This is a genomic window from Aliiroseovarius sp. F20344, assembly GCF_023016155.1.
Taxonomy (GTDB): Bacteria; Pseudomonadota; Alphaproteobacteria; order Rhodobacterales; family Rhodobacteraceae; genus Aliiroseovarius.
In genome coordinates this window covers 58,966-289,651 of the sequence record NZ_JALKBG010000008.1, presented here as the reverse complement: position 1 = coordinate 289,651, position 230,686 = coordinate 58,966, and the positions used below count along the sequence as shown (strand labels likewise).

Annotated in this window: 216 protein-coding genes, 1 tRNA gene and 1 other RNA gene (2 of these 218 running past the window's edge); 83 read left to right on the top strand and 135 right to left on the bottom strand. The window is 55.8% G+C overall.

The window, feature by feature from the left end; genetic code table 11:
• A protein-coding gene (gene lpdA / locus MWU55_RS10475; RefSeq protein WP_246936125.1) for a dihydrolipoyl dehydrogenase crosses the window boundary here: on the bottom strand, positions 1–1,158 show its 5' portion. Its footprint begins 219 nt before the window's first position; only the first 1,158 of its 1,377 coding nucleotides appear in the window; the start codon lies at positions 1,156–1,158; its stop codon lies off the left edge, out of view.
• Positions 1,159–1,426: 268 nt separating this feature from the next.
• On the opposite strand from lpdA (MWU55_RS10475), the gene MWU55_RS10470 reads away from it, so the two are divergent.
• A complete protein-coding gene (locus tag MWU55_RS10470; RefSeq protein WP_246937868.1) occupies positions 1,427–1,963 on the top strand; it encodes an XRE family transcriptional regulator in 537 nt (178 codons plus the stop codon).
• A gap of 26 nt (positions 1,964–1,989) precedes the next feature.
• Here MWU55_RS10470 and MWU55_RS10465 read toward each other — a convergent pair whose 3' ends face one another.
• From MWU55_RS10465 to MWU55_RS10450, 4 genes are all read right to left on the bottom strand, one after another.
• Positions 1,990–5,100, bottom strand: a complete 3,111-nt coding sequence (locus tag MWU55_RS10465; RefSeq protein WP_246936124.1) for an efflux RND transporter permease subunit — start codon at positions 5,098–5,100, stop codon at positions 1,990–1,992.
• Complete coding sequence (locus MWU55_RS10460) at positions 5,097–6,179, bottom strand: efflux RND transporter periplasmic adaptor subunit (protein ID WP_246936123.1); 1,083 nt, start codon at positions 6,177–6,179, stop codon at positions 5,097–5,099. Before MWU55_RS10460 ends, MWU55_RS10465 begins: the two co-directional genes overlap by 4 nt.
• A gap of 278 nt (positions 6,180–6,457) precedes the next feature.
• Positions 6,458–7,678: a chromate efflux transporter gene (chrA, locus tag MWU55_RS10455; protein ID WP_281501854.1), complete on the bottom strand. Its 1,221-nt coding sequence runs from the start codon at positions 7,676–7,678 to the stop codon at positions 6,458–6,460.
• On the bottom strand, positions 7,668–8,654 hold the full coding sequence (locus tag MWU55_RS10450) for a sulfotransferase (protein ID WP_281501853.1): 987 nt from the start codon (positions 8,652–8,654) through the stop codon (positions 7,668–7,670). The genes chrA and MWU55_RS10450 overlap by 11 nt, the downstream gene beginning before the upstream one ends.
• Before the next feature lie 267 nt (positions 8,655–8,921).
• Here MWU55_RS10450 and MWU55_RS10445 point away from each other — a divergent pair, with 267 nt between their 5' ends.
• The 3 genes from MWU55_RS10445 (at position 8,922) to MWU55_RS10435 (ending at position 12,370) form a co-directional block, all read left to right on the top strand.
• Complete coding sequence (locus MWU55_RS10445; protein WP_246936120.1) at positions 8,922–9,761, top strand: phosphate/phosphite/phosphonate ABC transporter substrate-binding protein; 840 nt, start codon at positions 8,922–8,924, stop codon at positions 9,759–9,761.
• Positions 9,742–11,661: an ATP-binding protein gene (locus MWU55_RS10440; RefSeq protein ID WP_246936119.1), complete on the top strand. Its 1,920-nt coding sequence runs from the start codon at positions 9,742–9,744 to the stop codon at positions 11,659–11,661. Before MWU55_RS10445 ends, MWU55_RS10440 begins: the two co-directional genes overlap by 20 nt.
• 238 nt (positions 11,662–11,899) lie before the next feature.
• On the top strand, positions 11,900–12,370 hold the full coding sequence (locus tag MWU55_RS10435; RefSeq protein ID WP_246936118.1) for a hypothetical protein: 471 nt from the start codon (positions 11,900–11,902) through the stop codon (positions 12,368–12,370).
• Here the strand turns inward: MWU55_RS10435 and MWU55_RS16615 are convergent.
• A complete protein-coding gene (locus MWU55_RS16615) occupies positions 12,367–15,588 on the bottom strand; it encodes a polysaccharide deacetylase family protein (RefSeq protein WP_246936117.1) in 3,222 nt (1,073 codons plus the stop codon). The two genes, MWU55_RS10435 and MWU55_RS16615, sit on opposite strands and share 4 nt — an antisense overlap.
• Positions 15,589–15,994: 406 nt before the next feature.
• Here MWU55_RS16615 and MWU55_RS10425 point away from each other — a divergent pair, with 406 nt between their 5' ends.
• Positions 15,995–18,631 carry a DUF3131 domain-containing protein gene (locus MWU55_RS10425; RefSeq protein WP_246936116.1) on the top strand — a complete coding sequence of 879 codons (2,637 nt, stop codon included), beginning with the start codon at positions 15,995–15,997 and terminating at the stop codon, positions 18,629–18,631.
• A 45-nt stretch (positions 18,632–18,676) separates the two neighbouring features.
• On the opposite strand, the gene MWU55_RS10420 is transcribed toward MWU55_RS10425, so the two are convergent.
• The 3 genes from MWU55_RS10420 to MWU55_RS10410 form a co-directional block, all read right to left on the bottom strand.
• Positions 18,677–19,930: an O-antigen ligase domain-containing protein gene (locus MWU55_RS10420; RefSeq protein WP_246936115.1), complete on the bottom strand. Its 1,254-nt coding sequence runs from the start codon at positions 19,928–19,930 to the stop codon at positions 18,677–18,679.
• Between the two features lie 2 nt (positions 19,931–19,932).
• The gene (locus MWU55_RS10415; protein ID WP_246936114.1) at positions 19,933–21,375 is read right to left on the bottom strand and encodes a hypothetical protein; all 1,443 of its coding nucleotides are present in this window, start codon (positions 21,373–21,375) and stop codon (positions 19,933–19,935) included.
• Between the two features lie 82 nt (positions 21,376–21,457).
• The gene (locus MWU55_RS10410; RefSeq protein WP_246936113.1) at positions 21,458–22,099 is read right to left on the bottom strand and encodes a response regulator transcription factor; all 642 of its coding nucleotides are present in this window, start codon (positions 22,097–22,099) and stop codon (positions 21,458–21,460) included.
• A 310-nt stretch (positions 22,100–22,409) separates the two neighbouring features.
• Between MWU55_RS10410 and MWU55_RS10405 the strand changes: the two genes are divergently transcribed.
• The 4 genes from MWU55_RS10405 to MWU55_RS10390 all read left to right on the top strand — a co-directional run bounded on the left by MWU55_RS10405 (position 22,410) and on the right by MWU55_RS10390 (position 27,839).
• Entirely contained in the window at positions 22,410–23,756 is a 1,347-nt protein-coding gene (locus MWU55_RS10405) for a WecB/TagA/CpsF family glycosyltransferase (RefSeq protein WP_246936112.1), read from the top strand.
• A gap of 22 nt (positions 23,757–23,778) precedes the next feature.
• The gene (locus tag MWU55_RS10400; RefSeq protein WP_246936111.1) at positions 23,779–24,666 is read left to right on the top strand and encodes a UTP--glucose-1-phosphate uridylyltransferase; all 888 of its coding nucleotides are present in this window, start codon (positions 23,779–23,781) and stop codon (positions 24,664–24,666) included.
• A gap of 98 nt (positions 24,667–24,764) precedes the next feature.
• Complete coding sequence (locus tag MWU55_RS10395; RefSeq protein ID WP_348646230.1) at positions 24,765–25,268, top strand: oxidoreductase; 504 nt, start codon at positions 24,765–24,767, stop codon at positions 25,266–25,268.
• Between the two features lie 69 nt (positions 25,269–25,337).
• Positions 25,338–27,839, top strand: a complete 2,502-nt coding sequence (locus MWU55_RS10390; protein WP_246936110.1) for a PAS domain-containing hybrid sensor histidine kinase/response regulator — start codon at positions 25,338–25,340, stop codon at positions 27,837–27,839.
• 3 nt (positions 27,840–27,842) lie between these two features.
• Here MWU55_RS10390 and MWU55_RS10385 read toward each other — a convergent pair whose 3' ends face one another.
• Positions 27,843–29,036 (bottom strand): polysaccharide biosynthesis/export family protein, encoded by a 1,194-nt coding sequence (locus MWU55_RS10385; RefSeq protein WP_246936109.1) that lies wholly within the window; start codon positions 29,034–29,036, stop codon positions 27,843–27,845.
• A gap of 193 nt (positions 29,037–29,229) precedes the next feature.
• Between MWU55_RS10385 and MWU55_RS10380 the strand changes: the two genes are divergently transcribed.
• The 4 genes from MWU55_RS10380 to MWU55_RS10365 are packed head-to-tail and all read left to right on the top strand — an operon-like array spanning position 29,230 to position 33,427.
• Positions 29,230–30,465, top strand: coding sequence for an oligosaccharide flippase family protein (locus MWU55_RS10380; RefSeq protein WP_246936108.1), 1,236 nt, complete (start codon positions 29,230–29,232; stop codon positions 30,463–30,465).
• A 3-nt stretch (positions 30,466–30,468) separates the two neighbouring features.
• Positions 30,469–31,389 (top strand): glycosyltransferase family 2 protein, encoded by a 921-nt coding sequence (locus MWU55_RS10375; protein WP_246936107.1) that lies wholly within the window; start codon positions 30,469–30,471, stop codon positions 31,387–31,389.
• Between the two features lie 11 nt (positions 31,390–31,400).
• Complete coding sequence (locus MWU55_RS10370; protein ID WP_246936106.1) at positions 31,401–32,396, top strand: glycosyltransferase family 2 protein; 996 nt, start codon at positions 31,401–31,403, stop codon at positions 32,394–32,396.
• A complete protein-coding gene (locus MWU55_RS10365) occupies positions 32,396–33,427 on the top strand; it encodes a glycosyltransferase family 4 protein (RefSeq protein ID WP_246936105.1) in 1,032 nt (343 codons plus the stop codon). The genes MWU55_RS10370 and MWU55_RS10365 overlap by 1 nt, the downstream gene beginning before the upstream one ends.
• 456 nt (positions 33,428–33,883) lie before the next feature.
• On the opposite strand, the gene MWU55_RS10360 is transcribed toward MWU55_RS10365, so the two are convergent.
• The 4 genes from MWU55_RS10360 to MWU55_RS10345 all read right to left on the bottom strand — a co-directional run bounded on the left by MWU55_RS10360 (position 33,884) and on the right by MWU55_RS10345 (position 41,680).
• Positions 33,884–38,122 carry a calcium-binding protein gene (locus MWU55_RS10360; protein ID WP_246936104.1) on the bottom strand — a complete coding sequence of 1,413 codons (4,239 nt, stop codon included), beginning with the start codon at positions 38,120–38,122 and terminating at the stop codon, positions 33,884–33,886.
• A gap of 325 nt (positions 38,123–38,447) precedes the next feature.
• Entirely contained in the window at positions 38,448–39,722 is a 1,275-nt protein-coding gene (locus MWU55_RS10355) for an ABC transporter permease subunit (RefSeq protein WP_246936103.1), read from the bottom strand.
• Positions 39,719–40,525 carry an ABC transporter ATP-binding protein gene (locus MWU55_RS10350; RefSeq protein WP_246937864.1) on the bottom strand — a complete coding sequence of 269 codons (807 nt, stop codon included), beginning with the start codon at positions 40,523–40,525 and terminating at the stop codon, positions 39,719–39,721. The genes MWU55_RS10355 and MWU55_RS10350 overlap by 4 nt, the downstream gene beginning before the upstream one ends.
• Positions 40,526–40,675: 150 nt before the next feature.
• The gene (locus tag MWU55_RS10345; protein WP_246936102.1) at positions 40,676–41,680 is read right to left on the bottom strand and encodes an ABC transporter substrate-binding protein; all 1,005 of its coding nucleotides are present in this window, start codon (positions 41,678–41,680) and stop codon (positions 40,676–40,678) included.
• A 189-nt stretch (positions 41,681–41,869) separates the two neighbouring features.
• Here MWU55_RS10345 and MWU55_RS10340 point away from each other — a divergent pair, with 189 nt between their 5' ends.
• Together MWU55_RS10340 and MWU55_RS10335 are read left to right on the top strand one after the other, a co-directional pair.
• Positions 41,870–42,850: a LysR family transcriptional regulator gene (locus MWU55_RS10340; protein ID WP_246936101.1), complete on the top strand. Its 981-nt coding sequence runs from the start codon at positions 41,870–41,872 to the stop codon at positions 42,848–42,850.
• 219 nt (positions 42,851–43,069) lie between these two features.
• Complete coding sequence (locus MWU55_RS10335; protein ID WP_246936100.1) at positions 43,070–45,508, top strand: FAD-dependent oxidoreductase; 2,439 nt, start codon at positions 43,070–43,072, stop codon at positions 45,506–45,508.
• 252 nt (positions 45,509–45,760) lie between these two features.
• Here the strand turns inward: MWU55_RS10335 and MWU55_RS10330 are convergent, their stop codons facing one another.
• The 5 genes from MWU55_RS10330 to MWU55_RS10310 form a co-directional block, all read right to left on the bottom strand.
• Entirely contained in the window at positions 45,761–46,798 is a 1,038-nt protein-coding gene (locus tag MWU55_RS10330; RefSeq protein WP_246936099.1) for a zinc-binding dehydrogenase, read from the bottom strand.
• A complete protein-coding gene (locus MWU55_RS10325) occupies positions 46,795–47,517 on the bottom strand; it encodes a DUF4386 domain-containing protein (protein ID WP_246936098.1) in 723 nt (240 codons plus the stop codon). Before MWU55_RS10325 ends, MWU55_RS10330 begins: the two co-directional genes overlap by 4 nt.
• Positions 47,518–47,615: 98 nt before the next feature.
• On the bottom strand, positions 47,616–48,422 hold the full coding sequence (locus MWU55_RS10320; protein WP_246936097.1) for a nitroreductase family protein: 807 nt from the start codon (positions 48,420–48,422) through the stop codon (positions 47,616–47,618).
• 20 nt (positions 48,423–48,442) lie between these two features.
• Positions 48,443–48,820 carry a DUF1801 domain-containing protein gene (locus tag MWU55_RS10315; RefSeq protein WP_246936096.1) on the bottom strand — a complete coding sequence of 126 codons (378 nt, stop codon included), beginning with the start codon at positions 48,818–48,820 and terminating at the stop codon, positions 48,443–48,445.
• An 8-nt stretch (positions 48,821–48,828) separates the two neighbouring features.
• On the bottom strand, positions 48,829–49,365 hold the full coding sequence (locus MWU55_RS10310; RefSeq protein ID WP_246936095.1) for a flavodoxin domain-containing protein: 537 nt from the start codon (positions 49,363–49,365) through the stop codon (positions 48,829–48,831).
• Positions 49,366–49,659: 294 nt separating this feature from the next.
• On the opposite strand from MWU55_RS10310, the gene MWU55_RS10305 reads away from it, so the two are divergent.
• Together MWU55_RS10305 and MWU55_RS10300 are read left to right on the top strand one after the other, a co-directional pair.
• Complete coding sequence (locus tag MWU55_RS10305; protein ID WP_246936094.1) at positions 49,660–51,213, top strand: NAD(P)/FAD-dependent oxidoreductase; 1,554 nt, start codon at positions 49,660–49,662, stop codon at positions 51,211–51,213.
• Between the two features lie 59 nt (positions 51,214–51,272).
• Positions 51,273–51,602, top strand: a complete 330-nt coding sequence (locus MWU55_RS10300; protein ID WP_246936093.1) for a multidrug efflux SMR transporter — start codon at positions 51,273–51,275, stop codon at positions 51,600–51,602.
• A gap of 164 nt (positions 51,603–51,766) precedes the next feature.
• Here the strand turns inward: MWU55_RS10300 and MWU55_RS10295 are convergent, their stop codons facing one another.
• The 17 genes from MWU55_RS10295 to ugpB all read right to left on the bottom strand — a co-directional run bounded on the left by MWU55_RS10295 (position 51,767) and on the right by ugpB (position 70,480).
• Positions 51,767–52,387, bottom strand: coding sequence for a phosphoribulokinase (locus MWU55_RS10295; protein ID WP_246936092.1), 621 nt, complete (start codon positions 52,385–52,387; stop codon positions 51,767–51,769).
• Positions 52,387–53,313, bottom strand: coding sequence for a carbohydrate kinase (locus MWU55_RS10290; RefSeq protein WP_246936091.1), 927 nt, complete (start codon positions 53,311–53,313; stop codon positions 52,387–52,389). Before MWU55_RS10290 ends, MWU55_RS10295 begins: the two co-directional genes overlap by 1 nt.
• 41 nt (positions 53,314–53,354) lie before the next feature.
• Positions 53,355–54,806, bottom strand: a complete 1,452-nt coding sequence (gene xylB, locus MWU55_RS10285) for a xylulokinase (RefSeq protein ID WP_246936090.1) — start codon at positions 54,804–54,806, stop codon at positions 53,355–53,357.
• Positions 54,807–54,809: 3 nt separating this feature from the next.
• A complete protein-coding gene (locus MWU55_RS10280) occupies positions 54,810–56,303 on the bottom strand; it encodes a mannitol dehydrogenase family protein (protein WP_246936089.1) in 1,494 nt (497 codons plus the stop codon).
• A gap of 2 nt (positions 56,304–56,305) precedes the next feature.
• Positions 56,306–57,079, bottom strand: a complete 774-nt coding sequence (locus MWU55_RS10275; RefSeq protein WP_246936088.1) for an L-iditol 2-dehydrogenase — start codon at positions 57,077–57,079, stop codon at positions 56,306–56,308.
• Complete coding sequence (locus MWU55_RS10270) at positions 57,076–58,080, bottom strand: ABC transporter ATP-binding protein (RefSeq protein ID WP_246936087.1); 1,005 nt, start codon at positions 58,078–58,080, stop codon at positions 57,076–57,078. The genes MWU55_RS10275 and MWU55_RS10270 overlap by 4 nt, the downstream gene beginning before the upstream one ends.
• 9 nt (positions 58,081–58,089) lie before the next feature.
• A complete protein-coding gene (locus tag MWU55_RS10265; protein ID WP_142854483.1) occupies positions 58,090–58,920 on the bottom strand; it encodes a carbohydrate ABC transporter permease in 831 nt (276 codons plus the stop codon).
• Between the two features lie 12 nt (positions 58,921–58,932).
• Positions 58,933–59,811 (bottom strand): sugar ABC transporter permease, encoded by an 879-nt coding sequence (locus MWU55_RS10260; protein WP_142854484.1) that lies wholly within the window; start codon positions 59,809–59,811, stop codon positions 58,933–58,935.
• 116 nt (positions 59,812–59,927) lie between these two features.
• Positions 59,928–61,232 (bottom strand): sugar ABC transporter substrate-binding protein, encoded by a 1,305-nt coding sequence (locus MWU55_RS10255; protein WP_246936086.1) that lies wholly within the window; start codon positions 61,230–61,232, stop codon positions 59,928–59,930.
• Positions 61,233–61,349: 117 nt separating this feature from the next.
• Positions 61,350–62,381, bottom strand: coding sequence for a LacI family DNA-binding transcriptional regulator (locus MWU55_RS10250; protein ID WP_246936085.1), 1,032 nt, complete (start codon positions 62,379–62,381; stop codon positions 61,350–61,352).
• A gap of 316 nt (positions 62,382–62,697) precedes the next feature.
• Complete coding sequence (locus MWU55_RS10245; protein ID WP_246936084.1) at positions 62,698–64,347, bottom strand: Na/Pi cotransporter family protein; 1,650 nt, start codon at positions 64,345–64,347, stop codon at positions 62,698–62,700.
• A gap of 72 nt (positions 64,348–64,419) precedes the next feature.
• On the bottom strand, positions 64,420–65,334 hold the full coding sequence (locus MWU55_RS10240) for an HAD-IIA family hydrolase (protein ID WP_246936083.1): 915 nt from the start codon (positions 65,332–65,334) through the stop codon (positions 64,420–64,422).
• Positions 65,335–65,366: 32 nt separating this feature from the next.
• On the bottom strand, positions 65,367–66,302 hold the full coding sequence (locus tag MWU55_RS10235) for a glycerophosphodiester phosphodiesterase family protein (protein ID WP_246936082.1): 936 nt from the start codon (positions 66,300–66,302) through the stop codon (positions 65,367–65,369).
• Positions 66,299–67,354 carry a sn-glycerol-3-phosphate import ATP-binding protein UgpC gene (locus MWU55_RS10230; protein WP_246936080.1) on the bottom strand — a complete coding sequence of 352 codons (1,056 nt, stop codon included), beginning with the start codon at positions 67,352–67,354 and terminating at the stop codon, positions 66,299–66,301. Before MWU55_RS10230 ends, MWU55_RS10235 begins: the two co-directional genes overlap by 4 nt.
• A 13-nt stretch (positions 67,355–67,367) precedes the next feature.
• A complete protein-coding gene (ugpE, locus tag MWU55_RS10225; protein WP_246936078.1) occupies positions 67,368–68,219 on the bottom strand; it encodes a sn-glycerol-3-phosphate ABC transporter permease UgpE in 852 nt (283 codons plus the stop codon).
• Entirely contained in the window at positions 68,219–69,100 is an 882-nt protein-coding gene (gene ugpA, locus MWU55_RS10220; protein WP_246936076.1) for a sn-glycerol-3-phosphate ABC transporter permease UgpA, read from the bottom strand. The genes ugpE and ugpA overlap by 1 nt, the downstream gene beginning before the upstream one ends.
• A 75-nt stretch (positions 69,101–69,175) precedes the next feature.
• On the bottom strand, positions 69,176–70,480 hold the full coding sequence (ugpB, locus tag MWU55_RS10215; RefSeq protein ID WP_246936074.1) for a sn-glycerol-3-phosphate ABC transporter substrate-binding protein UgpB: 1,305 nt from the start codon (positions 70,478–70,480) through the stop codon (positions 69,176–69,178).
• Between the two features lie 158 nt (positions 70,481–70,638).
• Here ugpB and MWU55_RS10210 point away from each other — a divergent pair, with 158 nt between their 5' ends.
• On the top strand, positions 70,639–71,541 hold the full coding sequence (locus tag MWU55_RS10210; protein ID WP_246936071.1) for a LysR substrate-binding domain-containing protein: 903 nt from the start codon (positions 70,639–70,641) through the stop codon (positions 71,539–71,541).
• Positions 71,542–71,632: 91 nt separating this feature from the next.
• Here MWU55_RS10210 and MWU55_RS10205 read toward each other — a convergent pair whose 3' ends face one another.
• A complete protein-coding gene (locus tag MWU55_RS10205; protein WP_246936069.1) occupies positions 71,633–72,190 on the bottom strand; it encodes a CIA30 family protein in 558 nt (185 codons plus the stop codon).
• Positions 72,191–72,487: 297 nt separating this feature from the next.
• On the opposite strand from MWU55_RS10205, the gene MWU55_RS10200 reads away from it, so the two are divergent.
• From MWU55_RS10200 to MWU55_RS10185, 4 genes are read left to right on the top strand one after another with little or no spacing between them, the layout of a single operon-like run.
• The gene (locus tag MWU55_RS10200; protein WP_246936067.1) at positions 72,488–72,895 is read left to right on the top strand and encodes a DUF393 domain-containing protein; all 408 of its coding nucleotides are present in this window, start codon (positions 72,488–72,490) and stop codon (positions 72,893–72,895) included.
• Complete coding sequence (locus tag MWU55_RS10195; protein WP_246936064.1) at positions 72,892–73,344, top strand: TspO/MBR family protein; 453 nt, start codon at positions 72,892–72,894, stop codon at positions 73,342–73,344. Before MWU55_RS10200 ends, MWU55_RS10195 begins: the two co-directional genes overlap by 4 nt.
• Positions 73,293–74,021 (top strand): SDR family NAD(P)-dependent oxidoreductase, encoded by a 729-nt coding sequence (locus tag MWU55_RS10190; RefSeq protein ID WP_348646228.1) that lies wholly within the window; start codon positions 73,293–73,295, stop codon positions 74,019–74,021. The genes MWU55_RS10195 and MWU55_RS10190 overlap by 52 nt, the downstream gene beginning before the upstream one ends.
• On the top strand, positions 74,018–75,574 hold the full coding sequence (locus MWU55_RS10185) for a cryptochrome/photolyase family protein (protein ID WP_348646227.1): 1,557 nt from the start codon (positions 74,018–74,020) through the stop codon (positions 75,572–75,574). Before MWU55_RS10190 ends, MWU55_RS10185 begins: the two co-directional genes overlap by 4 nt.
• A 116-nt stretch (positions 75,575–75,690) precedes the next feature.
• Here MWU55_RS10185 and MWU55_RS10180 read toward each other — a convergent pair whose 3' ends face one another.
• Positions 75,691–76,593: a LysR substrate-binding domain-containing protein gene (locus MWU55_RS10180; RefSeq protein ID WP_246936061.1), complete on the bottom strand. Its 903-nt coding sequence runs from the start codon at positions 76,591–76,593 to the stop codon at positions 75,691–75,693.
• 121 nt (positions 76,594–76,714) lie between these two features.
• Between MWU55_RS10180 and MWU55_RS10175 the strand changes: the two genes are divergently transcribed.
• From MWU55_RS10175 to MWU55_RS10165, 3 genes are all read left to right on the top strand, one after another.
• Positions 76,715–77,728: a D-cysteine desulfhydrase gene (locus tag MWU55_RS10175; protein WP_246936057.1), complete on the top strand. Its 1,014-nt coding sequence runs from the start codon at positions 76,715–76,717 to the stop codon at positions 77,726–77,728.
• Between the two features lie 3 nt (positions 77,729–77,731).
• The gene (locus MWU55_RS10170) at positions 77,732–78,439 is read left to right on the top strand and encodes an amino acid racemase (protein WP_246936053.1); all 708 of its coding nucleotides are present in this window, start codon (positions 77,732–77,734) and stop codon (positions 78,437–78,439) included.
• A 63-nt stretch (positions 78,440–78,502) separates the two neighbouring features.
• Entirely contained in the window at positions 78,503–78,850 is a 348-nt protein-coding gene (locus tag MWU55_RS10165; RefSeq protein WP_246936050.1) for a RidA family protein, read from the top strand.
• Between the two features lie 4 nt (positions 78,851–78,854).
• Here MWU55_RS10165 and MWU55_RS10160 read toward each other — a convergent pair whose 3' ends face one another.
• Positions 78,855–79,739 carry a LysR family transcriptional regulator gene (locus tag MWU55_RS10160; protein WP_246936047.1) on the bottom strand — a complete coding sequence of 295 codons (885 nt, stop codon included), beginning with the start codon at positions 79,737–79,739 and terminating at the stop codon, positions 78,855–78,857.
• A gap of 270 nt (positions 79,740–80,009) precedes the next feature.
• Here MWU55_RS10160 and MWU55_RS10155 point away from each other — a divergent pair, with 270 nt between their 5' ends.
• The 11 genes from MWU55_RS10155 to MWU55_RS10105 all read left to right on the top strand — a co-directional run bounded on the left by MWU55_RS10155 (position 80,010) and on the right by MWU55_RS10105 (position 94,148).
• Positions 80,010–80,975 carry a glycine betaine ABC transporter substrate-binding protein gene (locus MWU55_RS10155; RefSeq protein ID WP_246936045.1) on the top strand — a complete coding sequence of 322 codons (966 nt, stop codon included), beginning with the start codon at positions 80,010–80,012 and terminating at the stop codon, positions 80,973–80,975.
• Positions 80,976–81,061: 86 nt separating this feature from the next.
• The gene (locus MWU55_RS10150; protein WP_246937857.1) at positions 81,062–82,117 is read left to right on the top strand and encodes a betaine/proline/choline family ABC transporter ATP-binding protein; all 1,056 of its coding nucleotides are present in this window, start codon (positions 81,062–81,064) and stop codon (positions 82,115–82,117) included.
• Positions 82,114–83,664 carry an ABC transporter permease subunit gene (locus tag MWU55_RS10145; protein WP_246936042.1) on the top strand — a complete coding sequence of 517 codons (1,551 nt, stop codon included), beginning with the start codon at positions 82,114–82,116 and terminating at the stop codon, positions 83,662–83,664. The genes MWU55_RS10150 and MWU55_RS10145 overlap by 4 nt, the downstream gene beginning before the upstream one ends.
• On the top strand, positions 83,661–84,380 hold the full coding sequence (locus MWU55_RS10140) for an alpha/beta hydrolase (protein WP_246936039.1): 720 nt from the start codon (positions 83,661–83,663) through the stop codon (positions 84,378–84,380). Before MWU55_RS10145 ends, MWU55_RS10140 begins: the two co-directional genes overlap by 4 nt.
• Positions 84,381–84,979: 599 nt before the next feature.
• Positions 84,980–86,353 carry an aspartate aminotransferase family protein gene (locus MWU55_RS10135; protein ID WP_246937855.1) on the top strand — a complete coding sequence of 458 codons (1,374 nt, stop codon included), beginning with the start codon at positions 84,980–84,982 and terminating at the stop codon, positions 86,351–86,353.
• A gap of 10 nt (positions 86,354–86,363) precedes the next feature.
• Positions 86,364–87,548 carry a M24 family metallopeptidase gene (locus MWU55_RS10130; protein WP_246936036.1) on the top strand — a complete coding sequence of 395 codons (1,185 nt, stop codon included), beginning with the start codon at positions 86,364–86,366 and terminating at the stop codon, positions 87,546–87,548.
• Between the two features lie 3 nt (positions 87,549–87,551).
• Positions 87,552–88,721, top strand: coding sequence for an acetylornithine deacetylase (argE, locus tag MWU55_RS10125; RefSeq protein ID WP_246936022.1), 1,170 nt, complete (start codon positions 87,552–87,554; stop codon positions 88,719–88,721).
• A 276-nt stretch (positions 88,722–88,997) separates the two neighbouring features.
• Positions 88,998–90,263: a S1 family peptidase gene (locus MWU55_RS10120; protein ID WP_246936020.1), complete on the top strand. Its 1,266-nt coding sequence runs from the start codon at positions 88,998–89,000 to the stop codon at positions 90,261–90,263.
• A 27-nt stretch (positions 90,264–90,290) separates the two neighbouring features.
• A complete protein-coding gene (locus tag MWU55_RS10115; RefSeq protein WP_246936015.1) occupies positions 90,291–91,205 on the top strand; it encodes a pentapeptide repeat-containing protein in 915 nt (304 codons plus the stop codon).
• 567 nt (positions 91,206–91,772) lie between these two features.
• Positions 91,773–92,513 carry an ABC transporter ATP-binding protein gene (locus MWU55_RS10110; RefSeq protein ID WP_246936012.1) on the top strand — a complete coding sequence of 247 codons (741 nt, stop codon included), beginning with the start codon at positions 91,773–91,775 and terminating at the stop codon, positions 92,511–92,513.
• A gap of 3 nt (positions 92,514–92,516) precedes the next feature.
• Positions 92,517–94,148 (top strand): putative ABC exporter domain-containing protein, encoded by a 1,632-nt coding sequence (locus tag MWU55_RS10105; protein ID WP_246936010.1) that lies wholly within the window; start codon positions 92,517–92,519, stop codon positions 94,146–94,148.
• A 629-nt stretch (positions 94,149–94,777) separates the two neighbouring features.
• Here MWU55_RS10105 and MWU55_RS10100 read toward each other — a convergent pair.
• The 4 genes from MWU55_RS10100 to MWU55_RS10085 all read right to left on the bottom strand — a co-directional run bounded on the left by MWU55_RS10100 (position 94,778) and on the right by MWU55_RS10085 (position 101,457).
• Positions 94,778–97,459, bottom strand: a complete 2,682-nt coding sequence (locus MWU55_RS10100; RefSeq protein ID WP_246936009.1) for an HAD-IC family P-type ATPase — start codon at positions 97,457–97,459, stop codon at positions 94,778–94,780.
• Positions 97,460–97,710: 251 nt separating this feature from the next.
• Entirely contained in the window at positions 97,711–97,965 is a 255-nt protein-coding gene (locus MWU55_RS10095) for a hypothetical protein (RefSeq protein WP_246936007.1), read from the bottom strand.
• A gap of 69 nt (positions 97,966–98,034) precedes the next feature.
• Positions 98,035–99,864: a Na/Pi symporter gene (locus MWU55_RS10090; RefSeq protein WP_246936005.1), complete on the bottom strand. Its 1,830-nt coding sequence runs from the start codon at positions 99,862–99,864 to the stop codon at positions 98,035–98,037.
• Between the two features lie 18 nt (positions 99,865–99,882).
• Positions 99,883–101,457, bottom strand: a complete 1,575-nt coding sequence (locus MWU55_RS10085; RefSeq protein WP_246936003.1) for an inorganic phosphate transporter — start codon at positions 101,455–101,457, stop codon at positions 99,883–99,885.
• Positions 101,458–102,410: 953 nt separating this feature from the next.
• Here MWU55_RS10085 and MWU55_RS10080 point away from each other — a divergent pair.
• Positions 102,411–103,409: a DUF6584 family protein gene (locus tag MWU55_RS10080; protein ID WP_246936002.1), complete on the top strand. Its 999-nt coding sequence runs from the start codon at positions 102,411–102,413 to the stop codon at positions 103,407–103,409.
• Between the two features lie 9 nt (positions 103,410–103,418).
• The gene (locus MWU55_RS10075; RefSeq protein ID WP_246936000.1) at positions 103,419–103,955 is read left to right on the top strand and encodes a hypothetical protein; all 537 of its coding nucleotides are present in this window, start codon (positions 103,419–103,421) and stop codon (positions 103,953–103,955) included.
• A gap of 331 nt (positions 103,956–104,286) precedes the next feature.
• On the opposite strand, the gene MWU55_RS10070 is transcribed toward MWU55_RS10075, so the two are convergent.
• From MWU55_RS10070 to MWU55_RS10030, 9 genes are all read right to left on the bottom strand, one after another.
• Positions 104,287–105,411, bottom strand: coding sequence for a helix-turn-helix domain-containing protein (locus MWU55_RS10070; protein WP_246935999.1), 1,125 nt, complete (start codon positions 105,409–105,411; stop codon positions 104,287–104,289).
• Positions 105,412–105,701: 290 nt separating this feature from the next.
• The gene (locus MWU55_RS10065) at positions 105,702–106,205 is read right to left on the bottom strand and encodes a cytochrome b/b6 domain-containing protein (protein ID WP_246935997.1); all 504 of its coding nucleotides are present in this window, start codon (positions 106,203–106,205) and stop codon (positions 105,702–105,704) included.
• A 28-nt stretch (positions 106,206–106,233) separates the two neighbouring features.
• Entirely contained in the window at positions 106,234–106,452 is a 219-nt protein-coding gene (locus MWU55_RS10060) for a hypothetical protein (RefSeq protein ID WP_246935996.1), read from the bottom strand.
• A 77-nt stretch (positions 106,453–106,529) separates the two neighbouring features.
• Positions 106,530–107,618: a HAMP domain-containing sensor histidine kinase gene (locus tag MWU55_RS10055; RefSeq protein ID WP_246935993.1), complete on the bottom strand. Its 1,089-nt coding sequence runs from the start codon at positions 107,616–107,618 to the stop codon at positions 106,530–106,532.
• Positions 107,619–107,796: 178 nt separating this feature from the next.
• The gene (locus tag MWU55_RS10050; RefSeq protein WP_246935992.1) at positions 107,797–108,480 is read right to left on the bottom strand and encodes a response regulator transcription factor; all 684 of its coding nucleotides are present in this window, start codon (positions 108,478–108,480) and stop codon (positions 107,797–107,799) included.
• A 90-nt stretch (positions 108,481–108,570) separates the two neighbouring features.
• A complete protein-coding gene (locus tag MWU55_RS10045; protein WP_246935990.1) occupies positions 108,571–108,897 on the bottom strand; it encodes a PepSY domain-containing protein in 327 nt (108 codons plus the stop codon).
• Between the two features lie 70 nt (positions 108,898–108,967).
• On the bottom strand, positions 108,968–109,255 hold the full coding sequence (locus MWU55_RS10040; protein WP_246935984.1) for a hypothetical protein: 288 nt from the start codon (positions 109,253–109,255) through the stop codon (positions 108,968–108,970).
• Between the two features lie 69 nt (positions 109,256–109,324).
• Positions 109,325–110,854, bottom strand: coding sequence for a glutamate synthase-related protein (locus tag MWU55_RS10035; RefSeq protein WP_246935982.1), 1,530 nt, complete (start codon positions 110,852–110,854; stop codon positions 109,325–109,327).
• A 4-nt stretch (positions 110,855–110,858) separates the two neighbouring features.
• Positions 110,859–111,845: a glutathione S-transferase family protein gene (locus MWU55_RS10030; protein WP_246935979.1), complete on the bottom strand. Its 987-nt coding sequence runs from the start codon at positions 111,843–111,845 to the stop codon at positions 110,859–110,861.
• Between MWU55_RS10030 and MWU55_RS10025 the strand changes: the two genes are divergently transcribed.
• Both MWU55_RS10025 and MWU55_RS16610 read left to right on the top strand, forming a co-directional pair.
• On the top strand, positions 111,844–112,269 hold the full coding sequence (locus tag MWU55_RS10025; RefSeq protein WP_246935977.1) for a hypothetical protein: 426 nt from the start codon (positions 111,844–111,846) through the stop codon (positions 112,267–112,269). The genes MWU55_RS10030 and MWU55_RS10025 overlap by 2 nt on opposite strands.
• Before the next feature lie 104 nt (positions 112,270–112,373).
• Positions 112,374–113,612: a helix-turn-helix transcriptional regulator gene (locus MWU55_RS16610; protein WP_246935974.1), complete on the top strand. Its 1,239-nt coding sequence runs from the start codon at positions 112,374–112,376 to the stop codon at positions 113,610–113,612.
• A gap of 143 nt (positions 113,613–113,755) precedes the next feature.
• On the opposite strand, the gene MWU55_RS10015 is transcribed toward MWU55_RS16610, so the two are convergent.
• The gene (locus MWU55_RS10015) at positions 113,756–114,226 is read right to left on the bottom strand and encodes a hypothetical protein (RefSeq protein ID WP_246935972.1); all 471 of its coding nucleotides are present in this window, start codon (positions 114,224–114,226) and stop codon (positions 113,756–113,758) included.
• Between the two features lie 190 nt (positions 114,227–114,416).
• On the opposite strand from MWU55_RS10015, the gene MWU55_RS10010 reads away from it, so the two are divergent.
• Positions 114,417–114,611 carry a hypothetical protein gene (locus tag MWU55_RS10010; RefSeq protein WP_246935970.1) on the top strand — a complete coding sequence of 65 codons (195 nt, stop codon included), beginning with the start codon at positions 114,417–114,419 and terminating at the stop codon, positions 114,609–114,611.
• Between the two features lie 639 nt (positions 114,612–115,250).
• Here the strand turns inward: MWU55_RS10010 and MWU55_RS10005 are convergent.
• The 14 genes from MWU55_RS10005 to MWU55_RS09940 all read right to left on the bottom strand — a co-directional run bounded on the left by MWU55_RS10005 (position 115,251) and on the right by MWU55_RS09940 (position 130,610).
• Entirely contained in the window at positions 115,251–115,661 is a 411-nt protein-coding gene (locus MWU55_RS10005; protein WP_246935968.1) for a universal stress protein, read from the bottom strand.
• A 48-nt stretch (positions 115,662–115,709) separates the two neighbouring features.
• Entirely contained in the window at positions 115,710–117,503 is a 1,794-nt protein-coding gene (locus MWU55_RS10000) for a thiamine pyrophosphate-binding protein (protein ID WP_246935966.1), read from the bottom strand.
• Positions 117,503–118,912: an aldehyde dehydrogenase family protein gene (locus tag MWU55_RS09995; protein ID WP_246935964.1), complete on the bottom strand. Its 1,410-nt coding sequence runs from the start codon at positions 118,910–118,912 to the stop codon at positions 117,503–117,505. The genes MWU55_RS10000 and MWU55_RS09995 overlap by 1 nt, the downstream gene beginning before the upstream one ends.
• Positions 118,893–119,807: a sugar phosphate isomerase/epimerase gene (locus tag MWU55_RS09990; RefSeq protein WP_246935962.1), complete on the bottom strand. Its 915-nt coding sequence runs from the start codon at positions 119,805–119,807 to the stop codon at positions 118,893–118,895. Before MWU55_RS09990 ends, MWU55_RS09995 begins: the two co-directional genes overlap by 20 nt.
• 119 nt (positions 119,808–119,926) lie before the next feature.
• Positions 119,927–121,117, bottom strand: coding sequence for a Gfo/Idh/MocA family oxidoreductase (locus MWU55_RS09985; protein WP_246935953.1), 1,191 nt, complete (start codon positions 121,115–121,117; stop codon positions 119,927–119,929).
• Between the two features lies 1 nt (position 121,118).
• Positions 121,119–121,784, bottom strand: a complete 666-nt coding sequence (locus MWU55_RS09980; protein WP_246935945.1) for a hypothetical protein — start codon at positions 121,782–121,784, stop codon at positions 121,119–121,121.
• Positions 121,774–122,982 carry a Gfo/Idh/MocA family oxidoreductase gene (locus MWU55_RS09975; protein ID WP_246935943.1) on the bottom strand — a complete coding sequence of 403 codons (1,209 nt, stop codon included), beginning with the start codon at positions 122,980–122,982 and terminating at the stop codon, positions 121,774–121,776. The genes MWU55_RS09980 and MWU55_RS09975 overlap by 11 nt, the downstream gene beginning before the upstream one ends.
• Positions 122,972–123,796 carry a citryl-CoA lyase gene (locus MWU55_RS09970; RefSeq protein WP_246935941.1) on the bottom strand — a complete coding sequence of 275 codons (825 nt, stop codon included), beginning with the start codon at positions 123,794–123,796 and terminating at the stop codon, positions 122,972–122,974. The genes MWU55_RS09975 and MWU55_RS09970 overlap by 11 nt, the downstream gene beginning before the upstream one ends.
• On the bottom strand, positions 123,793–124,653 hold the full coding sequence (locus MWU55_RS09965; protein WP_246935940.1) for a shikimate dehydrogenase: 861 nt from the start codon (positions 124,651–124,653) through the stop codon (positions 123,793–123,795). The genes MWU55_RS09970 and MWU55_RS09965 overlap by 4 nt, the downstream gene beginning before the upstream one ends.
• Entirely contained in the window at positions 124,650–126,533 is a 1,884-nt protein-coding gene (locus MWU55_RS09960) for a sugar phosphate isomerase/epimerase and 4-hydroxyphenylpyruvate domain-containing protein (protein ID WP_246935938.1), read from the bottom strand. The genes MWU55_RS09965 and MWU55_RS09960 overlap by 4 nt, the downstream gene beginning before the upstream one ends.
• A complete protein-coding gene (locus MWU55_RS09955; RefSeq protein WP_246935936.1) occupies positions 126,533–127,828 on the bottom strand; it encodes a TRAP transporter large permease in 1,296 nt (431 codons plus the stop codon). Before MWU55_RS09955 ends, MWU55_RS09960 begins: the two co-directional genes overlap by 1 nt.
• On the bottom strand, positions 127,825–128,391 hold the full coding sequence (locus tag MWU55_RS09950) for a TRAP transporter small permease subunit (RefSeq protein ID WP_246935934.1): 567 nt from the start codon (positions 128,389–128,391) through the stop codon (positions 127,825–127,827). The genes MWU55_RS09955 and MWU55_RS09950 overlap by 4 nt, the downstream gene beginning before the upstream one ends.
• Before the next feature lie 27 nt (positions 128,392–128,418).
• The gene (gene dctP, locus MWU55_RS09945) at positions 128,419–129,429 is read right to left on the bottom strand and encodes a TRAP transporter substrate-binding protein DctP (RefSeq protein ID WP_246935932.1); all 1,011 of its coding nucleotides are present in this window, start codon (positions 129,427–129,429) and stop codon (positions 128,419–128,421) included.
• Between the two features lie 95 nt (positions 129,430–129,524).
• Positions 129,525–130,610, bottom strand: a complete 1,086-nt coding sequence (locus tag MWU55_RS09940; RefSeq protein WP_246935931.1) for a Gfo/Idh/MocA family oxidoreductase — start codon at positions 130,608–130,610, stop codon at positions 129,525–129,527.
• 207 nt (positions 130,611–130,817) lie between these two features.
• Here MWU55_RS09940 and MWU55_RS09935 point away from each other — a divergent pair, with 207 nt between their 5' ends.
• Positions 130,818–131,471 carry a GntR family transcriptional regulator gene (locus tag MWU55_RS09935; protein WP_246935930.1) on the top strand — a complete coding sequence of 218 codons (654 nt, stop codon included), beginning with the start codon at positions 130,818–130,820 and terminating at the stop codon, positions 131,469–131,471.
• A 351-nt stretch (positions 131,472–131,822) separates the two neighbouring features.
• Here the strand turns inward: MWU55_RS09935 and MWU55_RS09930 are convergent.
• A tRNA-Ala gene (locus MWU55_RS09930) sits at positions 131,823–131,898 on the bottom strand.
• A gap of 99 nt (positions 131,899–131,997) precedes the next feature.
• On the bottom strand, positions 131,998–132,318 hold the full coding sequence (locus tag MWU55_RS09925) for a TIGR02300 family protein (RefSeq protein WP_246935928.1): 321 nt from the start codon (positions 132,316–132,318) through the stop codon (positions 131,998–132,000).
• A 126-nt stretch (positions 132,319–132,444) separates the two neighbouring features.
• Here MWU55_RS09925 and MWU55_RS09920 point away from each other — a divergent pair, with 126 nt between their 5' ends.
• Entirely contained in the window at positions 132,445–133,176 is a 732-nt protein-coding gene (locus MWU55_RS09920; RefSeq protein WP_246935926.1) for a SprT family zinc-dependent metalloprotease, read from the top strand.
• 47 nt (positions 133,177–133,223) lie between these two features.
• Positions 133,224–133,874, top strand: a complete 651-nt coding sequence (locus MWU55_RS09915) for a GntR family transcriptional regulator (protein WP_246935925.1) — start codon at positions 133,224–133,226, stop codon at positions 133,872–133,874.
• On the opposite strand, the gene nhaA is transcribed toward MWU55_RS09915, so the two are convergent.
• The 11 genes from nhaA to mdh form a co-directional block, all read right to left on the bottom strand.
• Complete coding sequence (nhaA, locus tag MWU55_RS09910) at positions 133,855–135,030, bottom strand: Na+/H+ antiporter NhaA (RefSeq protein WP_246935923.1); 1,176 nt, start codon at positions 135,028–135,030, stop codon at positions 133,855–133,857. The two genes, MWU55_RS09915 and nhaA, sit on opposite strands and share 20 nt — an antisense overlap.
• 140 nt (positions 135,031–135,170) lie before the next feature.
• Positions 135,171–136,556, bottom strand: a complete 1,386-nt coding sequence (gene lpdA / locus MWU55_RS09905; RefSeq protein WP_246935918.1) for a dihydrolipoyl dehydrogenase — start codon at positions 136,554–136,556, stop codon at positions 135,171–135,173.
• A 99-nt stretch (positions 136,557–136,655) separates the two neighbouring features.
• Positions 136,656–136,925: a hypothetical protein gene (locus MWU55_RS09900; RefSeq protein WP_246935916.1), complete on the bottom strand. Its 270-nt coding sequence runs from the start codon at positions 136,923–136,925 to the stop codon at positions 136,656–136,658.
• Positions 136,926–137,070: 145 nt separating this feature from the next.
• Positions 137,071–138,558: a 2-oxoglutarate dehydrogenase complex dihydrolipoyllysine-residue succinyltransferase gene (odhB, locus tag MWU55_RS09895; protein WP_246935914.1), complete on the bottom strand. Its 1,488-nt coding sequence runs from the start codon at positions 138,556–138,558 to the stop codon at positions 137,071–137,073.
• Positions 138,559–138,561: 3 nt separating this feature from the next.
• Complete coding sequence (locus tag MWU55_RS09890) at positions 138,562–141,540, bottom strand: 2-oxoglutarate dehydrogenase E1 component (RefSeq protein WP_246935912.1); 2,979 nt, start codon at positions 141,538–141,540, stop codon at positions 138,562–138,564.
• Positions 141,537–142,031: a DUF805 domain-containing protein gene (locus MWU55_RS09885; protein WP_246935911.1), complete on the bottom strand. Its 495-nt coding sequence runs from the start codon at positions 142,029–142,031 to the stop codon at positions 141,537–141,539. Before MWU55_RS09885 ends, MWU55_RS09890 begins: the two co-directional genes overlap by 4 nt.
• Before the next feature lie 46 nt (positions 142,032–142,077).
• Positions 142,078–142,962, bottom strand: a complete 885-nt coding sequence (gene sucD, locus MWU55_RS09880; protein ID WP_246935909.1) for a succinate--CoA ligase subunit alpha — start codon at positions 142,960–142,962, stop codon at positions 142,078–142,080.
• 12 nt (positions 142,963–142,974) lie between these two features.
• A complete protein-coding gene (locus MWU55_RS09875) occupies positions 142,975–143,460 on the bottom strand; it encodes a hypothetical protein (protein ID WP_246935907.1) in 486 nt (161 codons plus the stop codon).
• A complete protein-coding gene (gene sucC, locus MWU55_RS09870; RefSeq protein WP_246935905.1) occupies positions 143,460–144,653 on the bottom strand; it encodes an ADP-forming succinate--CoA ligase subunit beta in 1,194 nt (397 codons plus the stop codon). Before sucC ends, MWU55_RS09875 begins: the two co-directional genes overlap by 1 nt.
• 186 nt (positions 144,654–144,839) lie before the next feature.
• Positions 144,840–145,694 (bottom strand): putative nucleotide-diphospho-sugar transferase, encoded by an 855-nt coding sequence (locus MWU55_RS09865; protein ID WP_246935903.1) that lies wholly within the window; start codon positions 145,692–145,694, stop codon positions 144,840–144,842.
• Between the two features lie 178 nt (positions 145,695–145,872).
• A complete protein-coding gene (gene mdh / locus MWU55_RS09860) occupies positions 145,873–146,835 on the bottom strand; it encodes a malate dehydrogenase (RefSeq protein ID WP_246935902.1) in 963 nt (320 codons plus the stop codon).
• A gap of 158 nt (positions 146,836–146,993) precedes the next feature.
• On the opposite strand from mdh, the gene MWU55_RS09855 reads away from it, so the two are divergent.
• Positions 146,994–147,752 (top strand): sulfite exporter TauE/SafE family protein, encoded by a 759-nt coding sequence (locus MWU55_RS09855; RefSeq protein WP_246935901.1) that lies wholly within the window; start codon positions 146,994–146,996, stop codon positions 147,750–147,752.
• On the opposite strand, the gene MWU55_RS09850 is transcribed toward MWU55_RS09855, so the two are convergent.
• Positions 147,749–148,072 (bottom strand): hypothetical protein, encoded by a 324-nt coding sequence (locus tag MWU55_RS09850; RefSeq protein WP_246935900.1) that lies wholly within the window; start codon positions 148,070–148,072, stop codon positions 147,749–147,751. The genes MWU55_RS09855 and MWU55_RS09850 overlap by 4 nt on opposite strands.
• Positions 148,073–148,373: 301 nt before the next feature.
• Between MWU55_RS09850 and MWU55_RS09845 the strand changes: the two genes are divergently transcribed.
• The 9 genes from MWU55_RS09845 (at position 148,374) to MWU55_RS09805 (ending at position 155,683) form a co-directional block, all read left to right on the top strand.
• On the top strand, positions 148,374–149,222 hold the full coding sequence (locus MWU55_RS09845; RefSeq protein WP_246935898.1) for a CoA ester lyase: 849 nt from the start codon (positions 148,374–148,376) through the stop codon (positions 149,220–149,222).
• 23 nt (positions 149,223–149,245) lie between these two features.
• A complete protein-coding gene (locus MWU55_RS09840; RefSeq protein ID WP_246935897.1) occupies positions 149,246–149,794 on the top strand; it encodes an NnrU family protein in 549 nt (182 codons plus the stop codon).
• Positions 149,795–149,874: 80 nt separating this feature from the next.
• Positions 149,875–150,909 (top strand): MaoC family dehydratase, encoded by a 1,035-nt coding sequence (locus MWU55_RS09835; protein ID WP_246935896.1) that lies wholly within the window; start codon positions 149,875–149,877, stop codon positions 150,907–150,909.
• A gap of 253 nt (positions 150,910–151,162) precedes the next feature.
• Entirely contained in the window at positions 151,163–151,546 is a 384-nt protein-coding gene (gene sdhC, locus MWU55_RS09830) for a succinate dehydrogenase, cytochrome b556 subunit (RefSeq protein WP_246935895.1), read from the top strand.
• An 11-nt stretch (positions 151,547–151,557) separates the two neighbouring features.
• Positions 151,558–151,929 (top strand): succinate dehydrogenase, hydrophobic membrane anchor protein, encoded by a 372-nt coding sequence (gene sdhD, locus MWU55_RS09825; RefSeq protein ID WP_246935893.1) that lies wholly within the window; start codon positions 151,558–151,560, stop codon positions 151,927–151,929.
• A gap of 18 nt (positions 151,930–151,947) precedes the next feature.
• A complete protein-coding gene (gene sdhA, locus MWU55_RS09820) occupies positions 151,948–153,753 on the top strand; it encodes a succinate dehydrogenase flavoprotein subunit (protein WP_246935891.1) in 1,806 nt (601 codons plus the stop codon).
• Between the two features lie 12 nt (positions 153,754–153,765).
• The gene (locus tag MWU55_RS09815; protein WP_246935884.1) at positions 153,766–154,542 is read left to right on the top strand and encodes a succinate dehydrogenase iron-sulfur subunit; all 777 of its coding nucleotides are present in this window, start codon (positions 153,766–153,768) and stop codon (positions 154,540–154,542) included.
• Positions 154,542–155,255 (top strand): hypothetical protein, encoded by a 714-nt coding sequence (locus MWU55_RS09810; protein ID WP_246935882.1) that lies wholly within the window; start codon positions 154,542–154,544, stop codon positions 155,253–155,255. Before MWU55_RS09815 ends, MWU55_RS09810 begins: the two co-directional genes overlap by 1 nt.
• Positions 155,252–155,683, top strand: a complete 432-nt coding sequence (locus tag MWU55_RS09805; protein ID WP_246935881.1) for a hypothetical protein — start codon at positions 155,252–155,254, stop codon at positions 155,681–155,683. The genes MWU55_RS09810 and MWU55_RS09805 overlap by 4 nt, the downstream gene beginning before the upstream one ends.
• A gap of 1 nt (position 155,684) precedes the next feature.
• Here MWU55_RS09805 and panC read toward each other — a convergent pair whose 3' ends face one another.
• Together panC and panB are read right to left on the bottom strand one after the other, a co-directional pair.
• Positions 155,685–156,521: a pantoate--beta-alanine ligase gene (gene panC, locus MWU55_RS09800; protein ID WP_246935880.1), complete on the bottom strand. Its 837-nt coding sequence runs from the start codon at positions 156,519–156,521 to the stop codon at positions 155,685–155,687.
• Entirely contained in the window at positions 156,518–157,345 is an 828-nt protein-coding gene (gene panB / locus MWU55_RS09795) for a 3-methyl-2-oxobutanoate hydroxymethyltransferase (RefSeq protein ID WP_246935876.1), read from the bottom strand. The genes panC and panB overlap by 4 nt, the downstream gene beginning before the upstream one ends.
• 154 nt (positions 157,346–157,499) lie before the next feature.
• Here panB and MWU55_RS09790 point away from each other — a divergent pair, with 154 nt between their 5' ends.
• Positions 157,500–158,969, top strand: coding sequence for an ABC transporter substrate-binding protein (locus MWU55_RS09790; RefSeq protein WP_246935874.1), 1,470 nt, complete (start codon positions 157,500–157,502; stop codon positions 158,967–158,969).
• Positions 158,970–159,021: 52 nt separating this feature from the next.
• The gene (locus tag MWU55_RS09785; RefSeq protein WP_246935868.1) at positions 159,022–159,738 is read left to right on the top strand and encodes a hypothetical protein; all 717 of its coding nucleotides are present in this window, start codon (positions 159,022–159,024) and stop codon (positions 159,736–159,738) included.
• Positions 159,739–159,756: 18 nt separating this feature from the next.
• On the opposite strand, the gene MWU55_RS09780 is transcribed toward MWU55_RS09785, so the two are convergent.
• The 3 genes from MWU55_RS09780 to MWU55_RS09770 form a co-directional block, all read right to left on the bottom strand.
• Positions 159,757–160,632 (bottom strand): DMT family transporter, encoded by an 876-nt coding sequence (locus MWU55_RS09780; protein WP_246935866.1) that lies wholly within the window; start codon positions 160,630–160,632, stop codon positions 159,757–159,759.
• A 125-nt stretch (positions 160,633–160,757) separates the two neighbouring features.
• Complete coding sequence (locus tag MWU55_RS09775; protein ID WP_246935864.1) at positions 160,758–161,498, bottom strand: YebC/PmpR family DNA-binding transcriptional regulator; 741 nt, start codon at positions 161,496–161,498, stop codon at positions 160,758–160,760.
• Between the two features lie 109 nt (positions 161,499–161,607).
• Positions 161,608–162,060: an Lrp/AsnC family transcriptional regulator gene (locus MWU55_RS09770; protein ID WP_246935863.1), complete on the bottom strand. Its 453-nt coding sequence runs from the start codon at positions 162,058–162,060 to the stop codon at positions 161,608–161,610.
• A gap of 72 nt (positions 162,061–162,132) precedes the next feature.
• Between MWU55_RS09770 and MWU55_RS09765 the strand changes: the two genes are divergently transcribed.
• Together MWU55_RS09765 and MWU55_RS09760 are read left to right on the top strand one after the other, a co-directional pair.
• On the top strand, positions 162,133–162,726 hold the full coding sequence (locus MWU55_RS09765; RefSeq protein ID WP_246935862.1) for a LysE family translocator: 594 nt from the start codon (positions 162,133–162,135) through the stop codon (positions 162,724–162,726).
• Between the two features lie 31 nt (positions 162,727–162,757).
• The gene (locus MWU55_RS09760; RefSeq protein WP_246935861.1) at positions 162,758–164,539 is read left to right on the top strand and encodes an SLC13 family permease; all 1,782 of its coding nucleotides are present in this window, start codon (positions 162,758–162,760) and stop codon (positions 164,537–164,539) included.
• A gap of 6 nt (positions 164,540–164,545) precedes the next feature.
• Here the strand turns inward: MWU55_RS09760 and MWU55_RS09755 are convergent, their stop codons facing one another.
• The gene (locus MWU55_RS09755; protein WP_246935860.1) at positions 164,546–166,324 is read right to left on the bottom strand and encodes an SLC13 family permease; all 1,779 of its coding nucleotides are present in this window, start codon (positions 166,322–166,324) and stop codon (positions 164,546–164,548) included.
• 96 nt (positions 166,325–166,420) lie between these two features.
• Positions 166,421–167,245: a TIGR00282 family metallophosphoesterase gene (locus MWU55_RS09750; protein ID WP_246935859.1), complete on the bottom strand. Its 825-nt coding sequence runs from the start codon at positions 167,243–167,245 to the stop codon at positions 166,421–166,423.
• Positions 167,246–167,344: 99 nt separating this feature from the next.
• Between MWU55_RS09750 and MWU55_RS09745 the strand changes: the two genes are divergently transcribed.
• Complete coding sequence (locus tag MWU55_RS09745) at positions 167,345–167,710, top strand: hypothetical protein (RefSeq protein WP_246935858.1); 366 nt, start codon at positions 167,345–167,347, stop codon at positions 167,708–167,710.
• 36 nt (positions 167,711–167,746) lie between these two features.
• Complete coding sequence (locus MWU55_RS09740) at positions 167,747–169,063, top strand: PepSY domain-containing protein (RefSeq protein ID WP_246935857.1); 1,317 nt, start codon at positions 167,747–167,749, stop codon at positions 169,061–169,063.
• A 61-nt stretch (positions 169,064–169,124) separates the two neighbouring features.
• Here MWU55_RS09740 and MWU55_RS09735 read toward each other — a convergent pair whose 3' ends face one another.
• Together MWU55_RS09735 and mgtE are read right to left on the bottom strand one after the other, a co-directional pair.
• Complete coding sequence (locus tag MWU55_RS09735) at positions 169,125–169,685, bottom strand: 5-formyltetrahydrofolate cyclo-ligase (RefSeq protein ID WP_246935856.1); 561 nt, start codon at positions 169,683–169,685, stop codon at positions 169,125–169,127.
• A gap of 22 nt (positions 169,686–169,707) precedes the next feature.
• Entirely contained in the window at positions 169,708–171,093 is a 1,386-nt protein-coding gene (gene mgtE, locus MWU55_RS09730; RefSeq protein ID WP_246935855.1) for a magnesium transporter, read from the bottom strand.
• Between the two features lie 126 nt (positions 171,094–171,219).
• On the opposite strand from mgtE, the gene guaD reads away from it, so the two are divergent.
• Positions 171,220–172,503, top strand: coding sequence for a guanine deaminase (guaD, locus tag MWU55_RS09725; protein ID WP_246935854.1), 1,284 nt, complete (start codon positions 171,220–171,222; stop codon positions 172,501–172,503).
• On the opposite strand, the gene MWU55_RS09720 is transcribed toward guaD, so the two are convergent.
• The 3 genes from MWU55_RS09720 to MWU55_RS09710 all read right to left on the bottom strand — a co-directional run bounded on the left by MWU55_RS09720 (position 172,500) and on the right by MWU55_RS09710 (position 175,191).
• Complete coding sequence (locus MWU55_RS09720) at positions 172,500–173,831, bottom strand: 8-oxoguanine deaminase (RefSeq protein WP_246935853.1); 1,332 nt, start codon at positions 173,829–173,831, stop codon at positions 172,500–172,502. The genes guaD and MWU55_RS09720 overlap by 4 nt on opposite strands.
• Before the next feature lie 128 nt (positions 173,832–173,959).
• Entirely contained in the window at positions 173,960–174,763 is an 804-nt protein-coding gene (gene hisN, locus MWU55_RS09715) for a histidinol-phosphatase (RefSeq protein WP_246935852.1), read from the bottom strand.
• 59 nt (positions 174,764–174,822) lie between these two features.
• Entirely contained in the window at positions 174,823–175,191 is a 369-nt protein-coding gene (locus tag MWU55_RS09710; RefSeq protein ID WP_246935851.1) for a helix-turn-helix transcriptional regulator, read from the bottom strand.
• A 230-nt stretch (positions 175,192–175,421) separates the two neighbouring features.
• Here MWU55_RS09710 and MWU55_RS09705 point away from each other — a divergent pair, with 230 nt between their 5' ends.
• Entirely contained in the window at positions 175,422–176,393 is a 972-nt protein-coding gene (locus MWU55_RS09705; protein ID WP_246935850.1) for an NADPH:quinone oxidoreductase family protein, read from the top strand.
• Here MWU55_RS09705 and MWU55_RS09700 read toward each other — a convergent pair.
• The gene (locus tag MWU55_RS09700; RefSeq protein ID WP_246935849.1) at positions 176,390–177,244 is read right to left on the bottom strand and encodes a LysR family transcriptional regulator; all 855 of its coding nucleotides are present in this window, start codon (positions 177,242–177,244) and stop codon (positions 176,390–176,392) included. The two genes, MWU55_RS09705 and MWU55_RS09700, sit on opposite strands and share 4 nt — an antisense overlap.
• Before the next feature lie 123 nt (positions 177,245–177,367).
• Here MWU55_RS09700 and MWU55_RS09695 point away from each other — a divergent pair, with 123 nt between their 5' ends.
• From MWU55_RS09695 to MWU55_RS09685, 3 genes are all read left to right on the top strand, one after another.
• Positions 177,368–177,580: a DUF1127 domain-containing protein gene (locus MWU55_RS09695; RefSeq protein WP_246935848.1), complete on the top strand. Its 213-nt coding sequence runs from the start codon at positions 177,368–177,370 to the stop codon at positions 177,578–177,580.
• A 107-nt stretch (positions 177,581–177,687) separates the two neighbouring features.
• Positions 177,688–178,404 (top strand): Bax inhibitor-1/YccA family protein, encoded by a 717-nt coding sequence (locus MWU55_RS09690; protein WP_246935847.1) that lies wholly within the window; start codon positions 177,688–177,690, stop codon positions 178,402–178,404.
• A 68-nt stretch (positions 178,405–178,472) separates the two neighbouring features.
• Positions 178,473–179,177, top strand: a complete 705-nt coding sequence (locus MWU55_RS09685) for an SGNH/GDSL hydrolase family protein (protein WP_246935846.1) — start codon at positions 178,473–178,475, stop codon at positions 179,175–179,177.
• Positions 179,178–179,243: 66 nt separating this feature from the next.
• Here MWU55_RS09685 and rpmG read toward each other — a convergent pair whose 3' ends face one another.
• From rpmG to MWU55_RS09650, 7 genes are all read right to left on the bottom strand, one after another.
• On the bottom strand, positions 179,244–179,411 hold the full coding sequence (gene rpmG / locus MWU55_RS09680; protein ID WP_132694922.1) for a 50S ribosomal protein L33: 168 nt from the start codon (positions 179,409–179,411) through the stop codon (positions 179,244–179,246).
• Positions 179,412–179,590: 179 nt separating this feature from the next.
• Positions 179,591–179,980, bottom strand: an RNA gene (rnpB, locus tag MWU55_RS09675) — RNase P RNA component class A.
• 96 nt (positions 179,981–180,076) lie between these two features.
• Positions 180,077–180,745 carry an N-acetylmuramoyl-L-alanine amidase gene (locus MWU55_RS09670; RefSeq protein ID WP_246935845.1) on the bottom strand — a complete coding sequence of 223 codons (669 nt, stop codon included), beginning with the start codon at positions 180,743–180,745 and terminating at the stop codon, positions 180,077–180,079.
• Positions 180,746–181,489, bottom strand: coding sequence for a hypothetical protein (locus tag MWU55_RS09665; protein ID WP_246935844.1), 744 nt, complete (start codon positions 181,487–181,489; stop codon positions 180,746–180,748). It lies immediately after the preceding gene.
• 42 nt (positions 181,490–181,531) lie between these two features.
• Positions 181,532–183,013 (bottom strand): Asp-tRNA(Asn)/Glu-tRNA(Gln) amidotransferase subunit GatA, encoded by a 1,482-nt coding sequence (gene gatA, locus MWU55_RS09660; protein ID WP_246935843.1) that lies wholly within the window; start codon positions 183,011–183,013, stop codon positions 181,532–181,534.
• A 12-nt stretch (positions 183,014–183,025) separates the two neighbouring features.
• Entirely contained in the window at positions 183,026–183,313 is a 288-nt protein-coding gene (gene gatC, locus MWU55_RS09655) for an Asp-tRNA(Asn)/Glu-tRNA(Gln) amidotransferase subunit GatC (protein ID WP_246935842.1), read from the bottom strand.
• Positions 183,314–183,409: 96 nt separating this feature from the next.
• Entirely contained in the window at positions 183,410–183,865 is a 456-nt protein-coding gene (locus tag MWU55_RS09650; RefSeq protein WP_246935841.1) for a nucleoside deaminase, read from the bottom strand.
• 72 nt (positions 183,866–183,937) lie between these two features.
• Here MWU55_RS09650 and MWU55_RS09645 point away from each other — a divergent pair, with 72 nt between their 5' ends.
• The gene (locus MWU55_RS09645; protein WP_246937853.1) at positions 183,938–184,840 is read left to right on the top strand and encodes a pseudouridine synthase; all 903 of its coding nucleotides are present in this window, start codon (positions 183,938–183,940) and stop codon (positions 184,838–184,840) included.
• Between the two features lie 15 nt (positions 184,841–184,855).
• Here MWU55_RS09645 and xseA read toward each other — a convergent pair whose 3' ends face one another.
• Positions 184,856–186,430: an exodeoxyribonuclease VII large subunit gene (gene xseA / locus MWU55_RS09640; protein ID WP_246937852.1), complete on the bottom strand. Its 1,575-nt coding sequence runs from the start codon at positions 186,428–186,430 to the stop codon at positions 184,856–184,858.
• 1 nt (position 186,431) lies between these two features.
• Positions 186,432–187,187, bottom strand: coding sequence for a hypothetical protein (locus tag MWU55_RS09635; protein WP_246935840.1), 756 nt, complete (start codon positions 187,185–187,187; stop codon positions 186,432–186,434).
• A 2-nt stretch (positions 187,188–187,189) separates the two neighbouring features.
• Between MWU55_RS09635 and purD the strand changes: the two genes are divergently transcribed.
• A complete protein-coding gene (purD, locus tag MWU55_RS09630) occupies positions 187,190–188,452 on the top strand; it encodes a phosphoribosylamine--glycine ligase (RefSeq protein ID WP_246935839.1) in 1,263 nt (420 codons plus the stop codon).
• A gap of 3 nt (positions 188,453–188,455) precedes the next feature.
• Here purD and MWU55_RS09625 read toward each other — a convergent pair whose 3' ends face one another.
• The 6 genes from MWU55_RS09625 to MWU55_RS09600 all read right to left on the bottom strand — a co-directional run bounded on the left by MWU55_RS09625 (position 188,456) and on the right by MWU55_RS09600 (position 193,019).
• Positions 188,456–189,169: a VCBS repeat-containing protein gene (locus tag MWU55_RS09625; protein WP_246935838.1), complete on the bottom strand. Its 714-nt coding sequence runs from the start codon at positions 189,167–189,169 to the stop codon at positions 188,456–188,458.
• On the bottom strand, positions 189,169–189,492 hold the full coding sequence (locus tag MWU55_RS09620) for a 2Fe-2S iron-sulfur cluster-binding protein (protein WP_246935837.1): 324 nt from the start codon (positions 189,490–189,492) through the stop codon (positions 189,169–189,171). Before MWU55_RS09620 ends, MWU55_RS09625 begins: the two co-directional genes overlap by 1 nt.
• 231 nt (positions 189,493–189,723) lie before the next feature.
• A complete protein-coding gene (locus MWU55_RS09615; RefSeq protein WP_246935836.1) occupies positions 189,724–190,071 on the bottom strand; it encodes a hypothetical protein in 348 nt (115 codons plus the stop codon).
• Positions 190,072–190,183: 112 nt separating this feature from the next.
• Complete coding sequence (locus tag MWU55_RS09610; RefSeq protein WP_246935835.1) at positions 190,184–191,053, bottom strand: 50S ribosomal protein L11 methyltransferase; 870 nt, start codon at positions 191,051–191,053, stop codon at positions 190,184–190,186.
• 51 nt (positions 191,054–191,104) lie between these two features.
• Positions 191,105–191,650 (bottom strand): YcxB family protein, encoded by a 546-nt coding sequence (locus MWU55_RS09605; RefSeq protein WP_246935834.1) that lies wholly within the window; start codon positions 191,648–191,650, stop codon positions 191,105–191,107.
• A 133-nt stretch (positions 191,651–191,783) separates the two neighbouring features.
• Positions 191,784–193,019 (bottom strand): MFS transporter, encoded by a 1,236-nt coding sequence (locus tag MWU55_RS09600; protein ID WP_246935833.1) that lies wholly within the window; start codon positions 193,017–193,019, stop codon positions 191,784–191,786.
• 132 nt (positions 193,020–193,151) lie between these two features.
• Here MWU55_RS09600 and MWU55_RS09595 point away from each other — a divergent pair, with 132 nt between their 5' ends.
• Positions 193,152–194,219 carry a YeeE/YedE family protein gene (locus MWU55_RS09595; protein WP_246935832.1) on the top strand — a complete coding sequence of 356 codons (1,068 nt, stop codon included), beginning with the start codon at positions 193,152–193,154 and terminating at the stop codon, positions 194,217–194,219.
• Positions 194,220–194,326: 107 nt separating this feature from the next.
• A complete protein-coding gene (locus MWU55_RS09590) occupies positions 194,327–194,602 on the top strand; it encodes a hypothetical protein (protein WP_246935831.1) in 276 nt (91 codons plus the stop codon).
• Between the two features lie 35 nt (positions 194,603–194,637).
• On the opposite strand, the gene MWU55_RS09585 is transcribed toward MWU55_RS09590, so the two are convergent.
• Entirely contained in the window at positions 194,638–196,833 is a 2,196-nt protein-coding gene (locus MWU55_RS09585; protein WP_246935830.1) for a primosomal protein N', read from the bottom strand.
• Positions 196,834–196,934: 101 nt separating this feature from the next.
• On the opposite strand from MWU55_RS09585, the gene fsa reads away from it, so the two are divergent.
• The 4 genes from fsa (at position 196,935) to MWU55_RS09565 (ending at position 200,117) form a co-directional block, all read left to right on the top strand.
• A complete protein-coding gene (gene fsa / locus MWU55_RS09580; protein ID WP_246935829.1) occupies positions 196,935–197,588 on the top strand; it encodes a fructose-6-phosphate aldolase in 654 nt (217 codons plus the stop codon).
• Between the two features lie 132 nt (positions 197,589–197,720).
• Positions 197,721–198,428 (top strand): DUF484 family protein, encoded by a 708-nt coding sequence (locus MWU55_RS09575; protein ID WP_246935828.1) that lies wholly within the window; start codon positions 197,721–197,723, stop codon positions 198,426–198,428.
• Entirely contained in the window at positions 198,425–199,360 is a 936-nt protein-coding gene (locus MWU55_RS09570) for a tyrosine recombinase XerC (protein ID WP_246935827.1), read from the top strand. Before MWU55_RS09575 ends, MWU55_RS09570 begins: the two co-directional genes overlap by 4 nt.
• 64 nt (positions 199,361–199,424) lie before the next feature.
• Complete coding sequence (locus tag MWU55_RS09565) at positions 199,425–200,117, top strand: CDP-alcohol phosphatidyltransferase family protein (protein ID WP_246935826.1); 693 nt, start codon at positions 199,425–199,427, stop codon at positions 200,115–200,117.
• Here the strand turns inward: MWU55_RS09565 and MWU55_RS09560 are convergent.
• The 11 genes from MWU55_RS09560 to ileS form a co-directional block, all read right to left on the bottom strand.
• Positions 200,114–200,569, bottom strand: coding sequence for a molybdenum cofactor biosynthesis protein MoaE (locus tag MWU55_RS09560; protein WP_246935825.1), 456 nt, complete (start codon positions 200,567–200,569; stop codon positions 200,114–200,116). The genes MWU55_RS09565 and MWU55_RS09560 overlap by 4 nt on opposite strands.
• Position 200,570: 1 nt before the next feature.
• Positions 200,571–200,819 carry a molybdopterin converting factor subunit 1 gene (gene moaD, locus MWU55_RS09555; RefSeq protein WP_246935824.1) on the bottom strand — a complete coding sequence of 83 codons (249 nt, stop codon included), beginning with the start codon at positions 200,817–200,819 and terminating at the stop codon, positions 200,571–200,573.
• Between the two features lie 3 nt (positions 200,820–200,822).
• The gene (gene pgsA / locus MWU55_RS09550; protein WP_246935823.1) at positions 200,823–201,491 is read right to left on the bottom strand and encodes a CDP-diacylglycerol--glycerol-3-phosphate 3-phosphatidyltransferase; all 669 of its coding nucleotides are present in this window, start codon (positions 201,489–201,491) and stop codon (positions 200,823–200,825) included.
• Between the two features lie 18 nt (positions 201,492–201,509).
• Positions 201,510–203,393 (bottom strand): excinuclease ABC subunit UvrC, encoded by a 1,884-nt coding sequence (gene uvrC, locus MWU55_RS09545; RefSeq protein WP_246935822.1) that lies wholly within the window; start codon positions 203,391–203,393, stop codon positions 201,510–201,512.
• Between the two features lie 310 nt (positions 203,394–203,703).
• Positions 203,704–204,498, bottom strand: a complete 795-nt coding sequence (locus MWU55_RS09540) for an SDR family oxidoreductase (RefSeq protein WP_246935821.1) — start codon at positions 204,496–204,498, stop codon at positions 203,704–203,706.
• Positions 204,498–205,466, bottom strand: a complete 969-nt coding sequence (locus MWU55_RS09535; protein ID WP_246935820.1) for a calcium/sodium antiporter — start codon at positions 205,464–205,466, stop codon at positions 204,498–204,500. The genes MWU55_RS09540 and MWU55_RS09535 overlap by 1 nt, the downstream gene beginning before the upstream one ends.
• A gap of 167 nt (positions 205,467–205,633) precedes the next feature.
• A complete protein-coding gene (locus tag MWU55_RS09530; protein WP_246935819.1) occupies positions 205,634–206,431 on the bottom strand; it encodes a S49 family peptidase in 798 nt (265 codons plus the stop codon).
• A gap of 81 nt (positions 206,432–206,512) precedes the next feature.
• Complete coding sequence (locus MWU55_RS09525) at positions 206,513–207,274, bottom strand: ABC transporter permease (RefSeq protein WP_246935818.1); 762 nt, start codon at positions 207,272–207,274, stop codon at positions 206,513–206,515.
• On the bottom strand, positions 207,271–208,197 hold the full coding sequence (locus MWU55_RS09520; RefSeq protein WP_246937850.1) for an ABC transporter ATP-binding protein: 927 nt from the start codon (positions 208,195–208,197) through the stop codon (positions 207,271–207,273). The genes MWU55_RS09525 and MWU55_RS09520 overlap by 4 nt, the downstream gene beginning before the upstream one ends.
• A gap of 60 nt (positions 208,198–208,257) precedes the next feature.
• Positions 208,258–208,716, bottom strand: a complete 459-nt coding sequence (locus tag MWU55_RS09515; protein ID WP_246935817.1) for a methylated-DNA--[protein]-cysteine S-methyltransferase — start codon at positions 208,714–208,716, stop codon at positions 208,258–208,260.
• Positions 208,717–208,788: 72 nt separating this feature from the next.
• Entirely contained in the window at positions 208,789–211,761 is a 2,973-nt protein-coding gene (gene ileS, locus MWU55_RS09510; protein ID WP_246935816.1) for an isoleucine--tRNA ligase, read from the bottom strand.
• A 272-nt stretch (positions 211,762–212,033) separates the two neighbouring features.
• Between ileS and MWU55_RS09505 the strand changes: the two genes are divergently transcribed.
• The gene (locus MWU55_RS09505) at positions 212,034–212,462 is read left to right on the top strand and encodes a group III truncated hemoglobin (protein WP_246935815.1); all 429 of its coding nucleotides are present in this window, start codon (positions 212,034–212,036) and stop codon (positions 212,460–212,462) included.
• A 3-nt stretch (positions 212,463–212,465) separates the two neighbouring features.
• Here the strand turns inward: MWU55_RS09505 and MWU55_RS09500 are convergent, their stop codons facing one another.
• The 5 genes from MWU55_RS09500 to MWU55_RS09480 are packed head-to-tail and all read right to left on the bottom strand — an operon-like array spanning position 212,466 to position 217,075.
• The gene (locus MWU55_RS09500) at positions 212,466–212,939 is read right to left on the bottom strand and encodes a DUF2269 domain-containing protein (protein ID WP_246935814.1); all 474 of its coding nucleotides are present in this window, start codon (positions 212,937–212,939) and stop codon (positions 212,466–212,468) included.
• Positions 212,939–214,234: an SDR family oxidoreductase gene (locus MWU55_RS09495; protein WP_246935813.1), complete on the bottom strand. Its 1,296-nt coding sequence runs from the start codon at positions 214,232–214,234 to the stop codon at positions 212,939–212,941. The genes MWU55_RS09500 and MWU55_RS09495 overlap by 1 nt, the downstream gene beginning before the upstream one ends.
• Positions 214,231–215,232: a TIGR01620 family protein gene (locus MWU55_RS09490; RefSeq protein WP_246935812.1), complete on the bottom strand. Its 1,002-nt coding sequence runs from the start codon at positions 215,230–215,232 to the stop codon at positions 214,231–214,233. Before MWU55_RS09490 ends, MWU55_RS09495 begins: the two co-directional genes overlap by 4 nt.
• Positions 215,229–215,663 (bottom strand): GNAT family N-acetyltransferase, encoded by a 435-nt coding sequence (locus MWU55_RS09485; protein ID WP_246935811.1) that lies wholly within the window; start codon positions 215,661–215,663, stop codon positions 215,229–215,231. Before MWU55_RS09485 ends, MWU55_RS09490 begins: the two co-directional genes overlap by 4 nt.
• Entirely contained in the window at positions 215,660–217,075 is a 1,416-nt protein-coding gene (locus tag MWU55_RS09480; RefSeq protein WP_246935810.1) for a YcjX family protein, read from the bottom strand. The genes MWU55_RS09485 and MWU55_RS09480 overlap by 4 nt, the downstream gene beginning before the upstream one ends.
• A gap of 132 nt (positions 217,076–217,207) precedes the next feature.
• On the opposite strand from MWU55_RS09480, the gene truA reads away from it, so the two are divergent.
• The 3 genes from truA (at position 217,208) to parE (ending at position 221,072) form a co-directional block, all read left to right on the top strand.
• Positions 217,208–217,978, top strand: a complete 771-nt coding sequence (truA, locus tag MWU55_RS09475) for a tRNA pseudouridine(38-40) synthase TruA (protein ID WP_246935809.1) — start codon at positions 217,208–217,210, stop codon at positions 217,976–217,978.
• A 115-nt stretch (positions 217,979–218,093) separates the two neighbouring features.
• Positions 218,094–218,984 carry a DUF533 domain-containing protein gene (locus MWU55_RS09470; protein ID WP_246935808.1) on the top strand — a complete coding sequence of 297 codons (891 nt, stop codon included), beginning with the start codon at positions 218,094–218,096 and terminating at the stop codon, positions 218,982–218,984.
• A gap of 132 nt (positions 218,985–219,116) precedes the next feature.
• A complete protein-coding gene (gene parE, locus MWU55_RS09465; RefSeq protein ID WP_246935807.1) occupies positions 219,117–221,072 on the top strand; it encodes a DNA topoisomerase IV subunit B in 1,956 nt (651 codons plus the stop codon).
• A gap of 12 nt (positions 221,073–221,084) precedes the next feature.
• Here parE and MWU55_RS09460 read toward each other — a convergent pair whose 3' ends face one another.
• The 5 genes from MWU55_RS09460 to MWU55_RS09440 form a co-directional block, all read right to left on the bottom strand.
• Positions 221,085–221,681: a hypothetical protein gene (locus MWU55_RS09460; protein WP_246935806.1), complete on the bottom strand. Its 597-nt coding sequence runs from the start codon at positions 221,679–221,681 to the stop codon at positions 221,085–221,087.
• Positions 221,682–221,919: 238 nt separating this feature from the next.
• Positions 221,920–222,330: a cytochrome c gene (locus MWU55_RS09455; protein ID WP_246935805.1), complete on the bottom strand. Its 411-nt coding sequence runs from the start codon at positions 222,328–222,330 to the stop codon at positions 221,920–221,922.
• A 76-nt stretch (positions 222,331–222,406) separates the two neighbouring features.
• Positions 222,407–223,048, bottom strand: a complete 642-nt coding sequence (locus tag MWU55_RS09450; protein WP_246935804.1) for a DUF3047 domain-containing protein — start codon at positions 223,046–223,048, stop codon at positions 222,407–222,409.
• Between the two features lie 93 nt (positions 223,049–223,141).
• Entirely contained in the window at positions 223,142–223,819 is a 678-nt protein-coding gene (locus tag MWU55_RS09445; RefSeq protein WP_246935803.1) for an ABC transporter ATP-binding protein, read from the bottom strand.
• Positions 223,812–225,098 (bottom strand): lipoprotein-releasing ABC transporter permease subunit, encoded by a 1,287-nt coding sequence (locus tag MWU55_RS09440; RefSeq protein ID WP_246935802.1) that lies wholly within the window; start codon positions 225,096–225,098, stop codon positions 223,812–223,814. Before MWU55_RS09440 ends, MWU55_RS09445 begins: the two co-directional genes overlap by 8 nt.
• 315 nt (positions 225,099–225,413) lie before the next feature.
• Between MWU55_RS09440 and MWU55_RS09435 the strand changes: the two genes are divergently transcribed.
• The 4 genes from MWU55_RS09435 (at position 225,414) to MWU55_RS09420 (ending at position 228,097) form a co-directional block, all read left to right on the top strand.
• Positions 225,414–225,917: a YbjN domain-containing protein gene (locus tag MWU55_RS09435; RefSeq protein ID WP_246935801.1), complete on the top strand. Its 504-nt coding sequence runs from the start codon at positions 225,414–225,416 to the stop codon at positions 225,915–225,917.
• Positions 225,918–226,003: 86 nt separating this feature from the next.
• A complete protein-coding gene (gene proC, locus MWU55_RS09430) occupies positions 226,004–226,816 on the top strand; it encodes a pyrroline-5-carboxylate reductase (protein WP_246937847.1) in 813 nt (270 codons plus the stop codon).
• Positions 226,809–227,147, top strand: coding sequence for a tRNA-binding protein (locus MWU55_RS09425; protein ID WP_246935800.1), 339 nt, complete (start codon positions 226,809–226,811; stop codon positions 227,145–227,147). Before proC ends, MWU55_RS09425 begins: the two co-directional genes overlap by 8 nt.
• A complete protein-coding gene (locus tag MWU55_RS09420) occupies positions 227,147–228,097 on the top strand; it encodes a D-glycerate dehydrogenase (protein ID WP_246935799.1) in 951 nt (316 codons plus the stop codon). Before MWU55_RS09425 ends, MWU55_RS09420 begins: the two co-directional genes overlap by 1 nt.
• 14 nt (positions 228,098–228,111) lie before the next feature.
• Here the strand turns inward: MWU55_RS09420 and MWU55_RS09415 are convergent, their stop codons facing one another.
• Positions 228,112–228,690, bottom strand: a complete 579-nt coding sequence (locus MWU55_RS09415; protein WP_246935798.1) for a thymidine kinase — start codon at positions 228,688–228,690, stop codon at positions 228,112–228,114.
• Positions 228,691–229,084: 394 nt separating this feature from the next.
• On the opposite strand from MWU55_RS09415, the gene MWU55_RS09410 reads away from it, so the two are divergent.
• Positions 229,085–229,558, top strand: coding sequence for a hypothetical protein (locus MWU55_RS09410; RefSeq protein WP_246935797.1), 474 nt, complete (start codon positions 229,085–229,087; stop codon positions 229,556–229,558).
• Here MWU55_RS09410 and MWU55_RS09405 read toward each other — a convergent pair whose 3' ends face one another.
• Both MWU55_RS09405 and MWU55_RS09400 read right to left on the bottom strand, forming a co-directional pair.
• Complete coding sequence (locus MWU55_RS09405; RefSeq protein ID WP_246935796.1) at positions 229,559–229,912, bottom strand: diacylglycerol kinase; 354 nt, start codon at positions 229,910–229,912, stop codon at positions 229,559–229,561. It abuts the gene before it with no gap.
• Positions 229,906–230,277: a YigZ family protein gene (locus MWU55_RS09400; RefSeq protein WP_246937845.1), complete on the bottom strand. Its 372-nt coding sequence runs from the start codon at positions 230,275–230,277 to the stop codon at positions 229,906–229,908. Before MWU55_RS09400 ends, MWU55_RS09405 begins: the two co-directional genes overlap by 7 nt.
• A 69-nt stretch (positions 230,278–230,346) precedes the next feature.
• Here MWU55_RS09400 and MWU55_RS09395 point away from each other — a divergent pair, with 69 nt between their 5' ends.
• The gene (locus MWU55_RS09395) at positions 230,347–230,586 is read left to right on the top strand and encodes a hypothetical protein (RefSeq protein WP_246935795.1); all 240 of its coding nucleotides are present in this window, start codon (positions 230,347–230,349) and stop codon (positions 230,584–230,586) included.
• Here the strand turns inward: MWU55_RS09395 and glpK are convergent.
• A protein-coding gene (glpK, locus tag MWU55_RS09390) for a glycerol kinase GlpK (protein ID WP_246935794.1) crosses the window boundary here: on the bottom strand, positions 230,576–230,686 show its 3' end. 1,353 nt of this gene lie beyond the right edge of the window; only the last 111 of its 1,464 coding nucleotides appear in the window; its start codon lies beyond the right edge, outside the window; the stop codon is at positions 230,576–230,578. The two genes, MWU55_RS09395 and glpK, sit on opposite strands and share 11 nt — an antisense overlap.

Genomic DNA, 230,686 nt, shown 5'->3' with positions numbered 1-230,686 from the left:
TGTTTCACCGGTCGAGCGAGCGCGCGAGTTGGCCATGAAGGTAAACTTGCCCGAGATATAGTTGGCGCCCGCCTCTTTCAGCGCTTCTTCAGTGACGCCGACTGATGCGACTTCGGGATCGGTATAAACGACTCCCGGCACCTTGCCGTAATCCACGTGGCCCGGCAGACCAGCCAGCCCTTCAACACAGGCCACCCCATCCTCTTCCGCTTTATGCGCCAGCATCGGGCCAGGTACACAATCTCCAATAGCGTAGATACCGGGAACCGAGGTCTGGAAGTGATCATCCACAGTGATGAAGCCACGGTCGTTCACATCGACGCTCAGCGCCTCGAGCCCCAAGTCACGGATGACTGGACGGCGACCAATGGCCACCAGCACCTTGTCGGCCTCGATCGTGTCGATAGTGTCTTTGCCCACACGTTCTACGGTGACCGCAAGCCCCCCCTCGCCCGCTTCAACCGATTTCACCGCGCGGCCGAGTTGGAACTTCAACCCACGTTTCGACAGTGCGCGCTGCGCCAGCTTTGCAATCTCGCCATCAATTCCGGGCAGGATGCGGTCGAGATACTCCACTACGGTGACCTTAGCCCCTAGACGCGCCCAGACCTGACCAAGCTCAAGCCCGATCACACCTGCACCGATCACCACAAGATGCGCGGGTACAGTTTTCAGCGACAAGGCGCCAGTTGAGCTAAGGATGCATTCTTCGTCAATTATCACACCGGGCAGAGGTGTCGCTTCAGATCCAGTGGCAATCAGGATGTTCTTGGCCTCATGCACGGTGTCGCCCACTTGCACCTTGCCGGGCGCGATAATGTTGGCCCAGCCGTCAATATGATCCACGCCGTTTTTCTTGAACAGAAAAGCGATGCCTTTGGTGAGGTCCCCAACCACCTTGTCTTTGCGCGCCATCATGGCGGCGAGGTCCAGAGACGCTCCTTCCACCGCAATGCCGTGGGAGGCCAAATGCGAAAGTTCGGCGTATTTCCCAGACGAGGTCAGAAGCGCTTTCGACGGGATGCAGCCCACGTTCAAACATGTACCGCCAAGCGATCCACGGCCTTCAACACAGGCAACCTTCAAACCCAACTGGGCTGCACGAATTGCGGCGACATAGCCACCCGGTCCAGCGCCGATCACGATAAGGTCGTACATATTGCCCTCCGCTTCCCAACTTGTATTCACAATTTCCTATTTGTGAGACTAGTTTCCTATTCGGGATTTCATGCTCCCTATAGGAAACTTTTGCACATTAGGCAAGATTTGTGTGCAACGGGATACTTTGACAGGTTCAAGAGCTGCTTCTAAGCTGTGAGGGAACAAGGGGATAGCAGGAGAAACTGGTTTGGAGACCGACGCAAACACCACAGCGCAAGGTAGCGGTGAACCCGCTGAAGCCCCGGACGGAGAGGCGATGGGCCGTATGATTCGCGAAGCCCGCAAAGCCAAAGGCCAAACGCTCGAGGATACAGCGCGCGCTGCGGGGATTGGTCGTTCGACCTTGTCAAAGATCGAAAACAACCAAACCCGCCCCAGTTTTGATATCATCCGTCGCCTGATGCAGACGCTTGGGCTTGAGACCCCGCAACTATTTCTGCAATCCGCCAAGTCAGACATTTCGGGCCGCAGGGATTATACACGCGCAGGCGAAGGTGAGATCAAGAAGACCCCGACCTATACGCACGAGCTTCTCTGTAACGAACTAACGTCGAAAAGAATGGTTCCCTACATCTCGACCGTGACAGCGCGCGAGGTGTCGGAATATGACGACTGGGTGCGCCATACTGGGGAAGAATTTATGTTTGTCCTGTCAGGTGAACTGACCCTTGTGACTGAACACTACCGCCCCCTGGATCTTAAAACCGGGGATTCAGTTTATTACGACGCCCGTATGGGACATGGCTTAATCTCGACCAGCGAGGAAGACGCCAAGGTCCTTTGGGTGTCACTAAGCCTATAGCCGCGACGTCCGCTTAACATCACGTGTCATGATGCGCGGCGGTGTTCCTTGAACCATCGCCGCTCACCCAACATCAGCATCGCAGGTGTGACAATCAGGGTCAGCACCGTGGCAAACACCAAACCGCCAGCAATTGCGCTTGAAAGCTCGGTCCACCATTGCGACGACGGTGCGCCAATCTGAATGGTCCGGGCCCCGAAACTGATCGTCAGTGCCAGCACCATGGGCATCAAGCCCAAAGCGGTTGTGATGGACGTCAACACAACGGGCCGCAAACGTTGGGCCCCTGTGCGCAACGCGGCCTCAAGCGGAGACATGCCTTCGCTTCGAAGCACATTATAGGTGTCGATCAGCACGATATTGTTGTTCACCACAATCCCGGCAAGGGCGATCACGCCTATGCCCCCCATCACGACGCCAAACGGGCGGCCGGTGATCAAAAGTCCCATCAACACACCCGCAATCGAGAAGACGATTGCGCTCATCACCACGAAGGCTTGATAGAAGCTGTTGAACTGCAAAAGAAGCGTGGCGAACATCAGGATGATGGCGGTTAGGAAGGCACCGACAAGGAACACCATCGCCTCTTCCTGTTCTTCAGCCTCACCGCCGAAATCAAAGGTCACATCGCCCGGCAACCCGGCCTGCGTGATGGCATCCTTAAGCGCGATAATCTGATTGTTGACCAACAAACCGGGGGCTATGTCGGCCGCGACCGAGATCACCCGCTGTTGATCTTCATGGCTGATCCGGCCTGAGCGCTGAACCGGCTCAAACCGAACGAAGTTCGAGATCGGCACCAACCCGGCCGCCGTCGGCACGCGCAAGGTTTGCAGCTCATCCAACGTGCGATCCTGCGCAGGGAAGCGTACACGAATATCAACCGATCCATCCACATCATCAGGCCGGTAGGTTGCGACCCCCACGCCTTGCGTCAGAAGCTGAACGGCTTGCCCCAAGATCGCAATGTCAGCTCCAAAGCGTGCTGCTTCTTCACGATCCACGCGCAAGGCCCATTCAACACCCGGCAATGCGCGGGTATCGGTCACGTCAGTGAACCCGCCAATACTGTCCATGATGCCTAGCACCTTTGTGGTGGCCGCATTCAAATCATCGCGATTGTCTGAGGACAGTTTCAATTGAACCGGCTTGCCCCCTGTCGGACCTTCGCTTTGGGTCTGCACCTGCACAACAACGCCAGCCACATCGTCCATGTCGGCGCGAATTTCCGGAATGATCTCGGCCACAGGACGGCGTGTATCCCAATCATTCATACGTAATTGCAGTGTCCCGATGACCTCTTGATCATCGCGGTTGTCCAACACTGTTCTGGCATACACACTGTCGACTTCCGGATGCCCGATCAGACGGTTTTCGACTTTCCGAACGAGCGCATCCCTTTCGTAGATCGAGAAGTTGTCGCGCGCCCTAATTTCAATCACCATTGCGCTTGGCTCAGGCTCTGGAAAGAAAGTCAGCCCTTTGCCGAATTGGCCATAGATGCCGAACCCACCCAACAGCGCTGCGACCGCAAGGATCACAACCGCAGCCGGGTGCAGAATGGCCCAATTCAGCAAGCGGACATAAGCACCCGTGAAGCCGGGAATGTCCCGAGGGTCACCACTTTCAGCGGCCTCTAAGGCGGCTTTGGATCTAGCAGTTTGCGGCTGTCTGCGTCCGATCAGCCCGCCCAAGACCGGGATGAAAATCAGCGCCATAAACAAGCTGGCACCAAGCGTCAGCATGACAGTGATTGGCAGGAACTTCATGAACTCGCCAATAACACCCGACCAGAATAGAAGCGGGAAGAACACTGAAAGAGTGGTCGCGGTCGACGCGATAATCGGCCAAGCCATACGTTTGGCGGCAGAGGCATAGGCTTTGCGCGGCGGTGTGCCTTCCTGCAGTTTCCGATCAGCCAGTTCCGTGGTGACGATGGCCCCATCCACCAACATCCCGACCACCAAGATAAGCGCAAACAGGACCACGATATTCATCGTGTACCCCATTGCCCAAATCGCAGTTACCCCAGCAAGGAACGCGCCGGGAATGGCCAAACCAACAAGAAGCGCCGAACGAAAGCCCAGCGCCCAGACGATCACAATCATCACAAGGATCACGGCGGTGATAACGTTGGCTTCAAGGTCATCCAGCATCGACACAACGTCATCGCTTTGATCATAGGTGACCTGCACGCGAACGGTTTCCGGGTAGGTCTCTTGCGACGCGGAAAGCACTTCACGCACAGCAGCCACTGTGTCGATCACATTGGCGCCGACCCGTTTCTTGACCTCAAGAACCAAGGCGGGCTGACCATCGATCCGGGCAAAGCTTTCGGGGTCTTTAAAGGTGCGCCGAACCGTCGCCACGTCCGAGAACGTCACGACTGTTCCACCGGACACTTTGATCGGAAGATCCATCACACTTTGCACGTTCTCGATCAAACCGGGCACCTTCAAAACCATGCGCCCCGCGCCTGTATCAATGGACCCGGCTGCAACTAAAAGGTTGTTCTGCGTCACCTGCGTGATCAGCTCTGCGAAGGTGATGTTGTAGGTTTCAAACACTGTTGGGTCGACCAGAACTTCCAAAAGGTCTTCGCGCGTCCCACCGATATCAACCTCAAGCACACCCGGCAGGGCTTCTATGTCGTCCTGCAACACGGTCGCCATGTCATTGAGCGTGCGTTCAGGCACAGGACCTGACAGCACGATATTCATAATCGGGAACAGTGCGGTGTTGATTTCGTGCACACTGGGTTCTGTTGCATCCGAGGGCAATTCACCTTTGGCGGAATCAACGGCCTCTCTCACTTTATCCAGCGCCTCGTCTACCGGCAGGTCCGGGTTAAACTCCATCTGGACCGATGCGTAGCCTTCCCCAGCGTGGCTAATGATATCATCCAACCCCGAGATTGACCCCAATTCGGTTTCAAGCGGGTTCACCAATAGGCGTTCGGCATCTTCTGGCGACACGCCATCCAGCGTTGTGACCACATAGACCACCGGAATAGGAATTTCGGGGTTCGCCTCTTTCGGAATGGCGTTATAGGCCCAGGTGCCCAAGGCCAGAATTGCGGCCAACGCCATCAGAATTACGCGTGCGCGCGCAAACGCAAAGTCGATAAGACTGCTCATTGGTCAGCTTCCTGAGGTGCAACCTTGTCGCCCGCCGTCACAAACCCCTGCCCTACGGTGATAATGCGCGTTTTATCAGGCAATCCTGTCACCCAGATCCCGCCGGATCCGGCGCTGGAGATTTCCACCTCGTGAAATGCGACCTGATCGTCGTCATCCACCGTTTTCACCCCAAGCGTGCCCTTTTCATCCAAGGATAGGATCGCAGGCGAGATGAAATGCGCGGTGACTTCCCCGGTCGCAATGGCCACTTCAGCACTAACACCGGCTGCGATTGCACCTTCTGCATTGGCGACTTCGACCTCGGTCACAAAGGTTCGCGTTTGGACATCGGCGGCCGTGCCGACAAATCGAATACTTCCGGTCGCGGTCTCACCCGTCAGAAACGAGACCTGCGCAGGCTCACCAACGGTCAAGCGATTGCGGAACTGCTGAGGAGCTTGGATCGACACCACAAGCGGGGTTGTATCGACCACACGCGCAGCTGGCTCACCGGCCGCGACGAATTCGCCAACTTCAATTGGAAGCGCCTCCAACTGACCGGCAAACGGCGCCATTAGAATCGTATCCTCGAGCGCCTCAAGTGCTTGCGTTAGGCTGCTTTCAGCTGCAGCAAGATCAACTTCCGCTTCAAACACGCGATCCGAGGTCGCAATGCCACGATCGAACAACGTTTTGGCGTTGCTAAGCTCCCGCGCAGCGCGATCACGCGCTTCCTTTGCAGCAGTCAGCGCCTTTTGGTGTTGGGTGTCGTCGATCCGTGCGATCTCGTCACCTTTTTCGACGTGTGCGCCGTTTTTCAGAGCGACGGAAATGATGTTGCCTGATGCCTGCGCGCGAACCTGCGTGTCGCGATACGGCTGGGCTTGTCCTTTTGCCACAAACCTTTGCGTCACCGGCTCGGCTTCGGACAGTTTCACCTGTACAGCAACAGCTTGTTTTTCCGCTGTTTCATGTTCGGTCGGCTCAGGATCGGAAGAGAACACCACCCCGCTGCCCATCCAAATGATCACTAATCCCAACAAACCGGCGGCAACCCATTTGGATCGTCCCGCACCTGGATCTGAGGCAAATTCCAAAGATGAGCGCGCGCTGCTTTCAGATGACATTTCATGTCCAACTTATAGTGGTTTCAATGCGCACAACATGGGTGTCCGCTGGCAGAAAGAAAAGGGGGGTGATGCTATGCCGCGAGGGAAAGGGCAGTTTTGGGCGGGATGGGGTGCCCACGCCGCCCGCTGCCAGCATTGAAACAAAAGAGTTTCCAAAAAATATCCGGTTAATGCGAGGTGACCAAAACTTGCACCGAAAACCCTGCTGATCTTTTCCTTGCCCAAAGCCCGCCCTTGCGTAGACCCTATAAAACCGACACGCCCAGTAGTGCCGCTATCAGTATCGTCCAGATCTCACCCTTCTTCAGATACATCAAAATGACACATGAAAGGATGAATACCGCCGCAGGCGCCCAGAGGTTTGAAGCTTCAGCGCCGATCCCTGCAAGCAGCGAAAGAGCCGCCGAGATTATCATCCCAAAAACCGCAGAACGAATGCCGGCCTGCGCGGCTTTGAACCGCGACAAGTGACGGAAACGCTCTAACTGGCGTGCGGCCAAGATGATCAGCGCTGCAGGGGGCATAAAAATCGCAATCGTTGCAATCACCGCGCCGGTCAGACCTGCCACCTTGTACCCAATGAAAGTCGCACTGATTAAGATAGGCCCGGGCGTCACCTGCCCCAATGCAATACTTGCTGCGAAGTCGTCGAGGGACAACCAGCCATAGGCATTTACGACAGCTTCTTGGATCATGGGTATAAAGATATATCCGCCCCCAAAAAGCAGCAGGCTCATGCCGGAAAACACCGAAAAAAGCTGGCCAAGGATAGATGTAACGCCCAGCTGCGGCAGGAACAAAAACAGCCCGATACAGGATGCCAAGAACAGGGTGACAACACGCGACCCGTTCCCAAAAGTTGGATGACCGTCTGGTTTCTCAACCACATTATCAGCATTTGAGGGCTGATGCCTTAGAATGCCGACCACTGCGGCCATCACAAAGATACAGAAGACAATCCAGATGCCACCGACGGCAAAAAGAAGGACTGCTGCAATCACTGCTAAAGCCACATCAACGGGCCCCTGAAGCGCTTTTTCACGCATCTTCAGACCCGCATTGAGAATAATGGCGGCAATAGCGGGCAGAACGCCCGCCAATGCCTTGTCTGCAACGACCATTGTTCCCCATGAAAGGTACAAAGCCGCAAAACCCACCATCAAAAAAAACGATGGCAGGATCACCGCCGCGGCGCATACTGCGCCACCGAGCGGCCCACGGATCTTGTCGCCAACATAGGCGACAACATTCACCGCGACCGGCCCTGGAAGCAGCATCGCCAAAGCCACACCGTCCATAATGTCATCATCATCCACAAGCCGGTGCTTGCCAACAATCTCGGACCGAACAACCGAGATCAGCGCCATATATCCCCCCCAAGAAATGCACCCAATTTTGAAGAAAATTAGAAACAACTGGGAGAGCGAGATTTCCCCTGTGCAGGTCCTGGAGGAATTATGCGACATGACGCTTGGTATTGCTGTTGGCAAGACGCTCTTTGATCTCTTGCATCACCAAAGCCTGAGCTTTCCGCTTCTGCAGGTCATCGGGGTTCGCATTTTCCTGAGCTTGCGCCTTAAGACGTTGGTTTTCTTCTTCAAAGTCGCTCATCAATGGATAGCCCATTTTTTTCAGAGTTTCGCCTGCAACGGCTTCGAATACGGCAATGTCACGCGGGCTCATCTCGCGCATGAATTTGTTTGTGTTCTGAGACATGACCGGTTTTTGCACATTGGACCACATTTGCCCTGCCACCGAGGTACTCGCGGCTTCGCGGGATTTGTGGAACTCTAGCATGTCAGGGTAGAATTCTATGCCCATGAAGTCACACAACCTGCGCAACTCCGCATCGGGTCGTGTGATCAGGTCAGAGTAAGAGACTGAGATGAAGCGATCAGCGGATAGCATTGCTCCAAGCTCCAGCGCCTTTTCCTGCTCCAAATGCCATTGCTTTGCGATGTGATAGGATGACTTTTCGCCTACGATCGCCTTGCGGAAGGACAATGCAGCGTCCCGGCCGTCGCGATGCAGGTGAATGAATTTGGCAGCCTCCCCACCAAATCGGTCAATCTCATCCGCAAAATGAACATTTGCTAGAGACTTGCACATCCAGTCTTTTGACATGTTGTTACGGGCCAGCAGGTTGTGAACAGCGAAATAAACCGCCACCAGCGACCTTTCCGAGCAGGTTTGCTCCAAGGCCGCGCGATCAATTGTGCCGAGCTTCCAACTGACTGGGTTCGTCTCTACCAGCAGGCAAACATCTTCAACCAGGCGCGAGAACGCATTCGGGTCCTGCAGATCGCCATAGTCAGCAAGCAAAGGCCACAGACGTTCCAAAATATGTGGTGGATGAGGGGCGACAATCTCAGGGGACTGATTCAACATAATACGCAACAAATTTGAACCAGACCTTTGTGTCCCGATTAAAAAAAATGGCATCAGCGGTTCTCCGTTTTTTGTCGCCGTTTCTGATGCTTCAGAGTTTCGGCGGTTGCTTTGATGCACAACTAAAACGCGTAAAATGTTTACGTATCGTTAACGCTGATGAAAGGCTGGTTAACTTTGAAAGCTTTTCAGAGTAGCGCTTTTGGGGATTGCAATTCGTAAGGTGAAAATATTAACCAAATTGCTCCACCCTCGTGGCGAACTCGCGAAACTGTCGACATGGACGTCGGCTCAACATCCGCGACAAACCGAGGGGCAAACATGGTTAGAAACAAACTTCGATCACTCTATGGCGGCTTGTTTTGTGCGGTCGCTGCGCTGGGGCTAACCCCCGCGCTTCTCAACGCGCAGACCTATACATTTGGGATTGTTCCACAGTTTGAGGCGCGCAAGCTTGCGCGCATTTGGGAACCAATCATCGACGAAATCGAAAAGCGCACCGGCTACGATTTTGAAATTGTGGGTTCGCCAAGAATTCCGGAGTTTGAAACCAGCTTCATGAATGGTGAATTCGATTTCGCCTATATGAATCCTTATCACGCAATCGTCGCCGCCCAGACACAGAACTATACGCCTCTTCTGCGGGATGGGGGGCGCGAATTATTCGGTATTCTGGTTGTACGTGATGATAGTAACTATCAATCGATTGAGGATCTAGAAGGGCAAACCATTGCGTTTCCGGCACCAAATGCGCTTGGCGCGTCCCTACTAATCCGCTCCGATCTGACCAATCAACGCAACATTGGTTTTTCACCCATGTATGTGTCGACGCACGGGTCGGCATACCTGAACGTCATTCTGAACCAAGCTGCTGCGGCTGGCGGGGTGATGGGAACGTTCCGTTCGCAACCGATTGAAATATCCGAACAGTTGCGCGTGCTCTACAAAACCACTCGGGTCCCTCCGCACCCCATCGTCGCCCATCCACGCGTTCCTGAGGATGTACAAAGACATGTCATGCAAGCCTTTCTTGAACTGTGGAAAACTGGCTATGGCCGCGAGCTGCTTGAACGCGTTCCAATCCGCGAGGTGATTGAAACAAGTTTGGACGACTATACAGGGCTGCAAGGAATGGGTTTGGATGAGTTCTTTGTTAAGTGACCCACTACTTGTTTCGTCTGCCAAAGCCGCGGGCACCTCGGCTTTGGCCGGCATGCGCTTCAAGTTGCGCAGCCGCTTTGTTGCCCTGCTCGCATGCATGATGTGTATTTGCGTGCTTGGGTTATCAGGCTTCTGGGAGCCGCGCCTGACACGAGAGATGACCGCCTCTCAGATTCGAAACCTGGATCAGAACGTCGAAATCCTGTCAGATGCCCTTATTCCATTTTTGCTGCAAAATCAGATTGGTGCAGTGTTTGAGACCCTTAGCAGCATGCAAAGCCGATATGGGAATTGGGAAACAGTCATTCTTAAGACGCCTGATGGCACTCGCCTCTATCCTCTGTCTGCGGCCACGCCAATGGTCAAGCCGGATGTGATCCAGACATCGCGAACGATCTCGTTTGATGGGAAAGAGCTCGCGGTACTTTCTGTCCGGGTTGATATTTCTACTGATCTTGAACAGATCCGTCGGCAAGTCCGGTATCTCACAATCCTGATCGCAGTTTTCTTTCTTGGGGCGCTTCTTGTTGTCGGTGTCTTGTTGGAACACTGGGTGGTTAAACGCGCTTCGCTGCTCGCCTCGGCTGCACGACAGCTGGCGCTCGGAAACTACCAAGCAAAGCTTCCCCCTAGTTCAAAGGATGAAATCGGCGATCTGACCAACAGTTTCTCTACGATGCGGGCCACCATTAAAGAAAACGAGCAAAGCTTAATTGCATCCCGTGATGAAGCGCAGGCAGCGGCAGAGGCAAAATCACGTTTTCTGGCCACCATGAGTCACGAAATTCGTACGCCATTGAATGGAGTAATTCCGATAGCCGAGCTGCTGCTTGAACAAGAATTGCCAAAAGAGCAAACCCAACTCATTGGAACGATACAGGAATCCGGCAAAGCGCTCAAATCTATCATTGATGACATCTTGGACATTACAAAGATGGACGAGGGGAAATTTGTACTCCACAGCGACGAGTTTTCTATCAACAGCCTCGTGCAAAACGTCGCTGGAATTTTTCAGGTATCCGCACAAAAAAAAGGGATCTCACTTGAGTTCTCGGTGCAGGAAACATGTCCTCAGACAGTCATCGGCGATGTAAACAGGCTGCGTCAGGTTCTGATAAACCTGGTCGGAAACGCCATCAAATTCACGTCAGAGGGCGGTGTTGCCATTCGCGTATCCGTGATCGCCGAAGCCAAATCGCAAAACAGCACCATTTATTTTGAAGTTGCCGATACGGGCATCGGCATTTCAAAGCAGGATCAGGTTCAAGTTTTCGAACGGTTTGTCCAAGTCGACAATCGTAGCAACCGCGAATACCAAGGCACGGGTCTTGGGCTTTCAATTTGTAATATGCTGGTCTCAGCAATGGGGGGGGAGCTGTCAGTAGATAGCAACGAGGGTGAGGGTAGCCGTTTCTATTTCTCGTTGCCATTCGACGTTGTGGATGTTGATGAGGGGGAAAAAGAAGATCTTGATCTCGACCAGAAACCTGTTTCTCGACCACATCAACAGCCGGTTAAGCCTTCCCACATTCTGGTTGTGGATGACAGCAAAACAAATCTGAAAATTGCCAAGGTCATTCTTCGTTCTCTTAAGCACCGAGCGACCACGGCTGAAAGCGGTGAAATAGCCATCAATTTGATGCAAGATCAGAGGTTTGATCTGGTACTGATGGACGTCAACATGCCGGGAATAGATGGGCTGGAAACAACTCGCCGCATTCGGAACGGTTCACAGCAAATGATCCAGACCCCGATCATCGGGTTGAGTGCGAGCGCCTTCGCCGAAGACATTGAAAGCTGCTTAGAGGCAGGCATGAATGGCTTTCTTGCTAAACCACTATCGAAAAATGAGTTGGTTGAGAAACTCTCAAATCATTTGGCTCAGGATTGCGGCGCGTGATTGCTCATGGGCCGAGGTGCTTCAGCTTATCCAGCCATTCGGAGTTCTAACCCGTGCGCTGTCCTAACTGGGCAAGAATTCGCGCGCCCGACGGACACATATAGATTCTGCAATGTGAACATATTATTGCTCGATTTCACGTCTAGAAGCGGTATCTGTACGAGCCGGTCCGTTGAAAAAACTGGAATCGTGCCTATATGCCCGCCCATCGCTCCGATGCCAGGTTAAGGAAATCAGAATGTCATTGCGAAAACCACTGAAGCCCCTTTTGTATCTAATCTTCACACTTATCGCCCCAATGGCTGTGGCAGATGTGACCTGCAAAGGTGATTGGCAGAAGGCGGCTTTGACCAACTATGAAAGCTACCCCGCCCCAGGAAGCGTTGAGTGTGTCGAGTATAATGGCTGCAAATGGTCTGGTCAGTTTTATGGCGTGAATGGTAAAAAATCAGAAAGCTGGGTTGCCAATAAAAACATCGCCGCTGTTCACCAAAAAGACTGGAAACGCCTTGGCGGCAAACATCTGCGCTTGCGCCAAGGCAACCGCGAAATCGTTGTTCAGGTGCTTGACCTTTGTGCTGACTCAGACTGCAGCGGTTGCTGCACAAACAATCTGGGCGGTGACGGTTACCTGATTGATATCGAGAAATTTACGATGGAGCGCTTTGGGTCTGGCTCAGGCACAGTTAACTTCCAAGTGTGCAGCTAAGCCTGCCCTTGTGGGTCGTTTGCCAGTTTGTCCACGTGAACAACACGTGCCTGCGCCCGCGAAAGCTCTAGCGCAGTTTTCAAATCAATCGAAGACGTACGTGTAATCTTGCGCCAACCTGTGAAGCGACCTGTGATGGCACGCGCGATAGAACGCAACGCTACTATCCAGTAAATCTGACGATAGAAGAACCTTTGGGTTAAAACCCACGGCAACAGGCGCTTGTCTTCTTTGGGTTCGAGCCCAAATGCTATTGCCGCCAGAACAAGGTCTGAAAGAAGGTAAGCGACATACGCAATTGCGGCCAGCAAAGCCGGAGTTTGAAGGGCCGCCCGAGAACCGTCGATCAGAAAGTCAAAAAGCGCGAACAGGTTGAAGATCATCACAAGGTCTGCAAGGGGCGCAAACAGCGAAAACACAGCACCGAACAAGACCAGATCAGGGATTGCCACCAATCCAACAGCACGCCGTTCCAGAAAAGCGCCTTTGTGTTTCCATGCAATTTGCAGCATTCCGAAATGCCAACGCAATCTTTGCCGCATCCACTGACGGATGGTTTCCGGTGCCTCCGTAAATGCATGGGCAGCTGGCTCGAATACAACTTTGAAGTCTTCACGGATGATTGAAACCGTCAGATCTGCATCTTCAACAAGCGTCTGGGTCGTGTAGCCACCAGCGGAAACCACCGCAGCCGTGCGCCAAGCCCCGATTGAACCCGGGACGACCATTATGCCGTTAAGGATCTCATACGCCCGACGGTCTAAGTTCTGCGCTGTAATGTATTCGATCGCTTGAAGACGGGTGAGCAGGTTGCGCCGGTTCCCAACTTTGACATTTCCCGCAACTGCACCAACGTCTTCGTCGTTGAAGTGTTTAACCAATTCTCCGATCGCCTCGGGTGCAATGATCGTATCTGCATCAATGGCCACAAAGACGGGTGTTTCTATGTGCCGAATGCCGTTGTTCAGCGCCTCTGCTTTGCCTTGATTAGCTTGGCGCACCAAGCGAACGCGCGGGTCGGACCCGAAATGATCGCGGACCACCTGCGCTGTATTATCGGTCGATCCGTCATCTATCACGATTACTTTAGCAATCGGATAAGTCGATTGAAGCACCGATGTCACAGACTTTACGATCACCGTTTCCTCGCAGTAAGCCGGAATAAGAACTGACACAGGTAGAGCTGGTTCACCGCCTTGGTGTATCCGCCGTTCCTTTATCAGCGCCAGCACCAAAACGGTCAGGGTCCGAAACACCCCTGCTGCAATCAGCACAAAAAATGCAGTTGTGACGGCTGATTTGAAGCCACGTATTAGCAAGAAAGACACGCTGCTTAACTGATCTTTGCTTTCAACCACCCTGCCCGGCTGGATCCGACTGGAATGGTCCGCGACGCTTGAAACAGGCACGATGGAAATATCAGCGTCTTTGAGTGACTGTATGATGCGTGGCAAGGCTTGGACAGTTTGCTCACGATCACCACCCGCATCGTGTAGCAAGACAACGCTGCCTTGATTTAACTTGGCGTGCGATATCACATTCTCGACGATTTCATCTGAGCCCGGGCGCATCCAATCATTCGAGTCGATCTCGATCCCAACGACGACATAGTTTTCGTCGGATAAAACGCTGAGCACCCGTGCTTCATCAGGCGTTTCAGGGTTTTCATCAAACCCATATGGCGCCCGAAACAGGTTTGTGTTTTTACCCGAAACACTTTCAATCAACTCTTGCGATGCGTGAAGTTCAAGCTTGAGGCGAAAGTCCGAAATATCGGCAATGTTGGGATGGAAAAACGTGTGAACGCCCAGCTCGTGCCCCTCATCAACAATGCGGCGCGCGATTTCAGGATGTTGCTGTACCCGAGTTCCAATGACGAAGAAAACCGCTGGTACATCATGTTCTTTAAGAATGTCCAAAATCGCGGGCGTATACTTTTTGCTGGGCCCATCGTCGAACGTTAAGATGACGGAACGATTAGGCATGTCGCCACTTTGTGTCACCGTAAAGGCTTGCGGGAAATCCAGATATTTCGCCTCGACGATCAAGCCGCTCTCTTGATCCAACTTCAAAAGACGCCTTCCCGGCAACGCGGAAATTTTTGCTGTGAGGAACGGTCCCGCGCCGACATATCTAACGTATGGTGCGGGGTTGATCCTTTGCAGCAGATCAAGTGCAATCTCAGGCTGGGGTAAACCCGGATCGAGAAGTTTCCAAATACCAGGATCTCCGCCCGAGATGGGCCAAATTGCGACCCCGCCCAACGTCTCAAGCGGAAGTTTTGACAATTGGTTATGCGCACTAAGTGCGTCCAGCAACCAGATGTGATGGCGGCGACCTTGGTCATCCAGAAACCGCATCTCGGTGTTCAGGGCATGGCGATCGATGCGCAGGGTGCCATCATACCTTTGCAGCGCCTCCAAGGCTTCGAAGTAAGTAAGGTAGCTTGGGTCGGATTTGGAGCTGATCCAGTCCATCCCAAAGCCGCCGATTGCTATGACCACTTTTTCGGTAGGCAGATTGGCCAAAAGCTTGGACACCTTCGCTTCAAACCATGCTTGCGGCGCAAGGGGCGCAGGACCGCTGAAGGGGCCGGGTTCATTAAAGGCGCGCACGATCATCTTGTCCGCCAGATCAGCCGCATTCGGCTGTTCCCAAATCGCATGATCCACGCTTGCGATAAGGCAGCTGTCTTTGCCCACTTCATCAAGACCAGTCTGCATTGCCGTCGCAAAACCCGCCCATGTTTGAGCCGCAATATTGAAGTTGCCAGAAAGGTCCACACAAAGTCCGTCGGCATTTTCAGAGACCGCAATGGTCGTCAATTCAGCGATCAGCTCGGCTTGCATGGCATCGGAAGTAAACACATCCGGCTGCGGACCGTCTGGGGCAAGCTCGATCTGGGCAACAGGAAAGAAGCTGACACGGCCTCGGTTCGCCTCCGAAAGCTCTCGTATCTTGTCCCGAATGGGCGACGGCTGGTTCGTGACCAAGCCTGTAACACCTTCAATCGAAACCCAGTCGGACAGCACAACATCGATCGCTTCGATGTGCGTGCGGGCTTCAACCACCCCCTCAAGCGACCACGACGGTACAAAAACATGCACTTTGGCTTCTTGAACTTCATATGCTCCGCCCTGCACGACAGGCCCCTGAAGGGCTTCGGTCCACGACTGTACAGGTGACGCATTCGCAGCGTCGTCTTGTGATCCGTTCACGCTTGGTGAAATGGGGTCTACTAAAATCGGCGTTTCGGTTGAAGTGAGCTCTCTGGCCCCTGACGGCAATTCAGACCCATAAAGATGGACCAGAAACGAAACAAACCAGACCACAGCAAAAATCAAGAACACGCCGGACAATAGGCTGAAAAAGACGAGCCGATGAGAAGTCGGATCGAAGAAAACCGGCTTCGCCCTTGAAGTGTCCTTATCGTCTTTTTGGCTTTTCAAATCAGCAACCTGTATCGCGCCCTGGTATGCGCTGGAGTTACACACAGTTTGGCACAACCCAAAGGCCGAAGGAACGCGTATATGGTCGCAGGGCAACGGGGTGTGACGTCTTGGTTGTTGGCCGCCAAGCGCAAAGCTGCAATGGTGAACCAAGAGATAGTTCAAAGGACTGGCAATGGATCGCAGAACATTTCTTTCTCGTGCCTTGATCGGAGGGGCTGCAGCCGTTTCTACGCCCGGGCAATTTGCGTATGCCGCTGCAACGCATCCAAGTCTTGTAGTTATCAGAAACGTGACACCGCGCAGTTCTGCGGCTTCGCTGTTTTCATTCTTAGACCCGATAACCTCGCAAGATGTGCCGGTCTGTGTGGCGGTTAAGTTTGATCAAGAGGAATGGGACCGCGCGGCTCAGAACAAAGGGCTGATGGAAATGTTGAACAAGCTGACCATCGACTATCCCAGCCTGATTGATTTGGCGATCGAGTTACCTGGGCTTGCAAGTGAGCTACCGTATCTACGCATGCGGATGGCCAGCGAAGCACGAAACCGCTTCAAGCAAGCGATGGCCGAAGTAAGTGGCAAATACGTTCCGAAAACGGTGGTTTTCGATCAGCCCGATGGTGAGGTTCCCACAATCGAAGGGCTTCGGTCCGCTGGTTTTTTGACGTCGTTTCTCATCCCGAAAAATGGCAGCGCACCAATCGTCTGGCGAAATGCTGATGGTACTCAACAAGTTAACGGGGGGTGGAGCATTCCCCGCTTACCCACCGCCGATGCGATCACAAAAACATTCAGCCAAGCAACATCGCAAAATGGGCCTTTGGTGTTTTTCGCGTCCTTTCCTGATGACACATTGCAGGGTGACGATGCCTTTTTCGATCAGGGCGCAGTTTTAGGAGACGCCTTTCGGCGCAACCTGACTTCAACCAGCAATTACTTCATTTTGCCTTCAGAACTCAGGTTCCGCTCAGGTGCTGCTTTCGCCCGCCACGTGGTTCTTTGCCTCGAAGTGGACGGGGCTGCACAAACAAGCAGTAGCCTGAAATCACAGCTGATCGCCGCAAACATACCCTTCTCTGAACTGTTGCGATCCGCGGTGTCAGACAGCGCTCCGGATGCGCAGGAAAAGAATGGCATTCATCAGTGTTCGATTGTCTCAACGCTGGATAAGGACGTTTGGAAAGACGTAAGGCAGGCAACGTTCAACACAGGTTTAGACAACACTATCACGCCTGTGCATTGCGTCGCGCTTGACGTCGCTGGGGACAAATCAGCAGCACTGCCGGACCTCGCGGGGTTTAACGTCGTTCTGGACCTATCGGAAGCAGGCCTGGGGGATGTTGGGTTTGATGCTCAGGGAACGCTTCATATCAACACAACTATGTTGCTCGACGCGTCAGCTGCCAGACAGGACCTTCGGAAAGCCATTTTACAATCCGCCCCGCCCAGTGAAGATATCACGCTGCGGATCAAGGGAAGCACCTTTGGGCAGCCCGAAGATGCGAAGGCTCTGGTCAAAACCCTTGTTGATTTCGCACAATCAGACAAGTTTCGACTTTTGGATCTTCGACAGCATTTCCAAACCACTACAGCAAAAAGCGAGGCAGCGCGGCTTCTTCGAGCCGCCCGCCGCTGGCCGATGCGCGCATCCAACGCTGAGAGGGACGCGCAAAACCGTACTCAACTTCTTGCGGACGCAAAGACGGCTTGGTCGTACATCGAACACCTTACAGATCCTAAAACCGGACTCGTGCCTGCAACAGCTTGGATCGAAGAGGACCGGATCGATACCTATCGGTTCAGCACAATGTGGGACACGGGGTCCTTGCTGCTGGCAATCATCAGCGCACATAGTATCGGCATATTGGACGATGACGCGTTTGAAGTGCGACTGAAGACCGCTTTGGCGGGGCTTTCAACCGGCAGGTTCAACGGGCTTAGATTGCCTAAGGGACTGACCTCGACGGATGGGAAAGCAAAGGGCGACGACGACTATAACGCAAGCGACACCGCAAGATTGCTGACCGCGCTTCACTTGGTCCAATCCTATACTAAGAATGACTACGGGATCGCCGAGATCGTCGCGGGTTGGGATCTGGACAAGACCATTCGTGACGGAACCCCTATGACGGTTCGCGACGGCAAGTTCGTTTCGGCCTACCGATCTAACTATGCTGGATACATTGCCCGCGGCTTTGGCCTGTGGGGCTTCCCGGTTGTGTCGCCCTACAACGCCCCCAAACCCGGATCTCGTTTCGATCAAGGGGTTCAAATATTGCATGACGTGGCCCGGTTCGGCCCAATCGGAACAGAACCCCATCTTCTTGAGGCGGTTGAGCTTGGGGCCTCGCCACTGGCGACAACGGCAGCGGAGGCATTGTTCGCTGCGCAGATCGAAGAACACCGCGCAACCGGAAAACTGGTTTGCGTCTCTGAAGGTCCAGTGAACCGCGCGCCGTGGTTCGTATACCAAGGCTATCAGATCGACGACAATGGCGGCCACTGGACCGTCGAAACTCTTGACCCTTCACCGCGCTTTAAGACCAAAGGATTTGTCCGAGCCGTCGATATGTTGAACAGCAAAGGTGCATTCCTTTGGAACGCTCATCGGCCGAACGACTATACAGATCGCCTGGTTGAGCAGGTGCGTAAAAGGGCAAAGGCACGCGAACTAGGGTTCAGTCCCGGTGTGTTTTCAGTGACTGGGAAATCGGATCAGACCTATAGCGATATCAACACGAACGGTGTTATTTTGCAGGCTATCGCCTATAAATTAAACGGCGGGATCCCGTGTGCTGAGTGGTTGCGATAAGCGCACCCCAAGGGGTTGAAAATCGACATTTTTGACATGCAATCCTTAGTCCTGAGACACCTCTCGCAAATGTATCCCAAGGATCATCAGCGCTGGCCACAAGAGGTAAACTTCGATCTCGATATTCTCACCGAAGGACAGCAGGATCAGTGTCAGCATGATGCCAAGCGGTAACCTTCCGCGAGGGTGGCGTGCAGTGTCATACATGGTGAATGCCGTATGCCACAGCATAGGCCCCAGCAGCGCAAGAAACCCCACAAGACCCTTCACAAAAAGCAGACCATACCACGTGTGATGACTGCCGATGGGCATGTATTCGACCAAATGCGGACCCGGTTGAACGCGGCCGTGGCCAAACCAAACTGCTTCGTTCAGCCAGCGCTCATAGGCAATCCGTTGAAGGGTTTCACGGACCCGCGTGCTGTCGGCGCGCGCGCCACGAAATGCGGCGACGAAGTCTTGAAAGAACTGCAACAGAGCTGTTCCAATGATGGCCATTGAAGCCGTAAGCCCTGCCACGGTCTTCCATGCCCATGCCTTGGTGATAAGTGGCATCATACGCGGCAATGTTGTGCAGGCCACAAGCCCAACCAGCCCCATGCGGGATTTTGAGGCCAGGATCATCAACACACCGGCGGCAATACCAATGCTACGCCATTTAAAATCCTTCTCCTCTAGCGCCATAAGCACAGAAACCACGCCCAGCAGCGCTGCAAACGGAGACCACGGAGCATAAAACTGCCAGCGGGGGGTCCAACTGGCAGGGTCAAACGTGAAGAAATAGACGGTGAAATACTCAGGCCCCGGCCCGCCGACGGCCTTCAGTGGCGATGTGAAGATACGTTCAGGCAGACCGATGTAAGGTGCAGCGAGCAAGATCGGGGCCAGCACCAGCGTGCAAGCCCCGACCGCGCCTTGGCCACGGATGATCACGTCGCGACGCACTGGCAACAGCGCGCCTGCAAGTGGGAAAAGCGCAAGCAATGCCCACCCTTTTGCCCAACCGATCGAGGACTTGATCAAGGTCTTCATACCAAGACCCCAGTTCAAATGCCCCAGCCAAAGCGCAATAAGCATCACAAACATCCCGGCGCTCCATGCCCAGATCAGCGGCGGAATTGATCCGGTCACCTGCATGTCATCACGCACCGCATTACCAAGATAGAGACAGAGAAGCGCTAGCCCAGCCAAGAGCCATGCCAAGACTGGACCCACGACATAAAGCGCGCCGAGCGCATAGAAGGGCCACGTGTAAGCCAGTGCGCGAAACACGAAACGCTCGACAGGGTTCATGTCCATAGTTACCTGTCCTCAGGCCGCTTCAAAAGCTTGCTCAACAGTGCCAGACGGATCCAACCAAGACCCAATCCGATGAACAGGAAGAAGGACGCCGCAATGCCAGCCACCAACGCAAGTTTGCGACTTGGCGAGGATGGCTTTTCGGGCAGCGACGGGTTCTCGAGCACCTGAACCAGTGGGTAAGACGCGTAAGGATCAGACTTGCTGGATTGATTGCGCGCGATCGCCGAGGCAAAAACCGCTTCCGCGACCGAGAAATCGCGTTGTAGGTCCTGCAAGCGCGCGGCGGGTTCGGCCAATTGGGTTAGTTGAGTGCGTTGTGATGCAAGCTGCGCCGAAAGTGTTTCGTACTTTTGCTGCACTCCCGCGCGCTCCGCGTCCAGCTGCACCAAGCGCGACAATAGATCGGCTCGTGCTCCGTCACGCGCAAAATCAAGCTTGCCAAGCTCCTGCACACCAAGACCGGTCACGAAAGCGGCACGTTGGGTGGCCGCGTTGGACACAGCATCATACGCACGTAGCGCAGATTGAACCTTGGGGTGGTTGTTTCCAAAACGCGATTTCAGCTCTGCAAGCGCTGCTGCTTGTTCGGATCGCTCGGTGCTAAGGGATACAAACTCGGGATCCGCGAAAGCCTTTAGCGTCGCGGCCGCCGTTGCAGCGTCTAGCCCAAGAGCCGCTTCGAGAGACACCACAGATTGCGTTATGTCGCTGAGGGTCGCAGACAGCGCGTTAAGCTCGACATCGAGAACGGTCGCATTCTGCAACAGCACGTCGTATTGATCCGCGCTTAGAAGGCCAGACGCCCTTTGCAGGCTTTCAATGTCTTCACGCGTTTTGGCGACCGACGTGCGATAATCTTCGATTGCCGCAAGGCCGCTGTCTTCACGGGTGCTTTGTTCGTCCGAGCGCAGCGCATCCAGCTCGACAAAAAAGGCGTCAAGCAAAGCTTCTGCCCGCGCCTGCGATTGCTCAGCGCTATAACCGGACATTTCCAGATGAATAAGGCCGGTCTGATCCACAAGGTTGATGCGTGGCTTGCCAAATGCCTGACGGGTTTCACCCACAGTTTCCGCCGCTGCGTTCAAAATGCGATCCGCTCCGATCAGGCGCTTATAAGTCTCGGTCGGGCTGATCGAGTTGCTGGCGAAGGCCGAGTTGGCATAGGACGTCGCCTGCCCAATACCGTTCAAATTCATCGAAGCCGAAGCGCCGGAGCCCGGCAAGATCAGAGAAACAGAAGACTTGAAGACCAGCGGGGAGGTTTTGAGATATCCGGTGATCGGCGCCCAGATAAGCGTCAGACCCAAAAGCGCAAACGCTGCATAACGGGGCAGACGTCCGAGATCGCTAAGCTTTCCGCCAACGAGAATGCGCTTAACATCAAAACGCCACTTGAAATTCGGCAGGCGCGCTGCCCAGTTTTTTGAAACAGATATACTCATGACATGTTCTCCATGACGTGAATATATCTGGCCTTATGATGCAATGCATGCGCGCCCACGGGTAGAGCGCCGGGGCAAAGGGTCAGCCGAACCTATCCGATAGGGTATCGGCAAACAGACCCGCTTCTCGCGCGATCAATGCAGCCTGTGTCCGGTTGGATGCGTCAATTTTCCGATACAGCGTTTTGACGTGCAGCTTGACGGTCGGTTCCTGAATGTCCAGGTCGCGCGCGATCTCTTTGTTGGACTTGCCCTCAGTCAGACCACGCAGCACCTGAAACTCTCTTGGCGAGAGTTTTTCAGCCAGCTCATTTTTAGGCTCATCAGCGGGCGCGGTCATAAATTCGAGCGGCGCATATTGCTCGCCCATCGCCATAAATCGGATTGCATTGACCATTGATTTAGCGGGAAGGGTCTTAGGCACAAAACCCGCAGCCCCCGCGTCGAGCGCTTTTTGAGCGATGTCGCGGGTCGCCTGTCCAGACATCAGGGCAACGCGTTGGCCACCCTCGAATTCCATCGCTTTTGTCAGTCCGGAAAGCCCGTTCATGCCGGGCATATTGTAGTCCAGCAAAAGCAAATCAAACGGATCTTGGCTTGAAACAATATTCAACGCCGCGTCCAAATCTGCGGCGGTCTGGGCTTCGATATCATCTTCTCCTTCCAAGAACATAACCAAGGTGTCTCGTAGAAGGTCGTGGTCATCGGCAATCAAAATACGCATCAAGTGTGTCTCCTAGATGCTTTGTAATTAGACCCAGAATACGGCGTTTATCGGGCGAGACAAGCTCTCGAAGGGTTAACGATGCTCACCATTCGGATAGGTCGGCTATCCTCGTTTTCCTATAGTCCTTCTTTCGCGCCAGAACCCCATACTGTGTTCCCTCGAACTGTCCGTCCGCTCCGTTGAGCCTGCGTCGTTGTCACGTCAGGTTGGTTTCAACACCGAAACCCGAAAGGCGACGACAATGACTTCTGCTGCTCGAATTGAAACAAGCACTGCCACCGCAGTCCACTTAACTCTCCCTCCTAAGATGACCCTCGGAGCTTCGTTGACCAAGGACCTTCCATCGCTTGAGATGAGCTTGATGAACGCGACAATCAGAACGGCGGTGGAAAAGCTGTTGTCTCCTGGTCGCCGCAGGGTTTGCTTTGTTAATGCTCATTGCGTGAACATCGCACGCCGTGATGCCCACTATAACACCGCTGTAGTCAGCGCCGATTATCGCCTGCCAGATGGGATCGGTATTGATCTGGCGGCCAAGATGGATGGCGAGGTGCTGAAAGAAAACTTAAACGGCACTGATTTCCTCCCTGCCCTGCTCGCTGGTGCTGCACTACTTGGAAAGTCCGTCTTTCTGCTTGGTGCGAAGCCCGGCACTGCCGACGCTGCAGCTGCCAGCCTTGTGCACGACATTCCCAGCCTACGCATTGCGGGTACCGCGAATGGCTATGATGATATGCGCGATCAAGAGGCCCTGATCTCGCATATCAATGACAGCGGCGCAGACATTCTGCTGGTTGCGCTTGGTGTTCCGCAACAAGACATCTGGTTGTCGCGCAATGCACGCAAGCTGGCCCCATCCTTGACCATGGGTGTTGGTGCCTTTTTTGATTTCCGTGCAGGCAACGTGACCCGCGCACCCAAAGCAGTGCGCACTGCGCGTATGGAGTGGGTCTGGAGATTGGCGATGGAGCCACGCCGCATGGCCAAACGCTATTTGCTGGGCAATCTGACCTTTCTTGTTGGAAGCCTGAAGCGGTCAAAACTGATGCCAACAAAGACCAGCTCTGCACGACGTGCATTGGACGTTGCGATTTCAGGTGGATCGCTTTTGGTCCTGTCGCCCTTGTTTCTGACCCTCGCAGCACTGATCAGGATCGACAGCAAAGGCCCGGCATTCTTTTCCCAAACACGCATTGGCAAAGACGGAAAGCCGTTTCAGGTGTTGAAGTTCCGCTCGATGCACACAGATGCCGAGGCACGTCGCGCGGCACTGCTCTCAAATTCCGAGCGTGAGGGCATTTGCTTCAAACAAAAGAACGACCCACGTGTGACTCGTGTCGGTAAGTTTCTGCGCCGCACGTCGCTGGATGAACTACCTCAGTTGATCAACGTTTTTCGTGGCGACATGGCCATCGTTGGGCCGCGTCCAGCGTTGCCCAGCGAGGTGGCGCAGTACCCCGCACGTGCGCTTGGCCGGCTGAATGTCAAACCGGGCATCACTGGAATTTGGCAGGTCTCAGGTCGTGCTGACATTGGGTTTGAGAAGATGATCGACATGGATCTTGCATATACCCAATCGCGCACAATCCTTCTCGATCTCATCCTTATCCTTCTTACATTCCGCGCGGTCGCAACGGGCCGTGGTGCTTACTAACGAGTTTAAAAGGAGACTTCCAATGACGCATATACGTAAAGCCGTTTTCCCGATCGCAGGAATGGGCACCCGCTTTCTTCCGGCAACCAAATCGGTCCCTAAGGAAATGCTTCCGTTGGTCGACAAGCCCCTGATCCAATATGCGTTGGATGAAGCGCGTGAAGCTGGGATTGAAGAGTTTATCTTTGTCACGGCAGCCGGCAAAGGCGCATTGGAAGATTACTTTGACACTGCCCGCGCGCTGGAACAGCAGTTGCGCGACAATGGCAAGACCTCGGCATTGGAAACCTTGGAACAAACCAATCTTCCGGAAGGTAGTCTGTCATTTGTGCGCCAAAAACACCCGCGCGGGCTTGGCCACGCCGTCAGCCTAGCCCGCCGCCTTGTCGGAGACGAACCATTCGCTGTGCTGTTGCCGGATGACGTGATCTCGGCCCCGAAAGGCGCGCTGAGCCAATTGGTCGACGCACATGCACAAACTGGTGGCCATATGGTGGCAACTATGCGGGTCGCCCCGGATCAAACAGGATCTTACGGCGTAATAGACCCAGAGACTTCGGTCGGGCGTGTGATCAGAGCACGCGGGATGGTCGAAAAGCCCCGCCCGGAAAAGGCTCCCTCGACCCAAGCGGTTGTTGGCCGCTACATCCTTGAGCCTTCAATCTTCGATCGGCTCGCTCAAATCAGCCCCGGTGCGGGCGGCGAATTGCAGCTTACCGATGCGATCTGCGCCGACATCGGCGCAACCCAGGTGGCTGGCTATCAGTTTGAGGGGGAACGCTTTGATTGCGGATCGGTTCAAGGCTTCGTGCAAGCCACCGCCGCATTCGCCCTTGCCCGCACAGATTTGAACCTTGAGCTAACCGAATTCCTTTCAGGCCGTATGAAACCCCGCCCCCTCGCGGCTTGAAAGGATATAGCGACCTACCCGATCGGGTAGGTCGCTATACCGAATAGAGGATTTCTAAGAAAACCAGCGTTTCCTATGGTGGCATCAGAGGACGGGAGATGCAGATGCTTTCAAGATTTTTGGCCATTTTGGCGATCACAATTGCCACACCACTCACGGCGCTTGCTGCCGACTTCAAAGAACCAGAAGGTGACGTACTGCTTACGATCACCCACGGCGGCAACGACAGCCAGACAATCGAACTTGACCTCGCAGGATTGGAAGCACTTGGTTTAACCACCATCAAAACATCGACCATTTGGACCGAAGGTGTTCAGGTTTTCGACGGCGTAGAACTGGCGACACTCACCAAAGCTCTCGAAATTACTTCGGGAACAATCAGTGCTGTGGCATTGAACGACTACGCCGTCGAAATTCCAGTGAGCGATGCCGTTGAAGGTGGGCCAATCCTTGCGATCAGACGCAATTCCGTTCCAATGTCAGTGCGCGACAAGGGTCCGGTCTGGGTAATTTACCCTTATGATTCATCGGCTAAATATCGAACTGAAGTCGTATACTCGCGCAGTATATGGCAACTCGCGCGGATTGAATTTATGGAGTAACCTCGTGTGAATAGAAAGCCAACAAGGGTTGAAGCTATACTCTCACGATTATCCAATAGTGGTATCGGCATGTTGGGCCTGGCGTTTCTCGTCGGGCTTTCAACATTTGCGATATCCGTCCTAACAATTGATGTCGCACGCGATATTGGGCAGCTCAACTCAGCGGATTCCGACAACATCCAATGGTCACTCACGCAAGCCGAAGTCGAGTTTTTAGAGTTCGAACGAGATGCCATTTTAGCAAGTCAAAGCGACGCACCTGACTTCTCATCGATGCGTCGTGAGTTCGACATCTTCTATAGCCGCTTGGATACTTTGTCCCAATCAGTCATCTATGCAGATCTGAGGCGCGAAGCCATCTTCGGAACAAGCCTGTCGACGTTGCGTGGTTTTTTGGATGAAACAATCACGCTCATCGACGGACCCGACGACAAGCTACAGGCAGGGCTTCCCCAAATAGTAAAACAGGCCGAGGAGATGCGGCCCGTCGCACGCACGCTTTCCAATTCCGGCCTCACTTATTTTGCAAACCTGTCTGACCAACGCCGCCGTTCGTTGCTCGGGACACTAAGCAGATTGGCAGTTGCCATTGGATTGCTGACATTGGCGCTGGTGACCCTTTCACTTTTGTTGAACGCCGTGAACAAGCGCAATCGGCGCAACATGATCTCCGCACGAAATTCACAGGATAGAACCGAAACGATCATCAATACGTCCCTAGATGCAGTCATCGTGACGGACCTGTCGGGTAAAGTGCTGGACTACAACAACGCCGCAGAAACGATCTTTGGCTATTCACGCGACTATGCTTTGGGCAAAGAGCTTGGGGAATTGATCGTGCCAGAGAAATTCCGTGAGGCCCATTCCGCAGGGATGGAACGCATGCGAAGATCAGGCGAGCGGCGCGTGGTTGGCCAAGGCCGTGTGCAGCTAGAAGGGATGCGTGCTGACGGAAGCTTGTTCCCAGTTGAATTAGCAATCCAAAGCGCGAGCACGGCAGAAGGCGAGGTTTTCGTGGCCTTCCTACGTGATATTTCCGCGCGCATTGCAGCAAATGAAGAGCTGATCGAGGCCCGCGATAAAGCACTGGAAAGCGAGAAGGCAAAGACCAACTTCCTGGCAACCATGAGCCATGAAATTCGAACACCGTTGAACGGCCTTCTGGGCAGCCTGACATTACTGCACGACACCAAGCTGAACGCCAAGCAATCGACCTATGTGTCGAATATGGAGAAATCCGGACGGCTTCTGATGAACCACATCGCGGACGTTCTAGATATTACCACCTATGACGCTGGCAAGCTCGAAGCCCGTTTGGGCCCCGTCAACCTCAGCACGCTTTTTGAGGATATCGTTAGCAGCCAGTCCAGCGCTGCCATGGCGAATGGGTCCACCCTTGAATGGGGGTGGGTTGGCAATCCTGTCGAATGGATCGAAACCGACAAACGCAAGATCCAACATATCCTTGTGAACCTCGTCGGCAACGCCATCAAGTTTACTCATGATGGCCGTATCAGTATTGAAGCGGAAGTGACCGAGGATGCGTCGGGCCAGAAAACCGCCCATCTGCGTGTCTCAGATTCTGGGTCCGGTATCGCGCCAGATATGCTTGATCATATTTTCGAAGATTTTGTGACTGGCGATGCGTCTTACAACCGTGATGTGGGGGGAACGGGGCTTGGCCTTGGCATCGTAAAGCGATTTGTAGAAGCGCTTGGCGGAAAAGTTCAGGTCGAAAGCACTGTCGGCACCGGCACGCAGTTCAGCGTGTCAATCCCGACCCGTATCGTAAAACGAACGAAACGCACCACCGCAGGTGAGGGCAAGCATCAAAGCTCTCGAGCGTTGGATATCTTGTTGGTTGAAGACAATGAGATCAACCAGTTCGTAGCGCAGGAGATGCTGCAAAACGCAGGCCATCAGGTCACAACAGCGGACAATGGAGAGGTTGGTGTCGAGCTTGCGCAAGCGCATCGCTTCGATCTGATTTTCATGGATATCAGCATGCCTGTTATGGATGGGCGTGAAGCCACACGAACCATTCGCGCAGGCAATGGCGCTTCGCATGCAGTGCCGATTGTGGCACTGACGGCGAATGCTTTACCCCATGAGCTTGAAGCCTTTTTGCTGGATGGCATGAACGATCTGGTCACCAAACCACTAAGCGCTGACGCACTGGCTCAGATTACCAATAAGTGGAGTACATTTGATCCCATGGATACGACGCACAGCTCCAACCACCTGATCTCGGACGATCATTTCACTGAAATTCGCGAAATGATCGGCACCGAACAACACGAAAAGCTTTTCCAACGTGTATCTGGCGAGCTCGAGGATTTCGTCACTGCGCATACTAGTTCGACAGCGGACGCTTTGCCCGAGTTGGCAAAAGCCGCCCATAAAATCGCGGGCGGCGCGGCCGCAATCGGTGCGTTGGAAATTGCTGACCGTCTGCGCGGCATCGAGACCGCCGCAAAGTCAGGCGATCTTTCCAACGTTACGGATGCGATCTCTGCTCTGCCAGAGGCTTGGACGCAAACGATGAGCGCGTTCAACGCGCGCAACACCTAAGGTCTAAAGCGTTCCGAGGCTCAGCACCCCAAGCACACGACCAACTTCTGTGATGTTCGTCACCGAACTGTCGTAACAGGCCATCGCATCGCCGGGCAGAAGATAGGGGTCGAAATCATCCCGTTCTGGCAGGCGCATCAGCTGCTCGATGTTGCGTTCGACAACTGCAGATACCTGCGTTTCGGGATTGCGCGAGAACAGAACAGCGGACCGATTTGCGCTGGTGGTTTTCGCACCCCCTACACAGTTCATATTAATCGCGGCCTGTAGGTAACGGGTTCCATATGGCACTTGACGGATTTCTTTGCCGTTTGCAGATGGGGCGTTGCCCGTTGCTGGCTGGGTCAGGTTCGAAATGAACAGCGCGATGCCGGGTGGGCTGATCGGGCTTGGACGCATCAAATCTTCCTGAAAACATCTTCGGCTTGGGACGCGAACTTCGTCACCGGAAAGCAGCATAATGTCGACGTTGTTGCGACCTTCGAACACGCCGCGCATGTCGATCTTGTAGACCGTAGACCCGCGCGAGACTTCGACCGCCGAAATGTCTGCATCCGGGCGGATCCCACCTGCAGCACGCAAAGCCGCCGACAGGTTACGCCCCTCGGACGATGCACCCAAAGCGTCTTGGCGCCGGTCATCGATATCCTCGCCTGATACAGAGCCGATTTCGGTCGCATGCGGTTCAAACACGGCTCCCGAGACCCCAACGGTCACCGAGGCGAAGTCTTTCACGCGTACCGACACTTTCGGGCGCTCGGTGAAGAAATCACCGGCCTGAAGCTTGGAGGCAATGTCACGTTCAATCTCGGACGTTGTGCGCCCTTGGGCACGCACCGGGCTTAGGAAGGGTAGTTTCAACGTGCCATCGCGCGATACAACATAGGATCCTCCAAATGTGTCATCATCGCTGACGAAGATCTCGACCAAATCGTTGCGCGTCAGACGTTCGCCTACCAAATAGGTGATACCTTTGCCGCCTTCCCCGCCACGCAATGGAAGGCATTTCTGCGCGTTCATTGTCGATGAATGCAAATAGCCCTTTTCGGTTTCAGCCAAAACTGGTGCGCGATACTGAGCTTGATAAGCATCCCCCTGAAGCACTGGTTCAAGATTGCCCGGCTTTTCAAGGCTTGCGCAACTTGCAAGCAATACAAGCGCGGTGCTGGCGGTCATCGTTTTCGCGGCGATATACATGTCGGTCCCTAACTAGTACTTACACCATCGGCTTAGCCCAGCAGCGTTGAAACTACCAAAGGTCGTTGGGAGTAACATCCCTATCCACTTGGGTAGGTGTCAAGCCTTCCGCGCCTCGAAACTGTCCAGTAGCGTCCAATACTCCTCAGTTTTTGTTAGATAAAAATGGGTCATCACGAAATGGATGACCGGAATGAACGCAGCTTCACAAATAAACTCACTGGCAAAGGGCCTGATGGCTTATGGCGCTTCGGAAGCTGCCGCCAAGGCGTCGCGCCTCTTGGTTGTGGTCGCTGTTGCGCGATCCCTTGAACTCACCGAAATCGGTGTGGCCGCTGCAGCAATGGCAGCGGGTGATATCGTCAAATCCCTTACCGAGAACGGCGTGGGCCAAAAGATCATCTCGGCTCGCGACGATGCCCTGGATGCCACGTGCAATACAGCACATAAGACCTTCTGGGCATGGTGCCTCGGCCTCTTCACCTTACAAGCAGGTGTTGCTGGCGCGGTTTTCTTGTTGGGCGGAAGCGCCACCCTGGCCGCGCTTATCCTGCTGCTGGCAGTTGAATATCTATTCATGCCCGGCGGCCTTGTTCAGGTCGCCCTGGCGATGCGCGCAGGGAAGATGCAACAGACTGCCGCGATTTCAGGGTCGCAAATCGTGGGTTCTAATATTGCAGCTGTCGCGCTTGCCCTTGTTTGGGCGAACCCTTTGGCGTTGATCCTGCCACGCGTGATCTCTGCTCCGTTCTGGTTGATCGCACAACGTCGCCTGCACCCTTGGAAGGCCAATCGCGATGCGGGCTACGCTCCGATCCGTCCTTTCATTCAATTCGGCCGCGCCGTGCTAGGAACCGAAGTGACCAAAGCGCTGCGCCTGCAAGCTGACAAAGTGATTGTGGGCGCCTTGATGGGCGCCGAGACATTGGGTCTCTATTTCATGGCCTTCAACGCGGGCCTCAGCCTTGCCAACTCGGTTTCTGTCGCGCTGGCTACGGTGGTTTTCCCACATCTTTGTAGCGCCCAAGATAAGGCCAAGGCGCTGCGCCAAAGCATATCTATGCCGCTCTCCGTGGTTGCACCGATCGTGATGCTGCAAGCTGTGCTGGCGCCCTATTACGTGCCTGTTCTTTTTGGTGAAGGTTGGGACGACATCAGCCCCGTTGTTTCAATCCTGTGCCTTGTCGCGATCCCATCAACGCTTTGGTCTGCCGCAGCCGGTTGGCTGCGTGTCCAAGACCGCCCAGAAGTCGAGCTTTGGGTCACCCTCATTCTCACGGCCGCGCTTCTTGCCAATACTGCCATGCTTGCACCTTTCGGCCTGACCTCTGTCGCAACCGGCTATGCCCTGGTGACCGCGACCATCCTTTCAATCGCCTCTGCGCCAGCCGTTCTGTTGGCATATGGGCCGGACAAAGTGAAAGCGTAACCCATGACCAAGTTTTCGATCATCGTTCCATGCTACAATGCTGAAGGCACTATTGCCTCTACACTTGATAGCTTTCGCGCCCAGACACATGCCGACTGGGAAGCGGTTGTTGTCGATGACGGATCCTCGGATGCGAGCTGTAAAATCGTGCAGGAATACGCCCAGCGCGATGACCGTATCCGATTGATCTTCAACCTTCGCAAAGGTCCGAGTGCAGCGCGCAACTACGGAGCAATGACTGTTACCCGCAACGAGCTCATTGCGTTTTGCGATGCAGATGACATCTGGACCGAGACAAAACTGGAAACGCTCGCAAAAGCATTCTCCAATCCAGAAACTCATGGTGCATTCGGACAGATTGCCTTCTTCAACGAAACACCAAGTGACGCGTCGGTGTATTCAACCGTGCCCCAAGCCCAGCTGAACATCGACATGCTGCTGGGTGAAAACCCCGTTTGCACCTGCTCCAACATCACCATGCGTCGGGATGCATTCAGAGCCACAGGCGGTTTTTCAACCGAGATGGTCCACAACGAAGACCTCGACTGGCTTGTGCGGGCTGTCGGACAAGGCCTTCGCATTCAGGGCCTGCACGAGCTGCACACATATTACCGCACCAGCCCGCGCGGTCTTTCGTCCGAATTGGCGGCGATGGAACGCTCGCGCCAAGAGGTATTGAAAACAGCCGCCAGTTTTGGTGCAACCCCAAGCCCCACAAGCAATGCGATCTACAATCGTTATCTTTCCCGTCGCGCCTTGCGCATGAGCGAAGATCGTTTCCTGCCCCTACGTTTCGCCCTCGCGGGTCTGCAAATCAGCCCCTCAGGCTTCTTTTCCTCGCCACGGCGCGGCGTGTTGACCCTGCTCGCCGCGCTCAGCGTCCCGGTTTTGCCGCGCCCGATTGCGCGCAGGCTTTTTACATAATGGAGAATGACATGACCTTCGCTTCTATCGTTGTTCCTGCCTACAACGCGGCCAAAACACTGCCCAAAACCCTTGAGGCCTTGCTGGCGCAGTCCTACGACAACTTCGAGATCGTAATCGTCGACGACGGCTCGACAGATGAAACCATCGAAATCTCAAACCGTTATGCGCAAAACGAAAATGTCCAAGTTGTACATCAGCGCAATCGTGGTCTTGCGGGCGCTCGCAACAGCGGCATCCACGCAGCGGCTGGCGCATTCATCGGGTTTTGCGATGCTGATGACATCTGGGCGCCGGAGAAGCTCGCGCGTCATGTGGCACATCTGCGTGCGAACCCGGTGGTTGGTCTGAGTTATTCCGGGTCAACTCTGATTGACAACGCAGGCATCCCCATTGGTCAAACCCAGACCCCAAAGCTTACCAGCGTTACACCAGCACATGTTTTCAAGCGCAATCCGATCGGCAATGGCTCGGCGGTTGTTGTGCGTCGCGACGTCTTTGAAGACATCGCCTATCGCCCAAAGCACGAACAAGAACGCGATTGGTATTTCGACGAAACCTTCCGCCAGTCCGAGGACATTGAATGCTGGACCCGAATTGCTTTGACCACCGCTTGGGAGTTTGAAGGGATCAAGGGCTTGCTGACACAGTATCGGATCAATCCTGATGGCCTATCCGCATCGACCGAAAATCAGTTGCAAGCCTGGGAGCAAATGGTCACCAAACTGGCCCCTTTGAACCCCGCATTCTTTGAAAAACACGCACAGACTGCGCGCGCGTATCAACAACGCTATCTATGTCGCCGCGCACTCAAGTCGCTCGACCTTTCGCGCGCGCGCCGACACGCAAAGGCTTGGATGCAAACCTCGTTGCGTCCTTTCCTTGAAGAGCCCGTCAAATCCGCCACGACTTTCTGCGCCCTTCACTTGCTGTCGCTATTCGGCGCACGCAACCTTCAACGCCTGTTCGCGATCGCAGCGAACTCCAAACGCCAAGGAGCCTTCTAATGTCCAGCAAAACCATCATTCACCTCTGCGACGACCAAACCAGCGGCGGCGTGACCCGCGTGTTAGAGCACATTCAATCCTGCCCGATCATCGGCGCATCGGGTGATCGACATATCGTTAAATTCGTTAAGCGCGGATCGACCAAGATCGGCCGCCTGAACGCGGATGTCATCGTGTCCCACCTTTCTGTGTCTTGGCGTACTTTGCCGGGCCATGTTGTGTTGCGCGCACTGAATCCAAACACACCAATGATCCATGTCGAGCACAGCTATACCGAAGCGTTTGTCGCCCGGAATGTTCTCCGCAAAGCGCGTTTCAACACGCTACTGCGCTCAGCATACGCACTTTATGACAAAGTTGTTGCCGTCAGTTATGCGCAGGGACGTTGGCTGGCTACAGCTGGCCTTGTGCGCCCGTCGCAGCTTGGTGTCATACAATCCACTGTGTCCTATGACGACATGCGTGCCATGCCCGCACCGAAGGGTGAAACGCGCGTCTTTGGTGCAATCGGACGCCTGGATCATCAAAAGGGATTTGACACTCTGATTGATGCCTTCAAAGACGTGAACATTCCAAACGTAAAATTGCGGATTTACGGAACAGGCCCCGAGGAAGAGAACCTCAAGCGTTTGGCCCAAGATGATCCCCGCATTTCATTCGAAGGTCACCGTTCCGACGCAAGCGGTATCTATGGTGAAATCGACGCAGTCCTGATGCCCTCGCGTTGGGAGGCTTACGGATTGGTCGCAGCCGAGGCACTTGCCGCGAAGCGACCTGTGTTGGCGCAATCCGTTGACGGGCTCGTGGACCACGTTGAATTCGGAGCACGCCTTGTCATCTCTCGTGATATCGAAGCATGGTCTGATGCGATCGACGCCGCTGCGCGAAAGAAAATAGCAATCGTGGCTACTTGCAACGTTACTCAAACCCCCGAACAAAACTTCGCCACCGCCTGGTCCAAGCTGGTCAAAGACCTTTGTGGTGAACTCAGCCAGCCAACTCCGTTCAAACCGTCACCGGTGCTGTCATAAAAAGGAAACCCGCAGATCGGGACCTTTCGATTGCTCGAATAACCAGGAAGCCCAGAGACAATATAGGAAGACGTGCAATTGAGTGACGCTATGCATGGACACTAAGTTGATACCGCGCAACTTGTTCTAATCATTTCCATATCTGGGAAAGCGATTTGTTGTAGTTACCGGGGCCGGACCGTTCTGATGTCCAACTTTATGTGACGACAGACAGTCACGGCAAGGAAAAGGGAAATCGAAGAGCATCGGCGATATCGAAGCCAAAAGGGACACAGAGCATTGCAACCGTCCCTGCCCTCTTAATCAACAACTTCATCCGCGCGCACTGCGGATTAAATGGTGATTGATCATGGTAAACTGAGCACCCACTTGTTCAAATCCAAGGAACATTGCACAGCACAAGGACCTTCACTCAGAAACACCCAAAACGAAATCGCTCCGGCATAGTCGTTTCCCTTACAAGAACCAATCTGGATGTGAGTTCTTTAAGCTCGTTGTTTCAAGCAAGACGATCGCATCTCCATCTCCATATTCGATGATCACCTGACCGCTGCCAGCGGTTACGGTAACATCCGTTGGAGGATTGGTGAGAGAGTATTCGACACCATCGACAATCAATTTGTCACTTCCGACGACAAAATCTGAAACTACATCCGACCCGTCCCCGGTTTCGAAAATGAAAGTATCCGCACCTTCACCACCGAAAAGGACGTCATCGCCTGTACCCCCGATGAGTGTATCATTGCCAGCCCCACCTCTGAGTTGGTCGATGCCTCCCTCCCCGAAGAGCTGATCATTCCCGGCTCGTCCGATTAGGGTGTCGTTCCCCTCTCCTGTCGCCAAAACGTTCGCAGCTTTCCCGCCCTTGACTAGGTCGTCGCCATCCCCTGTCTGGAGGTTTTCGATTGACTTGAGTGTGTCGAGCCCTTCGCCGGTGTTTTGACGGCTTGTTATGCTCAGATCAACGGTGGTGTCAGCTCCCGTCAAAAACTCGGCAGAGTCGTTTCCGCGTCCACCAAAAATGCTATCAGAACCCTTGCCTCCGTTTAGGACGTCATTTCCATTTCGGCCAATAAGCAGATCTTTCCCAGTGCCTGCCGTCAGATGGTTGGCCGCACCATTCCCGTAGAGCTTATCGTTTCCTGACGTTGTAGTTACATTTTCGATTTCACGCAGAAGGTCCAGCCCTTCTCCAGTCTGCTGCTTTTGTGTTTTGCGCAAATCAACGGTATTCGAATTTGTACCAAGGAAAGATACAGTGTCCGTGCCATCGCCGCCTATCAGCCGATCAGAGCCTTTTCCGCCGTTAAGAGTGTCGTCACCTACACCTCCGACGAGACTGTCGTTTCCGATCCCCCCATCCAGAAAATCGTGACCATCGGCCCCTCTTAGAATGTCGCGGCCTGCCCCGCCTAGGATCTGGTCATCTCCGGCTCCGCCGTCGGCAGTGTCATTCCCACTTCCGCTCGCGATCGTATCGTCCCCAGAATTGCCACGAATGATGTCATCCCCGATCTCACCCATGATCAGGTCTGCTCCATCGCCACCCTCAATCTCATCATTTCCATCGCCACCAAAGATATTGTCATCTCCGGTGCCACCATCAATGGTGTCTTCGCCAGCGCCGCCGGTGATTGTATCGTTGCCAGAGCCGCCAAGTTGATAGTCGTTTCCGCCTCCACCGATCAGAATGTCATCGCCGTCTTCACCGCGTTGCGATGCCTGTCCAGCACCGCTTTCCAAGCGGTCGTTTCCAGAGCCTCCGTAAAGGATGTTGTAGCCCAATCCCCCTTGAAGAAGATCATCGCCGTCTCCTCCGTAAAGCGTGTCACGACCGTCACCTGCGATCAGGTGGTCATTGCCGTCGCCGCCGTCCAAGTGGTCGTCGCCATCCCCACCGTTCAGAAGGTCATCGCCGTCATAACCAACGAGTTTGTCGTGACCGTCCTCTCCGTGCAGCTGATCATTTCCGACGCCCCCGTTGAGGTCGTCGTCACCACCGCCGCCATAAGCTTGATCATCGTCGCCGCCGCCCCAAAGATAGTCACGCTGCGCTCCGCCATACAAAGTGTCGCTTCCGTCGCCCCCATAGGCAACCGTCGTTGTGAAAGCAGCCGTGTCAGCAACATAGATTACGTCATCGCCTTCGTGCGCGTGGATTTCGTTCGTGTCATCCTGACCAATGATGATGTCAGCCTCGGACGTGCCATACATATAGTCTCGATACCCATGCACCGAGACGTCTGGTTTAGGTTTGTCCAGCGTTCCGTGTATCGGCAGATCAGCCGCCGCTAGTGTTTGATCTGAGAACTGGAAGTATTCGGCATTGCGAACAAAGTCGCGGTCAGTTCCGTTGAGGATTTCGAACCCCCATCCCGTTTGCACAATCAAGACATCCGCTAAATTTGCGTTGATCTGAACTGTGTCTATCCCCGAACCACCGTCGATGTAGTCATGACCTTCGCCACCATCCAAATGGTCATCACCAGCGCCCCCACTGATCTCGTCGTGACCGGCACGTCCGATCAGAATATCATTGCCCCCATCCCCAAACAATCGATCGTGCAAGATATGACCAACGAGTAGATCGTTGCCTTCACCGCCATAAATAGTGTTCAGATGTGCGCCAGCAAGAACGGTGTCATTTCCTTCGCCGGCGTCAATCTCTGTTTTATAGAATAGAGATACTCCAAGATCGTAGTGGCCCGAGCTCTCAAAAAAGTCGTCCCCGCCACCGCCCGTGCTGGGCTTGAGAACGCCAGTATAGTGAACATAGCTGTTGCTATCGTCGCCTATAAAGGTCTTCGTAAATCCTCCGAAATCAAGGTTGGGGTCAATTTCAAGATAGAACGCCTCAACATTCTGAATAGACCCCGCAGTATTGAGAGTGCCCGAAGGACCGGAAGTGTAGGTGAAGACCCCTTGAGAAAGATCGACGCTCCGATAGGTAACCAGAGTGTCATAGCCCTCTCCGCCATCGACGTTTGAGAAACTGCTTCCTGTTTCAAACAGATCATCGTCGCCTTCCCCGTAAAGGCTACCAGAGCCTACAAAGACATCATTTCCATCACCGCCGCGCGCTTCACCACCTTCTAGGAACAACTGGTCGTTACCAGCACCACCATCCATGAAACCACCATTGGGTTCATAAATGAAAGCCCCGACCATCACATCATCGCCGATTCCGCCGAACATCTGATCCGTCCCAGAGCCGCCGAACATATAATCATCGCCGGCGCCGCCATACATGGTGTCATCGCCCATGCCGCCTGACAGCTCGTCATTACCGTCGTCGCCGTGCAAGATGTCATCACCCATGCCACCTTCCAACACGTCGCGACCGTCACCGCCATGCAGGGTGTCGTTTCCGTCGTTCCCTTTCAGCGAGTCGTTGCCTGCTTCGCCCCAAACCACATCGTGGCCGGTGCCCCCGCTGATATCATCATCGCCAAGCCCGGCCCAAACCGTGTCGTTGCCGCCCGCAGCGCCGACAAAGTCATCTTGATCCGTTAGGGTTACGGAATTGTCATCGTCTGACAGCACATCCTGATGCGCGCTAAGGTCGATTTCGAAGATGCGTGCAAACGCATCTTCGCCATCATTGAGACCATGAAAGATGTCGCGATCAAACGTGACCATGATCTTGCCATCGCTCAACACGCTGACGTCATAGTCGCGCACTTTAAGATCGGGTCTTTGAATGACATCGGGCGAGATTTGCACATGATCCGTCAATTGCTCGCCAGTCTGGGAATACACAACACCCCAGATCGCCTGAGCTTTGTCAGTGGAGTATTCGCCATCCCACCAGGTGACAAGGATATTGCCATCCGGCAATTTGGTGAGCTTTTGCAGGGAGATTTTATGGAATCTATCGTGCAGCACGCCAAAGCTGGGGACCGAGACCTCACCATCCGGGCCATAGATGGTTAACTCAAATTCTCTGGTAGGAAGTTGGGAGCTAATCCTAAAATTTGTGGCGGTCATGATGCCGCCATTGTCCAGAATGACGATCTGGTCCTGACTAAAAAGATAAAGCCAATCGTTGGGGCTGTTGGCCCAGTCAAACGTATAACCGTCGCCAGTGTCGACCACGGCCGGAAGCGTATCAGCCGTAGGATCTATGAATGGATTCGCGTCCGAATAAAGCAAGCCTCCAACGGGGTTTCCGTCTGAATCGAACTCTTGCGCGTATACACCCTGATGCTGGTGGCCTCCGCCCCATGTTGTCCAAGACAGCATAAAGCCCCCACCCGGCAAATCCACGAACTGGGGTAATGTATCATTCGCGCCAAGAACATCTTCGCTGACCACAACCTCGGGACCGACTGGTTGACCAGCCGAATCGAAACGCTGCACTACGATATCGTGGTCAAGCGGGTCATCAAGCTGAGACGACTGCCATGCTATTATGAACCCGCCATCTTCAAGCACCTGAACATCGGGGGCAATCTGGTCGTATAGCGTGGATGTGTTTACCTGAAATGTATCACCATCTGGGGTGCCATCGGGCAGATAGTAGCGCGCAAAAACGTCGTATAGCGCCGGATCGGACACTGACTCGATGCTGCACCATGTCACAAGAATTCGCCCGTCAGGAAGCTCGGTGCTGTTTGCAAAGCGTTGTGCACCGGTCTGATCTGGATCGAGTTCGAAAATCGGAAGGGACGGAGAAAATTTGGCAGTAAAACCCATTTTTGCAATACTCGTAGTAACTATGCATTCCTGAAGCCGAAATGCTTAAAATATTGATTACATTCCTGCCACTAGCTATCGGAAAGCGGGTATGCTTTGCAATATGATTCCGCCCTAAGTTGGTTGGCGCGGAATGAGATTTAATTGAAAGGCAGGAGAGTGAACTCAATCTCGCTGCGTTAAATTGAAAGTGGAAGCGTTTGGCGCTGGTGACCGGGGTTTAACCAAGGGCCTTCCTTGTCAGCGGGACGCTAAGGTCAGGCAAAACGTAACGCGCCGGACTCGCAAGCCCGGCGCGTATTTGTTCAATGATGGCGTACAGCCTTTAGTGTTTGCCTTTCCACGGCACCAGGATGTTCTCGGCCTTGCGCATCAGTATATCGATGCCAAAGCCAATCACGCCAATCAGAATGATCCCCATCAAAACGATGTCCGTCAGGGTGAACTTGGAAGCGACCATGATCATCATCCCTGCGCCCTCGGAAGCGGCAACCAGTTCGGCGGCCACGACGGTGCCCCAACAGACCCCCATCGCCACGCGGGCGCCGGTGAAGATCTCGGGCAGAGAGTTGGGCACGATCACGTGTCGCATGATCTGCCATTTACTCGCTCCCAGCGAATACGCGGCATGCACCTTAGAGATGTTCACCCCTGATACGCCAGACCGCGCGGCAATGGCCATGATCCAAAGTGCCGCCAAGAACAGCAAGATGATCTTGCCAGCTTCGCCAATGCCGAACCAGATGATGATCAATGGGATGAGTGCCAATGGCGGCACCGGCCGCATAAACTCGACAATCGGGTCGAACCAACCGCGGAACCAGCCATTCAGACCCATCGCATAACCCAGCGGGATACCAACCAGCGCGCCAGCAACGAAGCCTGCGATCACGCGGAACAGCGAATAGCCGAGATGCACCGCAAGCGTGCTGCCTCGATAGCCTTCGCTGCCAATCTCAATCACGCGATCCACCACCGCTTCGGGCGGGGGAAGATAGACCGGATCCATTTGCAAACCCTTGGGCGGCGTGAAACTGATCGCGCCTTTGTCAGTCAGGGTGAAGCGGCCCTTGTCATTGGTGACGACCGCGCCTGCGGAAATTGGCTCGCCTTCGATGGCAACGACCGATGCACCTTCTTTGCGTTTGGCATCATCGTTTTTATCGAAAAGGACCGTTTGTGTGCGCGACGCAGTCATGGCGACGGCGTCATCCTTAGCGATCCCATCGCCCGGCTCGACCTCAAATTTCACGACGTCTTCGCCGAAGTTGAAAACACGGACAAAGACGGTGGCATCGTCGCGATTGCCGCTGCCATCGTCCAGCGTGTAATTAAACGTGGTTTCCCCAACAAACGGTGATGGTGCCTGCAAGAAGCCGGGCACCAATTTCGACCCCGTGAAAGCGCCCCAGATCAAGAAGATCGTGACCACCGAAATGACGCTGGCCCACCGGTTCGAGACCACTGCGCTTTCATCGCCAAAGGTGACAGTTTTGAGCGAGGTGTAGTCCACCCGCGCACGTTGTACGAAAAACTTGATGACAAAAAACGACCCCACAAAGATCGCGATATAGACGAGAAGAATGATGAAGCCGGTCATTGGTTGTCCTCCGTGCGTCCCATTATTTCCTCTTCCATGTCCCAGATCATTTCGAGGATTTCCTCGCGGGTCGGTCCATACTCAGGGTGTTTCTTGACTTCGCGCAGGTCGGCGCCAACGCCCATATCAGCGAAGGGCAGACGGTATTCCTTGTGGATGCGCCCAGGACGGGGGGCCATCACCAGCAGGCGTTCGCCGAGAAGCAGTGCTTCCTCAACAGAGTGGGTGATCAGAATGATGGTCTTGCCGGTCTCTTTCCAGAGCTTCAATACCAGCCCCTGCATCTTTTCGCGGGTCAGCGCATCCAGCGCGCCCAAGGGCTCATCCATCAGAATGACATCTGGATCATTGGCAAGGCAGCGGGCCAAGGCAACGCGCTGCTGCATGCCGCCTGACAATTCGTAAATCGCTTTATCCTTGAAGTCCCCCAAACCGGTGACATCAAGCAAATGATCGACATGCTCGCCCCACTGCGCCTCTTTCTGACCCTTCATACGTGGGCCAAAGCTGACATTCTCGCGGACATCCATCCATTCGAAAAGCGCACCCTGCTGGAACACCATGCCGCGCTCGGCATCGGGTCCAATACAGGTATGACCGTTCATCACCACCTGCCCTTCGGTGGGAGCCAGAAACCCTGCGACGATATTAAGAAGCGTAGTTTTGCCACAGCCCGATGGGCCAAGCACGCTCATCAACTCGCCCTCGTTTAGATGTAGCGATACGTCTTTCAATGCCTGCACCGAGCTGCCGTTAGGCAGGTCGAAACGCATAGAGACGTTTTCAATGGACAGTCCCGACATGGCCTGCCTTTCCTGATTGTAAGTTGCTTTGCTCAGTCTGTTCATCGCTTCCATTCATGTGACCCTCACGGGGCCACCCGAAGGAATGGATGAGCAGCTGCGAAGATGTTGCAGCGGCCCGGACATGCCGGGCCGCGCAAGAGTTACGCTTTACATGCCACCTGCGGCCGTCAGCGGCCCAGTGTTAACGGCACTGTCATAGCTGTCGAGTGCACTGTCGATGCTTTTCGCTTCAACAAACACGTCGGCCACGCCCTTCATGAAGGTTTGGGCATTGCCGCCCAGCCAGCCTTCACCCAGTTGCTCTTCCACGGTTGGGAAGCTGAAGGTCGAGATCGTCGCCATGGTGGCGTCTTCGTCCATGCCTGCGTCCTTGGCGATCACCGGAAGCATCTTGGCTTGGTTGGCCTCGTCGGCCCACATGGCGTTGGCGTCAGCGGTTACTTTAAGGAACTTGGATACCAGTTCGCCGTTTTCGGCAACCCAGCCCGCAGGACCCGAAGTCACGTCAAATACCAGAATACCCAGTTCGGTTTTCTCGTCACCGGTCAGCAGAACGTTACCGTGCTCAAGCGCACGGCGCAGCGAGCCGCCCCAGCCACAGAACATGTCGATCGAACCCTGAGCGATGGCAGCAGCTGCGTCAGGCGGATCCATGTCGACAACTTCCATGCTGCCAACATCCACGCCGAAGTGGCTCATCTGCTTCAGGAAGCCATAGTGAGCAGCGGTGCCGAGCGGTACGGCAACTTTTTTGCCAGCAAGTTCACCCGCATTGGTCTTGTCGATTTCCAGTTCCGAACGCACAACGCAGTTGTCGTTGTCAGCATAGGACACGGCAACATCAAGGATTTGCAGGTCCTGACCGGCCGATGTGGCAACTACGAAAGGCGGCAGGCCTTGGCTGACCGACAGGTGCACATCGCCTGAAGCCATAGCGGCAGACATTTTCACGCCAGATTCAAAGCTGACCCAATTGACTTTGACGCCCAGCGCTTCGTCATAGGTTCCCATTTGTTTCGCATATTCGAACGGCATCGGCCATTCGAGGAAATACGCAACTGTGATTTCTTCGGCACTCGCGTGTGACGCCGTCAACATAGCAGCTCCGGCAGCCAGAGCGGATACAGCTTGCCTGATTGATTTAGATTTCATGGTTTTCTCCCGGTTGGTAATTTGACCAGCCCGCCTTTGTGACGGACACATTTTTTAGATGGCCTCAGGTACTTCACTATAGATTTCTTCTCAAATCTCTGAAAACGAGACCGTTCCAAGATAATTAAATTGTAGTTTCTAATTATTCGAAATGCTAGCTTCGTCTGAAACCCATTCGGAAGGCAGACTATGCAACTTACGAAATTGAGCCTTAGGGGCCTCGAAATATTCCAGCTTGTGGCCAAATCCGGATCTGCTCGTAAGGTTGCCGCTGACACAGGGCTATCAATCAGCACCGTCTCACACCATTTGCGCCGTTTGGAGGATGATTTGGGTGTCAGCCTGCTGGATCACACACGCCGACCGATGGTCCTGACACCGGTGGGAACCATTTTTCTTCGTTACATTGATGGGGGTTTGCGGCTTATCCGGCGAGGGGAAATAGAACTGGCGTCGGGAAATCTAATCGAAGCGCAAAATCTTCGCCTTGGAATCGTTGAAGACTTCGAAAGTGAGGTCGCGCCCGAATTGATGCAGTTCTTGATGAGGGCCATGCCCAAATGCATCTTCAAATACTATACGCGTCCAAGCCACGAGATTCTTGAACTTCTTCAGAAACAACACTTGGATGTCGGCGTTGCGACACGCCCCCCCCACGATGTACCAGGATTGATCGAATACCCGTTGCTGCGCGACCCGTTTGTTCTGGCCGTTCCAAAGTCGAACAAAATCTCAGCCGAGGAATTGCTACAGGACGGCTCTGGGTTGCCTTTCCTGCGTTACTCGCGTGAACAGATTATCGGAAATCTGATCGAAACCCACCTACGCCGAAGCAAGGTTACATTGGAAAATCGGTTCGAACTGGAAAGCAATCATTCAATAATGGGTATGGTGGCAGAAGAGATTGGTTGGACAATCACTACCCCGTCTCACTTTGTCCGTACCAAGCGTTTTCACGACCGAATTACACTTCTGCCGTTGCCAATGAAAAACTTCGTACGCACGATTTCTCTTTTCACAACCGACTACTATCCCCAAGAACTGGCCACGACGATCGCTGAATCCATACGACGCCTCTTTTCACGTCAGGTGGTTGAGCAGGTAACAACCAGCACGCCCTGGCTGCTGCACGATTTTCAACTGTTGACGGATGCGGACGAACAAAGCTGATCCACCTCAGCATTTTGCATTCGGCTCTGAAAATCTCGGCAGATTGAAAAACGAGGTGGGCTGCGATCTCATCGCAGCTTGCGCCAAGGGCAAAGCTGTTCGCGGTTAAGTGTGGCTTTGTCAAATATTACATTCGATTTTCTGGGATTTGTGATTGCCGGATTGTGCAACCCCACTACAGCCCTATCCAATGGACCTGAGAGTGTGGAGGCACCAAACATGAAATCGCGGACCAAGGTAGTCGTTATCGGCGGCGGCATTGCTGGCTGCTCTACCCTTTATCATCTGACGCAAGAAGGTTGGAACGATGTGGTTCTGGTGGAACGCAACGAGCTGACCAGCGGCACCACTTGGCACTCGGCCGCACAGGTCACAAACTTCGGGGGCAACCAGACGATGGTTGGGCTGAAGACGCATTCGATCAACCTTTACAAAAAGCTGTCCGAGAACCCGGACTACCCGATCAACTATCACCACGCTGATGGTGGCATCCGTTTGGCCAATACCGAAGAGCAAATGCAGGGCTACCGCCATTTCTCCTCAATGGCGCGCGGCATGGGTGTAGACCTAGAGGTAGTTGACGCCGAAGAATGCGCCCGACGCCACCCGCTGATTTCCACCACCAACCTTCTGGGTGGGCTTTGGGACCCGCTGGACGGCGACATCGACCCAGCGCAGCTTTGTCAGGCGCTGGCCTTCCACGCCCGCAAAGCCGGGGCCGAGGTATATCGCAACACGCCCGTCACCGCGCTGACTCAACACAAGGACGACACCTGGACCGTGCATACGGAAATAGGAGATATCGACTGCGATATCGTGGTCAATGCCTGCGGATATCGTGTGAACGAAGTGGGTGCGATGATGGGTGTCCATCACCCCGTCGCCTCGATGGAACACCAATACTTCCTGACTGAAGATATCCCGGCCATTGCTGAGGCTGGCCATCGCATGCCTCTGCTGCGCTGCCCGATTTCAGACTATTACAGTCGTCAGGAAAAGGGCGGTTTGCTGGTCGGTTTCTACGAACAGGATTGCAAGACCTGGGGTATGGACGGGATCGATCCGAATTTCGTCAATGCGCTCTGCCCCGACGATCTTGACCGGGTGATGGACGTGCTGGCCGGTGCGTTCGAGCGCATGCCGGCACTCGAAGAAACCGGCATCCGATCCATCGTCAACGGTCCGATCACCTATACGATCGACGGCGCCCCACTGGTTGGCCCGATCCCCGGCAAACGTAATGCATACTGCATCATCGGGCTGCGCGCGGGTCTTGGCGAAGGCGGCGGTCACGGCTGGTTGCTGGCGCAACAGATCGTGCATGGCGAGGCGTGCTATGACACCTGGTGCATCGACCCGCGCCGCTTCACCGGTCACACCAATGTGGAACTGACGGCATTGAAGGCGATTGAAGACTATCAGAATGAATTCCGCTTCCACTTCCCGCACGAACACCGCCCGGCAGGTCGTCCCGCGAAGACCACACCGTTGACCCCGATCCTTGCCGCCGAGGGCGCGGAGTTCACCACAGTCAACGGGTGGGAGCGGATGGATTACATCAAGCCTTCGCCCGACTTTCACCCAACCCTGTCGTTCAACTTTGACGAAGCCTTTGACGTCATTGGCGCAGAAGTCAAAAACGTTCAGGAAAATGTTGGATTGTGCGAGGTCAACGGCTTCAACCGGTTTGAAATCACCGGGTCAGATCGCCACAACTTCCTTGATCGCATGTTCTGCGGCACCGTCACCAAACGCGACGGCCGGGTTGGTCTTGGCTATCTTCTGAACCATCACGGGATGATCAAGTCCGAGGCCACAGTCGCCAACTTGCCCGCGTCAGATCGCGGCCCAGAAAGGGTCTGGTACGGTTCGGCTGCCGCGTCGGAGTATCACGACATGGACTGGCTGCGGGCCCATATCCAAGAAGGTGAAAACGTTAAGATCAGGTCGCTGACAAATGATCAGACCATCTTGGTTCTGGCCGGACCGAAGGCGCGAGCGGTGCTATCGGATTGTTCGCGCGGTGACTGGTCGAAAGAGGCTTTACCCTGGTTGTCTGTGCGCGAGTGCTTCATCGGCTTTGCCCCTGCAACGGTCATGGGGGTCAGCTTTTCGGGGGAACTTGCCTATGAAATCCACGTGCCCAATTCCTCGCTCTATGCTGCTTATCTTGCGCTGCGCGAAGCAGGTGAAGCGCACGGCCTGAAACTCTTCGGTGCCCGCGCAGTTGACTCGATGCGGATGGAGAAAGGCTTCCTGCACTGGAAAGCCGAACTGATCACCGAATTCGATCCGTTCGAAACCGGGCTGGACCGCTTCGTGAAGCTGGGTAAGGACGCAGATTTCATCGGCAAAGAGGCCTTGGAAAAGCGTCATGCCGCCGGTCCAAACCAAAGGTTGGTATCTCTGAGAATCAATGCCACCCACGCACCTGCACATGGCGGAGCCTCGTTGATGCAGGGCGACAAAGTGATCGGCACCATCACCTCGGGCGACTGGGGACATCGTGTCGGCATGAACCTTGCCTTCGCCTTCGTCGAGCCGGACTTGGCAAATGAAGGCTGCACTATGGATCTGGACCTGTGCGGAGATCGTGTTACGGCCACCGTCATAGCCCCGTCGCCCTACGACCCCAGCAATGCATTGATGCGAAGCTGATCCAAGTCGCAGGTGGTTCGTGTCTGCATTTTGGCGCACAACAACAACTTACAGGCGAAGGCGCAACGCGCCCGTTTGTCGCCGGCTCTGAGCTTTCTCCGATCGCGCGCAACTGCGGACAGGCCGTTCGCCGCAATGCGGAGGACCTCGGTTGAGATCGTTAGGAAGGTGAAATCGTATTGTCCGACACAGACCGCGCCGCAGCGAGGTGTCGATTACTGCGCCTACACTCTTTCAACAATAATGAGAGATCTAGATGGTCCCGTAGCTGTCCGAAACCAGAACGATCTTTCCTGAGACCTCGGCGCGCTCCAGCATCGCATGCGCCTTCGTTGCGTCACTTAACGGCACCCTTTGGGCTAGGCGTGGAACCAGCCGCCCCTCCAGCGCCATATCGAAAAAACCGGCTAAGGTCTCTTGGTACCAGTCCATGTGAGCGCGGGGGTAGGTGTCCATTCCAGGTCCCTTGGCCAGTCGTCGCCCACCAGGCCAGATCGCCATCAATCCCAGCAATAAGAGGCTTGGCAGAATGATCCCAGTGCCGGATTGCAGAGAGCCGGCCATGCCCAGCATCAAAAGCCTGCCATTGGGGCGAAGCATTCGCCAGGAGCGCAGCAATTGCCGCGCGCCGCCGACAAGGTCAATCACCACATCGGCGCCACCGTCGGTCAAAGTACGGGTATGCGCCAAGACATCATCCAAGCGATAGTCGATTGGCTGCGCCCCGTCGGACTGGATCTGTGGATGTTTTTCAAGCGCATCACAACCGAAAGTTTGCAATTCAGCCGCGTGTCCCAACTGCAAAAGTGCGCTGCCCAAACCGCCCCCAGCGCCTTGAACAAGCAGCCGATCACCCGCCTTGACTTTGGCCGCTTGGTGAAGCGCCAGGCTTGCCGTCAGATAGTTGATGATTATCGCCACGGCAACCGCAGGGTCGAGGCCATCAGGCACAAGCACCTGTTCGGCGGCAGGGCGGCACAGATACTCGGAATATCCACCGGCATCGCCGAAGGTCCAGCAGCCTACTCTTTGTCCAGCTTGCAGATCTGTGACATCTTCGCCAACCTTGTCGACAACACCGACGATATCTTCTCCCGGCGTGTAGGGGAGCGAAGGAAACCCCGGAAACCGATGGCCGCGCAGCATGACGTCATAGGCCGAAACGCCTGACGCCTCCACCCGCACGCGCACTTCGTCCGGGCCCGGCTCAGGCAAGTCCACGGTTTCCCACTGCAGCACCTCGGGCCCGCCACGTCGGTGCACAACAAAGCGATGTGTTGAGCCGTTCATGATGTGACCTCAGCTGTATCGGCATTGTCGGCTTCCAGTGTGCCAAAATCGAACCCGCGGAAGATAAACCAAAGCGCCATGACCATTTCCTGCACTGCGATTGGAACCAAGAGCAGAGCTGTCCAAGCTGGCATGGGGAAAAGCATCGCCGCGATGACAAGAGCCATCAAAATGGCAATTGCGATCACCCCCCAGACCGAGATCCAACGCGGAATGAGCTTGGCTTGAAAGAGCATTGAATAGAGACACAGAGCGCCCAGCCCAAAGATTACATTGTAGAGCAATCCGTCCGTGTTTCCCCAAGCATTCTGGGCTTCGACCAGCATCCGAGCGCTTTCCGCCAAGGTCGGATCGGCCCCCATCGCCACCGCATCACTGAGCGTGATCAGGGCAAACTTGTTGGTCAGCGCCACATTGATGAGAATGATGCCTTCAAGACTGCGGAAAAAGAAGTAAGTCAAAGCAAAGCGAGTACTGACCCGACGCAGAACCGGATAGATAAACGCGCCAATTAAAGGCATCGCGAGGATGCAGATCAGCTCGATCAAGAGGCCGAAGATGATGATTGGTTTGTTTTCTGCCGCGATGGTCAGAACAGCCGTATGATCGAGGTAAGATCGATAGAACGCTTCCCCCAAGAACAGAAATAGGGTCGCTACGATGAACAGCAAACCGACAATGACGCCCGCACGGCGGTAATCTTGGTCTTCATAGTGCATCAGCCTCTCCTGATGTGTCATTACTAAGGTTTGATCGAAGCAGAATACCCTCTCAAATCTATCGCCATTCCCGGCATCAGTGCTTGTGGTCCTGAAGCCTAAATTTCTTTGACCAGATCACTGAATGGAAACCTTGTTCGCGGGCTGAACAAGCCTTCAGGCATACCGGTTCCCACGCCTATCACCAACGTGACTTCTGCCATAGGAGGAAGCCCCAACAGCGTCCCAATTCCACGGCTATCTATCCCGCCAATCGGACAAGATTCATACCCGTGAGCTGCAATCGAAAGCATCAGGTTTTCTGCGGCCAAGCTCGCTTGAATGTGGCCATAGATTCGGTGATCCGCGCGCCGTACGGGGCCGTTTGGAGTTGGTTGGGTTCTACCCCTGATCCAAAACATCATCCGCCGCTTGATGTTATTGAATCCCCAGCGATCAGTTTTCATCAACATCGGAACAATGTTTTCGTAGTAGTCTAGGATCGGCCCTTTTAACGGCCTCTGTCCGTTATTAGTCATAATGCCCACCAGCTTTTTAAGGTGAGCCTCCCAATCGTCGACCCGCGACACGACGACGACAATATCCCCTGCTGTTTCGACACCGGGTTGACCTAAGCAAAGCGGAACAATCTGCTTTTTCTTCTCTTCATCCCGAATCCAATAAAGCTCATAGCATTGAAGGTTCGAAGAGCTAGGGGCAAGAATAGCGTCGCGCAAGCAATCGCGCATAACGTCCTCGGGCAAAGGAACACCGTCGAAAATCCGAATGGCACGCCGTCCTTGCACAGCTTTCTTGAAGCCGGGCAATGCAGTTTCTTTGAATGACGGGTTCGGTCGCTCCTCATCAGTAGCAACGACTTTATCAAACTTTCCCATTTCACTTAGAGCGTTTGGAGTTACCGGCATCACGAATTCTCCATTCCTTGCTAATGCATTGTGTTACGAGCGTCTGAGCTAATACTTTCGCATTGCGTGACAAACGCAGTCAGGCCAGCCCAGTCGACCGGACGTCCCGGCAATACGCGAATGTGCTTGCTTGGTTTTCCTGACCCCTCCAGCACCCCATTCGGATCTGAAAGCTCTGAGCTGCGCAGAAAACCGAAATTCACGTACTCTTTCGATCCGAACAGATAAAGCACGGGCGCTCCATGTGCATTGAGGAAGACAGGGACGCCATATTGCATATCTTCCGACGCACCCGGCAAGGTCGCGTGTATGTAGGCCCTCAAATCCTTCAACAGCGGCACGACGGGTGCATTGCACTTGCCGATATAGTCATCAACCTGGTCGATTTTACTGGTCATTGGATACCTCACATCACCGGAAAATCTTGCGCCGCTGCGGGCGTGCACAACTGGTATTTCCTTGCCAGCGCCACGACCGGCGCAATGCTGTTTCTGTCCATGTAGTCGAACCCTTTCAGCTCTTCCTCGCTGGCCACGGGATCGGGGTTCTTCCATGCTGCGATGATCAACATCATTCGGTCAAACCAGCTAAGCTCGCCCGGCACCTGACGCCCACGCAACGCGACATGCTTTGCCCGCGCGATGAAATCTGTCGGCAAGCTATCACCCACCCAAGCATCAAGCTTCGGGCCGGGAGGCGCACCAGACACGGTTACCATGATGACGGGTTTCTGATCGAGCTTGGCCAGATTTTCCTGCACCCAATCGGTGATTAGAAGCTTGTAGTAAATCACCGGCGTTGCGAGGATCAGAAAATCATAAGCATCCAGATCGACGTTATCTTTCTGGACGTTCAAGACTGGCAATTCGGCTGCTTCGCCGATCCAACCAGCATACTCGGCGGTGCTACCGTACTTGGTCGTATATAGTACTGCGCCTTTCACAACGAGACCTCCACAAAATCTGTTCCACCTACTTCCTTTCCCGTCTCGTTTACTTATGGCGCAATTGGTCCAAACCGTCATTGACGCACCTCAATGCACCTAAACAGCACCCATGCTAGCTTGCCGCCATAAGCCCAATTTCGAACTCGAAAATGCGGTTCGGTACATGAGGTTTTGAGCAGAGTTTATTGATTGCGAGGGGCGCGTATTAACCGGCCCCCAGACTGTATATTCAGACGCAATGCCCAGCGGTCGCAGGCAAAGCGTACTCATCGAACTTTGGAGGATTATACTATGATCAATTCGAAAAACGATCATTGGGACGCCATCGTTATCGGCTCGGGCATCGGGGGTATGACGGCAGGTGCAGCATTAAGCCGTGTCGGACATAAGGTTCTGTTGCTGGAGCAACACCAAACGCTTGGTGGTCTGACTCACAGCTTCTCGCGCGACGGATTCACTTGGGATGTTGGTCTTCATTATCTGGGCGGTATGGCGCCGGAAGATCGCAATCGCGAGATGCTGGATTGGCTGTGTGAAACACCCATTGATTTCGTATCCTTGGGATCGGTCTATGACATCCTGCACATCGGATGGTCAGAGCCATTGCCGCTTTCGCGCCCCTACGAAGCCCAGGAACGCGATCTGAAGGACCGCTTCCCAGACCAGACAGAAGCCATCGAAGCTTGGACGCATGCGCTGCGCGAAGGTCGTGCGGCGATGTACAAGATCTTCCCGACTCGCGCGATGCCCGAAGTTGCAGGAGACATGCTTGACTGGTGGAACCGCCGCGCGCTTGCGAAATGGTGCGCGCGGACGACAAAAGAGGTCATCGACGACATCACCGACCACCCAGAGCTTGCTGCGGCAATGGCTGCACAATGGGGCGATCACGGGGGTCTGCCCAGCAAGGCAAGCTTCGCCATGCATGCCTTGATCTCAGGTTGGTACCTTTGGAGTGGTTCTTGGTATCCGGTGGGCGGCAGCGCCGCCTTTGCCGATCACATCACACCGACCATTGCAAAAAACGGTGGAGAAACCCGCGCAGGCGTCCGCGTCGAAGAGCTGCTGATTGAGGACGACACTGTTGTTGGTGTCCGCACTGACGACGGCACGGAGATCCGCGCAGACGCTGTGATTTCGGATATCGGGGTACGCGAAACCATCGACAACCTTTTGCCAGCGGATTGCGGCCATGAGGACTGGATCGCGGAAATCCGTGCTCTGCCCTCCAGCATCGCGCATTACACCCTGTTTATTGGCTTTGAAGGTGACATCGAAGCCGCTGGTGCCACAAAGGCGAACCATTGGATCTATCCAACCGGAGAGGTCGACGCGCTTTGGACATCGGCACCGGATGGTGAGCCACCTTGCATGGTCGCCTCTTTTGGGTCGCTCAAGAACCCGAAGCATGACCCCGGTCCGAAGCAAAAGCACATGGGGCAATTCATGGTCTGGTCCGACTGGGACTCGGTGGCAAAGTGGGCAGATCAACCCGCCCGGGAACGCGGCGAAGACTACGCCGATTTTAAACGTCGAGTCGAAGTGACAATGATGGCGCAGTTCGAGCGTTACTTCCCCGATCTCGCAAAGCTGATCGTTCATTGCGAACTGGCAACGCCACTATCCACCGTTTCCTATACCGGACATCGCGAGGGGGCGTTCTATGGGCTCGATGTAACGCCCGAGCGCGTCATGAGCGACGCTTTGCGGGCCCAGACACCAATCCCAGGGCTTTATCTGGCAGGGCAGGACGTTGCGAGCCCCGGCGTACCCGGTGCGCTTTGGGGCGGACTGCTGTCAGCGGCAAGCGTTGACCCCAAGGTCTTCCCGAAGTTCAGGGGATAAGGTCGCGTGACAGCTTTGAAGCTGGACGACCGCATTGAAACCAATCAAGGAGACTACGCATGCACTGGATTTTGTTATCGATCGGTGTCGCGATCGAAATACTCGCAACCGCTTCGCTTAAGCTGTCTGATGGATTCACCAAGCTTGGCTTTGCAGGCCTGACGCTTCTTTGTTTCGGAACAGCCTTTTACGTCATGTCACTTGTCGTGCGCACCATGCCGGTCGCGGTAGCGTATTCGGTATGGGCTGGTGGTGGTATCGCTGGCGTTACGCTGCTTGGCGCCATGGCGTTCGGGCAAAAACTGGACGGCTTTGCCTATCTCGGCGTTGGCCTGATCCTATCCGGAGTTGTCGTATTGAACGCTTTGTCGACTGCCGCGAATGGGTAACCGGGACGAGCCAATATCCAAGTTATGCAATCTTGTCCGATCTTTATCGAGGGACACCTCATAGAACCCAGACTGGAAGTTTCGCTAAGTTTGAAAAAGCGGCAACGCACACAAAACAACTGGCGCGCTACAACAAATTCCATTGAGGTAATGGAGATTAAGACCTAACCGGCCTGAACAACAAAGTCGGATGCCCGTGAGCTTTCCAATACCAAATCCGCGTTGCGCATGTCATTTTCATGCGCGCGATTTTTTGCAGCGGTTGGTGATAACCCGTGATCGAGCCATCGTTTAGTTAGCCGCCTTTCCAGCTCTGATCTGGCGACAACAAGTTTTACCGTCATATCAAACAGCGCGGCAAGTTCGGACCAAGGTGGAAGGTCGAGAAGCAGATAGTTCCCTTCGACCAAGACAATATCTGAACCGGCATCAATGCGTCCTCCGTCAGGAATGGCACTGTCAGCGTCGCGATCAAAGGTGGGGTAAGTCAGGCTTGATTGGTGCTTCAACGCGCGGACCAGTTCGACAAAGCCTACGGCGTCAAAAGTTTCGGGCGCACCTTTTCGGTCCAAAAGGCCTTTCTGCCGCAGTGTTGCGTTATCTAGGTGGAAGCCGTCCATGGGCAAAACCGCCGCGGATATACCGATGCCATTAGCAAGGTCTTCCGCAAGTGTGGACTTGCCCGAACCGGGCGGTCCCGCGATGCCGACGAGAATGCGCCTATCACCGTCTGCGCGCGACTTGATCTCATCGAGTAGCATCTCGAAGGTGACCAAATTCTCCATTACAACTCATCCCCCCAAGGAGGGTTTGCTCCGGCGCGTGAAACAGTGATGGCGGCTACGTTGGCACCAAAGGCAAGTGCCTCGTATGCCATTTCTGGCGTGAGGGCTGAAAGCGCTTTTTTCGTCAGCTGTCCACGTTCCGACAGCTTGGCCATGACGCCCGCATTGAATGTGTCACCTGCGCCAACCGTATCAACAATCTGAACCCGTTGCGCGGGAACGTCGATTTGTCCGCCCTCGTTCAAAAACCCACTCGCACCTTCACCGCCGCGCGTGACTACGACAAATGCGGGACCTTGTTCCAGCAACGCCCGCGCCTTTTCTTCCAGCGGCACCGGGGTTTGGTTGATCCAGTTCAGATCCTCATCCGAAACCTTGACCACATCCGCCAAAGAAATGAGTACGTCCAACCGTGAACGATACCTATTTTCATCCGTAATGAACCCAGCACGTATGTTTGGATCAACCATAACTGCTCGTGTGGTAGCGTGGTCTTTGGCAAATGCCAAATACGCATCAGCGCCCGGCTCACAGGCCAGACTGATGCCTCCGAAATACAGCGCAGAGACGTCTGTCAACTTTGCCGGCATATCTTCTGGCATCAGCATTCGACCGGCTGAGTTTTCATCATAGAACGTATAGCTTGCGTGACCATCAACCAATTTTACAAAGGCCAATGTGGTGGGGCGGTCACTTGTAACGACGTGGCGTGTATCGACACGGCTTGCGCCCAACGCATCTGCCAGTTGGCGACCAAACATATCGTTGGAAAGCCCTGTCAGCATCCCCGTGTGCGCACCTAAGCGCCCCAAGGCGATGGCGGTGTTGAAAACGGCCCCGCCACAATGGGGCACAAAGCCGTCTCGGCCTGATTGGGTCGCTTCCGGGATCATGTCGATCAAAGCTTCGCCACAGCAAAGGATCATCTGGGTTTACCTTCTTATTGTTACTCGAAGACCGTGCAGTGTCACTGCAACGACTGGATAGCAGGATAAGCGTCTTTGAACCGTTCATAGGCATCGTCAAAAACCGGAATCAAATCGCGTCTTGGGGTGATCTTCTTACAAAACTCTGGTGCATGCATCACTTCTTCCGGACGTGCATCAGTTGCGGCGACAATCGCCAGTCTTGCCGCTCCTAGGGCCGCTCCGAATTCACCGCTCTTTGGCAAAGCGATGCTGGTTCCAAGTATCGTTGCAATCAGTTCCACCCAGTAACGTGATGCCGCGCCACCACCAACCGCGTAAAGCTTCTTGATTTCTGCACCCGTCGCTTTCATCGCCTCGGCACTGTCGCGCAGTGCGAAGGCAACCCCCTCGAGGACTGCGCGCGTCATGTCATCAAGGGAAGTCTGGGTATCAAGACCAAGGAACGCGGCCCGGATCTGTGCGTCGTTGTGCGGGGTGCGCTCACCTGACAGATAGGGCAAGAACAATTCCTTGCTCGGATTTCTGATTTCCGTTCCAAGCGCCTTGGTCAGTGACGCGGGAGATTGCCCGCTGATGCGGGATAACCAGTTCAATGAATTGGTCGCGGAAAGCATAACGCCCATTTGGCACCACCGGCCTGGGATTGCGTGGCAGAAGCTATGCAGCGCGGTTTCCGGTGCTGGATCACAGCCATCCCTTGCCAGCAACAAAACACCAGACGTCCCAAGGGACACAAACCCCTGCCCTTCGGAAAGAGCACCTATGCCGCATGCAGCTGCCGCATTGTCGCCAGCGCCTCCGGCCACGATCACCGGGTGTTTGATCCCCCAGTCCGACAAAAGTTCTATTCTGAGTCCCCCCGCTGGGTCGCATCCCTCGACAAGCCTGGGCATCTGATTAGAGTGCATGTTGCCTGCGGCGAGGAGTGCTTCAGACCACCCCCGTTCACGAACATCCAGCCAACCCGTGCCCGAGCAATCAGAAACATCAGAGACAGATTCGCCCGTCAAATACCAATTCACGTACGCAGCAGGCAGGAGCACCTTGGAAATACGAGCGTGGTTCTCTGGCTCATGCGCCCGCACCCATTCCAGTTTCGGTGCGGTGAAGCCGGGAAACGCCACATTTCCTGAAATAGCGCGCATCTCTGGTATCGCGTCCAGACGCGCGGCCTCTTCATGACTTCGGGTGTCATTCCACATAATGCAGGGACGTATCGGATCACCGATTTCATCCACCAAGACTGCGCCGTGCATATGGCCCGACACACCAATGCCTTTAATGTCCGAGAACTCTGGATGGTCATCGCGCAATTCTCGCATTGCGGAGTTAAGCGCATCAATCCAGTCTTTGGGATTTTGCTCGGACCAGCCAGGGCGGGGATGGTGGGTCGCATAGGCGCGTTCAGCCGAGCCAATTGGACTCCCTTCGGTGTCTACGAGCAACGCGCGTAGGCCAGAAGTGCCCAGGTCGATACCCAAGAACGCCATCTCTTAGCCTTTCAGGAATTGATCGATGGAGGCCTCGACACCCTTTGACCAGATCATATTGAGCCAGTTTGAAAATGCGTTCGCAAACAGGGGTTGGTCCGCGAGATCTCCATAGTACTGCCGTTGCCGGAGCCAAACCGAAGGGTCTGCTTTGGCCAGAACGGCAGTTTCCTGAAGGTCATCCCAAAACGGGTCGTTTTGCTCAATATGGCTGCCGTCTTCGCGCGTACCTTCGCACATGCGTGCCCACGTTGCTTCGACCAAAGCAAGACCGTCGATCGGCGTGCCAGCCGCAATCCCTTCGCGGATCGTTGGGATGACAAATCCCGGATGCCGCGACGAGCCGTCAAAGGCCACCCGACGCGTCGTGTCAATGATGCGCGGGTTCGAGAAGCGGCGGTCGATCAGGTCGACATAATCCTTTGGCGTTATGCTCGGAACTGGCTTCACGTGCGGTGCAATCTCGTTCAATGTAATGCGCCGGAAGAGATTTCGGATCTTCGCGTTCGCCATGCAGTCAGCAATTGTTGCGACCGACAGTATTTCACCGACACCTGCGATGATCTGATGTCCGCCATTCAGGATACGAATTTTCATCGCTTCATAGTCATGAACATGATCCGTGAACGTGGCGCCAACCTTGTCCAGATCCGGGCGACCTGCACAGAAATCATCCTCGATCACCCACTGACGATAGTTTTCATGGGTAACAGGTGACGCATCAGCGATGCCCAGCGATCGGACAAGCCCGATCTCTTTCAAACCCGTTGCTGGGACAATGCAGTCCACCATTGAGTTCGGGAACGAGCAATTCTTGTCGATCCAATCTGCAAGCTGGGGATCGGTCAATCGCGCCAACGAGACGACGGTCTGCCGAAGGACTGCACCATTGCCTTGAAGGTTGTCACAGCTAAGGCCGGTGAACGGCCCCATCCCCTGATCCCGCCGCATCTTAAGTGCCGCCACCATGGCGCCGAACGCTGTGGCCGGGCTTTCCGGATTTGCGACGTCATGCTTGATGTCTGGATGTGTTGCGTCAAACGTCTTGGCGACTGGATCGACATAATATCCGCCCTCGGTCACGGTCAGGGATACGATACGGATATCGGGCTGCGCCATCCGTTCGATCAGCTGCTGATTGCTCGGCTGAACAGGGACGAAATCAATCATCGGCCCAATGACTTCTGCCGATGTTCCGGCCGGATCCAGTTCGACCAGAGTTGTCAGATAATCCTGCGTGGCCAGTTTTTGGCGTTGCCTTTCATCATTTGGGCGGACACCCGCTCCAACGATTGCCCAATCAAGCGCTTCGCCGTTTTGCATCAAACAATGCAAGTACCAAGCTTGATGGGCGCGATGAAAGTTTCCAAGCCCGATATGGACAATTCCAGCGGAAAGGCTTGCACGATCGTAGGTCGGGCAAGACACCGAAGGCAGCAGATCTGCCAGATTTTCATCGCTCAACTGAACGAGGGCTGGATCAAGTGCATGGGCCATCTTCAACTCATCCAGTTCCCGCCATCTACACCGATGGTCTGGGCCACGATGTAGTCAGCTTCATTGGTCGCGAGGAAAACAGCCATTCCAGTCAGGTCTGCGGCGGTGCCCATTCGCCCGAACGGAACGGCCTCGCCCACCTCTTTCTTTTTCTGACCAAGCGGCTTGCCTTCGTACTTCGCGAAGAAGGCGTCGACACCGTCCCAATGCTCGCCATCGACCACGCCGGGCGCAATGGCATTCACGTTGATGCCATGCTGAATAAGGTTGAGACCCGCAGATTGCGTCAGGCTGATAACTGCAGCTTTCGAAGCGCAATAAACTCCGACCAGTGCTTCACCACGCCGACCCGCTTGGCTGGCCATGTTGATGATCTTACCACCTTCGCCGCGGGCAATCATGTGACGCGCAACAGCCTGCATCGTGAACAGCACACCGGACACGTTGATGGCAAAGACAGCATCAAAGTCGTCCCGGGTGATCTCGTCAATGGGCGCGGCAGTGAAGATGGCTGCGTTGTTGACCAAGATGTCAATCCCGCCAAACTGATCTGCTGTCTGTGCGACTGCGGTTTCAATACTGTCTTGCTGGGTCACATCCATTTCGATGGCAATCGCAGCGCTGCCCAATTCCTGCACGGCGGCTTGCGCGCGCGCCATGTCGATATCGGCAACCGCGACCCGTGCGCCTTCCGCAACATAGGCCTTCACAAATTCAAGCCCTATGCCGCGTGCCGCACCCGTGATCAGTGTTGTTTTGCCAGCAAGTCGTTTCATTCCAGTCGCAACCCCTCAGCATCAAAGCGGTGCAGATGTGCAAGGTTCGGAGTCAGGTAAACCGTGTCGCCATGTTTCACGCCGAACTCGCCATCCGTGCGGACTGTCATAGGTTCGCAACCGGGCACGCCGTGAATGTGAATGAAGGTGTCAGATCCCAAGTGTTCAGCAACACCAACGGTGCCTTGCCAAAGACCTTCCGTCGTCGAGACATCGATATGTTCGGGGCGGATACCAATTGTGTGCGCGTCATGTTTCGCTGCTTCGGCACCTTCAATCAGGTTCATTTTCGGGCTGCCGATAAAGCCCGCAACAAAGACGTTGCGCGGCGTCCGATAAAGCTCAAGCGGTGTCCCAACTTGTTCTATCACACCCGCCTGCAGCACAACAATCTTGTCTGCCATGGTCATGGCTTCGACCTGATCGTGGGTCACGTAGATCATGGTCGTATCAAGTTTCTTGTGAAGCTCCGAGATCTCCATGCGCATACCTACACGCAATGCAGCGTCGAGGTTCGAAAGCGGCTCGTCAAACAGGAAGGCGGACGGCTCGCGCACAATGGCCCGACCGATCGCAACACGTTGCCGTTGACCGCCAGAAAGCTGTCCGGGGCGCCGATCAAGATAGTCGGTCAGGTTTAGCGCTTTGGCAGCCGCATCGATGCGCTTGTCCTGTTCCTCTTGGCTCATCTTCGCCATGCGCATCGGAAATGCGATATTCTTACGAACCGACATATGCGGGTAAAGTGCATAGGACTGGAATACCATCGCCAGGCCGCGCTTGGCGGGGGAGACATTAGTGGCGTCCTCTCCGTCAATGCGGATGTGCCCACTTGTGGTATCCTCAAGCCCTGCGATCAGCCGAAGCAGCGTGGACTTGCCGCAGCCCGATGGGCCGACGAATACCGTGAATTCACCATCGTCGATGGTCAGGTCCAGCGGTGGGATGACTTCCACTTCGCCGAAGCTTTTGGATACTTGATCGAGTACAATACGTCCCATGATCTTTCCTTATTTCACTGCGCCGAAGGTCAAGCCGCGGACAAGTTGTTTCTGACTGAACCAGCCAAGGATCAGGATTGGTGCGATGGCCATGGTCGAGGCCGCGCTGAGTTTTGCGAAGAACAGGCCCTCGGGGCTGGAATAGCTCGCGATAAAGGCTGTCAGCGGGGCGGCGTCGACGGCCGTCAAGTTGAGCGTCCAGAACGCTTCGTTCCATGCGAGGATGAAATTCAAAAGAAGCGTCGAGGCGATGCCGGGTATTGCCATTGGCGTGAGCACATAGAGGATTTCTTCTTTCAACGTGGCCCCATCCATCCGCGCGGCTTCCAGAATTTCACCCGGAATTTCGCGGAAATAGGTGTAAAGCATCCAGACAATGATCGGCAGGTTGATCAGCATCAGCACGATGACCAGACCTGCGCGGCTATCCAGCAACCCCAGCTGAATGAACAGCAGATAGATGGGGTAAAGAACACCAACCGCCGGAAGCATTTTCGTCGACAGCATCCACAGCAATATATCCTTGGTGCGTTTCGAGGGTACGAAGGCCATGGACCAAGCCGCAGGGATCGCGATCATCGTTCCAAGAATGGTCGAACCGCCGGCAAGGATGATTGAGTTCCACAGGAACCGCATATAGTCCGACCGCTCTTGGACCACTGAATAGTTTTCTAAAGTCCAATCGAAGTTCAAAAAGATCGGCGGGCTTGCAATGGCCTGAGCTTCAGTTTTGAAGCTGGTCAAGATCGTCCAGAGGATCGGAAAGAAGATCAAGAACCCGATCAGCCAAGCCAGGGCCGTGTTCAGAGCTTTGCGTTGTGTTGTCGCTGCGCGTGCCATGATGTGCCCCTCCTATGCGTCCAGGTTTTTGCCAACGACGCGCATCAGCAAGACGGCGAGGATATTGGCGAGAATGATTGCGTAGACGCCCCCTGCGGACCCAAGGCCCACGTTCTGGCTTTCCAACACGCGCTGGAAGATCAGGTAAGAGAGTGTCTTGGTGCCGAATGCACCGCCCGTCGTCACGAAGATCTCGGCGAAGATGGCCAGAAGAAAGATCGTTTGGATCAGGATCACGATTGTGATTGCGCGCGACAGATGCGGCAGGATGATAAACCAAAAGCGCTTAAGAACCGGCGCGCCGTCCATCTCGGCGGCTTCAAGCTGTTCACTGTCCAGCGATTGGATGGCAGTCAAAAGGATAAGTGTCGCGAATGGCAGCCACTGCCAGGATACGATCAGGATAAGCGACGGAAGGGAAGCTTGGCTAAGCCATTGCACGGGTTCTGCGCCAAAAGCCTTCCAAAGATGTGCAAGGATGCCATTCGTCGGATCCATGAACATGTTTTTCCAGACCAGCGCCGAAACAGTGGGCATTACAAAAAATGGCGCAATCACCATAATGCGCACAACGCCCTGCCCCCACATAGGCTGATCAAGCAAGATAGCCAGCAAAATCCCGAAGACGATGGTGATCACCAACACGCCCCCGACGATGATCAGAGTAGCTTGGACGCTTGGCCAAAAGGAACTTGAGCTTAGAAAACGGGCATAGTTCGCAAAGCCCACCCATTCCAAACCGTTGGCTACTGAATCCCCGCGCAGTGGCAGGTATTTCTTGAATGAAAAGAACAGGGTCATCGTCAGTGGTACAAGCATCCATCCTAAAAGCAGGATCACTGCAGGTGCCATCATAAGTCTGGCTGCTGATCGTGAGTGCTGGGTCGCCATGACACATCTCCTTCGTTGACGGGCAAGCCGCCTTTAACGAGGTAAAGCTATTTGGGTTTGGGTTGGGGGTCGAGGGGCGGCGTAGTCAGCCGCCCCTCGCATTCTTGCCATTCGGCTTAGCGGTAGCCCGCAGCCTCCATGGCGTCGTTTGTGATGGCCTGAGCTTTGGCCAGAGCATCTTCGACGCTCTGCTGTCCAGCATAGGCTGCCGAGAATTCCTGGCTTACTTCAGTGGCAATGCCTGCGAATTCTGGGATGGCGGCGAACTGAATGCCAACATAAGGCGACGGTTCGACGGTCGAGTTGTTCGGATCAGCCGACAGGATCGAGTCCAGCGTCATTTGAGCAAACGGAACCGACTTGTAGTTTTCGTTCTCGTACAGCGAAGTACGTGCACCTGGAGGAACGTTTGCCCAGCCTTCTTTGGCGGCGACCAACTCGATATAGTCTTTGGAGGTTGCCCACTCGATGAACTGAGTTGCTGCATCCTGTTTCTGTGTGCCTGCCGGAATGGCCAGCGCCCAAGCCCACAGCCAGTTCGACCGTTTACCTAGGCCAGTATCCGGTGCCAGAGCGAAACCAACACTGTCAGCGACGGTCGAGTCGTTGGGGTTGGTCACAAACGAAGCTGCAACGGTGGCGTCAATCCACATGCCACACTTGCCTTGCTGGAACAGCGACAGGTTTTCGTTGAAACCATTGGTCGCGTAACCAGCCGGACCGCTTTCATCCATCATACCTTTGTAGAAATTCAGGGTGTTGGCCCAAGCATCGGTGTCGAACTGTGCGTTCCATTCCATATCGAACCAGCGTGCGCCGAACGAGTTCGACATAGCTGTGATGAAAGCACCGCCTTCACCCCAACCGGCCTTGCCGCGCAAGCAAATCCCGTTGATTTCGTTGTCGCGGTCGGTCATCGCCGCTGCCGCTTCGCGAACAAAGTCCCATGTCGGCGCATCCGGCATCTCCATGCCCGCCTTCTCCATCAGGTCCGTGCGATACATGATCATCGAGCTTTCACCATAAAACGGTGCAGCATACAGAGTGCCTTCGTGTGAAAGGCCACCGGCCATCGCAGGAAGAATGTCACCGGCGTCGTACTCGGCCGACAAGTTGTCGAGGGGGACGAGCCAGCCATTTGCACCCCAAATCGGCGTCTCATACATGCCGATCGTCATGATATCGAATGCACCACCTTTCGTGGTGATATCCGTCGTTACACGCTGACGAAGAACGTTTTCTTCGAGGGTAACCCATTCGACATCGTGTCCGGTTTTGGCGGTGAAGTCGTCAGTGTAGCCCTGCATACGGATCATATCGCCGTTGTTCACGGTCGCGATCGTAATTGTGTCAGCAAAGGCAGCGCCTGTGGTCATCACAGACAATGCTGTCGCCGCACGAAGTGCGTTAGCTAGTTTCATTGTTTCCTCCCACGGAATTTAAATTATTCCACGAGCATAGTGCCGAGACTTCCGCTTCGTCAATCTTAAATTTTACGCGCGTAAATTTATTTATTGGTATCGCGCAAAATCAAACGCTTATGCCGAAGCGCGCATTATCAACTCTCCATCAAATAGCGTTGAATTGCGCTCTGGGGCACGCTCTCCCGATTCGATCATAGCCATTACCGTCTCGACGCTTTTTGTCGCGATCGCTGAGTAGTTATGTGAAACCGTCGTCAGTGTCGGACAAGTGTATCGGGAAAACGGGTGGTTATCATGGCCTGCCACGCGCAGCACACAATCATCCCCCAAGCCGACTTTGATTCCTGCTTCATAGGCCGCAGCCAAAAACCCAATGGCCAAACGGTCATTGCTGCAAAATACAGTGCGCGATGGAAGCGAGTCTTGTGACAACACGCGTGCGCCCTCGCGAAATCCGATTTCTTCGATGTCCCACCCTTCGCCCTCAGCCTGTATTACATGAGGCGTGTGACCCATACGCTCCATCGTTTCCACGTAAGCCGTGCGTCGCTTGTTAGCGTTTGGGTTCGGTGGCGACTTCATCTCGAAGAATGCAGGTGGTTCACCCGTTCTTGTAAGATACTCCAACATCATTTCGGTGGCTTGAGCATTGTTGTGTCCGACAAACGCTTCACCGACCCCGTCAATGTTTGCGTCAAAGTTCACCGTGGGCACCTCACGACAAAACCGTTCGATCGCGGCGGTGTCCGAAATGCGCCCAAGAGGCGCCAGCAAAACACCCGCAGGCTTGATCGACAACAACGAGTCCAAGTTCTCTACCTCGAGCTTTGCGTCGCCATGAGAGCTTAGAAGGATCGGACGAAATCCAGCCGAAATGACCAGATCTTCGATGCGCCGCGCGATTCCAGCAAAAAACGGATCGGCCAGATAGGGCACCACAATCCCCAAGTTCTTTGTCAATTTTCGATTTTGGTTCATCGCAAAGATGTTGGGGCGATAGTCGTGCTCCTTAAGAGCCGTTTCGATTTTCTCGCGCGTAGACGCACGTACGCTTGCCGGATCGTTGAAGTATTTCGATACGGTCGGTCGCGAGATGCCGCTGACCGCAGCAAACTCTTCCATGTTCCTGATCTTTCGATCGCTCATACGATGCACCTCAAACTTACCTGAAGTTTACAATTTCTTATCGCGCGGGAAAAATCAAATCAGTTGTTTTGCACAGCACTTCATTGTCGAGGCGATTGTCCATGGTCGAGATTGGGTTGTCTGATCAGTTGATGTGATTGAAGGGAATTGGACGGGAATCCGCCAAATTGGCAATTCTGAACCTGAGTAACGAAGCGAATTCGAGTGTCGTTTGCTTTGCGATTGGTGAGAGATTGTAAAAATTGTGGCGGTAAACTCAGAGCCGTTGAAAGTGGGAACCACTGCGTGCACTGAACCGCTGTCAGCTCTCTGCGCCTTATTTCCCTCCTTCAGAAAGCCTACTGGACAGAAGGTCACCGGTTTCTGCCAGGATCGGATAGCCGGCCATCGCAAACGAAGTATTTACTTGCTTCAATACACGGAGCGTTTCCTGATGGATGTTGCTAGTTTCGATGCTCTCCGCAAGGCCTTCGCGCAATCGACCCAGATGTTTTCGCTGTAGGGACTGTTCCACTTCGCGCACGCTCTCCTTCTGAGCAACAAGCTCACGGGCATCATCAGGATTTTCCTTCATCATAACGCTCAGGGAAAGCTGAACATTTGCGAGAACCCGATCATGAAAATCGCCGATCTCTTTTCGTCCTTCTGTTGAAAAGCTGAGACCTTCCAAATCCAACCGTTGCGCCAGACCAAGCAGATTGCGCACAAGAAGATCCGAAGCGGCTTCTAGGCCGGCAGCGAGGAGAGACAGGTTCATTGCCCCCTTTACCGTTTCTTCGTCTAGCTCTCGACGGTTCAGATCCGCGAGGTAGAGTTTAACCTCTTGGTGTGCCTGGCGAACCGCTGCGTCGCTGTTTCGTATCTGTGTTGCAGTGGCATCGTCCCAGCCGTCATACAGGCCGTCCGTGCGGATCAGCATTGCCTCGATCCGTTCGCCCATCCGAACAATCTCGCGCGAGGCGCAAGACAGCGCCCGAGCCGGTACGTCCAACGCACTTGGATCAAGAGCCGACGGTATTAAGGTTGCGTCGCCTGCTGCTCTGTCGACAACCAGTCGTTCAGCCAACCGTGTGATTGGAACAACAAATGGCAGGGCGACGACACATAGAAGTGCGTTAAAAACCATGTGCAGATTGATTGCCTGCGCCGCCCCAGTTGTTCCGAGCCAATCCAGATGTTCTGAAAGTGCGCCAATGGCGATCAGAAGAAGCGCCGCCCCCCCTCCGCGCAACACAAGATTGGCCACGACCATCCGGCGCGCCTCCGGGGGTGCAGCAAGGGTCAATACATAGGCAATCATTGACCCACCCAGATTGGCCCCAAGCACCATCGCCATGGCAGCAGGCACAGGAAGAGCCCCCTGCGAGACCATCGTGACAAAGAACAATACCGCTGCGACGCTGGAATGCACGAGCCAGGCAAAAATGGCACCCAAAGCAAAGGCCGTGAACAAATCCGTTTCCAGATAGCTGAAGATATTCAATGCGCCTTGGCTGTCCATCAGCGGCGAGGTCGCCGCCCGGAGCATATCAAGCGAAACGAAAATCAGGGCCAACCCGATAAGGATCCTCCCTGATTGGCGGGTACGTCGCGCTTGACCCCGCAGGAACAAGCCTACGCCAACGGCCAGAAGAACCGGTATTAACCAAGTCTGCCGTACCAGCAAAACCTGCGCCACGACAGCCGACCCCAGATCGGCGCCCAACAGGATTGCAAGTCCCACTGCAGAAGTGACAGCACCGGTTGCTGCAAAGTTAGAAACCAGAATGGCCACGGCAGTAGAGCTTTGCAGCATCATGGCCGACACGATACCGGTACCGGAGGCAAGAATGCGGTTATGTGCCGAACGCCGCAACCAAAGGCGCAGTTGCACCATGAATGCGCGCTCAACACCGGTCCGAACCAGTCGAACCGCCCAGATAAGTAAAGCTGCTGCGCCCGCGATATTAATCAGAAATGCGATCAAACCTGATTATGCCTCCTTGCAAGTATGAATGCCCCGTCGAGAGTGTTGGCAACACTGGAAACAATCAAGGGATTAGGTCGTTGGAACCATCCAGTTTGGACGTATTCCTGAACGCTCAATGAACGGCTGTACGTCCAAACCATGAAAAAGCCCATGATCGGTGACGAGGACCGTACCAACACCCGAAGCAGCCCCGCCGAGGATGTCCGTATGCAGGGTGTCACCCACCATCGCGATGCGATCACGTGGAATACCTGGCAACTTGGCGATCGCGGCGTCAAATGCATTAACATATGGTTTGCCAAAAAAGAGAGGCATAACCGGCAGCGCGTCCATCAGTGCATGCGCAAAGCTGCCCGGTTCAATGGTCAGGCCATCCTCGCGTGGGGCTACGAGATCGGGATTGGCAATGACAACGGGTCTGGGGTTTTCGCGCAGGGCCGAAATCAAGCGCTGGGTGTCCCGATCGGTCCAGCGGGCACTCGACAGTAAAAGAAATCCGCCTGCGTTGTCGTAAAGCGCTGGATCGTCCAACAGCTGTCCAGGCATATGCGAAGTATCGTCGAACTTGTCGTCGACTGTTGCCCCTGCGGCCCATCGCTTGCCCGGCGGTAGATGCGGCAAAGCCGCGAGGGCGAGATCCCGGCTAGAAATGACCTCATCGGAACGGAAATCGAATCCAAGCCGGTGATACTTTTCAAGTATCTGGGACCGGCTGTAGCTGGCCGCATTGGTCAGAACGATCAGCTTTTTGCCCATCGCGCGCAGCTCTGCCATCCGCTCAACGGCACCTGCAATGGCTGTTTCACCACGGTTGAGCACACCAAAGGCGTCCAGAATGAACCCATCAAAATGCGCGGCAACCTCGGCCAAGTTTGCTGCATGCTGTGGCGTTTCGTCAAAGATGGCCTGCGGTAATCGCGAACGGATGGTCTCGTACCGTTCAAAGGCAGCTTGCGGACCGATTTGCATGTCGTAAAAATCCATTGTGCCTCTTGGCTCCTTGTGGGCAAGAGCCCTTACCAAGTCATTCCTCGTGACAACAGGATACGTTGCGCCCGGCCCGGATAGTCTGTGATGATCCCGTCCACCCCGGCATCTATCATGGCGTTGATATCTTCTGTTTCATTGACCGTCCATGTCGAAACAAGAAGCCCGAGATCGTGGGCCTCGGACACATGATCAGCGGTGACATCCATGAAATATGGACACCAAAGGCGCCCACCCGCGCTAGCGACTGCCTTGGGTATCGACATGCCCAAAGCGTCGAAATCAGGGGCAACAGATTTTTGTGAATCTTCGCCGGGTTCGTCAGCGTTTTCGGGCAGCTGGGATAGGAACGAGCGCGGCATTTCTGGTGCGACGCGGGCGCATTCTTCAAGGATTTTCCAATCGAAGCTGTGCAGAACGGTGCGCTGTTCCAGCCCTCTGGACCGCACTTCGTTCACAACCTCATGGACAATGGCAAGGCTGCATTGCGCCTGATCGGGCGCGGCTGGCTCGGATTTCATCTCTAGCAACAACAGAAGGTCCTTTCCTTCCGGTTGAAGCGCAAAATCCAAAAGCTCGGCCAAGCGGGGAACACGTACGCCGGACATAAATGCCTGATCCGGAAAGCGTTTGCCGTAGACCGTGTTTCCGTCTAGCCCACCTACGTCAAGCTGCTTGATCTCGGACAGGGACAGTTCTGAAACCTTCAACTCGTCCCCGGTCAACCAGTTCCCATCGCGCCCACGCGTGGCCGCGTTCAGAAGGTGGTGATTGTGGGTTATGACTGGGGTCTTTTCTTTAGTCAGAACAACATCAAATTCCAACGCCCTCACACCCACGCTCAACGTGAATACAAAGCCTTCCATGGTGTTTTCCGGCATCACTCCTCGGGCCCCTCGATGGCCGATCAGGCGAACGACGCCGGGCGCACCGCGAAATCCGTCGAGTTGAGGGAAATCGGTCATTCTTCAATCCGTTTACCCGAAGTGGCGTCAAATACGTGCAGGTTGCTGGCTTCAACCGAAAAGCTCATCACTGAACCTTCACCAGCGGTGACATGTCCAGGCATGCTTGCCACGATATCGTTGTCTGTCCCATCGAGCACACCGTGCATCAGCGTGTTGGCCCCCAGTTGCTCGAACATCTGGACCGAGATTTTGATTGGACCGTTTTCGTCATGGACTAGGTGCTCAGGGCGAATGCCAAGAGTTATTGCTCCATTCGCGTGGTTCGCTCCGGTCACCGACGCGCCATTGCCAAGCGTCAGCAATCCGTTTGTTGCGGTTGCAGGCAAGAAGTTCATCGAGGGGCTTCCGATAAAACCAGCAACAAACAATGTGGCGGGTCGGTCGTAGAGCTCGATGGGTGTTCCGAACTGTTCCACGTACCCACCATTAAGCACCATGAGCCGGTCGCCCAGCGTCATCGCCTCGACTTGGTCGTGGGTCACATAAATTGAAGTGACCCCAAGCCGTTGCTGGAGCTTGCGAATTTCAAGACGCATCTGCACGCGCAACTTGGCGTCGAGGTTTGAAAGCGGCTCGTCAAACAGGAACACTTGCGGGTTGCGCACGATAGCACGCCCCATAGCGACGCGCTGGCGTTGGCCACCCGAAAGCTGGCGAGGTTTGCGATCAAGGTATTGGCCGATTTCAAGAATATCAGCTGCTTCCCGAACCCGCTGGTCGATCTCATCTTTGCTGATTTTCCGGATCTTAAGCCCGTACGCCATGTTTTCGCGCACAGACATATGCGGGTAGAGAGCGTAGTTCTGGAATACCATTGCGATATCCCGGTCGGCCGGTTCCAGATTGTTCACGACTTTGTCGCCGATGCTGATTTCACCCGAGGTTATCGTTTCCAGCCCCGCGACCATGCGCAAAAGCGTTGATTTCCCGCAGCCAGAAGGCCCGACAATTACGATAAGTTCGCCATCTTCGATTTCACCTTCGACATGGTGCAGAACCTCGACGTCGCCATAGGCTTTTACGAGGTCTTTCATAGTAATGGATGCCATTCTGTGCGCCCCGTTATTTATCTGTTTCAGTCAGGCCCTGCACAAAGAGCCGTTGCATTGCGACCACCACAAAGACCGGTGGGATCATGGCCAGCAGCGCGGTCATCATGATGATGTTCCACTGTGGTGACTGTTCCGCCGCTTCTAGCATCTGCTTGATGCTCATGACGATGGTGGTCATGTCCGTTTCGGTCGTGATCAGCAGAGGCCAGAGGTACTGGTTCCAGCCATAGATGAAGAGGATCACGAAGAGCGCGGCGATATTGGTCCGGCTGAGCGGGATCAGAATGTCCCAGAAAAACCGCAACGGTCCCGCGCCATCAATCCGGGCGCTTTCCAGCATTTCGTCTGGAATGGTCAGAAAGACCTGTCGGAACATGAAAGTGGCGGTGGCCGAAGCAATAAGTGGTATCGACAGCCCCCAATAGCTATTCAACATGCCCAGATCCGCCACGACTTCGAAAGTGGGCAAGATGCGCACTTCGACTGGCAGCATCAAGGTGATGAAGATCAGCCAGAAGAAGCCCATGCGAAACGGGAATTTGAAATAGACGATGGCAAAGGCAGACAGCAGTGAGATCGCAATTTTGCCGAATGAGATCATCAGAGCCATCATCAAAGAGTTCAGCAGCATCCGCCAGACCGGGGCACTTTCGGTTCCCGACAGCCCACCGCCAAACAGGGTCTGTTTGAAGTTCTCCCAGAAGTACCCACCGGGCAGCATCGGGATTGGTGCCTGCGTCATGCGCACAGGGTCGTGCGTCGCGGCGACAAAGGTGATCCAGATCGGAAGTGCAACGATGATGACGCCGAAAATCAGGACGGCATGGCTGACCATGTTCAGGATTGGACGGTTCTCGATCATCAGTATTCCACCTTTCTTTCCACATAGCGGAATTGGACGACCGTCATCGCGATGACGAGAACCATCAGGATCACGGACTGAGCCGCTGATCCGCCAAGATCAAGCCCAACGAAGCCATCGTTATAAACTTTGTAGACAAGGATCGTAGTCGCATTGGCCGGACCACCTTGCGTGACCGCATGGATGATGCCGAATGTGTCGAAGAAGGCGTAGACTGCGTTGATGACCAAAAGGAAAAATGTCGTCGGCGACACCAGCGGAAAGATGTGATCCCAGAAACGACGCACCGGGCCCGCTCCATCAATGGCAGCTGCTTCGATGAGCGACCGTGGAATGGACTGCATCGCAGCGAGGTAGAACAAAAAGTTGTAGGCGATTTGCTTCCATGCGGCGGCAAAAATCACCAGCATCATCGCATGTGAACCGTTAAGATAGTGGTTCCAGTCGATGCCGACAAACTCCAATATATATGGGAAAATCCCAAGTGTCGGATTGAACATAAAGACCCAGAGCGCGCCCGCCAGAACAGGTGCCACAGCGTAGGGCCAGATGAGCAAGGTGCGATAGGTTGTTGCCCCTCGAACAATGCGATCAGCAAACCCTGCAAGAAGCAGCGCAGCAGACATCGATAAAACAGCGACGCAGACCGAAAAGAAAATCGTGCGACCAAAGGTGCCGAGATATTGCTCATCGCTGGCGAGATAACTGAAGTTTTCGAACCAGACGAATTCGGTCGAAATGCCAAAGGCATCTTCGATCAAAAAGGACTGGTAAACCGCTTGGCTTGCAGGCCAGACAAAGAAAACCAGCGTAATGATTACCTGCGGCGCCACCAGAAGATAGGGCAGCAGTGACGTCGGAAAGTGGACGCGCTTTAGCATTGGGACATCACAATTTGATTGAAGAACTGCAGCGAATTGGCGGCCCCGTGTTAAGGACCGCCAACGCGAGAGAGTTTAGTTTGCAGTACGCTCGAATTTGCGCAGCAGGGCGTTTCCGCGCTCGGCCGCATTGTCGAGAGCCTGCTCGGCAGAGATACTGCCAGCCCACAGCGCTTCCATCTCTTCGTTGATCACGTCACGGATCTGAACAAAGTTACCAAAACGCAGACCGCGAGAATTCGCTGTTGGCGTATTGAGGCTCAGCTGTTTGATCGCCGTGTCTGTGCCCGGGTTCGACTCGTAGAACCCCTGTTCGGCGCTTAGGTCGGCTGCAGCCGTTGTTATCGGAACATAACCCGTTTCCTGGTGCCACCATGCCTGAACTTCGGCCGAGGACAGATAGGTCATGAACTTGGAAAGACCTTTGTACTCGTCCGCTTCGTGACCCTGAAGGGCCCAGAGGGTTGCGCCACCGATGATCGAGTTCTGAGGTGCGCTGGCCACGGCCGTGTCGAGCGGCAGCATGGTCTGACCAAATTCGAACTCGGCTTGCGAAACAATCGAGCCATAGTAGGCTGACGAGTTCATCCACATGCCGCATTCACCATTGGTGAACATTGGCAGCGAGTCCCCGCGGCGACCACCATAAACAAAGAGCTTGTCTTTTTGCATGTCCGCGATTTCCTGCAGACGTGCGGCGACTTGCTCGTTGTTGAACGTGAACTCGGTATCGAACCCGGTAAAGCCGTTTTCCTGCGTGCCAAGCGCCAGGTCATGCCACGCCGAGAAGTTCTCGATCATAACCCAGCTTTGCCAGCCGAACGAGAAACCGCAATCCATGCCATTGTCGACAAGGGCCTGAGCTGCGGTTTTAACGTCATCCCAAGTTTCCGGAACAGACGCGCCCGCGGCCTTCAATGCGTCGGCATTGTACCACAGAACCGGGGTCGAGCTGTTAAACGGCATCGACAGAAGCTCGCCTTCAGGTGTCTGGTAGTAGGACACAACTGCTGGCAGGTAGGCGGAACCGTCAAATGGTTCACCAGAATCTGCCATCATTTGTTCAATTGGGTAAATTGCACCCTTGGCAGCCATCATCGTGGCTGTGCCCACTTCGAACACCTGTACAAGGTGAGGCTGTTCACCCGCGCGGAACGCGGCAACGGCAGCTGTCATGGTTTCGGTGTAGTTGCCTTTGTAGGTCGGTACGACGACGTAATCGCCTTGGCTTGCATTAAAATCGGCAGCGATCTTGTTGACGCGTTCGCCGTTGGTGCCGCCCATGGCGTGCCACCAGCTGATCTCGGTCTGTGCTACTGCAGCGCTTGCGGTTAACGCAAAGGCAGCTGTGCCCGCGAGGAGCGTTCTTGATAGTTTCATCCCTTCCTCCCTGTCAGGATTCAAACAATATTGCCCGCAGCATTTGGGAAAGCCGAAAATAATTCAAGTTAATTTTTTTTGACACCTATTATAACATTTCATTATTAGTTAACCCTGAGTGACCAACACAGTTAGTTCGAGATTGCGAGGCTAAGACATTGAAATTTAAGCTAAGACAACTCGAAGCGTTTCATGCCGTCGCAGAGACCGGAAGTATGACAAAGGCAGCCTCAAGATTGGGTGTGTCGCAGCCAGCAGTAAGCCGTCTGCTTGCAGATTTTTCGGCTTCGGTGGGATTTGAACTCTTCACGCGCAGTCGCGGAGGTCTCGAGCCCACCAGCGATTCGCGATATCTGTTGGCGGAAGTTCGACGCATTCTCGACAGCCTTGATCATCTTGATGACCTGCGTCGCGATCTGACTGAAAGGACAAGGGGACATATCCGGATCGCCTGCCTGCCCGGCTTTGCGACCAACCACCTTCCGGGCGTGCTGGTCCGGTTCTTGAACGAAAGACCAGGCGTTACCGTTTCACTGGAGCCTGACCGTCCGGAACGGATTCTGGAATGGATCATTGGCGAGCAATATGACTGCGGTATCACCGACGGCTTTCTGGGCCATCCGGCCACACACAGTCAGGATCTGTACATCAAATCGGCCTGCATCCTACCCACGGGCCATCCCCTTGGTGAGAAAGATGAAATTTCGCCAAACGATCTTGCGACCGAACGGATGATCCATACACGGCGTGACAGCCAGTTCTTCCAGCACCTATCGCGCGCATTCACGGAGTGTGGTGAAGAAATAAACAGCCTTGTCGAAGTCAGACAGTTTACTACTGCCTGCACAATGGTCAGGGAAGGATTAGGGGCCGCCGTTGTCAGTGCCATCGATGCCGAAGCTTACCGCTCTTCTGGAATTGTCATCCGTCCATTTCAACCGAACATTTTTCATCGCTTGTCGATCCTTCAACCCGCGTCGGGCCCAAGCTCGCCCGTTGTACTAGATTTCATTGATGATTTCGTCGAAAGTCTGCAGCCGTTCCTCGTTGCGAAACCATAGTGGTTTGAACTCATGACCGCGCTGTCATGGGACTGAGCTTTTCCGCCTTTCTCACCGACCAAATAAAAAAGGAACCGAAGGTGCTTAAGGATCAATAGAAACCAATTTCCATAACATCCACACTGGCTTGGTGGTCTCGGCCAAAGGCAACCACACCTACTGACTTTACAGAACCCGCGCGCGGCTCTGATCTGAGCATCCGGCCGGAAGCCTTGAAGGCCGAAAAGGGAATACGCACTTCCGTCCACTGTGACGTGACTTCGAAACTTGCTTGGTAATACTGCCACGGCAATACCGTTCCACCGGTCCGGAGGTGTATGAAATAGGTTTGATCGTTCCCTCGGGTGATGAGCCTTACACCCTCTGTATCATTCGAAAGCTTCGCATTGAGTTCCGTCCGAAACTGAATGAAGCCACCACGGTTCTCAGTGCTGACATTCCCAGTCAATCGCGCAAATCCAGCCCCGTTTTCCTCCTTAAAGCTCACCTGACCTGTTGATACGCCGCCCATTACAGTGTCGGCGAAGAACTCCCAACGGCTTTGGGGGTCATTACCGAAAGTTTCCAGCATCACTTGTTCTCCGAAAGCGGATGTCGCGAAACAACCGAATGACAGGCAAAAGCCCAGAGCCGCTGCAAGTGTCTTCATTGAACTTCATCCCGATTCAATTGCGCTACAATAGAACTGTGTTTGTGCTGCCCATGTTTCAAGGACTTTTCCGCGACGGCGCTCGACTGCCCCTTGATCACTCTGGAAACGACTTTAGGAAATCTCGTCATGCTTCGAACCTAAAGTGGTCCAAAGGCGCCTTTGGACCGTACTAAGGGAAATGGGAAATGCTGAAATGATCCGATTAGCACTGTTATCCGCGCTCGATTTAGCGGCCTTCGGCGAGAAACAACTGGTATTGCCCGCGACCCACGAGCCCGTCGGAGGTCTTCTGGTTTGAAAACTACGCGCAACGTTACACCCTCGAAGCTGACTCTTTTCTACGACGGATCCTGTCCTCTTTGCACGTCGGAAATCGGATACTACAAACGGGCCGATCGCGATCAGGTCTTGGAATTCATCGACGTTTCATCAGAACAGTTTTCAGAGGATGGCAGGATTAATCGAACCGACGCAATGGCACGTTTTCACGTTAGATCAGCAGACGGTCGGCAAGCTTCAGGCGCGCGGGCATTCGTCGAGGTTTGGCGGCTTATTCCAAGCTGGCGCTGGCTAGCAAGGCTGGCAAGCCTTCCTGGCGCCGTGCGCGCTCTGGAAGTGCTATACAATCTGTTCCTAAAAGCTCGCCCCGTCTTCGTAAGCGGCTTTAGCAAATTACAAGAAGTAACTGGCAGGACCTCATGAAAAGCTTTGGCTCGTTACTTCTTTTCCTGGTTTTGGTCTTGGGGGCTGGTATCGCAATCGGAATTCTCACCGCTCCGGGCGAATGGTACGGAAATCTGCAGAAGCCGTTTTTCAATCCGCCCAACTGGGTTTTCGGCCCGGTGTGGACGGTTTTGTATCTAATGATTGCTTATGTCGGCTGGCGCGCATGGCGACACGAAAGCCGTGCTTCTCTGCTACCTCTCTGGATCGCCCAGTTGTCTTTGAACTTCTCTTGGTCGCCGGTGTTTTTTGCCGCTCAGAAGCCCGCGCTGGCGCTTGTCATCATCCTCTGCCTGCTACTGACCATAGCGGTCTTCATTCGGACCGCGTGGCAATCAGATCGACCGTCCGCTTTACTTTTCGCTCCATACATCGCTTGGGTGGGTTTCGCCTCAGCCCTGAATGCCGCGATCGTTTTTCTCAATTAACCAGGAGATCGGCTTTGGAAGGACATGCACTCGTCATTGGCGCCTCAGGTGGCATCGGTCAGGCCTTGGCGGATGAGCTGAAGGCGAGGGGCAGTCGCGTAACGTGTCTTTCTCGTTCGCATGAGGGACTGGACATCACCAGCGAAGATGCGGTGTCTACAGCCCTTGGACGTCTCGAGCCCCAGTTCGACAGGATCATCGTGGCAACCGGAATCTTGTCGGGCGAGAAAGGGCCGGAAAAGTCGCTGCAGGCTTTGTCCGCAGATGATATGGCAAACCTGTTTGCGGTGAACACGATTGGACCCGCTTTGGTTCTTAAGCATGCCAAGCGCCTACTACCGAAAAATGAAAGAGCTGTTTTTGCAGCACTCTCGGCGCGTGTTGGATCGATCGGGGACAATGGTCTTGGCGGCTGGTATTCTTACCGCGCCTCAAAAGCTGCCCTCAATCAGGTGATCAGAACGGCTTCCATCGAATTGAAGCGCACGCATAAACACCTGATTTGCGCCGCTTTACACCCCGGCACCGTGGAGACGGAGTTCACCCGGAACTACCCTCAGCACAAGACGATTCCCCCACAACAAGCCGCAGGCAACCTGCTGAATGTCATCGACGACCTTTCGCCTGACGACAGCGGACAGTTTTTCGACTGGGCCGGGAAAAGGGTTCCATGGTGAGCGCGCCCTCTGAACCGAGTACCACCAGCGACCGCCCACTTATCGTACTGATCCTGGGGGATCAGCTTTCACCCGATATGCACGCATTAAGGAACGCGAACCCGGATAAAGACATTGTTCTGATGGCAGAGGTTCTCGATGAAGCCACCTATGTTCCGCATCACAAAAAGAAAATTGCATTCGTATTCTCGGCCATGCGCCATTTTGCCCAGGAACTCAGGGCAGCCGGGTGGCACGTCAGTTATACGCGCCTGACCGATCCTGAAAACACTGGTTCGCTACGCGGCGAAGTTCAGCGCGCAGTCACCCTGCACCGCGCCGGGGGTGTAATCGTGACTGAACCAGGCGAGTATAGGTTGAAAGCCGACATGCAGGCCTGGCCTCATGAACTGGGGGTGGACATTCAGTTCTTGGAAGACACTCGGTTTCTGGCCAGCCATGCAGAATTTCAACTTTGGGCTAAGGGGCGCAAACAGCTTCGAATGGAGTTTTTCTATCGCGAGATGCGGCGGAAGACCGGCTTGCTGATGCACGATGATCAGCCCGAGGGCGGCAGGTGGAACTACGACGCCGAGAATCGTAAACCCGCCAAACACGACTTGTTCATGCCCCAGCCGTTTCAGATCAGACCAGACGCCATTACAAACGAGGTCCTTGATTTGGTCGAGGCCGAGTTTGCCGACAATTTCGGCACGCTTCGCCCGTTCTGGTACGCCGTCACACGGGACGGCGCGCATGATGCTCTCAGCCATTTCATCGAACACTCACTACCCCATTTCGGGGACTATCAGGATGCGATGCTGGACGGAGAACCATTTCTGTATCACGCGGTTCTGTCGCTCTACATCAATGTCGGCCTGCTAGACCCGCTAGAAGTATGCCGCCGCGCCGAAAAAGCGTTTCTTGATGGCGACGCACCACTCAATGCCGCCGAAGGATTCATTCGGCAAATTATCGGCTGGCGCGAATTCGTCCGCGGTATCTATTGGCTGAAGATGCCGGGTTACACAGACGAGAACTTCTTCTCTGCAGAGCGCGATTTGCCCGCATTCTTTTGGACCGGTGAAACCGATATGGCCTGTTTGGCGGCAGCAATCGGCCAGACCCGTGACTACGCCTATGCACATCACATCCACCGGTTAATGGTGACCGGAAACTTTGCCATGCTGTCCGGCGTGGATCCAAGGCAAGTTCATGAATGGTACTTAGCCGTTTATTTGGACGCCTACGAATGGGTCGAGGCGCCAAACGTCATCGGGATGAGCCAATTTGCTGATGGTGGCCTGCTTGGATCCAAGCCGTATGCGGCGAGCGGGAATTATATAGATAAGATGTCCGATTACTGTGGTCAGTGTCGATATGATGTGAAGCAGAAAATCGGCGAGTCCGCCTGCCCTTTCAATACACTCTATTGGGATTTCCTGATCCGAAACCAAGCCAAGTTGCGGTCCAACCCTCGTCTGGGGCATATCTTTCGGAATTGGGACAGAATGGACGAGGACAAACGATCCGCCTACCTGGCCCATGCAAACACAATAAAAGAAGCTCTTTAATCAATCAACACAAGCCTGTGCTTGACATAGCGCCTCTTGAGCCCAGGATTTCCACGATGTCGGCGGCCACCAGCACTTTGATGACGGTCACGCCTTCTGCGATCTTCATCACGGAGTTACTCACGCTTGGTGAGCAACTGGAATTGGTCGGTGAGATGCTGCCACACCTTTTCAGCATGATCGGGTTGGGCTTCCGAGAGGCGCACCATGCGGATGACCAAAGTTTGCGAAGGTAATACATCGTCAAGCCGCACCAGCCGGCCATTTGACAGGTGGTCTTGAACCAAAGATTGAGGCAACCACGCTATGCCAATGCCCGTCAGCGCCAGTTGCAGCATCGCCAACGTCAGGGCAGTTTCCGCGATCACCGACACAGTAGTGCCTTCAGGCAGACGCGGACTGATCTTTCGGGCGAAGACCTGTCCAAGGAAAACCTCGGATGGATAGCTGATTGTAGGAAGAAGCATCAAGTCGACAGTGTCTCGGCCATTGGGCGTCGCGACCGGGATTAATGTATCTGTCCCAAGCGTCACGGTTTCGAAGGCTTTTCCGGGGTCGTGTGTATCATCGTCAGAAAGTGCGTACATGATTGCAAAATCGACCTCTTTCGAGATGAGATGCATCAGACATTCATCCTGATTTCCCGAACGCACCCGTGTCGAGGTCTGACCAGCTTCACTCAAGGCCAGAACAACTTGCGGAGATACCGAAGTCGTCAGTGCATGCTGACAGACAAAGCCCAGTGACTTCGCAGTCTGGTCGCTGGCGGTCTTCATGGAATGACGCAACTTGTGCAACCGCGCACTTAAGTCACGTAAATCGGGCTCAAGCGCTCGAACCCCGGGCATTAGGGTGATCGGTTTGCGTCGGCGATCAAACAGGGTCGCACCTATACTGTCTTCAATAATCCGAACCCGGCGCGTAAATGCCGATTGCGTCAGCAGCCGTTTCTCGGCTGCCCGCGCCAGCGAACCGCCATCTAGAACCGCTAGAATATCATCTATCCATTCAAGTCGCATGTAACACCGATAGCGCAATCAGCGATAACTTGCAATTTCCGCAATATAATGGTCGGATTTTGCATTAGGATACACCTTTTACCGCAGATAAGTTGATTGAAACCAGAATTAGGAGCCTCCCATGCATCTTGCCCGCTTTCCCCGTCTACACCTTGCCCACTTGCCCACACCGCTGGAACCAATGAAGCGACTGTCCAAAGAGTTGGGATGCGAGATCTGGATCAAGCGCGACGATTGCACCGGCATTTCGACGGGCGGCAACAAGACCCGAAAACTTGAGTTCCTGATGGCAGAAGCCGAGGCACAAGGTGCCGATATGGTCATGACGCAGGGCGCAACCCAGACCAACCATGGCCGCCAGACTGCAGCATTTGCTGCCAAGCTGGGGGTTGATTGTCATATCCTGCTGGAAGACCGCACCGGTTATCAGGATGGCAACTACAACACCAACGGCAACGTCCTGCTTGATCACCTGCACGGCGCGACCACCGAGAAATTCCCTGGTGGCCATGACATGGTGTCCGAAATGGAAAAGGCCGCCGAGAAGTTTCGTGCTGAGGGGCGCAATGTATATGTCATACCCGGTGGCGGATCCAACCCGACCGGCGCGCTTGGCTATGTAAATGCGGCCTTCGAACTGTTGTCGCAAGCGAATGACGCGGCATTGCGGATCGACCGGCTGGTGCATGCCACCGGTTCATCCGGCACGCAGGCCGGTCTTGTCACCGGTATGTGCGCCATGAATTCGTTGGTGCCTGTTCTGGGCATCGGCACGCGCGCACCGCAGCCGAAGCAAGAGCAAATGGTATATGATCTGGCCTGCAAGACCGCGGAAAAGCTGGGCTGTCCGGGCGTGGTTAAGCGCGAAGATGTGATGGCCAATACTGACTATGTTGGTGAAGGTTATGGCCTGCCAACCGAAAGCGGGATCGAGGCGATCCGCATGTTCGCTGAACTCGAAGGTATCCTTCTGGACCCCTGTTACTCTGCCAAAGGTGCTGCGGGACTAATTGATCTGGCACGCAAGGGCGAGTTCAAAGATCAGCGTGTGGTTTTCCTGCACACAGGCGGCGCGGCGGCATTGGGCGGCTATGATTTCGCATTTGACAACAGCATCCGCTGGGTGAATGTCTGATCTATGGCAGATCTGCGTACAATCGGGGTTCTTGGTGGTATGGGCCCCGAGGCCACGCTCCTCCTTCAGCGCAAGCTGATCGAGGCCGTGCCAGCGCGCGATGACAGCGATCATATTCCCCTGCTCATCGATATGAACCCACAGGTTCCGTCGCGGATTGCCCATTTGATCGAAGGTAATGGCACAGATCCGGGTCCGACATTGGCAGCGATGGCGCGGCGGCTTCAGGCGGCCGGGGCCGTGGCTTTGGCGATGCCCTGCAACACCGCACACCACTATGCGAACGCGATCACCGAGGCCGTCGATATTCCGCTTTTGAACATGGTTGATCTGGCCGCGGAGTACGCCGTTAAAACTCTTGGAGCGGGGGGATGTGTTGGCATGTTGGCTTCGCCTGCTGTGCGACACACCCGGTTGTTTGAAACAGCTCTAACAGCACGCGGTGTGTCTGTTGTTTGGCCCAAGCGGGATGAACCCATGCTGGATGCAATCCGCTCTATTAAAGCGGAAGGTCCCGGCGCAACCTCACGCGCCGCGTTGCATGCGGCCTCTGAAGAACTGCTGAAGTCCGGCGCTAAACTGCAATTCGTCGCCTGTTCCGAGTTTTCGCTCATCGCTGACAGCGTTTCACCAGAAGCGCATGTTGTAGACACGATTGATTTGCTGACGCAGGCAATTGTCGAAACCGCTCAGATGGATGCCGCTGATTGATCGCGACTTCCTGTCTCTATCTGAACAATACGGCCTGACCCAATATTCAACGAAGGATATCCAATGACCCAGATCGAAAGAATGCACAGTACTGGTCGGATGAGCCGGATCGTCATCCATGGTGAAACCATTTATCTCTGCGGCCAAGTGGGCGAGGCTGGTGCCAGTGTGGCAGATCAGACGCGGCAAACATTGGCAAAGATCGAAAGTCTTTTGGCTGAAGCGGGCTCTGACAAGACCAAGATCCTTCAGGCGATTATCTGGTTGTCTTCGATGGATGACTTCGCTGATATGAACGCTGTTTGGGACGATTGGGTTGTTCTAGGTACAGAGCCCGCACGCGCTTGTGGTGAGGCGGCTTTGGCCCGGCCTGAACTGAAAGTTGAGATCATAATCACTGCAGCGCGCTAACGCGTCATAGAGAATCCCAAAGTCTGCGCGAAGTCGTGTCGAATGCTGCAGGATTGGACAGCGCAGAAATTGTCAGATTTGTGCGCCAGTTTTCATTCCCAATTGGCACGAGCACACCTTCGGCAAGCTCAGCTGCAATGGCCGTTTCTGGCATCCAAGCAAATCCGCTTCCGGTCACAAGTCGCCGTTTGATCGTTTCGACCAGACTGTCGACATAGATCGTTTCGATGTTCAAAGGCCGCCGCCCCATGATGTTTTCGACAACCATGCCCAAGAAAGACGACCGCTCGTAGGCCAGATAGGGGATCGGCGGGCCGTCCAGCACATCAAGATTCCAGCCAAGTGCCCGTGCAGCCTCGGTAGCCGCCACAGGCATCAACCGATCCGTCAGCAAATCCTTTCGTTCAAACGAAGACTCGTCAATCATCGGCGAGACCGAATGATGGTAGTAACACAGCATCACGTCTACAGCGCCTTCCACCAAAAGTTCGCAACAGGTGCTTAGGGAATCAGACACAACGCGGGTTCTTAGGTCGGGAATTTGACCTTGCAGTTCTTCAATTCGGCCGGCCAGGTAGTTGACCGAAATCGTGTGCAGCACCGAAAATCTAATAAACCGGCTATCTCCGCGATCAGCATCGCGTAGCGATTGTCGCGATTCAGACAGCTGCGAAATCGCCTCGAGTGCTACCGGTAAGAATTGTTGGCCAGCTTCGGTTAGCTGTACTGGATAGGTCGCTCGGTTGACCAACGGTAAACCGACCCAGCTTTCTAACGCCTTGATTCTGCGACTGAAAGCCGATTGCGTAATGTTTCGTTCGTTAGAGGCTCGGGTGAAATTCAAAGTTCGGGCTAAGCACTCGAAATCACGTATCCAGTTTAAATCCATGTCTTGCTGAAACCTGTTCTAAGCGGTGCATCTGACCATAAAGGATTCTATGCATAAAACGAATAGTTTGATGAAATGTTCGAATTGGCGCTCTTAAAACTTCGCGGTTTAGACTTTTTACAATGCCCGGCTGGCTGTCCGCGAACAGCCCCCGGTCCACATTTGCGGCGCTTTCGTCAACTCAACACAAGATCCCCGCATTGGCTGGAACCTATAAAAACTAAAAAAACAGCGCCAAAAAAAAGGCGTATCTCAACAGAGGAGACTACGATGAAAACCAACCTGAAATCACTTGGCCTAGCCGCAGCAGTGAGCGTCTTTGCGATGCCCGTTTTGGCGGCAGAAGAGGTTAAAATTGGTGTGCCGTCTTGGACTGGCGCACAGGCCATTGCTCACCTTCTGGGCGCAGTTGTCGAAATGCGCGTGGGCGGTACAGTTGAATATGTACCCGGCAACAATGCTACGATTTTCCAAGCCATGGATCAGGGCAAGGGCGACATTGACGTGCACCCCGATGTTTGGCTGCCGAACCAGGAAAGCTTTACTAAGAAATACGTCGATGAAGCGGGCACTGTGACTCTGTCTTCGAACCCATACGAAGGCAATCAGGGTTTCTGCGTGTCGCAGGACTTTGGCGAAGCCAACAACATTACCGATATTGCCGACCTGGGCCGCCCAGACGTGGCTGCTTTGATGGACAGCGACGGGAACGGCAAAGGTGAGATGTGGATTGGTGCTCCGGGTTGGGCTTCGGCCAACGTCAACGAAGTTAAAACCCGCGACTACGGCCTACTTGATTTCATTGAACCCGTCCGCGCCGAAGAAAGCGTCAAGACCGCACGCATCAAAGACAGCATCGCCAAGGGTGAAGGCTATGCCTTCTATTGCTACAAGCCGCATGCTGTTTGGTTCATGTTCGACGTCAAAATGCTGAGCGAACCGGCGTATGATCCGGCAAAATATGTCATGGTGCAGCCATCCGATGATGCCGATTGGTATGACAAGTCCATGGTTGCCTCGAAAGACGCATTGAAGAACGTGCAGATCGCTTGGTCGAATTCGTTGGAAAGCCGCTCGCCAGCAATTGCCGAGTTCTTTGCGAATTTCTCGCTGACGGCTGACGACGTTTCGGGCTTCGCTTTTGAAATCAGCGGCAAGGGCCGTGACCCAGCAGAAGTTGCGCGCGAGTGGGTTGAAGCGAACCCAGATCGCGTAGACGCATGGCTGGGGCTCTGATCCCATAATTGCTGAAAAGACTGCCGACACCAGAACCCTTTGGTGTCGGCCACTCCATCCAATCAGAAAATACCGGGATGACGCGCATGACCCCTGAAACCGTTGTGGAAATTTCCAATGTCTGGAAAATTTTTGGGCACAAGCCCGAAGCCGCATTGCAGGCGATCCGTGACCGGGGCCTGAGTAAGGCAGACGTTCTTGCAGAAATGGGCGCTGTCGTTGGCGTTGCCGATGTCAGCCTATCGGTCAACCGTGGTGAGATTTTTTGCATCATGGGCCTTTCTGGCAGTGGCAAATCCACGCTGGTACGTCATTTCAATCGTCTGCTGGAACCCACTGCAGGCAAAATCGAAATCGAAGGGACCGACGTCATGGCGCTTGGTCCAAGCGAACTTCAGGCCTTCCGCAACCGCAAGATTGGCATGGTGTTTCAGAACTTCGCTCTGATGCCGCACCGATCGGTTCTGGACAACGTCGCGATGCCTTTGGAAATTCGCCAAGTTGCCAAGAATGAACGTATGCGACAGGCCGCGGCAATACTTGATATTGTCGAACTTGGCGCTTGGGGTTCAAAGTTTGCCCATGAACTCTCAGGGGGCATGCAACAGCGCGTCGGCCTTGCCCGCGCTCTGGCTGCCAACCCTGATGTGTTGTTGATGGACGAGCCTTTTTCGGCGCTCGACCCGTTGATCCGCCGCCAACTTCAAGACGAGTTCATCCGCCTGTCCAAAATCCTGAAGAAAACCACGATCTTCATCACCCACGATCTTGATGAAGCAGTACGTATCGGCGACCGGATCGCCATCATGCGCGACGGCAAGATGGTGCAGATGGGCACAGCAGAAGACATTGTTATGCATCCGGCAGACGACTATGTGGCCGATTTTGTAGCAGGCATATCGCGCCTGAAAGTCGTGCATGCCCATGCCGTCATGCAGCCTCTCGATACCTATATCACCCAGAACGGCCCGATCGCTGCCGACGCGCCGCGGGTAGGTGAAAGCGAAACCCTGAGCAATCTTATCAACATGGCAATCGACGATGAAAAGCCGATCATTGTTCAGTCGGACGGGAACGACCTGGGGGCTATCACCCGCGCTGATCTATTGCGCACCGTGATCGAAGGGACAGAAGTATCATGAGTGAGCTTGAAGAATTGGGCGTTAACCCCTTAGAAGATACCGAAAGCGAAGCAGCGCTCGCATATGCAGAAGAGCGACGCGAGAACATCCGGGCCTTCGTTCGCACCAGCCCAGACTATTACATCCGTAATTTTGACAAGATCGGCGCGTCATCCCGGTTTACCGCCACATTCAACCTAATGGCTGGCCTATTTGGCCCAATTTGGTTCGGCGCACGCGGGTTATGGTCTTGGGCCCTGCCATTCCTGATCCTTGAAACCATTGCATTTGTGCAAATAGCCCGTGGTCTTTTTGGCGATCTGGCGGCGGATGCCATGGCCCGCATTGCCTCGATCGAAGGCACTCTTGAACTGCGCCGCGAGCAACTTGCGGCAGCCATTGAAAGCAATTCCGAAAAGATTGACGTTTATCGCCGCACCGTTGAGTCACTGGAAGAAAACATCGGCGGTATCCGCGCCGAGGCCGAAGCACTGGCTGCCGAAGGCCCCATGATTGTTCTGACCGGTATCGTCATTCTACTGATCGCCAAGACCGCACAGTCGCTGGTCGCCAATTGGGCGCTTGAGGCAAGGTTCTCTGATTGGCTGTCTGATCGCTCGGTTCGCTCGGCCATGCCGGTTACCCATATCGTGTTCAGTGCGATCTTCATGTTGTTGATCGTGGCGGCCGCCATGCTTCACTATAGCTTCCCGGGTCGCTTCTCACTGCTTAGCCACTTCCCTACTGATCCTGACATTCGCTTGACCAGCATATCTTGGGTGGAGGAATTTATCGCTTGGTGCGTTCGCAATTCTGAAGCTTTCTTTGATGGCCTGACGTTCGGCATTCGTGCGCTTCTTGATGCGCTTGAGGTCATACTTGTTCAGACCCCCTGGATCGTGATCGCCAGCCTAATCGTGTTGTTGACATGGCTCACCGCAGGCATTCGCACGGCCATCTATTCTGGCGCTTTCCTGGCTTACATGGGCCTTCTGGGCTTTTGGGAGGCGGCAATGACGACGCTGGCACTGCTGGGCACTGCGGCTTGCCTGTCGATTGTGATCGGCATTCCATTGGGCATGTTCGCCGCGCGCCGTCCGCGGTTTTACAGCTTCATTCAGCCAATCATGGACTTCATGCAAACCATGCCCGCCTTCGTCTTCATGGTGCCCGTGATCGCGTTTTTTGGCGTCGGCAAACCGGCTGCGGTTGTGGTAACCATGATCTTCGGCGGCACCCCAGTCGTGCGTTTGACGGTGCTGGGCCTGCGCGGCGTGCCTGAAAGCGTGCGCGAAGCGGCGATCAGCTTTGGTGCCAACAAATGGTATCTATTGACCAAGGTCGATCTGCCTTTGGCCAGCCCTTCAATCCGCGCAGGCATCAACCAGACCATCATGCTGTCGTTGGCAATGGTCGTCGTCGCCTCGTTGATTGGTGCCAAGGGGTTGGGTGAAGATGTCTTAGAAGCTCTGCAATATGCCAATGTCGGTCAGGGTATCCTCGCTGGTTTCTCGATCTTGTTCTGCGCCATGATCCTTGATCGCATCGTACAAGGTGGCCGCAAATGAACCCAGTTGTCTTTGTTCATGGGTTTATGGGTGGCAGTCGACAATGGCAGGGGCAAATTGACCCTGAAGCTGGATATGAGGTTATAAGCCTGGACCTACCGGGATATGGCGAGAATGCGCATTGCGATGCACTGGACAGTATTGCTGGATATGCCGAATGGTCTTTGGGCGATCTTAGCGCGCGCGGTGTCGAGCGGTTCAACTTGGTTGGCCATTCGATGGGCGGCATGGTTGCACAAGAGATGGTCGCGCAAGCTCCGGAACGTGTTGACAGGCTTGTGCTTTATGGCACCGGTGCAACGGGTGTCCTTCCCGGTCGGTTCGAGACCATCTGCACTTCCAAACGCCGTGCGCTTGCAGACGGGCCTCAGTCCACCGCCAGACGGATCGCAGCAACTTGGTTTCTTGAGCGGGAAAATGCAGCTGGCTATGAGACCTGTGCGACAATAGCTGAGCAGTGCGGACTAGAAGCCATGCTCAACGGGCTCGATGCGATGGAAAACTGGAGCGGCGTTGAGCGACTGGAGAGTATTCAGAACAAAACCTTGGTTGTCTGGGGTGACGAGGATCGCACCTACCCATGGCGTCAGACCGAGCAATTGTGGAAATCCATTTCCAACGCGAACCTTTCAGTCATACCGGGATGCGCCCATGCCGCACATTTGGAGAAACCCGGGCTATTCAACAGCGTTTTGAGAGATTTCCTTACCGTTTGACAAGACGGCGAAAAGAAACGACTGCACGAAATAAACCAGTTGGCAAAATTGCTTTGAATACACTCTTCACCGTGCAAATTCACTTCACGAGTAAAGAGGATGCTACGCATAGCGCGAATGCTCAGTTCAGAGAATCTGGACAGAAAACAGTGGAAACGCAGCGAAAGATAAACACGAAAGTAACACAAGGCTGCATGCAAACTGGTGACCCAATTTGCGAACGGAAAGAGATCGCCGCCCCGCCTTGAGATACCGGCGAAAAGCCTATTATTAATCCTGCGGACTGAACAAAGGCCGCGACCAAACAAAGCCGACTGTGACGCTTTGAATGGGCAACCCAAAGCTTACCTTCACAACCAATGGTGCAGCCATCTTGTTTCAAAATCCGCCAAGTCAATCGTCCCTTGGTTATAATTATTCATTGCTGAAGCTAGTGCCTTCATGCATCTATTGGATTGCCCAGACAATAAAGGCATTGCGCGCTGCTGTCGGGGTGAGCGGAGCCCGTCTGCTCTGGTTGGACCCTCTCGGTTTGATGCGTGCAACAGGCTCCTTTCATGACAACCGGCGGCGCGCCGCCCGAACCTGAAGGGCACACAATGCTTCACAACGACCAACTTGAAACCTGGGATCGTGAAAACTTCTTCCACCCATCGACACATCTGGCCGAGTTTGCACGAGGCAACGTTCCTCATCGCGTGATCACCGGTGGCAACGGCTGTCACATCGAAGATCGCGACGGGAACCGTCTGCTGGATGCCTTTGCCGGTCTTTACTGTGTGAATGTGGGCTATGGCCGATCCGAAATCGCAGACGCCATCGCCGATCAGGCCCGCGAACTGGCCTATTACCATTCCTATGTCGGGCATGGGACCGAGGCGTCGATCACCCTGTCCAAAATGATCCTTGATCGGGCGCCTGATCACATGTCGAAGGTCTATTTCGGTCTGTCCGGATCGGATGCGAATGAAACCAACATCAAGCTGATCTGGTACTACAACAACATCCTTGGCCGCCCCGAGAAGAAGAAGATCATCTCGCGCTGGCGGGGGTATCATGGGTCCGGGCTGATGACAGGATCGCTCACTGGTCTTGAACTGTTTCACAATATGTTCGACCTGCCGTTGGCGCAGGTGATCCACACCGAAGCGCCTTATTATTTCCGCCGCCCGGATCTGGCACAAACCGAGGCCCAGTTCGTGGCCCATTGCGTATCCGAGCTGGAAGCGCTGATCGCGCGTGAAGGCGCTGACACCATTGCCGCCTTCATCGGCGAGCCGGTGCTGGGCACGGGTGGGATCGTCCCGCCCCCTGCAGGCTATTGGCAGGCGATCCAAGCCGTACTTGAGAAACATGACATCCTTTTGGTCGCGGACGAGGTTGTTACCGGGTTTGGCCGGTTGGGGACAATGTTTGGGTCCGAGCATTATGGCCTGCGCCCAGACCTGATCACCATCGCCAAGGGGCTGACATCGGCCTATGCGCCGCTGTCGGGAACCATCGTTTCCGACAAGATGTGGAAGGTGTTGGAGCAAGGAACGGACGAAAACGGCCCCATCGGCCATGGCTGGACCTACTCCGCCCACCCGATCGGTGCGGCCGCCGGGGTCGCCAACCTGAAGCTGATCGACGATCTGGATCTGGTCGCGAATGCCGGCGCAGTAGGGGCTTATCTGAACAAAGCGATACAGGACGCACTGGGATCCCACGCAAATGTGGGCGAGGTCCGCGGTGAAGGGATGCTCTGCGCGGTCGAGTTCGTGGCCGACAAGAGCAGCCGCAGCTTCTTTGATGCCAGCGACAAAATCGGCCCGCAGATTGCCGCCAAGCTGCTGGAACAAGACAGCATCATCGCCCGTGCCATGCCTCAAGGTGATATACTGGGATTTGCGCCGCCGTTTTGCCTGACAAAAGAGGAGGCGGACCTGATCGCGGGCGCGACCGCCCGCGCTGTTCACGCAGTTTTGGGCTAAGGAGATTTCGATGACAGCAACCAACGCACCCTTCAGCCAAACAGAATACGATCGCAGGATCGCCCTGACCCGCGCCGCAATGGCTCAGGCCGGGCTGGACGCGATCTTTGTCACTGACCCGTCAAATCAAGCTTGGCTGACCGGCTATGATGGCTGGTCCTTCTATGTCCATCAGGGCGTGATCCTGACGATGGAGGGCGAACCGATCTGGTGGGGTCGCTACATGGATATGATGGGCGGGCGCCGCACTTGTTGGATGGATCACGAAAACATCCTTGGCTATGGCGACCATTTCGTTCAGTCGACCGTGGTTCATCCGATGCAAGACCTTGCCGCGCAGCTGAAAGCGCTCGGTTTCAGCACCGCCCGTATCGGCGTCGAGATGGAGAACTATTACTACTCGGCCAAGGCCCATGCGGTCCTGACAGACGAGCTACCCGAGGCTAAACTTGTGGATGCGACGGCCTTGGTTAACTGGCAACGGCTGGTCAAGTCCGAGGACGAGATTGCCTTCATCCGCAAAGCTGCACGCATTTCCGACAAGGTCGTCCAGACCGCAATTGACCGCGCCGCACCGGGTGTACGCAAGAACGATCTGGTGGCGGATATCATGCATGCGGGCATCACCGGGGTCGGCGACGATTGGGGCGACTATCCCGCGATCGTCCCCCTGACGCCCTCCGGCCTCGACGCCACTGCCGCACACCTGACATGGAACGGCGCCCCCATGCGCGAAGGCGAAGCGACCTTTTTTGAGCTGTCGGGCTGCTATCGCCGATATCACGCGCCGCTGTGCCGGACGGTGTTCCTTGGCCAACCCTCGGACGAGATGTTGCGCGCTGAGGGGGCGCAGCTTGAAGGCATCGAAGCGGGTTTGAACGCGGCCCGCGCGGGCAATCGCACCTGCGACATCGCCAACGCTTTCATGGATGTTCTTGCCAAGCATGGGATCGAGCGGTCGGGCCGCATGGGCTATCCCATCGGCCTCAGCTACCCGCCGGATTGGGGCGAACGTACCGCGTCGATCCGCAGCGAGGATGAGACGGTGCTGAAACCCGGCATGGTCTTCCACTTCATGCCCGCGCTTTGGATGGACAGCTGGGGGCTTGAGACCACCGAAACCATCCTGATCCGCGACGACGGCGCAGCCGAGCCGATGTGTAGCATCGACCGCAAGCTCTTTGTGAAAGGCTAACCCATGCTGGACGAGGCCAAGCGCATCTTGAAGGACCTGATTTCCTTTCCGACGGTCTCGGCGGACAGCAATTTGGCGATGATCAGCTACATGGCCGATCGTCTGAAAAACTGCGGTGCACGGGTCGAGGTCTTCCAAGATCCCACAGGGCAGAAAGCCAATCTGTTCGCCACGCTGGGACCGAACACCGACGGTGGACTGGTCTTGTCTGGCCACAGCGACGTGGTGCCCGTCACGGATCAGGACTGGACCTCGGATCCCTTCGACATGGTCGAGCGTGACGGACGGCTTTATGGGCGCGGAACATGTGACATGAAAGGATTCATCGCAGCGACTTTGGCGATGGCACCGCACTTCGCGCAAACCCCGCGCACGGCACCAATCCACTTTGCCTTCACTTATGACGAGGAAACCGGCTGTATCGGCGCGGGGCATCTTGCCCAATCGCTGACCGAACGCGGCATACGCCCGGCCATGGCCATCATTGGAGAGCCGACCATGATGCGCATCATCGAAGGCCACAAAGGTTGCTTTGAGTATACGACGCGGTTTCAGGGTCTCGAAGGACACGGCTCCGCCCCCGATCTGGGTGTGAATGCGGTAGAGTATGCGGTGCGCTATGTGGCGCGACTATTGGAGCTGCGCGAGCAGCTGAAAGACATGGCCCCGAAAGACAGCCCCTTCGACCCGCCGTGGACGACGATGAACGTGGGTGCGCTTCATGGCGGCAGCGTGCACAATGTCATCGCCCCAAAAGCGCAGATCGATTGGGAGATGCGACCAGTGCAGAATTCGGATGCAGAGTTCGTCAAACGGGCCATCACAACCTATTGCAATGACACGCTTCTGCCCGCAATGCAGGCCGTTCATCCCGACGCCTCGATCGAGACTGAAATCATAGGCGAGGTCGCAGGTTTGATCCCGGTTGAGGACAACGAAGCCAAACGCATTCTGTCCGAACTGACCGGGGCCAATGCCGCCGATGTCGCCCCCTTCGGGACCGAGGCCGGGATCTTTCAACAGCTTGGCATGGACGTGGTCGTGTGTGGGCCGGGAAGCATCGATCAGGCGCACAAGGCGAATGAGTTTCTTGCGATCGACCAGCTGTCGAATTGCCTGATTATGTTGAGAGAAATCGATTTAGCCTTTGCCAATGAAGTTTTGGACGAATAGCCAAAGGTGCCAGATCTTGCCAGCTATCTGACTTTAGTACCAACCGGTATGCCAGACTCGTCCTGTCAAAACCTAATCTACCCCTTCTGCATAGTAGCTCTGTACTGCGAAAGCACTAGTGAGTGGCGATTGACCTCAGTCAAAGCGTGAAATTGAGAATGTGATCTAATTAACGTGAGTACATGTCGGCCAGGAGGGTGGATCATGTGGCAGCGTTTCAATTTCAAACGGAGACAATCAACCTTAAATAAAATAGCGCGAACAAGCGTATTCCTGTTGGCGCTAACGACAGTTGATCAAGCACAAGCACTGACGACCAGCGCCCCTGTTTCAGACGGAAACCTTGAGGCCGTCGGCCAGACCATCGAAGGTAACTGCACCGCAACTTTGATCGCGTCCGACATGGCATTGACCGCGATCCATTGCTATCGTGGCGCACCACCCGGGCGGACTGGGATCCAGCTACACAATGTCTTCCCCAACGGCCAAAGCACACGATCAACAGTCAAGATTCCGGGCACCGTCCGGTATCACCCTGAGTTCGAAAATCGCGGCTGGCTGCGTGAAGACGTTGCGATTATCGACTTAGACTTTCCTGTGCACAACGTCGCGGCAAGCGTTGTGCCGATCCCGATCGAGTTTCCGTCGGTCACGCCCTTGACTGGCGATGCACTCACGCTTGTTGGGTATGGCGCCACTGGTTCGCACTGCAATCAGCCTCCGCAGGGCAAGCGACAGCTGACCCTTAGCGTCACCCAAGCCAATTATGCAGCGATCCATTTCGACTATCCAGGCTACAGCACCTGCCCCGGAGATTCCGGTGGACCGTTGCTGAACAGCCGTGGTCGGGTGGTCGGCGTCGCATCGCATGCAGCCAACCCCGGCGAACCTGCGCGGCATTCGTGGTATCGGCCGACAGCGTATTCATACAACTGGATTTTTAGATTGCCGCAGCGTGGCTGGGCGAATTGCCAATGGGTGGCTGTCGAGAACGGTGGCATTAACAGCCACGCACAGGGCGGTGCATGGTGCCCGGTCGGCAGTTACATGGTTCAAATGGATCTCGATGGCCCACGCAATCTGCATGCTCATGATGCACCGGTAGTCGGACAGGTCCAATGCTGCGGAATAAGGAACTCCTCAGCGTCCTGGGGATCATGCACCTGGGTTGAAGTTCAACGCCGCGGAGTAAACAGCCACGGCAAGCGCCCTGACTGGTGTCCCGATGGGCATTACCTGACGGCGCTCGATCTCGATGGAGATCGTGCCTACAGCGCAAATGACACTCCTGTAGTTGGCGCGGCACAGTGTTGTCGGCCCGCCGATGCTGGCGCTCAGCAATGGGGATCGATGTACTGGATCGAGGTTGAAGCGCCCACGCAGTTAGATGCACGGCGGTTGGACAGCCATTCGCCACATACAGAGACATGGTGCCTAGATGGTGCGTTCATGACGCAGATCGATCTGGACGGAGACCGCGGGCGCAGCGATCACGACGCACCGGTTGCAGGCGCGGTGAAATGCGCAAGGCCTCGCCCCTAGAGGCGGCAGAGGACAGGAGGAGATACCATGAATGCTGAGCCCAACGACGAGAAACCAGAACGAAAGTCACTTTGGTCAGATCCGCGTTCGGCGTCCACGGTGATTGCAGCCGTCGTTACTGGGGTGTTCGCCGTAGTTACAGTGGTAATTTCAACAGGCGACGACTGGGTGGAACACTTAATTGGGAAACAGGAGCCAATCATAGATCCCGATAACCAGACGGTGGTGTCAAAGCCCGTTGGGGTGCAACCCAAAACCGAACCACCCTTCGATTTCGCACGCCCAACTCATGCTGAACGGATTGCCGAGATAACCCGCGCATTGCGCGGCGACCCCGGGGCTGTCGCCCTCCCCGACCGGCTAGACGCTATCGAAATGCTCAGCGCGATTGTTACAGACCCACCGGGCAAATCATCAAACGATGTGGCAGAGCAGGCAATCCGCATCCTCTTGTCGTATTTGGAATTCGCGGTAGAAGAACGACGGGGGGTCGTGGATGATCATACCAAGTTGGACACCCGCGACGGGATTACACGCACCAGGGATGAAAGTGTGATGGCCGCACTCGCTGTACTGCAGGCAGCGCGAACGAGTGTCGAGCCGGCAGCGAGCGTCGACATTGGCGACATCGACTTCAGCTTCTGGAACATAAGTTTTTGCGACCTGTCGGGCTTTGACGCCAGCCATGGGAACTTCCGTAGTGCATTCCTGTCGGGCTGCTCCGCCAAGGGTACAAATTTCAATCATGCTAATCTGCGCGAGGCTGTCGCCTGGACAGAAAATGTATCAGATTTTAGCCGCGCAAGCTTTATCGGGGCACAGATTTCCGGTTCGAAATGGTCCAATGTCGACATGACGGGCAGCACTATCGACAAGGCAATAGGGCAGCCAATCAATTGGGACAACATTCGCCCTCAAACAGCGCAGGACCTCTTTCGATAACGATCTGCACTTCGGATTCTCACGCTAGCTAAGCGCATAGCCTGCAATGCAAGCAGTACCGCGTCAAACGCATATAGACATTTAGAGAGTAAGTTCTATTTCGAAGCGCACAGAATGCTTTTCGCGCTCATAGGTAACTTGCTTAACTCATTTCCGTTGCTTGTTTCTTAGCTATGGCCCTTCCACATTAGGGCGTTGTGCCATCCGAAGCCGCTAGTGCGGCCCGCCTAAGGAGGTATTCGCTGCGTAGGCAAAATCAGCTAACAGGCGGTTTCACACATCTCGGGACTTCACTAATATTCAGGAATGAAACCCGAATGCCAGCTCTTGAAAGTGAGCAGCCAGAGCGCACCTCTTGTTGTTAGGCTGCAATTCGACGCAACCTTCTGCTGGCCACGGTGCGCCAACCGCGTATTTCCACTTTCTCGCTTTGCTAGGGGCGCTGTTGATGATTTGGACATAGAGTTGCCATGAATTGGTGCAAAATATCGCTGGCTTGAGTGTTGTTGGAGTCCACGTCAGACTGCTCGGCCGCAGGTAAACCGGATAATCTTGGCCAAAGAACATATGATCACAGTCACAAATTTCAGTAAGCAGTACAAAGGCTTCACGGCCGTGAAGGACCTGAGCTTTTCGGTTGAACCCGGCCAGATCCTTGGGTTACTCGGGCCGAATGGGGCGGGTAAGACAACGACGTTGCGTGCCTTGTGTGGGATTATCCCCCCCACCTCGGGGCGCCTAATGATTGCCGGCCATGATATTGCCGAGGCACCCATCGCAGCCAAACAGAACATCGGCTATATTCCTGACGATCCACGGCTATTTGATACCATGACGGTTTGGGAGCATCTGGCGTTCACTGCGGCGGCCTACAAAGTCACAGATTTTGAGAAATGCGCCGAGGCACTTCTTAATTCATTCGAACTTACACACAAGCGCGATACGCTCGTCCATAACTTGTCTCGCGGTATGCGCCAAAAAGTGGCGATCGCCTGCGCCTTCTTGCACGATCCTAAGGTTATACTGTTCGATGAGCCGCTGACGGGGCTTGATCCTCAGGGTATCCGGGGCATCAAGCAGGCGATCCGCGAACGTGCGCAAGCCGGCGCAGCTATCATCATAAGCTCGCACCTTTTGAGCCTGTTCGAGGATTTATGCACGCATATTATGGTTTTGAACCTTGGCGAATGCCGTCTATTTGGCACGATGGACTACGTTCTGAGCGAGTTCGGCCAGACCGACAATAACTCGGCCCTTGAAGAGGCGTATTTCACAATCACCCAGAAAGAAGAGATGGGTCAGGCCTGAGCTATGGATCAAGCACTTTTCCGTCTCCTTATGATGCGATTGCGCGGCGGTTTTCGCCTGCGCCTGATCCAGTTGACAAGCTTGCGTGGCCTGCTTTTCTTTCTTGCTTTTTTCGGAATCATTTGGCTGCTCGTCGTTACCAACAGTTCCTCGTCGGACATGGGGTCCATGTCTAACGCAGCCTTGGATCGGCAAGCTTTAAGCGCGCAGATCAGCACTTTCATGCCAATCAGCATGCTTGCGATGTCGCTGCTCACAGTGGCGCTGACGACCGGGCCAACGTTTCATTTTTCGCCGGCCGAGATCAATTTTCTTTATACCGGGCCATTCCGTCGGCGCGACCTAATCATTTACAAATTTGGCGCTTACGTTGCCGGGGCCACTTTAAGCAGTGCGCTCATCGCCATTTTTGCGCAGGGGCAAACAGGTTCAGCCCTTTCTGCTTTCATCGCTTCGCTCCTGACGATCATATTCGTTCAGTTAAACAGCGCTGTTATCGTCATGACCGCTCAGACGCTGGAAGGCAGCAGGCTCTCACGGATACGATATCCCGTAATTGCGCTGCTTCTCGCAGTTGCAGCCGCCTGCATGCTTTATGCATGGGCAACGCCCGACCGTAACCTCTTTGATCTATTGTCGGCGTTTCGACATTCGTGGATCGGCACCATCATCCTGATACCCTACATTGTGTTTGCGGAACTCTTCGTGTCGTCATCGTTGCCGAATATGGCCGTTTGGGCCTGTATCGCGCTCCTCATCAACATTGCACTGCTGCGCGCGGCTATCGTGCTCGACGCCCGCACGACTGACCGCGCCCTAAGCGAGAACGCCCGACAGAGCAACCGATGGGAGCGTGTGAAGCAAGGTGGATCTTACTGGGCCACTCAACGAGCCGAGGTGCACTCCATCCGTCGTTCGCTGGTTTGGGGAGGCTTGGGCCCCATTGCTTGGCGACAGGCCTTAAACGTTGCCCGCGATTCTTTGAAGGTCGTCGTCGTGTTCGTTGGCATCGCCGCATGCGCAGGGCCGCTTGTTGCGGCGGTCGGTATACCCTTCACGGACCCACGGGTTTTGACGATTGTTTACACCTTTTTCGGATTCATCCTGCCGCGCACGCTGGTATGCGATTTTCGCGGTGACCTGAGCAGGATGGAGGTCTACAAGACCCTGCCCATAGCCCCGTGGCGTATCTGCGCAGGCCAGCTCGTGGTTCAGGTGCTTGTTACCTATGTCATCGCTTTGTCCCTGATCGTCAGCGTCACGGTCTTTGAAAAGGGTTTCGTCACATCTGGCGCACTCGTCTTTGCGGCATTTGCGCTCCCGTTGACTGTGCTCATCTATACAGTCGAAAACACGATACACCTTCTGTTTCCGAAAAAGCTGGTTCCGATGGGACGGGCAGACTTCGAGTTTCTCGGACGGTCACTTGTCGAGTTCATTGCGAAGACGATTGTCGTTTTGGCTGCTGGTGCGGCGTCGGCTGCTGTGGGGTTCGCCACATTAACAACGTTTAGAACCTCCTTGGTCCTACCAGCGTTGGCCAGCTGGATAACCTTGACCTTGATCGTGCTTCTGACGTTGGTCATGATGCAATATGCATTCCGCCGGTTCGCAGTGGCAGAAACCGTCGACTAGGCCGAAGAATTAATAACCCGACAAAGGCGACTGGCATACTTTGGGTATTTACCAAAAGATTGATGGTATTAGGCCCCGGGAGCTACAAGCGCGGCCCGGATGCGTTAAAATAAATCTATCAAGAATTGCGGCCAACCCTAGTTCCGCTCAAAAAACAACACCCTATGGGTGACTTCGGCCTATATGGGCATTTCAATGCCCACCGCGCAGCAACACATTCCTCGCACCGCAGCAAGTTCAACATCATCACCATTCGGCGCGGCACAACTTTGTGTCGACCTTGCAGGTCCAAGGCGTCGAGGTGGGGCTGGTCGCCAAGCTCGCAGGGCACGCGAACCCCGCAGTCACACTTGGGCACTACACCCAAGCCGTACTCGGTAGCGCCGAGGCGCTCGCCATTCTGGATCGAGCCTATCAGGTCGAGAGCGGGGCATATCGGCGAGACCCGTGGAGGCCGCTCGGGTGAGTAGATTGCTGACGCATGTCTAAGGGCGTTCCGTGGCTCCTCCCGTGGACTGAAGGATAGGATTCAGAGCACCCTTCCACCCAGCTTGCACTGGCGATGAGGGCGAAATCGGGAACTCGAGGCATTCTGAACCAATATCCAATGTCCACCTTTATGTAGCATTTCACCAAGTCAGCCAGCGGCGCACAAAGGGGTTGCCCCGGCGCACAAACACCCTGCGAATTTCGTCGCCCAACAGGATCGCCAGCGCAAAGGGAAGCGAGAGCGCAAGATGCCACAGTTCCAGCGGCGCCGTTCCGAAGAATGTATTGAACGCTGGGACATAGCTGATACCCGTCAACAGAAGCAGTTCGAACGCGATGCCGACAAGCACAAGCGGGTTGGAGAATAGGCCAACAGTGAAAAGGCTCTGGGTTCGAGTTCTGCAGATGATCACATCCGCAACCTGACAGATGATAATCGATGCAAAGAAGCCAGTGATGGCGGTTCGATACAATGGGTCATTGTTGGCCAGCTCCTGCCCCCATTCCCAACCACCACTGTAGAGAATGGTGAAATAGGTAAAGAAACCCGCCGCGGCCTGGACCATTCCAACAATGCCATAGCTCATCAAAAGCAGGTTCCGGCTTAGCAACCGTTCACCTCGTGGCCGAGGCTTTCGCTTCATGACGTCGGTTTCCGGCTTTTCCGCGCCCAATCCAAGTGCCGGCAGAATATCTGTACCCAGATCAATCGACAGGATCAGAATAACGGTCAGGGGCAAGGGTATATCTAGCAGAACGAACGCCACGAACGGCAGAATTTCAGGGATGTTAGACGTCAGAATATAGGCAATGAACTTCTTGATGTTGTCAAAGATCGTTCGCCCTTCCTCGACGGCAGCAACGATGGTGGCAAAATTGTCGTCCATCAGCACCATGTTCGATGCTTCTTTTGCGACCTCGGTACCACCGACTCCCATAGCTACGCCCATATCCGCATGTTTCAGCGCGGGGGCGTCATTCACGCCGTCGCCAGTCACCGTGACGATTTCCCCAAGGGATTGCAGGGCTTGGACAACCTGTAGCTTCTGGGCAGGCGCAATTCGGGCAAAAATGATTTCGGGCTCTTCGCGCAAGACCTGCTGCAACTCTGCATCGTCCATCAAGGAAAGCTCATCCCCCTGCACGACACGGCCATTGGGACCCATCAAACCAATCTGGCAGGCAATTGTTTTTGCTGTCAGACCAAAGTCACCGGTCAGCATGATCACTCGGATCCCGGCCGAGTGGCAGCGTGCAAGAGCATCGGGAACTTCCGGTCGCGGTGGGTCGATCATCCCGGCGAGGCCCAGGAACACATATCCATCTTCCGGAACATCACCTTTGCCACAGGATCGGGCCGCGAAGGCAAGGCCGCGTTCCCCGCGACCTGCCAGAAGGCGGTATTGCTGAATGACCTCGTCTTTGCGTTCTTTGCTGAGGGGGTATTCTTCTCCGCTCAACGCAATGCGGTCACACATCGCCAACACAACCTCTGGGGCGCCTTTCAGGTAGGCCTGCGGACCGTCGCCAGCATCCGTCACCGTGATCATACGTTTGCTGGTAGAATTGAACGGCTGCTCAGCGATCTCTTCCACCTCGCGCAGAGTTGCCACGTCAACATGATCGCGCGCGTATATCAGGAGCGCACCCTCGGTCGCATCGCCCGAAAAACCTTCCTTGGTCAAATAGGCGTTGTTGCAGACGCACATGACCTTCAGCAATCGGCCAAATGACGGCGCCCCCTTTATCAGATGGTCGGTGGCCGCATAGCTTTCGCCACTCAGAACAATCGCGTTCACGCCCAACTGATTCTGAGTCAGTGTTCCGGTCTTGTCGGTGCAGATGACTGTCGTCGATCCCAGTGTTTCGACGCTTTCCAAATTCTTGATCAGCGCATTCTTCTGCGCCATCCGTCGACTTGCCATGGTGAGACTAAGCGTCACCGTCGGCAACAATCCCTCTGGAACATTGGCCACGATAATTCCGATGGCAAAAATCAGACTGCCGATCCAGCTGTTTCCAATGGCCACGGAAACCGCAAAAAAGCTAACACCAAGGAAGATCGCAATGAAGCTGATGACTTTGATGAAGTAGCTCAGTTCTTTATGGATCGGAGTCTCGTGAACATCGGTGGCTTTCGTCAACTCCACGATGCCGCCAATCTGGGTGTTCATGCCCGTCTCTACCAGCGCGACCTTTCCCTCGCCGTTCTGAACAAGCGAGCCCGAGAATACCATGTTCGGGCTTTCTAACATCGCTTCCGCATGCTTGCCTTCATCCAGCAGCTGCGGTTCGCTTTCACCGGTAAGGCTGGAATTGTCGACTTTCAGCTCCTTGGCCTCAATCAACCGCCCATCTGCTGGCACGCGATCGCCTTCGTTCAGAATGATGACGTCCCCAGGCACAAGCTCCTCCGCTGCGACCTCCTGCGGGCGGCCATCGCGCAGTGCGGTGATCATAGAGGGCAGCATGCTCTTGAAGCTGTCCATGATCCGCTCACTCTGGTGTTCCTGAAAATAGGTGAATGCGGCGTTGAGAAGCACAACGGCAATCAGGGCGATTGCAATGTAGAGGTTGCCCTGGCCTGGATCCATTTGCTCGGCTGTCATCGCCAGAGCACCGCCGACAATCAAAAGCAACGCAAAGAAGTTCTTGAATTGTAAAAGGAACTTTACGATTTCCGAGGTGTCTTTCGAGACTTTCAGTTCGTTGCGACCGTTTTGCTCCAGACGCCTTTCTGCTTCATCGCTCGTAAGACCGTCGGCAGAACTGCGCAGGTCATCCAAAACACTTGCTAACGATTCACTATGCCAATTCGCCATAAAGCCCCCAATGCTCTTTTCTGTGTTCACTGATCCGCTTTAGCGGGATTCATTTAATAAGCCCGAGCCTCTTCAAACATCTCATGCCGGATTGGCTGCTGAGTCAGGTCGATTTGGAAATGTGATGCCCGCACTAATGTGACCCGCCCAAAACTCACGAAACAAGTGATCAAAGACGGCCCAATGCTAAGCAGCCGCCCCTTTACCCATTCAGAACACAGTGTAGTGATATTAGTGATTGGCATGAGGCCTTATTGCTCGCCAATACTTTTTTGCAGCCAGTTCGCACGTTCTTGCTGTTTACGAACCAATGCCAGCTTGCGCTCTAGACGTTGCTTCTTGTCTGGCTTCACAGCTTCGGAAATCTCGACCTCCAACTGTCCAGCTTTTGTGTTCAACTTGTTGATCACCTTGCTGACATGACCTGGCTTGATTTTGCGGGTTTTTCCCTTCTCAAGCCGATCATAGTACTTGTCGAGCTTCTCGGTCATGCTTTCAAGTCCCATGATTTCCTCCCGCATGCGACGTTCTAAACTGCCGCATGTCTGTAATAGTGTTATGACACATTGCGACGATCATTGGTCACCGCCACTTCGTTGATTGGCCGATGCGGTCAGAAGCAGATCCGCCAACTCTTCGTCTTCCAATGCAAGAATGCGTTCCACCTCGGCCATGGCATCCTCAGTCTCGATATAGTATGCACGCGCCGCCCCCAGCAGGTCACGTATCGCAGCATAAGCATAGTTGGCATCGTTCAGAAATGATGTGGCAACGATGGCTTCAAGTTCATGATTGCGGATCAGAACGTCGATCCGGTGGTTGGTGTCTTGCGCATCACTGAGTACTTGGACGCGTTCCTGATCAAGCCACAAGCTTGACCGGTCTTCGGGGTCGGCCAAATCCAGTTTGTTGATCTCGACCAGTATTCGCGCAATTTCGGTGCGCAGCTGATCATAAAGATCGGTGATTTTGCCTTGATCCGATTGGGTGTATCGCGTGGCGTTGCGCCTCAAATGCTTGACTGCTTTCACCGCTCTGACAATGCGACCCGCTACATCGCGCAGCGAATAAATATCGTCCATCACGTCTTCGGGCATGTCCCTGGCACCTACGCGCGTCGCAAATTCGACAATTGCGGAGTAGAGCGTTTTGATCCGTGCCTCGTAGCGCTCGTCAATGTCGAATTCGACAGGCGTGCGGCTGGCGGCAACGGTTGCGGCGATGTCTTTCGACGTGAAGATATCGTGCCGGTGCAGGTTCAGCCCGTGCACGATCAGTTCGACGGCATTGTCGTAGAGGTGCTTCACCTCGCTTCTCATCGCATGTTCGATTGTTTGCGGGAACTCATCCACTGCAGCAGACAGGTATTTCGGCTTGCTTAGATCCTCTTCCGGTTGGGCAATTGTGCGTTCTAGAAACACGATCATTTTGTTCAGAAGTGGCAGCATGATCAGCACGCCAAGCGTATTAAAGATCGTGTGGAAGACTGCCAATTTCAGCGTGTAGTCAGTATCGGCAATACCAACGCCAGAGGATATGAAATCCACCGACATTCGAATTGGTCCAATAAAGACCAGGGCCACCCCGGCGGTGACCATATTGAATATCAGATGTGCCAGCGCCAGTCTCTTGCCTTGGAAATTGGCCGTCAGTGAACCGATGATGGCCGTAATGGTCGTGCCGATATTGGCGCCAATAGCCAGAGCAAGGGCGTTCTCATATGAGATTTGCGAGGCGGCAAGCGCTGTGATGATCAACGTCATCGTTGCATGGCTGGATTGCATGACCACGGTCGCGGCCGTCCCAACCAGCGTATAGACCAGCAACCCGAACAATCCAGTCAGGGCAAATCGCGTCAGATCAAACTGATCTTTAAACGCCTCGAAGCCTTCTTTCATGTGGTGAATGCCAAGGAACAGGAAACCTAGACCTGCAAGTACAAACCCTGCGCCCCGCAAGTACTTGTTCTTCTGGAATACAAGCACGATGGCGATCGCCAGCATGGGCAGAGCGTAAGCCGAAATTTTCACCTTCAGACCAAAACCCGCAACAAGCCAAGCGCCCGTTGTCGTGCCTATATTTGCGCCAAAGATGATCCCAACGCCCGCAATAAGCGAAATCAACCCCGCCGACAGAAACGAGATGGTGATCACCGACACCAAAGAGCTGGACTGCATGATCGTGGTCGACAAGATCCCGAAGCCCAGCGACTTCGGCACCGATCCTGTTGCCTTCTCAAGTAGCTTCTCCAGAATACCTCCGCTGAACAACTTGAAGCCGTCTTCAAGCATCAGCATCCCGAACAAGAAGATCGCCACTCCTGCGGCGATCTCTTGAAAGTCACTGCTGGCCCAGAACCCAAGTGTCAGGACCAGCAGAATGACCGGTAGAAGCAGTTTTTTCATCATGAGAGCGACTGCACCTTATGGCAACATCATGCCGCGAAGGACAAAGTAGAAGAGCGCCGCAAGGACAGCCGAAACCGGAACTGTGATGATCCATGCCGAAACGATTTTGAGCAGCGATGCGCGATGCACCAGTTGGCGCTTCAAGGCCTTCTGCAAAACTTTGCGCTCTGCCGCATCAATCACGGCCTCAGGGCCCATCTTCTTAAGCTCATCGAGCATTCGCTGCTTGTCTTCCGGCGGAGCATTGCGGAACGTCATCAATACTTGCTCGGCAATGGCAAAGTCTTTCTCACCTTCGTGCTTGTGCAGAACGTCTTCAACAACCTTACCCATACGGGTTTCTAGGAACTCGCGTAAGAAACCAACACCAAACACCGCGCCAAGGGCAACGTGGGTTGAGCTGATTGGCATGCCAAGCTGACTTGCAATGATAACCGTGATGGCAGCAGCAAGCGCAATACAAAACGCGCGCGAGCGGTCCAGTTCCGTAATTTCAGAGCCGACAGTTCGGATCAACTTGGGCCCGAAGAGCGCAAGGCCAATCGAGATGCCGATAGCCCCAATTACCATCACCCACAAAGGAATGGCTACTTTCGCAGCACCGCCTTCTGTTTGCGTGAGCGCATCGACAACGCCCGCCAGCGGCCCAACCGCATTGGCCACGTCATTGGCACCATGGGCAAAGCTTAGAAGCGCCGCCGAGATGATGAGCGGGATAGTGAAAAGCTTGTTTACGCCTTCAGTCGAGTTCTCAAGCTTCGGAGCGGCGGCATTGATCATCGGCCGCACAATTATGATCGCCGCAAGGCCCGCAACAAGGCCAATCAGCATCGCTGTTGAGAAATCGATCTTGATCAACTTCTTGATGCCTTTAAGCGCAATATAAGTTGTGAAAGCCCAGGTCATGATGCCGATCATGAAGGGGACAACCCTGCGCGCGTTTTCAACCAGTTCATCTTTAAAGAAGATGGTCTTCTTCAGAATGAACAGAAACAGCGCTGCAATGACACCACCTGTAACAGGCGAGACGACCCAAGACAGCGCAATCTTCCCCATTGAATCCCAGTTGACGACATCCCATCCGACAGCGGCAATACCTGCACCCATCACCCCACCAACGATCGAGTGCGTGGTCGAAACCGGCGCACCAAGCCACGTTGCCGTGTTAAGCCAAAGGGCCGCGCCAATCAGCGCCCCCATCATCACCCAAATAAACACATTTGGATCAGGAACGTTTGCGGGATCGATGATCCCTTTTTTAACGGTTGAGACGACATCCCCACCGGCAATGATAGCACCGGCAGCCTCGAATATGGCAGCGATTACAATAGCTCCCGTCAAAGTCAGCGCATAGGATCCAACAGCGGGGCCGACGTTGTTTGCGACATCGTTCGCCCCAATGTTCATCGCCATATAAGCGCCGATTACGGCCGCCGCGATGAGCAGGAATAGCTGATCGACATGCGCGTATCTTGTCCCTGTGTAAAGAATGACGGCGACCACAAAGAGGATGGCAGTCCCCAGCCGACCAACTTCCGATCGACTTATATTTGTGGCCCTTTCGATCTGCAGATAGTCTTTGACTTTCAAAGTATATCCCCCAACATAAGTTACGGTAAAGTAAACTCACCGCCTCGACGCAACGGAGCAACGCAACGGCGCCAGTGTCTTAATCGCTATTTTGAGCTACAAAATCAGTGGCTATTATGACGCAGATCATTGACGGTAGAGGTTCTGGTAGCGGTTGCTATTTTTGTCACGTTCTTGGCAGGAACGACCTGAAGACAATCGGACTGCGCACAAATCGCTTGCGATGGTCGAAGTGTACAGAATGAACACGTCCCTCACCAAGCGCAGAGCAGAAAGCTCATGTCTAGGCTGTGCAGTTTTCGTTGCTTTGCGCCGTTAGCAAACTCCGAAACCCGGACTCACTCTGGTTGTTAGAAGCATCGAGCAAAATGGCGCGAACAGGGCGGACTCTGCAATCAATTCGAAAGTCTGCTTTAGAGCTGTCCTCACATTTCCCACCCCAATCGAGTGACACAGAGATGACACAGGACTGCATGCATAAAGGTGACACAATGCGCAAACGGTAGACGGATACCACGTAACCGACTCAAACCATTATCAAATCTGGGAAAAAGAATTGGTGGAGCTTAGCGGGGTCGAACCGCTGACCTCTTGCATGCCATGGGCGAGATTGGTTTGTCAGACCAGTAGCATGAATGGAGCAAACTCACGAAAGTGGATCTAATTGTGAGTTGATGGGAGGTGCTGTGATCAGAGTGAAAGATTAAGTTTCGTGGAGTTTGATTGAAAATCGCTGACATTGGTGTTGGTGACGGAGGGTTGATCCTTGTGTCTGCGCGACCTGATGAGCGTTCACTGATGTCCCTTTCATGGTCCCATGTTCGCGTGAATATAGTGATTGTTGACGGAACCATTCGGCATCAGATGCACAAGCAACTGTGCCTTGTAAAAAAAGAAATGATTACCCTTGTCCCAACTCAGAGGCCAAGCCATTCTGAGACAAAATATAGTAGTTGGGCACGTCTGTCTGTTATCGTTCAACCAGTGCTCGCCATTTATTGGATGTTTCCATGACAAGTTCAGCCGAGCAGATATCAAGAAATCGGCAGAGTTTATCGGCCGAGGATAAGAAGCTGACCCTGTGGCGGCTGATCGAGCCGGGGCTTCTTCATGGTATTGGGCTGTGCGTCTACTTGATCGGTGGATACTGGATACTCACCACCTTCAACGAGAGCTTTCTGGGATTTTTTGGTGTGGTGATGCTGCTTTGGGCTGGCCTCAAAGCAGTTATCGTTTTGGCGATCTATGGGTTTGCCATTTTTGCCCTTTTGTTCCGCAGGCATTGGTTTGCAAACACGGTCGAAAGACGGCTGATGAAAAGGCTAAAGGTCCGGATGGATAGGGACATAGAAACCGGCCAGGTAAATCGCGCCATGGATCGTGCACATGGGATGCTATGCCGCTATCCGCACCATCGCGCTTTGCGGCGGAGGCTGGCCAGCCTGCTAATTGCAGAGGACCGCTGGGCAGATGCGGGTCGGCACTTGATTTATCTCCCGGATCTTATGGACATCGAGAAACAAGCCGTCGCGGCCTTCTGCAAAGCCAATGGTCATGATCCGTTTCAAATCCTGCGCAAGTCCCTGAAGGGGTTGCACCTAGCCGGGCTTAACCCCTGGGAAGAACACGAGCAGGTCCTGGCATCCTTGCCGAAAGACCACCCTTTGCGCGAGGAGGTGGAAAGCTATGATCCTGATGATTACTACGCCAATTGGGTGGATGAACCTGACACATTGCCCAAATCGGCTTTGATGATGATGCAGGAACTACACAGTGGAATTGAGCGCGAGAATGAAAAAAATAGCCGCCTGTATCAAAATCTGCCCGTCTATTTCAGCTATAAGGGGCGATCACGCGTTCAGGCGTTTCTGCAGACAAATCGCAACGCGCTAATAGACATCGCCATTGGTCTATTGGTGACAGGCCTGATGGTGGTGATCCATGGCGTGTGAGACTTGGGTATGACTCCGGCAATCTGGTTGAATATCGTCCTTATGCTCGTTGCGCTGTTGGTGGCCGTTTTCTATCTGCGGCGTGATCACCTACGTGAAAAAGCAAATGAAGACTGGGTGAAAGCCTTCACCCGATACTCAAAGAGCGACGAGTTCAAGCAACGAAACAGCTACGCTGCCCAGTATCGTAAGATCCCTGACCCGAATGATGCCTGCCCTCGCCTAGATCGAGATGGCTTCACATTCGAAGACGTGGCGCAGAAGGCCATGACTATTTTGCCTGAATTTGCTTTACCTCCGCTCAGCATCAAACGCGCAATCGAACCGGGGGATCAGGTTTTGTTGCGTGTGCTATGGGCGAAGGACATTCCAGACTGCGACGCCTGGGTGCGGGTCACTCTGGTACAGCCGGGCGACTTCTTTACCGGGGAAATCATCGCGGTAGAGACAGAAGAGGGTGTACCGGATGTCAGTCAGGATGTTGCCTTTACGGCAAATCATATTGCCCTGATCGATCGCCCCGGTCTTCGCCCTGTACCAAACTGAAACCGTACACAGATTGGGAGCCCGAGCAGTTGTGTAATCGTGGCGAACTCGATGGAGACCTTCGTCCCCTGCGCTGCGGTTTTACAACGGACTAAACGCCTTCCTTTGGTGCGGCTTCAGCACAGAAGGTCAACAAACCACAAAATGATCCGGGCTCTGGGTAAGAGGTCGGCGGAAATGTCGGCATAGTTTGAGCTGCTACCTGAGTGGCATTGGCAATAACTAACGTAGCAGCGAGAATGAGGGCGCGCATTATGCATCTCCATTTATTGAGGAACTGATGCCTAATCCCTATGAAGATGGGCGTGCTCAATCGCGTCGATGTTGAAAATCAGTGCAGGTTTGCAGCTATTGGCGACGATTCATCAGAATCGGCTAGTGCGTTAGACTGCGCCAGTCGACGGTATTCAGTCGGGCTTTGCCCTACCTCTGCACGAAAGGCCCGATTGAACGGCCCTATCGATGCAAAGCCGACATTATATGCAATTTCCAGAACTGTTACGTTCAATTGGGTGGGATCTGTTAGAGCTGCACAAGCGGCTTCGATACGCGCGCGATTGATAAAGCTTGAGAAGTTGCGATGGCCCAAACCTTGGTTGATCGCACGCCGCAAACGGTGCTCAGGCACGGCAAGCTTTCCGGCCAGTGTGCCGATGGTCAGACCCTCCTCCCGCCAAACGCTGTTGGCCATCACGTCCTGGATGCGCGCAATGAGGGCGGGATCTGCAAATTCTTCTTGAACAGGCAGTTGGTTACCTCGTTCGGAGGAGACCTCACCCGGCCAGCGGCTCACATCGGGGCGCAGTAGCCAAACTGCAAAGGCAAGTGCCACTGCGAAAATGCCAAACGCCTGTGAAAGAGCAAGCAGCACAGTGTCTTCCTGCAACACACCGGTTGCTTGTCCGAGGGTTAGGAATAGCGCAAGACCAGCGATTGCTGCGGCAAACCCAGGCCGCGCCCGGCAGCGGCATTCCACAAGATCGTCTCGCGTGGACCAAATCGAAAGCGCAAAAAGGGCTCCGTAAAGCAGCACCCCCATTGGTAAACACACTGGAAAGGCGCTTGGGACTACCAAGTGGGAATAGAGTGCCGCTGAGGTGGCGACTGAAGCAAAGATCCAAGGCCATCGCTGACCCGGAGCATCGAGGAAGATGGTTATGATTAGCCAAGTTACTGCTATTGGTGTGACGCTAGAGAGAAGCGTGAGGTTCGAATGTAAGACTGGATGCAAATTAAGTGGCATCGCCGCCGTAGTGATTAGGAAAGCCGACATGGACACGGCAAGTGCCGTTACTGACAAGCGCCCTTGCCGGCCGATCGGCGCGCGCCAAATCAACATCGCCAGCAACAACAAGATCGTCACGGCGCCGCCACGCAGCGCAAGGTCAAGGAAGATCATATTCGGCCCACTCACATAATCGAGTACTGAATTTGAGTCAGTATAGCGTGTCGACATATCGGCGCGCGCCGATTTTTATAAAATGCACGCCGATTTTTAAAAACGATATGCTGGTTTGAGAATTTTAGTTGTGGAGCGCGGAAACCGCTAACTTTGTAAAGAGCTTTGCCAGCCTTGGTCGCCAATAGACCAATTCACCCGGCAATATCTTGTTCTGGAGCGGCCCCTCACTGCCAATCTAAATGATCATCATGGTGGTACTACGCCTCTTCAAAGCCGTCGCTAAGACTACCGAACAGCCGATCGCTTTACCCAATTTGGTGAAACGCAAGCCTCAGTAAGAGTTTCTACCTACTCCGAATCCGTCCAGTCATGCTCTCAAGCACGCCGTCACCACGGATGAATTTGTGCCAGAGCGCTCCTGCGATGTGGGCGAGCAAGAGAAGGGGTAAAGCCGCCAGTGCCGCTTCGTGAAGCCCGATCATCGCAGTCAGGAACACTCCGCTTAGAACAGGGGTCGCGTATCCAAGAGCGATCGCAAGGCCGGTCAAAACGATGCCGAAAACAGCAGCATAGAGACCAATGTGAACTGCGCGTGAGCCGAGGTGTTCCCACTTTGGAGCCGCCTGTGGTAATCGCGTTGTCCCACCGAAATTGTGGGTCCAGAACCAGCGCAGTAGAAACAGCCCGCCAAGCAACAGCGCAAAGACTATTTCTGATCGTATTAACGCCGGATCAGCCAACTGCGATACATCCTCGAGTCCCTTCAAATAGCCATATCCGATCAGTCCAGCAGAAAGCCAATGAATGCCTTTGGTGACAAATCCATGGGGGCGTGCGTAAGCTGTCATCGTAGAATCTCTCTCCCGGAATGCGCGATTAGGCCGCTGCCTTCTCGTCTTGATCAGAAAGCGTATCGCTGCCCTTCCGTGTCAGATTGGCAAACGGCGCCGCAATCAGGGCAATGCCGATACCGATGAGGGCAAACATCGCAAGTGCGCCGATAACTGCGAATCCCAATCCAGCCATGGCGATGGCCGCCACAAAGAGAACGGCGCCAGAAACGGCAGCGGTGATTTTATTGATCAGGGTGTTCATGTTGGTGTCTCCAATTTCATCGTTGTTTCGATGAGCTAGATATGGAGACCGTGAATTACGTAAGCCTGACTGGAGTCTTACAAATCTGCAAAGTTGAGAGCGACCTTCAGCCCTTGCGGCTTGACCTGAGAGATTTCCAGTTTTGCGCCATGCCGATCTGCGACAGCACGCACCAATGCGAGGCCAAGCCCAGAGCCTTCGGAGCTGCGCGCTTCGTCCAAACGAACCATTGGTTTGATGATCTCACCAAACTGAGAGGGATCCACACCTGCTCCGTCATCGTAGACTCCGATAGTCTGGCCCTGCGCAAACAACGTGATGTTTTGTCCGCCGTGTACCAGCGCATTCTGGATTAGGTTAGCCATGGCTTGCACCAGCATCTGGCGATCAGCTTCAACCTCAGAATGGGACACGGTTTCGAGGGTGAGTTTCTTTCCTTCATCCTCAACGACTGCTTCGAAAATCTCGAACACATCTGTTGTCAGATTATCCAATGCAACAAGTTCGAAGCCGTCTTTGCCTTGTGCCGCTTCAATACGCGCGACGCGCATGATCGTATCAAATATTTGGGAAAGCCGTTCGGCTTCTTCTAGTGCGGCGCTGCGACCCTGCCCGTCAGGCAACATCTCTAACTGCGCTCGTAAGCGCGCAAGAGGTGTACGCAAATCGTGAGCAATGCTGGCACTGAGATGACGGGTTTGAGACACGAGGCGTTCAAGCTCGGCCGCTGTGGTATCCAGTTGTCGGGCGATGTCATCCAAATCGTCCTTCGCTCTGATATGTTCGGTTCGCGCGGATAAATCCCCATCCGCCAATCGGCTGAGGGTGCGATTGATTAGCGCGATCCTGCGCTGCGCCAAAAGGCCTGCCCCGAACCCGATGGCCAGTGTTAATGCAATCACGATGAGCGCAGTGGTCCACAATATGCTCCCCAGAAGTTCTTGCACTTGCTCGCTTTCTTCCAGTGGAACGGCCACCATCACAGGTTCCCCCTCACTGTCTTTGGTAACCAAAACGCGCCAGACGTCTGAACGAAAAAGGGCTCGTTCAAGTTCAACCGTTCCACCCCCTCGGCGAACTGCGCGCTCGAAAGGTTTCGGTAGACCATCCAGATCGTCTCGTGCCCGCAGGATCATCGCAGGACCTTCGCCTCGGACGTCTTCCAACTCAGAAGCTCCTGCAAGAGCGACAAGAGACGTATCTATGCGCTTCTCAATTGCGGACTCTCCAAGAATCAGAGCAACAAGAATTGCTATGGCAAAACCGCACGCAAAAACTACTGAGAGCAGCAGAGAAAGGCGTAAAGCTGAAGAGCGGCGAAGCCACTCAAACTGTTTCAGTAGTCTACTTGCCAAATACATAACCCTCGCCTCGACGCGTTTTTAGCAATGCATCGTCAAATGGCTTATCGATCTTTGATCGCAGGCGGCTGATATGGGTCTCAACGACACTTGTAGTTGGATCAAAACTCATGTCCCAGACTTGCTCCAGCAACATCGTCCGCGTCACCAGCCGACCGGGTCGGCGCATGAAATACTCTAGAAGTTTGAATTCCTTAGCCATTAGGTCAATCGCCTGCCCATTCCGCTCGCAACGCCGAGACAGAAGGTCAAGCGTCAGATCGTTGTATTTCAGCTCAGTCTGTTGTGCAGTCGCGCTTTCATTGCCATCGCCACGCCGACCAAGGGCGCTGACCCGCGCAGACAGTTCTGCAAAAGCGAAAGGCTTGGTCAGGTAGTCATCTCCTCCGGCCTCGAACCCTTCAACACGCGCATCTACTTCGCCCAACGCCGTCAGAAACAGCGCTGGAGTATTGTTCTTCGATGCACGCAAAGATTTCAGAACCGCCAAGCCATCCAGGCTGGGCACCATGCGATCAAGAATGAACACATCAAAATCTTGTCCCATGGCAGCCATTAATGCGTCTTTGCCATCCACGAAGTGGTCTACAACATGCCCTTCTTCGCGAAGCCCACCTGAAATCCATGCGCCAAGCTGATCATCGTCTTCCAAAAGCAAAATTCGCATGGTCGTCCCTGCATCTTGTGGTCAAACGGTTTGAGGCTGCCGTCGCCGGCAGCCTAAAGAGGAATTATCGAAAATGAAATCCGCTCGATCTTATGCGTCGTCGGAATCGTCGGCTTTGTCACAGCCCTTGCCGTCTTCTTTGACTTTCAGAACATCCCCTGTGTCTGCGGCGATCTTGACTTCCTTTTCGACACCATCCGCGTCGGTGATTTCGACCTCGTAAACCTGCTTACCGCGGCGATCTTCAAGTTCGACTTCGGTGACTTCGCCAGGCACTTCGGCCAGAGCGATCTCGATCACCTGTTCCTCGGTCAAATTCGTCGCGTCGGCCACTGATTGCGCTGAGACCGCACCTGCGATACCGCCTGCCAAAATCAGACCGGACAATGCGCTTACTGTGATGAGTTTCGTGTTCATGTTGTTTCTCCATTTTAATGTTCTGGAGGGCGTTGCTGCCTTCCGATGAAACAGAAATGGAGTGCTCAGATCACAAGCGCCCGACACGGGGCTTACAAATTCGTAAGGTTGCAGTCGCAGCCCGGATTTCGGACATTCGCTGCGGCCAACCGCATTGGATCTTTTTTGAGCCCCTTCGACGGCAACTTGCTACGTTTTGCAAGGGGTCGGTGCCCCAACGAAACTGGTTAGGACCAAGGTTGTCATTTGCCGAGACATATCGGGTATCTAAATCCCAATCATCACGAGGATAGGTTTCCAATAGAAACCGCATCTCTTCGGGCATGTCGTGATCACCCATTTTGTAGGTATCGAGCATTGGTCTTCTCCTTTCCGCCAAGATGTGGGAGCCGTTCGTCCCCACACCAGATCTTGAAGGGTAAGGCGGCTATGCGACGCCTGCAAAGCGAATGCCGCTCAAATCCGCGATTTCACGTTTCCAGGTGGTGATGTCGTTTTGCGTGAAGCCCGACAGGTGTTCGTGGCCACACGCTCGCGCAAGCACTTGCATTAGTTCGACCGAAGCACCGAAGTATCGCGCCAGCCGTTCTGCCCCAACTTGCACGTCCAACCGTTTGCGCAGCTCAGGCTTCTGCGTGGCGACTCCAACCGGACAGTTGTTCGAGTTGCACATGCGCGCAGCGATGCAGCCGACGGCCTGCATGGCAGAGTTCGACACCGCAATCGCGTCCGCACCCAGTGCCATCGCCTTGGCAAAGTCTTCTGCCACCCGCAACCCGCCTGTTATGACAAGCGTAACTTCTCGACCGGTTTTGGCATCGAGATGTTTGCGCGCCCGCGCCAAAGCCGGGACTGTCGGGACCGAGATGTGATCGCGGAAGATCAACGGAGCCGCCCCCGTGCCTCCGCCGCGCCCGTCGAGGATGATGTAATCGGCAGACGCCTCCAGCGCGAAATCAATATCGTCTTCGATATGATTGGCCGAAAGTTTGAATCCGATCGGAATGCCGCCCGACCGCTCGCGCACCTGATCCGCGATCCGTTTGAAATCAGCGGGAGTGTGCAGATCAGGAAAGGTGGATGGTGAGATCGCGGAATGACCCGGCTCCAACCCGCGCACCTCGGCGATCTTGCCTTGCACCTTGTCTCCGGGCAGATGTCCACCTGTTCCGGTCTTGGCCCCTTGGCCACCTTTGAAATGGAAAGCCTGCACTTTGGCGACATGGTCCAGCGACCAGCCAAATTGGGCCGACGCGAGTTCATAGAAATAGCGGCTGTTCTCGGCCTGCTCTTCCGGCAGCATCCCACCCTCGCCCGAGCAAATGCCAGTTCCCGCCATCTGCGCGCCGCGCGACAATGCCGTCTTGGCTTCCTCTGACAGTGCGCCATAACTCATGTCGGAAACAAACAGCGGGATATCAAGGTGCAATGGCTTTGCAGCGCGAGGTCCTATGACGATCGAAGTCGCGACATTCGCTTCGTCCAACAGGGGCTTGCGCGCCATTTGTGCGGGCAAAATCTGGATGTCATCCCAGTGCGGCAGATCCTTTCGCGGCACCCCCATGGCGCCCATTTCACCATGATGGCCAAGTTTGGACAGACCATCTTTGGCAAGCGCATGAATGCGCGCGACAGTGGGTTCCTCTGGCGTTGGTGTAACTTGGGGAATGTCAGATTTCGGCGCTGGCGCAGCGCCACCAACACTGGCGTCGCCCAGCCGTGTGTGAGAGCCGTCACAAAACGGACCATTCGCAGTGGACTTGCACTGGCACAGTACAGCGTCACCATCTTTTTCCGCAGCAAACTTCAGGGGTGAAATACCCGTACCTGCATGGCTACCGTCACAGAATGGCTGAGTTTTGGAACGGCCACACTGGCACCAGTAGTATTCTTTGCCCTTCTCCAACGAAACTTTCGCAGGTGACTTGGCGGCAATGATTGGGACGGCTTGGGACACACTATTACTCCTGGCTGAACTTGTTTCTGTCATGTGGCGCATTGTAGTCCACATCTGGCCCTTTCGGGACAATTCGGGTAGGGTTCACGGTCTCGTGGCTGCCGTAGTAGTGTTTCTTGATATAAGGGATATCGACGGTCTCGGCGATACCGGGGACCTGATAGAGATCGCGTACGTAGTTCGACAGATTTGGATAATCGGCGATCCGGCGCAAGTTGCACTTGAAATGCCCAACATAAACCGGATCGAACCGTAAAAGCGTGGTCCAGAGCCGCCAATCTGCTTCGGTCTGATGGTCGCCCATCAGATAACGCTGCCGCGAAAGTCGGTCTTCCAGACAATCAAGCGTTTCGAAAAGCGGAACAACAGCTTCTTCATAGGCGGCCTGCGAGGTAGCAAACCCAGCTTTGTAGACACCATTGTTCACCGTGTCATAGATACGTTCGTTCAGCGCATCGATCTCGTCCCGCTCATCTTGTGGGTAATAGTCCCCCGGCACCGCACCGACAGCATCGAACGCGGAGTTGAACATTCGGATGATTTCAGCGGATTCATTCGAGACGATCGTATTCGTTTTCATGTCCCAAAGCACCGGTACAGTGACACGACCTGAGTAGTCGCGTTTCGCAGCTGTATATATCTGGTGCATGAAGTCAGCACCCTGCAGCGGATCGGGTGTTGACCCGTCGCCAGGCGCAAATGTCCAACCGTCTTCACCCATAAACCAATGCACGATCGAGATATCGATCATGCCCTCCAATCCCTTGAGCGCGCGGAAAATCAAAGTGCGATGTGCCCATGGACAGGCAAGCGAGACATAGAGGTGGTAGCGGCCTGGTTCGGCCTTGAATCCACTGTCGCCAGAAGGTCCGGCAGTTCCATCTTCGGTCACCCAACTCCGAAAGGCCGATGCTTTACGCACAAAGCGACCGTCGCTGGATTTCGTATCGTACCATTTATCGACCCACTGGCCGTCCTGCAGCAATCCCATGATGGATTCTCCTATTCCTGATATCCTATTCGCCAATCTGAGTTGTAAGCATCACGGCCTCTTGTCACTTGCCAATGGTGCCGGGTTGCGCTTCGAAGGCCTGCCCAATCCCGTTGCCGGAAAACGCTACTTCAACCCCAACACCAACCCGAGCGTTGCCGAGGCGGTGGAGCATTGGATTGAAACCAAGCGCGGCACTGTGAATCCGCAGACCATCTCGGGTTACCGTCCTTTACTCAAGATCATCGTGGGGCCACTGCGTCAAGGCACCCCACAGGAGCGGGCGCACTATGCCCTGACCGGCAAGAAGCGAAGGTACGACACCAAACTCTTGGAGATGCATGGGCCCTACAAAGTCAGCGAGTTCACCACAGCGCAGCTGCGTCGCTGGCACAACCCAATACTTCGAAGTGTGAAAGCATGACCTGCCAGCAGTATCCTCTGCCTTGACGAAAGTGTTTTCAGTGTGAACTAATAAGATAGCTACGTGACTTATAGAAGAAATTGGCTGAAGTGGGGAGGTCAATCGTGGCAGGCTCTGATATTAGAGCAGCACAAGAGCTAAGCGAACTCATTGGACTTATTTACGATTCTGCGCTTGAACAGAACCAGTGGGAGAGGCTGCTTCAAAAAATCTGCGAGATGTTTCCCGGCCATATGGCTTTGACCGGGACTTTTGACGGCGGCCATTTCCTTGGAGGATACTCGCCTTCTGGTTTTATGACCGAAAAATTTAAATCCATGTATGAAGCCCGCTGGGACGAGGGGCATTTCATTGGGGATCAGACGGCCTATGCCGATGAAAGAGCGGCAGCGCTTCGCCGTGATCCGCCGACCTTGGGCAGGGTGCGCAGCTCGCGGGATTGGTATTCTGATGAAGAGTATCGCAATACGGCCTTCAATAAAATTTTCATGAAGCCAGTCAGAACCGGCCATTGGACGACCCTCGTTTTCGCACTGAATGGAACGCGTTTGGCGGCCCTCATGTTTTTTGAGAACGAAGAAGAAAAGCTCGAAAAAGACTTCGTTGGTCTCCGACAATTGTTGGAGCTCATTTCGCCTCATGTGGTGCGCGCGACAAGGATTGCTCGGGCGCTTTATATGGCAAAGGAAGTTGCCGAAACTTACAAAGGTTTTTTGGATGCGATCGCCATCCCTCTATTAATCTCCGACAGCGGCCGGACATTACAGATGGCAAATTCGGCAGGGCAGCGCCTTCTGGATCGAGGGGACATATTTCGGCTGTCCCAGACCGGAAGCCTATCATTGGTCGATGCGCATGATTTCAACGCGTTTCGCAAGATCCTGCTTGATGTCGAAATTGATAACGATGCGCGGGGCTTACGGCTTGAACAGGCGGATGGTGTCGTATCGCTTTGCGTCGCGCCGTTCCATCCTTCCATGGTCACGCATCTACAGGCGGAGAAGGACGTGTTTGATAAGGACCAGTTGCTTGCGATTTTTGTCGGAGCACATGGAACACATTCCATAAATCCGGGTTTGTTGCAGGATGTTTTCCAACTAACTCCCCGTGAAGCGACGATTTGCAACGCATTGGCCTCTGGTCAGACGCCGGTGCAGATCTCAAGCGAACTCGGGCGGGCTGAAAAGACCATCCGGAACCAAATTCAATCGGTGTATGACAAGGTCGGCGTCGCTTCAAACCGCGAGCTGTCAGACGCGTTGTCCGTATTCCGGGCTGTCGGCGCAATGTTCGATTCAGAAGATCCGTATTTGTTCGGGGAGCAGCCGCCACACATCACCTGAGATCGGGCTGGCGCTCAAAACAAAAAATCTTCTGGGGCGTCGACGTGTTTTCACAGAAAAGTTCGGCGTCATTTCTAAAACGCCGAACTTAGGTTTGTGGGTCGAAACGCTTCTGCGCTCGTCACTTCAAGGGGACTACCCCTTTAGTTTACGGCGACCGAGCCAAGTACATCGAGCTTCGAATCCCCGGTTTCGGGATTGGTTGCTGTGGTGAAGGTGCCGCCGCCCGTCGCATTGGCAAACTTTCCGGTCCCGCCCGAGACATACCACGTCCCTACCGAGGCTCTCTCCGGCGTCATACCCGTGACATTCCAGGGACCAAACCACGTGTCGCCATCGGCGTCGGACCACGTGCAGACCCCCATTCCGGACGCGCCCGCGCCAAGGGCAATCTGCATGCTGCCCAGACAATCACCGGTCATCCCATCAAGGGGCGATCCATTTTCGGGCAAAGTGTATGTCGATTTGAGGTCGACAAAAACGTGGGTCTCGCCAAGGGGCATGTATTGGTTTTCTGATTTGCCGACCGTCGATCCGCTGACATCATAGGAAGCGCCACCGGCAATCGCGGCGCTGGTTGAAGCAATAAATGCAAGTGCAGTAAGGGTTTTCATAAAATCTCTCCTTCGAAACATCTTCGACGCTTTTCATTTCAGCGCGCCGGTAGCTGATGTTTCGAACCTGGCATGGCGCTATTGGGACGCGCATGAGCAAAGCTACCCAAAGCGAGATGGGCAATCCTCCTCATGAAACGGGCGTCAGGTTCACCGCATTATCCAGATATCAGACAAAAGGAGTTTCAATATGCGTATGTTCATCAAAACCGTTAAAACCGTAGTTGCCGCGTCCACCATTGGTCTTGGACTTATCGCGGCGCCTCACGCGGCGCAGGCCATGCCGATGCCGACACTAAGCTATCCGGACGCCGGAAACGGGTGGGGCTGCCGTTTCACGAACACGTGCGAGAATGGCTCAACGCAGACGCGCGAAAACCGGTAAAAAAACTATAAATACTGGCTTGGCCGTATCTCTAAGTTGAAATGTGCGGCTAGCCAGAAATCTTACTGACTTCGAGCCAAAAGGCTCGAGTTATCGCAAAGCCCGAATTCTCTATAGTATACAAGGTCCGTATTGGCGGACGGCGTTGCTGCAATGGCTCCCTCATCGTTGACCGCTGACAGCTGCAAGCTCACTAACTATTCTCGATTAACGATTTGGATTTTCTTGAACCCTTCCTCCACATTTGCCTCCCCAACCCGAGTGACACAGAGGTGACACAGGACTGCAAGCAAACTGGTGACACAACGCGCGAATGGTAGACGGATACCGCCTAACCAGTTCAAACCTTTATCAAATCTGGGAAAGAGATTTGGTGGAGCCTAGCGGGGTCGAACCGCTGACCTCTTGCATGCCATGGGCGAGTTTGATTTGTCCGGCCAGTGGAGGCGATTGGAGCCAAACCAACAATAATGTATCTAGTTATGTGTTGATCGCAGGTGTGGCGACAAAGCGAAAAGACAAGCTTCGTAGAGTGTGGTTGAAAGTAGTTGAATCTGTTGGTGGTGACTGGAAAGTGACACAAAACAATACTCAAACCTGCATTCATCGTAGCAAATGACCTCTCACAAAACTCAGAAGTCACCTAATCACGAACACCGAACATGGCGCGCGCCTTGCTAGTCGTGACGCGGTTGAGCCAAGCGCATAGCCCTCGCTTCCTGGGCGGCTAGCGCCAGTGATGATCAGGTCCGCGCCGATTTCTTCGGCGTAGGTCGCTATCACCACACCGGGCTTCCCTGCAAGGGTTACGCGTTCAACGTCATCTTGACCGACCAAGGCGTCTTCGAAAGACTTCCGGACCTCCTGAACCATCTTTTTGCGATCGGGCTTCACCATCGCATATTCGGCGACATAGGCGGGAATATCTTCAAGCACGAAAACCGCAACGATGCGGCCTTCTGGCCCCCGCAATTGGCGGGCAGCTTCCAGTTTTCGGGCAAGCGTTTCGGTGTGGTCCAGAGCGACCGGAACGAGGATGATTTTGAACATGGTGATCCACCAGTAAAAGGCCGGGGCGCACGGCCCCGGCAGTTGGACTTAAGTCGCGACGTGAGACACGTCTTCGCCCGGCGAATAGATGTCGAGGATGTTCCAATGCCCTGTCGTCGGCGTCGGGTTGTTGATCATCGGAACGTCCAGCACCGTGGGCTTGCCGCTGGCAATTGCCGCTTCAAGCGCAGGCAGAAGTTCATCTGCAGACGAAATTCGAACCCCTTCAGCGCCATAGGCCTGTGCGATCTCGGCATAGCCCGGGCCGTTAGTGGGCGCGGAAGCAGTGCCCGGGAAGGTCGTGCCATAAGTCAGCCCATAATGGGCCTTTTGCAGGCCCGCGATGGTGCCGAATGCGTTGTTGTTCATCACCAGCCAGATGATGCCCAGATCTAACTCGACGGCTGTGGCCAGCATCGAGGGATTCTGCCCAAAGCCACCATCGCCCACAAGGCTGATCACCACGCGATCCGGCGCAGCCAGCTTGGCCCCAATCGTTGCAGGAGGGCCAAAGCCCATCGTGGCAAAACCGCCGGGGGTCAGGATCGAGCCGGGGGTCAGGATATCAAACTGCTGCCCAACTCCATTCTTGTTCCAGCCGACATCAGTGGTGATGATCGCATCATCGGGTAAAGCCTTGCGGGCATCGGCCAGAATCCGTTCGGGCATCATCGGGAAAGCAGACGAGGTCTGCATCTCGGTGTTTGACGCTTTGAACTTGGTGCGGAAGTCGGCGATCTCGGCCTTCTTCTCGGCGCGCTGGAAGCCGTCGGGATACATCTCTTTCGCCACGCGGGTCAGCACGCGTAGCGCAGCTTTCGCATCTGCCACCACTCCGATTTCGGTCGGATAGTTGCGACCGATTTCCTGCGGCTCGATGTCGATATGGATGACCTTGGTTTTGTCGTCCTTCCCGCCGATGTTGAACGTGTAACCGGGATACCAGCTGGAGCAATCGGCCTCTTTGAACCGCGTGCCCACGGCAAAGACATAATCGGCATTCAGGCAAGATTGGTTCACCAGCTCGGTGCCCCAAAAGCCCGTCATGCCCATGACCAGCGGGTGATCATCGCGCAGCGCACCCTTCCCCATCAGGGAATGCGCGACCGGCAGGCCCATATGCTCGACAAATTCGCGCAGCTCTTCGCTGGCTTGCGCCAGAAGGATACCGCCGCCCACATAGGCCACGGGGCTGTCAGCTTTTGCCAGCTTCTCGACAATCTCGCGCGCGGTTTCATCGTCAATCGACGGCTTCTTCAGCGCGCGGGTGTTGTCGATGATCCTGTCAAACGTGTCCGACGGGATCACTTCCGAGAAGATGTCCATCGGCACGTTGACCAGAACCGGACCGGGCTGACCGCTTTCGGCCAAGTGGAACGCCTTTTCCAGGATCTCGGCCATCAGGTCCGCCCGGTCCACGCGCCAAGCGCGTTTCACGAAGGGGCGATAGATTTCCCACTGGGCCGCGTCCGCGTGCAGGTTCACCTCTTGGTGCGGGTGTTTGCCGTAGTAGTGGGTCGGAATATCGCCCGCGATCACCACCATCGGGATACAGTCGAGCGCCGCATTGGCGACCCCGGTGGCGCAGTTCGTCAAACCGGGAGAGAGGTGTGACAACACCACCGAGGCCTTACCCGTCACGCGCGCATAAGCGTCCGCCGCGTGGCTGGCAATTTGTTCGTGACGCACGGTGATGAAGTCAATCGGGCTTTCGGCAAGTGCTGCCAGAACCGCGATGTTAGTGTGACCACACAGGCCAAACACATGCTCGACCTCGCGCCGTTCCAGAAAGTCGACGATATGTTCGGCAACCGTTTTGCCCGTTACGTTCGCTCCGTCCATCACGCGACCTCCTGTCCAAAGAACTCGCCAAACAGCTCCTCTTCCGAGGGGCGATCTTCGGCGATGGGCCGCGAGACCCATGTGTAGTTCATCATGTGTTTCATGGTGACGTTTTCATTGGTGATGTTGCCGCCCCAGATGCCGCAACCCAGCGAGCTGGTCATCGGCATACCGTTGGTCCAAGCCCCTGCATTGGCTTTGGATTGCGGCTGGCGCACCATCATGCGGCTGACTGGGGCAAGACGCGCCAGACGGTCGATGTTTTCGTCTTCATGCGAGTAGATGCCGCAGGAATGGCCCTTGCCGCCAGTGGCGTAGATTTGGCTGACCGTGTCGAGCGCATCATCGAAGGTCTCGAAGTGATAAAGCGCCATTAGCGTGGTCAGCTTCTCCTTCGAGAACTTGTGCTCTGGCCCGATCTGGCCTTGGTTTTCTACCATCAGGAACTTGCGATCTTCGGGGATCGAGAAGCCAGCGACCTCGGCGGTCTGTTGCGGGCGGCAGGCGATGGTCGGGAAGGTACGGTTGCCCTTCTCGTCCCACATGGCCGCCTCAAGCATCGCCTTTTCTTCAGCGTTGCACAGATAGCCGCCTTCGGCTTCCAACGCCTTGACCATGTCGTCATAGATCGACTTCTGGATGATGATATTGCCATCGGCCGAACATCCTGACCCGAAATCAGAGGTTTTCGAGATACGGGTGTTCATGGCAGCGATGTCCAGATCGGCAGTTTCGTCAATGACAATCGAGCTGTTGCCCGCGCCAACACCATAAGCCGGACGGCCCGAGCTGTAAGCCGCTTTCACCATAGGTTTGCCGCCGGTAGCCAGCGTCAGATCGCAGATCTCCATCAGGTGCTGGGTCAGCGGAATGGATGGTTTGCGGATCGCTTGAAACAGGTCCTCGGGGGCGCCGACCGCACGACAGGCCGCACGCATCACTTCGGTCATTTCCCATGTGGTCTGGGCTGTGCGCGGGTGGGGTGAAAAGATAACCGCATTGCGCGCGTTGGCGGAAGACACGCCGGTCACGGGTGGCGTCATCGCCGGGTTGGTCATCGGGATGAGCGAGGCAATCACGCCCGCAGGTTTGGCGTATTTCACCAGCTCTTTTTCCTCGTCCACTTCTACCACGCCCGTCGACGGGGTGCGCAACACATCTCGCAGCACCATCTGGATTTTGAAGCGTTTGGCCGGGCGACCTGTGCGGTCGCCGATTCCGCTTTCATCCACGCCCTGCTCGGCCAGGCGGGTGAAAGTTTTCTCATTCCCTGCATACCAAGCAATTGCCTGTGACAGGCGGTTCAGGTCATCTTGCGACCAGTCTTCGATTTCAGCCATGGCCGCGCGCGCACGCGCCAGCATGTCGGCCGCCAACTGGCGGTCCGCGTCAGTGAGCTCTTTGCTCATGATGATCCTCATTGTGTTGGAGAGTAGCTGCATCCGGCATCCGGCGCTGAGAGCGCGCATCACCGAAAGTTCGTTTCGCGTGTTGCAAGCAACGCCGCGCATGTTCTTCGTATCCCAGTTCCGCAACACGGCTTTGGTTGGGTAGTTCGATGGAATAATCCACCGGCGGCATCCGTTCGATGATGCCAGCAAAATCAATCCAACCCTCGCCCGGATAGAGGCGCGCATCTCGGGCCAGCTGGATCATCCCCTCGCGGGTGTCGGCGATGCCGGGCAGGCAGTCCGAGATGTGTAGAAAGTGAAAGAGTTCAGATGGAACGTGCAAAAGCTCGCCCAGATCGACGCGGCTGAGGTGCAGATAGAGCGTATCTACCAGAATGCCGCCATTGGGGCGGTCCGCAGCCCGCACGATGTCCAGCGTCTCGTCCAATGTCCGCAGGCGCGAGAAGGATGGGAATTCCAGATCAACAGAGATGCCATAGGGCGCAGCCAGATCGCAGGTTTCGCCATAGACATCGACAAGAAAATTCCGGTCGTCTCGGGTCGGTGTCCAGGCCGACATGATCATGCGCTTGGCCCCCAATTCGCCTCCGAGTTCCAAGGCGCGCTCGAAACTGCGGGGGTCCACGTCCTCGGTGATGCGGGCCAGTTCCACGTCCAGAACCTTCAATCCGGTCGAGGCCAAAGCCGTTTTCGTGGCCTGCACCTGCGCCTTGTCCACCGGAGCTTCCGTGAACTCCCCCGGCACTTTCATCGGGATGAAACGCGGGCTGACGGCGTCATAACCCGCACGCGCAGCGATATAGACCAGCTCGGGCGGCGACGCTCCGATCAGGGTCAGATGCGCCAATGAATACAGCGGTGTCTCATCGGCCTGTTGGGCAGTGTCGGGCATGAAATGGGCTCCGGACGAAATCAGCGAGTCGCAGGTTTATCCTACGCAATCTAAAATATCTGATATTTTTTAAAATATCAATTGCTGATTTCAGGCCCGAACCCCCCGCCCGGTTTAGGTCAGATCGCGACCCACGCCCCACCTTGCTCATTTGATCGCACCGAGGCCGCGATGAACTGCACTCCGGCTGCTCCTTCGGCCACTTTTGGGAAGCCTAGCCAACCCTCGGGCAGCGCCACCCCATCGCGCCGTGCCGCCACGGCCATGGCGAACTCGGTATAGAGATTGGCCCAAGCCTCGATGATCCCTTCGGGGAAGCCGCGCGCGGTGCGGACAAGACGTTCGGTGGCCGCGCTGACCCCATGGCCATGTCCCCGGCTGATCACGCGATCCGGCTCGCCGAAGCGATAGAATTTCAGCTGCTCGGAATTCTCCAGATCCCATTCCAGACCACCCTCGGACCCATAGACGCGCAGCCTCAATCCGCCGCGATTGCCCGGCGCAAGACGGGTCGCCATCAGCGTGCCCGGCACGTCCCCCTGAAAACGTGTGAACATGAAAGCCGTGTCTTCAAGCGGTTTCGGCGCTCCGCAGACGTGGAACTCAGCACGCAAATTGGTCATTTCCAGACCGGAGGCAAAGCTCGCCAGATGGGCCGCGTGGGTGCCGATATCACCCACGCAACTTGTCGGACCCGAGATCTTCGGGTCGAGCCGCCATTGCACATGCGGCGCGTCGGCCGCGTCATCAGGAGTCATCCAGTCCTGCAGGAACTCCACATGGATCTGGTTGATGTTGCCAATACGCCCCTCGGCCACGATCTCGCGGGCCTGACGGATCATCGGGAAACAGGACATGACGTAGCCAACGCCGAACACTTGCCCGGATTGCGCGGTCAGGTCGATCAGCGCCGAGGCCTCGTCCACCTCGTTGGTCAGGGGCTTGTCGCAAATCACGTCAATGCCCGCGTCCAGAAAGGCCTTGGCGGCAGGGAAATGCAGATTGTTCGGCGTGGTGATCATCACCGCGTCGACGCCATCTGTCCGTGCGGCTTCGGCCTGTGCCATGTCCGCGAAAGACGCATAGCAACGATCAGGATCCATGAACCATTCCGCCCCGCGCTCCTTCGCGCGATCGGGATCCGAGGACAGCGCCCCCGCGACGACCTCCCAACGGTCGGTCATCCGTGCTGCGGTGGCCTGCGTGGCCGAGATGCGCCCCCCGCCAACAACACCAAGTCGCAAGCGGCGCGACAGGGCCGGGAATGGCTCATTGAAATCCAAGTTTTCAGGCAGAAGCTTGTCGGTCATTTTATCCTCCCAGTTTCGGGATCTCTGCCCCCTCGGGCAGGATTTCCAGCGCCATAAAGATGCTGGGCGTGGTCGTTTCATATTGGTGCCAAGGATAATTACCTTGGTCGTCATACATCGGACGATGGGTCATGCCTGGCGCCATTGATTCTTCCAAATACAGCGTGGCGGGATCGCGTTCGCGGCATTGCTGCATCTTGCCGAATCCAACGATCTGGGTGTGAACCTCGCGAAAGCCCGGAACCGGGCAAAACGGGTGGTCCTTGTGTAGGCCGACATTCAGCGGCACCGAGGCCGAATGATACATGGTCAGGCCGATGTTGCCGACGAAGACCTTGGGCGACATGTAGTGCTCTACCCCACGCAACCGATCTTCCCCGCGCACTTCAAACGCAGACGGCCACACCTGACGCACGTCCGCACAAAGGGCGGCGTCATCCGTATGTGCGTCGAACCTGTCCACCACGATGGCGCGGTCTACATCGCGCAAAGTGACATTGGAGAATATCGCCGATTGAAGCGGCGCCAGGGTTTGTTCTTCGATGCGAACGGTGCGGTCGGCGACATTCACAACAATCGCGCGGTCGGTGACCTCATACTGGGCCTCGTCCGTGACGTGGCGCATGCCGAAAAACGGTTCGGCGATGGTGACGGTTTCAATGGGCATTTGCGGCCTCTTTTGTCTGAATGGCTTCACTGGCGGGGAAGGTTTCGGGCAGCGGTTCGGGCACTGGGCACGTGCTGGCGATACTCTGGTAAAGCCCTTCGTGGGGCGCGCGGGCGATGGCGTCCATCACCTCGAACACATGGAAGGACAGTGCTCCACTTGCCCGCACAGGACGGTCCTCGCGCACCGCCAAAGCCAGATCGAGCAGACCCAGACCCCGGCTGTTTTCGTTGAAGCCGTGGTGGTTTTCGACCACTTGCCAGCCTTCTCGCCCGGTGGGCCGAGGTTGGTGCGACCAGCGCGAGGTCTCGCGCGTGCGCAGCCAGACCGGGCCGTGGAAATCATTCGCCCCATGAACCGGATCGGGATCGGGGATCGAGATCACGCCATCCTCTCCATAGATTTCGAACCGCGGGGTTTCACTGTCCCAGATATCGAAACTCATCGTCATGGACCCAATCGCGCCGGTTTCGAACTCGATCAAGCTGAGCGAATGGGTGTCGACCTCAACCTCCATCCATTCCCCATTCCGGGGGCCGTTTTCGATCTGGCGGCGGTCAAAGGCGCGGTTTGCCATGCCCGCCACTCGCGCGATGGGGCCAAGGCAAAATACCATCGCGGTCAGATAGTAGGGCCCAAGGTCTAAAAGCGGACCGCCCCCTGCCTGATAGTAAAAATCCGGGTTCGGGTGGTGCCGTTCCGTGCCATGCGTACCCACATGGGCAAATACCCCGGTCGGACGACCAATCGCTCCCTCATCGATCAGGCGCCGCACGGTTTGCCAACGCCCACCCAGAAACGTATCCGGCGCGTTGCCTAGTTTCAGCCCGCGCGCCTTGGCCAAGGCCAACAGCTCGCGCCCGTCGTCCATGTCCGTCACGAAGGGTTTCTCCGAGTAGACATGCTTGCCCGCCAAAAGCGCCCGCCGCGTGATGTCGGCATGGGCTGCCGGAGTGGTCAGGTTGAGGATGCAATCGATCTGGGGATCAGCGATTACCTCCTCCACCGAGCAGGCGCGTGCGATCCCATGCTTCGCCGCCTTTGCCCGGCTCTCCTTCAGATCAAGGCTGGCGCAGGCCACGACCTCGACCTCGACCTCGACCTCTGAAAATTTCGCAAGTGTAGTCAGATAGATGTCACTTATACGGCCACATCCAACAAGGCCGACCCGGAAGGTTTTCGGTGCGTCACCGGTCATCTTCTTTCGCTTCATAAAGTGGTAGATAGCTGGGCGGCATCGGACCTTTGTTCCGACCACCCTGGTTCATTTGCTCCCAGGCATGGGACAGCACGCCGACGGATCGGGACAAACAGAACAACCCGCGCGACAGTGGTGCAGGGAAGCCAAGTTCGCAGAAGATCACTGCAGTCGCGCCGTCGATGTTCATCGCGATCGGGCGCCCGCCACGCTGGCGGCCAAGCTCGGCTTGCACCTCTTCGCCAATATCGGCGAACCGCCCGGACACTGTGCCCTTGGCAGCAGCCTCGCGCACCAATTGCATCAGCCGAGGTGCACGGGGATCGACCGGCTTGTGAAACCTGTGACCGAAGCCCGAGACGATCTTGCCGTATTGCGCGCGCCAGTCGTCCAAGCCGCTGGCAACAGCGTCGTTCAATCCCTGCCCCACGCGCAACTTGTCCGAGATGTCATAGTAAAGCTCGGCGCATTGCTCACCCGCACCGCCATGCACATCACCAAGCATGTTAACAGCTGTCGCCATCGCATTGTTCAGCCCAACACCACAGGTCGCTGCCATACGCGCAGCGGCGATCGAGGGCGCTTGCGGCCCGTGGTCCACGCCGGCAACCAAAGCGGCCTCAAACAGGGCAGCTTCGTCAGCGCTTGGCATGTCACCACGCACCATCAACCAGATCATCTGCGGAAAAGACACATTGCCGATCAGGTCCTGAATTGGATGGCCTCGAAATTCGATTTTGCCCGGTTCCATGTCGATAATCGATGTACGCCACCAATGGCGGATGGCATCTGCATCTGAACGGTCACTGGTCATGCCATTTCCCTCCGTTCCTGAGACACAAGATGTCTGAAGTGTTTGGTCATGCGTTCGGGCGAAGCGGTCTTCCCAGTCAGCAAATGAAAGGCAGCGGCGGCCTGAAAGATCGCCATGCCTGCCCCGTCCATCGTCCGCAGCCGACGCAACGCCGCGCGTTTCAGCAGCTCGGTCTGGCGCGGGAAATAGATAATGTCGGCGACCCAACAGGCGGGGGCAAGACGGTCGGGGTCAAAGGCCATGCCCGGATGTGCATCCATCCCGACAGGGGTCGCATTGACCGCGCCGCTCAGGCTCGTGGGATCGGCACTTTCAAAGTTACGCGCGACCTGAACCTGCGCCCGCGGGCGTGCTGCTTTCAGTCGTGCCACAAGGGCTTCGGCGCGGTCAGTGGACATGTCGGTCACACACAGCGTACCGCAGCCTTGATCGATCAACGCAAGCGCAACCGCACCACCCGCGCCCCCTGCCCCAACCAACAGAACCTTCGCAATCGAGGCCATCGGCATCTCGCCACGCAACGCCGAGCGAAACCCGACATAGTCGGTGTTGTGGCCAATCCAGCGGCCATCTTCGAACAGGACTGTGTTCACGGCGCCAAGCGCCTGTGCAGTCTCGGAAAGGTCGTGCAACAACCCAACTGCGTCCACCTTGAACGGATGTGTCACGTTTACGCCCGCCATGCCTTCGGCCTCGGCTTGTCGTAGCATGTTGTCCAGTGATATCCCGTTGAACGGCGCTTTTGCGGTATCAAACCGGCGATATTCATATGCAAAGCCATGAGCTTTCGCCTCGGCCGTGTGCATGTCCGGTGTCAGAGACCCCGCGATGTTCTGTCCAATTAACGCAGCTTTCATGTGCGCGGTATCCCTGCTGGTCGTTGGTGTTTCATCTGTGCGGCCAGACGGGCAGACGCGTTGCGTGCACCATAGCCCGCATAGCTGCGGGTGCGCTGGACGATCTCGAAGAAGAAGCCTTGAAAGATCGGCTGGCTGTAGATTTGGAAGTAGGCCGTTTTACCTTGCTGGTCGTACAGGATGTTCCCCGTGCGCAAGCGCGCAATCAGGTCGCCGTCCAAGCCAAACTGTGCTTGCAGATCATCGTAATAGTTGGGCGAGATTTCCAATCGCGGGAAGCCATGTGCAGCAAGCTGTGTGGACGTTTCAAAGATATCATCGCTCAGGAAAGCGATATGCTGCACCCCTGCCCCGAATTTGTCAGCAAGGAACGAGGCTGCGAAAGTGCGATGCCCCTCGGCCCCGTTCAGGTTCAGGCGCACCTCGCCTTCCGGGCTCTCAATGGCTTGGCTGTGCACCACGCCGGCCGGGTCGGCGACATCAACAATTGGCGATTTCGCCATCTCGAATGTCGAGGTGTAGTATAGCAGCCAGCTTTGCATCTCTTCATAACGCATGGTCTGCGCGACGTGGTCGATACGGCGCAGGCCGGCAGGTTGCGTCGCTTCTGTTTTAGCAACCGGTTGAAACTCGATATCCCAAACGCGATGCAGATCGGATTTTTCGTCAATGAAATGCACGACGTTACCACCAACGCCGCGGATCGCTGGAATGTCCAACTCACCTGCGCCCACCGGTTGTGAGAATTCGGGTGTGCCTAGTGCGGTGGCGCGGGCCACGGTTTGGTCGGCGTCTTTCACCCGCAGCCCCATGTCACAGACCGACGGGCCGTGACCAATGAAAGCCGAATGCGCGAAGCCATCTTTTTCGGTATTTACGACGATATTAATCGCGCCCTGCCGCCAAAGCTCGACCGATTTCGAGACGTGTTTGCGTTCCATGCGAAAGCACATGGACGACAGCAGATCGGTCAGTTCCTTGCCGCTCGTGGTATCCGCCGCAAACTCGATAAACTCAAACCCCGAGGTGTAAACACGCGGCGGAAGATCGGGGATGTCGAATGTCAGATCGGGATCGCTGCGGGACACCTCATCAAGTAGGTTCACAAGCGCCCGATAGCCATCTTGCGCCAACGTGCGCCCGCCGGGACGCGGGCTGCGTTCGTTGACGCGCGCGACCGACCACGCGCCGGTGTAACCACTGCGCGCCAGTACTTTAACGAAGCCAGCAAGATTTAAAGATCCTAGACCGGGAAGCATTCCGAAATGCCGCTTCAGGCTGCGAATGGCCCCCTGCGTGCGCGGCGCGTCCGAAAGCTGCACATGGAACACTCGTTCGCCCGGCAGGTCCCGCAACTGGGCCGGTTTCGCCCCGTCTGCGAGTGAAAAATAGCTATTCAAGGCGAGGCCGAGATTAGGGCTGTTGATTTGTTCCACCAATTCCAAGGCTTGTGCATCGGTCTGGATCGACCCCGCCCAAGGCAGCGCAAGATAGGCCAGACGCATCCCGCGTGCCTTTGCCCTGTCCGCAGCTTCTGAAAGGTCTTGCAGTGCCCGATCCAACGGCACGTCAGGGCTAGACGCACCAATCAGCAGCAAGTCAGTCCCGAGCGCGTCCATCAGGTCAAACTTACGCTCGAGCCGATCAAAGGCTCGGGTACGCTCTTCGCCCTCCCAACCTTCAAGTTCGTTGAAGGGTTTTAGTAGGTTGATCGACAGGCCAAGCCCCTGCGCCATCTGCGCAACGTCTTCGGCGGATCCATGGAACCCGGTGAAATCCGGCTCGTGCAATTCCACAGCGGTAAAGCCAGCCTCCGCGATGACTGAGAGTTTTTCTTCCAGGTCACCGGGGATCGACGTTGTCGAGATTGCAAGAGACATTAGCCTTGGTATCCAAAGAGCCTCGGCAGCCACAGGATCATATCGGGCAGCAGCATCATCGCGATAAGCGCCAGAACCAACACAATCAGGAAGGCCCAGATTTCAGAAATGATTTCGCGCAACGGGATGTCGGTGACTGCGTTGATCACAAAGAGCAGGATCCCATAGGGCGGCGTAATCAAACCAATCATCGAGTTCACCACAACCAGAACACCAAAGTGAACAAGGTCGATGCCTAAAGCCTCGCAAGTTGGGATGAACAGCGGGACGATCACCAGAATAATCGTGGTCGCGTCCAAAACACAGCCAAGCGCCAAGATCAGAACATTTACCATGATCAAGAACATGATCGGGCTGATGTCCGATCCTTCCAGCATGGACGAGATCGCCTGTGGAATCTGTTCTTGGATCACAATGAAGTTCAGGATGAACGCGCCGCCGATGACGATCCCGACCGAGGCTGACGACCGGGCGCTATCAACAAACACCTGATAGAGCTTGCCCAGTGAAATGGCGCGGTAGAACATGAAGGCCAGCATCAGCGCATAGAATGCAGCAACAGCGGCAGCTTCGGTTGGCGTGGTGACGCCTCCGTAAATGCCGTAAAGCAGAATGGCGGGCATTAGAAGCGCGGGGAAGGCGTTTGCGGTTTTCCGCGGCAGTTCGCTCAGCGGAACCGGCTCTTCCAGCGCGAAGTCACGCTTGCGTGCCAAATAGCCGTTTATGCCCATCAGCACCGCGCCCATTATCAGGCCCGGCAAGATACCAGCCAAAAACAGCGACCCGATAGATGCCTTGGAGACAAGAGCATACAGCACCATTGGGATCGAAGGCGGAATAATCGGGCCAATCGTGGCCGTGGCGGCAGTGATCGCGGCCGCATATCCGCGCGGGTAACGGTCGCCTTTGGTCATCATCTCAATGATGATTTTGCCGATACCTGCAGCATCCGCGACCGCGGACCCAGACATACCCGAAAAGATAAGTGACGCGACAACATTCACGTGTCCAAGGCCACCTTTAAAGCGTCCAACTGCTGCCACACAGAAATTCAGAAGTCGGTCAGTGATCGACCCGGCATTCATGATATTGGCGGCCACAATGAACAGCGGCACGGCCAACAGAATGGTGCTGCGATAGAACCCCTGCAGGATTTTCTCGCCTGCCAAGGCAACATCGAGCCCAGCGACGCCCAAATAGACGACAGAGGCCAGCAAGATCGAGTAGCCGATCGGTGTGCCAATCCCCGCCAAAAAGAAGAGGGTGACAAGAAGGGAAATCAGCTCAAAGCTCATTTGTTTGTGTCCTCTTCGGAAGTCTCAGCTGCTTCGGCTTCGTGAAGTTCTTCAACGGCCAGCTCAAGTTCGGTTTTCGGGGGGCCGTTACGAAGGATATCGAAGAACAGCCATGCGTAGCGTACGGCGATTGCAACGATAAAGACGCCGTAGATCGAGAAGACATCGCGCAGCGGGATTTTGTTGCCCGTGAATGGGTTACGCACCGTCGAGGTCTTCCGGATTTTCATCCAGTCGATGTAGTCCAATGTCGGAAGAAGCGTGTAGAGCATCCCAACAACCAATGCGACGGCCGAGATAAGCGCAAAGACACGACGAACCGGTCTGCTGACCGAGAGATAGATGATGTCGAATTTCACCTGATCTTGTTCGCGCACCACGAAAGCGCAGCTGAAGAAGATCACCCAGACCCACAGGATACCAATCAATTCCAACGTCCATCCGGCGGGCGTGAACAGGTATCTAAGTGCGATCTGTAAAAGAAAGGTCAGGAAGATTGCCGCCAGCATGCCGCCGGCAATCGCTTCTGCAAGACGGGAGAACCACTTGAAGGCTTTCTCCATGGTCGTTCTCCCTCTTGTCAGGTTGGTTTAGTTGCCCAGCGCGTTGATTTTCTCAAGCACGCCTTCAGGCCAGCTGGCAGCGAACTCGGATCCAACATACTGTGCCTGTACGTGTGTACGGAAGGCTTCCAGATCGGGCTCGTAAACCGACATGCCTTGCTCTTCCAAGAAGGACACAAGACTGCCTTCCAGCTCAAGCTGCTTCTGGCGGCCGCTTTCGGCAGCAGCATCGGCTGCTTTCTGAACTGTGGCCTGTTGGTCGGCCGACAGACCATCCCAAACAGCTTTCGACATCGCGATGTAGTTCAGGTCAACAAGGTGCGACGTCAGAACGATCTGCTTGGTCACCTCGTAGAACTTTTTGTCCACAACGGTTGGCAGCGGGTTGTCTTGGCCGTCAACGGCGCCGGTCGACAGACCAGTATAGACTTCCGAGAATGCCATAGGTGTCGGAGCGGCACCAAGCGCAGCTCCCAGGAACTGCCAAGCATCCGTGCCCGGCATACGCAGGTTCACACCGGCCAGATCTTCTGGCTTCATGACGGTCAGCTCGTCTTTCGACTGACGCAAGTTCACCTGACGGCGCCCCAGATACATGACGGACAGCAGCTTGACGCCAAGCTCGTCTTCCACCTTCGCTTTGAACGGATCCATCAGCGGGTCATTGAAGACGGCAACCTGGTGGGCAGCATCCTGATGGACATAACCGGTCGCGAAGATCGAGAACTCGGGGAAGAACTGTGCCAGTTCCTGTGCCGAGGCGATCGACATCTCAAGGTTTCCGCGCGAAATCGCGTCAAGTTCGGTGCCCTGCGCAAAGATGGTGCCGTTATAGCTGGGTTGATAGTCCGCAAAGTCTGCAACCTTCGGGCCAAAGACTTCGGCCATAGCAACGGAACGCTGGTCCGTTTCCGAACCTGATGTTGCAAGACGTAGTTGAATTTTGTCAGCCGCTAAGCTGGCACCCGACGTGCCAGCGACAACGCCCGCTGCCACGATGGCAGAAATCGCCGCGCGGCGTGTAAGTTTGGTGATCATGATTTTCCTCCCTGAATATCGCATTGATCAGCTCGATGATAAGCTTTGCCTGATTTTGGATATTTTGCAATATTTTTTGCAAAATATCTGATATTTTATCCTACAGCCACATATTCCCCTTCAGTTTCAATATCTTGACCTGGGTGAATATCGACAATTTTACCAGTTTTGCAGGCCAGCTGAATGGCTTCCAGCACTTTCAACGTGCGCAATCCCTCGCGCCCGGACACCAGGGGTTCAGCCCGTCCAGCGATGACATCGGCGAAATGGTGCATCTGGTTGACTAGCGGATCCGACGCTTCGCGGATCAGCGTCGTCGCCGAGATCGGCGTCCACCAGTCGCGCTTTCCATCTTGGTGTGTCCACAGGCGCAGATCGGGAACCGACAACGATCCATGCGCGCCGCCAATCATATAGCAGCTCTCAGGAGTCGGCGGGTAAATCGGGTATTCGTTCGACGTCAGCTCCCAACTCCAGGGCGCGACGATACTGTCGGACACCGTGATGGTGCCGATCGCACCATTCTCGAACCGCAAGACCGCAGCGGCAACGTCCTCGTTCTCGAACCCACGCATTGAAGGCGCAGACTGCGCCTGCACGCTTTGAACCTCGCCGCACAGATGCCGGATCAAATCCACATCATGTGCCAGATTTACCGAAATTGGCCCGGCTCCGGCCTGCTTGCGCCACGGCGCCTCATCGAAATAGTGGTCAGGCTTGTAGAACCAGCAATTGACATGCACAGCGCGTACGTCGCCGATCCCACCCACCGAGACAACTTCGTGCGCTTTACGGATCAGCGGGTTGTGACGCCGATGGTGACCGACGAGAATAGGAACTTCATTGGCTTCCGCTTGATCAACAAGCGTCCGCGCCGCGCTGGCAGAGGTCGCCAAGGGCTTCTCAATCAAAACCGGACAGTCGTGTCGCACAGCTTCGAGTCCCTGCTCGACGTGAAGCAATGTGGGGGTTGCCAGGACCAGCCCATCCGGCTTTTGCGCTGCAAACAGTTCTTCCAGCGTGTCAAAACAGGGAACCCCCCGGTCGTGCGCGAAGTCGCGTCCTTCAACGCTGGGATCCACCACCCCGGACAGGGTTACGTGCTTCAGTTGATTGATGGCATCCGCGTGACGTCGGCCAACCAAGCCCACCCCAGCGATTGCAATTTGAACAGTCTCCACCGGGACAGTCCCCCCTAGAGGCGCAGACGCGCCTTAAATTTCATTGATTAGGCCGAGTCGCCGGCGTCTTCACCTCACCCTAGGCGCCGCTCGCGCGATTTGCAATAATGTCAGATATTTTTTGTTTTAACGGATTTATTGAGTTATTGTAGCTATATCTTCAAAATGGTATCTATTATGGAAATACAGAAAAAACCGGACAAAAAAATGAACAAACAATTCGCCACTGTCGGATCGAGCACCTACCAGCGCATTAAACACGACATCATTTTCGGCGAATTGAATCCGGGTGCGAAACTGAAGCTTGAGGCGCTGAAGCAGCGCTACTCGGCCAGCTCATCGACACTGCGCGAAACCCTGAACCGTCTCGCCAGCGAAGGATTTGTCGAAGCACCCGAACAACGCGGCTTCTTTGTTACCCCCGTCTCTCAAGAAGATCTGATCGAAATCACCGAGCTTCGTGTCCTTTTGGAATGTCACGCTTTGGAACAGTCGATCAAGAACGGCGACACGGACTGGGAAGGCAATCTGGTTGCTGCCCACCACAAACTGCACCTGATTGAACAGCGTATGCTGTCGGGGGATTACTCTGAAAAAGAGATGTGGAAACGCTATGACTGGGAATTCCATCTGGCCATGATCGAGGCCTGTAACTCTAAGAACCTGTTATCGCTCCACTCGACGCTCTACGATAAATATCTGCGCTATCAGATGCTGGTTCTGACGTATCGCGGCGAAGATGCAGTGGTCGAGCATAAGGCAATGTTTGACGCCGCGCTGGCGCGGGATGCAAACGCAGCCAAGCGATTGCTGGAAGATCACATTCGCAACGGACTGGAACATACATTGGCAGCAATGTGAGCAGTGATTGTCCTAACAATACTCTTCCGCAGCAATCACTGACCTCTTGCTTGGCGTCTATGAAGCTCCAACCTCTTCACAAGAAATCAGCAACCGCCCATAAATACTCACGGAGATTACCGGTACCGTTCTAGAGGTGGCCGAAAGCCTATTGAGGGCATTGCCACCCCTCGAACATGAAATCCTTGGTCCTTCCGATGTCAGCTTATGGGGCTTTCCTCACATCTCTCATCACGGAGCGAGTGACATAAGGTGACACAGGACTGCATGTAAAATTGTGACACAACACACGAAAGGTAGACGAACACCGCGTAACCGGTTCAAACCATTATCAAATCTGGGAAAGAGATTTGGTGGAGCCTAGCGGGGTCGAACCGCTGACCTCTTGCATGCCATGCAAGCGCTCTACCAACTGAGCTAAGGCCCCATGCGACACAGCGCATTCGCTGTCCGTGCGCGGTATTTATGCAAAGGCGCCAAGGGGATCAACCCTCAAAATGCGCCTTTGCACAAAATTATTTGACGTTTAGTCGTCGTCGTTCGCCGGCATATCGGCGATCTCGTCCAGCGACACTTCTTCATCGTCATCATCGTCCAGAACGTCATCGCCCAGGTCGACATCGGATGCGTCGTCATCTTCCAGAACCGCATCTGCGTCATCGACCAGATCGTCCTTCATGACAGCTTTGTCTTCTTTGTCGGCAACCATCGTGCGCGACCCTTTACCAGTCTCCACGTTCACGACTTCACCCGAATAAGGGCTGACCACCGGATCGGCGTTCAGATCGTAAAAGCGTTTTCCAGTCGTTGGGCAGACACGTTTGACGCCCCATTCAGCTTTGGGCATTTGAAACCCTTTCCGTTCATACTGACTCGTCTGAGATTTCAGGCAACTGCCACAATGATGCAGGGGTGTCAAAGCCTTTTGCATTGAAGGGTTGACCTTGGCGGCATTCAGGCCGCAATGAAGGGCATGTTCTTTAACAAATCGCGCCAACGACTGACTGAGAATTCGACGCTGAAACTGGGCAATCCGGACCCGGTCACAATTGAACTTCGGGTTTCGAACCGCGCTCGAAGACTATCTTTGCGGGTCTCAAGGCTGGACGGACGCGTAACACTGACCGCGCCCGTTGGTTCCAATCAGGATGAGGTCATGCGGTTCGCCCAAGAGCGCCTTGAATGGATCCGAGGGCATCTTGCGCAAACCGCCCCCTCTGAGGTGCCGCAGATCGGATCTAGCTTGCCATTTCGCGGCGTTGAGCTGTCGCTGGTGCGTGGACAGGCGCGGGTCGTCGAGGTTTATCCAGGCAGGTTGCTTTTGCCACCGCAGTCTCCGAAGCACGACGTCATCCGGTTAGAGGCGTTCCTGAAGGAAAACGCACGCGCAGCCCTTGTTGCTGCCAGTGATCATTATGCAGAGATGGTTGGGCGGCCCTATGGGCGCATTACCCTGCGTGACACGCGGTCCCGCTGGGGATCGTGCAGCTCACGTGGCAATCTTAGCTATTCATGGCGTCTTGTCATGGCTCCGCCTGAGGTGCTGAACTATGTTGCAGCCCATGAGGTGTCACATCTGGTGCATATGGACCATTCGCCCGCGTTTTGGGCACAGGTAGGTGCGATCTTTCCGAACTACGAGACGCCGCGGAAGTGGCTAAAGGACCACGGCACCGCCCTTCACCGCTTTCGCTTTCGCGATTGATTCCTAGTGATATTGACCTCCAGTGATTTTGTGATCACAATTGGGATATGCAGACCCAGACCCGTCAATCCCCTGACAGTACCAGCGCCCATGAGAGGGTTTATCGCCACCTGCGCGCCCGGATCATGCATGGGGAACTGGATCCCGGTGAAAGCCTGACCATTCGCGGCATCGGTGCGGAATACGATGTCTCGATGACCCCTGCCCGCGAAGCTGTACGACGGCTTGCAGCGGAAGGGGCGCTCACCTTGTCAAGCTCTGGCCGGGTCACGGCGCCTGACCTGTCTGCCGAACGAATTGAGGAACTGGCCGCGCTTCGGGCTCTGCTAGAACCCGAATTGGCTGCCCGCGCCCTTCCCCGCGCCCACATGACCCTGATCGACCGCCTACGCGCGATAAATGCACGTGTGTCGGAATGTGTCGCCAATCAGGATGCCAGTGGTTACCTGCGCACAAATTTGGAGTTCCACCGCACCATCTACCTGCGTGCTCAAGCCCCAGCGATCCTCGCCATGGCTGAAACCGTGTGGCTGCAGCTTGGTCCCACCATGCGGGCGCTTTACGCCAAAGGCCAGCGGTCGGACCTGCAACGACACCACCGCATGATCCTGTCGGCCCTTGCCGCGGGAGACGAGCCCGCACTCAGGCTCGCCGTGCGTACAGATGTTACTCAGGGCCTCAAGATGCTGGTTGGGTAGCAGACGCCCTAGTCGCGCCGAGCAACACAAACGAGCCGTAGAGCGCGGACATCAAAGAGCCACTCAGAACTCCTAAGCGCACCATGTTTTGCTGCTCGAGCGTGTCAAACGCAAGCCCACCGATAAACAGCGACATGGTAAAGCCAATCCCTGCAAGACAGGCAAGCCCATACACCATCGGCCAGGTCACCCCATCCGCACGTTTTGAAAGACCGGTGCGTTCTGCCAAGTATACCATTCCCAAGATGCCAATCTGATTGCCAAAGAACAGCCCCAAAGCAACCGCCAAGGTCAGAGGCGCAGTGAGTGTTTCCAAGGAAAGTCCGGCCAACGGCACGCCTGCATTGCCAAACGCAAAAAGCGGCAGGATTGCAAAACTTACGATCGGATGCAGGTCATGCTCTAGCCCTTTGGCAAGGGATTTGCCCTTCGCGTTTGGAGCCAGAGGAATCGCAAAGCCCAGCGCAACGCCCGCCAAGGTCGCGTGCACTCCTGATTTCAGGACAGCCAACCACAGTACGAACCCCACCAGAAGGTAAGCTGTCAGGTTGAACACGCCACGCTGGTTCATGACCACCAAAGCGCTAAGACAGAGCGCCGCAATTGACAGCGCAAAGATCGACAAATTCGACGTATAGAACAGTGCGATGATCACGATCGCTGCAAGGTCATCGACCACGGCCAATGTCAGAAGAAAGGTCTTCAGGTGCGCAGGCACGCGATCACCAAAAAGACTCAAAACACCAAGCGCAAAGGCAATGTCGGTCGCAGCGGGAATGGCCCAGCCTTTTGCCTCGAAACTGTCTATTCCCACAATCCCAAGGAATACCAAAGCGGGCACGGTGATGCCGCCAATTGCGCCGTAAACGGGCAGTGAAGCCTGTTGCCAACTTGAAAGGCTGCCCTCTTTGATCTCTCGTTTGATCTCGAGTGCGACAAGCAGGAAAAACACCGCCATAAGCCCGTCATTGATCCAAAGGATCAGTGGTTTTGAGACTGCAAGCTCTCCGATTGCCCAAGTTGCTTTTGTTGTCAGCATCGAGTCATAGATCGGCTGCAAACTTGGTGTGTTTTCGAAGACAAGCCCAGCCAACGCAGCTAAGGCAAGCGCAATCCCTGCTGCAAGAGTTGGATCAAGACCTAAGACTTTTTTCATGTGATTTTCCTGTGATGATTGATTTCCCTAATATAGGTACGCAGGCGTCACACTTCAGGATCACTTTTCTGATTATTTTAGTCGGAAAGAAAAAAAGCGCCCCGCAAAGGGCGCTTTCTTAGGTAGTTTCGGGCACTTTTTTACGCGTGGATCGCGCCGTCTCCGCAGGCCAAAGCTGCCTCACGTACCGCTTCCGAGAACGTTGGGTGGGCATGGCAGGTGCGCGCCAGATCTTCAGCCGATCCGCCATATTCCATCAGCACGCAAGCCTCGTGGATTAGGTCTCCAGCCGCTGGACCCATGATGTGGACGCCCAGCACGCGGTCGGTGGCCTTGTCGGCCAAGATCTTCACGAAACCGTCGCCTTGGAACACGGCTTTAGCTCGGCCATTGCCCATGAAGCTGAACTTTCCGACCTTATAATCAACACCAGCTTCTTTCAGCTCTTGTTCAGTCTTACCAACCGATGCGACTTCGGGCGAGGTGTAGATCACGCCGGGGATCACATCATAGTTCACGTGGCCCGCCTGACCGGCGATGCTTTCAGCAGCGGCCATGCCCTCGTCTTCAGCCTTGTGCGCCAGCATCGGTCCTTCGGTCACGTCGCCAATCGCCCAGATGCCGGGAACCGAGGTTTTCCAGTGGTCGGTGGCGATCTGACCACGCTCGGTCATCTTCACGCCCGCGGCTTCCAGACCCAGACCATCCACGAACGGACGACGACCGGTGGCAACCAGCACCACGTCGGCGTCGATCACATGCTCGCTGTCATCCTTGCGTAACTTGTAGCTCACGTTCGCCTTGGTCTTCTTGGCGTCGACCTTCTGAACCGCTGCGCCCATGATGAAGTTCAGGCCCTGCTTTTTCAGCGTGCGTTGGAAGGTCTTCTGAATGTCTTTGTCCATTCCCGGCGTGATCTCGTCGAGGAATTCAACCACGGTCACTTCCGACCCAAGACGTGCATAGACCGAGCCCATTTCCAGCCCAATCACCCCCGCGCCGATGACGATCATCTTGCGCGGGATTTTCGGCAGCTCAAGCGCGCCGGTCGAGGTCACGACGACTTTCTCGTCCACCTCAACACCCGGCAGGCTTGAGGGTTCCGAGCCAGAGGCGATCACGATGTGCTTGGCGTTGTGCACTTCGTCACCAACCTTGACCTGACCGGCCGCGGGGATCGAACCCCAACCTTTCAGCCAATCAACTTTGTTCTTCTTGAACAGGAACTCGATGCCCTTGGTGTTCTGACCAATGACGTCGTCCTTATAGGCCAGCATCTCTTTCCAATCGACCGAGGGGCTTTTGCCCTTCAGGCCCATCTTGGCGAAGTTATGCTCTGCCTCATGCAGGCTGTGCGAGGCATGCAGCAGCGCTTTGGAAGGAATACAGCCTACGTTCAGGCAGGTGCCGCCCAGCGTCTCGCGCCCTTCAACACAAGCGGTTTTCAGGCCCAGCTGAGCACAACGAATGGCGCAAACATAGCCACCTGGGCCACCGCCGATTACGATTACGTCATAGTCTGCCATATCACTCTTTCCTTCTTTCTTCGCCATGCGCTGGCCGACTGCCGTTTCTGCGCAACTTGCGTATTCGAATTGATGCTGACAACCGCTTCGGTTCGCCCCTTAAACTGGTGTCAGCAGCTTCACATTCACATTGATCACGCCATCACGCTCCATATGCATAGCCAGTTCTTCAGAATCGAAGAACGCGCGGGCCCGTTCAAGATCAAGGACCTGGAAAAGCGCCACAGCGTGGTTGTCTTTGTCGGGGTCACGCCAGACGTGGAGCGTTTTGAGGCCGACGGCTTTGCGGTTGAACCGGTCTCTTTTGAAGACGGTATACCACGCGTCGAAATCCGCCACATCAGCTTGCCAGAGTACATGTGTTGCCATGATCAGAAACCCCCTCTGTGATTAACGACTGCAGCGCGCATTTGCGGGCAGGTCGCAGTGTTCTTGCATTTGCCAGAACCGGGAAGCTGGCGCGCTCGAACTTCTGCCTGATCAGTCAGGAAAGTGTCGAGCGCGCCAAGGTTCATTACAGATCCATCAACAGGCGACGCGGATCTTCCAGTGCTTCTTTCACGCGCACAAGGAAGGTCACGGCGCCTTTGCCGTCGACGATGCGGTGGTCATAGCTCAGCGCCAGATACATCATCGGGCGGATGACGACCTCTCCGTTGATCGCCATCGGACGGTCTTGGATCTTGTGCATGCCAAGGATACCCGACTGCGGCGGGTTCAGGATCGGCGAGGACATCAGCGAGCCATAGACACCACCGTTTGAGATGGTGAAGGTGCCGCCCTGCATTTCTTCCATGCTGAGCTTTCCGTCACGGGCGCGGCGTCCTTTCTCGGCAATCGCTTTTTCGATCTCGGCGAAGGACATGCTGTCGGCGTCGTTGATCACCGGAACAACCAGACCGGTGGGCGTACCGGCGGCGATACCCATGTTTACGAAGTTCTTGTAAACGATGTCGGTGCCATCGATTTCGGCGTTCACTTCCGGCACTTCTTTCAGCGCGTGGCAGCAAGCCTTGGTGAAGAACGACATGAAGCCCAGACGGACGCCGTGTTTTTTCTCGAACAGGTCTTTGTACTCTTTGCGCAGAGCCATCGTCTCGGTCATGTCCACCTCGTTATAGGTGGTCAGCATGGCGGCTGTGTTCTGGCTGTCTTTCAGACGGCGCGCGATGGTCTGACGCAGACGTGTCATCTTCACACGCTCTTCGCGGGCGGGATCGCCAGCAGCGCGCGGGGCAGCCGGGGCTGCTGCAGGCGCGGCAGCTTTCGGTGCGGCCAAGGCGGCAGCAACGTCGTGCTTCATCACGCGGCCATCACGACCAGTGCCCTGCACGTCGGCGGGGTTCAGGCCAGCTTCCGCCATGGCTTTTTTGGCCGAGGGCGCGTCTTCCACATCCTTGCCAGCCGCCGCAGGGGCAGCCGCAGCAGCGGGGGCCGCAGCAGGCGCAGCCGCAACAGCCCCACCCGACGAGAGAACCGCTAGCTTGGCCGTGGCGTCTACAGTGGTGCCTTCGGGGGCCAGAATCTCAGCCAATACACCAGCGGCAGGGGCTGGCACTTCGACCGACACTTTGTCGGTTTCCAGCTCGCACAGCATCTCGTCCTGTGCAACGGCGTCACCCACCTGTTTGAACCAGCTTGAAACGGTGGCTTCAGATACACTTTCGCCCAGCGCGGGTACCATCACGTCGACGGCCTGACCCGCGTCGCCAGCCGGGGCAGCAGCAGGGGCGGCTTTAGCGGCAGGAGCTGGGGCTGCACCCTCGCCTTCGCCAATCATGGCCAGCAGTGCATCAACGCCAACAGTTTCACCTTCGGCGGCGACGATCTCGCCCATCACGCCAGCGGCAGGGGACGGCACCTCGACGGTGACCTTGTCGGTTTCCAGCTCGCAGAGCATTTCGTCAACGGCAACAGCGTCGCCGGGTTTCTTGAACCATGTTGCGACCGTGGCTTCGGTCACGCTTTCGCCCAGCGTGGGGACACGTACTTCAATGCTCATGGCTTATTTCCCTTCCATGGTCAGCGCGGCATCCACCAGCGCCTCTTGTTGTGCTTTATGTGCAGATGCCAAGCCTGTCGCAGGCGAGGCAGCAGCGGGGCGACCGGCATAGATCGGACGCGTGTGTTTCGCGCCGATGCGGGTCAGCACCCATTCAATGTTTGGTTCTACAAAGGTCCAGGACCCTTGGTTTTTCGGTTCTTCCTGACACCAGACGATTTCCGCCTGTTTGAAGCGTTCCAATTCCTTAACGCAGGACATGGCCGGGAAGGGATAGAATTGCTCGAGGCGCAGGATGTAGACATCCGTGATGCCGCGCTTGTCACGCTCTTCCAGCAGGTCATAGTAAACCTTGCCCGAACACATGACGACGCGCTTGATCTTGTCGTCTTTCACCAGCTTCGCCTCGGACCGACCCGTGCCGTTGTCACGATCACCATCATCCCACAATACGCGGTGGAAGCTGGAACCTTCGGTGAAGTCCTTGGCGTCCGATACGCACAGCTTGTGGCGCAGAAGCGATTTCGGTGTCATCAGGATCAGCGGTTTACGATAGCCGCGATGCAGCTGACGGCGCAGGATGTGGAAATAGTTCGCCGGGGTCGAGCAGTTCGCCACGATCCAGTTGTCGCCACCACACATTTGCAGGAAACGCTCCAGACGGGCCGAGCTGTGTTCCGGTCCTTGCCCCTCAAAGCCATGCGGCAGAAGAACGGTCAGGCCGGACATACGCAGCCATTTCGATTCACCCGATGAGATGAACTGGTCGAACATGATCTGCGCGCCGTTGGCGAAGTCGCCGAACTGAGCTTCCCACATAACCAACGCGTTGGGTTCGGCCAGCGAATAGCCATATTCAAAACCCAGCACCGCGTATTCCGACAGCATCGAGTCGATGACCTCGTAATGGGCCTGACCTTCGCGGATGTTGTTCAGCGGATAGTAGCGCTCTTCGTTTTCCTGGTTGATCAGGCCAGAGTGGCGCTGCGAGAACGTGCCGCGCGTACAGTCCTGACCGGCCAGACGCACCGGGAAGCCTTCGGTCAGAAGCGAGCCGAACGCCAATGCTTCTGCGGTTGCCCAGTCAAAACCGGTGCCTTTTTCAAACATCTTGGCTTTGGTGTCCAAAAGACGGCCAACGGTCTTGTGCATCGGGAAATTGTCCGGTGCGGTGGACAGTGCTTTGCCAACCTCGTTGAACGTCTCGGTCGAGATCTCGGTCTTGCCGCGCTGATATTCATCACTGTTGGTGTCCAGATGCGACCAGCGCCCGTCCAGCCAGTCGGCCTTGTTGGGCTTGTAGTCTTTCCCAGCCTCAAACTCGTCGTTCATGCGCGCTTGGAACGATGCCTTCATATCCTCGATTTCGCCTTCGGGGATCAGGCCGTCTTTAACCAAACGTTCTGTGTACAGCTGAAGCGTTGTCTTATGCTTCTTGATGTTTTTGTACATCAGCGGGTTAGTGAACATCGGCTCGTCGCCTTCGTTGTGACCAAACCGGCGATAGCAGAAGATGTCCAGAACCACGTCTTTGTGGAATTTCTGGCGGAATTCGGTAGCCACGCGGGCGGCATGCACCACGGCCTCGGGGTCGTCACCGTTCACGTGGAAGATCGGGGCTTCCACCATCAGAGCAATATCCGTCGGATAGGGCGACGAACGGCTGAAGTGCGGCGCAGTGGTAAAACCGATCTGGTTGTTCACAACGATATGCATTGTGCCACCGGTTTTGTGACCGACCAGCCCCGACAGGCCGAAACCTTCGGCCACGACACCCTGACCGGCAAAAGCCGCGTCGCCGTGCAGAAGGATCGGCAGAACCTGATCGCGGTTCACGTCGTTCATCTGTTCTTGCTTGGCGCGCACCTTGCCCAGAACCACCGGGTTCACCGCCTCAAGGTGCGAGGGGTTCGCGGTGAGCGACAGGTGGACCTTGTTGTCATCAAACTCGCGGTCCGACGATGCACCAAGGTGGTATTTCACATCGCCCGAACCGTCGACTTCTTCGGGTTTGAAGCTGCCGCCTTGAAATTCGTTGAAGATGGCGCGGTAAGGTTTCTGCATAACGTTGGCTAGAACCGACAGACGGCCACGGTGCGGCATGCCGATCACAACGTCTTTCAGGCCCAGCTGTCCGCCGCGCTTGATGATCTGTTCCATCGCCGGGATCAGCGCTTCGCCGCCATCAAGGCCGAAACGCTTGGTGCCCATGTATTTGACGTGCAGGAATTTCTCAAAGCCCTCAGCCTCGACCAGCTTGTTCAGGATTGCCTTACGGCCTTCCTGAGTGAAGCGGATTTCCTTGTCGAAGCCTTCGATACGCTCTTTCAGCCAACCCGCTTCTTCCGGGTTCGAGATATGCATGTATTGCAGCGCGAAGGTGCCACAATAGGTGCGCTTCACGATCTCAAGGATCTGACGGATCGAGGCAACCTCGAGCCCCAGCACATTATCGATAAAGATCGGGCGATCCATGTCAGCTTCCGAGAAGCCATAGGACGCGGGATCCAGCTCGGGATGCGGTGTAGGTTCCTGCATGCCCAGCGGATCAAGGTCTGCAGCCAAGTGGCCACGAATACGGTAGGCCCGGATGATCATCAGCGCCCGGATCGAATCCAGAACGGCGCGTTTGACCTGATCGTCGGACAGGGTCACGCCCTTCTCGGCGGCCTTTGCCTCGATCTTCTTGGCCGCCGCCTTGCCTTCTTCGGCAGGGGCTTCCGGCCATTGACCGTCCAAAGCATGCACCCGATCACCTTCCGGCATCGGAGGCCAGTCACCGCGCGCCCAGCTGGGGCCAGCGGCCTCGGCGGTTACGTCGCGGGCGTCATCCCCAAGCTCTGCGAAAAACGCATGCCACGCAGCGTCAACCGCGTTGGGATCCTTCACATACTGGGCATAAAGTTGCTCCAGATATTCTGCGTTATGGCCTTGCATAAAGCTGGATGCGTGGAAAATGTCGTTCGGGGATTGGTCATTCATGATAACACCTCATGAGGGTTGGGACCCAGTGGCTCATTGTTTTTTGATGTTGGCAAAGCCCAGAGCACAATTGTTGGGATTGCGAGTACAAGGCTAGTTCCCAACCAAGGGAATATAAAGATCCACCCAATACTCATACGCTGGTGGCTAAACTGCTCAATAGCGGAAAAGGCAAAGATGCCCCAATAGCCGCCAAAGAAAGCCAATGCGGTAATGATCGTGAGCACTACTGTTACACCCGCATCTTTGTTCCTACGGATTGCACACGAAACACCAAAGAGCATAGGAATTGGAGAGAACATCCAAAAAGATTCCGTGAAGCTTTTCAGGAAATAGAACGAACTGTTCAACCCCGAAAAAACCCCCAATACTGAAAGCACGAATGGAAAGGCCAGTACGGCTGCGAACCACCAAAACTCAGTTCTCGAGGCGCTGCCTGAGAATGAAAAGCATTTGGAAAAGCCCATCTTTATCGCTTTAGCAGGAGTCATTTCGTTCCTTTGGGAGTTGGGGCCCGAATGAACGGGCCCCAGATGATTACTTACCGATCGCTTCCAGCACGGCCTCGCCCAGCGTTGCGGGGCTGTCTGCCACCACAATGCCAGCAGCGCGCATGGCTTCGATCTTGTCTTCGGCACCGCCTTTACCACCGGCAACGATGGCACCAGCGTGGCCCATGCGGCGGCCCGGAGGTGCCGTACGGCCAGCGATGAAGCCCGCGACCGGCTTCCAGCGGCCTTTCTTCTTCTGTTCGGCCAGGAATTCAGCAGCTTCTTCTTCTGCCGAGCCACCGATCTCACCGATCATGATGATCGATTGGGTCTCGTCGTCGTCTAGGAACATGTCCAAAACGTCGATGTGCTCGGTGCCCTTGATGGGGTCACCACCGATGCCAACCGCGGTCGACTGGCCCAGACCGATATCGGTGGTCTGTTTCACAGCCTCATAAGTCAGCGTACCCGAGCGCGACACAACACCGACGCTGCCGCGTTTGTGAATGTGGCCGGGCATAATGCCGATTTTACAAGCGCCGGGAGTGATCACGCCGGGGCAGTTCGGGCCTACGAGACGCGACGCCGTGCCTTCCAGAGCGCGCTGAACGCGCATCATGTCGAGCACCGGAATGCCTTCGGTGATGCAGACGATCAGCTCCATCTCGGCGTCGATGGCTTCAAGGATCGAGTCCGCTGCGAAGGGCGGCGGCACGTAGATCACGGAGGCGTTGGCTTCAGTGACGTGCTTAGCCTCGTGAACCGAGTTGAAGACCGGAAGGTCCAGATGCGTCTGGCCACCTTTGCCCGGCGTCACACCGCCGACCATTTTGGTGCCATAGGCAATCGCCTGTTCCGAGTGAAAGGTACCCTGAGAGCCGGTAAAGCCCTGACAGATCACCTTGGTATTTTCGTCGATAAGGACTGCCATGTGGTAGTCTCCTTAATTAGCAAAGATTGACAGGGAAGCGACCTTAGAACGGCCGTTTGATAGGTTGCTCACAGCCACTTGCGCTCCAATGCCACCTTTGGAAAAGGTCGCACTTGCTCGGGAGCCCTTAGTTGCTTTCACTTCCAATCCCTGAACTTTATGTCGTTGAAGGGTTTTAGCGAGGCTTGGCGCCATGCCTTTCGCGTCAGTTTTTTGGCGTGTAACCATGCACGCCGTACCGCCGCCAGAAAGCTTGATGGCCGGATTAACGAATTCACCGTTGTCTGACACCCAGCCACTATTGCTTTTCTCGAAGCCTTCCTTCGCAAGTATTGCACCCACTTTCTCGAAATTCGGGAACGTCTTGAGGCATGTTTTTTCAAACAATGCCAAAGCACGAGCTTGCGCTTCGTTGGGTGTTTCTGCAGCCACTAGCGACGGCGACATGAAACCACTCAACAGCAAAGCAAACCCAAACTTGACGAAGGTTTTCCGCATCAGCCCTTCACCGCTTTCACGATTTTCTCTGCACCGTCCGACAGGTTGTCGGCAGCGATCACATCAACGTCTGAGTTGTTGATGATGTCTTTACCGGCTTCCACGTTGGTGCCTTCCAGACGGACAACCAGCGGAACCTGCAGGCCCACTTCTTTCACAGCTGCAACCACGCCCTCGGCGATGACGTCACAGCGCATGATACCGCCGAAGATGTTCACAAGGATGCCCTTCACGTTGGGGTCCGAGGTGATGATCTTGAAGGCCTCAGTGACTTTCTCTTTGGTCGCACCACCACCAACGTCAAGGAAGTTGGCCGGTTCAGCGCCGTACAGCTTGATGATGTCCATGGTGGCCATCGCCAGACCCGCACCGTTCACCATGCAGCCGATCTCACCGTCCAGAGCGATATAGTTCAGGTCGTATTTCGACGCTTCCAGCTCTTTTGGGTCTTCTTCGGTGGTGTCGCGCAGTTCGGCAATGTCCGAGTGGCGGTAGATGGCGTTGCCATCAAAGCCAACTTTCGCGTCCAGCACTTTGATGTCACCGCTGTCCGAGATGATCAGCGGGTTGATTTCCAGCATCTCCATATCCTTCTCGGTGAAGGCTTTATAGAGCTTGCCCATCAGAGCAACGCACTGTTTGACTTGTGCACCTTCCAGGCCCAGCGCAAACGCGATGCGACGGCCGTGGAAACCTTGGTATCCCGTTGCCGGATCAACCGAAAAGCTCAGGATCTTTTCGGGGGTCGCTTCCGCCACTTCCTCGATATCCATGCCGCCTTCGGTCGAGCAAACGAACGAAATGCGCGAAGTTTGGCGATCTACTAGAAGCGCAAGGTACAGTTCACGCTCGATGCCGGAACCGGCTTCGATGTAGATGCGGTTCACCTGTTTGCCGGCTGGGCCGGTCTGGTGGGTCACAAGGGTGCGGCCCAGCATTTTCTTGGCTTCTTCAGCGGCTTCCTCGACCGATTTGGTCAGGCGGACACCGCCTTTTTCGCCAGCGTCGGCTTCCTTGAAGGAGCCCTTGCCGCGGCCGCCTGCGTGAATTTGGGCTTTGACCACCCAAAGCGGTCCGTCGAGTTCACCTGCGGCGGTTTTGGCATCTTCTGCTTTCAATACTACGCGGCCGTCCGAAACGGGGGCACCGTAGGATTTCAGAAGGGCCTTCGCCTGGTATTCATGAATGTTCATGAAATCATCCTATCCAGTTGGTCCATTGGGTCCCGGACAAGATGCACAAGTGAAGCAGAGGGCAGAAATGTTTTTTGCCAAAAAGCCCGATTTTTATCCAAACGCGCGAATTTTGTGATCACAGCTTAAAATGTGTGATCACAAATGGTTAATTTGCGCCCTGACGCACAGTTTGCGAATCTTCGGTCAGCGTAACCGACGCCAAATCGAGCGGGCCTGCTTCTTCACCATAGGTTGGCGATGCAAAAGACTGCCAATTTGATCTCGGGCTGTAGGGCAATTGATAAGCGTCCTGTCCCGACCAAGTATTTCATACAGCGCTTTCAGAGAAGTGTGATCCATGACTTCGCTCAGATCGAATGGGGAATCTGTTGCGATATCGAACCCAGGCTGACCATGTAGCTTTGTCACATGTAATAGACGCGGTGCCGCCATAAGCTTCCCCATCACCGGAATATAACTTATGTGCATCAGGTTATACTCAAGCGGCAAGACCCAGAACCGAAGTGCGGAATCCCACAACAGTTCCTTCAGAATTGGCTGGTCCCAGGACTCTCCTTCTGAGTCCATTCGTTTTTCCCATTTCGTCAGGAATGCCTGTGTCGCATCGGATTTGCGAACCCCCATAACGCCACTGTTGATTTGGCGAAATCCAACTGGCAAAGACAATCTAGGTTCACGCATGGATACGGTGCCATTGCCATATTGCGCTTGCGCACCGATGCAGTCCATCTGGCGCAAAAGTTCAAACAAATCTGAACAATCAGCAACAGTAACAACATCGCAATCAAGATAAACTGTATATTGAAACCTGCTTTTGCGCATCGCTTCAATCTTTGGACGCTTCCCCTTGTGTTGGAGTGGATGCACTTGATCAAAGACTGGATCGTCAACTGGCTCATCCGCGAAAAGATCAATTTGCACATCGTTCAGCACGGCACGCAAAGAACGGGCTGCGCGACAAGCAAGCCCGCGATACTGTGCCCCCGTGGCAGCAAACACAAAGCCATCATCATTTGTCATCGGGAATAAAAGCTTCAAAAATCCCCCCCTAACCCGACTAAATCAATTCACTTAATAAAAGGATTGGACTTCATCGAGCACAAAACTCACCCAAAGTCCACGACTCACCAAATTCCATCTACCCTTAATTGCAAAGCCAAAATAAAAAAAGCGCCCCCAAAACTGGAGGCGCAAATCGTAGTTTTTTGTAACTGGCTTATGCCAGCGAGCTGTCGATACCCTTACAAGCTTCAACAAGACCCTTCACCGCATCGACAGATTTGTCGAACATGGCTTGCTCGTCTTTGCTCAGCTCGATGTCGATGACTTTTTCGATGCCGTTGGCACCGATCACGGTCGGTACGCCAACATAGAAACCGTCAAGGCCGTAAGCGCCATCAACGTAGGCAGCTGCAGGCAGAACGCGTTTCTGGTCGTTCAGGTAAGCCTGAGCCATTTCGATCGCCGAAGCAGCCGGGGCGTAGTAGGCCGAACCAGTTTTCAGCAAGCCAACGATCTCGGCGCCACCGTCACGGGTGCGCTGCACGATGGCGTCCAGTTTTTCTTGGCTGGTCCAGCCCATTTTCACCAGATCCGGCAGCGGGATGCCACCAACGGTCGAGTAACGGGTCAGCGGAACCATGGTATCGCCGTGGCCGCCCAGAACGAAGGCGGTGACATCGCGCATGGATACGTCAAACTCGACCGACAGGAAGTGACGGAAGCGTGCCGAGTCTAGAACGCCAGCCATGCCGACCACTTTCTGATGCGGCAGGCCCGAGAACTCGCGCAGAGCCCAAACCATTGCGTCCAGCGGGTTGGTGATGCAGATCACGAAAGCGTTCGGGGCGTGTTCTTTGATGCCTTCGCCAACCGATTTCATGACTTTCAGGTTGATACCCAGCAGGTCATCGCGGCTCATGCCCGGCTTGCGCGGAACGCCAGCGGTCACGATACAAACGTCAGCACCAGCGATATCTGCATAAGAGGTGGTGCCCGAAAGGGCTGCGTCGAACCCTTCAACAGGACCGCTTTCCGCGATGTCGAGTGCTTTACCCTGAGGGATACCGTCCGCAATATCAAAGAGGACAACGTCGCCCATTTCTTTCAGTGCAGCAAGGTGAGCAAGTGTGCCACCGATCATGCCGCTACCGATAAGCGCAATCTTGGGTCTGGCCATGAGTGTGATCTCCGATCAGTTGTTTTCGGGCGCATGCCTAGTCCTAAAGTGCCTTTCGCGCAAGGGCGCTGCACTGCGGCATCACACTGGGCTTGCAACAGAATGCGACAGACGATAGCGCTAAAGCGCCCATTTTCCAGACTTTTGAGGGGATCATCATGCCCGAGGTTCTGGACCTCACTTTCTTTGCCTTTGCAATCCCGGCAGTGATCTTTGCCGGGATTTCCAAGGGTGGCTTCGGCTCTGGCGCTGCTTTTGCGGCGACTCCTTTGCTTGCGCTGATTCTGGATCCAGGCGCTGCGATTGGGCTGATGCTGCCACTTTTGATGCTGATGGATGTGACAGCCCTGAAGCCCTATTGGCGTAGGTGGGACACTCCTTCCGCTTGGGCGCTGATTCTAGGAGCCATTCCGGGCGTGGCACTTGGGGCTGCGCTGTACACAATTGCAAATCCCGACGTGTTTCGATTGCTGATCGGGGTGATCGCGGTTGGTTTCGTCCTATTCCAAATCGCGCGAGCGAAAGGCTGGATCCCCCCCGCCCAAAGCCCGATGTCCGGTCAGGCTGGCGCTTTTTGGGGGATGATCGCGGGTTTCACCAGTTTCATCAGCCATGCAGGGGGCCCGCCTGCCGCCGTTTATCTGTTGTCACGACGGTTGGACAAAACGACGTTTCAGGCCACAACGGTTATCTGTTTCTGGGCAATCAATCTGTTGAAGTTCATCCCCTATTTCGTCTTGGGGATATTCACGTGGCAAACGGCAAAGGCTGATCTTTTGCTGATCCCCTTTGCCGTTATTGGTGTCTGGATTGGCGTGCATCTGCACCACAAAATGTCAGAGCGGCTGTTTTTTGGTTTCACCTATTTGTTTTTGATCCTCACCGGGACAAAACTGATCTGGGAAGGGCTGACCTAAACCGGTTTGCCAAGGCGGGCCGGGGTCAGGTCTTCGTCCACCCTTTCAAACCCACGCCCTGCGGCAACCAAGCAGGTTACACCCTGTGGTGTGGTGACAGTGATGGTCCAGGTGCCTGTTTCGGGCGAGGCATAAACCTCGACCACCTGCCGATCCGAAGCAAGCCCGATGGATTGCCGCGTTTCGCCAAAGGTTTCGGCCAATCGGTGCACAACATCCGATCGCTCTGCGCAGCGCGTGGCGTTCTGGGCGTGCAATTGTCCTGCCGTCAGAAGGATCGCGCCGACACCCAGACTAAGGGCCAGAATATCCTGCTTCATGGATCTGTCCTTTCAATTGGGCCGATCAGCTGGGCCATCCGGCGTACCGGGGCATCAGGGCCGTGTTCTGTGTCGCGCCAAGCTGCATCCATTGTATCAGTGGCCAACTGTTGGCCCTCCCGTCACTCGGCAAGTGTCAGGGAACCCTGCGCCTTGAAGTCAAAGAAGTGGTTAACGTGCCGAACATGAATCGGTGATCACAGGGCAACTCGAAAAATTTCTGCATTGCGGCAAAGTTTGCCTTGCGATTTGGTGCGCAAATGTGATCCCTTGCGCAACAATATTGCGGAGACACAGAATCATGACCACACGCCCCTATCGTTCCGTCCTCTACATCCCCGGCTCGAAAGAGCGTGCGTTGGAAAAGGCCCGTGGCCTGCAAGCTGACGCCATCATCTTCGACCTTGAAGATGCCGTTGCCCCCGACGCCAAGGTCGAAGCACGTGCCATTCTGAAAGCGGAACTGGATAAGGGCGGCTATGGCAATCGTGCCAAGATCGTGCGGATCAACGGGTTTGATACGGAATGGGGCAAAGACGACGTGGCGGCTTTCGTTGGTGCGGATATCGACGCGATCCTGATGCCAAAAGTTGGCTCCGCCGCGCAATTGGATGAACTGGCCGCGCTGATCTCGAATGTGGATCTGTGGGCGATGATGGAAACCCCCATCGGCATGTTGAATGCCGCTGAAATTGCCGCGCATCCCCGCCTGAAGGGCTTTGTCATGGGCACAAACGATCTGGCGAAAGAGCTCAACACCCGCTTCCGCGCTGACCGTCTCCCCATGATGGGCGGGTTGCATATGTGCCTGATCGCAGCAAAAGCATATGGTGTTGTGATTGTTGACGGGGTTTACAACGCTTTCAAGGATGATGAGGGCCTAAAAGCCGAATGTGACCAAGGTCGCGACATGGGGATGGATGGCAAGACTCTGATCCACCCTGCGCAACTGGCCATCGCCAACGAAGCCTTCGCCCCCTCTGAAGCCGAGATTGATTTGGCCCAGCGTCAGATCGCTGCGTTTGAAGAGGCTGAAGCATCCGGCCAGGGCGTTGCAGTAGTGGATGGTAAAATCGTCGAAAACCTGCATGTTGAGACAGCAAAATCCATTCTGGCCAAAGCCGAAGCCATCACCGCGATGGAGGGCTGAGGCCCACTTAAAGGAACCTCGCCATGACGTTGCTAATTGCCGGTCTCGCCCTGTGGTATGTCGGACACTTCTGGAAACGCGCCCTACCCGGTGCCCATGCCAACATGGGTCAACGGGCCAAAGGGATATCTGCAATAATGATCCTGATCAGCGTGGTTTTCATGGTGATCGGGTATCGCATGACTGAAAGTTATGATCTTCACACCCTTCCTTCAGCACTGCGGCACGTGAACAACCTGTTGGTTCTATTCGCGCTCTATTTCATGAGCCCCGGCCCCTCGAAAGGTGCCATCTTCTACAAGATGCGCCACCCGATGCTGACCGGTTTCATCATCTGGGCTGTTGCACACATCATGGTGAATCCGGATCTGGCTTCGATGGTCCTGTTCGGGGCTCTGACGGTCTGGGCAGTGCTGGAAATTACCGTGATCAATCGCGCAGAACCGGATTGGCAGCCAAACCCCAAAGGGGCAATCGCCAAAGACGCCATGTTCTTTGTGGCCTCGATCGTTCTGCTGGTGATCATCGGATATATTCATGGGCTGATCGGCCCGTCCCCGTTCGGCGCGTAATCTAACTGCGCGGGCGGGATCCAAAACTATCGGCGGGCCGTTCCTTGTGCCCGCCAAGACATGAAAAACGGAGAGCTATAATGGCTAAAACCAACCCCGGACGTTTTTTCGAGGATTACAAGCTGGGCGACGTGATCGATCACGCCGTACCGCGCACCGTGGCAGAAGGCGAACGCGCGCTTTATCATGCGCTCTACCCTGCCCGGCATGCACTTTATTCCTCGGACGAGTTTGCTGGGGCGTGTGGTTTGGAAGGCTCGCCGATTGACGACCTGATCGCGTTTCACGTGGTGTTCGGGAAGACCGTCCCCGACATTTCGCTGAATGCCGTTGCCAACCTTGGCTATGCCGAGGGACGTTGGCTGAAACCCATTTATCCCGGCGACACGCTGCGCTCGCAGTCCGAGGTGATCGGGTTGAAGCAGAACTCCAACGGTAAATCGGGTGTTGTCTGGGTCCGCACACGCGGGTTCAACCAGATGGGCGAGCCTGTGATGGAGTATGTGCGCTGGGTAATGGTGCGTAAGGGCGATTTGGACGCGCCCGCGCCCGAAACCGTGATCCCCGAGCTGAAAAGTGTTCTTGAAGCCTCCGACCTTTCGATCCCCGAGGGTCTGTCTTTCGAGGACTACGACTTCACGCTGGCCGGGGAACCGCATCGCTGGGGCGACTACGAGATTGGCGAGAAGATCGACCATGTGGATGGCGTGACCGTCGAAGAAGCTGAACACATGATGGCCACGCGCCTATGGCAGAACACAGCCAAGGTGCATTTCGACGCCACTTTCCGCCCGGATGGTCAACGCTTGATTTATGGCGGTCACGTGATCTCGATGGCGCGAGCCCTGTCCTTCAACGGTCTGGCAAATGCCCAGATGATTGTCGGCTTGAACGGCGGCGCGCACGCGAACCCCTGTTTCTCGGGTGACACGATCCGCGCTTGGTCCGAGGTTCTGGACAAAGCAGACACCGACGCGCCAGGTGTTGGAGCGGTCCGCCTGCGTCTGGTTGCCGTCAAACACGGTGCGCCAGAATTTGCGCTGAAAGGCGAGGATGGAAAATACCTGCCCGAGGTCATGTTGGATCTGGACTACTGGGCGCTGATGCCGAAATAGGAGGTTGCGCCCTTTCCCAAGCAGGAATGGGCGCTCCAGTTTCGGAGTCGGGCTACACCAAATACCCGATTTATTCAGTAGGATAAATCCCGGCCAAATATGTGATCACAAATTTCAAATTCGTGATCACAACACCCAAAATACCACTCTGTTAGCGCAAATTCCTCTGTTTTTGATCGCCTTACTGCGTGACTCCGTGCCGCAAAAGGCGCTATTCCTGTCGTAAAGTCGAAATAGACAGAAGGAGGCCGCCATGGCCGACGTGAACAGAGGCAACCGCCCTCTTTCCCCGCATCTGCAAGTATACCGCCCGCAGCTGACCTCCATTACCTCGATCTTCGCCCGGATCACCGGGGTTGCCCTGCTGGGTGCTGCGATCTTGGTCGTTTGGTGGTTCTTTGCCGCTTCGATGGGTGCTGACTACTATAACGTTGTGAACGGTCTGATGACCTCATTCATTGGGGACGTTGTTATGTTCCTGGCTCTCTGGGCACTTTGCTATCACGCACTCTCGGGCCTGCGTCACCTTATCTGGGATATCGGCATCGGGCTTGAGGTCGAAACGGCCGAGAAGATGGGCCTTGGGGTCATCTTCGGTTCCGTCATTCTGGCGATCCTCGTCGCCGTGATCGTGTAAGGGGGACAATCATGAGCTATCTTACCGACCGCAAACGCGCCGTGGGCAAAGGATCTGCTGGATCCGGCACCGAGCATTTTTGGAATCAGGCCATTTCGGCTGTTGGCCTTCTTATCCTGATGCCGCTGTTCGCGCTGACCTTTGGCTGTGCCTTGGGCATGCCCTATGAGGACGCCATCGCGTATTACCAACGCCCCTTCCCCGCAATCATCGCAGCGATGACCCTTGTGACCGCCATGGTTCACTTCCGCCACGGCGTTCAGGTGGTGATCGAGGATTATTCGCGCGGCGTAACCAAAAAAGTGCTGGTGATTGTTTGCACCGCCCTTTCCTACACTGTTCTGGCAATCGGCCTGTATGGCCTTGCCCGCATCGCCTTTTAAGACCGGAGAGCAACCCAAATGGCAGCTTACGAATACGAAACGCACGAATATGACGTGGTCGTGGTCGGTGCTGGTGGCGCCGGTCTGCGGGCCACGCTTGGCATGGCCGAACAAGGTCTGCGCACCGCTTGTGTGACTAAAGTTTTCCCGACCCGCTCGCACACTGTTGCAGCGCAGGGCGGTATCGCCGCTTCCTTGTCCAACATGGGCCCGGACAACTGGCAGTGGCACATGTACGACACTGTGAAAGGCTCGGACTGGCTGGGCGACACGGATGCTATGGAATATCTGGCGCGCGAGGCACCCAAAGCGGTGTACGAGCTGGAGCACTATGGCGTTCCCTTCTCACGTACCGAGGAAGGCAAGATCTATCAGCGCCCGTTCGGCGGTCACACTACCGAATTCGGTGAAGGCCCTGCTGTGCAGCGGACCTGTGCTGCTGCTGACCGGACCGGTCACGCGATCCTGCACACGCTTTACGGCCAGTCGCTGAAGAACAACGCTGAATTCTATGTTGAATACTTCGCCATCGACCTGATCATGTCGGAAGACGGTCAGTGTCAGGGTGTTGTCTGCTGGAAGCTTGACGATGGCACGATGCACGTCTTCAACGCGAAGATGGTTGTGCTGGCGACGGGCGGCTATGGCCGTGCGTATTTCTCGGCCACCTCGGCCCACACCTGCACCGGCGACGGTGGCGGCATGGTGGCCCGCGCGGGTCTGGCTCTGCAGGATATGGAGTTCGTTCAGTTCCACCCGACCGGCATCTACGGCTCGGGCTGCCTGATCACCGAAGGTGCACGTGGCGAGGGTGGCTATCTGGTCAACTCGGAAGGCGAGCGTTTCATGGAGCGTTATGCGCCCCAGTACAAAGACCTTGCCCCGCGCGACTATGTTTCCCGCTCGATGACAATGGAGATCCGCGAAGGTCGCGGGGTTGGGCCCGAAGGGGATCACATCTTCCTGCACCTTGACCACCTTCCTGCCGAGGCTCTGGCCGAACGCCTGCCGGGCATTTCGGAAAGCGCCAAGATTTTCGCAGGTGTTGACGTGAACAAGGAACCGATCCCGGTTCTGCCAACGGTTCACTACAACATGGGTGGTATCCCCACGAACTATTGGGGTGAAGTTCTGAACCCAACCGCCAAGGATCCGACCGCTGTTGTGCCTGGCCTGATGGCTGTTGGTGAAGCAGGGTGTGCGTCGGTACATGGTGCAAATCGACTTGGTTCGAACTCGCTGATTGACCTTGTTGTCTTTGGCCGCGCCGCCGCGATCCGCGCTGGCAAGGTCGTGGACGCAGACAGCGCCAACCCTGTGCTGAACCAAGCGTCTGTTGATGGGGCCTTTGATCGTTTCGACGGTCTGCGCAATGCGAGTGGCGCGGTTCCGACCGCCGAGCTTCGCCTCGAGATGCAGAAGACCATGCAGGCCGATGCCGCAGTCTTCCGCACCGCCAAGACCATGAAAGAAGGCGTCGAGAAGATGACCGCCGTCGCCGCCAAGATGGACGACCTTGCTGTCACTGACCGCTCGCTTGTCTGGAACTCGGACCTGATGGAGACGCTGGAACTGGCAAACCTTATGCCGAACGCCTTGGCCACAATCCATGGCGCAGAAGCGCGCGAGGAAAGCCGTGGCGCACACGCACATGAGGACTTCCCGGACCGTGACGACAAGAAGTGGCGTGTTCACACTGTCAGCCGCGTAGATGGCAACAAGGTTGACCTGACATATCGTCCGGTCATCACTGACCCGCTGTCCACCGAGGCTGAAGGCGGTATCAACCTCAAGAAAATCGCGCCCAAAGCGCGGACGTTCTAAGGAGACGAGAAGATGGTACAATTCAAGCTCCCTAAGAACTCGACCGTTCGTGTCGGCAAAACATGGCCAAAGCCCGAAGGCTCGAATGTTCGCAAGTTCCAGATTTATCGCTGGAACCCGGACGATGGTGAAAACCCACGGGTCGACACCTACTTCCTAGACATGGACGCCTGCGGGCCGATGGTTCTGGATGCGCTGATCAAAATCAAGAATGAGATTGATCCGACCCTAACCTTCCGCCGGTCCTGCCGCGAAGGCATCTGTGGTTCCTGTGCGATGAACATCGACGGGATCAACACGCTGGCCTGTATTTACGGGATGGACGAGATCAAGGGCGACGTGAAAATCTATCCGCTGCCGCACATGCCAGTAGTGAAAGATCTGATCCCCGATCTGACGCATTTCTACGCACAGCACGCATCCATCATGCCGTGGCTTGAGACCAAGACCAACCGCCCCGCGAAAGAGTGGAAGCAGTCGATTGAGGATCGCAAGAAACTTGATGGTCTTTATGAATGCGTCATGTGCGCCAGCTGCTCGACATCCTGTCCGAGCTACTGGTGGAATGGCGACAAATACCTTGGGCCAGCCGCACTGCTGCACGCCTATCGCTGGATCATCGACAGCCGCGACGAAGCCACTGGCGAGCGTCTTGACGAGCTTGAGGACCCCTTCAAGCTGTATCGCTGCCACACGATCATGAACTGCTCAAAAACCTGCCCGAAAGGCCTGAACCCGGCCAAGGCAATCGCTTCGATCAAGAAAATGATGGTCGAACGTCACCTGTGATGCAGGGCCTTAGCGATGCAATTCTAATGGCCGCCCTTGCCGGGGCGGCCATTCCTTTTGGAGCTTGGCTTGCCCGGTTCGACAGGCTGTTTCCCGGCAAACTTCGTGACCAGGCCAATCACTGGATCATGGCGTTTGGTGCAGGCGCACTGCTTTCTGCCGTTGCGCTTGTTCTTATCCCTGAAGGGCTTGGTCGTGTTTCCGGCTTGTTTGCACTTGCGCCGTTACTAATGGGTGCTCTCGCTGCCCTGATCGTTGACATCGCCATGTCACGGACAGGTGGTTCACGCGCGCAATTCATGGCCATGTTGATGGACTTCATCCCTGAAACCATCGCACTGGGGGCTGTGATAACGGCGGAACCTCAGCTCGCACTGCTGTTGGCAGCATTGATCGGCGCACAAAACCTGCCCGAAGGGTTCAACGCGGACAGAGAATTGGAAGTTGGCAGTCAAATGCCACGCGGCAAGCGACTGGCCCTTTTCGCGTTGCTCGTCCCGCTGGGACCGATTGCGGCTGTGATCGGCATGACGATGCTTTCCACTGCGCCCGCTATCCTTGGGTGGCTGATGCTGTTTTCTGCAGGCGGCATCCTGTACCTCATGTTTCAGGACATTGCGCCGGAACTGCCTATCGAACGAAGCTGGACACCTCCGCTGTGGGCCATTCTTGGCTTTGCGTTGGGATTGGCAGGACATATCCTGACGACATGACAGGCTATTCCGGCACCCCACTTGAAAAGAAACTTGGCCTGAAGGACGGGCAGCGTGTGGCTTGGATCAATCGTCCCGCCGCGCATGATTATCTTACTACCAGCTGCGCATTCGTTGCCGTTGATGACACGTCACCTGACGCCTTAACCGGTCCATATGATGTGATCCAAATGTTCACCTATGACCGCGCTGCTTTCGAAGCCGCCATGCCCCAGCTTCTCGCCGCGCTCGATATGGACGGCATGATCTGGATCTCTTGGCCCAAGAAAGCATCAAAAGTCCCGACAGACATGACCGAGGGCGTCATCCGCAACGCGGCCCTGAAGACCACTTTGGTCGACGTGAAGGTGTGTGCCGTAGACGAAATCTGGTCCGGCCTAAAACTGGTGATCCGCAAAGAACATCGCGCTGATCACGGACAGGGCTGACCTAAACTTCGATGTTGTCGATCAGACGCACGTCTCCAAGCATGGCAGCGGCCAGAAGACGTGCGGGGCGGGACAGGTCTTTCACCGGCTCTAGCGTCTCTGCATCACGCAATTCCAGATACTCGACCGAATGATACCCAGCATGCTCGATTTGAGCTTTGGCACTGTCCAGTACCACGCGTGGTTCAGCACCCCGGCGAATAGCGACTGCGGCGCGGTCCATTTCGGCCTTTAATGCCGGCGCAATGGCCCGCTCTTCTTGGCTAAGGCGCACATTGCGCGAGGACATCGCCAATCCATCATCCTCACGGATTGTGGGGCAGCCAATCACTTCGGTCTCGATGTCCAAATCTTTGGACAGGCGACGAACCAATAGCATCTGCTGATAGTCTTTCTGACCAAAACAGGCCACATCCGCGCGGGACTGCAAAAACAGCTTCGACACCACGGTTGCGACCCCATCGAAATGGCCGGGACGATGTGCGCCTTCCAAATCTTCGGTCAGGCCAGACACACGCACATTGGTCGCGAACCCCTCGGGGTAAATCTGGTCAGGCGTCGGTGCATACAGAGCATCCACACCATAGGGTGCCAGCTTCTCTGCGTCGTCTTCCTCTGTCCGGGGATAGCTATCCAGATCATCCGGATTGTTGAATTGTTTGGGGTTCACGAAAATCGTGACGATAACACGGTCCGCTTGCTTCTTCGCCTCTTCCACCAAAGACAGATGGCCAGCATGCAACGCGCCCATCGTGGGCACTACGGCGACACGTTCGCCTTTGAAAATCCAACTGCGGCGCAGGGTGCGCAGCTCGTCCTTGGAACGGATGATCTTCATTTCTTTTTGACCTCATCTGCAAAGACGTGCTCGGGCGCCGGGAAACTGCGGTTTCGCACCTCATCGGCGTATTTGGCAATGGCTTTTTCGCCGACTTCACCCAGGGTTGCGTATCGCTTGGCAAACTTCGGCTTGAACGCTGTGAACAAGCCCAGCATGTCATCCACAACTAATACCTGCCCATCACATTGCGCTGAGGCACCGATGCCAATCGTGGGGATCGACACGGCTTCGGTGATTTCGTTCGCAAGGCTTTCCGGAACTTTCTCAAGCACGACCGAGAATGCGCCAGCAGCCTCGACCGCTCTGGCATCCGCCATCACACGGGCGCGGTCTTCACCCCGACCCTGAACTTTATATCCACCAAGCGTGTTGATCGCCTGCGGCGTCAGACCCACATGGGCCATGACAGGGATCGAACGGCTGGTCAGGAAGCGGATGGTTTCTTCCATCGACACGCCGCCTTCCAGCTTGACCGCGGCTGCCCCAGTTTCGCGCATCAAGCGGGCGGCGTTGCGAAAGGCTTGCTCTGGGCTTTCCTCATAGGACCCGAAGGGCATATCCACGATCATCATGGATTGCTTCAGCCCCCGTTTAACGGCAGCCCCATGCAGGCACATCATATCCATCGTCACGCCCAGCGTATCAGGCAGGCCATGCACCACCATCCCAACGCTGTCACCCACAAGAACCATGTCGCAATGCGCGTCCATCATCTGGGCTGTGGGTGTGGCATAGGCGGTCAGCACCACCAGTGGCGTGTCCCCTTTACGACTACGAATATCCGACGGCGTCGGTGCTGTTACTTTGGCCGAGGCGCTCATGGTTTCCCCTCCCTGATCCACTTCGCTTCTCGGCAATATAATGCTGCGACGCAGAAAATCAAAGGGGAGATGACGAAACGTTCTTTCCTTGCCTTAAGGGAATTTCCCGCGTTTCATGGGGCATATCCCGCGAAACGGGACAAGGAGGACCACGATGACCAACCTTAAACTTACTGCAAGCGCTTGGGCGCTGATGGCAACGACTGCGCTGGCTGGAAATGACGCGATCACGCTGGGAATGGTGCTTGAACCGCCAAACCTTGACCCAACAGCAGGGGCTGCAGCGGCCATCGATGAAGTTGTCTATGCAAATATCTATGAAGGCCTGACGCGGTTCGGCCCCGATGGCGCAGTGTTGCCCGCTTTGGCAAGCAGCTGGGAGGTCAGCGAAGACGGGTTGTCCTACACGTTCGCCCTTCGTGAAGGGGTCACCTTCCACGACGGAACGAGTTTTGATGCCGAGGACGTCGTGTTTTCGCTTGATCGCGCGCGAGCAGAAGACTCGACCAATGCGCAGAAAGCCCTGTTCAAGGACATCGAAAGCGTAACAGCCGTTAACCCGACATCGGTGCAGGTGAAGCTGACCACGCCCAATGGCAACTTCCCCTTCAATATGGCTTGGGGGGATGCGGTGATTGTAGCGTCTGAAAGCGTCGAAAACGCAGCGACCAACCCCGTTGGAACAGGCCCCTTTAGCTTCGTTGAATGGGCTAAAGGCGACCATGTGACCATCGCGCGCAATGACGCCTATTGGGGCGACGCACCTGCACTTGCCAACGCGACGTTCAAGTTCATATCGGACCCGAACGCGGCCTTTGCGGCCATGATGGCGGGTGATGTAGACGCGTTCCCAAACTTCCCCGCGCCAGAAACGCTGGGCCAGTTTGAAGCCGATCCGCGCTTTAACGTGATCGTTGGCTCGACCGAGGGCGAGACGATCCTGTCGACCAATAACAAGTCCGGCCCGCTGGCCGATGTTCGGGTGCGTAAGGCCATTGCCCATGCGATCAATCGTCAGGACATCATCGACGGAGCCATGCATGGTTATGGCACGCCCATCGGCACTCACTTTGCGCCGCATAATCCGGACTATGTTGATTTAACCGGAAACTCGGCCTTTGACCCAGAGATGTCGAAATCCCTTCTTGCTGAGGCTGGCGCGACCGATCTGACCCTGCGTCTTATGCTGCCCCCGCCCGCCTATGCCCGTCGCGGAGGCGAGATCATAGCCGCCCAACTGCGCGAGGTTGGGATCAACACCGAGATTTCGAACCTCGAATGGGCGCAGTGGATCGAACAAGTATTCAAAGGCAAGGATTTCGACCTGACCATCGTCAGTCATACGGAACCTGCGGACATCAACATCTATGCCCGTCCGGAATACTATTTCCAGTATGACAACGCCGATTTCCAAGCGTTGATCGAGAAACTGTCGGTCACATCAGACCCCGCCATGCGGTCGGACCTGAACAAACAGGCCCAACAGATCATCGCGGACGATTATGTGAACGGGTATCTGTTCCAGCTGGCGAAAACCGGTGTGGCGAATGCCAAGATCAACGGCTTGTGGGAAAACGCGCCCACACAGGCGAATGATTTGACTGGGGTAAGCTGGTCTGAGTAATCCTGTTGGGCGGCAGAAATGCCGCCCATCTTGCTTATTTTAAGGTTCTATTATGCGAATTACTTTCATCCCCGTTGCAGCTCTGGCTGTGTCTTTTGCCCTTTCAGCCTGCAACACCACATCTGGCGGCACGACACAAAGCCGGGAAGAACGCGGGCAAGCCATTTTAGCCCAATGCATCGCGTCCGAATGCCAACGCCTTGATTTGGACGGAGCACGACTGCCGGACTATAATGTCGTCAAAGATTTGCCTCATGTGCGCGCCCTGATGGTCAGCTACACCGATTTCTCTGATCTTTCGGTGCTGGAGGGGAATGCGCAGTATTCGGAACTGCACATTGGGGCCAGCAATGTGACCGACTTGACCGCACTTCATAATTTTCCAAATCTGAAGCTCCTTCACGTACAGGATCTGGATGTCACAGACTACACGCCCATTCGGAAACTCAAAAACCTCGAAGAGCTCGCCATTGGTCAATCTGCCTTCAAGGATCTGACGCTTGTGCGTAATCTACCGCGACTGAAACGCCTCGATATTGAACGCTCGGATGTTGATGATCTGTCTCCGCTGAAAGGCAACAAGTCCATTGAAGAGCTGGAAATGAGTTTCCTTGAAATTGAAGATCTCTCTCCGCTTTTGAGCATGCGCAACTTGAAACGCATAACGTTCGATATGGAAAACCTGGCCGATGATCAGAAAGCGATCCTCGATACGTTGCGGGCACGTGGCGTCGAAGTTGAAGCAGTCGAAATTATCGTGGTGTGCTAACGCTTTCACGGAAATAACTCAGCTCTTCGGCTCGTTCGGGTTCGGCGTCACGCGGCGCTTCAGAATAGTCTCGCGCCACGTAATATAGGTGACGGCCGCCATGATCACACCCGCGCCGACAACCACCCAGAAATCCACCGGTTCTGCGAAGAAAATCGCGCCCGTGGCGGCCGCCCAGATGATTTGCACGAAAGTCACGGGCTGAGTGACCGATACGGGCGCCTCAGCAAAGGCACGCGACATGGAATAATGGCCAGCGGTGGCAAAGAACGCCACGACAGCCAACCACGCCATCTGCACTAATGTAGGGGGCACCCAGGCCATGTAGGCTGCTGGCACCAGCCCGATCGTCACAGTAAGCGACATCATGGCCACCACCACGCCCGCAGTCGCATCCTGCGCCAGACGTTTCGCGATCAGATAGGAAACCCCCAGAAAAATCGCCGTGAACACCATCGAGATATGACCGCCCCCAAGCTCACGCAGCCCCGGTCTTAGGATGATCAGCACGCCAAGGAACGCGGCGGCAACGGCCAGCATCCGTCGGGTTGAAAAGCTTTCCCCCAGAAACACGGCCGCCCCAAGCATGACGTAGATTGGGGTCAGATAGTTCATCGCCACGACCTCGGCCACGGTGATCTGGGTCATGGCGTAGAACCAACAAAGTACCGCGCCCGTGTGGACCACCCCGCGTAGCACAAACAGTTGCCACACCCGTTTGGGGAATTTGATCTTGGTAAGCTGCCCGATAGCTGGAAGCACAAAAACAAGGCCGAAGACATAGCGCAGAAAGGCCGCTTGGGATGAGGGCAGCTCTTGCCCTACATATTTCACCAGCGCATTCATCATCACAAAAAACAGACCTGCCGCCAGCATCCAAAGGATGCCATGCATAGGCCGCTGATCAGAGGAAACGCTTTCGTTCATCCGGCGACATGACACCGGATAGAGATCGAAAACAAGAGACCCCGGCGCGTTTCCACGAACCGGGGTCTTTCTTTAACCAGATGGGGTGCGGCTTAAAGCTGCTCCATCACTTCGTCCGAAGCTTCAAAATTGGTGGTGACGCGCTGCACGTCATCATCATCCTCAAGCGCATCCACAAGCTTCATCAGCTTTTGCATGTTCTCAAGATCCAGCTCGGTGGTGATATTTGGCTGCCAGATCAGCTTGGTCGATTCCGACTCGCCCAACGCGGCTTCCAATGCGGTGGATACTTCGTTCAAATCTGTGTCGGCGCAAACGATACGATGGCCGCCCTCGTCGCTTTCGCAATCCTCGGCGCCAGCTTCGATCGCGGCTTCCATTACAGTATCTGCATCGCCTGCTTCGGCAGGGTAGATCACTTCGCCCTTACGGTCGAACATGAAACCAACGGAACCGGTTTCGCCCAGGTTCCCGCCGTTCTTCGTAAAGGTCGAGCGCACGGTCGATGCGGTGCGGTTTTTGTTGTCGGTCATGGTCTCGACGATGACGGCAACACCATTGGGGCCGTAACCTTCATAGCGGATTTCGTCATAGTTCTCGGCGTCGCCACCTTGCGATTTCTTAATCGCGCGTTCGATCACATCCTTGGGGACCGACTGCGACTTGGCCTCTTTCACGGCCAGACGCAAACGCGGGTTCTTGTCGGGATCCGGGTCGCCCATTTTGGCAGCCACAGTGATCTCTTTGGCGAGTTTCGAAAACAGTTTCGAGCGCAGTTTATCCTGACGACCCTTGCGGTGTTGGATGTTTGCCCATTTTGAGTGGCCAGCCATGGCGCCCTCCGACTAAATCATTCATTCGGGGTTCAATAGCCCAAGCGGCCAACAAGGGGCAAGGGGCCTTGCTGGATTGGTTGGGTTTAGCACAGTTCGCAGAGGATTTTCATGCGCGATCATCCTTCGGGGATCCCATCACCACATGGGTCACAATCTGATGCACCTGCGGCAATGTTCCCAGCTTATCGGTGTGGAAACGTTTATAAGCAATCAGGTCTGCTGCCTCGACCCGCAGCAAATACTCCACGGTGCCGGTGATGTTGTGACACTCGCGCACCTCATCATAACGCGCCACGGCCTTTTCAAAGCCTTCCTGAGCCGCTTTGGTGTGGTCATTCAGCCCGACCGTCACATAAGCCACGAACCCCACTCCCATCGCCACTGGATCAAGCACAGCCCGATAGCCCGCGATAACGCCCTGCCGCTCAAGTTGCTGCACTCGGCGCAGACAGGCCGAGGGGGACAACCCCACACGATCGGCCAATTCCGTATTGGGCAGGCGACCATCCGCCGACAGCTCGCGCAATATTTGCTGATCTATTTTATCTTTTATCCGCATAGATTGCAGAATAAGCGCGATATTACACAATTTTGCAATCACAAAGCGCCCGTATACGGCAATAATCCTCATATGTCTTATGATCTTCTTCTTGCGCTTGTCGCATTCGCCTTTGTGTCGTCCATCACGCCGGGACCGAACAACTTGATGCTTATGGCCTCGGGGGCGAATTTCGGTTTCCAACGCACGATCCCACATATGCTGGGCGTGGCCGGGGGATTTGTGTTCATGGTGGTTTTGGTGGGTGCCGGGCTTATGCAGCTCTTTGACCTATACCCCATCAGCTACACGATCCTGAAAACCGGAAGTGTGATCTACCTTTTGTGGCTAGCGTGGAAAATTGCGCGCGCAAGTGAACCCGGAACTGGCAAGGCTGGCGGAACGCCGATGACGTTTTTGCAAGCGGCGGCTTTTCAATGGGTAAACCCAAAAGCTTGGGCGATGGCCCTGACTGCGATCAGCGTCTACGCACCAACGCGCGATATGGGGGCTGTGATTTTGGTGGCCGTAATTTTCGGAGCTGTGAACCTTCCATCCGTCTCCACATGGACCGTACTAGGTCAGAAAATCCGCGTGATCCTTACGAACCCAACGCGGCTTAAAGCCTTTAACGTCACCATGGCTCTGCTGCTGATTGCCACACTTTTCCCCGTAATCTACGGGTGACGCGCCCTGCCCTTCGCGGTAAGCCTTGGGTATGACGACAGATCAAATCATTCTTTTTTCGCTTTTCGGTGCGGTTTTTGGGCTGCTTCTTTGGGGCCGCTTCCGCTATGACATCGTTGCCTTTTCTGCCCTTATGTTGGGGGTGGTACTGGGCGTTGTGCCCATAAAAGAGGCCTTTTCTGGCTTCGGGCACCCAGCCACGCTGGTCGTGGCGCTGGTGCTGGTCGTTTCGGCTGGTTTGGTCCGGTCAGGCGCCGTGTTCTTGATCACCCGAACCCTTGTCGATGCATCGCGATCCCTTGGGTCGCACATCGCACTGATGGGGGCCATTGGTGGTGTCCTATCTGCCTTCATGAACAACGTGGCTGCGCTGGCGTTGTTGATGCCCGTAGACATTCAAACCGCCCGTAAAGCGGCGCGTCCTGTGGGGCTAAGTCTTATGCCATTGTCCTTTGCCACCATTCTTGGCGGCATGGTCACACTGATCGGCACGCCCCCCAATATCATCATCGCCGCCATCCGCGAAGATTCCTTGGGCGAACCTTTCAAGATGTTTGATTTTGCACCTGTTGGGGGCGTGACCGCCATCGCAGGTTTGATCTTCGTGGCGTTGATCGGTTGGCGCCTGATCCCGCAGCCAGATGCAGGCAAAAACGGGTCCAACCCCATGGATGAGTTCGGCCAATATGTTGCAGAGCTAACCGTGCCTGAAGGCTCAAAACACATCGGCAAGCGCGTGAAAGAACTGCTGGAGACGGCTGAGAAAAACGATGTAGCCATTCTTGGCCTCGTCCGGAATGGCGCGCGGAGATACGGCACCCAACGCGGCACCAAACTGGTTGAGGGGGACGCCCTGGTATTAGAGGCAACACCCGAAGCGCTGGACGAATTTCGCGCTGCAACCGGGTTGGCCTTTGCCGAAGGAACCCGTGAAGAAAAACTGAAAGCCGAGGGCGACGGCCTATCAAAAATCGAAGTCGTCGTGCCCGAGAACGCCCGGATTGCCGGTAAAACCGCGCAGGCCATCGGGTTGAACTGGCGACAACGCTCGGTCCTGATGGGCATTTCACGGGCAGGTAAGAAAATCGCCCAACAGGTGCGCAAGACCGAAGTGCAACCAGGCGACATCCTGCTTCTGCTTGTGCCGCAGGGCAACGAGGCAGACGTGACCGAGTGGTTGGGTTGCTTGCCTTTGGCTGAGCGCGGCTTGACCGTCACCCGCGACGAAAAGGTCTGGCTGGCCATTGGCCTTTTTGCTGTGGCTGTCGCGGCGGCAAGCTTTGGGTTGGTGTATTTGCCTGTGGCGTTGGGGTTGGTTGTGGTCGGCTATGTCTTGGCCAAGATCGTACCCCTATCAGAGCTTTACACCCATATCGAATGGCCCGTCGTGGTGCTTTTGGGGTCCATGATACCGCTGGGTGCCGCGTTGGAAAGCTCTGGCGGGACCGAGCTGATCGCGGGGGCCTTGGTCGGTTGGACCGAAGGATTACCCGCTTGGGCCGTGTTGACGGTTTTGATGGTGGTCACCATGACCTTGTCGGACGTTCTGAACAACACGGCAACAACCATCGTTGCTGCCCCCGTGGGCATTCAGATGGCGCATGCCTTGGGCAAGAACCCTGACCCTTTCCTGATGGCCGTCGCAATCGCCGCGTCCTGTGCGTTCCTGACGCCCATCGGGCATAAGAACAACACGCTGATCCTTGGCCCTGGTGGCTATCGCTTTGGCGATTACTGGCGCATGGGCTTGCCGCTCGAGATCTTGGTCGTTGTCGTCTCAATCCCAGCAATCTTGGTGTTCTGGCCGCTATAGCCGGGACTAAAGTGGCCAGATAAACGGGATCAGGATCGACGCCAGAATGCCGACAGTCAGGTTCAGCGGGATGCCGACCTTCAAGAAGTCCGAGAACTTGTAGCCCCCGGGACCATAAACCAGCGTGTTTGTCTGATAGCCGATAGGCGTTGCGAAACTGGCCGAAGCGGCCACCATCACCGCAACCACCAAGGGTCGCGGGTCAAGCCCCAGCGCGTGGGCCAGACCAATGGCGATTGGCGTGACCACCACGGCGACCGCGTTGTTGGACACAAGCTCGGTCAAGACTGATGTCAGAAGGTAGATCGCCCAAACGATCAGGAACGGGGGAAGCTTTCCTAGAACGGGCGCGATGCCCTCAGCGATCAGTGCAACCGCGCCTGAGCTTTCCAACGCCGCCCCGATGCCGAGCATCGAGAAGATCAACACAAGCAACCGCCCATCTACGGCCCCGAACGCTTCGTCCGCGTCGATACAGCGGGTCAAAAGGACAACCGCTACGGCCAGTACAGCCAACAGGAAAATCGGGGCCACGCCGAATCCTGCAAGGGCCACCAATCCAAAAAGTGCTGCCACCGCAATCGGGGCGTGACCACGTCGATATTCGCGATCGGACGGCGCCGACACATCCACTAGATCCATGTCCTGCGCCAGCCGTTGAATGTCTTCCGGCGCGCCCTCCAGCAGCAGCGTATCGCCGACGCGCACCACGAGCTCATCCAACTGACGTCCGATATTCTGGTTCTTCCGATGCACCGCGAGCGGATACACACCGTACCGACGACGCAAGCGCATCTTACCCAGCTGCTTGCCAACCATCTTACAGCCGGGCGAGATCAGAACCTCGACCGTGGTGGTTTCGACGGCAGAGACCTGATCCACGCGCTTCAAGCTTTTATCGCGTTGCAGGCTAAGCAGTTCCGTCATCGCTGTCCGAAGCACAACACGGTCACCGACTTGCAGCGTGACGCCGGCCATGTCCCGCCGTAGCGACGCATCACCACGAATAACGTCAACCAGCCGCACGCCTTCGCGCTTGAACAGCTGAACGCCGTTGACCTCGCGCCCAACCAGGTTTGATTCCGGCGGGATCACAGCCTCGGTGAAAAACTTCTTGCGGGATCTGTCTGTCAGAAGCGTTGCCATGCTGTCGCGGTCAGGCAGGATCTTGGGTGCAATGAAGCGAAGATAGAACATGCCCCAAGCCACCAATGCGATGCCAAGCGGGGTGACTTCGAAAATCGTGAAAGGCTCAAGCCCGCCTTCACGCGCAACACCATCCACCAGAAGGTTGGTGGACGTCCCAATCAGGGTCAGCGTGCCGCCGAGAATTGCGCCATAGCTGAGCGGGATAAGCAGCTTCGATGCTGATTTGCCGATTTTCTTTGCAAGCTGAATAAACACCGGGATCATGACGACCACCACCGGCGTATTCGACACCACCGCAGAGGACACCACCACAAAGCCCATCAACGCAGCCAATGCCAACATCGGGCTGTGCTCGGCCTTCTTTTCTGCGATCTGTGTGAACCATTGAAGCGCGCCTGTCCGCACCAAGGCGCCCATGACAATGAACATCGCAGCGATGGTCCACGGGGCGGGATTGGAAAGCACTTCCAGTGCACTTTCATAGTCGAGAATTCCCATAATCAGCATGATGGACACGCCGCCAATGGCAACAACTTCGGTAGGGAAGCTTTCCCGCAGGAAAAGGACAAACATCCCTCCGACGGTCAGAAGGGCAATCACCGCCTGCGTTGTGGCGCTGAACTCGAATAAACCCATGCACAGTCCCCGTTTAATCGCTTGGTTTAGTTTTGCCCTGCGCAGGGGGTATGAGCAAGCGCACTTTTGTCGCGCGATCGGAAAGCGTTGTAGGACTTAGCTTGCATCCACAGGAGAAACTTGCGCCAAACGGCCCCCGTTGCGCACCATTTGCACCCGAGTTGCTTTGCCAGTGCGATCATCCGTTTCGATATACAGACCGGACAATGTGGCTTCCCCTTCGGCGGGCGTGAAACGGCCTTTGGCCATCCCGGTTACGAAACGGCGCATCGGCTCTTCTTTTTGCATGCCAATCACGCTGTTGTAGTCTCCGCACATGCCAGCATCCGTCAGGTAAGCCGTTCCCTTGGGAAGGATCTGCGCATCCCCGGTCGGCACATGAGTGTGGGTTCCAACAACCACGCTCGCGCGTCCATCACACCAATGCCCGATCGCCATTTTCTCGGACGTCGCCTCGCAATGCACATCAACCAACGACGCCTGCACAGCCCCGCCCAGCGTGTATCGCTTCAACACAATGTCGACCGCCGAAAACGGATCATCAAAGGCGCGCTTCATGAAAACCTGCCCCAGAACTTGCGTGACAAGGACTTTTCGTCCGCGCGCATCCGCGAACACACGCGCGCCCACGCCGGGGCATTCCTTGGCGAAGTTCAACGGGCGGATAATACGCTTTTCCTGTTCGCAATGGGTCAGCATATCGCGCTGATCAAAGGCATGATCGCCAAGCGTGATGACGTCCACGCCAGCATCCAAAAGCCCCTTGGCATGGTTTGCGTTCAAACCATGCCCACTGGTTGCGTTCTCACCATTGGCCACGACGAAATCGAGCTTCCAGTCTTCGCGAAGCCCCTTCAACCGTTCCGCCACTGCGCGCCGTCCGGCACGCCCCATGATATCACCAAGAAAGAGTATTTTCATGGCAGTTAGCCCTATTGGCATGAACGCAAAAGGGCAAGGGCGGGTAAACATCCCAACAAAAATCTGGAGCTTTTTTGTCACCTGCGGTAGCTCATCATTATGAGGAGCTTCACTCGCATCTTACTGACCGCTGCATTATGCCTTGGGGTTGTTTTGCCCAAGATTGGTTCGGCCGTGCAGATGTTGGTGTTGGGCGAACTTCAAACCGTGGTTCTATGTACGGGCGACGGCATTATAACGATCCGCATTGACGCTGAAGGCAACCCTATTGAAGAGGTAAGTGACGAAGCCGAGCCCTGTGTGCTGGGGAACATCCTGATCACTGTTGTGACCCCGCATACACATTGGCAGGCCCTTGCGCGCAGCTATGTTCTGACCACTGGTTTGCGTGAAATATCTTCACACGTCGATCCGCCTTACATGCGCAAACGACCAGCCCGCGCACCCCCAATCCTGACTGTCTGAACCAACTCAAACAACAGACTTTCAAGGATAAAACCAATGACAACTGACACGACCGCGGCTACGGCTGCGCGCGCACCTGTGCAAGGTGGCGCATTCTATCGACTGGTATGGAAATGGCATTTTCTGGCGGCACTTTACGTTCTGCCCTTCATGCTGATCCTTTCAATCTCGGGCGGGATCTACCTTTACAAACCTCAAATCGAAGGCTGGCTCTATGCCGATAGGCTGCATGTCGAGATCACAGGAACACCTTTGACCTACGCCCAGCAAATCGACGCCCTAACGCAAGCCCGAGGCATGAAACGCCTTCGCATGGTGACGGTGCGTGATGATCCAACCCGATCCACCACGATTGAATACAACGACGGCGAAAACATCCGTTCTGTCGCCTGGGTGGACCCCTATTCAGGCGAAGTTTTGGCCTCTGTCCCGCGGGACCGGCTGATCATGCGCATGGTCAAAAAGTTTCACGGAGAGCTTTTGGGTGGTGCGTTTGGCACCAAGTTCGTTGAACTGGCTGCTCATTGGGCCATCGTTATGATGATCACGGGCGTTGTTCTATGGTGGCCGCGTGGCAAGCGCAGCTTGCGTGACGCAGTTTCTCTGCCGCGTTCACCAGGCCGTGCTTGGTGGCGCGAGACGCATATGTTCACCGGCATGTTGGCGGCTGTTCTGATAACCCCGCTTCTGATCTCGGGCCTGCCATGGACCGATGTCTGGGGCGGCGGTTTGAGCTATGTGCAAAAGCAAACTGGGCAGGAATCGGTTTCGCTGCGGTTCGGCGGTCGCAAACCGAAATCAGCAACTGATAACGGCGACACCTTGCCCATTGAACAAATCGTCGCAATGGGATGGGAACAAGGGCTTGTCTCTCCCATCGAGGTGAAACCGCCACGCAAAGCAGACGCAGCTTATTGGATGCGGTCTGGTTCCCGCAATCGGTCCGAGCAAACAGAAATTCTGGTTGATCAGTATTCCGGCGATGTCCTAAAGCGCATCGAATTCAGTGAGAATCCGGTCATCGCAAAGACCGTGTCTTATGGCATTAGCCTGCATCAGGGTGAATTGTTCGGTCCACTGAACCTTGCGCTGAACACGCTTGCGGCACTGCTTGGCGTTGTGCTGTCTGTATCCGGCTTTGTCGCATGGTGGAAACGCCGCCCGGCGGGAGAGCTTGGTGTGCCGCGCGCACCCGAGACTAACTTGGGCTGGGGCATGGGCGCGACAGTAATTGTGCTGATGCTGCTTTTACCGCTTATGGGGGCCAGCCTGCTTTTCGCGTTGCTTCTGGATTGGCTTTTGTTCCGCCGCATGGGTTGGTTTCGCAGCGACGGCGTGCAACCGGCTGAGTAACACAACGGTTTTCCGAAACAGAAATGGGTCCGTCTTCACAGAGGGGCCCATTTAAAGCGATTTAGAACCAAATGACACCTTCGTCCGTCACGATGGCGTCCAAAGGTTGATCGGTTGATTCCAGTGGCAAATTGTCTGCCTGCTGCGCTGTATAGGCATAGCCGATGGCAAGTGTTGGACGTTCTGCGCGAAGACCCTCTAGGGTTCGATCATAGAAACCGCCGCCATAGCCCAATCGTCCACCTTTGCTGTCAAAAGCCACCAAAGGGACGACTACAACTTCTGGCGTGATGAATTCGAGTGATGCTGGAATTTGCGCCCCAAAAGGCCCATTCACCATGTCACTGTCGGGACGCCAGTTTGCGAATTTCAACGGTTGATCCTCGCCTTGAATATAGGGGACGCCGATGGTTGACCACGCGGCCATTGCTGCCATTGCGGGCAGCGGATTGATCTCGGTCCGGATTGGCATGTACCCGGAAATCGGCTTGCCTTTATGCTCGCTCAAGACCGAGATCAGATGCGCCACTCCCAACGCAGAACGCGCTTCGCAATGTGCTTCTTTACGGCGGGCAAACGCAGCTTTTCGGGCATCCGCTTTCACAGCAGTCAGATCGGTCATGGCTTGGGTCCCGTTGGGGTTGTCAGATCAGCATCACAGCCGCAAGGCCAAGGAACGCAAAGAACCCCACGACATCCGTCACCGTGGTCACAAAAGCCCCAGAGGCCAGCGCGGGATCGATATCCATACGGTCCAATACGACCGGAATGATAACACCCGCAAGCCCTGCGATCACAAGGTTCACGACCATGGCGACGCCGATCACGACACCAAGCAAAGGTGTTCCAAACCAGATCACGCCGACTATCCCCATAACCACCGCAAATATGATCCCATTGACCAAGCCAACGGCCGCTTCGCGCCGGATAACCCGCCAAAGGTTTGCGGATGTAAGGTCTTTTGTTGCGATGGCACGCACCGCAACCGTTAGGGACTGCGTGCCGGCGTTGCCGCCCATCGAGGCCACAATCGGCATTAAGACAGCCAAGGCGACAAACTGCGCAATCACCTCGTCGAACTGAGCAATCACAAGCGATGCTAAGATCGAGGTCACAAGGTTCACCGCCAACCATGGAAAGCGGCGTTTGGTGGTGTCGACGATCTTATCTGACAGAGAGCTTTCTTCCGCCACACCCGCAAGACGCAGGATGTCTTCTTCGTGCTCTTCATCCAAGATCGCCATAGCGTCGTCGATGGTGATCACACCAACAAGCCGCTCATCTGCGTCCACAACGGGGGCAGAGATCAGGTGGTATTGGTTAAAGGCATACGCTACCTCGCCCTCGTCCTGCATGACGGGGATCTTGCGAAAGCTATCTTCGGTGATGTCCGTCATGGGAACTTCGCGTGCACTGCCCATAAGTCGACCAAGCGTGACATACCCTGTAGGCCGCATGCGCGGATCAACAAGGATCACATGATAAAACTGTTCCGGCAGATCATCCTGAGCACGCAGAAAATCAATGGTTTGACCTACGTTCCAATGATCCGGAGCCACCACCAGCTCACGCTGCATTAAGCGGCCAGCACTTTCTTCCGGATAAGATAGCGACTGCTCAACAACCACCCGGTCGTCATCATCCAGAGCGTCCAAAACGGCTTCGGCCTGAGGGTCGTCAAGATCCTCGATCAGGTCGACAACGTCATCCGTTTCCAGCTCGCGGACAGCCTCGGCAAGCACGTCAGGCGCCATTGCCTGAACGACCTCTTCGCGTAGCCCTTCTTCCAGTTCAGACAGAACTTCGCCGTCAAACTCTGTGCCGTAAAGACGGACGAAACCGTCCCGCTCTTCTTTGGGCAATTGTTCGACAAGGTCGGCGATGTCTGCAGCGTGCAGCGGCTCGAGCAATGCATGAAGCGCTTCCGCGTCATCTGCCGCGATCGCCTGGCGAACCGGGCCAAAAGTCAGGTTGTCCAGTTCATAGTCGCCATCTTCAGGCACGTCATCCAAATGTTGATCATCCAGCATCGCGCGCCCTCCGTTCTGGTTCGGCCCGACCATAGGACAAGCTGTGCCTCAAGGGAACCGTCAGAAAGGCATTGAACCCGCGAAATTCGGCGCCTACGGTGATCGACGGCAATCAAGGAGGCCAGCATGGAACTTCTGTTGGGGCAGGTTCTGCAATTCAACAATACACCGTTTGAAGGAAGACCCGAAGACGCGGCCCTTCACATTCGGCGCGGCGCTGTGGCCATCAAAGACGGAACGATCCTTGATGTGGGCGAGGCTGACACCCTTCGCGCGGCCCACCCTGACGCCCCCGTGACCGATATGGGCGACGCGCTGTTGTCCCCCGGCTTTGTCGACACCCATGTTCACTATCCGCAAACCGCCATCATTGCCTCATGGGGCAAGCGGCTGATCGATTGGCTAAACAGCTATACTTTTCCCGAGGAAGGCCGGTTCGGAGACGCAGGTCATGCGACCGAGGTTGCCGAAACCTATTTCGATCTGGTGACCGCGTCTGGAACCACCACCACAGTCAGCTATTGCACGATCCATCCGGAAAGCGTGGATGCCTATTTCGGCGCAGCCCAGAAACGCGGGCTACGTGTGTTGGGTGGCAAAACCTGCATGGATCGTAACGCGCCTGACAATCTGCGAGACACCGCCAAATCCGCTTATGATGACAGCAAGGCTTTGCTTGAGCGTTGGCATGGTCAGGATCGCTTGTCTTACGTTATCACCCCGCGCTTTGCGCCCACATCCACACCCGAACAGCTTGAGGCACTCGGCGCGCTTTGGGCGGAGCATCCCGAGCTGCTGATGCAGACCCATATCAGCGAACAACATGAAGAGATCGCGTGGGTTGCAGACCTCTTCCCTGAGGCCGAGGATTACCTGGACGTCTACGAGAAATTCGGGCTGGTCAAACCTGGTGCGCTGCTGGGACATGCCATTCATCTGACCGAACGCGAACGCGACCGGATCCGCGAGGTCGACGCAAGCCTTATCCACTGCCCTACATCCAACATGTTCATCGGCTCTGGCTTGTTCGACATGAATGGATTGATGACACAGGGCCACCGGATCGGACTTGCGACAGATACCGGCGGCGGGTCGAGCTTTTCGATGCTGCGAACCATGGCCGCCGCTTACGAGGTTGGCCAGTTGTCCGGTTTCGCAATACATCCCGCACAGCTTTGGTGGCTGGCGACGGCTGGTTCGGCAAATGCAATTCATCTGGGCGACAAGATCGGACGCCTGGCCCCCGGATACGAGGCCGACATCATTGCAATCGACCTAGACTCGACCCCCGCAATTGCCCAGCGCGCTGCGCGGGCCGAGGATATCTGGCAGGCCGTATTCCCCACCATTATGATGGGGGATGATCGGGCGATCTCGGCAGTTTGGGCAAACGGGCGTAAACTGCGCTAATCCATCAAGCCGTTTGCCAGTCGGTTCTGGTTTTCAATGACGCGCGGCAGATCAATCGTGGTGATCTGTCCATCACGCACCACCTGTTGACCTTCGACAAAAAGATGGCGCACGTTGCGCGGCCCGGCCAACACAAGGGCTGCGGGATCCCAACTTCCAGCGCTTTCCAGCCCGCTCACATCCCAGATGGCGATGTCTGCACGTTTACCTACGGCCACCTGACCGCAATCGTGGCGGCCCAGCACCTCGGCCCCGCCTCTTGTGGCGATCCTCAATGCCTCGCGCGCGCTCATCTTGTCGGCCCCAAGTGCCACACGTTGCAACAGCATCGCCTGACGCGCTTCATCCATCAGATTGCCCAGATCGTTTGATGCCGAACCATCCACGCCCAATCCAACTTTCACGCCAGCATCCCGCATGGCACGCACCGGTGCGATGCCAGATCCCAAGCGACAGTTGGAGCAGGGACAATGGGCCACCCCAGTGCGCGTATGTGCGAAAAGGTCAATTTCAGCACCATCCAACTTCACGCAATGGGCGTGCCAAACGTCGTCGCCAACCCAGCCAAGTTCTTCTGCATATTGGCCGGGGCGGCAACCAAACTGCGCCTCGGAATAGGCGATGTCTTCGTCGTTTTCGGCCAAATGTGTGTGCAGCATGACCCCCTTGTCGCGGGCCAGAACAGCTGCGTCTCGCATCAGGTCACGGCTGACCGAGAAGGGCGAGCAAGGTGCAACACCAACGCGCAGCATGGATCCTTCAGAAGGATCATGGAACGCGTCGATAACGCGGACACAGTCCTCAAGTATCGCAGCCTCATCCTCGACCAAACTGTCGGGTGGCAAGCCGCCATCGCTTTCGCCAATGGACATGGCCCCACGCGTCGGGTGAAAGCGCAAGCCCACCTCGCGCGCACCGTCAATTGTGTCCTCAAGCCGAGCACCATTTGGATAGAGGTACAGATGATCTGACGACATGGTGCAGCCGGACAAAGCAAGCTCGGCCAACCCGACCATTGCAGAGACGCGCATCTCATCGGGCCCAAAACGCGACCAAATAGGATAAAGTGTTTGCAACCAACCAAATAGAAGCGCGTCTTGCCCACCCGGCACAGCCCGGGTCAGCGTTTGATAGAGGTGGTGGTGGGTGTTGACCAATCCCGGCGTGATGATCGCGTTACGCGCATCAACCACCTCTCCGGTTGCCTCCAACCCAACACCGATTTCTTGGATCACCCCGCCCGACAGGCGAACATCGACGCCCGGCAGTTCCTGATCCCGGTCATCCATCGTCAGAACGGTGCGTGCATTTCTGATAAGATAGTCCATGTTGCCTCCTTTCGCCCGTTTCGGTGAGACAACATGAGGTGCGCGACAGAAAGGGCAAAGGACTCGCGAACAAGGGAAGTTTGCCACAGGGGCTACGGATAGCGCAAGCCGCAGCTATGAACGCGAGCTTAAACCTTAGACAGAACCTCTAGGGCTTTCTTGTGGATCTTGGCATTTGCGGCAGCAAGCACGCGGCCGCCCTGATGGACCGGTTTGCCCTGCCAATCCGTCACGATTCCGCCTGCAGCTTCGATCACTGCGATCGGGGCCTGAACATCGTAAGATTGCAATCCGGCTTCGACCACCAAATCAATCTGACCAGCCGCGACCAGACCATACGCATAGCAATCCATTCCATAGCGCGTCAGCTTTGTTTGCTGGGACAAAGATTGAAACGCGGTCCCTTCCTGTGCGGTACCAACTTCGGGGAAAGTGGTGAACAGAATGGCCTCTGACAGATCGGCGGTGGTGCGGGTTTTCAGGTCGCGGCGGCCCAGAGGCCCGTCAATCCAGGCTTCCCCCAGCCCGCCGATAAAGCGTTCCTTGATATAGGGTTGGTCGATAATGCCTAGTTCGGGACCATCCTCGCGCCCAACGGCAATCAGAACCCCCCAAGTGGGCGTGCCAGATAGAAACCCGCGTGTTCCATCAATGGGATCGAGCACCCAGGTCAGGCCGGACGTGCCCTCTTTCTGACCAAACTCTTCGCCGAAGATGGCATCGTCAGGGCGCAGGTTAGCGAGCAAGTCGCGCATTGCTTTCTCGGCCGCGCGATCACCTTCTGTGACGGGATCAAACCCCTCGGTCAGCTTATTGTCTGCCGTCAGATCACTGGAGCGGAAATAGGGTAGGATCGCGTCGCGCGCCGCATCAGCCAACAGGTTGGCCACGTGAATCAGGTCGGCCTGAGTATCCGCGCTTAGCTTTTGCATAACCATATCCTTCTGCTACCCCTAGCGCGGTAGCAGTGATACGCGAGCATCGTCAAGCGTCAGGCGACGTCTGACAGAACCCTTGCAAGCTCGAACAGCCGGCGACGTTGATTTTCTGGAATGGCATAGTAGCTGCGGACCAGCTCAAGTGCTTCCTTATCGGCAAGGAAATCGCTAGGTAGCGCATCTTCGCCAGTATCATCCGCGTGGTTTTCCAAACCATCAAAGAAAAAACTGACGGGCACTGAAAGAGCGGCCGCTATATCCCACAAACGAGATGCCGAAACGCGATTCATTCCGGTTTCATATTTCTGGATTTGTTGGAATTTGATCCCGACTTTTTCAGCCAATTGCTGCTGGGTCATGCCAACCATCCACCGACGATGGCGTACACGTTTACCTACATGGATATCCACGGGATGCTTCATCCAATAACTCCTCGTTAACAAGCTGCCCAGCAGCCTAACTTAATTCTTTTTCTACTGCCGGAACGACGAAAGCCAATAGATGCATATCGCGTACATGCGTAATACGAAAACGCGTAACATATTCATGTACATATTGCAATTTCGCCCGTTCAATAACCTGGGGCAAAGTTGACCTCCTACAGCACTCGATTTTTTTCTGAAGCAAGGTTACACCACGGGCAGGAGGCCACATGAAAACTTATCGCGTCACAGAGCTTGGAAAACACCCATCACTAATCGACTTGTCCGCCCTGCCCTTGCAGAAGGGTTTCGCGCGGATCGACATCCGCGCATGCGGATTGAACTTCGCAGATCTTCTTATGTCGAAAGGTACGTATCAAGACACACCCGAGGTACCGTTTTCACTTGGAATGGAACCCGCTGGCATTGTGACCGAGCTTGGTCCCGATACCGAAGCACCCGCTTTGGGTGCGCGCGTTGTTGTGTTCTCAGGCCGCGACGGGCTGGCAGATGAAGGGGTGTTCCCTGCGGATCGCTGCCTTCCCATTCCAGACAACATGAGCTTTGAAGACGCCGCCGCTTTTCAGATCGCCTATGGGACAAGCCATGTGGCGCTTGACTACAAAGCCCAGCTTAAACCTGGTGAAACGCTGCTGGTCTTAGGGGCTGCCGGTGGTGTTGGCCTGACCGCTGTTGAGATCGGAAAAGTGATGGGTGCCCGTGTCATTGCGTGTGCACGCGGGGCCGAAAAGCTGGAAATATGCAAACGTGCGGGCGCGGATCATGTAATCGACAGCACCACGGAAGACATCCGCAGCGTCGTTAAATCGCTTGGGGGAGCTGACGTTGTATATGACGCGGTGGGTGGCGAACAAGGCGAAGCAGCTTTCCGCGCCACCAATCCGGATGGGCGTTTTCTGTACATCGGATTTGCTTCGGGCGACATGCCCAAGTTGAAGCCCAATCATATGCTTGTGAAAAACATCACGGCAATTGGGCTTTATTGGGGAGGTTATCTTAGGTTCAAACCCGAGGTGCTGACTGACAGCCTTCGCGTGTTGCTTGACTGGTATGCTGACGGGAAGATCAAACCACATGTCAGCCACAGCCTACCCCTGGAGCAAGCCGATCAGGCGCTTGAACTTCTGAGAAGCCGGAAATCCACAGGCAAAGTGGTGGTGACAATGGAGCCTAACGCTTAAAGCTCGTCAAAGGCGCGTCTTATCATCTCAAGAAGTTCATCCAAAGCTTCGTTGCCACTTTTCTGGGCAGCATACATGTTCACTTGTGTCACCGACAGATCTGGCAGTGCTCCTCCATGATCTACAACTTCAAGATCACTGCGTACAGTGCCCTCGATCACCGCATGAACAGCCAAATCGGCGGACAACGATGCTTCGATTGTGCGGGTGGAATCGCTTTCGACTCCCATCTCCCACGGTATGCCCACCTCATCTAGGGCTTCCTGCACTTCTTTGCGGAAGATACAATTGTGTTCAAAGGCCAGCCTCAACGGGCGTTGGCGCCAAGCTTGACCACCCGGCGCACCAACCCACACCAAAGGAAGAGCTGTCAGGGTTTCACCGCCCGCATCCTTTTGCTCTTCCGTCGTCAGAATGACATCGCATTCCCCACGCCCAAACATAGATTTCAGCCGGCTCGTGTAGGACGAGATCAACTGGACCCGCATCCGCGGATACTCTGCGTGGAACTGACGCAGCACCTTGGGAATCGCCGGATAAACAACGTCAGACGGCACGCCCAAGACGACCTCGCCTTCATATGCTTGATCGGTAAGTCGCGAATAAACCTCGTCATTCAATCGCAGGATACGGCGCGCATACCCCAAAAGCTGCTCACCATCCGCGGTAAGCGAAACTCCACGACCTGATCTGTCCAGTAACGGGCGCCCAAGGCTTTCCTCAAGGCGTTTTAGCTGCATCGACACCGCAGACTGCGTTAGATGCAGAAGCCCTGCTGCCCGAGTTACCCCCCCAGCATCCGCAACGGTCGCAAAACTGCGGAGCGCTGTTAGATCAAGATTTCGCGGCATATCACCCCCCGTGATGATTCATAACAAAATCATTCATTTTACTTATCCATCACAAAGAAGCATAACGATCAAGAATTTTGATGCAACACGCATCATTCATCAGAATCACAAAGGAGAGTCGAGATGACCGCAGTAACCTGTACCAACGCCCCGATCGCAAAACGCAGCTTCTCGCCGCTCACGTGGGTTGCCAACATGCTGGAAACCCGCCGGGAACGTCAGGCTCTGGCCGAACTGGACGCTTATCGCTTGGAAGACATCGGTCTGACCGAAGCCGAAGCACATCGCGAAGCCACCCGTCCGCTTTGGGACGTGCCAGCACATTGGCAATACTAAGGGCAATCCGCTCTTAAGCACTTGAAAATTACGCCGCCCTTGCCAATATTACGGCCAAGGGCGGTTTTCATTTGAGACCGCCACAATAAGTATTCTTGGAGGTCTCAATGGCTGAGTTTGACACGATCCGCACCGGCGTAGGTTCGCAGGCCGCGATCGACGAAGGGCTTCGCGCCCATATGAACAAAGTATACGGCACCATGTCCGTTGGTCTGCTTTTGACCTTCGCGGCAGCTTGGGCCGTGGGCAACAACGCTGCGATGATGGAAACGCTGTTCACCGGCTTCACCCGCTACATCGTGATGTTCGCCCCGCTGATCATGGTTTTTGCCTTTGGTGCGATGATCAACCGCCTGTCCGCTGCTGGCGCACAGCTGTTCTTCTACACCTTCTCGGCCGTCATGGGCATTTCGATCAGCTACATCTTCGTGGTCTTCACGGGTATGTCGATTGCGAACACCTTCCTGATCACCGCGATCGCTTTCGCTGGCCTTAGCCTTTATGGCTACACAACCAAGCGCGACCTTGGGCCAATGGGTGCATTCCTGATCATGGGTTTGATCGGCATCATCATCGCCATGATCGTGAACATCTTCATCGGGTCGTCGATGATCCACTTCGCAATCTCAGTGATTGGTGTCCTGATTTTCGCAGGCCTGACCGCTTACGACACGCAGAAGATCAAGACAGACTACCTGGCACATGCTCACGCGATGGACAGCGAATGGCTGGCGAAATCCGCGATCATGGGTGCGCTGAACCTGTATCTGGACTTCATCAACCTGTTCATGTTCCTGCTGCAGTTCCTTGGCAACCGCGAGTGATCTGCACTCGAAAAGACATCACGGGGCCGGTCATTGCGACCGGCCCTTTTTTGTTGTGAGATAGGTTTATGCTGGTCCTGCTTGAAACCATCGCGAAACTTCTGCTGAGCCCGCTTTTGACCTATCAGGCACTGCGCGTGCGCAAGACTGCTACCCGCCTTTCTGAACCACCGGGGCACAGGTCAGGCAGTGGGGGCCGCGGCCAGCCTTTGAAGATTCTGATCACGGGCGACAGTTCGGCCGCCGGTGTCGGTGCGACACATCAGTCCGAAGCCCTTTCGGGACAGCTTGCTCGGGCGTTGGGAGAATCCTATCAAGTCAATTGGAAACTGATTGCCCGAACCGGGAACACCACCCGTACCACCATTCCCCTATTGCGATCTCAACAGTTCGAACCAGTCGATATTGCGTTGGTTGTCCTTGGCGTGAACGACATCACCAGTCAGACCCCGTTGAAACGGCTACTGCGCCAACGTGCGCAACTCTATCAATTGCTTTTTGAAGACTGGGAGGCGAAGCGGGTGATCGTGGCAGGGATCCCTCCGCTTAAGGATTTCCCGCTACTGCCGCACCCCTTACGCTGGTTCCTGGGGGTACAGGCCAAACGGTTCGACAAAGCACTGGCACACCAGGCCCTGACCCTGGGCGTCGACTATATTCACTTCGACATCCCCTTAACCCCAACCATGATGGCAGAGGACGGGTTTCACCCCGGACCAAACACCTATTACCTAATGGGCGAGAAAGTGGCCCAGCGAATCCTACACCGGTAAAGAACACATTCCCAAAAAGAAAAAGCCGCCCCAATGGGACGGCATCTTCAGCAAAGTCAGGCGATCTTACTTGATCTTACCTTCTTTGTATTCAACGTGCTTGCGCACAACCGGGTCGTACTTCTTGATCACCATTTTTTCGGTCATGGTGCGTGCATTTTTCTTGGTCACATAGAAGTGGCCGGTATCCGCGGTCGAGTTCAGGCGGATTTTGATTGTGGTCGGCTTCGCCATAACAACAGCTCCTATCGGGCGGGCGCATGCCGCCCGGCGTAAATCTCTGGAACCCGCCTTTTAGCGCCATTGGCCCCCGAGTCAACAGCGAAAGGTCAAATTATGCGGCGCAGGACATATTCTCGATACGGGGGCTGCGCTTTGCGCATGCGGAAGATTGTAACTGACTCCAAATGAATACGCGCGGATGGCCTGTAAGCCGGATTCTGTCCCGGTGTTGCCACCATGGATGACCATTCCTCTAGACCTGCTGTTACCAACAGGTTCAAGCTGCCAACCCGGATCTGCTCGGGGCAAGACGCCCCTGGGGTTGCCCCCGCGCGATCCCTATTAGGCATTGCTCCCGGTGGGGCTTGCCGTGCCGCCGCTGTTGCCAGAAGCGCGGTGGGCTCTTACCCCACCGTTTCACCATAACCTGCGCAGGCGCAGGCTGTCTGTTTTCTGTGGCGCTTTCCCTCGGGTTTCCCCGGCCGGGCGTTACCCGGCACCGTTGCCTTGTGGAGTCCGGACTTTCCTCGCGCCCCAAAGATGCAAGCATCCTAACGACCCGCGGTCATCCAGCCATCCGCGCAATGTTGGACTTAGATATGCTGAGCCGTGGCGTCAAGGCGCGAGGGCGGAAGGGGCGCAGCCCCTCGCCTCTTTGAGGCTCACCCCGGGATATTTTAGGCAAGAAAATGCGAGGGGCTGGGAAGGGCTGCGAAGTCATCTTCTGACAGGGCCCCCTCGCCCCATGGTCGGTGGCGCAAGCGTACGGCAGCCAGCAGGGTGGCGTCATCGATATCGGTTGGGTAGCCCAGTTTGGCAGCGCAACTGCGGAAAGTGTCGAACGACGGGTCGCCTATGGAGCCCGACGTTCCTGAGCACACAGCAAGGCCCTGTCGCGCCAGTCGCGCCCAGTCGAAACGCGGTCCGGGGTCGAATTTGCGTCCGGGGGCCATATCACTGTGACCAATCACGGCTGCGGGGGGGATATCCCAGCGGGTCATAACACCGGACAACAGCTGTTCCAAAGTACACATCTGCGGTTCGGAAAAAGGCGATGCACCATCATTGTCGATCTCGATACCAATAGATCGGGAGTTGATGTCATCCATCCCCCTCCAAGACCCGGCTCCTGCATGCCAAGCACGCTGATCTTCCTCGACCATTCGAAACAGCCGACCATCCCGGTAGATCAGATAATGCGCCGATACTTCATGTTCGGGGTCGCACAGACGGGTCAAAGCCTCGTCCGGGTCTGGCATGGCAGTGTAGTGAAGAACGATCAGTGAGGGCTGCAACCCATCCCGACGGGGTCCGAAATTCGGAGAGGGATGGGAAATTGCCCGCATTCACTCGGTCGAGATGTTCAACGTTTCCCCGGGCAGCGGCACATCAGGCGCTGGCTGTGGCGCAGGGGCCGGGGTGGGGGCAGGAGCAGGTGCTGGATTGGTAGTGATTCCAATCGCTTGCAGTTCTTCCGCACTCACAGCCGCATCGGGTGTTGTCGCAGGCTGCGTCACACCACGTGCCGCACGAAACGGCGCTGGATCCCATGCACAGGCGAACCCATCCCCATCAGGATCAATTCCGTGTTTGTCGCGCTTTGGGCCTCCGCCCTCAAGAAACGCAATTTGTGCAAAATCAGCGGACGTATAGCGCGAGCAATTGCGGCGCGCTCGTGCATCACCTGACAAAGAAGAACGCTGATAGACCGGTTGCCCGACAGAGTTGGTCGTGGACAGTGCATATTGCACAATAGATGCCGAACTTCCCGAGGGTCGATCTGGCAGCGCTTCTGGCTGCACCTGTTCATAGTTCGCACGATACCCAGCCAAGCGCTGCGCATCACTTTGGATGCTTTCACGTGAAGACACAGCCGAGAAATCTTGCTCGTCCGAAATGCCCGCAGCTTCCGACGCAGCGGTTGGTGCTGCATCAACTGAACTATTGTCGCCAAATGCAGACAGAGGCTGCCCGTCCGCACCTATTTGCGCTGTCTGCCCGGATATTCCTTCGGGGGAACGGCTATCCGGCAAAGGCGACATACAGCCAGCCATCAAGCCAAGTGCAACAAATCCGATTGTGATGCGCATCGTGAGCTCCCTGAAGTTGCTTTCACGCCAGTTTCGCGGGTTTTACCACCATTTAGACGGCTTCGCCACAAAGCCAGCACGCGCTTCGACTTCGTGGGCGATATTCAGCAGATCGCCTTCTTCCCACGGGCGCCCAATAAGCTGGAGGCCAAGCGGAAGACCCTGTGCATCCAGACCCGCAGGGATCGAGATTCCAGGCAGGCCCGCAAGGTTCACGGTTACGGTGAAAACGTCGTTGAGGTACATTTTCACCGGATCCGCATTCGCCATTTCGCCCAAGCCGAAGGCGGCAGAGGGCGTCGCAGGGGTCAGGATCGCATCAATGCCTTGGGCGAACACGTCGTCGAAGTCTTTCTTGATCAACGCGCGCACGCGACGGGCGCGGTTGTAATAGGCGTCGTAGAAACCCGCCGACAGAACATAGGTGCCGACCATCACGCGGCGCTGCACCTCATCCCCGAAACCTTCAGCACGGGTTTTGGCGTACATTTCATCAATACCATCGCCCGCTTCCAGCTTTGCGCGGTGGCCGTATTTCACGCCGTCATAGCGCGCAAGGTTCGACGATGCCTCGGCAGGTGCAATCACGTAATAGGCGGGCAGCGCATATTTGGTGTGTGGAAGCGAGATATCGACCATCTCGGCACCTGCGTCGCGCAGCATGTCGGCCCCATCGGCCCACAGCTTCTCGATCTCATCGGGCATGCCATCCATGTGGTACTCCTTCGGAATACCAATTTTCTTGCCTTTGATATCACCGGTCAGCATCGCTTCGAAATTTGGTACCGGTATGTCGGCGCTGGTCGAATCCTTCGCGTCATGGCCACACATGGCTTCCAGCATGATCGCCGCATCGCGCACCGATTTGGTCATCGGTCCAGCCTGGTCCAGCGAACTTGCAAATGCCACCACCCCCCAACGCGAGCAGCGCCCGTAGGTGGGTTTGATGCCGGTGATGCCAGTGAAAGCCGCAGGCTGACGGATCGACCCGCCAGTGTCGGTGCCAGTGGCCCCCAGACACAAATCCGCAGCCACAGCGGATGCCGACCCACCCGAGGACCCGCCAGGGGTTAGCTCGCGATCATCGATTTTCCACGGGTTCACCGCGTTGCCGTAGACCGAAGTCTCGTTCGAGGACCCCATCGCAAACTCGTCCATGTTGAGTTTGCCCAACATGATCGTACCAGCATCCAGAAGGTTCTGGCTAACGGTCGATTCGTATTCCGGCTTGAAGCCATCAAGGATTTTCGACGCGGCCTGCGACGGCACACCTTTGGTGCAGAACAGGTCTTTAATACCCAGCGGGATGCCGCACATGTCAGGCGCATCACCCGCCTGAATTCGGGCGTCAGCGGCTTTCGCCTGCTCGCGGGCCAGATCGGAGGTGTTGTGGACGAAAGCGCCCAGCGCGCCAGCGCCTTCAATTTCGGTCAGGCAAGCCTCGGTGATTTCGGTGGAAGTCACGTCACCTTTGCGCAGCGCGTCACGGGCATCGGCGATGGTCAGTTTATTCAGCTCAGTCATGTCCCTGCCCCCTTATTCAACAACTTTCGGAACCGCGAAGAAGCCTTCGCGTGCATCCGGTGCGTTGGACAGGATCTTTTCAGGCATGTCGCCATCGGTCACCACATCTTCACGGCGTTTCAGGCGCATCGGCGTAACCGAGGTCATCGGTTCGACACCTTCCACATCCACCTCGTTCAATTGCTCGATGAACCCAAGGATCGCATTGAAGTTCTCGGCCAGCTCCGGCAGGCGGTCTTCCTCGACCTTGATGCGGGCCAAATGCGCAACCTTGCGCGCGGTTTCGATATCAATCGACATGAAGTGTCTCCGGGTGTGTGTCGCACAAGGCGCTTTGTCCCGTCATTTATCGCGCGGGGGCTCAGGCTGCAAGCGGTGCGCGTCTGTAAGCGGCGTTCAATCACGCCTGGCGGCAAAAAAGGATTTCAGAAGCTCTTCGGATTCCTCCGCGGCGATCCCGTCATAGACCTCGGGCACGTGATGGCACTGAGGGTGGCTGAAAATGCGCGGGCCTTGCGCAACACCACCAGATTTGGGGTCCGCTGCACCATAGTAAACCCGCCGGATGCGGGCTGCTGAAATCGCCGTCGCGCACATGGGACAGGGTTCCAGAGTGACATAAAGATCGTGATCAGGTAGACGCTCTGACCCGGCAGCAGCACAGCCTTCACGGATCACAAGGATTTCTGCATGGGCCGTCGGGTCGTTCATCTCGCGGGTGCGATTACCCGCCGTGGCCACCACTTCACCGGATGGGGACACCAGCGCCGCGCCCACAGGCACTTCACCGCGGGTTGCGGCGGCGCGGGCTTCTGACAGGGCGGTCTCCATATGGCTTTTGAACTGGCTCATGCGCCCTTCATGCCTGCCAATGACCTGCTTGCCAAGGCTTCCCCTTTCGCGCGGCCCGCGTTATGCGGGGGTATGACGGACAATCCCACCCCCAAAGGCGATCGCATCGCCAAAGTGCTGTCGCGCGCTGGCGTTGCCAGCCGCCGCGAAGCCGAACGTATGATCGAAGCCGGGCGCGTCAGCGTGAATGGCAAGGTGATCGAAAGCCCCGCGCTGAACATAACGCCGCAAGACAAGATCCTTGTCGATGACAAGCCCGTGGCCGAACCTGAACCTCCGCGAATCTGGCTGTATCACAAACCCTCAGGGCTGGTGACCACCGCCAAAGATGAAAAAGGGCGCGAAACCGTCTTTGACAAGCTGCCTGATGATCTGCCGCGTGTGATGAGTATTGGGCGTCTGGATCTGAACTCTGAAGGTTTGCTTCTTTTAACGAATGACGGAGAGGTGAAACGCAAGCTAGAGCTGCCCTCAACCGGGTGGACCCGCAAATACCGTGTGCGTGTAAAAGGCCGGCCGACAGATGATGTCCTGGCACCGGTTCGCAAGGGAATCACCGTTGATGGCGAGCGTTTTCAGCCCATGTCGATCTCGCTTGATCGGCAGCAGGGCGCAAATGCCTGGCTGACCATCAGCCTTCAAGAGGGCAAAAACCGCGAAATTCGTCGCGCGATGGAAGCCATTGGTCTGTCGGTGAACCGCCTTCTTCGCGTTAGCTATGGCCCCTTTCAACTGGGAGAATTGAAAGCGGGAGAGGTGGAAGAGGTCAAACGCCGTGTGGTGCGTGATCAGCTTGGGATGGATGAAGATAAAAAACCGCCCACCCGGACGCGCAAAGCACCACCGAAAGGCAACCGAGGAGCCGCTCTGAAAACTGGGTTCAAGCCCAGTTCAAAATCCGGCTCCAAAGGCCCCAACCCGCAAAGGTCGGGCCGCCCGCAACGGGGCAAGCCGGGGCAAAGGCCGAAGCGCTAAGCGCGGGGCGTTCCATCAGAACAAGGACCCCTGCCCTGGGTCAGTTTTCCCGGGGCTTGATGGTTTTGTGGGCTTTGCCTTTGGCTTTGCTGCGGTTGCCGTGGCATCGCCGACGGAAAGCCGCCCATCTGCAAACTCGATCTCAAGCGCCCCTGCTTTCGACGCCGCTTTCTGCGTGGTCACAACATCGCCATCCCCACGCACAACTGCATAGCCACGTTTAAGCGTCTCGGTATAGCCAAGCGTCTGGCGCATGCGCTCCAGCGCGACCAATCGGTCAGTCTGACGGGCAACTGCGCTGAGATAGGCGTGGTCAAGCCGAGCAGCAACATCCCGAACCTGACCAGCCCGTTTCTTGTTGTCTTCCCGGATCCGTCCCGCATCCAAACGCGCGGAGAGCTTGTTCAATTCACGACGATGATCGGCGGTTCCCCGTGACAACCCCGGCCCAAGACGCGCGGCAGTTCCGTCCAACTTGTCGCGCAGTGGCGCCAACCGCGCGGTCAGCGCGCGTGGGCGCAAACCAGCCGCTGCTTCCGTCAGCTTCACGCGCCGCGCCTGCGTCATATGCGTCAACGCTGCAGGCAGTTTCAGCCCCGCTGTGTCCAGTCTTTGACGCGGCCCGTCCAGCAACGCTTCGGCACGTGGTAAGGCACGCGCAAGATCGCGCAGCCTCTGACCCCTTTGCCCCACGCCTTGCTCTAATGATCGGGTCAGGCGGGTTCCCTGTTCCTCTGTCCACGCAAGCAATTCCAGCCGAACCGGCACGGCATGTTCTGCCGCTGCGGTCGGCGTCGGGGCGCGCAGGTCGGACACAAAGTCAATCAGAGTCGTATCCGTTTCGTGCCCAACAGCAGAGATTAACGGGATGTCCGATGCAGCGGCAGCGCGGGCGACGACTTCTTCGTTGAAGCCCCAAAGGTCCTCGATAGAGCCACCACCCCGCGCTACAATCAGCAAATCTGGACGGGGCAGCGCACCGCCGGGTGTCAGACGATTGAAACCTTCGATTGCCGCAGCCACCTGAGGGGCACAGGCGTCGCCCTGCACAGCGACGGGCCAGATCAGCACCTTGCGCGGGAAGCGATCACGCAACCTGTGCAGAATATCGCGGATCACGGCCCCGGAGGGCGAAGTCACAACGCCGATCACTTCAGGCAGGAAAGGCAGCTTTTTCTTGCGTTCCGGTGCAAAAAGCCCCTCAGCGGCCAGTGCTTTCTTGCGCTTTTCCAACATCGCCATCAACGCGCCTTCGCCCGCGACGACCACATCATCCACGTTGATCTGGTATTTGGACTGGCTGCCAAAGGTGGTGATTTTGCCCGAAACAATGACCTCCATGCCTTCTTCCGGCATGATCGAAAGGCGGCTCACCTGCCCCTTCCAGCTGACCGCTGCGATCACGGACCGGTCGTCTTTCACGTCGAAGTAAAGATGCCCCGACCGCGCCAACATCACGCGACCAACCTCGCCGCGCACGCGGACACGACCAAATGCGCCTTCTATGGTCTTCTTCACTGCACCCGAGATCTCGGAAACAGTAAACTCTGGGGCGTTTTCACCCGGCTGGGGATCGTCGATTAGGTCCATCTTAGTCTCCGCATCCTCCGCCACCGCAATCGGCGTTTCCATCGCCGTCACTTTCGGCGGTGAGTGAAATCTCATATTCCACTCTCTTTCCGCCACAATCACCATTCGGCTTCCGGGATTCCATCCACCAGTTGTGAAGCCTCAACGAGACAAGAACCATGCCTAAATAGCCAATCCAGATACCTACCCCAGTCCAGCCTTCCATTGAGAACCCGAGTCCGAAAAACGGTGCAATCCAATAAACCAAGATGAATACAGGAAGTACAACCAGCCACATCCGCCGCCGAAAGTAAGCTTTGATATCGCTATAGGGCCGCGGTCCCCAATACTTGGCCGGTGCCGTTCCTCCAAACTCCAATTGATACAGGGCCAAGGTATTCGCAAACTGAACTCGATACCGATCCTGGTTCTCGTTTGAACCACCAGGATTATGATGCAACGGTTGCATCAAAACCTGCTTACACAAAACATCCCAGTAGTTTTTCGTGTAGGTCAGATGAAAGTGCCAAACTTTGTCGATCGTTCGCGAAGGGGTTACGGAACTCTTCGAGATTTGAGATAGGTATACAAAACGAAGATACTCGGAAATCGCGTCTTGCGAGAACGCTAGGTCCCAATTCAGTTCGGCTGCCAACCGGCTTGCAAACCCGTCGTCAAACTCGTGTGCCTGAATAGCATTCCACAGCTTTTCGTTCTGCATGCTTGTCGTTGCCTTGCCGCTTCTGTATTTCACGCACAACTTATACAGGGAGAGCATCCATGAACATCCTCATTCTGGGCAGCGGCGGGCGTGAACATGCGCTGGCATGGGCTGTGATGCAGAACCCGAAATGTGACCGGCTGATTGTCGCCCCCGGCAACGCAGGCATGGCGCAGATCGCGGAATGCGCCAAGCTGGACATCGAGGATGGTGGCGCGGTGGCGAGCTTCGCACAGGATAACACAATCGACTTTGTGATTGTCGGCCCCGAGGCACCTTTGGCAGCAGGCGTAGCGGATCGTTTACGTGAGGCGGGCGTCAAGGTGTTTGGCCCTTCTGCTGAGGCGGCAAAGCTGGAGGCCTCGAAAAGCTTCACCAAGGAAATCTGCGATGCGGCGAACGCGCCCACAGCCGCCTATGGTCACTTCACCGACGCTGACGCCGCCAAAGCCTATATCCGCGAACAAGGCGCGCCGATCGTGGTTAAGGCCGACGGGTTGGCTGCCGGTAAGGGTGTGATCGTGGCGATGGATGAACAAACCGCACTGGACGCGATCGACGATATGTTTGGCGGCGCCTTTGGTGGCGCAGGCGCCGAGGTCGTCATCGAGGAGTTCATGGAAGGTGAAGAAGCGTCCTACTTCATCCTTTGCGACGGTAAGACGGCGCTGCCCATCGGAACGGCTCAAGACCACAAACGTGTGGGTGACGGTGACACCGGCCTGAACACGGGCGGTATGGGCGCGTACTCGCCAGCCCCGGTGCTGACCGACGAAATTGCGGCCCGCGCCATGCGCGAGATTGTGCAGCCGACCGTGGACGAGATGGCCAAACGCGGCACCCCCTATCAAGGCGTGCTCTACGCGGGCTTCATGATCAAAGACGGGCAGGCGCGTCTGGTCGAATACAACGTGCGTTTCGGCGATCCGGAATGTCAGGTTCTGATGATGCGACTTGGCGCACAAGCGCTGGATCTGATGCTGGCCTGCGCGGAAGAGCGGTTGCACGAAGCTCAGGTGAACTGGGCTGACGATCACGCGATCACCGTTGTCATGGCGGCAAATGGCTATCCCGGATCCTATAAAAAAGGTTCTGTCATCAATGGCCTGGATGATCTTCCGGAGGATAGCAAGAACATGGTATTCCACGCTGGCACGACAGAGGTTGATGGCAAAATCACAGCGGCTGGAGGTCGGGTTCTAAACGTGACAGCACGCGGAAACAGCCTTCAGGAAGCACGTGATCGGGCTTACAAAATGATCGACGGGATCGACTGGCCGGAAGGATTCAACCGCTCGGATATTGGTTGGCGAGCGCTTTAACTGTCAGCATCCCAAACGCGACGACAGGCTATCTTCACCTTTATAAGGGGCGACGTTGGATAGGATCAGTTCCTGCCCATCAAAGTGCGTTTCAATCACGCGGAACCAATTAGCGCTTGCGGTTACGACCACGGGCTTGTGCCCGTCACAGATGCGCACGCCACCCTCGATCACCGGGCTGCCATATTTGTGGTTGGTCAGCCCACCGACTGATGACAGCTCATTGAAAGCAGCCTCTTTTGCGCTCAGATCGACGGTTAAAAGTCTAAGCCTGCGCGCCAGATGAGGGCGGTCGACATATGCGATCTCGTCCAACCCATCACCATTGAAATCCGCAATCCCAGCGACAGCCAACCAACGATGGCGCGTGCCGATCGCCTTACTTGTTCCTACGGGCTTTAGTTCACCCTCGTGCCACCCATATATCCGGATCATCGCCCCAACATCATCGCCGCTGAATACGGTCACGATTTCCGGGACCCCATCACCGTTAAAGTCATACAGACGTGGAATCGTATCTTCAAAGACCCCACCGGAAACACGCAGCACAATCTGGCGACCATCATCCAATGTCACCTCAAGCGCACCGTATTCTCCGCCCGGAACAGCCCCGTGCCCATAGCGCGTGGTTGGTTCCAGATAACGCGCATCGGTAATCTGGGCAGTCGCTGGGGTCGCCAGACAGAAGGCAAACAAAATGGTCCGAAGACCAATCATCAGATTTGTTTTTCAGGCATATGCACAACCAGACCGTCTAGATCATCGGTGACTTTGATCTGGCAGGTCAGGCGTGAACGGGCTGCGTCGGGTTCGAACGCAAAATCCAGCATGTCTTCTTCCATTGCGTCTTTCGCAGGCAGCTTTTCAACCCATGCGTTGTCCACATAGACATGGCAGGTCGAACATGCGCAGGCTCCGCCACAGTCGGCTTCGATGCCCGGAACGTTGTTGTCGCGCGCGCCTTCCATCACGGTCAAACCTGGGGAAACGTCCACGACATGTTCTGTTCCGTTATGCTCGATATAGGTGATCTTCGCCATGTGGCTCTTCCTTTTCTGGCGTGTTGCTTGCTTTGCAACGGCAATTTCATCAGTTGCGCTACTTAAGCGCCGCGCATTCGACAGATCAAATAACAACGATGTGTGGGATTTTCGAGCCTAAATGCGTCAGTTAATCTTCCAGAAAGGCAGCTCTGAAGCAATTTGGCTCTGCGCAAAGAAAAACTGGCCTGCAATAAATGCAAGCCAGTCTCTATTCAGATCTCTGAAAGCTTAGAAAAGTCCGGCTACCATCTCGGCAACAGCAAGCGAGAACGGATCGATTTGCATCAACCAAGCCCCGGCCTTTTCAATTGCGCCACCTTCAGCAAGGCTTTCAAGACGTGTGGAGTAGCTGGAAATACCAACTTGACTAACCAACAAGCCCTTAAAAACAACAAGCCCAACAAGCGCAATCACAATCGCACGCAGCGGGAAGCTACGGCTTTTGAAACTACTTTCCTTTGGAACCAGAAGCCCGTCCCGCTCTTCAAGATGGACGTAACCACGGGTTATTTTATTGTGACGACGATCAATTTGTCGCACACGTTTTCGAAAATCTCTCACCTGAGCTTCAGCCATACCTAATTCCCCCTAGCTGATAAGCCTAAACAAAAAAAACAAGCAGCAATTACAAATTACAGCAATTTTGAGGCACTTGCTAGGAAACCTATTGTTTCTTGCCACATTTTCTTCATTTTTTCCGCAAAATCAAGGTGGTCCAGTCACCAATCTCTTGCCGCTGGGTCAATTCGAACCCGTTTTGATTGTAGCTTTGAACAACTTCATCAGCTTGAGGGTTAAGAATTCCTGATAGGATTGCGAATCCACCTGCCGCAATATTTGCTCTCATATCAGAGGCTAATCCAATCAAAGGTCCCTTGAGGATGTTTGCGAAAACCAAATCAAAAGGGGCTTTTTTCGCAATCGCATCGGCGCCGAAACCAGCCGCTTCCACGCAGATCACGCGATCCTGCAAATCATTGGCGGCAACGTTTGCGCGCGCGACATCTACAGCCACTTCGTCAATATCGCTGGCAATAACAGTATCAGGCCAGATTTTCGCCGCGGCCATACCCAGAACTGCCGTTCCGCAGCCAATATCTGCCACGCTTTTTCCGACGAAACCGTCTTGCACCAAGAAATCCAGCGCACGCAGGCAGCCAAGAGTGGTTCCATGATGTCCCGTACCAAAGGCCATGGCCGCATCAATCAGCAACCCAATTTTTTCTTTAGGAAGCAATGCGGCGTCATGGCTTCCATAGACAAAGAACTGTCCAGCCTCGACGGGTGCCAGCTCGCGCTTCACATGGGCGACCCAATCGACCTCGGGCAGTTCTGACACAGTGAAGTCTTTGGCAGCATGCATCGAGGACAAAAGCGCCAGACCAGCAGTGTCCGGTTCTTCGACGAAATACCCGCCGACTTCCCATATCCCACTATCATCTTCGATCTCAAAAACGCCGACACCAGTGGGTTCTGGGACAAGATTTTCCATCGCCGCCCCAAGGGCCTCAGCTGCGTCTTGTCCGGTAACGGTCGTCAATGCGGTCCACGTGGGCATATGGTTTCCTTTCCCAAAAGCCCTTGTGCCTACCGCCACCAATTCAGCGGGTCAAGCATCTGGGGCCGAGGTGTCAACACCGGCTGCGGCCCTCCAGACTTCAATTTGGTCGGCGACCTCTCTCATGTGCGCATCGTCGTTAAAGGCAGAGCGTTCAATCGGGCAATACCCGTAGCCATCAATCAGCAACAGCAGCCCACGTTCGGTCACAATCAGACCTTCCATGTGGCTCCATGAGATCAAAACCTCAAATCCCGGATGCGTGATCCGCATACCCAGCGCGGACAAAACAACCTGTGCCACACCTTCGCGCATGGGCGATCTGCTAAGTTTCGCCTGATACGATTGTATATTGTGCCTTATAACAAGAAGCCCTGCCCCGATCAGAAGCAAAAACGCCAAGAACACGCCAATCCCTGCATCATTGGAGAAAGTTGCAATGGCAGCGATGGCAATCAAAGCGACGATCAGGATCGCGGCTCTGATTTCAGCGCCCCAGCCTTTAGACCGCTTGCGGCGTTCGGCAGCAAGGGCGCGCATGGCATAGCCGATGTCAATCGCATCGAAACGCGAATAGAATTCAAAACTGGTGCTCAAATCAAATCTCTTGAATCGCAATCAAAAATCAACGCCGACAGCCAAGGGTTGTCAGGCGCGCTTAGTTTGTCAGATTAAGTTGCATTCTACGAGTATGGATTATCCCACCCTGCAGATGCACGCAGGTTCTCGCCTATTCGGCAGGGCGTGCAATCCGATAAGACAGGATTGTCTCATTCCCTTTTTCGGGATGGCGGGGAATTAGCATGGACAAGCCCAGCGAAACTCCAGCCATGGCTGCGGCCAGCCCGAATACCGCACCGGGCGACACAACCCACAAATACCCCAAAAGCGCTGGCAGAAAGACCGCTGCAATATGGTTTATGGTAAAGGCCACCGCCGCCGTGGGTGCGATGTCTTGCGGATCTGCGATCTTCTGGAAGTAGGTTTTCAGTGCAAACGCCAATGCAAAGAACAGGTGGTCGAGTACATAAAGCACTGCGGCCAGCACCACGCCCCAACCAAAGAAATAGATGCCGCCATAGGCCAGAAACACACCCATCAGCCCGACATACTCAAATATCAATGCGCGCCGTTCACCCCATTTGGCCACGGCTTTTCCCATCAGAGGCGCAAAAAAGATGTTGGCGACATAGTTGATCAGGAACAGTGCGGTGACCTCGTGCACTTCGAAGCCGAAGCGTTCGACCATCATGAAAGCCGCGAAGACGATGAAGATCTGCCGACGTGCGCCCGCCATGAACTGCAGCGCATAGTACAACCAGTAGCGTTTACGCAGCACGAATTGCTTCAGCTGCGGTTCAGGGCTTTCAAACTGCGGATAGGCGAAGAACGCAAAGATGGCGATGGCCAACGTCACACCGCCCGCAATCATGTAGACAAGGTTGTAGCTCAGATCGAACGTCTTCCATGTCAGAACCAAAAGACCATAGCTGACCAAAGCAGCGGCCGACCCGATGGACATTATCCACCCCAGCATCTGTGGTGCACGTTTCTTGTCGATCCACTGCAGCTGCAAGGATTGGTTCACGGTCTCAAAGTAGTGAAACCCGATCGAGCTTAGCATCGTTACGGTCAGAATGCCGCCAAAGCTTGGAAACCATGCTGTTATCGCGGTGGCAGCCCCCAGAAGACCCAGCGACACAACACCTAAAACCTGTTCGCGAAACAGCATCAACAACGCGATAACGCCGATTGCCAGAAAGCCCGGAATCTCGCGCACCGTGTGCAGCCAGCCGATCTCGACCCCGGTGAAGTCTGCAGCCTCGATCACGAAATTGTTCAGAAGAGCCGACCATGTGAAGAACGCAATCGGCATCCCCGCTGCCATCAGCATCAGCAGGAAAATCGGGCGGCGCCAGAAGGGCTGTTCGCGGGCTTCGTCAAGGGTCAGGATCTGGTGTCTCATCCGCTTGCATTACGCCCCTTTAGCAGGCTTGGCGAGCGCTAATCGCATTCAAAAATGCTGATGCGTTTCTGACATAGGTCAAGGCTTGGCGCGCTCCAGCCTTTAAAACTGCGCCAAGTTCAAGGAGGCCCCATGGATATCGTCCCACTGATCGACCGGATCGGAGAGAACCCGACCGCCGCGCTTTTTGGCCTGATTACGGGCATCGTTTTTGGTGTCTCCGCCCAGCGCTCGCGGTTCTGCCTGCGCGCCGCCACGGTGGAGTTCGCGCGCCGCATGATGGACAGCTCGGTCGCCGTGTGGCTGTTGACCTTCTCAACTGCGCTCGTTTGGGTTCAGGGCGCGAACCTTCTGGGTCTTATGCGGACCGAGGACGCGCGCATGATGGCCGTGACTGGCAGCTGGTCCGGCGCAATCATTGGCGGGCTTCTGTTTGGCGTGGGCATGGTGCTGGCGCGTGGCTGTTCTGGACGCCTTCTTGTGCTGGCGGCAACGGGCAATTTACGATCCGTCGTCTCTGGTCTGATCTTTGCCGTGGTCGCCCAGATGAGCCTGCACGGCTGGCTTGCCCCCACCCGCGACACCCTCGCCCGCCTTTGGATGACCGAGGGCGGCGTGAACGTGAACCTTCTGACCTTGGTCGGCGCACCCGAATGGGGCGGCTTGGCCATGGGGCTGTTTACCGCCGTGCTTGCCATCACCATCGCACGCAAATCAGGCATGGGTTATGCACGGCTGATCTTTGGCTCGGGCGTCGGCTTCGCAGTCGCACTGGGCTGGGTGCTAACCTATCAGCTTTCACTTGCCGCGTTTGAACCTGTGTCCGTAACCTCGGCAACTTTTTCAGGTCCGTCCGCAAATACGCTCATGTTCTTCCTTGTGTCCGACCCGGTGTTGGAGTTCGACGTGGGCCTTGTCCCCGGCGTCGTCATCGGGGCCTTCGCCGCCAGTTGGCTGACCGGCGAGTTTAAGTTCCAAGGGTTCGAGGGCGAGGCCAACATGCGCCGCTCGATGACTGGGGCCGTCCTTATGGGCTTCGGCGCGATGCTGGCTGGCGGCTGTGCCATCGGCGCAGGCGTCACCGGAGGCTCCATCTTCGTCGGCACCGCATGGCTTGCCCTTCTGTGCATGTGGATCGGCGCGATGGTGACAGACGCGCTGGTAGATCAGCGCGGGGCTGTTGGGGTGGCGGCGGAGTAGACTTACCCGCGTGATCGCAGGGAAATCCTTTCGACCACACAACGCCCCTAATCCCCAAACGGCAAGCGCAATTGACACGGGCGGCCATGGTCGCATGTAATTCCGACATGAAAAGCGCAATCGCCGTCGGTGCTGGACTGATCCACTTCGTTCTCGCAGGGATGCTGCTTCAGCCTTCCTTCAACCTACCATTCGATCAGGACGTTCTTATTCTGCTCTATCTACCGGGCCTGCTTTTTGCAGCCAGTGGCGTCACGCTGATCGCAAAGGCGCCACGGCCCGGCGAGGACGGGAAAGCTTGGCTCTGCATCTTTGCATTCGTGGTGCCCTACATAGTGACACTGCCAATGGTCCCGATCATGTTTCACGTTTTTGCGCAGTAAGATGTTTTTGCTGCACGTATGGCGCGTAGCGGGATCTAGTAGAAACTCTGCGGATCAATATCCACCGACACCCGCATATCCCCTTTGATCTGGAACTGCACCAGCCAGCGTTTTAGGGCGGCTTGGATGGGGGCGGTTTTCTCGGCTTTGACCAGCAGTCGTACGCGGTGGCGGCCGCGCACGCGGGCGATGGGGGCTGGGGCGGGGCCGAAGAGCTGCGCGCCGATTTGGGTGAGCGGTTCGGACCGTCGCGCCATCTCGGCCCCAAGATCGAACACGGCTTGAATGTCGGGCGAGGACAGGACGATCCCCGCCATGCGACCGTAAGGCGGCACGCCAGCGGCTTGGCGTTCGCCCGCTTCGGCTTTCCAGAACTTCTCTTCCTCGCCCGCAAGGATCGCGCGGATCACCGGGTGTTCGGGTTGGAAGGTTTGCAGCAAAGCCACCCCCGGTGTCTCGGCTCGTCCTGCCCGTCCTGCAACCTGCCGGATCAGCTGGAAGGTCCGTTCGGCGGCGCGTAGATCAGAGCCTTGCAAGCCAAGGTCAGCGTCGATCACTCCCACAAGAGTCAGCTTCGGGAAGTTGTGTCCCTTGGCCACCAGCTGCGTACCGATGATGATGTCGGCCCCGCCTTCAGCAATCAGCTCAATCTGCGCTTTAAGGGCGCGGGCCGATCCGAAAAGGTCCGAGGACAGGACTGCAATGCGCGCGTCGGGGAAGGCCGCTGTGACTTCCTCGGCCAGCCGTTCCACACCGGGGCCAACAGGGGCCAGCTTGCCCTCGACCTCGCATTCCGGGCAGGCGTCCGGCATGGGTTTCGTTTCGCCGCACTGGTGGCAAACCAGACGTTTCTGAAAGCGATGCTCTACCATACGCGCGTCGCAATGATCGCACCCGATCTGGTGTCCGCAAGCGCGGCAGATGGTGACGGGCGCATAGCCACGGCGGTTGATGAAGAGAAGCGACTGCTCGCCCTTTGCAATGCGCGCGGTCACCGCCGCTTTCAGCGTAGGCGAGATCCAGCTTTGTGCGGGCAATTCTTCCTGCCGCATATCAATCGCGCGCATGTCGGGCATCACGGCGGGGCCATAGCGGCTGGTCAATTCAATGCGCTTGTATTTCCCGGCTTCGCAATTCGCCCATGTTTCCAGCGAGGGCGTGGCCGAGGCCAGCACCACCTGCGCGTCACAAATGGACGCCCGCATCACCGCCATGTCACGTGCCGAATAAAGCACCCCGTCTTCCTGCTTGTAAGAACTGTCATGTTCCTCATCGACGATCACCAGCCCAAGGTCACGGAAGGGTAGATAAAGCGAGGATCGCGCACCGACGACCAGTTGCGCTTCGCCCTGCCCAACCATACGCCAGCACCGGCGGCGTTCGGTCATGGTGACGCCGGAATGCCATTCGGCGGGGCGCGCGCCAAAGCGTTCCTCGACCCGTTTCAGGAACTCGGCAGTCAGGGCAATCTCGGGCAGAAGCACCAAAGCCTGACGGCCCTTGCGCAGACAGGCGGCGACGGCTTCCAGATAGACCTCGGTCTTTCCGGCCCCGGTAACGCCGCGCAAAAGCGTGGTGCCATAGCGGCCGGATCGCACGCCATCGGTCAGCTGCTTGGCGGCGGCGGCCTGATCTTCGGTTAATTCCTTGCTGGGCAGCGATGGATCAAGCCGTGGATACGGCATGTCACGCGGCGTATCTTCCTCGCGGATGGCCCCCAGCTTCACCAGGCCCTTCACGACCGAGCCACTGACCCCCGCCAAATCACCAAGTTCCTTCTGTGTAAAGCCCACACCGGGATGATCCATCAGCACGTCCATCACCTTGGCACGCGCATCGGTCAGGCGGTTGGGGCGATGACCCGATGCCTTCAACACCTTGCGCATAGACGGAGGGTCCGACAGACCCGGCGCGCGGGTGGCCAGACGTAGCATCTGGGACATAGGCGTCAGCGTGTAGTCACCAACGCGGGTCAGAAACTCGGCCATTTCGCGGCGCATCGGGGCAACATCCAGCACACGGATCACCGCACGCAGCTTGGACGCATCAAATCCGCCCTCGCCTGGTCCCCAGACCACGCCCAACACTTTACGCGGGCCCAAAGGCACCTCGACAAAATCCCCCTGCACGCATCCCCCTTCAGGTGCGCGGTAGGTCAGGATTCGGTCCAGAGGCTGGGCGGTCAGCACGCCGACCCTTGCGCCTTCCGGAAACTGCTCAATGTCGCTCATATTGCCAGATTCCCCGTCATGAAACGCACCATAAGGGCTTTCTGCGCGCGCGCCCATGGGGTATGAGAGCGCAAACGCAAACTTCTGCAGGAAACGCGCACATGAAATTCTTCGCCGATACAGCCGACATCGACGCCATCAAGGAACTGAATGACCTTGGCATGGTGGACGGTGTGACCACCAACCCCTCAATCATCAAAAAATCAGGCCGCGACATCATCGACGTCACGAAAGAGATCTGTGACATCGTAGATGGCCCCGTGTCCGCCGAAGTGACTGCGATTGACGCGGAAACGATGATCGCCGAGGGCCGCAAGCTGGCCAAGATCGCCGACAACATCGCCGTGAAAGTGCCATTGACATGGGACGGGCTGAAAGCCTGTAAAACTCTGTCGGACGAAGGCACCATGGTGAACGTGACCCTGTGCTTCTCGGCCAACCAAGCGCTGCTGGCTGCCAAGGCGGGCGCGACCTTCATCTCGCCCTTCATCGGACGACTGGACGACATCAACCTTGATGGCATGGAGCTGATCGAAGACATCCGCACCATCTATGACAACTATATGTTCGAAACGCAGATCCTGGCCGCGTCGATCCGAAATGTGAACCACATGAAGGACGCTGCATTGGTTGGCGCAGACGTTGCAACGGCTCCGCCCTCGGTCATTCAGGCCATGGCAAAGCACGTACTAACGGATAACGGGCTGGACGCTTTCTTGGCTGATATCAAAGCCGCAGACATCAAAATCCTGTAATTCAGACGAAAATCAGGATGTGACGAGGGGGCCACGGCCCCCTTTTCTCTTTTCTACATGCCCGAATTATTGCCGCATCACCTGTGCGTTTAATGTATAGTCTCAAAAAACGACAAGAATATCGAGGCAGTCATGAGTGGTCACCCAGCGTTGGATGACGAGTTGCGCGCACATCTGATTGCGCAGCCCGAAACTATTTTAAATGACCAAGACATCATGAATGCCTTGGTTTCAGCCCACGAACGCAAGATGGGCACGAATATCGTGGATTTGCGTGGTGCCGCAATGGATCGGCTGACAGACCGACTTGATGAGTTGGAAGACACTCACCGTTCTGTTCTGGCCGCGGCTTATGAAAATGTTGCGGGAATGAACCTGATCCACCGGGCTGTGTTGCGCATGCTTGATCCGGAGGACTTTGCCCAGTTTATGCAAAGCCTTGATGGTGAGGTCGCTGAGACGCTGAAGGTGGATTGCCTTCGGTTGGTTCTGGAAACAACGCAGGAAGAAATTAATCCGGCCATCTCGCGGTTGGGTTCTGTGATTTCCACCACGCCTGCTGGATTTATTGACACCTATTTGGGGCAAGCGGCCGGCCCGGACCGGCGCAAGGTTTTCTTGCGCCAAATTCAGGAACGCGATGCCGACATTTATGGGGATTGCGGCTTCTGGATCAGATCCGAAGCTTGCGTCGTCCTTGACTTGGGCGAAGGTCGTTTGCCTGGCATGTTGGTGATGGGCACCGAAGACCTTGCACAATTCCGTCCAGGGCAGGCGACAGACCTTCTGGACTTTTTTGGGGGCGTGTTTGAACGCGCGATGCGCCGCTGGCTGTCATGACCAGCCCAAACAGATTGCAGATCGCCCCGGGTGCGCGTGATGCACTGGAACAATTTCTTGAACATAAGCGCGCGTTAGACGCTGCGTCTGAGAATACGATCAAAGCCTATCAGGCTGATCTGTCGGGATATCTGGCGTTCATGGCCAACCATCTGGGGGGCGAGGCCGGTCGTGGTGCTTTGGCCCGGGTTTCAATCAGCGATATGCGGGCTTGGATGGCGTCGGAACGCGCGCGTGGCGTCGCAGCGCGCAGCTTGGCGCGGGCATTGTCTGCCGTGAAAAGCTTTTATGTGTGGTTGAGCGAACAAGACGCGTTCGACGCCACCGCCGTGCTGTCGACGCGCAGTCCGAAATTCGCCAAGAAACTGCCACGTCCACTGTCGCCCGATGCCGCCAAAGCTGTGCAAGAGGCCACACCATTGCAGTCACGTCACGATTGGGTTGGCGCACGCGATACGGCTGTCATCACCTTGCTTTACGGATGTGGACTTCGCATTTCCGAAGCATTGGGGCTAACGGCGTCAGATGCGCCCTTGGGGGACGTTCTGCGGATTACCGGTAAAGGCAACAAAGAGCGTTTGGTGCCTGTTTTGCCTGTGGCCCGCGAAGCTGTTGAAGCCTATCGCAAGATTTGCCCCCATCCCGAAACACCCGAAGCCCCTCTGTTTCGCGGCGTGCGCGGGGGAGCACTTGGCGCACGACAAGTGCAGAAACTGATGCAACAAGTGCGGTTGCAGCTGGGTCTTCCCGCAACCGCCACCCCACACGCGTTGCGCCACAGCTTTGCAACGCATCTTTTGGCGTCGGGCGGAGACCTACGCACCATTCAGGAATTACTGGGCCATTCCAGCCTGTCCACAACTCAGGGCTATACCGCGCTTGATACATCCCGACTTCTGGAAGTGTACAAGGCCGCTCACCCCCGCGCTTAATCCCGCACATGCGCGGACAAGCTTTTCCCTTTCCACCTTGGCGGTTTTCCGGCACAAAGCGCGGATGAACATCACGACCAAAGCCCTGCTCGTCCATTTATTGACCGCAACCGGAGCTGTCTTTGCCATGTTGGCAATGCTGGCTGCGGTGGACGAGAAATGGGGGCTGATGTTTCTTTGGTTGGTGGTGGCCTTCACGGTCGATGGGATCGACGGCCCTTTGGCGCGGCGATATCACGTAAAGGTCAATGCTCCGCAATATGATGGCGTGTTGATGGATCTGATCATCGACTACCTAACCTATGTATTCATCCCGGCCTATGCGCTGTTCAAATCAGGCTTGATGCCGGGCTGGACTGGCTGGTTTGCAATTATTGTGATCACCTTCACAAGCGTCGTTTACTTCGCCGACACGCGTATGAAGACCAAAGACAACAGCTTTTCGGGCTTTCCCGGCTGTTGGAACATGGTGATCTTGGTGCTCTTTGCCACTGAACCGAATTTCTGGGTGATGACCGTGCTGGTGGCCGCGATTGCGATTGCGATGTTCCTGCCTCTGAAATTCATCCACCCCGTGCGCACCGAACGCTGGCGCACTGTCAGCCTGCCAATGGCTTTGGCCTGGACCGGATTTGCAGGTTGGGCCGCTTGGGTCGATTTCCACCCAGAAAGCTGGGCACATTGGGGGCTTGTTGTGACGTCGATCTACCTGTTGGGCGCGGGGATCGCGCAGCAGATTATTCCCGCGCGCGACTAACGATCTGCTTCCCAACGCTTCAAGGCTTCTTCGTCATTCACCTTGGCATCTACCCAATCGGTGCTGCCATCTTTGGTGAACTCTTTCTTCCAGAACGGCGCGCGGGATTTTAAGTAGTCCATCAGAAATTCCGCCGCTTCAAACGCCGCCACACGATGGGCCGAGGCTGTGGCGACCATCATGATCTGCTCACCCGGTTTCAAAGCCCCGTGACGATGTATCACCAAACATTCTGTCAATGACCAACGATCTGTCGCCTCAATCACAATCTTCGAAATCGCCTTCTCGGTCATGCCCGGATAATGCTCGATTTCCATCCGATCGAGCGTTCCGGCATCGTCGCGCACCACACCGGTGAAGGTGACCACTGCGCCAAGATCGCTACGACCTTGCGCAAATGCCGAAAGCTCTGTTCCGGGATCAAAAGGTTCAGTCTGAACACGGACAGTCATCTTAGCCGCCTGTCATCGGTGGGAAAAAGGCCACTTCACGCACGCCCGAAAGCGATGCGTCGAAATCAGAGAGTTCCTGATCCAGCGCAACGCGCAGGGCGGACAGATCTTCGAAAGCCGCTGCATATCTTGGCTCGCGCGCCCGCAGTTCTTCTACCAACTCCATGACCGTTGCCGCCGACGTCTCGACCGTTTCGCGCGGTTCACCGATCCGTTCACGCACCCAAGCGAAGTACATTACGTCGATCATGCGTTAATCCTCTTTCAGGTACGGCAACGCTTTGCGGAAGTAATCCCAGCCGGTGATCAGCGTCAGCAATCCCGCGATCCACAACAGCCACAAGCCAATGCGCCCCGACCAGACCATACCATGAAAGTAGCCACGCAAGCCGTTCACGTCTTCTACTTCACCCGACATGATTTGCTCGACCATCGTCTGATCCATGCCAAATGATCCCATCACCAGATGATGCTCGAAGATCCCGCGCGAGAACAGGACCGCAATCGCAACCATTTGTGCAGTCGTTTTCCATTTCGCTAGTTTGGTGACCTTCAGCGTTCCGGCAGTATCGCCCAAGAACTCGCGCAGACCCGACACAAAAACCTCGCGAAACAGGATCACGGTTGCAGGCAGAACAAGCCACGGGGTCCAATACACATCCGAATAGCCCACGATCACCATTAGCGCGATCACCACCATCGCCTTATCAGCAATCGGATCAAGCATCGCACCTAGCTTGCTTTCCTGCCCCCATTTGCGTGCCAGATAACCATCAATCCAATCCGTGGCGGCTGCCAGCAAGAACAGGATCAGCGCCAGCCAATCGGCCAGCGGACGCGAAAAATAGAGGAATAGGATCGCCACGGCGGGGGCTGCAATCAACCGCCCCATGGTCAGGATATTAGGCAAAGTCCATTTCATAGAGCTTTCAATACCGCGTCAGCCCTTGTCATGGAAGAAGCCATAGATGGTTTCTGCAAGTGTTTCTGAAATGCCATCCACAGCTTTCAGATCATCAAGACCCGCGCGGCTGACAGCTTTGGCCGATCCGAAATGCTGCAAAAGCGCACGTTTCCGTGTGGCGCCCACGCCCGGAACCTCGTCCAATGGGGTGGCACCTTGCGCCTTCGCGCGCTTGGCTCGGTGGGTGCCGATGGCAAAGCGGTGCGCTTCATCCCGCAATCGCTGGATGAAATAGAGAACGGGGTCATTGCGCTGCAACGCGAAGGGTCGCTGGCCGCGCCTGTGAAACTCTTCTTTCCCGTGGTCGCGGTCCACACCTTTGGCCACACCGATCATGGGAATGTCTGTAACGCCCATCTCTTCCATAATCTCGTGCACAGCACTGACTTGCCCTGCCCCGCCATCAATCAACAGAAGCTCTGGCCACAAGCCTTGTTCTTGCTCGGGGTCCTCTTTCAACAGGCGTTTGAAGCGCCGGGTCAGTACCTCTTTCATCATACCGAAATCATCACCGGGGGTCAGATCCTCGCCCTTGATGTTGAACTTGCGGTATTGGCTTTTCATGTAGCCTTCCGGTCCCGCGACAATCATGGCCCCAACTGCATGAGCCCCTTGAATGTGCGAGTTATCGTAGACCTCGATCCGGGCGGGTGGGCCGTCCAGCTCAAACGCTTTCGCAACACCATCAAGCAACTTCGCCTGCGTCGCGGTTTCAGCCAACTTGCGAGCCAGACTTTCACGCGCGTTTCGCTGGGCATTCGCAACCAGCTCGGATTTTTCACCCCGCTGCGGAACCGAGATTTCGACCTTGCGCCCCAACCTCTCGCTCAAGGCTTCAGCCATGAGATCTTGTTCATCCAAGGGATCAGACAAAAGGATCAAACGTGGAGGTTCCTTTTGATCGTAAAACTGCCCCACAAACGCTTGCAGCACCTCACCCGGTCCAGCGCCTGCGCCTGTGCGGGGGTAGAAATCCCGGTTGCCCCAATTCTGATGCGCCCGAATGAAGAAGACCTGAACGCAGGCTTGTCCACCTTCCATATGGAGCGCAATCACATCAGCCTCACCCACACCGCGTGGATTGATGCCTTGGGACTGCTGCACTTGCGTCAATGCGCGAATGCGATCGCGCAGCACGGCGGCTTTCTCAAACGCCATGGCTTCAGATGCCGCCTGCATCTCGGCCGCAAGGCTTTCTTGCATTTTGGTCGTGCGACCCGACAAGAAGTCTTCGGCGTCGTTAACCAACGCACCATAGCCTTCCGCATCAATCTTTCCCACACAAGGCCCAGCGCACCGTTTGATTTGATACAGCAGACACGGCCGCGAACGCGCGTCGAACGTGGCATCGGTGCAATTGCGCAAAAGGAACACCTTTTGCAGCTGGTTCAGTGTCCGGTTCACCGCATCCGCACTGGCAAAAGGACCAAAGTAATGCCCCTTCTCTTTCCGGGCCCCGCGGTGCTTCTTGATCTGCGGAAACTCATGATCCGTCACCAAGATATTTGGAAAGCTCTTGTCGTCGCGCAAAAGCACATTGAAATGCGGCTTCAACTGCTTGATCAGGTTCTGTTCAAGCAAAAGCGCCTCGGTCTCGGTCCGCGTGGTCAGAAACATCATCGACGCTGTCTGACTGATCATCCGCGCAATGCGTGCGCTGTGCCCGGTGGGTTTGGCGTAGTTGGACACACGCTTTTTCAAACTGCGCGCCTTGCCGACATACAAAACCCGCCCCTTCGCATCGAGCATTCGATAAACACCCGGCGAATTATCAAGCGTTTTCAGGTAGGACTGAACAACCTCATGTCCGGTTTCAACCGGTACATTTTCCTCTGGCTTGTCCTGATTATCGCGCGTCATGGGGTAGCTTTCTTGATTCTGTGTCCCGCTGCAATCTTATCGTTACGGATACAAGAGAAAACATGCCCACAGAAACTGTGGATAAGTCTGAGGACATGTCACCAAGGATAGGTTTTTTTCGTTGTATTCGGCCCTTTTCGTCAATCTGCCTATTTTTTAGGCAGTTGTGTAACTCATTGTTTTCAAACAAAAGAAATATGACCAATATGTAAACATGTGAAATCATTGCAAAAATCACAAATTTGCGCGCTGTTTTGCTTCACAGGTGCACAACTTCGCCGTCACACCCCTTTGAAGACCTCGGAAAAGTTCAAGATTTCTTTGGATTTCCAATCACGTCCGGGGTCTGCCATCCCAAATGTTGCCCCCCATCCACTGCAATCATTTGCCCGGTCACAGCCGGAGCGTTCAGCAGGTAGGACAATGCGGACGTGATATCCGATGGGTTCGGCCCGCGCTTCAGGATCGATCCCATCCGCTGCGCCTCGAAATGCTCTTGTGATTGGCGTTCACCAATCATCGTCGAACCGGGCCCAATTCCATTCACCCGCACATGGGGTGCAAGGGCTTGGGCGGCTGTGCGCGTCAGGGTCCAAAGCCCATGTTTGGCCAGGCTATAGGTCATAAACTCCGGTGTCAGCTTCTGAACCCGCTGATCCAGCATATTGACGATAAGGGCTTGCGACTGCTGCTCGCCAAACTCGTCTGTCGTGGCTTTTGGGGCTTGCGCAGCGAAGTACTGGATCAGGAACAAGGGCGCGCGCAGGTTCGACGACATGTGCCGATCCCAGCTGTCATCGGACACTGTCCCGATGCGGTCATACTCGAAGATAGAAGCATTGTTCACAAGAACGGAGAGTGGCCCACCCAATGCCTCGACCGCCTGGGGCACAAGGGCTTTGACCTCGTCGAGCTTCAGGAAATCTGCCTGAAGTGCAACGGCTCGCTGTCCTGTGCTTTCAATTTCTGCAACGGTTTGCGCAGCCCCTTCGGCTGAACTGCTATAGTGAACAGCAACGTCGAACCCATGCCGCGCCAGCTCCAACGCCAACGCGCGGCCAAGCCGCCCGCCTGCTCCTGTCACCAATGCGCATTTGTTCGTCATTATGCATTCCCCAAAACAATCAGAACATAAACCACATAGAGTATCGACAGAAGGATGCCCCAAACGCGGCCCATGTGCCATTTCAGGAAGACAAATGGCGCCAGCAAAAGCGACGCGCCCAGCATGACCCATAAGTCAAATTGCAAAATGCCCGGGTCCACCGGTATCGGCCCAACCAAAGACGAGATGCCGATGATGGCCAACAGGTTGAACATGTTCGAACCGATCACGTTCCCCAAAGCGACATCTGCCTGCTTACGAAGCGCCGCCATCACTGTGGTCGCAAGCTCGGGCAAGGAAGTGCCCAAAGCCACAAGCGTCAAGCCGATGACCGTTTCCGAGACCCCGAAGTGACGCGCGATATTGGTCGATGCATCAACCAGAAGATCCGCACCCAATGGCAAACCAATCAGGCCAAGCGTCAGGAACATGATCACCTTCCACCAAGGCATGTCAGGGTCGGCCCCTTCGACGTCTTCATCGTCATCATTCTCTTCTTCATCACCTGCGCTGACGGCACGGCGATGGCGCAACGCCTCACGGAAGGCCGAGCCAAGCATCAGTGCAAGTGCGGCCAAAAGCACCAAGCCTTGTGGCCAGCCGATCTCGCCTCCAAAGGCCAGCACGATGAAGAGCACCGTTGCGCCGATCATCTGAAGGTAACTTTTGCGACTGTCGCAGGTTTTTGTGGAAAGCCCCGCCATCAATGCCGGAACACCAAGGACCAGAAGGATATTGGCTGTGTTTGAGCCGACCACGTTGCCCATGGCAAGTCCGGGGACACCTTCAAGGATCGAACTGACTGAGATCAGAAGCTCGGGCGCAGAGGTGCCAAAGGCGACAATGGTCAGCGACACAATCATCGCAGGCACACCAAGGCGCAGCGACATGTTCACTGCCCCGCGCACAAGGCTATCGCCTGCGAGCAAAAGGATGATCAGACCAAGCGTGGCAAAAATCAGATCCAAGGCTTAGCCCTTTCCCTTGCAGTCACACGGGGATTTCCCCAGCTTATATCGCCCACACCGTGGGCATTTCATTGCTTCGATGCGTTGTTGGCCGGGATAGCGCAACTTGCCAAACATGGCCAGCACACCCATTGCGACCAAAAACAGGACAACGATCTTGATGACCATCAGAGCCCAAAACGAGCGTATTCCGCGCGTTCCTCGATCGTTGAAATCGTGTCCGACACAAGCCGCATTCCAAACCGGGACAACAGTCCACGTTTCGCGCCGTAAACGCGGAAACGAACCTTGTCGCCAAATTTCTCTTTCATAGTTGGCACGACATGACCAATCCCGTCAGCCAAGCCTTTTTCGATGGCTGCATAGCCCAACCAGATGTCACCGGTGAACAAATCTTCGCCTTTTGGCAGCTTACCTTCACGACGGGTTGTCACTTGGGTTTTGAATGCCGTGTGGATGTCTTCCTGCAACGCCTTCAAACGTTTCACATCGGCAGGTTTTTCAGGCTGGAACGGATCCATCATCGACTTCGATTTGCCTGCCGTGTGGACGCGACGTTCGACCCCGATTTTCTCCATCAGCCCCGTCAGACCAAAACTGGCTGAGATGACGCCAATGGATCCAAGGATCGAGCTTTCGTCGGCATAGATCTCGTCCGCTGCGGTCGCAAGCCAGTAGCCACCCGAGGCAGCGACGTCTTCGACAAAAGCATAGACCGGGATTTCTTTCTCGGCGGCCAAGCGGCGAATGCGAGCGGCAATCAGGCTGGATTGAACCGGGCTGCCACCGGGTGAGTTGATGATCAACGCAACAGCTGCCGGTTTCCCCTTGCGAAAGGCGCGTTCAATGGCGGGCGCCATCACTGCGTCATTCAATTGTCCGCGCGTGCCGGTTGCGATCACGCCCGACAGGCGCACGACTGCCACCAAGGGTGGCTTTTTAACAAATGGAAGATGTTCGATCATGGCAACTCATGTAGATGTCCTGCGCAGTTTCAACAAGGGTGAGCCAATCACGCTTTTTCCCACCTGTGGCATCTCTGCGTATCAGCTGCGTAGTTTGTATCCTGTGCGGAAGATCCAACCAATGGTCAGAAGGCACGCGGTCATAAACAGAATGATCGCAGCAATGGACCAGCCCAGCGCCACATCTGCCTGTCCGAAGAACGCCCAGCGGAAGCCCGATATCAGATAAACAACCGGGTTAAACAGCGTGATTGTCTGCCAAACGGGTGGCAGCATCGAGATTGAATAGAACGACCCGCCAAGGAACACGAGCGGCGTGATGACCAGCATGGGCACCAGTTGCAATTGCTCGAAGTTTCCAGCCCAGATGCCGATGATGAAGCCCAGAAGCGCGAAACTGATACAAGTCAGCAGCAAAAACAGCACCATCCAAACCGGATGTGCGATGGTTAGATCAACGAAGAAATGAGCGGTCACGAAGATGATCATACCGATCATGAAGGCCTTGGTGGCGGCCGCCCCCACATAACCAATTACGATCTCGAAGAACGAGATCGGGGCAGAGAGCAATTCATAGACTGTACCAATGAACTTCGGGAAATAGATGCCGAAGGACGCGTTCGATGTGCTTTGCGTCAAGACCGTAAGCATGATCAGGCCGGGCACAATAAACGCGCCGTAGCTGACGCCCTCAACCTGATCGATGCGCGATCCGATGGCGGCGCCGAAAACGATGAAGTAGAGCGAAGTAGAAAGGACGGGCGAAATAACCGACTGCACTAGCGTACGGAAGGTGCGCGCCATTTCAAAACGATAGATGGCCGCGATGGCATTCCAGTTCATGCTGCATCCTCCTTCACCAGATCGACGAAGATATCTTCCAAAGAGCTTTGGCGCGTTGAAAGGTCCGCCAAATGCAGCCCCGTTTCGCGCAAGTCCGCCAATAGCCCGGTTATCCCGGTGCTGCCCGCCTGCGCATCATAAGAATAGATCAACCCACCCTCGTCCGAAACGGTCAGGGGATAGCTCGCAAGCTGTTCGGGCACGGCATCGATCGGCGTATCCAGCTCGATCAACAGCTCTTTCTGCCCAAGCCGTTTGATCAGCGCGTCTTTCTCTTCAACCAACAAGATTTCCCCGTTCGAGATCACCCCGATCCGGTCCGCCATCGCCTCGGCTTCTTCGATGTAGTGTGTGGTCAGAATGACGGTCACGCCCGTCTCTTTCAGCTGGCCCACGATCTCCCACATATCTTTGCGCAGCTCGACATCAACGCCGGCTGTGGGCTCATCAAGGAACAGAATTTGCGGGTCGTGGCACAGCGCTTTGGCGATCAGCACGCGTCGCTTCATTCCGCCCGAAAGCGTCATGATCCGATTGTCCTTTTTGTCGTGCAAGCTAAGCAGCTTCAGGATCTCTTCGATCCGTGCATCATCGCGCGGCTTGCCAAACAGCCCGCGCGAAAACCGAACCGAGTTCATCACGGTCTCAAACGGTTCCAGATTGATTTCCTGCGGCACCAACCCGATCAGATTGCGCGCAGCGCGGTAGTCGCGCGCATGGTCAAACCCACCAACTGTAATGGTGCCCGAACTTGCCGTCGCGATTCCGCAAATAATTGAAATCAGAGTGGTTTTTCCAGCACCATTTGGCCCGAGAAGCGCAAGGATTTCGCCCTCATCAATCTCAAGGTCCACACCTTTCAGTGCTTGATGACCACCTTCATAGGTCTTGGTCACGCCTTTGACGCTTAGAAAAGCTTCCATGCTGTCCCCCTGTTCGCCGCCGCGCTTGTGCATCCAAGCGTCCTTTGTGGGCCAAGCTTCTCAGATAAGCAATCCGGCAGCACCTTCAAGGCGCAAAAGCTGAACTTTTGTCTCGACCCCACCCGCGCCTGAAAACCCAACCAGTTTATTCCCAGCCCCCATCACGCGATGACAGGGGATGATGATCGGGATGGGATTTGCGCCGCAGGCATTGCCCACTGCCTGAGCCGAGTTTCCCGTGATCTTTGCGATGTCGCCGTAAGTTAAAGTCTCGCCATAGGGAATGGCAGACATGACATCGCAAACCGCACACTGAAATTCGCTGCCGTCTACTTGCGTGGGAAGATCAAACTTGGTCAGTGCCCCGTCGAAATAGGCACGTAGTTGGGCTTGGGCTGCGGTCAACACGGGGGTCAGTTCCCCGACCGGATCAGCATTCCAACGAAGGCGCGTGATCTTGCCACCCTCTTCCACCACCCCTAGGCGCCCAACCGGGCTATCAACTACCGCAATGTTCATACGGCCATGGTGCAAAAGAAAACGCCCCGGCACAATGGTCGGGGCGTTCCGTTTCTTGCGGTTTCGTACCGGTTACGACAGCGCTTCGTCACACCGGCCACAAACACCTTTGTGATTGTGGCTGCCTACATCCGGCAAGATCTTCCAGCAGCGCTGACATTTCTCACCCGATGCCTTTTCGAACACCACGCCCACGCCTTCGACTTCCGGCACGCGGAAGGCCTCAGACGGCAGCGGATCGTTGGTTAGCTGTACTTGGCTTGTGATCGACACATCCGCGAAGTTTACCGACTTGAGCGACGTAAGCACGTCCTCGTCACGCACATGCACAACCGGCGCGGCCTCTAGCGAGGCACCGATCACCTTGTCGCGACGCTGAATTTCCAGCGCGGCGGTGACCACGCGGCGCACCTGACGGATACCGGCCCATTTCGCGGCCAGCGGTTCGTCCAGCCAATCGGCGGGTGTGTCCGGGAAGTCCACCAAATGGACCGAGCTGTCTTCGCCCGGGAAGCGCTCGAGCCACACATCTTCCATCGTGAAGACCAACACAGGGGCAAGCCAGGTGGTCAGGCGGTGGAACAGGATGTCCAGCACTGTGCGTGCGGCACGACGGTTCAGGCTGTCTGCCCCGTCGCAATAGAGCGCGTCCTTGCGGATGTCGAAATAGAAGCTCGACAGGTCCACGGTCGCGAAGTTGAACACGGCCGAGAACACGCCTTGGAAATCGAAGGTTCTATAACCTTCGCGCACGACGTGATCGAGTTCCGCCAGACGATGCAGCACCCAACGCTCCAGCTCGGGCATGTCAGCGACGTCCACGCGTTCGCTATCATCAAACCCATGCAGGTTGCCTAGCATAAAGCGCATCGTGTTGCGCAAACGGCGATAGCTGTCAGCAACCCCTTTCAGGATTTCCGGCCCGATCCGCTGATCAACCGTGTAATCCGTCTGGGCCACCCACAAGCGCAGGATGTCGGCACCGTACTGTTTCACGACCTGCTCGGGCACGATGGTGTTGCCCAGCGACTTGGACATTTTCATGCCCTTTTCGTCCAGCGTGAAGCCGTGGGTCACGACGTTCTTATAGGGCGCGCGGCCCTTGGTGCCACAGGCCTGCAGCAGCGACGAGTGGAACCACCCGCGGTGCTGGTCGGTGCCTTCCATGTAGACATCAGCGATGCCGTCCGGCGTGCCGTCTGCACGATCGCGCAGCACGAAGGAGTGGGTCGAACCGGAATCGAACCACACGTCGAGCACGTCAAAGACCTGCTCCCATTCATCGGCATTGTGCTCGTTGCCAAGGAAGCGCTCTTTCGCGCCGTCGGCGTACCATGCGTCAGCACCCTCGGCCTCGAACGCCTCGGCGATGCGGGCGTTCACGGCAGGGTCGCGTAGAAGGAAGCCTTCATCCGTTGGCAGCAGTCCTTTTTTCACGAAACAGGTCAGCGGAACGCCCCAAGCGCGCTGACGCGACAGAACCCAATCCGGGCGAGCCTCGATCATCGAATACAAGCGGTTGCGACCGGATTGCGGCCACCATTTCACCAGTTGGTCGATCGAGTTCAGGGCACGCTCTCGGATGGTTTTGCCCATCTCGTCCTGCCCGTCGCCAACCTCGCGATCCACAGACGCAAACCACTGCGGGGTGTTGCGGAACACAATCGGTGCTTTCGAACGCCACGAATGCGGATAGGAGTGCGTCACGCGGCCACGCGCGATGATGCCGCCGGCTTCGACCAGCTTGGCGATCACGGCGTTGTTGGCTTTGCCTTCCTTGCCCTTGCGGTCAAAGACCTGAAGGCCCGCGAAGAACGGCACGTGGGGCAGGAATTCCGATTCCTCGCCCACATTGTGGGTCATGCGGTCGATCCAGTTGCGCGCAACAAACGCCTCATAGTCGTCGGCACCGTGGCTGGGCGCTGTGTGCACGAAACCCGTACCTGCATCGTCGGTCACGTGATCGCCGTCGATCATCGGAACGTCGTAATCCCAGAACTCGTCCGCGCCATCGGCACCGTTTAACGGGTGCTTGAGGATCACGCCATCAAACTCGCTAGTCGCCACATCCCGCACGCGAGTAAACTCGGTCACGCGCGACTTGCCGAGAGCATCTTCGGCCAGTGCATCCGCGAAGACATACAGGTCACCGGGATTAGTCCAGCTTTCTTCCTCGGTCGCGTCAACACGGTACAGGCCATAGGCAATCTTGTCGTTATAGGCGACGGCCTTGTTCGACGGGATCGTCCAAGGGGTGGTGGTCCAGATGACAACACGAGCGTTTTCTAGGTCCTTTGCCAAACTAGTTTTGGCATAGCGCTGTTCACGCGCACTAAGATTGCCGTCTCTCACAGCAAGCAAGGCCGAAGGCTTCGCAAACGAGAACGGCACCCAGATCGTGTGCGACTTGTGGTCGTGATACTCGATCTCAGCCTCGGCCAACGCGGTCTTTTCCACCGGCGACCACATCACGGGCTTGGACCCTTGATACAGCGTGCCGTTCATCAGGAACTTCATGAATTCCTCGGCAATCACGCGCTCGGCGTGGAAATCCATGGTCAGGTAAGGATCAGCCCAGTTGCCGGTGATGCCCAAACGCTTGAATTCGTCACGCTGGATGTCGATCCAGCCCTCGGCGAACTTGCGGCATTCCTGACGGAAGTCGACAACGTCCACGTCGTCCTTGTTCTTGCCCTTCTTGCGGTACTGTTCTTCGATCTTCCATTCAATGGGCAGACCGTGGCAGTCCCAGCCGGGCACGTAACGCGCGTCATGGCCCATCATCTGGTGCGAGCGCACGATCATGTCCTTGATGGTCTTGTTCAGCGCGTGGCCAATATGCAGGTGGCCGTTCGCATAGGGGGGGCCATCATGCAGGATGAACGGTTCGCGGTCTCCGGCGGTTTCGCGCAGGCGGTCATAGACGCCAATTTTTTCCCACCGGGCCAGCCATTCAGGCTCGCGCTTGGGCAGGCCAGCGCGCATCGGAAAATCAGTTACGGGAAGGGTCAGCGTATCTTTGTATTCTGGGGTGTCGGCACACATGTGTCCGGTCCTTTTCAGGAAAAGTCGTCATATATCAGGTTGGGGGCGGCGCGGGTCGTCCATGCGCCTTGTCCCGGCGGCTCGTCTGGATCAGAGCGCCGGGCTGATAATTCGAATAATGATGGCCTTAAGTTGCATCATGACGGCGTTATAGGCCCGTGCGCGCGTGGCGTAAAGGCACCTTAAGGGCGCAGACTGCGCTGAATTGTCCTGCAATCCCTTCTTGGCCCCGTGTGGCGAGTCGACTATTTCAGTCAGGTAAAAGGTATCCCATGACACACGCCCCCAATCCGCTTCGGCTTTTTGACATTTCCCGCGATGAAATCGACGAGGTTTTGGCCACCTTCTATGCCCGCATCCGCCGCCACCCTGAACTTGGACCGATTTTCAACGGACATGTGGGAACGACCGACGCGGAATGGGATACACACATTGCCCTGATCACCCGCTTCTGGCGGGGTGCCATCCTTCGCGAACCGGGCTACGAGGGCAACCCGATGCGCGCGCATATGCAAGCGGGCAATGTGCGGCCCGAGCATTTCACCCCATGGATTTCTTTGTTCGAGGACGTCGCAACCGACAAACTGCCACCCCAAACCGCACGCGCATGGATTGCGTTGGTCCACCGGATCGGGCGAGGACTTCGTATGGGCGTTGAGGACATAGCGCGCCCGGCGGAAGATGTTCCGAGTTTGAGTTGACGTTTACCAGAACGAAGGCCGCGCCAGCATCACCCAGAATATAGCGATCATTGCTGTAAATGCGGGCCAGCCAAAGGCGAACCAAATTCGGTAAAGTCGGTGATACTCATCAGGCAACCCTTTACCGGCTTCCGCAGCCTTCTGTGCCAGATTTCGCAACCGGATCTGTATCCTGACAACGGGCAACCAGAACGCCCCAACAAAAAAATAAAGCCCGATCCCGACGACAATCCAGCTTTCCCACAGGCTCCACCCCAGTGTGCGCGCCAAAAGCACACCCGTAATAGGCTGCACGACGGCAGCAGTCGCCGTAAACACAGCATCGGCCAGAACCACGATACCCGCGACATGCGCGATCAGTTTAGGATCACGAGATTGCTGTGTCACAACCATGAAGAAGGCGATGCCAGCGCCCGTTCCCATCAGCACAACTGCGCCCAAAACATGCGCCAATCGAAAAAGAAGCGGCCAATCCATCACCGATCCTCCAACAGCGGGAACATAAGCGAGATAGCGAGACAAATTGGCAAAAGCTTCATCAGTGGCCCAAGCGGATCCAGCCACAACGATGGTGTAACAACGCTGGCGGAAACGATATAAATCAAACTCGTCGCCAGCATCCCGATCAAGGCCATCCGAACCCACGGACGATAAAGAACAGCCGCGCCTAGCACTAAATCGACAATTGCCCAGAACACCACCGAGACCTTCGCCGCCCACGCAGGCCAGCCAACGCGCGTCAAAACCTCAGCAGCACCCGAAAGCGACACCAACCCCACAAGACCTGACAACAACCAGAATGCCGACAGAACGCCGATTCCAACGGGTACAAACCAAGACAGCCTGGCCTTCAGACGGTGCTCCGCCCCATTGGGAAAGCTTGCGAGCGTTTCATCTAGGTTCGAAACCTTTCCTCCTAACATGTGATAGGGCAGCGCGTCGCCCAGCACACCATCCTTCAACACTTCGACCGCCGTTGAACGCAAGGGCGATCGCCACCCCAGCCATCCCAGCGCGTCAGAAACCCCGGCTGCAATTCGCAGCACCCAGTTGGGCATTGAAATCAGAATGCTCGCCTTTGAGAACCCCAGCCATTTGCGATGTGCTTCGACCACATCTGACAGACTATTTGGCTTTTCTTCGACCAGTTCCAGCACCGCGTGATCTGGCAAGTCTCCTGCAATCGCGCGTTCGACTGCAATAGCTACATCTCTGACTGACACTGTTTGAATAGGGGTATCCGCAAGCGCGATGGGCTGCACCAAGGGAAAGGCCGCCAGCTGCCTTATCAGTGCGGTACCCCCATAGGATTGCGGCGACAGCACCAATCCGGGACGCAAAATGATGACCTTCGCACCACTTGCCAATAGGGCCATGTCGCCTTGTGCTTTCGTTCGAAAAAACTCTGTTGATGCATTCTCGGAAACCCCTGCAGCAGAAATCTGAACAAGCATGGTCCCATATTTCGCAGCCGACTTTCCAAGAGCTAAAATGGCGTCAACATGAACAGCTTTTAGGTCGTCGCGTGCACCATCCTGAAGCGCGCCTGCGCAATTCACAACGACATCGAATTCCTGCAATACCTGACCCCATGACTCCACGTCCACCATGTCCGCAAGATCACGTATCAACCAACCTATTTTCGGCGATGCGCGCTTTGAAGACGCTGCGGATCGCCCATGCCCAACGACATGATATCCTTGCTGCAATAAATGCGCCACAACTTCGGAACCGATCAGGCCGTAGCCGCCAAGCACAAGAACACGTTTCATTTCCCAAACAGCCCCGTCAGCGCTCGCTTAACAATCCCCGTGACACCTGGGCGTTTGCCTTTCCCAAATGGCAATGGGCGGCAGACTTCAAGTGCTGCGACGCCGACGCGTGCGGTTAGGGCGCCGTTGACCACGCCTTCGCCAAATCGACGTGATAGTTTGGACAGCATGCCCCCGCCTGCAAGCGACCCGATCATGTCATCCCCGACGGCAACCGCGCCGGTCGCGACTAAATGAGTCATCACCGCACGGGTCAAACGCCAACTTCCCAGCGTGCCGGAGCGCCCCCCATAGATCTCGGCCACGCGGCGGATCATGCGGATGTTCGCGGTAAGTGCCGTGGCCACGTCCGCAAAGGCCAGTGGCACAATAGCCGTGACGGTGGCGACTTGGCGCGCGGCGGCTTCAACCTCTTTCATGGCGGCTTGATCAAGCGGGGCCATCAATTCGGTTTCGGCCAATGAAAACAGAGTGTCTGCATCGAACACCTCGCCCTCGCGTTCATGGAAACGATCCAATCCCCACCGCATGTCATCCCGCCCCTGATAGAGCCGTTTGAGGCGGGACATGACATCTCGTGCCTCGTCCAGATCATTATGAGTGCGGGCCTGTTCGGCGGCATGGTGCAGCGCATCAACGCGGCGCATGCGGGCAAATGCTATCCACTCACGCAGCGCGATGATCAGCAAAACAAACAGGAACGCTCCGGTCAACGCTAGCGCGGCATAGCCCAGATACGGGTTGCGCGTGATCAATCCGTTTACGAAATCATAGGCTGCGACCGACAGTACGAACCCCAGAATGGACAGAAGAAGCGACCAAAACCAGCGCATAAGCCGCGACGGTTTACGCCCAGCAACAGCCAACACGCCTTGCATCGCGGCGCCGGTTGGTTCTGGCGCGTTCACCTCGGGCACCGGGGGAACGTCCGCGGGTGACGTTGCCGAGGCTTCGTCAAGTTCGATCAACACGGGGCCGAGTTTGCGGTTTCCTGTCACGCGCGTCTCCATTCATAGCAAATGTCAGGCAGTCCTTCGTCATTGCCGGACCCATCTGTTCGGTAGGCTTCGTAAAAGCCTTCGCGCATGTAAAAGCGCTGTGCGCCGTCGTTTTGTTGGAAAGTGAACAACGACAGTGAATCTCGCGCCACTTTGGCTTGATCCAAAAGCATTTTCCCAACACCAACCCCGCGCGCATGTGGTGCAACATAGAGCGCATGAATCTTACGGTTGTCCCGCGACAGAAAACCAAGCACCTGCCCTTCGGTGCGCACCACCGATGTCCAACCCCGCTCGACCAGCATTTGTGCGAACCCCTTTTCAGATGCCCGTGAATGCACGCGCGGCAGCCACGGCGTTGTGGCGTTCCAGCCAGACAGAATGTTGGCGATGGCGGGAACGTCAGCGGTCGAGGCACACGTAACAATCATAACCGGTCCCCCAACAAAAACTCTGCGGCCTTATCCAGCCGGATATGTGGCGGACCCTCGCCGGGCTTCAGCGAAATCTCGGCCGGGGCGAACCGCATGATCTGATAATCCGCATCAAGCCATTTGGCTTCACCGCTTCGGGCAGGTTTCAGCAGCTGGGCGGGATCTTCTGGCAATTCGCCTGGATAAAACGCGGCAGTTTTGCCGTCTTCCAACAGGCGACCACGCACACAATCAAGGTCTTGGCCATCATGGGTCAGGCGATCCTCGGTCGTCGTGCGCAGCGCGGCCAGCGACATCGCCCCCGTCTTGGCCCCAGCAAAATCGGCGCGATCGCGAGCATCTCGCAACAAAGCTTCGGTGATTCCCGTCAAACGCGCATGTTGCGCGTGATGCAGATGATCCGCTTTCGTGGCCGCAAAAAGAATACGTTCAACTCGGCGACCCAACATGAGCGAAGACAGGAATCCGTTGGTGCCGGGGCGGAAGGCCGTCAGGATCTCGGCCATTGCGCGACGTAGATCCTCGAGCGCTTCGGGGCCAGAATGGATTGCCCCAAGAACATCGACCAGAACCAACTGACGGTCGATCCGCGCAAAATGATCCCGAAAGAATGGTTTCACAACGCGGGATTTATAGGCTTCAAAGCGGCGCTCCATCTCGCGCCACAGGCTGCGACGCGGCGTTGTGTCCGGTTTCGGCAGCGGGGCGAAAGTCAGTGCGGGGCTGCCTTCAAGATCACCAGGAAGAAGGAACCGACCGGGTGTGCAATCGCTGTACCCGTCTTCGCGCGCTGTTTTCAGATAGTCCGCAAACGCACCGGCAAGCTGCTTGGCCTGCATTTCATCCAGCTTCTCGGTCGCGTCAGTGGCGCGCGCCATGGCAAGGAAATCTTGCGCTTGATCGCGCGTGTCAATTCGGGTCAGGACCTGCGCGGCCCAATCGGAATAGCTGAGATCCAAAAGCGCCAGATCCAAAAGCCATTCACCAGGATAGTCCACGATATCCAGATGTACGGTGCGCGCCCCACGCAATCCGCCCAAAAGCCCGGACGGCTGAACGCGGAAGGACAAGCGCAGCTCGGATATGGCGCGCGTGCTGTCTGGCCAGTGTGGCGAAGGGCCCGTCATGGCGGACAGATGTGCCTCGTAGTCAAAGCGCGGGACTGTGTCGTCGGGTTGGGGCTGCAAAAACGCTGTTTCAATTCGCCCTTCCGAGGCCGCGACCAGACCCGGCATGCGCCCACGGTTCATCAAGTTGGCCACAAGAGACGTGATGAACACAGTCTTGCCCGCGCGCGATAGGCCCGTGACACCCAACCGAATTACGGGTTCAAACAATGCCTCGCTTGTAGCGTCACCGATCGCTTCGATCTGGCGGGTAATACTGTCTGCAATGTCGCCAAGCCCCACAGGCGTCTCCTTCTCTGCTCACCTTGAAGATATGGTCCCGCGCCTCATTTCGCCAGAGGGGAGGTTCCACCCATTTCTCCCCATCCCGCAACGGGTCTTGCTGAGCCTGCGCCCGCACGCTATGCGAACTACATGCCCAGATTTGCGTTCAAAATCGAATATCACGGTGCAGGATTTTCCGGATGGCAGCGCCAGAAAGAGCATCCTTCCGTTCAGGGTGCCATCGAAGCTGCGCTGGAAAAACTTGAACCCGGCCCGCATACGCTGGCCGCAGCTGGGCGCACGGATGCGGGCGTCCATGGGCTGGCGCAGGTGGCGCATGTTGATTTGACGCGCGATTGGCAACCCTTTCGACTGTCCGAAGCTTTGAATTACCATCTGCGCAATCACCGCATCGCGATCAATGACTGCGTCGTGGCTGGCGATGATTTCCACGCCCGGTTTTCTGCGCGCGAACGGCGGTACTTGTTCCGGCTTATCTCGCGTCGTGCACCCTTGACCCACGAACGCGGATTGGCGTGGCATGTGAAACGTAAGTTGGATGCAAGCGCGATGCAGGCGGGCGCGGATCGGCTGTTAGGTGTTCACGACTTCACAACTTTCCGGTCCACCATCTGTCAGGCGGAAAGCCCCGTAAAGACGCTGGATGAGCTGCGGGTCGAAGAAGTCCCTCTGACCACCGGCATCGAGTACCGCTTCCATGTGCGTGCGCGGTCCTTCCTGCACAATCAGGTGCGCAGTTTCATCGGCACACTGGAACAGGTGGGTGCTGGGTCATGGTCGCCAGACGATGTGACCCACGCACTTGAAGCCCGCGACCGCACAGCCTGCGGACCTGTCAGCCCGCCCGAAGGGCTTTACCTGGCGGGTGTGACTTATCCCGACGACCCGTTTGAGGCATAGGGTTCACCCCAACCTCTTTTCCGCCGATGAGGCGGTTGTGCAGCTTTTCCCCTATCCAAAGATACGATCGCCCTTATTCTGTTGGTGATTTTAGATCGACTTGGGAGGAGTTTTCATGAGTCTCGTTAGTACATTAGCTAAAGTAGCCATCGGCGTTGCGGTCGCAAAAGGTGTTTCCAGCATGACGAAGGGTGGGTCGACCCCACGACAAACCACCAATGCCGGAAGCGGCAGCATTTTCGGGGATGAGCACTCGCCGGGCGGCGGGCTTAGCGACATACTGGGCGGCCTAACACAGGCTCAACCCCAATCGGGCCAACAGTCCGGCGGAGGCCTTTCGGACCTTCTTGGCGGCCTGATGAAGCAAGGTGGATCTGGATCACAACGCGGCGGAGGCCTTGGCGACCTTCTGGGTGGTGGTCAGTCGACCGGACAGGGTGGCGGACTAAGCGATATGCTTGGACAAGTTCTGGGCGGTGGCAACCAACAAGCTTCAGGCGGAGCGCCCGGCGGACTTGGCGGATTGCTGGAAGCACTGGCAGGCGGAGCTGCAGGTACAGCGGCGTCGAAACCCGGCGCTGGGTCATTGGGCGATATGCTGAATGACGCCCTGCAAGGCGGCGGCAACATGCGCCAAACACCCTCGCAGGCCGAAGAAGATAAGGCGGCTGTGTTGCTTCGCGCAATCATCCAAGCCGCAAAAAGCGACGGCCGCATTGATGCGCAGGAACAAAAGGCCCTGAAAGAGCATCTGGGCGATGTGTCTCGTGAAGAGGCGGATTTCGTGAATTCCGAATTCACACGTCCGGTTGACGTACAGGGTCTTGCAAATGACACCCCACGCGGGATGGAGGCACAGGTCTACGCCATGTCTCTAGTCGGCTTGGACCTCGACAGCAAAGCCGAGGCACAATACCTGCACGATCTGGGTCAGGCGCTGGGCATCGACGCCCGCACGTCCAATTCGATCCACGAACAAATGGGCGAACCTGTCCTGTACACCTAAGCCCAACCGAGATGGCAAACAAAGGCATCGGGATGACCGGTGCCTTTTTTGCTGGAACGTGCCACCACATATTGCCCCTGCTCGCGCCGGATGATCTAATGCGCCCCAACTAACATAAGAAAGTTCGAGCATATGGCAGACGACCTCCTTACTGGGAACGACGATAGCTATGACGCCTCTTCAATCGAGGTGCTTGAGGGGCTGGAGCCTGTGCGCCAGCGCCCCGGCATGTATATCGGCGGCACGGATGAACGTGCGTTGCACCATATGGTCGCGGAAATCCTTGATAACTCGATGGACGAGGCCGTCGCGGGCCACGCCAACCGGATCGAGGTCACGCTGAACGACGACTATTCTGTCACGATCACCGATAACGGGCGCGGCATTCCAATCGATCCGCACCCAAAATTCCCCGACAAATCCGCGCTTGAGGTCATCCTCTGTACGCTGCACGCGGGCGGTAAATTCTCGGGCAAGGCCTATCAGACCTCGGGTGGTCTGCACGGTGTTGGCTCGTCCGTCGTGAACGCCCTGTCGGATTCGATGGTCGTGCGCGTTGCCAAAAACAAAGAGATGTTCGAACAGCGTTTCTCGCGCGGGGTCCCCTTGGGGCCGGTCGAGAAAGTGGGCGCAGCGCCAAACAAACGCGGCACCGAAGTCACATTCCACGCGGATGAGGAAATCTTCGGCAAGCACCGCTTCAAGCCCAAGCGGTTGTTTACGCTGGTGCGGTCAAAAGCTTACCTGTTTTCGGGCGTCGAAATCCGCTGGAAATCCGCCATAGATGACGGCGAGACACCGACCGAAGCCACCTTCCATTTCCCCGGCGGCTTGGCGGACTATCTGAAAGAAACTCTGGGCAGCGCATCGATCTATGCCGACCAGCCCTTCGCCGGAAAGGTCGAATTCCGCGAGCGGTTTAACGAACCCGGCTTTGTCGAATGGGCGATCAACTGGACCCCGTCGCGCGATGGCTACATCCAGTCCTACTGTAACACCGTTCCTACCCCCGAAGGCGGCACACATGTCACCGGCTTCTGGGCTGCGATCCTGAAGGGGATCAAGGCTTACGGCGAGCTTGTGGGCAACAAGAAAGCCGCGAACATCACCCGGGACGACCTGCTGACGGGCGGTTGCGCGCTGGTGTCCTGCTTCATCGCGGACCCGGCTTTTGTGGGCCAGACCAAGGACCGCCTGTCGACCGAAGCTGCCAACAAAATGGTCGAGCAATCGGTGCGCGACCATTTCGACAACTGGCTGGCCGCGGATACGAAATCCGCCGGTGCGATCCTTGATTTCCTTGTCCTGCGGGCCGAAGAACGCCTGCGCCGCCGTCAGGAAAAAGAAACCGCGCGGAAGACAGCCACCAAGAAACTGCGCCTGCCCGGTAAGCTGGTTGATTGTTCCGCCACCAACCGCGAAGGCACCGAGCTGTTTATTGTCGAGGGCGACTCGGCTGGCGGATCGGCCAAGATGGCGCGCAACCGCAAAACTCAGGCGCTTCTGCCCCTGCGCGGGAAAATCCTGAACGTGCTGGGCGCTGCGTCGTCAAAGCTGGGCACCAACGCGGAAATCAGCGACCTGACCCAAGCGCTGGGCGTCGGGCTGGGCACCAAGTTCAACGTAGATGATCTGCGCTATGACAAAATCATCATCATGACCGATGCGGATGTGGACGGGGCGCATATTGCGTCGCTTCTGATGACCTTCTTCTTCACCCAAATGCGCCCGATGATCGACACCGGGCACCTCTATCTGGCCTGCCCACCGCTTTTCAGGCTCACCCAAGGCGCCAAACGCGTCTACTGCATTGATGAAGCCGAGCGGGACGAGTGGCTGGAAAAAGGTCTGGGCGGCAAAGGTAAAATCGACGTCAGCCGCTTTAAAGGTCTGGGCGAGATGGACGCAAAGGACCTGAAAGAAACCACGATGGACCCGGCATCACGGACGCTGATCCGAGTGACGATTGACGAGGACGAACCCGGCGAAACCGCCGCCTTGGTCGAGCAGCTGATGGGTAAAAAACCCGAACTTCGTTTCCAGTATATTCAGGAGAACGCGAAGTTTGTGGAGGAGTTGGATGTTTGAGGGAACAGAGAACTATCCACCACAGCAACAATAATTAGGGCCGAAGCCAACGTTAGTATTTCCTGCTGGATAGACATGCGTGGCAAAGCCACTGTTAAATATTTCTCCGTTTTCGGTGTCGAATGGTAGCGATGTTGAATACAGATGAACTGAACCAACGTCACTCGCCTGTCGGTTCGTACCTGGCGCAATGTATCTTGGACAGATATTGGTGCAAATATCAGAAACAGGATTACCAGTCGCGTTGGTGCCGGTCGGCGTTCTCAGCACAGCCATGACGGTCTTGGATTTGGGCGAAACAGCTGTGCAAATCGCTTGCGCCTGAAGTTGCCCCAATACGCCATCAAAGGACCATGCATTCGCCAAGTCTACTGAAACTTTACTGTCTACGGCTTCATTAACCATATTTGGTATATCTGGAATTTGGGAGTCTATGTCGTCAAGGCGCGTCTCAGCTGAGACAAGGCTTTCAGACACATCCGTCACTTTCGAAGAAAGGAATAGAGCGAAACCGCTCAAACCTAACCCTAGAAGCCCTAGAACCCCGAAAACCGCTAAGATCCGCGTCCTTGAATGCTCTAGGTCGGCCACTCGTTTCTCTAGTTCCATGGATACTCCCTCCTTTGAAAGAAACAGAAGGCGCCAATAATAGCATAAGTAGTGTGAGAAATCAGCCAATGCTCTCCCGTCGCCGCCCATGACACGCATCTAAAAAAATACGCTTGAGCCGCGGACAACCTTATTGGGTGAGAAAAACACTCGACAGGCGTTTTCAGCATCTTGCCGCATTTCCGGAGGTCTATCTGACGAGCGAAAGGTCGCGTTCTAGGGCTAAGCCACGCGCAGATCAGTCCTGCACGCTCTCCAAATACTCCGCCAGACGCACCAGCGCAGCAGGTGTCGGCGTTTGCACGCCTTTTTCGTCCACCCAGACCTCCATTTCGCTTTCCAGCAGCGCGCCGAATTCCGGCATGGGAGCGCGTTGGGTGCCTTTGGCATAGCCGTCGATGGTCGACATGACGTGGCGGGTTGGGAAGCTGCCGCCGTGGCGGGCAGACAGTTTGGTCAGGTCCGGCGCGCTGGGATAGACGCCGCCTTTGGCGTCATCGCCGTGGCAGGACGCGCAGTTCTCGGCATAGATCTGGGCCCCGGTCAGGTCGGAAACGTCTTCCTTCTGGGGCTTGGCTTGCGTGTAGAAGATGTCTTCGGGCTGACAAGCGGCCAGAAGGATCAGAAGAAGGGGTGCTGCGCGGCGCATTGGGGAACCCTGTTGCCTTTCTAAGGTCTTGCTTTAGCGTGATTCTATCACGCCTGCGCCTGCATGCAACCCCAGGTCATTTCAAACTGAAATTGCTGATCTGTCCCTGCATGACCACATCCGTGTCGTCGCTGTCTGCCGACAAGGCCAAAGCGACCAGCGCGTCAGGCTCCGACCCGAAGGCGCGGCGGTAATCTGCGGCAAGGTCCACGCTTTCGGAATGTGACCCGGTGCCGGACGGGCGCAGCACGATGGTTTTGCCGCGATTGCCCAGATAGGGCGATCCCAGAACCGCGCCGCGTTTGTGATTGCCGCCCCAGACATAGACCAGCACGCGGCCCTCGGGGTGGTTCAGAAGTTTGCGCAGGTTGCGGCTGCCTTGCAGGCGTTCGGCCTCGGCCTTTGGCAGGAACGCAAAGTAAAGCGCAAGGTTGCGATCATCCCCGCCCTTCTGGCGCAAATCCGTGGCAGGAACCGAGCTGTCCACCGCCCAGCGCCAACTGGCTTTTCGTGCGCCCCAATCGTTGGGGGCAAGCCGGTCATAGGTGATGGACACGGCTCCATCTGCGGTCACCCCCATCGCACCGCCCGCCGCCGAAAACGTCACCTTCGAGAAGATGGCGAACCAATGCGTGCGCCATGAGTTGAAGTTCACAGGACCCGCAGCGGCCATACTGGCGGACAGGATCAAGGCAAGGATCGGGGTCAGAACGCGCATCGGTTTCTCCGCTGAACAAAATACGGTTTCAGAATGCCGATTGGGCCGGGCCGCGCAATCGGGTCTCACGCAATTGTCAGGGGTTGCGAGCGGTCAGAGGATCTCGCCGCCATCAAGTCGCAAGGTGCGGTCCATGCGGGCGGCCAGCTCAAGGTTATGCGTGGCGATCAGGGCAGACAGGCCGGTGTCACGCACCAGTTCCATGAGGGCTGCAAAGACGGTTTCGGCCGTATCCGGGTCAAGGTTCCCCGTGGGTTCGTCCGCAAGCAAAAGCGCTGGACGGTTGGCGAGCGCCCGGCAGAACGCAACGCGCTGTTGTTCGCCGCCTGACAGCTCTGCCGGGCGGTGGCTGGTGCGGGTGTCGACACCCACGCGGGCCATCAGCTCCATCGCATAATCCCGCGCGGCTCGGTCGCTTACACCATTCGCCAGCTGAGGCAGAACGATGTTTTCCAGCGCGGTAAACTCGGGCAGCAAATGGTGGAACTGATAGACGAACCCAACTTCGTTGCGACGGGTGGCCGTGCGGCGGCGGTCAGACAAGTTGCCCATCGTTTGGCCGTTGATCGACACCTCGCCTGCGTCCGCCGTGTCCAAAAGCCCGGCAATGTGCAAAAGCGTTGACTTGCCCGACCCGGACGGGGCGACCAGCGCTACAACCTCGCCCTTGGCAATCGACAGATCGGCGCCACGCAGCACGCGGATCTCGCCGGGCGTGTTTTCGTTGTAAGTCTTGGTGATCCCCGACAGGGACAGAACTGTGTCACTCATAGCGCAGTGCCTCTACCGGGTTCATCCGTGCGGCTTTACGGGCCGGGAACAGGGTCACAACAAAAGAAAGGGTCAGCGACAGGGCCACCGCCGATGCTACATCCGCAAACTCAAGTTTTGCAGGTAAGTGATAGATACCACGGATGGAAGGGTCCCAGACCCCGCCGCCAGAGATATAGTTCACCAGTGCAAATACGCTATCGATGTTCAGGGCAAAGAGGCATCCAAGGATGACGCCAGCAATCGTACCCACAATCCCGGTTAGTGAGCCACACAGGAAAAACACCCGTAGGATCGAGCCTTCGGTCAGACCCATCGTGCGCAAGATGCCAATGTCGCGCCCCTTGTTCTTCACAAGCATGATCAGGCCAGAGGTGATGTTCATCGAAGCGATCAACACCAGAACGGACAGGATGATGAACATCACATTGTCCTCCATATCAAGCGCCCGCAAGAACGCGCCAGAGCGGTCGCGCCATGTCCACACCCCGCTGGGGTCTTCGACGGCTTCCATGATCGGCATCAGCAGCTTGTCAATTTCCTCGGGATCCTCGACCATCACTTCGATTTCATCTGCCAGCCCTTCACGGTTGAAAAAGCTCTGCGCCTCGGCAATCGGAAGATAGACCCGCGTGCGATCAATATCCCAGCGGCCAGCGGTGAAGATATAGGTGACGTCATAGGCATTGACGCGCGGGCTGGTTCCAAAGGCAGTTTTGACGCCATTGGGCGAGATGATCTTGATCTTGTCACCGACACCGACATTCAGTTCCGCCGCAACGCCTGACCCAATGGCCACCCCGCGCTCAAAGCTGGACAGGTCGCCAGCGAAGCTTTCGGGTCGCGCGACACGCGGGATGGTCAGGATGTCGTCGTACGAGATCCCGAACACCTCGACCCCGGCATTGTATTGGCCGCGATTGGCCATGACCTGCCCCTTCACCAAGGGTGCCGCACGGATAACACCCGGCACGGTCAGGATGCGGTCTGCCCAGTCTTCGTAGTTCTGGATGGTGCGGTCCAGATCACCATTCGCGGTGACGCGGCTTTGAGCAAAAACCTCGACATGCGCATTTGACCCCAGAATTGTATCGACGAATTCATCACGGAACCCGGTGCGCACGGCCAGTGTGATGATCAGCGCGGCCACAGCAAGTGTGATGCCGATCAGACTGATCCACGTCATTGTGCTGACGCCACCTTCGGCGCGGCGTGCACGCAGATACCGCCACGCAATCTGCCATTCGAAACGAGAAAACGGGGCTGTACGCTTGGGCAACTGAGGCTCCTGACGGGATAAGAATTTGCGCCAAACTGGTGTGTCTCAGCGGCAAGGTCAAGCACAAGACCCGAAGGTGGCTTTAAACTGCCACTTCAGCGCCCGTACGCTAAGTTGTGGAGAACTCAAAGTTTTCTGTGGACAACTCGATGAACAGGTAAAGTTTCACTTTACAGCCCGCAATGGGGGTGACACCATATCTAGTAAGGCAAGGCGCAACGAACGCCGAACCTAGTACAGGCATCAAGCATTTGTGGCCTTAAAGGGTCGCTGTCACGAACCCGTCGCGAATGCTGAAACCAAGGGGGGCATATCATGGCCGCAACCGAGCAGTTCATAGAAAGCGAAGACCTTCACCCGATCGACATCGTGGAAACCATCGCCGAACACCACGCGTGGGAATTTGACCGCGTCGCCGAAGATCAGATCGCCATGGCGGTCGAGGGACAGTGGCGCACATATTCGATCACCTTGGCATGGTCACCCTACGACGAGACCCTTCGCCTGATCTGTACCTTCGAAATGGAGCCGCCTGAAGACAGCCTGCCGCGCGTTTATGATGCCCTGAACCGCATCAACGATCAGTGCTGGACCGGCGCATTCACCTATTGGGAAGAGCAGCGCCTGATGGTCTGGCGCTATGGCTTGGCCTTGACCGGCGGCCAATTCGCTGGGCCGGAACAAATTGACCGCCTGATCGCATCAGCAGTGTCTGCAAGCGAGCGTTTCTATCCGGCGTTCCAGCTGGTCGCATGGACAGACAGAAGCATCGAAGACGCTCTTCAGGTCGCCATCGCCGAGGCATACGGCCGCGCCTAGCGCCGCCTTTCGCTTTCGGCTTGCGCCGCACGCCCTGCGCTCTAAGCTCGCACCCAAATGAGATTTTGGATCGGGGCGTCATCATGATGGATCAGGTAAAATCGCGCGGGCTGGTGTTGCTGGGCTGTGGCAAGATGGGATCGGCCATGCTGGAAGGCTGGCTTTCGGATGGGCTACCTACGTCTTCTGTGTGGGTGAACGATCCCTACCCTTCGGATTGGCTGAAATCTCTGGACGGGTTGAACCTGAACGCCACACTGCCGGATGATCCCGCGATCGTGCTGATCGCTGTGAAACCCCAAATGATGGCTGATGCTTTGCCTTCGCTAAAGGCATTTGGAAACGGCACCACCTTGTTCCTTTCCGTTGCTGCCGGGACGCCGATCTCCACCTACGAGGACCTGCTGGGCGGACAGACTCCGATCATCCGCGCGATGCCCAACACCCCAGCGGCGATAGGGCGGGGGATCACCGCAATCTGCGGCAATAAGAAGTCTTCGGATGCGGATATGGATCTGGCCGAAACTTTGCTGTCGGCTGTCGGGCAAGTCGTTCGGCTGGATGGCGAACATCAGATGGATGCGGTCACGGCTGTGTCCGGCTCTGGCCCCGCCTATGTGTTCCACCTGATCGAAACGCTGGCCGCCGCGGGCGTAGCCGAGGGGCTGCCGCCCAAATTGTCCATGCAGCTAGCAAAAGCCACTGTGGGCGGCGCTGGCGCGTTGGCCGAAGAGGCCGAGGAAAGCCCTGCCCAGCTGCGTGTGAACGTGACCAGTCCGGGAGGCACCACCGCCGCAGCCTTGTCTGTCTTAATGGACGACGCCAACGGCTTCCCCACCCTTCTAACCCGCGCAGTAAAGGCTGCAGCTGACCGTTCCAAGGAGCTTGCCAATGGCTGAGATCACATTCGACGACTTCATGAAAGTCGACATTCGCAAGGGCACCATAATGCGCGCCGAACCTTTCCCCGAGGCCCGCAAGCCCGCTATCAAGCTGTGGGTCGATTTCGGAGGCGAGATCGGCGAGAAGAAAAGCTCGGCCCAGATTACCGCGCACTACGCGCCTGACACTCTGGTCGGCAAAGCCGTCATCGCCGTGGTTAACTTTCCGCCCCGCCAGATCGGCCCGATGCGCAGCGAGGTACTGGTGCTTGGGCTGCATGACGCCGATGACGGTGTGGTACTGCTAAGCCCCGATCACGATGTCCCCAATGGCGCACGGATGTGCTGATGAAACTCTTCATCTCGCGCCCTCTGCCCGATGCAGTTCTGACCCGTGCCTGTGCTGGTTTTGACGCAACGGTGCGCGACATCACGACTCCGATGACGCGGGACGAGATGATTGCCAGCTTGCAGGACTACGACATCGTACTCCCAACGCTCGGGGATCTCTATTCTGCGGACGTCTTTACCGATGCCACTGCCATTCGCGCACGCTTACTGGCCAATTTCGGCGTGGGCTACAATCATATCGATGTGGACGCTGCGAAGACCCATGGGTTGACGGTCACCAACACTCCGGGCGCTGTCACCGATGCCACCGCCGACACCGCCATGACCCTGATCCTGATGACAGCACGCCGGGCCGGAGAAGGCGAGCGCCTTCTGCGTGCTGGCAACTGGGAGGGCTGGCACCCAACCCAGCTTCTGGGTCAGCATGTTTCGGGCAAAACTGTCGGCATCATCGGCATGGGTCGCATCGGTGAAGCCATCGCGAAGCGTTGTCATTTTGGCTTTGGCATGAACGTGGTGTTCTTCAACCGCTCCCCCAAAACGCCGGATGTTCCCGCGAACCAACTTGACAGTATCGAGGCTGTGGCGATGAGCGCCGACATCCTTGTCGTTGCAGTGCCCGGCGGCGCTGACACCCGACATCTGATCGACGCACAGACCTTCGCCGCCATGCCACCCCATGCCATCCTGATCAACATCGCCCGCGGCGAAATTGTGGATGAAGCCGCATTGATCAATGCTCTGGATAAGGGGCAGATTGCCGGGGCTGGATTGGATGTCTACGAGTTCGAACCGAAAGTGCCAGACGCGCTGATCACCCGCGAAAACGTTACACTTCTACCTCATTTGGGCACCGCAACATTGGAAGTGCGCACAGATATGGGCATGCTCGCGATGGATAATATCGAAGCATTTGTGAATGGAAAGCCGCTGCCGTCTAAAGTCTAACGGTTGGTTTGAACTCAGCCGCCCGTGGCTTCACGCCAGTGGCGGCGGCATAGCGACACATAGGTCTCGTTCCCGCCGATCTGGACTTGATCCCCATCGGTCAGAACGCGCCCCTGATCATCCTGCCGCACCACCATCGTGGCCTTCTTACCGCAATGACAAATGGTGCGCACTTCGCGCATCTCATCCGCCAAGGCCAAAAGCGCTGCCGAGCCCGGAAACAGATTTCCCTGAAAATCGACACGCAGCCCATAGCACATGATCGGCACACCCAGATCATCCACGGCGCGCGCAAGCTGCCATACCTGCTCGTGGCTTAGGAACTGAGCTTCATCAATGAACACACAGGCACAGGGGCCGTCGTTTAACCTGCGCTCCAGCTTGGCAAACAGATTCTCATCCACCCCAAACGTGTCCGCCTCGCACCCAATGCCGATGCGACTGCCAATTCGCGCATCCCCTGCCCGATTGTCAAACTGCGCGGTGATCAAATAGGTCTGCATGCCGCGCTCACGATAGTTGTGGCTGGCTTGCAAAAGCAGGGTCGATTTCCCTGCATTCATGGTCGAGTAGTGGAAGTAGAGCTTTGCCATATCCATGAATTACGCGGAGGCGCGATCAGGTTCAACCGTCCACATCAATCAATTCGCGGAAGTCCGGAGAGGCGGGAAGAAAAGGAGAAAGCTGGCGCGAACACAACATTCGGTCAGTGGGCTAAGCCCGGGGATGGAAGTGACCGTTCAACTGATTAAACAACCACGTCCAGCTTTCTCATGCAGACACCTCTTCTGCACCCCGCGTGATTACAAATACGGGCCTTTCCAAACCGATGCACAATGCCTCGGGCACTCGTGAACAAATTCTTTTACTCGCAAACAGCAACAGATCACTCGTTACAAAGCAAATAAGCCATTTCCTTACCGGCAAAATAATGGGAAAAGGGGTGTGGAATTCCCCTCACCACTGGGAATGCAAAGGGATTGGAATATGGCTGGCGTCGGAAGTTATCTTAAAAAGCACACAGAGGCCTTGGTAAAAGATGTCGGGCTGGAAGCGGCTTGTGCTGCCACCGGCAAGTCCAAAGCAACGCTTGGGCGATATTATTCAGACAGCGAAGAGCACTCGGATCGTTTCATGCCGATCGACGCTGTTGCGGCTTTGGAAGAAGCTGCCCGCTATCCTCATGTGACCAGCGCCCTTTCCGAGCTTCGCGGCATTACGATCTCGTATGATGCTGAGCGTAAGAACTCGCCCGAAGGTGACGGTGGCGTAAACAGCGACGTCATTGCGCTGTCACAGCGTTTCGCCATGCTCATGGCGGAGTATCAGCAGTCAATCGAAGATGGGATCATCACGATCAACGAAGCCAAGCGCCTTCTGCGCGAGACCTTGGCGCTTCAGCATGTTCTGATCGATATGAAACTGCATCTCGAGGAAGAAGCCGGAAACGGCCACACCTGATCAACCCAGTAAGATTGCCAACCAAGCAACGCCGCCTGCCGTCGCAGTCAGCGCGACGAAAGCGCTGCCCGCGTCTTTTGCGTTCCGCGCCAATTCGTGCTCATCCCGTGTCACTAGATCCACGGTTCGCTCGATGGCGGTATTGGCCAGCTCGGACGCCACAACCAAGACACCCAATGCCAAAATCAAAGCGGTTTCACCGCGTGTCAGGTCCATCCACAATGCAAAAGCAGATGAGATCACGCACACCGCGCTCCATTGCCTAAGCGAGGCTTCGGTTTTCCAAGAGGTTGTCCAACCTGCCCATGACCAAACACAGGTCATCCAAAAGCGATGAAGCTGGGTCTTTAGCATTCTGCTCTCGTTACATCTGCATGCGTCAAATAGTGTGATACCGCGTCCTGCACGCGCCTGAACCGATCTCCGCCCAGCTTTGTGCCACCGAACCAGCGCGTGACCACTATCACGTGACCTTCCAGCCCTTCGCGCTCCAGCATCCGCAGAATCACCATGCCTGCGCCAGCTTCGCCGTCATCGCCTTTGACGCCGCCACCTTCGGGCAAGACGGCCGCCCAAGTGTTGTGTGTTGCCTTTGCATAGCGTTTGTCGCGTGTGAGTTCCTTCAAGAATGCTTTCACATCCGCCCGCGATTGAACGGGGCCACCAGACACCGCGTATTTAGATCCCCTGTCGGTCAAGAATCCGCTGAATTGCTGCATTGCTGCGCTTACCCTTTTCTTTCCGCCAAACACGCTGGCCTTTGCGGCCATGCGCGCTAAACTGGTCATATGTTTACCATAGAACACGACTTTGACGCGACCGTTGTTACCCTTGTCGACGAGGGGCAGGAACACTTGAATGAAGACGTTACGATTAACGCCTTTGAGGACTGTGTGACATTGGAGCAATGGGACCCACGCACGGATATCGTACACAGGATCTCTCTATCGCCCGCGCAATTACGCGACCTGACAGCCGCGCTGAACCTGCCCGAGGGGATTTATAAGTCCAAGGACCCTACTGGCTGAGCGTGCGTGAAACTGCGTCTTTCCAGCCTGCGTAGCGTGCGGCACGCGTGTTCGCATCCATCTTTGGCGTGAAACGGTGTTCAAGCGCCCAGGCTTCCGC

What these genes read in the sequence shown, in the direction of transcription:
- MWU55_RS09615 (WP_246935836.1), bottom strand. Translation starts at nt 190,071, where the DNA reads ATGGCTGAAGCTCAGGTGAGAGATTTTCGAAAACGTGTGCGACAAATT.
- xseA (WP_246937852.1), bottom strand. Translation starts at nt 186,430, where the DNA reads ATGGACCTAATCGACGATCCCCAGCCGGGTGAAAACGCCCCAGAGTTT.
- pgsA (WP_246935823.1), bottom strand. Translation starts at nt 201,491, where the DNA reads ATGAAATGGACTTTGCCTAATATCCTGACCATGGGGCGGTTGATTGCA.
- MWU55_RS09720 (WP_246935853.1), bottom strand. Translation starts at nt 173,831, where the DNA reads ATGGACTATCTTATCAGAAATGCACGCACCGTTCTGACGATGGATGAC.
- MWU55_RS10290 (WP_246936091.1), bottom strand. Translation starts at nt 53,313, where the DNA reads ATGATCCTTTGCTGTGGCGAAGCTTTGATCGACATGATCCCGGAAGCG.
- MWU55_RS10390 (WP_246936110.1), top strand. Translation starts at nt 25,338, where the DNA reads ATGTTGGGCCTGGCGTTTCTCGTCGGGCTTTCAACATTTGCGATATCC.
- MWU55_RS09685 (WP_246935846.1), top strand. Translation starts at nt 178,473, where the DNA reads ATGCTGGTCCTGCTTGAAACCATCGCGAAACTTCTGCTGAGCCCGCTT.
- MWU55_RS09665 (WP_246935844.1), bottom strand. Translation starts at nt 181,489, where the DNA reads ATGCGCATCACAATCGGATTTGTTGCACTTGGCTTGATGGCTGGCTGT.
- MWU55_RS09765 (WP_246935862.1), top strand. Translation starts at nt 162,133, where the DNA reads ATGTCTTATGATCTTCTTCTTGCGCTTGTCGCATTCGCCTTTGTGTCG.
- MWU55_RS09530 (WP_246935819.1), bottom strand. Translation starts at nt 206,431, where the DNA reads ATGATCGAACATCTTCCATTTGTTAAAAAGCCACCCTTGGTGGCAGTC.
- MWU55_RS09575 (WP_246935828.1), top strand. Translation starts at nt 197,721, where the DNA reads ATGAGTGGTCACCCAGCGTTGGATGACGAGTTGCGCGCACATCTGATT.
- MWU55_RS09450 (WP_246935804.1), bottom strand. Translation starts at nt 223,048, where the DNA reads ATGCGCGTTCTGACCCCGATCCTTGCCTTGATCCTGTCCGCCAGTATG.
- MWU55_RS10305 (WP_246936094.1), top strand. Translation starts at nt 49,660, where the DNA reads ATGATCAATTCGAAAAACGATCATTGGGACGCCATCGTTATCGGCTCG.
- MWU55_RS10150 (WP_246937857.1), top strand. Translation starts at nt 81,062, where the DNA reads ATGACCCCTGAAACCGTTGTGGAAATTTCCAATGTCTGGAAAATTTTT.
- MWU55_RS10065 (WP_246935997.1), bottom strand. Translation starts at nt 106,205, where the DNA reads ATGACAGCTTACGCACGCCCCCATGGATTTGTCACCAAAGGCATTCAT.
- truA (WP_246935809.1), top strand. Translation starts at nt 217,208, where the DNA reads ATGCCCAGATTTGCGTTCAAAATCGAATATCACGGTGCAGGATTTTCC.
- MWU55_RS09635 (WP_246935840.1), bottom strand. Translation starts at nt 187,187, where the DNA reads ATGCTCTCCCTGTATAAGTTGTGCGTGAAATACAGAAGCGGCAAGGCA.
- lpdA (WP_246935918.1), bottom strand. Translation starts at nt 136,556, where the DNA reads ATGGCAGACTATGACGTAATCGTAATCGGCGGTGGCCCAGGTGGCTAT.
- MWU55_RS09805 (WP_246935881.1), top strand. Translation starts at nt 155,252, where the DNA reads ATGACAGGCTATTCCGGCACCCCACTTGAAAAGAAACTTGGCCTGAAG.
- MWU55_RS09955 (WP_246935936.1), bottom strand. Translation starts at nt 127,828, where the DNA reads ATGAGCTTTGAGCTGATTTCCCTTCTTGTCACCCTCTTCTTTTTGGCG.
- guaD (WP_246935854.1), top strand. Translation starts at nt 171,220, where the DNA reads ATGGAACTTCTGTTGGGGCAGGTTCTGCAATTCAACAATACACCGTTT.
- MWU55_RS10330 (WP_246936099.1), bottom strand. Translation starts at nt 46,798, where the DNA reads ATGAACGGCTCAACACATCGCTTTGTTGTGCACCGACGTGGCGGGCCC.
- MWU55_RS10025 (WP_246935977.1), top strand. Translation starts at nt 111,844, where the DNA reads ATGATGGATTCTCCTATTCCTGATATCCTATTCGCCAATCTGAGTTGT.
- MWU55_RS09495 (WP_246935813.1), bottom strand. Translation starts at nt 214,234, where the DNA reads ATGAAACGTGTTCTTGTGCTTGGCGGCTACGGCCTGATCGGTTCCGAA.
- MWU55_RS10375 (WP_246936107.1), top strand. Translation starts at nt 30,469, where the DNA reads ATGACCAAGTTTTCGATCATCGTTCCATGCTACAATGCTGAAGGCACT.
- MWU55_RS09775 (WP_246935864.1), bottom strand. Translation starts at nt 161,498, where the DNA reads ATGGCTGGCCACTCAAAATGGGCAAACATCCAACACCGCAAGGGTCGT.
- MWU55_RS09810 (WP_246935882.1), top strand. Translation starts at nt 154,542, where the DNA reads ATGCAGGGCCTTAGCGATGCAATTCTAATGGCCGCCCTTGCCGGGGCG.
- MWU55_RS10360 (WP_246936104.1), bottom strand. Translation starts at nt 38,122, where the DNA reads ATGGGTTTTACTGCCAAATTTTCTCCGTCCCTTCCGATTTTCGAACTC.
- MWU55_RS09815 (WP_246935884.1), top strand. Translation starts at nt 153,766, where the DNA reads ATGGTACAATTCAAGCTCCCTAAGAACTCGACCGTTCGTGTCGGCAAA.
- MWU55_RS09410 (WP_246935797.1), top strand. Translation starts at nt 229,085, where the DNA reads ATGGCTGGCGTCGGAAGTTATCTTAAAAAGCACACAGAGGCCTTGGTA.
- sucC (WP_246935905.1), bottom strand. Translation starts at nt 144,653, where the DNA reads ATGAACATTCATGAATACCAGGCGAAGGCCCTTCTGAAATCCTACGGT.
- MWU55_RS10415 (WP_246936114.1), bottom strand. Translation starts at nt 21,375, where the DNA reads ATGAGTATATCTGTTTCAAAAAACTGGGCAGCGCGCCTGCCGAATTTC.
- MWU55_RS10275 (WP_246936088.1), bottom strand. Translation starts at nt 57,079, where the DNA reads ATGAAACGACTTGCTGGCAAAACAACACTGATCACGGGTGCGGCACGC.
- MWU55_RS10270 (WP_246936087.1), bottom strand. Translation starts at nt 58,080, where the DNA reads ATGGGACGTATTGTACTCGATCAAGTATCCAAAAGCTTCGGCGAAGTG.
- chrA (WP_281501854.1), bottom strand. Translation starts at nt 7,678, where the DNA reads ATGTCGCATAATTCCTCCAGGACCTGCACAGGGGAAATCTCGCTCTCC.
- MWU55_RS09610 (WP_246935835.1), bottom strand. Translation starts at nt 191,053, where the DNA reads ATGCCCACGTGGACCGCATTGACGACCGTTACCGGACAAGACGCAGCT.
- MWU55_RS09925 (WP_246935928.1), bottom strand. Translation starts at nt 132,318, where the DNA reads ATGCCCAAAGCTGAATGGGGCGTCAAACGTGTCTGCCCAACGACTGGA.
- MWU55_RS10395 (WP_348646230.1), top strand. Translation starts at nt 24,765, where the DNA reads ATGCAGATGCTTTCAAGATTTTTGGCCATTTTGGCGATCACAATTGCC.
- MWU55_RS10130 (WP_246936036.1), top strand. Translation starts at nt 86,364, where the DNA reads ATGACAGCAACCAACGCACCCTTCAGCCAAACAGAATACGATCGCAGG.
- MWU55_RS09790 (WP_246935874.1), top strand. Translation starts at nt 157,500, where the DNA reads ATGACCAACCTTAAACTTACTGCAAGCGCTTGGGCGCTGATGGCAACG.
- MWU55_RS10230 (WP_246936080.1), bottom strand. Translation starts at nt 67,354, where the DNA reads ATGGCATCCATTACTATGAAAGACCTCGTAAAAGCCTATGGCGACGTC.
- MWU55_RS10205 (WP_246936069.1), bottom strand. Translation starts at nt 72,190, where the DNA reads ATGAAGACACTTGCAGCGGCTCTGGGCTTTTGCCTGTCATTCGGTTGT.
- MWU55_RS09525 (WP_246935818.1), bottom strand. Translation starts at nt 207,274, where the DNA reads ATGAACTGGAATGCCATCGCGGCCATCTATCGTTTTGAAATGGCGCGC.
- MWU55_RS10100 (WP_246936009.1), bottom strand. Translation starts at nt 97,459, where the DNA reads ATGGCGAATTGGCATAGTGAATCGTTAGCAAGTGTTTTGGATGACCTG.
- odhB (WP_246935914.1), bottom strand. Translation starts at nt 138,558, where the DNA reads ATGAGCATTGAAGTACGTGTCCCCACGCTGGGCGAAAGCGTGACCGAA.
- MWU55_RS10295 (WP_246936092.1), bottom strand. Translation starts at nt 52,387, where the DNA reads ATGGAGAATTTGGTCACCTTCGAGATGCTACTCGATGAGATCAAGTCG.
- MWU55_RS10135 (WP_246937855.1), top strand. Translation starts at nt 84,980, where the DNA reads ATGCTTCACAACGACCAACTTGAAACCTGGGATCGTGAAAACTTCTTC.
- MWU55_RS09585 (WP_246935830.1), bottom strand. Translation starts at nt 196,833, where the DNA reads ATGAGCGACATTGAGCAGTTTCCGGAAGGCGCAAGGGTCGGCGTGCTG.
- MWU55_RS10140 (WP_246936039.1), top strand. Translation starts at nt 83,661, where the DNA reads ATGAACCCAGTTGTCTTTGTTCATGGGTTTATGGGTGGCAGTCGACAA.
- MWU55_RS10265 (WP_142854483.1), bottom strand. Translation starts at nt 58,920, where the DNA reads ATGGCACGCGCAGCGACAACACAACGCAAAGCTCTGAACACGGCCCTG.
- MWU55_RS10240 (WP_246936083.1), bottom strand. Translation starts at nt 65,334, where the DNA reads ATGGATTTTTACGACATGCAAATCGGTCCGCAAGCTGCCTTTGAACGG.
- MWU55_RS09570 (WP_246935827.1), top strand. Translation starts at nt 198,425, where the DNA reads ATGACCAGCCCAAACAGATTGCAGATCGCCCCGGGTGCGCGTGATGCA.
- MWU55_RS10115 (WP_246936015.1), top strand. Translation starts at nt 90,291, where the DNA reads ATGAATGCTGAGCCCAACGACGAGAAACCAGAACGAAAGTCACTTTGG.
- MWU55_RS09425 (WP_246935800.1), top strand. Translation starts at nt 226,809, where the DNA reads ATGGCTGAGATCACATTCGACGACTTCATGAAAGTCGACATTCGCAAG.
- MWU55_RS10145 (WP_246936042.1), top strand. Translation starts at nt 82,114, where the DNA reads ATGAGTGAGCTTGAAGAATTGGGCGTTAACCCCTTAGAAGATACCGAA.
- MWU55_RS10470 (WP_246937868.1), top strand. Translation starts at nt 1,427, where the DNA reads ATGATTCGCGAAGCCCGCAAAGCCAAAGGCCAAACGCTCGAGGATACA.
- gatA (WP_246935843.1), bottom strand. Translation starts at nt 183,013, where the DNA reads ATGACTGAGCTGAATAAACTGACCATCGCCGATGCCCGTGACGCGCTG.
- MWU55_RS09780 (WP_246935866.1), bottom strand. Translation starts at nt 160,632, where the DNA reads ATGCATGGCATCCTTTGGATGCTGGCGGCAGGTCTGTTTTTTGTGATG.
- mgtE (WP_246935855.1), bottom strand. Translation starts at nt 171,093, where the DNA reads ATGCTGGATGATCAACATTTGGATGACGTGCCTGAAGATGGCGACTAT.
- MWU55_RS10005 (WP_246935968.1), bottom strand. Translation starts at nt 115,661, where the DNA reads ATGTTCAAAATCATCCTCGTTCCGGTCGCTCTGGACCACACCGAAACG.
- ugpE (WP_246936078.1), bottom strand. Translation starts at nt 68,219, where the DNA reads ATGATCGAGAACCGTCCAATCCTGAACATGGTCAGCCATGCCGTCCTG.
- MWU55_RS09995 (WP_246935964.1), bottom strand. Translation starts at nt 118,912, where the DNA reads ATGAGCAAAGAGCTCACTGACGCGGACCGCCAGTTGGCGGCCGACATG.
- xylB (WP_246936090.1), bottom strand. Translation starts at nt 54,806, where the DNA reads ATGGCGTTCTTGGGTATCGACCTGGGCACTTCTGGCCTACGCGCGTTG.
- nhaA (WP_246935923.1), bottom strand. Translation starts at nt 135,030, where the DNA reads ATGAAAAAAGTCTTAGGTCTTGATCCAACTCTTGCAGCAGGGATTGCG.
- MWU55_RS09565 (WP_246935826.1), top strand. Translation starts at nt 199,425, where the DNA reads ATGAACATCACGACCAAAGCCCTGCTCGTCCATTTATTGACCGCAACC.
- panC (WP_246935880.1), bottom strand. Translation starts at nt 156,521, where the DNA reads ATGAAGATCATCCGTTCCAAGGACGAGCTGCGCACCCTGCGCCGCAGT.
- MWU55_RS09400 (WP_246937845.1), bottom strand. Translation starts at nt 230,277, where the DNA reads ATGCAGCAATTCAGCGGATTCTTGACCGACAGGGGATCTAAATACGCG.
- MWU55_RS10165 (WP_246936050.1), top strand. Translation starts at nt 78,503, where the DNA reads ATGACCCAGATCGAAAGAATGCACAGTACTGGTCGGATGAGCCGGATC.
- MWU55_RS10350 (WP_246937864.1), bottom strand. Translation starts at nt 40,525, where the DNA reads ATGTCGGGACTGTCCATTGAAAACGTCTCTATGCGTTTCGACCTGCCT.
- MWU55_RS10180 (WP_246936061.1), bottom strand. Translation starts at nt 76,593, where the DNA reads ATGCGACTTGAATGGATAGATGATATTCTAGCGGTTCTAGATGGCGGT.
- sdhA (WP_246935891.1), top strand. Translation starts at nt 151,948, where the DNA reads ATGGCAGCTTACGAATACGAAACGCACGAATATGACGTGGTCGTGGTC.
- panB (WP_246935876.1), bottom strand. Translation starts at nt 157,345, where the DNA reads ATGAGCGCCTCGGCCAAAGTAACAGCACCGACGCCGTCGGATATTCGT.
- gatC (WP_246935842.1), bottom strand. Translation starts at nt 183,313, where the DNA reads ATGTCGATTGATATCGAAACCGCGCGCAAGGTTGCGCATTTGGCCCGC.
- moaD (WP_246935824.1), bottom strand. Translation starts at nt 200,819, where the DNA reads ATGATCGACGTAATGTACTTCGCTTGGGTGCGTGAACGGATCGGTGAA.
- MWU55_RS10030 (WP_246935979.1), bottom strand. Translation starts at nt 111,845, where the DNA reads ATGGGATTGCTGCAGGACGGCCAGTGGGTCGATAAATGGTACGATACG.
- ugpB (WP_246936074.1), bottom strand. Translation starts at nt 70,480, where the DNA reads ATGAAACTATCAAGAACGCTCCTCGCGGGCACAGCTGCCTTTGCGTTA.
- MWU55_RS09920 (WP_246935926.1), top strand. Translation starts at nt 132,445, where the DNA reads ATGTTCTTTAACAAATCGCGCCAACGACTGACTGAGAATTCGACGCTG.
- MWU55_RS09445 (WP_246935803.1), bottom strand. Translation starts at nt 223,819, where the DNA reads ATGAGTGACACAGTTCTGTCCCTGTCGGGGATCACCAAGACTTACAAC.
- ileS (WP_246935816.1), bottom strand. Translation starts at nt 211,761, where the DNA reads ATGTGTGCCGACACCCCAGAATACAAAGATACGCTGACCCTTCCCGTA.
- dctP (WP_246935932.1), bottom strand. Translation starts at nt 129,429, where the DNA reads ATGATCACCAAACTTACACGCCGCGCGGCGATTTCTGCCATCGTGGCA.
- MWU55_RS10090 (WP_246936005.1), bottom strand. Translation starts at nt 99,864, where the DNA reads ATGAAAAAACTGCTTCTACCGGTCATTCTGCTGGTCCTGACACTTGGG.
- MWU55_RS10160 (WP_246936047.1), bottom strand. Translation starts at nt 79,739, where the DNA reads ATGGATTTAAACTGGATACGTGATTTCGAGTGCTTAGCCCGAACTTTG.
- MWU55_RS09750 (WP_246935859.1), bottom strand. Translation starts at nt 167,245, where the DNA reads ATGAAAATACTCTTTCTTGGTGATATCATGGGGCGTGCCGGACGGCGC.
- sucD (WP_246935909.1), bottom strand. Translation starts at nt 142,962, where the DNA reads ATGGCAGTCCTTATCGACGAAAATACCAAGGTGATCTGTCAGGGCTTT.
- argE (WP_246936022.1), top strand. Translation starts at nt 87,552, where the DNA reads ATGCTGGACGAGGCCAAGCGCATCTTGAAGGACCTGATTTCCTTTCCG.
- MWU55_RS10365 (WP_246936105.1), top strand. Translation starts at nt 32,396, where the DNA reads ATGTCCAGCAAAACCATCATTCACCTCTGCGACGACCAAACCAGCGGC.
- MWU55_RS09845 (WP_246935898.1), top strand. Translation starts at nt 148,374, where the DNA reads ATGACCACACGCCCCTATCGTTCCGTCCTCTACATCCCCGGCTCGAAA.
- MWU55_RS10320 (WP_246936097.1), bottom strand. Translation starts at nt 48,422, where the DNA reads ATGCCGGTAACTCCAAACGCTCTAAGTGAAATGGGAAAGTTTGATAAA.
- MWU55_RS10015 (WP_246935972.1), bottom strand. Translation starts at nt 114,226, where the DNA reads ATGAAAACCCTTACTGCACTTGCATTTATTGCTTCAACCAGCGCCGCG.
- MWU55_RS10445 (WP_246936120.1), top strand. Translation starts at nt 8,922, where the DNA reads ATGGTTAGAAACAAACTTCGATCACTCTATGGCGGCTTGTTTTGTGCG.
- uvrC (WP_246935822.1), bottom strand. Translation starts at nt 203,393, where the DNA reads ATGACGCGCGATAATCAGGACAAGCCAGAGGAAAATGTACCGGTTGAA.
- MWU55_RS09645 (WP_246937853.1), top strand. Translation starts at nt 183,938, where the DNA reads ATGACGGACAATCCCACCCCCAAAGGCGATCGCATCGCCAAAGTGCTG.
- MWU55_RS10260 (WP_142854484.1), bottom strand. Translation starts at nt 59,811, where the DNA reads ATGGCGACCCAGCACTCACGATCAGCAGCCAGACTTATGATGGCACCT.
- MWU55_RS09740 (WP_246935857.1), top strand. Translation starts at nt 167,747, where the DNA reads ATGACAACTGACACGACCGCGGCTACGGCTGCGCGCGCACCTGTGCAA.
- MWU55_RS10300 (WP_246936093.1), top strand. Translation starts at nt 51,273, where the DNA reads ATGCACTGGATTTTGTTATCGATCGGTGTCGCGATCGAAATACTCGCA.
- MWU55_RS09600 (WP_246935833.1), bottom strand. Translation starts at nt 193,019, where the DNA reads ATGAGACACCAGATCCTGACCCTTGACGAAGCCCGCGAACAGCCCTTC.
- MWU55_RS10045 (WP_246935990.1), bottom strand. Translation starts at nt 108,897, where the DNA reads ATGAACACGAAACTCATCACAGTAAGCGCATTGTCCGGTCTGATTTTG.
- MWU55_RS09900 (WP_246935916.1), bottom strand. Translation starts at nt 136,925, where the DNA reads ATGGCAACACATGTACTCTGGCAAGCTGATGTGGCGGATTTCGACGCG.
- MWU55_RS09415 (WP_246935798.1), bottom strand. Translation starts at nt 228,690, where the DNA reads ATGGCAAAGCTCTACTTCCACTACTCGACCATGAATGCAGGGAAATCG.
- MWU55_RS10255 (WP_246936086.1), bottom strand. Translation starts at nt 61,232, where the DNA reads ATGAAACTAGCTAACGCACTTCGTGCGGCGACAGCATTGTCTGTGATG.
- MWU55_RS09500 (WP_246935814.1), bottom strand. Translation starts at nt 212,939, where the DNA reads ATGGATTGGCCGCTTCTTTTTCGATTGGCGCATGTTTTGGGCGCAGTT.
- MWU55_RS10440 (WP_246936119.1), top strand. Translation starts at nt 9,742, where the DNA reads ATGAGTTCTTTGTTAAGTGACCCACTACTTGTTTCGTCTGCCAAAGCC.
- rpmG (WP_132694922.1), bottom strand. Translation starts at nt 179,411, where the DNA reads ATGGCGAAGCCGACCACAATCAAAATCCGCCTGAACTCGACCGCGGAT.
- MWU55_RS09975 (WP_246935943.1), bottom strand. Translation starts at nt 122,982, where the DNA reads ATGACCGGTGACGCACCGAAAACCTTCCGGGTCGGCCTTGTTGGATGT.
- MWU55_RS09735 (WP_246935856.1), bottom strand. Translation starts at nt 169,685, where the DNA reads ATGACCGATCTGACTGCTGTGAAAGCGGATGCCCGAAAAGCTGCGTTT.
- MWU55_RS09985 (WP_246935953.1), bottom strand. Translation starts at nt 121,117, where the DNA reads ATGACCGACAAGCTTCTGCCTGAAAACTTGGATTTCAATGAGCCATTC.
- proC (WP_246937847.1), top strand. Translation starts at nt 226,004, where the DNA reads ATGGATCAGGTAAAATCGCGCGGGCTGGTGTTGCTGGGCTGTGGCAAG.
- MWU55_RS10235 (WP_246936082.1), bottom strand. Translation starts at nt 66,302, where the DNA reads ATGACCGATTTCCCTCAACTCGACGGATTTCGCGGTGCGCCCGGCGTC.
- MWU55_RS10335 (WP_246936100.1), top strand. Translation starts at nt 43,070, where the DNA reads ATGAAATCGCGGACCAAGGTAGTCGTTATCGGCGGCGGCATTGCTGGC.
- MWU55_RS09690 (WP_246935847.1), top strand. Translation starts at nt 177,688, where the DNA reads ATGGCTGAGTTTGACACGATCCGCACCGGCGTAGGTTCGCAGGCCGCG.
- MWU55_RS09590 (WP_246935831.1), top strand. Translation starts at nt 194,327, where the DNA reads ATGAAAAGCGCAATCGCCGTCGGTGCTGGACTGATCCACTTCGTTCTC.
- MWU55_RS09745 (WP_246935858.1), top strand. Translation starts at nt 167,345, where the DNA reads ATGAGGAGCTTCACTCGCATCTTACTGACCGCTGCATTATGCCTTGGG.
- MWU55_RS10010 (WP_246935970.1), top strand. Translation starts at nt 114,417, where the DNA reads ATGCGTATGTTCATCAAAACCGTTAAAACCGTAGTTGCCGCGTCCACC.
- MWU55_RS09835 (WP_246935896.1), top strand. Translation starts at nt 149,875, where the DNA reads ATGGCTAAAACCAACCCCGGACGTTTTTTCGAGGATTACAAGCTGGGC.
- purD (WP_246935839.1), top strand. Translation starts at nt 187,190, where the DNA reads ATGAACATCCTCATTCTGGGCAGCGGCGGGCGTGAACATGCGCTGGCA.
- MWU55_RS10425 (WP_246936116.1), top strand. Translation starts at nt 15,995, where the DNA reads ATGGATCGCAGAACATTTCTTTCTCGTGCCTTGATCGGAGGGGCTGCA.
- MWU55_RS10380 (WP_246936108.1), top strand. Translation starts at nt 29,230, where the DNA reads ATGAACGCAGCTTCACAAATAAACTCACTGGCAAAGGGCCTGATGGCT.
- MWU55_RS10105 (WP_246936010.1), top strand. Translation starts at nt 92,517, where the DNA reads ATGGATCAAGCACTTTTCCGTCTCCTTATGATGCGATTGCGCGGCGGT.
- MWU55_RS10435 (WP_246936118.1), top strand. Translation starts at nt 11,900, where the DNA reads ATGTCATTGCGAAAACCACTGAAGCCCCTTTTGTATCTAATCTTCACA.
- MWU55_RS10250 (WP_246936085.1), bottom strand. Translation starts at nt 62,381, where the DNA reads ATGAGCGATCGAAAGATCAGGAACATGGAAGAGTTTGCTGCGGTCAGC.
- MWU55_RS09785 (WP_246935868.1), top strand. Translation starts at nt 159,022, where the DNA reads ATGCGAATTACTTTCATCCCCGTTGCAGCTCTGGCTGTGTCTTTTGCC.
- MWU55_RS09405 (WP_246935796.1), bottom strand. Translation starts at nt 229,912, where the DNA reads ATGCTAAAGACCCAGCTTCATCGCTTTTGGATGACCTGTGTTTGGTCA.
- MWU55_RS10170 (WP_246936053.1), top strand. Translation starts at nt 77,732, where the DNA reads ATGGCAGATCTGCGTACAATCGGGGTTCTTGGTGGTATGGGCCCCGAG.
- MWU55_RS10050 (WP_246935992.1), bottom strand. Translation starts at nt 108,480, where the DNA reads ATGCGAATTTTGCTTTTGGAAGACGATGATCAGCTTGGCGCATGGATT.
- MWU55_RS10155 (WP_246936045.1), top strand. Translation starts at nt 80,010, where the DNA reads ATGAAAACCAACCTGAAATCACTTGGCCTAGCCGCAGCAGTGAGCGTC.
- MWU55_RS10175 (WP_246936057.1), top strand. Translation starts at nt 76,715, where the DNA reads ATGCATCTTGCCCGCTTTCCCCGTCTACACCTTGCCCACTTGCCCACA.
- MWU55_RS09470 (WP_246935808.1), top strand. Translation starts at nt 218,094, where the DNA reads ATGAGTCTCGTTAGTACATTAGCTAAAGTAGCCATCGGCGTTGCGGTC.
- MWU55_RS09885 (WP_246935911.1), bottom strand. Translation starts at nt 142,031, where the DNA reads ATGACTCCTGCTAAAGCGATAAAGATGGGCTTTTCCAAATGCTTTTCA.
- MWU55_RS10345 (WP_246936102.1), bottom strand. Translation starts at nt 41,680, where the DNA reads ATGAAATCTAAATCAATCAGGCAAGCTGTATCCGCTCTGGCTGCCGGA.
- MWU55_RS10070 (WP_246935999.1), bottom strand. Translation starts at nt 105,411, where the DNA reads ATGTCGACACGCTATACTGACTCAAATTCAGTACTCGATTATGTGAGT.
- MWU55_RS09875 (WP_246935907.1), bottom strand. Translation starts at nt 143,460, where the DNA reads ATGCGGAAAACCTTCGTCAAGTTTGGGTTTGCTTTGCTGTTGAGTGGT.
- MWU55_RS09700 (WP_246935849.1), bottom strand. Translation starts at nt 177,244, where the DNA reads ATGCCGCGAAATCTTGATCTAACAGCGCTCCGCAGTTTTGCGACCGTT.
- MWU55_RS10450 (WP_281501853.1), bottom strand. Translation starts at nt 8,654, where the DNA reads ATGCCATTTTTTTTAATCGGGACACAAAGGTCTGGTTCAAATTTGTTG.
- fsa (WP_246935829.1), top strand. Translation starts at nt 196,935, where the DNA reads ATGAAATTCTTCGCCGATACAGCCGACATCGACGCCATCAAGGAACTG.
- MWU55_RS09935 (WP_246935930.1), top strand. Translation starts at nt 130,818, where the DNA reads ATGAACAAACAATTCGCCACTGTCGGATCGAGCACCTACCAGCGCATT.
- MWU55_RS09695 (WP_246935848.1), top strand. Translation starts at nt 177,368, where the DNA reads ATGACCGCAGTAACCTGTACCAACGCCCCGATCGCAAAACGCAGCTTC.
- MWU55_RS09950 (WP_246935934.1), bottom strand. Translation starts at nt 128,391, where the DNA reads ATGGAGAAAGCCTTCAAGTGGTTCTCCCGTCTTGCAGAAGCGATTGCC.
- MWU55_RS09710 (WP_246935851.1), bottom strand. Translation starts at nt 175,191, where the DNA reads ATGAAGCATCCCGTGGATATCCATGTAGGTAAACGTGTACGCCATCGT.
- MWU55_RS10340 (WP_246936101.1), top strand. Translation starts at nt 41,870, where the DNA reads ATGCAACTTACGAAATTGAGCCTTAGGGGCCTCGAAATATTCCAGCTT.
- MWU55_RS10315 (WP_246936096.1), bottom strand. Translation starts at nt 48,820, where the DNA reads ATGACCAGTAAAATCGACCAGGTTGATGACTATATCGGCAAGTGCAAT.
- MWU55_RS10095 (WP_246936007.1), bottom strand. Translation starts at nt 97,965, where the DNA reads ATGGGACTTGAAAGCATGACCGAGAAGCTCGACAAGTACTATGATCGG.
- MWU55_RS09965 (WP_246935940.1), bottom strand. Translation starts at nt 124,653, where the DNA reads ATGAAAGCTGCGTTAATTGGACAGAACATCGCGGGGTCTCTGACACCG.
- MWU55_RS09595 (WP_246935832.1), top strand. Translation starts at nt 193,152, where the DNA reads ATGGATATCGTCCCACTGATCGACCGGATCGGAGAGAACCCGACCGCC.
- MWU55_RS09455 (WP_246935805.1), bottom strand. Translation starts at nt 222,330, where the DNA reads ATGCGCCGCGCAGCACCCCTTCTTCTGATCCTTCTGGCCGCTTGTCAG.
- MWU55_RS09560 (WP_246935825.1), bottom strand. Translation starts at nt 200,569, where the DNA reads ATGACTGTCCGTGTTCAGACTGAACCTTTTGATCCCGGAACAGAGCTT.
- MWU55_RS10410 (WP_246936113.1), bottom strand. Translation starts at nt 22,099, where the DNA reads ATGCGTATTTTGATTGCCGATGACCACGACCTTCTACGAGACACCTTG.
- MWU55_RS10060 (WP_246935996.1), bottom strand. Translation starts at nt 106,452, where the DNA reads ATGAACACCCTGATCAATAAAATCACCGCTGCCGTTTCTGGCGCCGTT.
- MWU55_RS09850 (WP_246935900.1), bottom strand. Translation starts at nt 148,072, where the DNA reads ATGAAGCAGGATATTCTGGCCCTTAGTCTGGGTGTCGGCGCGATCCTT.
- MWU55_RS10195 (WP_246936064.1), top strand. Translation starts at nt 72,892, where the DNA reads ATGAAAAGCTTTGGCTCGTTACTTCTTTTCCTGGTTTTGGTCTTGGGG.
- MWU55_RS09840 (WP_246935897.1), top strand. Translation starts at nt 149,246, where the DNA reads ATGACGTTGCTAATTGCCGGTCTCGCCCTGTGGTATGTCGGACACTTC.
- MWU55_RS09980 (WP_246935945.1), bottom strand. Translation starts at nt 121,784, where the DNA reads ATGCCCATTGAAACCGTCACCATCGCCGAACCGTTTTTCGGCATGCGC.
- MWU55_RS10040 (WP_246935984.1), bottom strand. Translation starts at nt 109,255, where the DNA reads ATGCTCGATACCTACAAAATGGGTGATCACGACATGCCCGAAGAGATG.
- MWU55_RS09515 (WP_246935817.1), bottom strand. Translation starts at nt 208,716, where the DNA reads ATGAACATTGCGGTAGTTGATAGCCCGGTTGGGCGCCTAGGGGTGGTG.
- MWU55_RS09620 (WP_246935837.1), bottom strand. Translation starts at nt 189,492, where the DNA reads ATGGCGAAGATCACCTATATCGAGCATAACGGAACAGAACATGTCGTG.
- MWU55_RS09890 (WP_246935912.1), bottom strand. Translation starts at nt 141,540, where the DNA reads ATGAATGACCAATCCCCGAACGACATTTTCCACGCATCCAGCTTTATG.
- MWU55_RS09915 (WP_246935925.1), top strand. Translation starts at nt 133,224, where the DNA reads ATGCAGACCCAGACCCGTCAATCCCCTGACAGTACCAGCGCCCATGAG.
- MWU55_RS09505 (WP_246935815.1), top strand. Translation starts at nt 212,034, where the DNA reads ATGACACACGCCCCCAATCCGCTTCGGCTTTTTGACATTTCCCGCGAT.
- MWU55_RS10400 (WP_246936111.1), top strand. Translation starts at nt 23,779, where the DNA reads ATGACGCATATACGTAAAGCCGTTTTCCCGATCGCAGGAATGGGCACC.
- MWU55_RS09770 (WP_246935863.1), bottom strand. Translation starts at nt 162,060, where the DNA reads ATGCGGATAAAAGATAAAATAGATCAGCAAATATTGCGCGAGCTGTCG.
- MWU55_RS09435 (WP_246935801.1), top strand. Translation starts at nt 225,414, where the DNA reads ATGGCCGCAACCGAGCAGTTCATAGAAAGCGAAGACCTTCACCCGATC.
- MWU55_RS09990 (WP_246935962.1), bottom strand. Translation starts at nt 119,807, where the DNA reads ATGCCCGACACTGCCCAACAGGCCGATGAGACACCGCTGTATTCATTG.
- MWU55_RS09705 (WP_246935850.1), top strand. Translation starts at nt 175,422, where the DNA reads ATGAAAACTTATCGCGTCACAGAGCTTGGAAAACACCCATCACTAATC.
- MWU55_RS10465 (WP_246936124.1), bottom strand. Translation starts at nt 5,100, where the DNA reads ATGAGCAGTCTTATCGACTTTGCGTTTGCGCGCGCACGCGTAATTCTG.
- MWU55_RS09760 (WP_246935861.1), top strand. Translation starts at nt 162,758, where the DNA reads ATGACGACAGATCAAATCATTCTTTTTTCGCTTTTCGGTGCGGTTTTT.
- MWU55_RS09540 (WP_246935821.1), bottom strand. Translation starts at nt 204,498, where the DNA reads ATGACGAACAAATGCGCATTGGTGACAGGAGCAGGCGGGCGGCTTGGC.
- MWU55_RS09970 (WP_246935941.1), bottom strand. Translation starts at nt 123,796, where the DNA reads ATGACCAGTGACCGTTCAGATGCAGATGCCATCCGCCATTGGTGGCGT.
- MWU55_RS10370 (WP_246936106.1), top strand. Translation starts at nt 31,401, where the DNA reads ATGACCTTCGCTTCTATCGTTGTTCCTGCCTACAACGCGGCCAAAACA.
- MWU55_RS09625 (WP_246935838.1), bottom strand. Translation starts at nt 189,169, where the DNA reads ATGATTGGTCTTCGGACCATTTTGTTTGCCTTCTGTCTGGCGACCCCA.
- MWU55_RS09670 (WP_246935845.1), bottom strand. Translation starts at nt 180,745, where the DNA reads ATGCGGGCAATTTCCCATCCCTCTCCGAATTTCGGACCCCGTCGGGAT.
- sdhC (WP_246935895.1), top strand. Translation starts at nt 151,163, where the DNA reads ATGGCCGACGTGAACAGAGGCAACCGCCCTCTTTCCCCGCATCTGCAA.
- MWU55_RS10385 (WP_246936109.1), bottom strand. Translation starts at nt 29,036, where the DNA reads ATGTATATCGCCGCGAAAACGATGACCGCCAGCACCGCGCTTGTATTG.
- MWU55_RS10325 (WP_246936098.1), bottom strand. Translation starts at nt 47,517, where the DNA reads ATGCACTATGAAGACCAAGATTACCGCCGTGCGGGCGTCATTGTCGGT.
- mdh (WP_246935902.1), bottom strand. Translation starts at nt 146,835, where the DNA reads ATGGCCAGACCCAAGATTGCGCTTATCGGTAGCGGCATGATCGGTGGC.
- MWU55_RS10000 (WP_246935966.1), bottom strand. Translation starts at nt 117,503, where the DNA reads ATGGACGGAGCGAACGTAACGGGCAAAACGGTTGCCGAACATATCGTC.
- MWU55_RS10075 (WP_246936000.1), top strand. Translation starts at nt 103,419, where the DNA reads ATGACTCCGGCAATCTGGTTGAATATCGTCCTTATGCTCGTTGCGCTG.
- MWU55_RS09460 (WP_246935806.1), bottom strand. Translation starts at nt 221,681, where the DNA reads ATGGAACTAGAGAAACGAGTGGCCGACCTAGAGCATTCAAGGACGCGG.
- MWU55_RS10355 (WP_246936103.1), bottom strand. Translation starts at nt 39,722, where the DNA reads ATGACCGGCTTCATCATTCTTCTCGTCTATATCGCGATCTTTGTGGGG.
- parE (WP_246935807.1), top strand. Translation starts at nt 219,117, where the DNA reads ATGGCAGACGACCTCCTTACTGGGAACGACGATAGCTATGACGCCTCT.
- MWU55_RS09395 (WP_246935795.1), top strand. Translation starts at nt 230,347, where the DNA reads ATGTTTACCATAGAACACGACTTTGACGCGACCGTTGTTACCCTTGTC.
- ugpA (WP_246936076.1), bottom strand. Translation starts at nt 69,100, where the DNA reads ATGCTAAAGCGCGTCCACTTTCCGACGTCACTGCTGCCCTATCTTCTG.
- MWU55_RS09855 (WP_246935901.1), top strand. Translation starts at nt 146,994, where the DNA reads ATGCCCGAGGTTCTGGACCTCACTTTCTTTGCCTTTGCAATCCCGGCA.
- MWU55_RS09755 (WP_246935860.1), bottom strand. Translation starts at nt 166,324, where the DNA reads ATGGGTTTATTCGAGTTCAGCGCCACAACGCAGGCGGTGATTGCCCTT.
- MWU55_RS09960 (WP_246935938.1), bottom strand. Translation starts at nt 126,533, where the DNA reads ATGTCTCTTGCAATCTCGACAACGTCGATCCCCGGTGACCTGGAAGAA.
- MWU55_RS10110 (WP_246936012.1), top strand. Translation starts at nt 91,773, where the DNA reads ATGATCACAGTCACAAATTTCAGTAAGCAGTACAAAGGCTTCACGGCC.
- MWU55_RS10420 (WP_246936115.1), bottom strand. Translation starts at nt 19,930, where the DNA reads ATGGACATGAACCCTGTCGAGCGTTTCGTGTTTCGCGCACTGGCTTAC.
- MWU55_RS09650 (WP_246935841.1), bottom strand. Translation starts at nt 183,865, where the DNA reads ATGAGCCAGTTCAAAAGCCATATGGAGACCGCCCTGTCAGAAGCCCGC.
- MWU55_RS09485 (WP_246935811.1), bottom strand. Translation starts at nt 215,663, where the DNA reads ATGATTGTTACGTGTGCCTCGACCGCTGACGTTCCCGCCATCGCCAAC.
- MWU55_RS09520 (WP_246937850.1), bottom strand. Translation starts at nt 208,197, where the DNA reads ATGGAAGCTTTTCTAAGCGTCAAAGGCGTGACCAAGACCTATGAAGGT.
- hisN (WP_246935852.1), bottom strand. Translation starts at nt 174,763, where the DNA reads ATGCAAAAGCTAAGCGCGGATACTCAGGCCGACCTGATTCACGTGGCC.
- sdhD (WP_246935893.1), top strand. Translation starts at nt 151,558, where the DNA reads ATGAGCTATCTTACCGACCGCAAACGCGCCGTGGGCAAAGGATCTGCT.
- MWU55_RS10280 (WP_246936089.1), bottom strand. Translation starts at nt 56,303, where the DNA reads ATGGCCCATGCACTTGATCCAGCCCTCGTTCAGTTGAGCGATGAAAAT.
- MWU55_RS10405 (WP_246936112.1), top strand. Translation starts at nt 22,410, where the DNA reads ATGACCCTCGGAGCTTCGTTGACCAAGGACCTTCCATCGCTTGAGATG.
- MWU55_RS09420 (WP_246935799.1), top strand. Translation starts at nt 227,147, where the DNA reads ATGAAACTCTTCATCTCGCGCCCTCTGCCCGATGCAGTTCTGACCCGT.